The sequence below is a fragment of the Paenibacillus sp. ACRRX genome, from assembly GCF_022346885.1.
GTDB lineage: Bacteria > Bacillota > Bacilli > Paenibacillales > Paenibacillaceae > Paenibacillus_B.
The window spans coordinates 1-230,686 of sequence record NZ_JAKRNK010000003.1 but is presented as its reverse complement, the minus strand read 5'-3'; the positions used below and the strand labels follow the sequence as shown (position 1 = coordinate 230,686).

Here is a 230,686-nt window from a genome sequence, read left to right as displayed (position 1 = left end):
TCAATTTTATGCGCGTAAAGATATCAACACGGCAGTCATGGAACAACAGCGTACAGTTGATACCATTAATCGTTACTTCGATCAGAAGAGTGAGATCATGCAAGCCATGATGCAGCAGTTGTACCAGGATAATACATTGATTGAAGATACGATCTATTTACTGGAGCACAGCTATGAGAATTATTTGAAATTTCGTCTAGACGCATATAGCAAGAGTAACAGTTTTTATACAAGGGATTTCAGGGATTTTTATGCCAACCAATTTTTGAAAGATTCCGACATCCGCAACATCATATTGTATAGTCAAAAACAGCATTTTGCTTATATGTTTAGTGGTAAAGGGGATCCGAAGTTGTATGAGTGGAAAGGGCCTGGTCAGGAGACACCTGAATTTATCGTTGACAGGTACGTGGGAATTGGAAAGTCTCCAATTAAACAGCCAAACACCTTAACCGATACCCCGAGCAATGTGTTTGATTTGAGAGGGTATGCTACTGTAGAGGAAAGCATAAGTAATAACAAGATAAGTGATACAGGTGGGGTAGCGGTAACCTCTGAACGCACATTTGTAACGATCAATAACCGTATAAATAACAAAGAGACACTTATGACCGCCGGTGAGATTAGTATCGATTTTAATACGAGTGGTATTGAGCGTAACATCGACTACGAGCAGCGGGAAGCTCAATACGCGGTGATGAATGGTGATGGCCAGATGATCTACTATTCAAAGACATGGGACATGAAGCGTTTTGAACAGAACGCCGGCAAAGTATTTGCTAAAGACCGCAACAATTCTGAACCCATTAAGCTTGATGGGTATGGTACAACATATGTAAACATGTCTCAAATGAACAAGTTGGGCTTGACGGTAATCGCCTTGCTTCCGCAAGAGAGTATTACCTCTCATCTGTCAGGGCTGCGTAACACCATCATGTTCGTGACAGCGCTTATCATTATTGCGGTTGTGTCCTTGACCTATTTTTCTGTCATCCATCTTTCCCGCCGGACACAGTCCATTGTCATGGCAATGAAGAAAGTACAGGATGGCAATCTGGAAACGAGGATACCTGTCAATCAAGAAGATGAGTTGGGACTTATCGCTCAGAGCTTTAACCGGATGTGTGAGGACTTAAAGCAGTACATTAATCGTTTTTACAAGTCAGAGCTGAAACAGAAGCATGCTGAGTTGATTGCGCTGCAAGCACAAATCAAGCCGCATTTTCTGTATAATACACTTGAAGTTATTCGGATGCGGGCTGTGTCTAAGGGAGCACACGATGTAGGGGACATGATATACAATTTGGCCTCTATTTTCAGACACATGGTCAAGGACAAAACGATGATTTTACTGTATGAAGAAATTGAAAATAGTAAGCGTTATCTGGAACTAACACGTTTGCGATACCGAGATAAGCTGCAATACACCATTCGGATGGATGAGCATCTGGGCGGCTACAATATTATGAAGTTATCTGTTCAGCCTATCATTGAAAACTATTTGGTACATGGCCTTGGTCTGGAAAGGACGGACAACCACATACTGATCGAGGCGGTAAAAGCAGACAATTGTCTCGTCATCTCCGTGTCAGACAACGGGAAAGGCATACCGCCTGAACGCTTGCAGCAGATTCAAAACGATCTGAATCATCCTGAATTAACCGATCATGGTTCTTTAGGATTAAAAAATGTGCATGATCGTCTTAAAATATTATATGGAGAACAAGCAGGCTTGACCATTGACAGCGTCGTGAATTCGGGCACTGTCGTTACGCTGCGCGTACCGCTTCAATAAGGCTGATGTCGGAGGCGGAAGGCACCAACGATGGGGGGATACGATATGTATGATGTGTTTCTAGTGGATGATGAACCGTTCATTATAGAGGGATTGCAGTCTATTCTAGAGTGGAATGATTATGGTCTTACCATTGTCGGACAAGCCGAAAATGGGGAAGAAGCGTGGAAGCAGCTTCAGGAGAGGCCCGTGGATCTGGTTGTTACAGATATTATGATGCCGAAGATGACGGGGCTTCAATTAATCGAGAAGGTCAAGGGATTGCATCCACAGACCAGATTTATAATATTGAGCGGTTACAATGAGTTTGTATATGTTAAGGAAGGCATCAAGCTCGGTGTTGAAAATTATTTGCTGAAGCCGATCAATTTGGAGGAATTCTGCTCTACGCTGGAAACGACAGTACAGAAACTGGATCAGACGCTTTCGCATAAGCAAGCGGAGCAGCATAATCGTGACATTTTGCGCGATAATGTCCTTTATCGCTGGATAAGAGACCAGATTCATTTGGAAGAGCTGCAGCAGCGGGCAGAATTGCTTGGCATCCGCTTTGTCCATCCTTATTATTGGACGATCCTGATTCGAACGGAAAGCGATAACGGCTTGGAATTGGATATGGATCTCAAGCAGCAGGAGAAGCTGGCTAAGGGTGCACAAGCGTTTGTAAAAGAGTTCGCCGAGGGATATTGTATTCGGGAATGGGACGGCGAGATCGCCTTAGTCATAGGTCTGAATCAGCTTGCTGACAAGACTTTGATTGCAGAACGATTAATTCTCTGGAAGTTGGATATGGAGAAACAGCACGATACAGCGCTGCAGGTGACAACTGGCAGCGTCCAATCGGGTTATGCACTGGCATCCGTCAGCTACTCCCATGCCAAACAGGTCCAGCCTTACCATCTGGTTAAAGATGAGGATAGCATCATTGATTATGAGGAAACGTTAAATTACCGTTCTTCACGTCCTTCTTCGGTGCAGCCGGACATTAATCCGTATGTGAAGCTGTTATACGCGAAGGACAAAGAAGGCATTCATCGGCTGCTGGATGACGACTTTGAACGTTTGCGCGTGGTTGAAGGCGCTGAGCCGCGCGACATTCGCAACTTTGCGGTAGAGCTGCTCATTGCATGGAAGCAGTCGATAAATGATGAAGCCTTGCACGCATCCGAGGGGGAGCAGGATTGGTTTGATGCTGTATACCGGATTCAGTCCATTCAGGCACTGAAGGAGCATCTAGAGCAAGCAGCTGTGAAGCTGATAGACCTGCTTAATCAGCCGCAGGATATGTCACCGGTCGTTAAACAGGTGCTTCAGCATATCGATGACCGTTATGCGGAAGAATTATCGCTCAAGACGTTAAGCCAGGTGTACAATATTAATCCTGTTTATTTGGGCCAACTGTTCCAGAAAGAAGTGCAGTGCACGTTTTCGGATTATTTGAATAAGACCCGTATCAAGATGGCTAAGCAAATGTTGATTGAAACCAATTATCGGATGACCGACATTGCTGAAAAGGTAGGATATTGGGACAAAAGTTATTTCTATAAGCAATTTAAGAAGTACGTCGGCATATCTCCCAAGGAATACCGGGAAATACATTAACAGGGTATAATTTTCCGTTAGTTGTCCAATATAGTAAAGGGCTTCCATGGTCTGCATCTACCAAATGCACCGTGTGTAAGCCCTTTCTTTATTTTGTACACCAAATCTAAAGTTTATTGACTGTTGAAAGCGATTTATTTCGGATACTCTAAGAGTACACCAAGCAAACAATTGCAAACAAAGCAACGGGGGATGATCGGATGCAAACCATCAAGAACATCTTAAGGAACATCAACCAAAACCGAATCTTCTTGATTATGGTTCTGCCAGGGGCATTATGGTTTTTGTTCTTCTCTTACCTTCCGATGTTCGGTACTGTTATCGCTTTCAAGGACTACCGCTTTAGCCGTGACGGCTTCTTGGCGAGTCTCCAGCAGAGCGAGTGGGTAGGATTTAAGAACTTTGAATATTTATTCAGCACGAATGACGCTTATGTCATTACAAGGAACACGATCTTGTACAACGTTGTGTTTATCGTGCTCGGCCTGATCTTTGCTGTAGGGATGGCCATTATCTTAAGTGAGATCGTTAACAAACGACTTGCAAAAGTGTATCAAACCGGGATGTTCTTACCTTACTTCTTGTCCTGGGTTATCGTCGGTTACTTCACATTCAGCTTCTTGAGCGTGGATAAAGGCGTTATGAACCAGGTACTTACTTGGATGGGCAAAGATCCGGTGTCATGGTATTCGGATACGACTTACTGGCCTTACATTCTCGTCTTCCTGAACATGTGGAAGGGTATCGGTTACTCCAGCGTTGTCTACTTGGCGGCGATCGTTGGTATCGATAAAACGTACTACGAAGCAGCAATGATTGACGGCGCTAACAAATGGCAGCAGATTCGCAACATTACACTTCCATTTATCACACCGTTGATTACGATTCTGACGCTGCTCGCAATCGGCCGTATCTTCTATGCGGACTTTGGTCTCTTCTACCAAATTCCACGTGATTCTGGACCGTTGTACGCGGTTACCAACGTTATCGACACTTATGTATATCGCGGTTTGAAAGCAACTGGCGAGATTTCAATGAGTACGGCGGCTGGTTTGTATCAATCGCTTGTAGGATTCGTTCTCGTTATGACATCGAACTGGATTGTACGCAAATTCAACAAAGACAACGCGTTGTTCTAAATTAGGGGGGACTGACCTTGCGCACAAAAAAACATCGCGACGCTCACCATCTCTCACCAGGGTTGAATGTACTGTTTAATATCATAGCAGGTGGCTTTGCACTCCTGTGTGTGTTTCCATTCATCTTTGTTATTATCATCTCGCTGACAAGCGAAGCATCGCTGAATAAGAATGGTTACGCCTTCTGGCCTGAAGAATGGAGCTTCGCCGCTTATGAATACATCTTCAAAGCTGGCGACCAATTGCTTCGATCATATGGCGTTACCATCATGATTACAATTGTAGGTACACTAATCAGTTTGATCGTTATTGCTCTATATGCCTATGCAATATCTCGTAAGAACTTTACGTATCGGAATTTCTTCTCCTTTATCGCGTTCTTTACGATGTTGTTTAATGGCGGTCTTGTTCCAACCTACATGGTTGTTACACAAGTACTGCACTTAAAAGACACGGTATGGGCTTTGATATTGCCGTTGATCATGAATGCGTTCTATGTCCTCATCCTGAGAACGTTTTATAACACAACGGTGCCAGATGCTATTATCGAATCAGCTAAGATTGACGGTGCAGGTGAGCTTCGAGCTTTCTTTACCATCGTCCTTCCGATTTCGCTGCCAGGTATTGCAACAATTGGATTGTTTGCAACACTCGGCTTCTGGAATGACTGGTTTAACGCCTTGCTGTATATCGACAATCCAGCACTCGTACCGCTTCAATCGATGTTGATGCGGATCGAAAACAGTATGCAGTTCTTGCTTAGCAATGCACAACTCAGTACTTCGGGCCAATCGCTCGAACTGTTACGTACACTGCCGCAGGAAGCTACACGAATGGCACTCGTTGTGTTGGCCACCGTGCCAATTGCATGTGCATATCCGTTCTTCCAACGTTATTTCGTACAAGGTTTAACGATTGGTGCTGTAAAAGAATAATTGTTATGGTTATAGCCGGCAGGCTGTCTAATGAAGGCAGCCTCCGGAAATAATAAATCATCAACAGCATGCTCATTTTACAAAAGGGGATGAAACAAAATGGCAAAAGCAAAAAAATGGCTTATGATGACTTTTTGCCTCGTTATGGTCGCTTCACTCGTTCTTACTGGATGCGGAGGCAACAAAAATGAAGCAGGATCTGGTGCGGAAGTAGGTACACCGGAAAAACCGGTTGAACTGATTTGGTACTCAATAGGTACTCCGCAAAAAGACGTAGACAAAGTTATGGAAAAAGTCAGCGAGTACACAAAAGAAAAAATCGGTGTTACGATCAAAATGAAAATGTTCGACTGGGGTGATTACAACCAAAAGATGGGCGTAATCGCTGCTTCTGGTGAACCTTATGATATCGCTTTCACGTCATCTTGGGCATTCGACTATGTATCCAACTCTAAAAAAGGCGCTTTCTATCAAATGGATGAGCTGTTGGATAAATATGGCCAAGACATTAAAAAACTTGTGCATCCATCTTTCCTTGAAGGAGCTAAAGTGGAGGGTAAAACCTTTGCCATTCCAGTTAATAAAGAGCTTCCAGCACAAAAAGTATTCCGTTTTAATAAAAAATTTGTCGACAAGTACAATCTTGACATTAACAGCGTAAAAACATTACAAGATCTTGAGCCATTGCTTGAAAAAGTAAAAGCTGGTGAACCAGGTTTGTACCCACTCTCAGCTGATAAACAATTTAAGTTTGGCGTACCTTATGATTTGGTAAATGAAAACTTGCCACTTGGTGTTTCTTTATCTGATACTCAAGAGTTAAAGATCGTTAATGTTCTTGAACAACCAGATATGATGAAGAGTTTTGAGACAATGCACGATTATTATAAAAAGGGTTATGTAAAGAAAGATGCAGCTACAGCGCAAAATGGCGATGAGATGAAAACAGGTAAATGGCTTGTTGACATGCCTGATACACAACCATTTGCTGACAATCAATGGTCCCAAACATTGGGTTACCCAGTTGTCTCTGTACCTTACACAGAACCGTATGTTTACAACTGGTCTGTAACAGGTTCCATGCATGCGATTTCTGCTAATTCCAAATACCCTGAGCAAGCAATGAAATTCCTTAACTTGCTTAACTCTGACAAATACCTCCGCAATCTAGTTAACAACGGTATTGAAGGAGAGCATTACAAACGTATCGACGATTCAACTGTTGAATACTTGCCAGCAAAAACTGAAGGTTACGATTTGCCTGGATTTACATTAGGTAACTTCTTTATTCTAGACAAGTTGCCTACTGACCCGAAAGACAAGTGGGAGCAATTTGCAAAATTTAATGATGCTGCAAAAAATGCCCCATTACTCGGATTCTACTTTAATGCAGATAACGTAAAAACAGAGCTTGCTGCTCTGCAAAACGTTAAAGAAGAGTTCTTTGCATCCTTATATACTGGTTCTGTTGATCCTAAGGTTTACATTTCTAAAGCAGTTGAGAAATTCAAAGCTGCTGGTCTTGATAAAGTTCAAGCTGAAATGCAAACACAATTGGATGCTTGGAAAGCAACCAAGAAATAATTAGCAGGCTAGCAAAACGGCATTCATTTCACCTTTGCAGATTTGACAACAGGAATGAACAATATGCCAAAAGCGAAATGAATATCCCGTGCAATCAGGTGGAGCATTCGCTTCACCTGATTGTGTTTCATTTTCAAGAGTAGAAATGAGCATATACTCTAATAGATTAATATTGATATGGTTAGAGATAAGGAGAGAGCCGACATGGAACGTCTACCCCAAGCCGTGCTTCGCGTGATGGAAGAAGCCAATACGAAATTGTCTGATAATCCGAAATTAAAGCAATTGTTCCTTAATTGCTTCCCTAATACGCTGCAAACGACTACAAAGCTGCATGATGATGATACTTCTTACGTATTTACTGGTGATATTCCAGCAATGTGGCTGCGCGATTCCAGTGCACAAGTACGTCAATACTTGCCGCTTGCAAAAGATGATGCTGATATTCGCCGTATCATTGCAGGATTGGTACGCAAGCAAATGAAATACATCCAAATCGACCCTTATGCAAATGCGTTTAATGAAACGCCTGTTGCACTAGATGAGATTCATCACCGTGATAACACGGAGCTGAATGGTTGGGTATGGGAACGCAAATATGAGATTGATTCGCTTTGTTATCCGATCCAACTGGCTTACTTGTATTGGAAGACAACAGGTGATACGTCTCTCTTCACAGGTGAATTCAAGACGGTTGCGACGATCATTATGAATCTGTGGACGACGGAGCAGCATCACTTTGAACAGTCTCCTTACCGTTTCAGCCGGATGGACTGCCGCAAGACAGATACACTCAAAAATAACGGCATGGGTATGCCGGTTAACTACACAGGCATGACATGGTCTGCATTCCGTCCTAGTGATGATGCATGTACGTTTGGATATTTGATTCCAGCAAACATGTTTGCCGTTGTCATACTGCGCTACCTCGAAGAAATTGCAACTGAGATTTATGAGGATGGTCCATTTGCGGATAAAGCACGTCGTCTGAAGGATGAGATTGAGGAAGGCATTCAAACTTATGGTATCTTCCACCACCCGAAATACGGCAAAATATATGCATACGAGACAGATGGTTTCGGCAATTACAACCTGATGGACGATGCTAACGTGCCGAGCTTGCTCGCGATTCCTTATTTGGGCTATACAACAGCGGATGATCCGATTTATCAAAATACACGCCGCTTTATTCTGAGCGAAGACAATCCTTATTATTTCAGTGGAGAGCAGGCACAAGGAATCGGAAGCCCGCATACTCCTGATCGCCATATCTGGCATATTGCTTTGTCTATGCAAGGCTTGACGGCAGATAAGCAGGATGAGGTTGAAGGATTGATCAAGCTGCTGACAACAACTGACGCTGATACAGGCTATATGCATGAAGGCTTCCATGCGGATGATGCCAAAGTATTTACACGCGAATGGTTTGCATGGTCCAACAGCTTGTTTTCAGAATTGATTTACCGCACATACTGGTTGAACAACTAATTCGATTGATATAGGTTTCATGAGCAGAAGGGAGAGTTATAACAATGGCTAAAAAGACAGCACACATTATATCGCACACCCACTGGGACCGCGAATGGTATATGCCTTATGAGTATCATCATGCACTTCTAATTGAGTTGATGGACACTTTGCTGGAGACGCTTGATCGTGATCCGGATTTCAAAAGCTTCCATTTGGATGGACAGACGATCATATTGGAGGATTACTTCCAAGTTAGACCAGAAATGAAAGACAAAGTTGAGCATTATATTCGTGAGGGACGCATTCAAATTGGACCTTGGTACATCCTGCAAGATGAGTTCCTGACAAGCAGTGAGTCCAACATCCGCAACTTGCAAATCGGTCACCGAGACGCGAAGCAATATGGCGGCTTGATCTCCAAGGTTGGTTATTTCCCAGATTCCTTCGGCAATATGGGACAAGCGCCGCAAATCTTGAAGCAAGCTAACATTGATGTGGCTGTATTCGGTCGCGGAGTAAAGCCGACAGGCTTCAACAACCAAGTGTCTGATGATGCTTCTTACGAATCTCCATATTCTGAGATGGTATGGCAATCGCCAGATGGTTCCCGCGTGGTAGGTATTCTGTTCGCGAACTGGTATTGTAACGGGATGGAAGTGCCGGTTGACGAGCCGCAAGCGCTCGCTTATTGGGAGAAACGAATTCCGGATGCGGAGAAATTTGCTTCTACGAACCATCTGTTGTTTATGAATGGATGCGACCATCAGCCGATTCAAACAGATTTGTCCAAGGCAATTGAGGTTGCAAAGAAATTGTTCCCAGATACGGACTTTGTTCATTCCAGCTTTAACGAATACGTGGATGACGTGTTTAAGGAGCTTCCTGAGAACTTGCAGACAGTGGAAGGCGAACTGCGCAGCCAACGTACAGATGGCTGGTACACACTGGTGAACACTGCTTCTTCCCGTGTGTATTTGAAGCAGATGAACGCCGAGAACCAGACGCTGCTGGAGAAAGTGGCAGAGCCGCTAGCGACAATCGCACACCAAGTGGGCAAGCCTTACCCGCATCACCTGTTTGTGTATGCGTGGAAGACTTTGATGCAGAACCACCCGCATGACAGCATTTGTGGCTGTTCGGTTGACGAAGTTCATCGCGAGATGGTGACTCGTTTTGAAAAGTCAAAGCATATGACGGAAATGATAATTAACGAGTCTTTGGATGCGTTAATGCCTACCATTGATACAAGCGTATTTGATGGTAAGCAAGCTATTCCGTTCACGGTATTTAATACAGCGGGATATAACCGCAATGGTGTAGTCGAAGTTACGCTTGAATTGAAGCGTCGTTATTTCAGCGAAGCTCACCCTACTGTGTTGGCAAAAGAAATGAAGGTAGAGCCAGTTGAGGCAGGCGCTGTGGTTGACGCAGCTGGTAATGTGCTCGATTGTGAATGGGAAGATGCGGGTGTAATGTTTGGCTATGATTTGCCGAAAGACAAATTCCGTCAACCGTACATGGCACGTATCATTAAAGTACGTGTGCAAGCATCTGACGTACCGGCATTTGGTTACCAGACGTTGGCATGGGTTCCAGGAGCAGCGAAGCAGGCAGTGGCTAACTTGGCGACAGAAGACTTTGCGCTGGAAAACGAACGTTTGAAAGCCGAAGTGCTTGAGAACGGATCTATTCGCATGACGGACAAACAGACAGGTCATGTATATGAAGGCATTAACGTGTACGAAGATGCCGGGGATATCGGTAACGAGTATATGTTCCGTATGCCAGAGGGTTCGACTCCGCTTACGACAGCAGATGTGAAAGCTGAACGTAAAGTAGTTGAGAACTCACCGTTCCGTGCTGTCATCGAAGTTGCGCATAATTGGAGCATCCCGGTTTCAGCAGATGAGACGCTGCAGCAAGAACAAATCGATATCGTGGACTTCCCTACTCGTAAAGCGCAGCGCTCAACGGAGTTGGTACCGTTCCATATCGTGACTCGTTATACGCTGGACCGCGGTGCAAAACGTGTGGATGTACATGTAACGATGGATAACAAATCGAAGGATCATCGCGTACGCGCATTGTTCCCGACCGGCTTCCAGGCGGAGACGCATGTAGCCGATTCGATCTTCGAAGTGGCTAGCCGTAACAACATTCCTGCTAAGGAATGGCAGAACACTAGCAACGACCAGCATCAGCAAGCATTTGTCAGCGTAAGTGATGGCAAGCTTGGCTTAACAGTTGCTAACAAAGGTCTCTGCGAATACGAAGTGTCACAAGACAATAAAAATACGATTGCAGTTACACTGCTTCGTTCATCGGGCGAGCTTGGTGACTGGGGTTACTTCCCAACACCAGAAGCCCAGTGCTTAGGTATCAATACGGCTGAATATGCGATCATTCCGCACGAGGCTGATGTGGTTACATCAGGTGCATTTGCAGAGGCGTACAGCTTCCCAGTACCATTCCTGACTCGTCAGACGGATGTTCATGCTGCTCAATTCCCAGCTGAGTATGCCTTTATCGCATGGGAAGGCGAGCAAGTGGCGTTTTCCTCGCTGAAGATGGCAGAAGAAACAGGCGATATGGTAGCCCGCTGGTACAACATGGCACATGAGCCGCGTAAGCTGTCTGTGAAATTGCCTGAACGCGTTAGACGTTTCTATCGTAGTAACGTGATGGAAGTATTGGGCGAGGCACTGTATACGAACAGTTCGCAAGAAGTATCCGTTGATCTTGGATCGGCTGAAATCTTTACGGTGGGCGTTAAAAAACAATAAGAAATGGAACACTCCAGCCCATTTCAATAATAAGACTGCTCTTGGCGGCATACCTGCCAAGAGCGGTCTTTTTTTACTTTACTAAACGATGTGTGGGCTTAATGTCAGGAATGATGGGGACATAGGAGTAAAAACCGAGAAGTTGTGCAATTTATAGGTGATGCAGTTACAGGTTAAGGAGGAATTTACATGAACAAAATGCGATCTGCTGTCACAGTCATGAGCTTGCTGATTCTGGGTATGCTGCTGCTCCCTGTGTGTCCGTTACATGTACAAGCGCTGAATTATGCAGGTGCTCATCAGCTTGTGCTTGATACGAAGCAGGAACCTTTAACTTTTGTCCTAGTACATGGGGCTTGGGGCGACTCCAGCTATTGGGATAAAACAGCTGCCGAGCTGCGTAAGCTGGGACATACCGTCTATACGCCGAATTTGCCTGGCCATGGCAAAGATGCTAATAAGAACGTTACTCACGCTGATTACGTAAAGGCTGTATTGGACCCCATCAAGCGGAATAACTTGAAGAACATCGTCCTTGTTGGTCACAGTTTTGGTGGGACTGTCATCGCCAAAGCAGCGGAGCAAATACCTGATCTCCTGCGGCGAATGGTCTTTATGGATGCATTTGTTGTTCGAGATGGTTACAGTGCAGCAGATGAAGCTCCACTTCAGGTGAAAAAGCAGTGGGCAGACGCTGCTGCCGCCTCAAAGGATAACACCGTGATGCTTCCATTTCCGGTCTGGAGAGAGACGTTTATGAACAACGCTGACCTAGGGCTTGCCCAAGCTGTATATAAGACGGTGACGCCTGAGCCAGCAGGTCCTGTCTTCGAGAAGCTGAATCTTGCCAAGTTCTATCAACTGACCACGCCACGCAGCTATTTGTATCTCACGGATGACATCGCCCTGCCTCAAGGAGAGCAGTATGGGTGGCATCCACACATGTCAAGCCGTCTCGGCTTGTTCCGACTCATCACGGCGCATGGCGACCATATGACACCGTTTCATAATGACCCAGAACTTGTTGCCCGTAAATTAGTCGAAGCAGGACGGAATTAAAACAAAATGGTGTGCTTCATCGTAATTGTACTGTAGCTAAATCTACCCACAGTACATACGAGGAGCACACCACTTTATACATATAAGAGTGACATGAACTAACAGTGATTATCCGATGATGGTTAATTGCTTGGGATAGGACGTGAGTACTCGTACACCTTCTTTGGTGACGACAACGTCATCCTCGATTCGAACTCCGCCTTTTCCTTGAACATAGACCCCAGGTTCAATAGTAAATACATGTCCCGGTTCCAATAAAGCTTCATTCTGATCATGAATAGATGGGTATTCGTGGACATCGATGCCGAGCCCGTGGCCGAGACGGTGACTAAAATAAGGGCCGTAGCCTTTATCCGTAATAACCTGCCGGGCTGTCTGGTCAAGCGAGGCGTACGTGATGCCTGGGCGCACCGCGGCAATTGCCGCTTCATTGGCAGCCAGCACCGTATTATATATTTCCTTCAGCTCATCACTAATCTCCCCAACGGCAAAAGTCCGTGTAATATCAGAGGCATAGCCATTCAAGTACACGCCCAAGTCAAACAATAGCAGGTCGCCCGCTTGAATGACACGCTGCCCAGGTACACCATGCGGCAAGGCAGAATTATCTCCTGCCAGCACCATGGTAGAGAAAGAAGGGCCTTCTGCACCTTGTTTCTTCATCTCATATTCCAGATCCGCTACTACTTCCGCCTCCGTCATTCCGATACGGACTCGGCGGACGACATTGTCAAGTACCGTCTCAATGCAATCCACTGCGGCTTGCAGCCGCTCGATCTCTTCCTCTGACTTAATGACACGCAGCGACTGCAGTACTGCTCCAATGTCCGCATACTGTTCAGCTTGCACGACAGCTTGAAGTGATTCATAACGCTGTACGGTCATGTGGGCTTTCTCCAAGCCGAATGTTTTTATCGTGTCGGGCAATTGCTGCTTTAAAATGTCATAAGGGTTATCTGTATCCAAATGCGTGGCAATACGTGTGATGGATGATACAGCTGCTGCTTTGTCGGCATCAAGCGCGGGTACTATTAATACAGGCTCTTGTCCTTTTGCCAACACGATTCCGAGGAAGCGCTCATGTGGATCACAGGCGAAGCCAGTAATGTAATATACATGCTTCGGGTCTGTGACTAGAATCGCGTCCCAATGCTCGGCCTCCATCGTGGCAATCAGCGTATTTAACGTATGACTCATTTGATTCATCCTTTCTGTGTGAAATGTAACGGCTGGCTTATGTACAATAATTCGAAGATACCATGTTCACTCACAAAATGCGAATAGCTGAGCATGCTCCAGTCGGTGATGACAATAGAAAGTAGTTATTTTGGAGTTATCCGTACGTGTTGGAGACTTATGGAGGAACGCTTACTTTGATGCCGATTTAATCTTCTGCCGTCTAGTTCCCGTTTAGTTCCGGTTTAGTTCTATCTTAGCGTCACTATCCCAATAGCTCAGGTTTGGGATACTGGCAGGGATTTAGACAACAGATCATCATCCAAACACAAAGAAGAAATTAGTGCTAGGATATAAGGCAAAATGATGCTCCAAAATCTTAGACAGGGGGAGGAGAATTTCCAAATGTTTCACGTTCCCCGTGGAACATTTAGGCGTTGATCCATTTTTCATGTAAGGAGATAAGCTCGATTTATGTGAAACAGTTAACAAAATAAGCGTGAGAGGGATAACTGAGAAATAAAGAAATTGCTGATATAGTGGAGCCATGCTGGCCTTCATGAAGGCGCTTTGCGACTTCATTTATGTAAGCGATAACAGGACACTTGTCCGCGATTTTTTTATCATTCTAGTATAAAATAAATAGTCTCAAATCAATGGCGTACACCAAGCTGGCTTATTTTTTAGATTTCACTCTATCAAACGGAGGGATATGTTATATGAAGTTCAAACGGATTAATGTCATTGTGATGGATAGTGTCGGAATTGGCGAGCTCCCGGATGCTCCTGACTTTGGAGATACAGGCAGCCATACGCTTGGACATATTTGTGAGCAGGTGCCGACAATAAAGCTGCCTAATTTGACAGCGTTGGGTCTTGGTAACATTGCGCCTTTATCTGCTGTTCCTGCAGTAGAACATCCGCAAGCAAGCTATGGCAAGATGGCTGAAGTATCGGTAGGTAAAGATACGATGACTGGCCATTGGGAGCTGATGGGACTTAAGGTCGAAGTTCCATTCCAAGTGTACCCTGACGGATTCCCGGAAGAATTGATCAGCAAGTTTGAAGAGTTGACAGGACGCAAAGTTATCGGAAACAAACCGTCCTCAGGTACTGTCATTCTCGATGAGTATGGCGAGGAGCAAATGAAGACAGGGGCATGGATTGTTTATACATCTGCGGACAGCGTCTTCCAGCTTGCAGCCCATGAGGACATTATCCCCTTGGAAGAGTTGTATCGTGCATGCGAGATTGCGAGAGAAATGACTTTGCACGATCCATATGTAGTTGGACGTATTATCGCAAGACCATATGTAGGGGAGCCAGGCGCATTTAAACGTACGCCAAACCGACATGATTATGCGTTGGATCCATTTGGTGATACTGTGCTGACTCATTTAAAAGAGGCAGGACACGATGTCATTTCGATTGGTAAGATTAATGACATTTTTACAGGCCAAGGTATTACAGCTTCTCATCCGACAAAGAGCAACTTGGATGGTATTCAGACGAATATCCGTTTGTTGGAGCAGCCTTTTAACGGATTGCTGTTTACGAATCTGGTTGACTTTGATTCCTTATACGGACACCGTCGTGATCCTCAAGGATACGCAGCTTGTCTAGAGGAGTTCGATCAATATATTCCGGAACTAATGGAACGAACGGGAGAAGAGGATCTGCTGATTATTACGGCAGATCACGGCAATGACCCTATACATCCAGGTACCGATCATACTCGCGAGTATGTACCGGTGCTGATCTATAACCCGCTGCTTGCCAAGGAAGCCGCGTCTATCGGCACACGTTCGACATTTGCCGATCTAGCAGCGACTATTGCCGACAACTTTGGTGTGACAGCACCGAGCATTGGCGAAAGCTTTTTGCAGCAGTTGCGTGTACAAAAATAAGCAAGGCCAAATGAGTGAAGTTAGAAATTGGGGGAAATCGACTTTATGAGTACAATCCAAGAACAAGCTATTCACAGCATCCGTACATTAGGAATTGATGCTATAGAGAAATCCAAATCGGGCCATCCGGGTATCGTTATGGGTGCAGCGCCGATGGCATATACGTTGTGGACAAAGCATTTGCAAGTGAATCCGCAGGCGCCAGAATGGTTTAACCGCGATCGCTTTGTGTTGTCCGCAGGACATGGTTCTATGCTCTTGTATTCACTGCTTCACCTTTCAGGCTTTGATCTTTCCATTGATGATCTCAAGGCGTTCCGCCAAGACGGCTCCAAGACACCAGGCCATCCTGAATTCGGTCATACGGCTGGTGTAGATGCTACTACAGGCCCGCTTGGCCAAGGTGTAGCAATGGCAATTGGTATGGCACTTGCTGAACAGCATCTTGCAGCGAAGTACAACCGTGATCAACTGTCGATCGTGGATCACTACACCTATGTTATTTGCGGAGATGGCGACTTGATGGAAGGGGTATCAGCGGAAGCGAGCTCTTTCGCAGGGCATCAGCAATTGGGCAAGCTCATTATGCTGTATGATTCCAATGATATTTGCTTGGATGGCGATTTGTCTGAAGCGTACTCCGAACAGACACGTCAACGGTACGAAGCATACGGTTGGCAGACGATCCTCGTTGAGAACGGCAACGACATCGATGCGCTGCATGCAGCTATTGAAGAAGCTAAGCGCGACACGACACGTCCAACGTTGATCGAAGTGAAGACGGTAATCGGCTTTGGCGCTCCAAACAAGGCAGGTACGAATGCTGTGCACGGAGCTCCGCTGGGTGCTGAAGAAGCGGCGTTAACCAAGGCTGCTTATAATTGGACAGAAGAGCCTTTTGCAGTACCACAAGACGTGTACGCACATTATGCAGACCAAGTGGCAGCACGTGGACAAGCAGCAATGGCAGCTTGGACAACGATGATGGAACAGTACCAAGCGGCTTATCCTGAGCTGTACAGCGAATTGCAGATGGCAATCCAGTCCGAGCTTCCAGCGGATGCTTTTGACAGCCTTCCTGCACATGAAGCAGGTTATCAACAAGCGACTCGTAACTCGAGCCATGATGCGATTAACGCAATTGCGTCTAAAGTGAATTACTTCCTTGGTGGCTCCGCTGATTTGGCTCATTCCAATATGACCACGATTAAAGGGGAAGGATTGCTGACACCAGCAGAACCAGGCAACCGCAACGTGCAATACGGCGTGCGTGAGTTCGCGATGGGTGCGATGCTGAATGGTATGGCGGTTCACAAAGGCTTGCGTGTATTTGGAAGCACATTCTTCGTGTTCAGCGATTATTTAAAAGCGGCTATGCGCTTATCTTCATTGATGAGTGTGCCAGTGACTTACGTACTTACACATGATAGTATTGCGGTTGGCGAAGACGGCCCTACACACGAGCCGATCGAGCAGTTGGCTGGTTTGCGTGCCCTTCCGAATATGAACGTGGTTCGCCCTGCAGATGCTCGCGAGACACAAGGGGCTTGGAAGCTGGCGATGGAGTCTAAGAGTACGCCTACTTCAATCGTATTGACACGTCAGCCATTAGAAGTGATGGAGACGTCCAGCTTGGAGCTGGTAAGCCGCGGTGCCTATGTTATTGGAGCAGAATCCAAACGTCTTGACGCTATTTTGATTGCTTCGGGGTCCGAAGTGAACTTGGCGATGCAAGCAAAAGACGCGTTGATCATCGAAGGCATCGATGTACGTGTAGTCAGCATGCCTTCTCAAGAACTGTTTGATGCACAATCTGCGGAATATAAAGAGTCTGTGCTGCCTAATAACTGCAGAGCTCGTCTTGCTATTGAAATGGGTGCAACCTTTGGCTGGCACAAGTACGTTGGGCTGGATGGCGATGTGCTTGGAATCGATACGTTTGGAGCATCAGCCCCTGCGTCCGTATTGCTTCCGCAATACGGTTTTACAGCAGACAACGTAAAAGAGAAAATCGTTCGCTTATTAAAAAAATAAGCTGAATTTGCCTGATCATCAGACTTCAGGTTTATAGAATTGTGATGATCATGATTCTGTAATTCATGCTTAATTCTTAAATAAAAGACAGACCGCTCTTCTTATCTCTAGCAGGTAAGAAGGGCGGTCTATTTGTTTAGCAGCAGGGCTGCCTTAATGGACGCGTGATACGAGAATTCCGCTCGTTAAGGAATCAAGCATCGGCTTGATATTAGACGTCTCTAAGCCGATCCTTGAAGATACCAGGTAGCGGAATTCATAGAATCCGCCGAGCGTAGCCTTAAAGTTTGTTTCCCAGTAGTTGGTCATCAGCCATGCATAAGTTTCCGGCTTCGCATTTGCAGGCTGTTGGGAATGGACGAGCCGGCGACCATACTCCAACGATCCCCATTGTATGAGAGGTGTATCGGGTGTTCCCAGCAGCAGTGTGTTGGATGCATCCTGCCAAGCGATACCCTCTTGAATGCACGAGTAGTCAAGACAAGTGCCTGGCAGCTGATCGATCCATGGACGTACAAGTACGCCTGCCTTGTCAGCATACACGGTGTCTTCAGCTGCGTTACCGCTCGTGAATGGGAGCGCCACATAGACGTTCTCCGGATTCCATACGCTATCTTTGTGCAGTCTTATGGAGACATCCACACGATTGGAACACGCATGTACTTTAAGGAACAACGCATAATAGCTCATACCCTCTACCTTGTACAGTAGCTCAACCGTTGCGTAAAGAGGTCCGTTCTCCAAGGTGCGTATGCGGACTAATTGTCCGACTGACCGCTTCACTTTTATACCTTTGCGGTTGCGTCCCATTTGACTCCGGACTGCCCAGACTTGTGAGGGGTCCACTTCGTTGTCGGGTGGTGTCACCTCGTAAATGGGCGTAAAGGCATTGTAGTTCCGGTCAGATCGCAGCATTTCTTGCTCTGTCTCTTTGTTGTACCAAGACATAATGCCTGTGCCTTCTTGCCACTTTATGTGTATATAGGGAGATTCCACACCATGCTGTGTCACATGGATAGGCAGCGCTGCATCTGCTGCCGTCACTTTCGGGAACATATCCTCCATGTCGTAGACTCGATCACTGCCCATTAAACGAGTATTGGACGTCATTGATCCAACGGGCTTGCTGCTGTCCTGCCTTGCTCGCAAAGCTAGCGTGCATTCTCCTTTTGCCTGCAGCTCAATGTCCACTATAATGGACTGTTGGTGAGGGGCTTGATGCGGCAATACCTTGCCAGTTTCCTCACATACAACCTCCAGACCGTGCGGGAAATGAGCAGGTTCCCAGCCATCCAGTGACAACGTGATCATATCTCTTGCTGTAGTATCCGCCAAATTCACGACACGATAGCGGTAAGGACGATTGGGGTACAGTGTTGACGTCCCTTGGGCCAACAGAGCCTTGTCCAACGCACGGTATGCTAATCGACTGGCCTCAGCGGCGTTGGTCTGCTTGCGGACTTCTAGCAGTTGGACATTTGGATGCCAAGGTTCATAGATGGACGAGTGATAGCCCCAGGTATGTTCGGCGTACATGATAAGTGCCTGCTCCGCTGCTCCGATTTCTTGATCGGTAACAGCTGCACGGTCAGGGTCTAGACGTTTAACTTTGCGCAGTGTTCTTTGCGCATCACGGTATATTTGTGTGTGCATGGCAGTAGAGCTGACGCCATCCGACCACCAATCGGGCCAGTCTCCGCGATGCACTGGCAATTGGGTTAAGTTCTCCTGCTTCAAGCGAGCGAAGAAGGCAGATAACGTTGTCATTTCGATGCGAATTGAATCACCGAATTGTGTATTCCATTCCGAGATCCAGTCCGCTATCGCAGAGTTAGGGGCACCATTATCCGTCGCCAGTCCTGACAACATCACAGGCACGAAGGAGAAAGGATATTGTTCGGCCTCAAGCTGACACACGTAACGGTTAAGGCGGATACGGGCCAATTGGTCGTGCGTGTCTTTATTTTCATAGAGCTGATGCTGGAATTCATCTTGAATCATGTATTTGCCAAGCGCATCCGGGCAAAGGCCAAGCTCATTACCAAACATGTAATGCTCGCCATTCCATACGAGCAGCTTATTGCCTGCAGCGGTTTCCCACCAGAACGGCTGCTGCTTACGGCCAAGCGCATACATGCCGTGATGCGTATGAATACAGGAGAATAAGTGCTGGATCCCATTATCCAGCAGACTCTGTGCGTAGCCCCAGCTATATCCGTTGATATCGGCTGTCATGGCACTATCAATCGTGTGCCCGATGGATGCGGCATATGCTTGGGCCTTGCTGTGTATGCGCTGCAATAAGTCATAATCAGGCAGTTCCGTCATGTTCAAATAAGTGCCGGAGAGCTCAATGTCTCCCCGTAATACAGCATCAGCAAAGCTTTGCTGTTCTGCGGGTGATGCTTCTTCTAGGAAGCGTTCGACGGCCCAGAATGTTTCGCAAGTCCAACGGAAACCTTTCCACTCTGGCTTGCTTCCATCGTGGGCAGAGGTAACCACACGAAGTGCTTGACGAATAAAGTCGACATGATATTGTTCGATCTTTTCTTGGCGTTCGGTATACCCGATATCAGTATGAGAATGATGAATAGCATATATCGTCCAAGGGCGTGATGGTTGCTGGATAGATGTTTGTTTAATTTGCTGTATTAAGTCCATGGTGATGCACTCCTTTTCATTTAGGGTTAGTTCAGCTTTGTGCTGTAGTGTACAGTAGCGTGCGGTCTAGGAATCAAAATCGTCCCCATTTAGAATTAAGCTTGCGACTAAAAGTCCGGTTATGGGAATAGGAGCTCTATACCCTCAAAAACATGCTCCATCAGGTCACCTTGATGCGTAACGACAGTACCCTGATTGCCAAGGCTGACTTCCAGATATGGAAGCCACAGGTCGCAGCTCTTGGCAATCTGCCCGCCCAGTATGAGGCGGTTTGGCTTAAAGCGCGCCGCATACGGCGCAAGCATGCGGCCGAGGTGGAATCCGTACTCGGCCCAAGCATCGGCAGCCCGCTTGTCGCCGATGCGGGCTGCTGATGCAAGCTCATGCACGTCCTGCTGCGCATGGCGTGCGCCGTACATGTCGGCGAGCGCGATTATGCCGCGTCGGCCGAACTGCTCGTCAACCGCGGCATTGCGGTAGCGCTCTGCATACAGCATGCCGCTTGGCGGCACTCCGTCGCGGCCGGCCACCAGCTTGCCGTGGTCGACAAATCCAGAGCCTATCCCCGTGCCAAGCGTCAGGCAGATAAGCCGCTCGGACGGGTATAGGCGGCTCACGCCAAGCGCGAACAGCGAGGCATCGTTCGCGAAGCGGATGTCCGCTTCAGCCAGCCTCCGCATCCACGCTGGTGCAGCTCGCAGAGAAGCGCGCCGTCGAAGTTCGCGTTGCAGCAGCTCGCCGACGTTCATTCCGTATAGGCGCTCATACTTGCTTACGCCTTGCAGCAAGGCGACGCCGTTCTCGTAATCGAACGGCCCAGGAAAGGCAAAGCCGATACGTACCTTATAGCTTGGCGCCGCGGGCCGTAACGGGGCTTCGCGGATGATGCTACAAGCTTTGGTTTGATCGTAAGGTCTGCATGGTCTAGCGGAAGCACTGTCGCTTGTTCGGCTAGGGGCTTTCTGGCGTGCGCTAATTGGAGCCCGCTCGGCAGCTGCAACGTTAGCCTCATCGTGTGTAGAGCTGGCGCGTGAGGTATGACGTGTCGCCTCATACGACCCCAGTAGTTCGATGCATGCGTTGGCAAGACTTGCTATTATTACATGTGTTTCCCGCTCTGAACGGGATGGCTGTACGATTCGCAAATGAGGCAGCAAGCGGCCTTCTTCGAGCAATGCTGCCTTAAGTGTTGTGCCTCCAGCATCAAGAGCCAACGTGACTGTACGCACAGGCGAGGCTTGATGCAAAGACGCGGTCATTCCCTTACCTCATGGCCATGGTGCCAGCCGTGAGGAAGCAGCGGCGTGCGCCAACTTGGAGCCACTTGCGCACGGATGAGTGTACATGGCGCCTCACCTGCATTTTCCAAACGATAACGTCCAACACTGGCTGGCACGATATAAGCCTCGGCATAACCCCACTCCACAGTCTTCGATGCATCCGCTTCCGGTATCAAGCGGACACGTTCGCCTTCAACGAGATTTAGCATCACAAATGCATCCTCTGTGTCGTCGTTCCATGTATCGGCGAGCTTCAGCCGCCGCACCTGAAACAGCAAATCGTCGCGTTCAGCGAGCAGCTCTTCTACATTGGCCCCTTGTGTGCGATGTACGACAGGCTTAGCAATCAGCTCTTGGCGTGCCATCGTCGTATTAATGCTATCGTCGATATTACAAGCAGCATGTTCCCGGTTAATCGGCCGTGGCAGACCATCCTTGTCCAACCGCAAATAATCATATATCTTAAACGTGAACCACCACGTCGTTGATGAAATCTCCAACACCAGATTATCCCGGCCCGAGCTGTGCACAGCGCCAGGCGGAATCAGGAACAGATCCCCTTTTGTGGCTGCCCACTCATTTACGTAATCTTCCAGTCCCAGCGGTACCTGAGTGGCATGCGCTTCATCTACTGCCTTCAGCAGTTGTTGACCTGTGACACCATCTTGCAGGCCAAGTATAACCTTTGGTGTGGAGTCGGGCTTCTGTTCCATCATGTAGTAGGATTCTTGCTGTGTCATAGTCTCGTTAAATTCAGACTCCACGTAAGGCTGCTTCGGGTGAACTTGTAAGGACAAGCGATCACCGTCAATGGTATCCAAATAGTTAAAGCGAATCGGGAAATAATCACCGAACAATTCTACATTTCGTGGTCCCAATACAGCCAAAGCTTCTGCTTGCAGCATAATTGTAAACGGTACTTCAATTGTATAGTCGCCATACCTAAGCAGGAGTGTGTTTTCCGGTGCAATCGGCTCAAAACTCCATGCACAGTTTGGCCACTCCTTTGGTAGACTGCACAGCTCTTTTAAATATTGCCCGCCCCATATACCGGAGGCAAAAAACGGCTTCACTCTAAATGGCTGCCGTGCAGCCTCGTGCAGCATTGCCATTAGCATAGGAGTAGGGACAGCAACAGGGGCTGTGCAATCATTCATATCTACATAAGTATGAAATGCAGCAAGATGCTCTTTGCGGTATCGCTCCCATACTGGCCACTCCAGAAAAAGTGCTTCCTTGTAGGTAGTGACAGAGTCTACTGAACCGTCTATACCAAGACTGCCCATGCCTTGCTTATGCAGCAGTTGCTGATTCTCTCGGGATAAATCCAAATAGCAGGTTAAGCTGGCCGCTGTCGCGGTACAAGATTCTGCCTGCAGCCAAAGTGCGCCTGGGCCGTAAATAACAAGCAGTGTATTTGGGTCTGCATTATCGGCCTGATGTTCTGGGGCAGCTAGTCCCGTACACTTAGCAGAATCTAGTGCACATGTGTTGTGGGTTTGTAATTTGGCATCTACATCGGACTGCCATTCGTTTCGGGCCGTATCACGAAAATAATCATGGACTGAGACGTCTGCAGCCATATATCCAAATGCGCGGTTGTCTGTCAGATATCGCTTGAATTGACGCTTCAGTTGACTCGAGCTCTTCATATAGTCGTACGTACAGAAAGTAACCACGGAAATGCCACGATGCGTGCTAACCTCATACAAGGCATTTAGAGCCGCATCAAAATCAGCTCCATGAGTACCATCCATAATGAGTCTACAGCGGCTTGAGCGGTTGTCATTGCTCTCTGACTGCGTAGTGGTGCTGTGATGGTTGTATGCAGTTGTCGCTTGGATGACGGATTCAGTATTAAAGGATTGAACGACAGATTCGGCCCATTCCTGATAGCCTACAGTTATGCATTTCGAGTTATGACCGGAATGAAAGGTGGCATTAGTCTCATTTTCGCCTTGTTGGCATGCCGAATTATACTGACTTAGGTGTACGATGTTAAAGGGATAGGTCTGAAAGGGACGTGTTGGTAACTGTCCTTGATAGGCTGCTGGCACGGTGAACGCCTCCATTTCCGCCAAGCGCATGTTGTTATGCTCTTATTGTAAACAGCGGATACAGAGGCGTATTTACACAAACAAGTATGCCTTTTGTACGATCAGGACCTCTTTATGTTGAGGTGGGGGTTGATGGCGGTGCTGGAAAGTGCTGAGAGCCTGATCTCCCTTCCGTGAACTGGGCACGACGAAAACGGGCAGGTGCCACACCGAGCTTGCGTGAAAATACTCGGGTAAAATAGTGCACGGATTCAAATCCGCAGCGGGAGGCGATGTCTTTGATCTCTAGTTCCTCCTGCAGCAGCATCTCTGCGGCCAGCTGCACGCGCCGTTCTTGTATATAATGGACAAAGGTCTGATTCATCTCCTGTGCAAACAGGCGTGTTAAATGTCGAGATGAAATGTGCAAATGTTGTGCGACCAGTTGAAGTGTTAAGTTTTCACTTATATTGTCATCTATAAATAGCTTGGCTTGGCGAAAAAGAGGATTTCCCTCATTTTTTACTTGGGTTGTCTCGCTTAACGTATCCTGACCGCCGCCATGGAGCGGTAGCAGTGAAATTAGAAGTGTTAATGCGGTATGGTGCACAGCCAGTGCAGGGAATGATGACGTCTCCTTGAACATAGAGACAATAGTTGACCACAGATTGGCTGTCGGACTCGCGGCAGCATCCTGCAAGACGGGCACCCCCTTTTCAGCTAAATGGTGATAGGCTTGAATATAGGAGGGGGTGCTTCCTTCCTCAATTAGCTCAAATGCTGCATAACAGAGTGCCATGCCATTTTTGCTCCGTATCTGATGCCATTTTCCCGGTCGAGACAGAAACACTGTACCTGCCAGTAATTCATATTCTCGATCGTCTTCCATATATATACCTTGTCCCTCCATGACATAACAGGCTTCAAAGAAGGAATGGCGGTGTGGTGTATTGTCATAATGCTCTGGCATAAAACCCCAGTAAAGTACTTTTAACCGAATGCCGGGTCCGGATAGCTGCACAGTGGCTCGGTTCAAGATCGTATTGGCTCGTTTAAAAGCGGAGACGGTCTGGGTATTCATATTAACGCCTGCCTTTCAGCTGCTTGCTGTACACATGGATGAACGCAGCTTCTATTGTATCGTTATTATCTTCCTGCGTGAAAGCGATTGTACCTGAAGTGTAAAATTGGAAGCATTCAGTCTTATAATATGTAACTTGTAATAGGCAACTTGTATGGTAATTTGTCAGATTAGACTATATTGTTTTCGGGTGATCTAATGGTTTAACGGCAACAAGATGGACAGGGACTATTTCTGGACTGGACGATCTGGAATAGTTATGATCCGAATGAAGCAACCTGTAGAGAGGTTGCAGCTTGTATTTATATCATTTTAGTGGTGAACTTTTATCACTTTGAGAACAGTATAATCTAAAGTTGATCTGGGATTCACAGCAATGTCACACCGGGGTCATAATGTCTGCAAATTGTCACAGTTTTCCCTCTTTACATATGGGAAAATGGAAGTGCAAGGAAGAAAAAAGGATTTACTTTACGGAGGGGAAGGACGATGCTAACGACGACGGAACAGCCAGCCCACTGGAATGAACAGGCCGTTGAAAGATTGGAAACTCGGAAAGCTGCTTATCAACTATTGGTCGATTTTCTAGGAGAACAACCGACGCTTGAAGTGATTGTGTCTTGGCAGAATCATCCGGAACTATCTCGATTGTCTGAAATATCCGAGGGGGCTCGCCTGCTGTGCGAACGGTTGAAGTCGATGTCGCTGAGCGAGTTATATGCGGTATTCTCTTCGATGCGCGACGAGTACGTGCGATTGTTTAGCCGGGGTGGCGAATTGCCAGTTACCCCATGCGAGTCCATGTACCGCGCTTCAGAACAGATGCTGCCGAAGTCCTACGCCCAAGAAGTACGCGAGACTTACGCCGATTTTAGCCTGTACTTTAAGAAGATGCATGGCGAACCCGATGATCATATCGCAATCGAATTGGAATTTATGGCCGTTATCATTGAGAAGATGCTGAACACGGTTATGACAGCAGAGCGTTATGATCGTTATATGAATGGACAACGCGAATTTGTTAGAGAGCACTTGCAACGTTGGGCCGCTCGTTTCGGGGAGGATCTGGAACAGCATTCGAAGCATCCTGTATATGTCGCAGTTGGCATTATGTTGCAGGATTTCTTGGCGAAAGAAGCCGCTTGGGCTGCCAACTAGCAGACTAGCTTGGCATGAAGGACAACTCAGTGCGTCGCCTTATAAGCGACGCATGCACATACAAGAAGACGGGACCCGTTATCTAGGGAACCCGTCTTTTTTGTTGATCCTTTAATGAAAGAATTGGTTATGCTGCGCATAAGAGCAAGATGGTTATTGATAGCTAAGAAATAAGGCACTAGGCAATCAATTTTAATCCAACTACAGAACCTACAATTAAGGCAATACATCCTACTCTGACGGCAGACTTCTGCTCACCAAAGACAAACATGCCAAGCAGAGTGCTGCCTGCTGTTCCGATACCGGTCCAGATGGCGTAAGCGGTCCCCATGGAAATGCTCTCCATAGCATATGACAGCATGGAAAAGCTAACGCCAAATGTTAACGCCATGTATACATAAGAGGTCCAGTGAGGGTTCGTAGTCGCACGCTTAATGGCAAGCACACCAGCAACCTCACATAGACCAGCCACGATAAGGGCGATCCAAGCCATTAGACCTCACTCTCCTTTGTATGTGACGTGGTGACTAGCTTCAAGCCGATAACCCCGGCTGCTAATGTGGCGATAAATAACAATTTTAATAATTTGACGGGTTCACCAAACACAAGCATCTCTGTTAATACAGTACCTGCAGTACCTAGTCCTGTGAATACCGCATACACCGTACCGAGCGGCAGATGCTTGGCAGCATCAATCAATACTTTAAAGCTGATTATAATTGCAATGATCGTAATGAGCCATTCCCACCAGAGGGTGGAATGCTTTAGCCCCGTTACCCAAATAACTTCAATGACGCCAGCGAGGACGACAAGGAGCCAGTGCTTATTGTTGTTGTTCACGTTGTATACCCCCATTAGACTCACAAGTTAACCCTCTCCAAAACAAGGCCCAGGAGGCTTCCAGCTTGCGCTCAAAGCGCTCAGGACCTCCGTACAGCAGCTCTACAAACAATCCATCCAGAATGCACATAAATGCCGTCGCAGCCTGTTCTGGGTGCACAGCTCCAATCTCCCGCGTACGTATACCTTGGGCCATGAGCGGTACGAGCCCACTTTCAAGACGATCAAGAAACGCATATAACTGTCCCATTACCTGTTCATGGAGAGGGGCAGGCGGAAAAAATGACATCCTCAGCATAAATTTCAATTCAGGTTTCTTTGCATAGCTTTCTTTATACAAGGTGAGCACCTGCTTGAGCTGATCGTGAAGAGCAGTTTGCTCATTCCTTCGTAATAGAGCACCGACGTAATCGAGTTCCTCCTGAAACACGCCTTGAAGAACGTGCAGAAATAGATCTTCCTTGCTCTTATAATGTGCATAAATAGAAGGTTTCTTAATCCCAACCTCTTCAGCGATCTTAGCCATAGAAGCCCCGTCATAGCCGTATTCGGCAAAGTGAGCTAAAGCGACTTGATGAATACGATTAGCCGTTACCATTTTTACCTCCGATAATAATTTTAATTTCCTTCCTACCGTTCGTTAGTTATTATTTCACAGGATGAAGGACGTGTCAATTATGAAGACGTCAAAATGATATTGGTATAGCAATTAAATCGTTCATTGGGCATAATGAAAGCACAGCATACATATATATTCAGCGCTTCGAGGCTCATTTATTCGAACCCGCAGCTGTCGGGTACGTAATATGGAGATGGGTTAGTTCGGGGAGGGGGTACACGATGAGAAGGACGTTTCAAGTTATTATTTTTATAATCATGCTGCTTACGCTCGGATATTATGTGAACGATACATTTGGCAAAACGATTGCTTGGGCACTCAGCTTGCTGACCACATTGGCGGTTATCACGTTGGTGATTACTATTTTTATGGAAAATCGTCATCCTTCCAGCACGGTGGCATGGATACTGATGCTTGCGCTCGTACCTGTTGTCGGGTTCTTTTTTTATTTGTTATTCGGTCAAAATTATCGCAAACGAAGAAAGTATTCACAGAAGGCAAAACGGGATAAGCACAGCTACGGCTTTCTTGATAAAGAGCAAATGGCCAGACACCCGCGATATGCGGAATTCACGCCAGACCAGCGTCTGATGCTGCAATTAACGAATCGTATGAGCAAAAGTCCCGTTACATTTTCTTCTCACACGGAAGTGTTAACGAATGGCGAGGAGACGTTTGCCTCACTCATTACAGAATTAAAAAAAGCACGTCATCATATTCATATGGAGTATTACATCTATAGAGATGACGAGATTGGCCGCGAGATTAAGCAGATATTGATGGAAAAGGCGAGGCAAGGCGTAGAAGTTCGCTTTATGTACGATGCGGTAGGCAGCTTATATTTGAAGAAACCTTTTGTCGAGGAGATGCGTCGTGCTGGGGTTGAGGTTGCTGCTTTTGGCCCTGTGAAGCTGCGTGTCTTCTCAAGTAAAGTAAATTATCGCAATCATCGTAAAATTGTCATTGTAGATGGCAATGTCGGCTTTATTGGCGGGCTCAACGTTGGTGATGAATATTTAAGCCGCAACAAAACCTATGGGTTCTGGCGAGACACTCACATGATCGTAAGAGGAGAAGCGGTGCAGACGCTGCAAGTAATCTTTCTTCAGGATTGGCGACATATGACGGAGCAGCATATTACAGGGGCGCAGTATTTCGTGGCGTGCTCTTCCGGTGTTGAGGAGCAAGGGGCGGTTCAAATAATAGCCAGTGGCCCCGATCAGGAATTCCAGACGATGAAAAATGTATTCTTCTCCATGCTAACGTCTGCCAAACGATCGATATGGATTGCGACGCCTTATTTTATACCGGATGAAGATATTTTTACGGCACTCAAAGTGGCTGCATTATCTGGCATCGAAGTAAAGCTGCTGTTTCCCAGCAAGCCTGATAAGTGGCTTCCTTTTTTAGCGTCTCATTCATACTTTACTGGATTAATCGAAGCTGGGGCACGTATATATGAATATGAAAAAGGTTTCCTGCACTCTAAACTTATTATTGTAGATGGCGAGCTGGCTACGATCGGCACGACCAATATGGATATGCGCAGCTTCTACTTGAATTTTGAAGTGAACGCGTTACTGCTGCGTACCGAGAGTGTTCAGCGTTTGGTGAGCGACTTTGAACGAGACTTGCAGTCGGCAACGCGAATTCGGGAAGAACAGTTTTTACGCAGACGTATGGCAACACGATTTTTGGAATCGGTGGCCCGCTTGTTCTCGCCGCTGTTATAGCGGCGGGTACTCCTGCATAACGATCAAGGCCGTATGGATTGACGGATGGTAATCTTTGTGGCATCATAAGAGATAATTATTTTTGAGAACGATTATCATCTTCGGTTAGTTCGGCTAGCGTAATAACGCTGCTGCTGAATTAGGATTTTACGTATGTGTATTTAGCTTATTGATTATAGAATTCAAGTATAGTGGCGTTCAAGCGCAAGGAGGAACGACAATGGGAGTATTGCAGACGCAGTCGTTAACGTTGTCTTACGGGGATACCAACATAATAGAAGATTTATCCGTGCAAATTCCAGAAGGTAAGATTACGGTGCTTATTGGAAGCAATGGCTGCGGCAAGTCTACACTGCTCCGCTCGCTTGCTCGGCTTATGAAGCCTAACCAAGGATCTGTGTTGCTGGATGGACGTGATATCCACCAGTCGGCCACGAAGGAAGTTGCTCGCAAGATGGCGATCCTGCCCCAAGGCCCCGTTGCACCGGAAGGGTTAACTGTACATCAGTTGGTTAAGCAGGGACGATATCCTTACCAGACATGGCTGAAGCAGTGGTCTGAAGAGGATGAGAAGCTGGTAAGTTACGCGCTTAAGGTGACTAATATGGAGCCTTTTGCAGATCGTTCTGTTGATGCGCTGTCAGGTGGACAACGTCAGCGAGCATGGATTGCGATGACATTGGCACAGAACACGGACATTATTTTGCTGGATGAGCCGACTACATACTTGGATATGAGCCACCAGATCGAGATCCTTGATCTGTTGTATGAATTGAATCGCAAGGAAGGTCGTACGATTGCGATGGTTCTACATGACTTGAACCTGGCTTGTCGTTATGCGGACCATATTATTGCTGTACGTGACAAAGGGATTTATAATCAAGGCGCGCCGGAGAGCATCTTGACACCGCAGCTGGTAAAAGATGTATTCCATATGGAATGTGTAATCTGCTCTGATCCGCTATTTGGCACACCGATGTGTGTACCGCGTGGCAAGGGGCGGATGTGCCCTGCTAATTGTGAATTGTTGGAGCAGTGTGATGCTCCACAATTGGTAGGCGCTGTATAAGGAAAGATGAAGTGATATTGGTACGGTGAAGCCATCTCCTGCATCATGGTATGCAAGATGGCTTTTTTTGCTGCAAACAGGCGTTTATTTATTGACAACCTGTTAATTAACACGTACGCTTTTCTTGAAAATGTCTTTGGTAAGAGGACAATATCTGCATACACTAGGGTAATAAGCTGTACTCGGGTTATTCAGATGGAGGAGGAACGGTATGAAGTACCGCAGTGTCTTTGACATTATTGGTCCGATTATGGTTGGCCCTTCGAGCTCCCATACGGCGGGGGCAGCGAAGATCGGCAGATTGGCTCGCAGCATCTTCGGGCGCCAGCCCCGACAAGTTCACATTTCATTGTATGGGTCGTTTGCCGAAACGTTTAAAGGGCATGCGACAGACGTCGCTTTAATAGCTGGCTTGCTGGATTATGATACCAATGATCCACGTTTGCCTGAGGCTCCGAAATACGCAGAGGAAGCAGGCGTTGAAGTTAACATTACGACTGAAGAGGCCGTTCCAGAGCACCCGAACACAGCGCGTATCTTGATGAAAGACGACCAGGATGAGATGGAGGTCGTAGGAATCTCGATCGGCGGCGGCAAGGTGGAGATCTGCGAGCTGAATGGGTTTCAGTTGAATTTGTCTGGGCAGAGCCCAGCTATACTGGTTGTGAACCATGACCGTTTCGGCGTCATTGCTGGTGTGACGAACATATTAAGCCAGCAACAAGTGAATATTGGCAATATGAAGGTGTCACGTAAGGAAAAAGGGAAGATGGCTCTAATGGTCATTGAAACGGATGAGATGATGAATGAAGTGATTATAGATGAAATCCGTAAGCTTCCAGGTGTGAGCCGAGTTCTCCGCATGGAGGATTAGATCAAGTTCCGATGCAGATCTTAACAACGAATTTGATCCGTAATCAGGGCAGCGAATGCTGAGTATATACGGAATTACTGTGTATACGCTCTGGGACTAGAGTGAACGGATGGAGTAACGAAAAAGGAGGTAACGCTTACATGTTTCGTAACGTAGCTGAATTAGTTGCCTTGGCTGAAGAGCGTTCGTGCTCAATTGCCGATATTATGATTGAGCAAGAAGTAAGGGTATCAGGTCGCAGCCTCGAGCAGGTTCGCGAGCAGATGGGCCGCAATCTGGACGTGATGGAGCAGGCTGTGGAACGCGGATTAAACGGCGTGCAGTCCCATTCGGGATTGACTGGTGGAGACGCGGTCAAGATGCATCACTATATAGCCAGTGGCAAAGGTTTGAGCGGACACACCATTCTCGACGCTGTTAGCAAGGCAGTTGCAACCAATGAAGTCAACGCAGCTATGGGTCTTATTTGCGCAACGCCGACTGCGGGCTCCGCTGGTGTTGTGCCAGGCGTATTATTTGCGCTTCGTGACAAGCTGAATCCGACGCGCGAGCAGATGATCGACTTTTTGTTCACTTCCGGCGCCTTTGGCATGGTAGTGGCGAATAACGCGTCGATCAGCGGCGCAGCAGGTGGCTGCCAAGCCGAAGTTGGCTCTGCCGCAGGTATGGCCGCCGCATCGATCGTGGCGCTTGCTGGCGGTACACCGCAGCAGTCCGCGACGGGTATGGCAATTGCGCTTAAGAACTTGCTTGGCCTCGTCTGTGACCCGGTTGCGGGCCTTGTCGAGGTGCCATGCGTAAAGCGCAACGCAATGGGGGCGGCTGTGGCTATGGTAGCCGCAGATATGTCGCTTGCTGGCATCACGAGCACGATCCCGTGCGACGAGGTGATCGAGGCGATGTTCCGCATCGGGCAGACGATGCCGACTGCACTGCGGGAGACTGCGTTGGGCGGGCTTGCCGCAACACCTACAGGCAAGCGGCTGAAGCAAGAGATATTTGGCGATGCAGATTCCCAAAAGCCATAAAGAACGATAAAATAACCTTTGTCCTGTTCAGTTGAACTTAGGCAAAGGTTATTTTGTTGTTTTAGTCGAAGTAGTTCTTATCTATTATTAAATTTTTGGCCTGTTCCGTTTACAACTACAGTCCATGTTCGTTACTATAGATCAGGTGTGGATTGCGCATAATACACCCTAACGCATTAGTATAAGTTAAAGTACACAATAAGCAGAGTATACAAGAGCAGATAGAAATAGGTTGTGTGTGTGAAAGCGAACAAGACAATCAGCAATCCTTTATAAGCAAGCAGCAAACATAGAACCTCGAAAGGGGCAGCAACTTGATATGTCTAAGCAGGATCTACATATAATGCAGGGAAATCAGCAAGAAAGTGTGACCGCGCAGCGTAAAGCGGAGCACGTGCGCATTTGCTTAGAAGAACAGGTGAATGGCGTGGGGATCACGACTGGCCTCGAACAGTATCGTTTTGTCCATCAGGCGCTGCCTGAGATTGACTTTAATGATATTAATATCTGTACAGAGTGGTTTGGCAAATCGATGGCAGCCCCGTTTCTGATCAGCTCGATGACTGGGGGCAGTCATGGAACGGGTGCAATCAATCGCCGCTTGGCTGCTGCAGCCGAAGCTAGGGGCTGGGCCATGGGCGTGGGGTCTGTGCGTGCGGCGGTCGAAGATGAGACGGTCGCTGAGACGTTCCGATTGCGTGATGTGGCACCGACGATTCCACTGCTGGCTAACATAGGTGCTGTACAGCTTAACATGGGGATGAGCGTTGACCATTGCCGTCGTGCAGTTGACATTGTAGAGGCGGATGCGCTTGTCCTGCATCTAAATGCGATGCAAGAAGTATTTCAGCCGGAGGGCGATGTTAACTTCTCCCGTCTACTGCCTAAGATTGAAGCGCTGTGCAGTCAATTAGGCGTACCAGTCGGTGTAAAGGAAGTGGGATGGGGCATAGCTGCTGACACAGCTTGCCTGCTTGCAGAAGCTGGCGTATCCTTTATCGATGTAGCCGGAGCTGGCGGCACATCCTGGAGCCAGGTGGAGAAGCTGCGTTCAAAGGTAGGTGTGCGTCGCCGTGCAGCCGATGTGTTTGCAGATTGGGGCATCCCTACGGCAGATAGCGTAATTCAAGTGCGCGATGCGCTGCCAGGTATGGCACTCATTGCCAGCGGGGGACTGAATCATGGTGTGGACGCCGCCAAAGCATTAGCCTTGGGTGCAAACTTCGCCGGTTATGGCCGCTCGCTGCTAGCGTCTGCGGTTGAAACCGATGAAGCTGTATACGAGATGCTGGAACAGGTCGAATTGGAACTTAAAATAGCGATGTTTGGCATCGGTGCAGCATCGTTATTAGAGCTGCGAGGGACGACCAGGTTAGCTAAAGGCTGATGGCTGTGCGGAATAGTGGCTTTGCAGTACATTTTATTAACCTGAAAGATTTGTGGATGCCTCTGTCTTAAGTAGTACGCTGTAAGCAGCGGATACTTGTAAAGTCGGGTCATCATGACCACTTCAGGCGATTGTTCGCTTATTCTAGTTCGCATTTTGCTAACGGTGTATTTTATGGTCAAACAGAGTTATTATTTTTGTGCCGAAAAGTGTTGAAAACGCTTGAATTTGACCATTAAGCGTGAAAAAAGTAAATATTTATTTAATTTTGGGAAATAAAACCTGTACCCATACAATGGAAAATCCTTTATATTAGGTTTGAAATCACAATCTAACGTTCGGAATTATCATTTGTTATTTGGTCATGCATCGATACCGAACGAGCGAGCGTCGATACATACTTACTTATAGAAGGAAGGTTGTCGGGATGAAACAATCAGTTTTCAACTTCAGCACCAAGACGGTGGTTGCTATCGGTATCGGAGCGGCTTTATACGGCTTGCTCGGTAATATTTCTATTCCTCTTATTGCCCAGACGGCACTGCGGCCGGCTATTGCGATTTTGACCATTTTTGGTGCCATGTTCGGACCCGTGGTAGGTTTGCTTAGCGGCTTTATCGGTCACATCATCACAGACTTAACGTGGGGCGGCGGCCAGATCTGGTGGACGTGGGTAGTGGGTTCTGCCGTTACGGGTCTGGGAATGGGACTTGTATCTATGAGCCGTTCCTTTAATGTAAATGAAGGTAGCTCCAGCACATCACATATCGTGACGCTAGCTGTAGCAGGCAGCTTAGCGCTTGCCGTAGGTTTTGGTGTGTCCAGTGTGCTCGACGTGTACTTGTACGGAGAAGCGCCTGATAAGATGTGGGCACAATATGGTTTTGCTACGATTTCTAACGTTATTGTTCATTTGGTATTAGGTGTTCCGGCTGTGCTCGGCTTGTTAAAGCTGAACCGTCGCAATTCCAACCTTAAAGTAATGAAATAGGCATCACAGCATGACAACGACAGGAGTTATTGAATAGATGAACCAACCAATTATCTCTTTTCGAGATTTTAGTTTTCAATATCGCAGCTTGTCTGAACCCACGCTTAAAGGAATCAACCTCGATATTTATCCGGGGGAGAAAATATTAATCGCTGGTCCAAGTGGTTCTGGCAAGTCTACTTTAGCCCATTGTATCAATGGGCTCATTCCTTTTACATATGGCGGCACTATTACAGGCGACTACACGCTTCAGGGGAAACGTCCAGCCGATCTGAGCATATTTGAGATTAGCCAGACAGTTGGCACGATATTGCAGGATCAGGACGGGCAATTTATTGGCCTGTCGGTCGGTGAAGATGTTGCTTTTGCATTTGAAAACGAATGCATGCCCCAATCCGAGATGCGCCCGCTAGTGGAGCAGGCGCTGCAGGTGGTTGATATGCTTCCACTTATCAACCAGAGCCCGCATGATTTGTCGGGCGGCCAGAAACAGCGTGTATCCCTGGCGGGCGTCATTTCCATGGACACAGAGGTTCTGCTGTTTGATGAACCGCTTGCCAATTTGGATCCAGCCAGTGGGAAAAGGGCGATCGAGCTAATGGAGGATATTCACCAGAAGTCCAACAAGACGATGATTATTATCGAACACCGTGTGGAAGACGTGCTCGAGCAGCCTATCGATCGTATCGTAGTGATGGCCGAAGGTGAAATTGTCGCGATTGGGACGCCGGATGAATTGTTAGCCTCCAGTATGCTGCAGGCCCATGGCTTGCGCGAACCATTATACGTTGCCGCGCTCAAATATGCTGGTGTGGAATTGGATAAGGAAGATCATCCCTCTTCACTGGAGCGGTTAAGTTTACGTGGCGAAGTGCGTGAACGTCTAAGTATATGGTTAGGAGAAGAGTTGGATGCAGCCGATAAAAGCCCATCCGAACCCATCCTAGCCTTACAGGACGTGAAGTTCTCCTACGATGGTGAACGTGACATAATAAAAGGGGTATCGCTTCATATCGGACGTGGTGAACGTGTGGCCTTGCTCGGCAACAACGGCGCTGGAAAGTCTACACTCTCTCACTTATTTACTGGGATTGCTAAACCTTCGTCAGGCGACGTGCTTTACGGTGGGGAACGTATTAATGAATGGTCTATACGAAAGCGCGGTCAACATATCGGCTATGTAATGCAGAATCCAAATCATATGATTACGCAGCAGATGATAGCGGATGAAGTTAGTCTCGGTCTGCGCATGAGAGGAATGCCTGCAGACGCGGTAACAGCACGCGTGGAAGAGACGCTGCGCACATGTGGATTGTACGGTTATCGGAACTGGCCAATCTCTGCATTGAGTTATGGACAGAAGAAACGGGTAACGATCGCATCTATCTTGGCACTGCAGCCGGAGATTATGATTCTGGACGAACCAACTGCAGGGCAGGATTACAAGCATTATACGGAGTTTATGGATTTTATCGTATCCTTGTCAGACCAAGGGACGTCATTCTTATTTATTACCCACGACATGCATTTGGCACTGGAGTATACCGATCGTGCCGCGGTGCTTCATGACGGGCGATGCATCGCACAGGGAACGACCTCACAGGTGCTTACGAATATCGAGGCAATTGCACAGGCCAATCTCAAAGAGACATCGCTTGGCAAGCTTGCCCGCAGTACGGGAGTCGCGCAGCCGGAACGGTTCGTTCAGCATTTTATTCAGCATGAGAAGAAGGTGAAGCGCGATGAGTAAGTCCGGAACTTTGTACATTGAGGGCAACTCGTTATTTCACCGTATGGACGGCGCGGCAAAGCTGTTTATGTTTGCTGTTTGGACGGTATTTGTCTTTCTGTTTCAGGATATTCGTATCTTCGTGCCGCTTTTCCTATTTGGGATCGGACTGCTAATTGCAGCGAAGCTGCCTTATAAACGAATTCGTTTCTTCTTGTGGTTGATGATTGTATTTAACTTGATGAATTGCGTGTTAACCCTACTTATTACACCTGCTTATGGTAGTAAAGTGTGGGGAACGACGACCGTCATCTTGAATTTGGGCTACAACGTGCTGACACTGGAATCGGTTTTTTATGTGTTGACGCTAACCCTAAAGTACATGTCGATGATGCCGATTACATTATTGTTTATCTTTACAACACATCCAACTCGGTTTGCGAGCAGTTTGAACCGAATCGGTGTACCCTACAAGATTGCCTTTGCATTCAGTATTGCTTTTCGATATGTACCAGATCTTCAGACGGAATTCCGTAACATCTCTAATGCAATGCAAGCTCGTGGCATGGGATTTGGCAAAGGTGAAGGTTCCTATAAGGAACGCTTTAAGCACTTTGTGTCGATTGCAATTCCGCTTGTGCAATCCTCCTTACATCGCATCGAGACCGTTTCCAATGCGATGGATTTGCGTGGGTTTGGCCGCCATCGGCGTCGGACCTGGTTCTCAGCGACGGCATGGCAGCGAGCGGATTATTGGATCGCCGTGATCTGTGTCATCGTGATGGTGGCTGCAATTACCGTGCGCATTAGCGGTTTCGGTACATTCTGGTATCCATTTACGTCTGTTTAACCCTAAAGTAGACCATGTTCTGTTCTTGCGAACGATAGCTGATAGGCCAAAAAATCATTTGAGGATTTTGGCCATCTCATTGTTGTTCAGCCTGACAGGGTGTGGTCTTTTTTTGATTTACATCCTATTTAACTCTATTTGATACGAATCTTGATTTTGTGTGATAACGTGAATGTATTGGCAGATCAAAGGTTGATTGTGATGTCGCAGACGGGTTGAGAAGAGGAGAACACCCTTCTTGCGTGTATCGGGAATATAAGGCCTGCAGTTATCGCAGGTTTGTTCCGAATGCGCACGAATGGGTGTAATTTGTGCTGCTCAATACAGCAATCGTCGGCATCGGATCTGCTTAATCAATCGGTTGAAGGAGGAATAATATTGTTTAAAATGACGTTGTGTCACATGAGACGTAAGTTGATCTTGGGGTTGTTGATGGCTGTACTCCTAACCGTATTTCATGATGCCGCGAGTGGGCTGTCCATGGCGGAGGCAGCGGATGTACCCCATGCTTCGAGTCAAGGGCTGCTGGGAGCAGGTGTGAGTTTGGCGGCAAACCAAGATAGGCATTTTACGGTGAGGGAAACTACATATGGTCCGGAGGGGGCTGACGAGGAGCAGTCCGAGTCGGTGTTAACCACTTCTCCTTCAACCCTCATGGAGGAGACGTTTGACAACATACCCGATGGTCAACTCCCAATAGGCTGGGAGAAGATAGAAGGTGACTTTCAAGTTCGCAGCGGAGCGCTAGTTGGACGTTCGCTTGCGAGCGTAAGCCCTGCTCGAATTTTACTGCCGCCTGGTATCGAAGGAGACGGCAACGTGATATTTGAAACGGATATGACGTTTCTAAGTGTGGTTGAGCCTAGCCGTTGGGCCTCTCTTATGTACCGGATACAGTCGATGCAGGAAAAAGGGCATTATCCTTATTATCAGTTTGCTTTTCGTCAAGGTGCAACCGCAGCAAACGGTATTGAGTTCGCGTACCGTACACCGCAGAACAGCTGGGACGTGCGGGAGAAGACATCGCACAGTACGTCATTTGCTATAAATAAAACCTATCACATGAAAGTGGTGGCCTCTCGCGAGCGAGTGCGCCAATATGTAGACGGCGAGTTGCTGCTTGATACGGACCGTGCAGGCGAACATGCCAATGGCCGCTTAGGATTTCAGGCGAACGGCGTCCAAGTTCGTTTTGACAATGTAAAGGTTACTTTGCATCCCCCGTTGCTACCCCCCATTACTTCTAAGACAAAGGCTTATCAGCCGATGAAGCCTAACACTAATCTAGTATTTACCCCCGATCTGGCAGTTACCGAGGTTGAATCTCTGGAGCATCTTATGAAGCTCGCAAACCAAGGCACAACTACCGTATGGCTGAAAATAAAGCAGAATAATGATGGGCAGCTCGAAGCGTATAGCGGAAACTATCGGATTGGGCTGTTATCAGATGTACTGCACAAGCTAAAAGGGAACTTTATCCCTATGCTGGAGCCGGCTCACACAAATGAAGCACAAGCAATCGGAAAGCTGCTCCAAGAGGAAGGAATCCAAGATGCCCATCTCGTAAGCTCTGATCTTGAATTACTACACAGCATACGACAAAAAGATCTGAAGCTGCGCCGCGCTTATACCGTTACAGAAACCTCTCTGTTAACAGAAGGTCAGCTTGGCAGGATAAGCATGGATGCGCATTCAGTTGGCGCGAACATCGTTGTACTGCCACAGGCTGTATCCACGCAGGAGAACGTGCACTACTTGGCTGTACGAGGCCTGGCATCCTGGGTGCTCACGGATAACAGCGACTTAGGAATACACGCCGCATTGGTATCTGGGGCGAGGGGGATTGTTACTTCTCAGCCTGCGAAGGTTAGGGGCGCTTGGAACGTGTACCCGAAGGCCACGCTGCTTCATCGACCGATCCTGATCGCCCATCGTGGTGCGCCTCAGGTTGCCCCTGAAGATACTCTGGCTTCGTATGAAAAGGCAATACAGCTCGGCAGCGAAGTGATGGAGAACGATATCAGGCGCACCGCAGATGGTGAATTGGTGCTCCTTCACGACGAGACCGTGCACCGTACAACGAATGGAACGGGTTTTCTGCGAAATATGACTTTGCAGGAAGTAAAGAAGCTGGATGCAGGAAGTTGGTTCGGACCGTCATTTAAGGGGGAGCGTATTCCTACATTACGTGAGGCGCTGCGGCAGTTAAAGGGACGTCCTGTTATCATGCTGGCTGAACCAAAGGAAGACGGTTTGGAAGCTCAGATTATTCAGATCATTAAGGAGGAAGGCGTAGAGTCTCAGGTCTTGATTCAAAGCTTTAATGATCAGCATTTGCGTCATTCACGTGATATAGAACCAGCTTATGGCAGAGGTTTGCTAGAGTCACAGACACCCCCTTTAAGTGCTGCATTAGATAAGGCGATGAAGCAGCAGCAATATTATACGGCGCTTCAATCCATGTCGGCGCCAAGCTTTGGGAGCATGTATCCAGAATTAGCTGCATATGGTGGCAGCCGTGGTCTTACGTTCTGGACATGGACGGTTAATGATCTGAACAAGATGAAACAATTGATTAGTCTTGGTGTTCACGGAATTATTACGGATCTCATGCACCAACTAAAGGATGATACCGTACGCGTCCAATTGCGGACCGATCAGTTGGAGCTAAAGATTGGCCATGCGTTCCAACCTGTTATTGAACGGATTACTAGGGACGGAAGAAAGGTCGTTGTAGAGGCGCCCTCGGTAAAGTGGGTTGTAGTGCAGCCTGTCAACTCATTGATTCAACAGGTGAATCCCAAGACCGGTCTGTCCGAGCTCGTGGCCAGCAGCCCAGGAAAGGCGATTGTCATGGCGACGGTAACTGGTACTGCGGCGGGTGGAACATGGCAATTCATAAGTGCGCCTGTGGAAGTTCAGGTTGCACCTTAACGAAACCTTCATCTCCCGATAACATGACGATGTTAATTGGGCGTTACATTGGAACGGTAGGGCGAACAAGCCCGCAGATCATTGAACCGGAAGTTCAGAAGGGGAGATAAGAACAGATGCAAATGCGTGCAAAATGGATGCTGCTTGTTGTTTTGTGCTTTACGATGCTGCTCGGATGTGCAAAGTCACAGACAGCAGACACGTCAGCAAGTGCAAACAAAGAGCCTGAAAAGGCCCAGACTACACCTGCAGCAGAAGAGCCAATTGAGCTTCAATTTTATTATCCGATTGCGGTTGGTGGTCCGTTAACAAAGGTTATTGAGGACATGACGGCTAAATTTACCCAAAAACACCCAAATATTAAGGTGAATTCGGTATACACAGGCAGTTATGCGGATACGACAACGAAGATTCAAGCTGGTATTCAAGCGCAGCAGCCTCCAGATGTGGCCGTAATGCTGTCGACAGAGCTGTTCAGTATGCTGGATACGAACGCAGTTATTCCGCTGGACGACTTTATTGCAAAAGATAGCTCGTTTAATAAAGAGGATATTTATCCGGCATTTATGGCGAATTCTCAGGTAGAAGGCAAGACATACAGCATTCCATTCCAACGCAGCACAATCGTTCTTTATTATAACAAAGCTGCTTTTAAAGAAGCTGGCTTAGATCCGGAGAAGCCGCCTACAACTTGGGAAGAGCTTGCTCAGTACGCTAGTAAGCTGAAGAAAGACGGACGCCAAGGCATTGAGATCCCAGGCTCTGGATTCGCCTATTGGATGTTCCAATTGTTCGCTTTGCAAAATGCGAAGGATGTTAATCAGAATTTGATGTCGGAAGATGGCAAAAAAGCATTCTTTAATACACCGGAGAATGTCGAGGCTCTTCAATATTGGGTTGACTTGTCTAAGAAACATAAAGTTATGCCAGAAGGTGTGATTGAGTGGGCAACGGTGCCAACCGACTTTATCGAAGGCAAGACGGCCATGATGATTCATACAACTGGCAACTTGACTAACGTCAAAAATAACGCCAAGTTTGATTTCGGCGTTGCGTTCCTGCCAATGAGCAAACAGTACGGTTCCCCTACTGGCGGCGGCAACTTCTATATCTTTAAAGATATCGATCCGAAAAAACAAGCAGCAGCATGGGAATTTATCAAGTTTATGACAGAGCCAGAGATGGCTGCACAATGGAGCATAGATACAGGATACGTAGGCGTACGCAAGTCTGCTTATGAAACTGAGCTTATGAAAAAGTATGCTGCCGAGTTCCCGCAGGCGCTCGTCGCACGTGACCAATTGCAGCATGCACACGCAGAGCTGTCAACGCACAATAACGGCAAAGTATCCAAGGCGCTCACGGATCAGATTCAAGCCGCTTTAACAGGTACGACAGATCCTGCAGCTGCGCTGAAGAAAGCGCAAGAGGATGCAGACAAAGCATTGGCTCCATTTAATAAGTAAAAGTAACAACCTCACATGCCTAACAGATTATGACGGCTGCGGGTGAGTGAGGTCATGACGAACCGGCAGAGCGACACAGGTCGTTCTGCCGGTTTGTATATGTGGAGGGATCAGGAGAGATCGCTCACCTCGGGGATCGGAAAAGGTCGATATTCTTAAATTAGACTGTTAAATAGTCGTATACTTTGTATGTTGTAAAGGGGCGATATTGATGATGACTGCTAAGTGGAGCGAGCGGTTGAAGCGTAATGGATTTGCTTGGGCGCTCCTTCTGCCTTCGCTCATATTTCTTGGCTTGTTTACTTATTATCCAATGCTGAAGACTGTATGGCTCAGCTTGCATCAATCGGACTTGGCTACTCCAAAGCCGGTGTTTATCGGCTTTGATAACTATATAACGATGTTCCAGGACGCAGTGTTCCAAAAAGTGTTCACGAACAATATATGGTTTGCCATCGGCACGGTGCCCACTTCAATGGCACTTGCGTTTGTAATGGCGCTGTTTGCTGACAAGGCAATGCGCGGCCGCGGATTCGTACGCTTTGCATACTTTTATCCGAATATGATTCCGATGATAGCAGTAGCGAATATATGGTTGTTTATTTATACACCGCAGTATGGCTTGCTTGCGAGATTTGCCTCCTGGTTCGGTCAATCCGATCTGAGTCTGCTTGGCCATCCTGATACGGTTATGGGTGCGTTAGTTGTCATGTTGATCTGGAAAGAGGCAGGTTATTTTATGATCTTCTATCTGGCAGGCCTACAGAATATTCCGAAGGATCTTTACGAATCGGCTGCAGTAGACGGGGTTGGCATATGGACGGTGCTGCGCAGGATCACAATTCCGTTAACGATGCCGACGACACTTTTTGTGGCTATAGTTGCGTTAACCAACGCCTTTAAACTTGTAGATCATCTGTGGATTATGACCAAAGGTGGCCCTGATAATGCAAGCAGTTTGCTGTTGTATCACATTTATGACACGGCATTCAGTTTCTATGATCAAGGCATGGGTGCTGCTATGACTGTCGTAATGATTGTACTGCTGCTTGTGCTGTCTTCTTTGCAATTTTTCGGATGGGACAAAAAAATCCATTATCAATAGGAGGGTGCTGCATGACTCAACCGATAGATGTCCCTTGGCATAACCGGCCCGAGCCGCGTATGATACGCTCCGAACGTGAGCTTCGTAACGAACGTATTCGCAGCAAAGCTTTAAAAGCATTGTGGACGTTCATTATGATGGTGGTTGGCGTGTTCTGGCTAATCCCATTTATATGGGTGCTGTGGACGGCGTTCCGGCCGAAGGAAGCAATCATTAGCAATGTGTTGTCCTGGCAATGGACGTTTGATCATTTTATAAAAGTATGGAATGGGGCCCCTTTCGCCCAATATTATATGAACACGTTAACGATCTCAGGCGGCGTGCTGCTTGTTCAACTGGTGACGCTGACACTAGCGGCGTATGCATTTGCCAGACTGCGCTTCTTTGGGAAAGAAGTATTGTTTATGCTGTTTCTGGTGCAAATTATGGTACCAGCAGATGTTCTTATTTTCTCTAATTACCACGTGTTAAAAGAGTTTGGTCTGCTCGATACAAAGCTTGGTATTATGCTACCTTATTTTGCTTCTGCTTTTGGAATCTTTCTACTCCGGCAAGCTTTTAAGCAAGTTCCATATGAACTTGAAGAGGCAGCCGTAGTGGAAGGAAGCTCACGTCTTGGTATTCTGTGGCGCATCTACGTACCATTAACGCGACCGATCTACGTCTCCTTTGCCGTTGTATCGGTCAGCTACCAGTGGAACAACTTCCTCTGGCCACTTATTGTCACCAACTCGGTAGAAAACCGCCCACTAACGGTTGGCTTGGCTATATTTGCCCAGTCGTTTGAAACCGGTGCTCAATGGTCGGAGGTCAGTGCGGCCACCTTGATTGTCGTCGCTCCGCTGCTTGTTTTCTTCCTGCTCTTCCAGCGTCAGTTTATTAGCAGTTTTATGCATTCCGGTATAAAAGGCTAACGAGTATAGCTCACCATTTCTCAGTCCAATAGACCCCATCATACTTATGTATGGTGGGGATTTTAATATGTTGAATAAGTGTATAAATATGAAGTGGTTCTCAAAAAGATGTCGAGGGGTGCAACTTTTTGCTGGGAGTTGGCGTCTAGGGTGGTGTAAAGCTGGACCAAGCTATCTATCTTCCCTTTCTACTGCAGAAGAATGCGGAGGATTACCATTATATTCACTATTTATTCAACACACAGGAGGAGACAACAATGAAAACATGGACTAAATTTATCGTAACAACTGGCCTAGTAGCTATGGTAGCGATACCGTTAACGGCAGGTGCTCAGGCGGTAAAGCCTATTTCCTCGAAGCCGGCTGAAACGGTAGAGCAGGTTAAGGAAATAAGTAAGACAGGAACGATTCAACAAATCGTCTACACTAAAAATGGTGCATATATGATGCTTGAGGGTAAGGAAGCCAAGCAAGGCGAGGACTTGATTCGTCTGAACTTTACAAAGAACACATTGGTTGTCGACCAGGACAGCAAGAAGGCTGACTTGTTCGAAGCATTGGAGAAGGGTTGGAAGGTGACAGCGAAGTATGGGCCGGAAATGACAAAGAGCCTCCCGCCACAAGCATCAGCTACAAAGTTTGTTATCGAGCGTGTAGAGGAATTAAAAGCTATTAAATCAACAGGCATCATTGCTGAAGCGAAGGATAACCGCCTTGTTGTAGTTGGAACTAGTCCTGTCATTCTTACCGTAACCGATGAGACTGTCATTACAGACGCCAATGGTAACAAATTGGATAAAAGCGCGCTGAAATCCAACACGCGCATTGAAGCAGAGTACGGTCCAATTATGACGATGAGCATGCCTCCAATGAGTGGTGCTAAAAGCATCGTTGTATTGGGCGAGACGGCTCGTGTGGAAGGTGTGGTAGCCGAATCTGCGAAGCAAGAAAGCGACACTAGCCGCGTTCATATTGACGTAAAGGCTGACGACGAGCTGGAGAACGATATCATTTTGAACATTACAGGAGATACAAAGATCGTAGATGTATACGGACAAGAGCTTAAAACAAGCGATCTTACAAAAGGTGTTAAGGTGGTAGGTTTCCATTCCTTGATGACAACCAGATCCATCCCGGCAATAAGCAACGCGGTACTTGTAGTAGTTCAGCCATAATAGAAGTGAGAATAGAACAACCCCAGCCGTTCGGACAGTAACGGTTGGGGTTGTTTTTACTGTTATTGATGAAATAATGGGGCTGTCATGCTATTCTTTTTACCTCCATTTGCTAAATTGAATCCGTTTGGCAACATAATATACAAAAAATGTTCGAATCGAATTGCGAACCGTCTATATTCACATGCTATAATGGGTGATAAAACCACGACGCCATGGTGGCGCGTCATCTGGAGGATTAGAACTGATGGGCATAACAAGTCGAGTCGATATGTACTTTACATTCGATTCCGCGGTTAATCTGCAGGAACTGCTCTGTGTGATGGAAAATGGTACGTGGGAACAATCATCAGAAGCGGCCCAAGAATGTTTTGATTTTTTGAGTATGGAGGAAGCTAGCGAAAGTAAGGCTACTTACTTGATTCATCCGCTGCTTGACCTGCTATGTGTCCGTAATAAGTCCGTTGCCAAAGCATATGTGCTTAACCGAATGACAGGATTGATGGTGCAGGATATGGACGTATATCCCGATTTTGGAGTGACGCCGTCCATAGCGGCTGCCAGTCAACAGTCAAGCTGCCGCTATCAAGTATGGCGTACAGCTATGATTGAACGATTGGGCGATCTGCTGCAGCTTCTGGAGGAAGACGAGGCAACTGCTGTCCAGACGATCTACGCGCTTCACCTGCTGCAAAGTGAGGATGAACGTGTTGAGGCTGGACTACTTGAGACAACCTTGCATACAAAATCGGCAAGAATCCGGTTGAACGGGCTGCTAGCCCTGACCGACTGGCGCCGCAGAGCCGGGAAGCCGTATAATCCGGCGATTGCATTCGGCCAGGCGCACAGCGATGCGCTGTATGAAGCGATGCGAGCGGTTTGTATGTGCTTGACAGCGGGGCAGCAAGTAAGAGCACATGATTGGTCGCACCTGCTCAGAGGTGTTGAACTGCCAAGAATAGATCGGATGACCTTCCCTTGGGCAGACGGTTCGCCAGCAGCTTGTTGTGCACAGGCGGCACGTATTGCGATGTCTCGAATGGGCTGGGAACGGGATCAGCGCGCTTGGTGGTGGAAAGAGTGCTTGAGTGAGACCGTCAAGGCTCATCGTATGAGGTCGCGGACGATTACATGGGAATGCGGTCAAGCTGAAGTGCAGTGGGATGAAGAATGGCTGCAATGGAATTGGAATGGGCCGATGCTTATTGCGGACAATATGCTGCAATCGCTGTTTATGGACGGAGAAGCGGTTGGTGCATTTAACGAGCAATGTACAGCAGTGCGTGAAGCACTAAAGGTACTTGCTCATCAGCAAATCGAATCACCTAACGCTTCGAAGTATGGTGTGAAGCATTTGCTGTACCCATTGAATTTTAAGATCTAAATGGTGAAGCACTTGTCCATAACAAACTCCCAATGTGGCTGTCCACATGGGAGTTTCTTCTTTGTCTCAGAATTAATCTGTTTTTTTTGGCTTTTGCTTAAAAGGGACGGCTGTCTTAGCCTGTTCTAACGTATCGTTGACAAATGCCATGTCTTGGTTCTTTGCTTTCATATTGGTTGAGCCGACGTAATTGCCTTGATGGGTCTTGTTTTCCATAGTTCAAGTCCTTTCTTGACTGATTAAGCCAAAGCCATCCTAGGCTCGCTTAACTGTAGTGTGGGATGAGCAGGATTAAACTATGCGTTCTTTTGTTGATAAAGGTACCAGGTACAGGTTTATGGCTTTGGTGGAAACGCGGATTTGCATACAACGGTTCATTAAAGTGAAAGTATGGGCAATCTCCGCTGATTCTGATATAATAAAGAAAGAGTGAAGAATTTCATTTTGCATAGAAAGTAATACATCTAGTCAATGGCTAGGTTTTTTTTATGTGGTTGGTTATAATGGTTAAGGAATTTTTTTTGTAGCTAGTAGGAAACGTCTGGATACGTTGTTAAAGAAATCGTAAAAATTCACTTCGTAAACACTCATAACCGTGAGATGGATAACGAATGTATGGAGATATCATATACGCAGCTGAGGAGTGGGATGGGAAATGGCATTAAAAGCAGGAATCGTAGGCTTGCCTAACGTCGGGAAATCGACTTTGTTTAACGCAATAACACAAGCGGGTGCAGAATCTGCAAACTATCCATTTTGTACGATTGATCCAAACGTAGGTGTAGTTGAAGTACCGGATGAGCGTCTGGACAAATTGACGGAACTTGTAGTTCCCAATCGTACGGTTCCGACAGCATTCGAATTTGTTGATATTGCGGGACTTGTGCGCGGCGCAAGCAAAGGGGAAGGACTAGGCAATAAGTTTCTTGCTCATATTCGCGAAGTAGACGCGATTGTGCATGTGGTACGCTGTTTTGAAGACGAGAACATTACACACGTCGACGGCAAAGTAGATCCAATCAGTGATATTCAGACGATTAACCTGGAGTTAATTCTGGCTGACCTGGAGTCCGTCGAGAAGCGTCTTGATCGTACGAAGAAGAATATGAAGAGCGGCGACAAGAAATATGCTCTTGAGGCTTCTGTGCTGGAGAAGCTGAAAGATGCTTTATACGATGATAAACCGGTTCGCAGCGTGGATCTTACAGAAGATGAGAAAGCGGCTGTTCGCGAACTGCATTTGTTGACTAGCAAGCCTATTCTGTATGCAGCCAATGTGAGTGAGGATGAAGTAGCAACTGCGGATAACAATCCTTATGTAGCCAAAGTTCGTGAATTTGCTGCTGAAGAGGGCGCGGAAGTAGTGCCGATCAGTGCAAAGGTAGAGGCCGAGATTGCAGAGCTTGAAGGAGAAGATCGTACCATGTTCCTAGAAGAGCTTGGTCTTGAAGAATCCGGTTTGAACCGTTTGATCAAAGCTGCCTATCGCCTGCTTGGTCTTTACACGTACTTTACAGCTGGCGTGCAAGAAGTACGCGCATGGACGATTCGCAAAGGCATGAAAGCACCGCAAGCAGCGGGGGTTATTCATACAGACTTTGAGCGTGGATTTATCCGTGCGGAAGTGGTTTCTTTTGACGATCTAGTTGCGGGCGGCTCGATGAACGTGGTGAAGGAGCAGGGCAAGCTCCGCTTGGAAGGAAAAGAATATGTGGTTCAAGACGGCGACGTCATGCATTTCAGATTTAACGTCTAGCGATACAGTCGCGGTTGTTAGATCTGAATTTTAACGGCTTACTTAATAGGGTAGGTGTTAAATATAGCTTGGAACCGACAGAGCGTGCGCAGGCACGTTTCGAGTAGGTATACTGTAGAATATAAAGTGAGGTGACCCCGTATGATGTTAGATCGTTTGCAAGCATTGGCTGACCGCTACGAGAAGCTAAGCGAATTGCTCTGTGACCCGGATGTCGCCAGCGACCCGAAGAAGCTGCGTGATTATTCCAAAGAGCAATCCGATCTGCAAGGCGCATATGAAGCTTATATGGAATATAAGAATGTCATGAGCGAGCTTGAAGCGGCAAAAGCCATGATGCAAGAGAAGTTGGACGACGAGATGCGTGACATGGTCAAAATGGAAATTGAAGACTTGAGCGGACGTCAGAAAGAATTGGAAGAGCGCATTCGTGTGCTGCTGCTGCCTAAAGATCCTAACGATGATAAGAACGTGATTGTCGAGATCCGTGGAGCTGCGGGTGGAGACGAAGCAGCCTTGTTTGCTGCAGATCTGTACCGGATGTACACGCGATATGCAGATACACAAGGCTGGCGCACGGAGCTTATGGAAGCGAACATTAATGATCTGGGCGGCTTTAAAGAAGTTATCTTCATGATTAGCGGTAAAGGCGCATACAGCAAGATGAAGTACGAGAGCGGTGCTCATCGGGTACAACGTATTCCAGTAACGGAATCTGGCGGACGTATTCATACATCAACGTCGACAGTCGGTGTAATGCCTGAGATCGAAGACTTTGAAGTAGAGATTCTGGACAAAGACATTCGAGTAGATACATTCTGTTCCTCCGGTGCTGGTGGACAGTCCGTTAATACGACGAAATCTGCGGTTCGTGTCACTCACGTTCCGACAGGTATCATCGCGACATGTCAGGACGGCAAGTCTCAGAACGACAATAAGGCCAAGGCGCTGCAAGTGTTGCGTGCACGTATCTATGATATAAAACGTCAGGAAGAAGAAGCAAAGTCTGCGGCTGAACGTAAAAGCAAGGTCGGAACGGGAGATCGCAGTGAGCGGATTCGGACGTACAATTTTCCACAGAGCCGTGTAACGGACCATCGTATTGGTCTGACGCTGCATAGGCTGGATCAAGTACTGAACGGTGATATGGAAGATATCGTTCAAGCGTTAACGATTACCGAACAGGCAGAACTTCTGGAGCGGGAGAATCAATTATGATCAATAGCGGTAACGGAGATGGAACTCAACACGAGTTCCGCCTTGAGCTGCCGCTCACAATAAGGGAAGCCTGGTTACAGGCTTCTTCTTGTTTATCTGCAAGCAGCGTGGCGGATGGTCAGCATCATGCCGAGCTGCTGCTCCGGCATGCGCTTGGCTGGGAGCGAGCGGCTTACTTGAGCCGCTTACTGGAGCTGCTTCCGGAAGCTGCGGCAGCAGCGTACGGAGCCATGATTGCGCGGCGAGCACTTGGGGAGCCGACGCAATATATTATGGGCGAAGCCTATTTTTATGGGCTTCGGTTTGAAGTGTCGGCGGACGTATTGATCCCGCGTCCGGAGACGGAACTGCTTGTGGAAGCAGTGCTGGAAGAAACAAAGCTGCTGTATGGTGACTTGGCTTCGTTGAGAGCCGCTGATATTGGAACAGGCAGCGGTGCAATCGCCTGTACGCTTGCGTATGAGCGTCCGGAATGGCAGCTGGTTGCAGTGGATATATCACCAGGGGCATTGCAGATGGCACGTCATAATGCAGCGATGCTGCATGTTGATGAACGAATTGAGTGGCTGGAGGGTGACTTGATTATGCCGCTACAGGGGAGGCTGCCTGTCGATATTTTGATCTCAAATCCGCCATATATTCCTGAGGCCGACATGCTGGAGCTTCAACGTGAAGTTCGTGACTTTGAACCGCATACTGCTCTTGTAGGGGGGGCAGACGGCTTGGACCCTTATCGCCGCATTATGGGAATGTTATCGCATCTCAGTGAACGTCCCCGCATGCTTGCTTTTGAGCTTGGGCAGGGACAGGCACCTGAAGTGGCTGCACTAGTTGAACAGGCCGGCTACACGGAGAAGATCCGAATTGTTCAAGACTTGGCTGGGATTGAGAGGCACGTAATCGGCATTAGACCGTTATAACAGGGGAAGAATTGGTTGTTAACCGATTGCTGCCGTTGTGGGAATAATGTTCTATTCGGAGGCTATGTTCACAGCTGTTGATCTCTGATTATTATTACCCTTCTACTATCTATATAAGTGGGATAATAAGTAAATTATACCGTGAGTTTTACTGCATTTGATATTCTCTTTATGGAACGAAGTGTCGATGACGACCTTGGTTGAATAAGGAGGATCATCATCTCCGGTAGAACTGACGGTTTTTTTGTGTTTGCGTGTATATTTATATCTATAAATTTACTCAAACGATGCGTGTGCCGTCGTGGGGAAGAGGTATTATCGGCAGCAGAATTGGAACATGGCGTCGGAATAGAAATTGTTGATAATAGCCGATTATTATTCAGGATTAGCAGTTCTGATCCAATCCCTATTTTTTTAATAGATTAATAGGTTTAGCTCTGTAAGGTTGGGGACATAATGATGGCTAAGAGGCGCGCCCAACCTCACAAGGAGCATAACCGTCATGCGTAATCGTAGACTGTTGCAGCTTATTCTGCTGAGTGTTATCTTGGCAGGAGCAATGATGAGTTGGGACTTAAAAACTGTATATGGAACACAGGTAGGCGAAAGAAAACAGCAGTCAAACCAAGATTCTTCTAGTATTCCTGGTGATGCAATTCGACTTCGAATATTAGCTCATTCAGATTCGAGTCAGGATCAAAAGCTAAAACGAGAAGTTCGTGATCGAGTAGTAGAGCAGATGAATATGTGGTTAAACGATGGTGACGTTCCCGAGACTCGAGAGCAGGCGAGAGTGTGGATTGAATCCCATATGGATCACATAAACGATATCACTCAACAAGTTGTAAATGAGAGCGGCAAGACGTATAAAGTCACGGCGGAGTTGAAGGAGGTCCCTTTTCCTGCCAAGCTATATGGTGGTCGCGTATATCCAGCTGGCATATATGAAGCGCTGCGAATTACACTTGGCGAGGGTAAAGGCCAGAACTGGTGGTGTGTGTTGTTTCCGCCACTGTGTTTTGTAGATGGGGAACAAGGAACTGCCATTGCCAAAGTTTCAGAACAAGATGAAGATTCGACATCGATCAAGAAATCAAAGGCTGATGAGGAAAATGTGAAGTCAAGCATCCAGAATAAGCAAACTGATAAGGATGGGTTGCAAAGTGAGCTGTCAGTAGGCAAGGAGAAGGAAGTACGCTTTTTCTTATGGGATATGCTGGTTGCGCTGGGCGACTGGATTGGAAATTTGTTTCGCACACTGTTCGGTTAATATTAATTGAGCTGCACGCAATGCGGTGAGTGATGAAGTGAGGGTTGGGCATACTGGCATGAAGCTCCCTTAATGTACAGAGTGAATGAAGGTTTGAAGGCGACTTGTGTCGTGGCTGCGCAAGGAATCTAAACCTACAGCGGATTTGTTAATGCAGCTTAAACAATGTGATTGGAATTGATACTTATTGTAGACCGCACTTATCGTGTATAATAATTTTATTGCAAAACATGCACTTTGCATGTTTTAAAGGGAATTTGGACGTTATAGGCTTTGTTGATAGATACAGGATTACCAAATAAATGATATAAAAGGAGATGTCGGACCCCTGTCGGCATCTTCTTTCATTGCTAAGGGCGGAGTATAGATGAACAAGAAGGAACAGCCACAATATGGTCAAGCTGCGACACAGGTAAACACACGCTGCTGGCCATTAACAGCACACACAAAAAGCGAGCAGGAACAGGCAATTCAAGAAGCGGCTCAACTGCTTGCGCAAGGCCAGACGGTGGCCTTTCCTACAGAGACTGTGTATGGTCTTGGCGCAGATGCAACGTCGACTGCGGCAGTTGAGCAAATATTTTATGCCAAAGGACGCCCATCAGATAATCCATTGATCGTCCATGTAGCAGATCAATCAGAGGTAGAACTGCTAGTACAGCCATATAACGAATTGGTAAGCCACCTGATGGAACGTTTTTGGCCTGGGCCTTTAACGTTAGTGCTGCCTGTTCGTCAAGGTGCAGTATCGCCTAAAGTAACAGCTGGGCTCGCAACCGTTGCCGTACGTATGCCGGATCATGCGGTGGCGCGGCGGCTTATACGCGCGGCGGGATGTCCAATTGCTGCGCCAAGCGCGAATCGGTCAGGGCGCCCAAGTCCGACGACTGCGGCGCATGTGATGGAGGACTTGGACGGGCGCATAGCTGGTATTGTAGACGGAGGGCCGACAGGTGTAGGCGTAGAGTCAACGGTGGTAGAGGTACATGGTGACCGTGTGCACGTGCTTCGTCCTGGCGGCGTTACCCTTGCGATGCTGCAAGAGTTCTGTTCGCAGGTAACGATTGATCCAGCAGTCGACCCGGAGGGAGGCATGCTGCATCACGGTTTGATGGAGCGGGTGCCAAACACGAGTGCAGCTCCTGGTGTGGATTCGACTGTCGTCACCCCAGTGGCGGATTCAAAGATAGAATCAAATTCTGTATCAACAGCTATAGTTGAATCAAGCATAGAGCAAATCAGCGAGCCAAACAGATTATCAACATACGAGCATGAATTAGAACTATTCACGAGCAACAGTGACGACACTAACGTTGCCGCTTCCACTGAGGCTCCTCGCTCACCTGGAATGAAGTATACACACTACGCACCAACGGGTGTTATGTGTATCGTGCGGGGCGCCTCTGCTGACGCCATATCGGCCTACATACAGGCCGACATTGCTGACGCCAAGCGCCGCGGAGAAACGACCGGCGTCCTCGCATTCCGCGAGCATACCGATCGATACCGCGCCGATGTTGTCGCAGAGCTGGGCAGCTTGAGCGAGCTGAATCAAGCTGCTCAATTACTATATAGTGCCTTGCGTCGTTTCGATGACGCAGGCGTCACCTACATTCTCGCGGAAGCTTGCCCAACCGAAGGAATAGGGCTGGCGGTCATGAATCGCCTTGTGAAGGCGGCGGGACATCGAATTGTTCAAGTTCTGTAAAGCTAGGCCTTTGTAGATGAGCAAGAATGAATAGTGATCGCGGAATGCATAGAGACACCGGCGATATCATTTTCCACAACTTTAGATGAAGGTATGTTTGCTTCCTTGACCGCATACGTTGATAAAAACGCTGGGACAAGGAGAGACAAAACCATGTGGATTACGTCTATACCGATTGGCCAATGGTTGACGATAATGGTTATGGCGCTTGCACTTGGCTTTGATGCTTTTTCTTTGTGCCTGGGCATCGGGATAAAAGGGGTTAGAGGCAGGGATATGCTTCGTATCAGCTTCATGATTGCCTTGTTTCATATTGCCATGCCGCTGTTAGGCATTCTGACGGGGATATGGATGAGCGCTATACTTGGACAAATTACTGTACTAGCGGCAGGAGCTCTATTGGTTATGCTGGGTGCTCATATGGTATATAGTTCTTTTAAGGGTGAATCTTCGGGGTGGATCGATACATCTAGCTTAGTAGGAACCATGTTATTTGCACTGAGTGTGAGTGTGGATTCTTTCTCTGTTGGTGTGTCGCTAGGGATGTATCAATCGAATATGTTTATGACCATAACAGCTTTTGGCTTGCTGGGAGGACTTATGTCTATACTAGGTCTGAAGCTTGGTACTCAGGTTGGCCAACATTTAGGCGAGTACGGGGAAGCGGCTGGGGGCGCCATTCTATTGACTTTTGGCGTGTTGTTTTTATTGCCCAGCTAAAATCGTGTATCATAAAGTAGAACGTACATGCAGATGATCGACTATCGATGTGTCTGCTTCATTAATAGCAGCGGAGGGGACATGACATGACGCGCATTTTGTTTGTATGCACTGGCAACACGTGCCGAAGTCCGATGGCGGAGTCGATGCTTCGTCACTTGGCACATGAGAGAGGCGTAGATGTGGAAGTGCGTTCAGCGGGGGTGTCGGCCTGGGGAGATGCACCGATGTCGGAACACGCGCGCAGCGTCTTGGAGAAATGGAAGATGTCTAATGAAGCCTTTCATTCACAAGGGTTGGCGTCATCGACAGTGGCGTGGGCAGATTTGATCCTAACTCTGACACTCGGTCATAAACAGCATGTCTTGCAGCGGTATCCGCAAGCAGCGGACAAGGTGTACACACTTAAAGAATATGTGAGTACAGATGAAGGTGCCCTAATGGCGCAAGAGCAAATGCACGCCTTGATTGCCGAGCTGCAATTAAAGCTGGCGATGGGGGAGCAGCCTACTCCAGAGGAGATGCGGCTGCTAAACCAGCTTCAACAGCAGGCACCGGGAACAGACATTGCTGATCCATACGGTGGTTCACTGGAGCAGTATGTACAGACGGCAGAAGATATAAAAGAATCGCTGCAGCTTTTGCTGGACAAGCTTATAAAAAAATAAATTGCGTTTGTTTTCGTAATGCGTTATGATTTTGCTATCCAAACACGGGTTCGATGTAACTGGCGACAAGAGTGGATGAAACCACGATGGAGCATCGAACGATACGGCCGGTCGCCTGGGCAGAGGAGCAAGGTATGTTTTCGAACATACTTGTGCTCTTTTTTGTTTTTTTACAAGTAAAGATATAACACCTTTCCTCCGAAAATTAGTTATAATAGAGGTGTCTGACAAGCCTTTTTCCGTGCGGCATTGTTTGCCTGTGAGTGATAAGGAAAGGGATGCAAGATGGCCGACAGGGCTTGACTGATCCAATCCTTTGGTTCGGGTATAATAGGATGCAGGTATGCACGACTAACGATACAGGAGGGAACAACAAATGAAGATTGCAATTGGCGCCGATCATGCCGGCGTGAATCTGAAGCAGGATATCATTGCGGTGATCGAACAGCTTGGACATGAAGTGGTGGACTTGGGATGCGACTGCTCTACTTCCGTGGATTATCCGGATTATGCGTTGCCAGTAGCTGAGATGGTTGCCAAGCAGGAAGCAGACCGTGGGGTGCTTATATGCGGCACTGGGATCGGCATGTCGATCGCAGCCAATAAAGTACGCGGAGTGCGCTGTGCACTAGTTCATGACCTGTTCTCTGCGAAAGCAACACGGGAACATAATGACACCAACGTAATTGCCCTTGGGGAACGCGTTATAGGTCCTGGGCTTGCACAAGAAATCGTTCGCACCTGGCTTACGACAGATTTCAGTCAAGGTGAGCGTCATGTCGGCCGTCTTCGCAAGGTCGAACAGATTGAGCAAACCTATCACTCTACTCCTTAGAATGGAGGAAAAGTGATGACGCAACCAGATTATATACGGCAAATCCATGCAGAAGCGGAAGCTGCGGCACATGTGTTGGCAGATGCAGCCAAATTGTCACCAGGCCAGTTAGTTATTATCGGATGCAGCACAAGCGAGGTAATTGGACAACGTATTGGTACCTCCGGAACGATCGAGCTTGCCTCTGCGTTGTATGCAGGTCTTGAACTGCTTCGAACTAAGTACAGCGTCCAATTGGCTTATCAATGCTGTGAGCACTTGAACCGAGCGCTTGTAGTTGAACGTACCACCTGTGAGACTTTGCGACTTGATGAAGTCAGTGCTGTCCCGGTACCAAGGGCAGGGGGTTCGATGGCTGCTGCAGCTTATACGCACTTCGCTTCACCTTGTCTGGTAGAGACGATATCCGCAGATGCTGGTATTGATATTGGAGAGACTTTGATTGGTATGCATTTAAAACGGGTAGCTGTTCCGCTGCGCACTTCCGTCCGATCCATTGGTGCCGCAAGAGTGACAATGGCGATGACACGGCCTAAGCTAATTGGCGGGGAACGTGCTGTTTACCACCCATCGGACACGAATGCACAACAGCTGTCTTGTGAATAACAAGTTCCGTCGTAACCTTTACGCCTACGCGTTGCATTTATAAGGTAAATTATACTTGGGAGGGTTTGAACTTATGGTTGAACAATTGAGACAGCAAGATCCAGCCGTATTGGAAGCTATGAATTTGGAGCTTCAACGTCAACGCCACAACATTGAGCTTATCGCATCCGAGAATATTGTTAGTGAAGCAGTAATTGAAGCGATGGGTACGGTATTGACTAACAAATACGCAGAGGGTTATCCGGGCCGCCGTTATTACGGTGGATGTGAGCATGTAGATATCGTAGAAGATATCGCACGTGATCGCGCAAAAGAGCTGTTTGGTGCTGAACATGTAAACGTCCAGCCGCATTCCGGTGCTCAAGCCAACATGGCTGTATATCTGGCTGCACTTCAACCGGGTGATACGGTTCTTGGTATGAACCTGGCGCATGGCGGTCATCTCACGCACGGCAGTCCCGTTAATGCGTCCGGCTTGCTGTACAACTTCGTAGCCTATGGTGTTAACGAAGAAACATTCCGTATCGACTATGATGATGTTCGCAAAGCCGCGTTCAAACACCGCCCTAAGATGATAGTAGCAGGAGCCAGTGCATATCCGCGTGTAATCGATTTTGAGAAGCTTGCTGCTATCGCTAATGATGTAGGTGCCTTGTTTATGGTAGACATGGCTCACATTGCAGGTCTTGTAGCTGCTGGTTTACATCCAAGTCCAGTACCTCATGCACACTTTGTAACGACGACGACACATAAGACGCTTCGTGGACCACGTGGAGGTATGATCTTGTGTCGTAAGGCATGGGCACAGGCAATTGACAAAGCGGTATTCCCTGGTACGCAAGGTGGCCCGCTGATGCATGTGATTGCATCCAAAGCAGTAGCACTTGGTGAAGCACTTCAGCCTTCATTTAAGACTTATGCGGAGCAAGTGGTTAAGAATGCACAAGTGTTGGCTGAATCCCTCGTGGCCCAAGGACTGAACCTTGTGTCAGGCGGAACGGACAATCACTTGATGCTTATTGATACGCGCAACATTAACATTACAGGTAAAGATGCCGAAAAAGTGCTGGATTCGGTAGGTATCACTGTGAATAAAAATGCAATTCCATTTGATCCTACAAGTCCATTTGTAACGAGTGGCATTCGAATTGGTACACCTGCGGCTACTTCACGCGGTATGGATGAGCCCGCGATGACGAAGATTGGCGAAATTATTGCTCTGACGCTTAAAAATCCGACCGATGAGGCTATATTAAGCGAAGCTCGTGGAATGGTGCGAGCCTTGACGGATCAATATCCTTTGTATCCCGAGCTGAAGTATTAATTGATTGTATACCATCAAGGGCTGACCCAATCGCCATACACATGGCAGTGGGTCAGCCCGTTTTACTATGGGTTTATGTACTTCCCTCTAGTAGTTTAGTTTGTGACGGAACAAAGGAACTATTTTTCAATTGACAGCGTATGGATTAAAAGATAATGTAGCCGCTAAAGGTTGTGCACCAGAAAGAGCTCCGTTAATATGCAAGCCAATAGAATTGGATCTAAACTCGCGGGGGGATTAGAAATGGGATATGTGGCTTTAGTTCTAGTCGTGGGGGCTGTATTAGGTATTATCCTCTTAGGAGGAAAAGGTGCCAGTAAATACAGGAATGATAGATCCAGACGTCCAGGTAGTGCACGCTCAGCAAGATCACGCACTCGAAATAATGTATTTACGGGTCGCGCACCGGAACATCTGGGCAGCAGCGTGGATGACCCAGTCTACCCATTAGTGCTTCGGTATGAGCGGAGCTGGTACTCTACATATGAGGAGAGGTTAAAACTAAGAGTACTAGCTGACAATACGAATATAACAGACGAGGAATACGGTTGGCGAAAGCTAGAATTAGATCGTTATTTTATTCTCTGCGCTGTGCTCAAGGAAGCCCCGATGTTTAGTCGTAAAATAGATGAAATGTGGCATGAGATGCTTATGTTCACCTCTGATTATGACCAATGGTCAGCACGGTATATCGGTGTTAAGATACACCACCAGCCGGCGCCAGAAACTACGCCGACTCCTGGTCTGCGGGCATGGTTTGATTGGGTTTATAGTCAATTGTTTGGGCCTACGCCTTATACACGGATGCTATGGGGTGCATTTTTCCGTCATCCGCTTGAGCCGGAACTTTTGGAGCAGTTGGCCGAGGATTCGGAAGATGAACTGTTGGATCACGTATTCCGCCGAGATACTGCTGAACGATACCCAGAAGTTTTAAGTGCGATTCGATTCTTAATACAGCGAGCAAAGGATCAAGTGACACAAGCCAAGAGCACGACAAAGGTACCTGATATGGATCAGATCAGGATACGCTCAGGTTCAGACTCTTTATATGGAGATAGAAGTGAGGCGGAGTGTCCCGCGAATGCGAGTTATGATCATTTATGGTACAGCTCTTCACTTTTAATGGTGGTAGGATCTTATATGACTTTTGACCACTATGAAGAGGTGGCAGCTGCGATAGAGCATAACGAGCGTATGGATCGTTCAATTATTACGGAGGATGTGTCAGAAAGCGATAAGCGGCATAATTCGAATTGTTCAAGTTCTGGGTGCAGCAGTGATTATAGCAGCTCTGATTGCAGTTCTTCTGACGGTGGAGGCAGTTCTTCCTCATGCGGCGCAGGATGTGGTTCTTCGGACTAATAGTTCCAGCGGGCTAGCATTTTTAGCGTTCCCAATAGTTCTTTTGTACGCAAATGTATAAGCAGTCTCAGGTTTGCTTACAAATATATGGTACGGATGAAGGGGACATAAGTGTTGACGAAGTGTGAACAACATGAGGTGTAGCTTGCTTAAAGAGAAGCGATCATGTGCAGTTCCTGCCGATGAATGTTATAATAGAGCCTGTTTGTACGAATCAAATCGTCAGTCATCAATGAGAGTAAATAGCGGAGGGACATAATTGTATGGGCAAATTAGTCATTTGCGATCATCCTTTAATTCAGCACAAAGTAACCTTAATTCGTGACAAGCGCACGAATACGAAAGATTTTCGTGAACTTGTGGACGAAGTGGCAACACTCATGGCGTACGAAATTACACGTGAGCTCAAGCTGGATACCATCACTGTAGAGACGCCTGTAGCTACAACAGAATGTAAAGTCATATCTGGACGGATGCTCGGGCTTATTCCGATTCTCCGTGCTGGTCTAGGTATGGTAGAAGGTGTAGTTAAGCTGATTCCAGGTGCCAAAATCGGGCATGTCGGTTTGTTCCGTGACCCGGAAACGTTAATGCCAGTAGAGTATTATACAAAGCTGCCTACGGACGTTCAAGAGCGTCAACTTATCGTCATTGATCCTATGCTGGCCACAGGGGGTTCAGCAATTGCAGCCATTGATGTACTTAAGAAACGCCAATGTACTCAAATCAAACTAATGTGTCTGATCGCAGCGCCTGAAGGGGTAAAGGCGGTACAAGAAGCACATCCAGATGTTGATATTTACTTGGCTGCACTGGACGAGCGCCTAGATGACCACGGTTACATAGTACCAGGTCTCGGAGATGCTGGAGATCGATTGTTCGGTACGAAATAATAACTAGAGTATGCCTAGCCTGGCTGCCGTACTTACGGCAGCCAGGCTGGCATAGACTACCATTTGATGGAGGATTTACACATGCGTAAAGTAAAAGTGATGACGATTTTTGGCGTCCGACCAGAGGCAATTAAGATGGCTCCGCTCATTTTGGAGCTGCAAAAGCACCCGGATCAGATCGAATCGGTGGTATGTGTGACTGCTCAACATCGCCAAATGTTGGATCAGGTATTGGAAGTGTTTGACATCAAACCTGATTATGATTTGGACATTATGCAGCAACGTCAATCGTTAAATGATATTACGATACGAGTGTTGCAAGGCTTGCAACCTGTACTTGAAGAGGCGAAGCCGGATATCGTACTGGTGCACGGAGACACGCTTACAACGTTTCTGGCGAGCTATGCCGCGTTTATGCAGCAGATTCAAGTGGGGCATGTAGAAGCTGGCTTGCGTACATGGAACAAGCAATCGCCTTTCCCAGAAGAAATGAATCGCCAGCTTACAGGTGTTATCGCTGATTTACATTTTTCACCTACCGAATGGTCGGCGAACAACTTAAGACAAGAAAACAAAAAAGATTCATCGATATATGTCACAGGCAACACTGTAACGGATGTGTTTCAATATACAGTACGTTCCGATTATCAACATGAAGTGTTAGACTGGGCTCAAGGGAAACGCCTGATTCTCATGACGGCGCATCGTCGTGAATCTCAAGGCGAGCCTCACCGGAATATCTTCCGTGCTGTTCGCCGCATAGCGGACGAGTTCGAAGATGTAGCGATTGTGTATCCGGTGCATCCAAGCCCAGCTGTACGCGAACCGGCCCACGAGATGCTAGGGAACCATCCCCGCATTAAGCTGATTGAACCGCTTGATGTAGTGGATTTGCATAACTTCTACCCGCATACTCATCTCATATTGACCGATTCAGGCGGACTTCAAGAGGAAGCACCGTCTTTTGGCATACCTGTGCTCGTGCTTCGTGAAACTACCGAACGACCGGAAGGCATCGAGGCTGGAACGTTAGAATTGGTAGGTACTGATGAAGCTCAAGTGTATGAGCGTTCAAAGGCGCTGCTGCAGGATGAAACAACGTATGCTCGTATGAGCAAAGCAGCTAATCCTTATGGCGACGGCAAAGCATCGGAACGTATTGTCAGTGCGATTCTTCATAGTTTTGGCTTGAAAACGGAACGTCCAGATTCATTTCACACAACGTTCACAAATGAGTCTTAAAAGACCTTCTAGCCTTGATATTACACAGCATACAGTGACACTGTACGGTTTGTGTGAAGTCAGACAATAGCGGATTCGTGAAAGATTGACTTCCATCACCAAAATCTAACAAATTATTGAATTGACAATTTTGTGAGGGTTTCTTACAATGAATTGGGATTAAAAGGGTGATGGACATGGTTAGACCGTCAAAACCGCGAGGTAAAGGGACTCCTTGGTCAGCAGTCGGCTTAGTCAGTGCGATTGGTGTCGATATTTCGTTATGCACGGTTGGAGGCTATTATCTTGGCTCTTGGTTGAAAGATCAGCTAGGAGGATCTGATTTATGGGTGGCATCAGGTGTGCTGCTCGGGGTACTAGCAGGTATTCTGAGTATCATCATACTTATTAATAAGGTTATGGGGGAAGCGGATGGATGAAATTACAACCCACCTGAAAGTATTGTTAAGAGTGACGTTGTTGTTTTTAGCCGCTTGCTTCATGGTTTGGGCGTTCGTCCCGTCTTTCCGCAGCATATCGCTTGGTCTTATTCTGGGATCAAGTGCTAGCTATATAAATGCTTCCTTACTATCAATGAAGATGCGTAAGTTTTCAGAATTGATGGAAGGTGGTACAGTGAAGAGAATGAGTTTGGGCTTTGCTTCTCGTGCTGCAATGGCGGTATTGGTAGTCATTATTGCTTTACGAGTGCCAGGCATTAATCTTTATTCAGCGGTAGCGGGTTTGTTTTTAGCGCAGTTTGCTTTGTTATTTATAGGGGCGGCTGTCTCGCGTAGACAAAAGTGACGTTTCATCTGAGAAAGGGGTGAGAAACATGCATGAATCACCAATTATTAATTTGGGCGGATTTCATCTCGACCTTTCTGTAGTTTTAATGCTTCTCGTAAGTTCCCTGATTGTATTCGTTCTCGCTATTGTGGCGACACGTAATCTATCAGTTGAGAACCCGGGGAAACTGCAGAACTTTATGGAATGGGTCGTTGAGTTCGTTCAGGGGCTGATCTCCAGTACAATGGATTGGAAGAAAGGCAAAGCGTTTGTGTCACTTGGTATGACCTTGATCTTATTCATTTTCGTCAGCAACTTGCTAGGGCTGCCCTTCTCGGTGGTTACCGAACATCATCACGCAGACGCGAAAGTGTTTGGACAGGTTATTGAAGCGACAAGCACTGCGCACTTCAACCAATTAGCAGCAGAAGGCAAAGAAGCGCACGCAGAACTTCTCTGGTGGAAATCGCCAACAGCTGATGCATCTGTAACGATGGGACTGGCAATTGTTATCTTTATCCTTTGCCACTACCTTGGGTTGGTGAAGAATACTAAAGGATACTTCAAGCACTATGTGCAGCCTTATGTTGTCTTCCTACCGATCAACTTGATCGAGACTCTAGCTAAGCCTTTAACACATGGTATGCGTCTATACGCCAACATCTATGCAGGTGAAGTATTGATAACCGTACTTCTTGGCGCAGGAGCCTGGGGTATTCCAGGGTTGGTAGCATGGCAAGGCTTCAGTATATTCATTGGAGCAATCCAAGCGTTTGTCTTTACGATTCTGACGATGGTATATATCGGCCAGATGATCGAGACACACGACGAACATTAACTATCAATTATGCTTACGTGTATTAGATAACCGTATAGCTGATTGCATAATCATACAAAATTTCAGTATTTAATTTTAAGGAGGATATATCAATGGGAGCTATGGCGTTATTAGCAGCTGGTATTGCAGTAGGTTTGGGTGCACTCGGTGCAGGTATTGGTAACGGTTTGATCGTTAGTAAGACAGTAGAAGGTATCGCTCGTCAGCCTGAAGCGAAATCCACACTTCAAACAACGATGTTTATCGGGGTAGGTCTGGTAGAGGTTCTTCCGATTATCGGTGTCGTAATGGCATTCTTGTTCTTCGGAAAAGCTTAATAATTACAGGTATGGACATTGGCGGGGAAGGCTACGGCCATCCGCGCCTTCCTTTTACATTGAGTATGACACGTAACGTGATGATTTTATAAGTCGGACCCAAGTTTACACGCTTCAGAAAGGAGTGACTTGATTTGAGCATTCTTTGGGAAAATATTGTGATCTCGATGGTCGCATTCCTTATCCTATTTCTTTTGCTATCCAAGTATGCTTTTGGACCTTTGTTCAGCGTCATGGAAAAACGACGTGAGCTGGTGAAGCAGCAACTGGATGAAGCTGCGAACAGCCGCACTCAAGCGCAGGCATTCGTAGACGAGCAGAAACAAGCTTTGGCTACTGCACGCAAAGACGCTTACGACATTATTGACCAAGCAAAACAAACCAGTGTTCGTCAAGCTGACGATATTATCGCCCAAGCTAAAAACGAAACTATTCGTTTGAAAGAAGAAGCAGCACGCGATATCGTAAGCGAGAAGAACAAAGCGGTTGAAGCGCTTCGCAATGAAGTTAGCAGCATGTCTGTAGCAATCGCTTCCAAGATCTTGGAGAAACAAGTGGATGAGAAAGACCAATCCGAATTGGTTGACCAATACCTGAAAGAGGTAGGGGGCAAACAATAATGAGCCAAGATACAGTAGTTGCTAAACGTTATGCGAAGGCTCTGTTTCAATTGGCTTTGGAGCATCAATCCGTTTCTGAGACGGAGCAACAGCTTAAATATGTCGTGCAGGCCATTGAGTCCAGTCATGAGCTGGAGTTGCTGCTTACGACACCGAACATAGATGTAAAGGGCAAGAAGGAAGTGTTGAACAGCGCATTTCAAGGACATGTGTCCGAGAACGTAGTTAACACAATCCAATTGCTCGTAGAACGCGGACGCATCAATATATTGGGTGATGTGTTAGCAAGTTATGTCCACATTGCCGGTGAGGCTCTCGGCACTGCAGACGCAATTGTTACTTCAGCAGTTGCGCTTAGCGAAGCGGAGCAGCAGGATGTAGCGGCATCTTTTGGTCGCAAAGTGAACAGAACGATTCGTGTACACAATGTGGTTGACCCGTCGATTATCGGCGGTATACAGGTTCGTATTGGCGATCGTTTGTTTGATGGGAGCTTGTCAGGCAAGCTTGAACGTATGGAGAAGTCTTTAAAGTCCGATGCACGGTAACATATACAGTACGGTATAGAATGGGGTGAAGCGAATTGAGCATTAGACCTGATGAAATCAGCACGCTGATTAAAAGTCAAATCGAGAAATACAAATCCGAAATCGAAGTGGCGGAAGTCGGTACAGTCATTCAAGTAGGTGACGGTATTGCTCGCGTTCACGGTTTAGAGCAATGTATGCAGGGCGAATTGCTTGAATTCTCTAACGGCGTTATGGGTATGGCGCTGAACTTGGAAGAGAATAACGTAGGTATCGTTATTCTTGGACCATACAAAGATATTCGCGAAGGTGACCAAGTTAAAAGAACAGGACGCATCATGGAAGTTCCTGTCGGCGAAGCATTGCTTGGTCGCGTCGTAAGTCCATTGGGCCATCCGCTTGACGGTAAAGGTCCAATTGAGACTACAGAATTCCGTCCGATTGAAGCTAACGCACCAGGCGTTATCGACCGTAAATCGGTTCACGAGCCAATGCAAACAGGGATCAAAGCGATTGACGCGATGGTGCCAATCGGCCGTGGACAACGTGAATTGATTATCGGTGACCGTCAAACGGGTAAAACGGCAATTGCAATTGACACGATCCTGAACCAAAAGGGCAACGGTGTGAAGTGTATCTACGTTGCGATTGGTCAGAAACAATCGACAGTTGCACAGGTTGTAGAAACACTGCGTCGCCATGGCGCTTTGGATTATACCATTGTAGTTACTGCTGCGGCATCTGAGCCGTCTCCATTGTTGTTCTTGGCTCCTTATGCAGGATGTGCAATGGGTGAGTACTTCATGTATAAGGGCGAGCACGTTCTCGTCATTTACGATGATTTGACAAAACAAGCGGCAGCATATCGTGAATTGTCCTTGCTGCTCCGTCGTCCTCCGGGCCGCGAAGCCTATCCAGGTGACGTATTCTACCTGCATTCCCGTTTGCTGGAGCGTGCAGCGAAGCTGAGCGACGAGAATGGCGGCGGTTCATTGACTGCCTTGCCATTTATCGAGACACAAGCATCTGACGTATCGGCATACATTCCGACAAACGTAATTTCCATTACAGATGGCCAGATCTTCTTGGAGTCTGACTTGTTCTACTCCGGACAACGTCCAGCGATTAACGTTGGTATCTCCGTATCCCGTGTAGGTGGCTCAGCGCAAATTAAAGCCATGAAAAAAGTTGCAGGTACACTGCGTCTGGACTTGGCTCAATATCGTGAACTTCAAGCGTTCGCACAGTTCGGCTCGGACTTGGATAAGTCCACACTTGCGCGTCTGAACCGCGGTGCGCGTCTGATGGAGATCCTTAAACAGGGTGTTCACCAGCCGCTCCCAGTTGAGAAACAAGTAGTCAGCCTTTATGTAGCTACAAAAGGCCACATCGATGAAATTCCGGTTCAAGACGTAACTCGTTTTGAGCATGAGTTCTTGGATTATGTAGGTTCCAACTACGAGACGATCTTCCAATCCATTCGTGATACGAAGGATCTGTCCAAGGAAACAGAAGATGCATTGGTGGAAGCAGTGACGAAGTTCAAGAAGGGCTTTGCTGTAACGGCTTAATGATGTATAGATAGTGGGCCGGGTGCGCGATAAGCGTCCCGGCGCACAACGTTCAAGAGCGAAGAAGTTTGCTTTGCCTCACGCAAAGCGTACAAGGCAGGTGAAACGTTAATGGCTAAAGGGATGCGCGATATTAAACGCCAGATCAAGAGCATTCAAAGTACGAAGCAAATTACAAAGGCGATGGAGATGGTGGCGGCTGCGAAGCTGCGCCGTGCTGAGGAGCAAGCTCAAGCAGCTCGTCCGTATGCGGATAAGCTCAAAGAGGTTGTTGCCAGCATCGCTTCAGGTACAAAAGGCATTACTCATCCAATGCTCGTCAAGCGTCCAGTGAAGAAAACGGGTTACCTTGTAATCACCTCAGACCGCGGTCTTGCAGGCGGTTATAATGCAAACGTTCTTCGTATGGTCACGCAGACGATTCGCGAACGTCATCGTTCCAATGATGAGTTTGTATTGTTTGTAATCGGACGCAAAGGTCGTGATTATTTCCGTCGTCGGGGATTGCCGATCGTAGCGGAAGTGACAGAAGTACCAGACGCGCCAACATTTGCGGACGTTAAGACGATTGCTTATAAGGCGGTTAAATATTTCGAAGAAGAACAATACGACGAATTGAACTTGTTCTACAACCAATTTGTCAATGCCCTCACGCAAGTGCCAACGGAGAAACGATTGCTTCCGTTGGAAGACGATGGGACTGGCGCTCATACGAACGCGCCAACTGCTGCTTATGAATTCGAGCCGTCTCCTGAAGTGGTATTGGAGCATTTATTGCCTAAATACGCAGAGACGCTTATATTCAGTGCTGTATTGGACGCAAAGGCGAGTGAGTTTGGGGCTAAAATGACGGCAATGGGAAGTGCGACAAAGAATGCATCCGATATGATATCGGGGCTGACTTTGACATACAACCGTGCACGTCAAGCCGCCATTACGCAAGAGATTTCGGAGATCGTAGCTGGGGCTAACGCTCAAGGCTAATTCGGATAAAGTGGATGTTTTCAGTAGGATGAATTGATAAGGCTAAGCAGCTTATCAAGGTCATCAGAGGAGGGAACGAGATGAATAAAGGACGCGTTATTAGCGTTACGGGTCCGGTTGTCGACATTGAGTTCGAACGTGGTCAACTTCCGGAAATTTTAAACGCGGTTAAGGTTGAACAAAAATCGACCACTCCTGGCGCGCCTGACATCAACTTGACGTTGGAAGTATCGGTACATTTGGGCGATAATATCGTTCGTTGTGTAGCGATGTCTTCCACGGATGGTATGGTGCGTGGCATGGAAGCAGTGGACCAAGGCACTCCAATTTCGGTGCCTGTAGGCAGCGCGACATTGGGACGCGTATTTAACGTATTGGGCAACCCTATTGACAATGCGGGTGCGGTAGCCAATGAGCACACGAGCCCAATTCACCGTGAAGCTCCCAAATTCGATGAATTATCGACACAAGCGGAGATTCTGGAAACGGGAATTAAGGTTATCGACTTGCTTGCACCTTACGCAAAAGGCGGTAAAATCGGCTTGTTCGGTGGTGCAGGCGTTGGTAAGACCGTTACGATTCAGGAATTGATCAACAACATCGCACAAGAGCACGGCGGTATCTCCGTATTTGCGGGTGTTGGTGAGCGTACTCGTGAAGGTAACGACTTGTATCATGAGATGAAAGATTCAGGCGTTATTAACAAGACAGCAATGGTGTTCGGTCAGATGAACGAGCCTCCTGGCGCACGTCTTCGCGTAGCCCTAACAGGCCTTACCATGGCGGAATACTTCCGTGATGAAGAAGGCAAAGACGTACTTCTCTTTATCGACAACATCTTCCGCTTTACTCAAGCGGGTTCTGAGGTATCCGCTTTGCTCGGACGTATGCCGTCCGCGGTAGGTTACCAGCCAACATTGGCAACAGAAATGGGTCAATTACAAGAGCGTATTACTTCAACGAAGAAAGGTTCTGTTACGTCGATCCAAGCGATTTATGTTCCTGCGGATGACTATACGGATCCGGCTCCAGCTACAACGTTTGCTCACTTGGATGCAACGACGAACTTGGAGCGTAAGATCTCCGAGATGGGTATCTTCCCAGCGGTAGATCCACTCGCTTCTTCTTCCCGTATCCTTGCGCCAGACATCGTTGGTGAAGAACACTATAACGTAGCACAAGGCGTTAAGCGTTTGCTGCAGCGTTACAAAGAGCTTCAAGATATCATTAATATCTTGGGTATGGACGAGTTGTCTGAAGAAGATAAGTTGACTGTTGCGCGTGCGCGTAAGATTCAACGTTTCTTGTCGCAGCCGTTCCACGTTGCTGAGCCATTCACAGGTCTCTCTGGTAAATATGTTCCTGTTAAAGAAACGGTTCGCAGCTTCAAAGAAATTTTGGAAGGCAAACATGATGATCTTCCAGAAGCAGCCTTCTTGTTCGTTGGTGTTATTGAAGAAGCTGTGGAAAAAGCGAAGACGCTGTAAAGCGGCTTGACGTGATACGGTCTGCTTTATCGATAGGATAAGCAGAACGGAAGGAGGGAACCGCAGTTGAGTACCTTTTTATTAGAAATTGTCACGCCTGAGCGCAAAGTATTTGCGCAAGAGGTTGACATGGTCAGCGTTAAAGGCGTTGAAGGGGATCTCGGCATCTTGGCAGGTCATATTCCGATGGTCACTCCGCTTGATATCGCACCAATGAAGATCAAGTTCGGTGGTCAAGAGCATTGGATCGCTGTTCATGGTGGGTTTGTGGAAGTACGCAAAGACAAAGTGGTTGTCCTTGCGGAAAGTGCAGAATTGCCAGAGAACATTGACGTTGAGCGTGCGAAAGCAGCGAAGGCCCGTGCTGAGCAGCGTATTGCCATGGCAGAACGCAGCAAGCAGGATCATGTTGATTTCCGTCGTGCTGAAGTGTCGCTCCATCGTGCTATAACACGGATTAAAGTATCGGAACGAGGTTAAGAGGTTCCTTAAATAGAAGCAGGCTATCTCGGATATGTTACATGTCCTTGGGATAGCCTGCTTTTGTATATGATAACCGTATTTTATAATATGATGTCGATTGTGACGTAAGTTATGCGTTCCAAGTCTGTAAAGCCACTGCGTTTAAATAATTCCATGGTTTGTTGAAGTGCGGCTGGAAGAAGAAATCCACGACGGCAAGCTCATCTACAGTCATACGATTCTGAATACACACCGACATCGTGTTAATTGCAGCTGTTAGATCAATTGTCGAGCTGAGCTGTGCGCCTAGAATACGTCGTGAGCCTTGTTCAAACACCAGCTTTAACTTTAATGGTTCTGTTGTAGGCATAAACTCTGGACGATAATGATCTTCCAATAGACTCGTTTCCACAATTAGTCCTTGTTGTATGGCAGCATCTTCCGTGAGCCCTGTGGTTGCAATATGGTGCGCATATATTTTAATACCGGATGTACCCTGCGTTCCAAGGGAACGAATTCTAGGAGTCATCAGATTACAGGCAGCTATAGTGCCCATTCGTACAGCATTGGTTGCCAAAGGGATATAAGCGGGCTGTTCAGTCGGATTATATTGAACAGCTGTACAGTCACCTGCTGCAAAGACATGCGGATGGCTGGTACGCATATACTCGTCAACAATAATAGCTCCATTATCGAGCATATCTAATTTGCCGCGCATAAATTCTGTGTTTGGTTTGAATCCGATGCACAGAATAACCAGATCAGCAGAGTATTCTCCTTTGTCTGTAACTACGCTGCTGACAGATCCGTTATTTCCATTGAATCGTTGCACGGTCTCACCAAGGGCTAGTACGACTCCGCGCTCCTGAAATGACTTCTCTACAGGCGTTGTAAATTCCACGTCCAAATACTTGGCCATGATCCGATCTGTCATATCGATTAGCGTAACGTGTTTTCCGTTTTCTTCAAACGCTTCAACAAGCTCAATCCCAATGTAACCAGCACCAATTACAACAATATTGGTCGCGTCTTTTGCTTTTTCGATAATGGTTTGCGAATGATTATAATTTTTACAGAGTAATATATTGTTCAACTCAGCACCTTCAAATCGAGGAACGATCGGCCACGAGCCAGTTGTAATTATTAACTTGTCGAACGAATCTTCTATGACGGCTCCATTATCTAGATTGCGAGCGGTCAATGTACGAGCGTCCAAATCCAGCGCAGTGACATCGTGCTTCATATGGGTGGTCACTCCAAGTTGACGAAGTGCCTCGGGAGAAGAGTAGAATAGTGTATCCGCATCAGGGACGACCCCACCCACATTTAAAGCAATACCACAGGATAGAAACGATATATTATCATTTCGTTCATAGACCGTGATAACAGCATCGGGATAACGTTTAGCAGCTTGTACGATAGCAGCTGTTCCAGCATGTGTACATCCAATAACGGCAATTTTCATCTTAATAACCTCCTAAGGGTAAGTACATTTGGTGTAGGTAAAAGAATTTAATATAGTGAAAGTGAATACATTCACTATCTGTGTCATAAAGGAAAGCAATCTATGTGATGTATATCACAATGTGTGCTTGATCCTTATTATAATCATTGTGAAAATAATTGCAAGTGGTAAATAAAAATTTTAAATAAAACTATTTTATGTACTATCGTTTATTTGCTTGTGACCGCTCAAAGATGGATGTTATGTTCAACAGCAGCTGCAACATCAAAAAAACCGGAGGAGCTGCTGCTCCATCCGGTCCTTTGCTGCTTGTCTAGGGTGTAATTATTACTTCGGCTTCAGTCTTCTTCTGATGCATACAGTAGAAAGCCTCGCCAATCATATCAGGGCTGAAGGCGGTACCTGGTTGTACAAATCCGCTAATCGTAAGTGTACCCGCATAAAGGCCGTAGTTCTTCAGCTCATCATGTAAGCTTAAAGCAAGATTACGAATACTGGACTTACCTACGCCGAGTGAAGCAAGTGTAGCTGTCGGGTGAATGGCTTGTCCACCGCCAGTGAATAGAATGGAGCCTGTGCCGCGTGTACGCATGCCTGAGAGCACGCATTGAGCAGCTGTAAGCGCGCCTATAACATTTACTTGCAGATCAGCCAACATGTCGCTAGGAGCGACTTCAGAAGGATAGCCTGGCGTGTGGGCTGATGCGTTGTATATGAGCACGTCAGGTACCCCATACTGCTGCTCCAACTGGTGTAACGCATTGCGTAGAGAGGTTTCGTCTCCAGCATAAGCAACAGTTCCTTGGGCAGTCACGTTTTGTTCAATTAGTGCTTGTTTCATATCTTGGAGTAGTGATTCCTCGCGTGTAATCAGAATCGGCAAATAGCCGCGTTTGCCAAAAGTCTTGGCGATGCCTAGTCCGATACCGCAGCCTGCGCCGACGATCCAAATCATCGGTTGTTTCATGGTATGTCATCCCCTTATCGTCATAGATCCGATGTAATTTTATTTTAAACGAAAGAAAGGCAAGGTTTCAAAGGTAAAGTTAACAATGAAAAAAGAGAATAAGTGGAGCTTTTTAAATAACTATTTTGAAATACTTGACACCGTTATTAATTTCACGTTATACTGATCTCAGTTAATATTGATAATCATTCTCATACCTGAGTGGAGAGTTGTTATCACATTGGCTACGTTCTCGCAGACGTTCTTCTTGGTGAATGACGTATTGCAGTAGGTTGGTTGTAAGGTAGTTAGTTTCCTCATCCTCCATGTTTTTTGCCGCGGTCGGTTCCGCGGCTCTTTTTTTTGTCTTATATAAGTTTTTCTAATATACATGTCACACAATGTTCATAAATGAGTTGTCTCAAGGTGGGCTTGTGATCATACCTATTAAAGGAAAACATTGTATTTAAAAATTGTCGAAAACGTATAAATAACATAGCTTTTGCGTAGACGATATTGGCAGGTTTTGTTATAATTGTGTCGGGTTTATTACGAGTTAACTGCTGTACAGTCAAATATGATCGCTGCACGACGGAGGGGGATGTCATGGATTACATCAACAATTACGTCATCGTGGCCATTTTTGTCGCACTTGGCATTTTGTTGCCTGTAATTGCGCTCGCAGTAGGGCGACTGCTTAGGCCGCACAAGCCGACAGAAATGAAGAAGACCACTTATGAAAGCGGTAACGAACCAGTGGGTGTGGGACAAGTACGGTTTAATATCCGATATTACTTGTTTGCGCTCATGTTTGTCATTTTTGATGTCGAAACCGTTTTCTTGTATCCGTGGGCAGTTGCGTATAAGCAACTGGGCTTGTTTGCTTTAGTAGAGATGCTTATATTTGTCGGTTTGTTGCTTGTTGGTCTCATCTACGCCTGGAAAAAGAAGGTGCTCAAATGGAATTCGCTTTAGAATCAATTACACCCGAAGAACAACGGGAGCTAGAACGTAACGTATTCTTCGGCACGCTGGAGCAGTTAAAGGCATGGGCACGCAGCAATTCGCTGTGGCCGCTTACGTTTGGCCTAGCGTGCTGCGCGATTGAGATGATGGGAACTGGGGCATCGCATTACGACTTGGACCGATTTGGGGTCATATTTCGCACCTCACCTCGACAATCCGACTGCATGATTGTCGCAGGAACGGTAACCAAGAAGATGGCCCCGCTGCTGCGGCGTTTGTATGACCAGATGCCTGAGCCTAAATGGGTTATCGCAATGGGGTCCTGTGCAACAGCCGGCGGCCCGTATGTAAAGTCTTACGCTGTAGTTAAGGGAGTGGATCAGGTAGTGCCAGTAGATGTGTATATACCTGGCTGTCCGCCGAATCCTGCAGCACTGATCTATGGCATTAATAAACTGCAAGAGAAGATCCGCTATGAGGCTAAGACTGGGAAGCGGGTGTCTAACCGATGAGTGAGGATAACCAACCAACGAATAGAGAGAAACCATTACTTCAGCCCGAGCAAGAGCCGAAGGAGACTGTTCATGCAGTGGAGGCAAAACTGGAAGCTGCTACTGACAGTACGGCTAGGGACATGAATAACGCGGGCGAGAGCGCAGCGAGTGAACTTATGGAAGTGAAGCAAAGCGAGACGCAGGAAGTCGGGGTGGAGCCGACTGAAGGCAAGCGTAACGTGCCAGCAGAGGGCAGGGGCGATGCGCCAGCGGAAGTCGCGCAGGAAAAAGCTGCGGAGGCAGGAACGCAGCCAGCAGAGCGCAGGGACGATGCGCCAGTGGAAGCGGCGGCAGACAAGCCGACTCGCCAGCCGCTGACGGAGGAAGAGAAGCTTGCACGTGTTAAGGCAGCAACAGAAGCGAAAGCAGCTCGGGCCACGGCCGCCGCAGGCGGCACAGAGGGCGAAGGCGCAGCAGAGCCTGCTGCAGCGACGCGGCCTGCGCGTGCGCCACGAGCGCCGAAGGCAGAAGAGCCAGAACAGCCAAAGGTGCCTTCTCCAAAGCAGCCACTGCTTGATAGACTCGTGGAGCAGCTTCAAGCTGATATCGCCCCAGATGCAGTGGAGGCGTCTACCATCAATGAGACGGACGGCCATATGCCTACCGTCACGATTAAAGAGGAGCACTGGTATAAGACGGCACAATGGCTTAGGCATAATCCGGAATGGTCTTGTGATTATTTACGGAACTTATCAGGCGTCGACCAGGAAAGCTATCTGGCTGTTGTGTACCACCTTATTAGCCTAAAGACCCGAATGGAGGTAGCAGTCCACGTGAAGACAGACCGTGAACAGCCGTCTATCGCCTCCGTAACCCCTATATGGCCTACTGCGGATTGGAACGAGCGCGAAACATATGATTTGTTTGGCATATCGTTTCCAGGACATCCAAACTTAAGGCGTATCATGATGTCGGATGACTGGGTGGGTTATCCGCTTCGCAAAGACTACGAGCAGCTTGATTCGGAGGTGTAATGCCTATGATACGGACAGAAGAACTGCTCTTGAACGTAGGCCCCCAGCATCCCAGCACACATGGCGTATTTCGCATCGTCGTCAAGCTTGACGGCGAAGTCATTACCGAAGCAACTCCAGTAATGGGTTACTTGCACCGCGGTACTGAGAAGCTGGCAGAAAGCTTAAATTATACACAAATCATTCCCTATACAGACCGTATGGATTACGTATCGGCGATGACCAACAATTATGTGCTGGTTCATGCTGTCGAGAAGATGATGAATATCGAAGTACCTGAACGTGCCGAATTCCTTCGTTTAATTGTAATGGAACTTCAACGTGTGGCCAGCCACCTTGTATGGTGGGGAACTTATTTGCTTGATATTGGTGCGATGAGCCCATTCCTGTATGCCTTCAGAGATCGCGAGATAATCATTGATCTCTTTAACGAGATCAGCGGCGCACGCCTGACATACAACTATATGCGTGTGGGCGGTGTTAAGTGGGATGCACCAACCGGCTGGATTGAGAAAGTACGTGACTTTATCCCCTATATGCGCAAACGAATGGATGAATATGACCGCCTCGTCAGCGGCAACGAGATCTTTCTGGCCCGTATTAAAGGTGTTGGCCAATACGATGCAGACACGGCCATCGCCTATGGCTTGAGTGGAGCTAATCTACGTTGTACAGGTGTGGACTGGGATCTGCGAAAAACAGAACCGTACAGCCTCTACGACCGCTTCGAGTTTGATGTTCCGCTCGGACAGAAGGGAGACTGCTACGACAGATACTTGATCCGCTTGCAGGAAGTTCACGAGAGCTTGAGGATCTTGGAGCAAGCTATTGAGCAATTTCCTTCTAGCGGGGACACGATGGGCAAAGTACCACGCGTCATCAGGCCGCCTGCAGGTGAGGTGTATGCACGTATAGAATCACCGCGTGGCGAGATTGGCTGTTACATTATATCTAAAGGGAAAGCGGAGCCCTACCGCTTAAAATTCCGCAGGCCCTCATTTGTAAATCTTCAAATATTACCTAAATTGCTCGTTGGCGAAACGATGACTAACCTGATCACTATATTGGGTGGCGTCGATATTGTCGTCGGGGAGGTGGATTGCTAATGCAAGAGCTGATTCAGCAATCTTTTACGTGGCAGAACGGGTTGGTATTCTTCGGATGGGGAGTTGTATTCCTGTTTGTTGTACTCGGCTTTGTTACGTATGCGATTTATTTTGAACGAAAAGTAATCGGCTGGATGCAGCTGCGACATGGTCCTACACGAGTAGGTCCATTTGGATTGCTGCAGACGGTAGCCGACATCCTCAAGCTTCTACTCAAAGAAGATACAATTCCAAAGAAAGCGGATCGGGCGCTTTTTATACTTGCTCCAGTCATCGTTTATGTGCCGTCTTTTGCTGTGCTTGCAACCATCCCTTATACACAATCTTTAGGTTTTGCTGACTTAAACGTTGGTCTGCTCTATTATGCAGCCTTGTCCAGTATTTCTACTATTGGTGTTGTATTGGGAGGCTGGGCATCCAACAACAAATATTCCTTGCTTGGTGGAATGCGGTCGGCGGCACAAATGATCAGTTATGAGATTCCACTGGTTATGTCCGTGGTTGGCGTTATTATGCTAAATGGAAGTTTAAGCTTGCGAACAATTGTAGAGGGACAAGGGAACAACTTTTGGGAGTGGAACTTCCTTCCTCAGATAATCGGCTTTGTCATTTTTATGATTGCGGCGGTGTCGGAACTGAATCGGACACCATTTGACTTACCGGAAGCAGAGTCAGAGTTAGTTGCAGGATACCACGTGGAGTACAGTGGCTTCCGCTTTGCGTTTTTTATGCTGGCCGAGTATGTATACGTCTTCGCGATCTCGGCGCTAACGACGGTTTTGTTTTTAGGCGGATGGCATCCTCCGCTTGCGGTTCTTGATTTCATCCCAGGCTTGTTATGGTTTGTACTCAAATTCTCCTTCTGCGTGTTCTTCTTGTTCTGGCTGCGTGCGACGCTTCCGCGTATCCGCGTCGATCAACTGATGAGCTTCGGCTGGAAGGTGCTGCTGCCGCTTGCAATACTTAACATTTTCTTGACTGCGGCATATATCGAGATATTTAACAAATAAGCAAGGGGTGAAATCCGTGAAGGGATTGCTTAAAGGTCTTGGTGTCACATTTAAGGCGATGACATCAAAAAAGGTCACTTACGCCTATCCAGACGTTCCTTTGCAAATGCCGGATCGCTTCCGAGGGATCCAGCATTTTGACCCGGATAAATGTATTGTATGTAATGCATGTGCCCGTGTCTGTCCAACCGAATGTATCACATTGACAGGCAAGCCCAATCCGGATCCAGACAAAAAGGGGAAGGTCATCGACACGTATGATATTAACTTTGAGATTTGTATCCTTTGTGATCTATGCACAGAAGTATGTCCAACCGAAGCGATTGTGATGACCAATAATTTTGAGCTTGCAACTTACAGCCGCGACGATCTGTACAAGGATCGGGATTGGCTGAATGGCAATAACAGTCTGATCCGGCAGGACAATATCTCAATGCTGCCAAAAGGAGGGGCAAAGAAGGATGTTTAACTTTTCATTGGAGCTTAATGGCCAGACAGTAGCTTTCTTTGCCTTGGCGGTATGTGTAATAACGGGTGCTGTGTTGATGCTGAACTTTACGAAAGTCGTGCATATGGTCGTATCTCTTGCCTTTTCATTTGTGGGGCTGGCAGGGATTTATGTGCTGCTGGAAGCGGAATTTGTAGCCTTTGTGCAAGTACTCGTCTATGCAGGCGCCATCTCGATTCTGATGATCTTTGGCATTATGATGACTCGGCATGATAAGCAAGACGAAGCGATCATGAAGCCTTGGAAAGAAGCGCTGGCAGCCATCGGCTGTTTGGCGCTGTTCGGCGTGTTGTTCTTCTCTATTAGGGGAACGCAATTTCCGACACCTGTCGATAGACCCCTTTCTGAAGACAATACGTTGGCGCTCGGCAAGCTGCTGTTCACAGAGCATGTCATCCCGTTTGAATTGTTATCTGTATTGTTGACGGTAGCCTTTATTGGTGCAATCGTGCTCGCGAAGAATGACGATCCGACTTCGAGCCCTCAATCGTCTGCACTTGCAGAAGAGGCCTCCTACCCTGCTCCTGAATCATCATCTTCTGGGCTGCAACAGTTACAAGAGCCTCCGAAAGGAGGCGATTCTAAATGAGCACCATGCTGGCTTCCTTTTTAACACTAGCTGCTATCTTGTTTTGTATCGGTCTATACGGCGTGTTGACTAAACGAAGTGCAGTCATTGTCCTGCTTTCGATTGAACTGATGCTAAACGCAGTGAACTTAAACTTAGTCGCATTTTCTAAATACGGAGTCGTTCCGAATCTTAAAGGGCAAGTGTTCTCGCTCTTTAACATCGCGATTGCTGCAGCGGAAGCCGCTGTTGGAGTTGCGATCTTGATCGCGTTGTACCGGAACCGTGGCACTGCCAACGTGGACGAATATGACGACTTACGCAGATAACGGATTAGGAGGATACGAGAAATGGAGACCGTCTTTTCGCAATACGCGTGGGCTATTCCAACTATTCCGCTGCTCGCGTTCCTCGTGTTGACGGCACTTGGGCGACAAGTGAAGGGAGCTGCCTCCCTGATTGGCGTCTTGAGTTCGTTAGCCGCGTTAGTACTGTCCGTCCTGGTTCTGACGGAGCGTTGGTCACCTGATGCAGAAGTGTACTCCCGCAGTATCGATTGGGTTAATTTGGGGGAGGTCACACTTAGAGTTGGCTATGAACTGACCAATTTGAATGTATTGATGCTGTTAGTTGTTACGGTAGTTAGTACATTAGTCAACCTTTATGCTAAAGGGTATATGGCAGGTGACGACAGACAGCACGTATTTTTTGCTTATATTGCATTATTTACAAGCTCAATGCTTGGTCTCGTAGTCTCACCGAACTTGCTTCAATTGTATATGTTCTGGGAGTTGGTAGGGGCGTGTTCTTTCCTCCTAATCGGCTTCTGGTATGAACGCCCCGCAGCACGGGCAGCAGCCAAGAAAGCTTTTATTGTAACGCGCATCGGGGACGTTGGGCTGCTTGTCGCGATTCTGCTGCTCTTCTGGCAGATGCCAAACCATTCGTTAGACTTCAGTGTCATTCAAACAGTCTTTCAAAGTGCAGACTCCCTTGCACAACATGGCATTACCGCCGGTATAGCCACGTGGATCGCTTCGTTAATCTTTATTGGGGCTATGGGGAAATCCGGACAGTTCCCCCTCCATACGTGGCTGCCTGACGCGATGGAAGGGCCAACACCAATTTCAGCGTTGATCCATGCCGCAACGATGGTTGCCGCAGGCGTCTATTTGGTGGCACGTACATTTGCGATTTTCCATGTGTCCCCTACAGCGATGGCTATCGTAGCAAGTGTGGGTGGGTTTACAGCTATATTTGCTGCTACGATTGGGCTTGCGCAGCGGGATATAAAGCGAATTCTGGCCTATTCAACAGTTAGCCAGTTAGGTTATATGATGATGGCGCTGGGACTAGGCGCTGTTACCGCAGGTGTGTTTCATCTGTTTACGCATGCGTTCTTTAAGGCTCTATTGTTCCTTGGAGCGGGCAGCGTGATTCATGCAGTACATACGCAGGATATATTCCAGATGGGTGGACTTGGCCGTAAGATGAAAATAACGACGTGGACATTTGCAATCGGGGCCTTGGCGCTTTCCGGCATTCCACCGTTTTCGGGCTTCTGGTCCAAGGATGCTATTCTGGCAGCGGCATGGGAGCAAGACCATAAGCTGCTGTTTGTGATCGGTGTGCTTGCGGCATTCTTTACCGCGTTTTATATGGCACGGTTGTTCTTTGTAGCCTTTACTGGCAAGCCTGCAGATGAAAAGATACATCGAAAAGCACATGAATCCCCGTGGTTTATGACGATTCCATTGGTCGTTTTAGCTGTGCTGGCTCTTATTGCTGGCTTTGTCTACACGCCATTTAACGGTCAGTTTGGTACCTGGCTGACTGGAGAGCCAACTCAGGATCATGCGAATGTGCTTGTTATGATCATATCGGTTGCGGCAGGTGTCTGCGGTATTTTGCTCGGTTATCTGTTATACCGACCTAGGCAAGCACAACGCAGCGACAGGCTTGAGCAGGCAGCAGCTCCTTTGTTCCGCTTGCTGGAGCGTAAATATTACATCGATGAATTGTATGACTGGCTAATTGTCCGCCCTTTACGTGTTATAGGGAGAGGGTTGGACATGATCGATCGCTTTGTAGTGGACGGAATTGTCCGCTGTATCTCAGCGCTTGTAGATGGATTTGGTAGAACCTCAACGCGAGTTCAAAACGGACAGCTTCAAACCTATGGAATCGTGTCCTTATTTGGTTTCGTAGCGCTGGTCTTGCTGATGCTCGCGCTAGGAAGGGGGTTCTGGTAATGGCAGCTCAGATGAGTTCTATCCCATGGTTGTCTTTGTTGACTTTTTCGCCGCTGCTTGGCGTGCTTGTATTGTTACTCATTCCAAAAGAGCGGGTGCTCGCGATTCGGATAATGGGTATAGTGACGACCTTTATCTCGCTAATCATAGCTGTTGCAATTTATGCGGGTTATGATGCATTAAAACAGGGGAACACACTATTGGAGAAGTTCGACTGGATTTCCATTCCGTTAAATTTGGATGTGGCAAAGGGTATTCAGTCATGGACATTTGACATTCAATACCACCTGGCCTTAGATGGGTTGTCGCTGCCGCTTGTAGTCATGACCACAATCGTGGCTGCGATGTCAGCTTTGGCTTCGGTATCTGTTCGTAAACGTCAGAAAACCTATTATATTTTGTTATTGCTGCTGGAAGTAGGCATGCTTGGCGTCTTTATGGCTCGGGACTTACTTTTATTTTTCGCTTTCTTTGAATGGACGCTTGTTCCGACCTTTTTCTTGATCGGGATATGGGGCTTGGCTAATCGAGAGCGGGCTGCCAACCATTTTCTGCTTTATAACGGACTCGGTTCTGCGTTGATGCTTGTTGCCTTTGCCATTCTGGTTGCAACAGCTGGTTTTGATCAGATTACGGACTCAAGCGGCATAGTAAAGTATGTATATAGCGGTGATCTTCATACGATCGTAAGCCATTTACAATCATCAGAGGCTGCCGCTAACCTTGGTCACAATCCGTTTTTCTTGTCTGAAGGCTGGCGGATTGGCACGTTTGTGCTGCTGTTGATTGCGTTTGGCATTAAGCTGCCTATATTCCCTTTTCATACTTGGATGCTGAAAGTACACGCTGAAGCACCTACTCCTGTTGTTATGCTTCATTCAGGTGTCTTGCTTAAAATGGGGGCTTACGGTCTCATTCAATTCGGTATTGTACTGCTGCCGCATCAGTTGGCAGATTGGGCAACGGTGTTGGCCATCCTTGGCATTATTAATATCTTATATGGTGCAATTTTGGCCTTTGTCCAAACTGAATTTCGACTTGTGTTAGCTTATTCGAGTATTAGCCATATGGGATTTGTGTTATTCGGGATAGCAGCTATGAATGAAATTGGGCTGCAAGGTGCGGTTATGCAAATGGTATCCCATGGATTTATTTCCGCCTTGTTTTTCCTGCTCGTAGGCAGTGTGATTGAACGTACTGGAACTACGCGTCTCGATGAACTTGGAGGGCTCGCCAAGCGGCTTCCCTTTATTAGCGCTCTGCTATTGATTGCAGGCTTAGCTTCTTTGGGACTCCCCGGTCTATCGGGCTTTCCGGCCGAGTTGTTCTCCTTGCTTGGCCTTTACGGTAAGCTGCCTTGGGCTGCAACGCTTGGTGCGTTTGGTGTGATCCTGAGCGCGGTGTATGTATTGCGCGGGGTATTATCCATCACATTCGGGCCAATAGCCGCACATCATCATGAGCTGAAAGACGCGCGTCTGGTCGAGGCAGTTCCGGCTATCGTATTAACAGCTTGCATCGTACTCATCGGTCTTTTCCCGTCCTTGGTGACAGCACCCGTTGAGTATGGTGTCAGCCAAATTATCGATATGTTCAAGGTAGGGGGCTAATCGTATGAATACTATGACAGTTCAACCCTTACAATGGAGTGAGCTTTCTGCCCTGGCACCGGAACTGACGCTTGTTATTGCAGCAGTTCTGATTTCATTGATCGACCTGTTGCTCCCTCGGCGTATCAATCGAGAATGGATAGGGATCTTGTCGCTGGCAAGTGTGCTGTTCTCCCTCTACTTTGTCGTGTCGACCTTGGTAGATCGATATACGCAAGCAGCTGGTGGCAAATCGGTAGGCGCATTGCAATTACTGAATCAGAGCTACCGGGTAGATGATTTTGCTTTGTTTCTAAAGGTCCTTTTTTTGGTGGGCACAGCATTTGTTATTTTGATCAGTATGGGAAGTATGAAGGATGAGGAGCTGCCGCATCGCGGCGAATATTATTATTTGCTTCTTCCTGCTGCGCTCGGCGGCATGATGATGGCATCGTCTGGCGATCTGATTACGTTGTATGTAGGGCTCGAGCTTTTAAGTATTACTTCCTATATTTTAGTGGGGATAAAAAAGAACGACCGTCGGTCTACAGAAGGTGCATTTAAATACGCAGTGCTTGGAAGTGTTGCCTCTGCCTTTATTTTGTACGGCATGTCGTTCTTGTATGGGATGAGCGGCAGCACTAACCTAATTGATATCGCACAGTCTCTAGCAACTCATGTTGCTGCGTTTCAACCGTTAATATACGTTAGCTTCCTGCTGCTTATCGTTGGTCTAGGATTTAAGATTGCAGCTGCTCCATTCCATGCTTGGTCACCTGATGTATATCAGGGCGCACCAACACCAATTACAGCCTTTCTAGCTGTTGTTGCAAAAGGTGCAAGTCTGGCTGTTGTGTTCCGAATTTTATTTAATGTATTTTTCGGACTTGGAGCTGAGACAGACGCAGAAGGCCAGCGTGTATTTTCTATCTACAATGATGTCACTATAATGCTGCTGGCTATTGCTGCTCTATCTATGGTGGTAGGGACGACGATGGCTTTAAGACAAAAAAATGTGAAGCGACTATTGGCGTTATCAGGAATTACAAATGCGGGTTACCTGCTTGTTCCGATCGGTTTAAACATCCTTGGAAATACGATAAACGCCTCGGTATTTAATGCATTTTGGTATTACCTTGCAGCTTATCTATTCACAACGATAGGTGCATTTGCTGTACTAATGGTTGTCAGCCGTGTAGTCGGGCATGAGGAGTTAAAAGGCTTTGCCGGATTGTATCATCGTTCACCGTGGTTAGCCGTCGCTATGACCGTTTTTGTCCTGTCACTGGCAGGGATTCCAGTTACAGCTGGATTCTTCGGAAAGCTCTATATTATTGTCGGGGCGGTCGCTGCTCATTCGATATGGATTACGATCGTGATGATGCTGACTAGCGTAATCTCGTTTTACTTTTACTTCGGTTTTATTCGCCAAATGTATATGAGGCATGGTCAGGAAGAGAAAATAACTGTCCGTGCTCCTCAAGGATCAGTTATTGTCATCTGCGTGCTTTGCGTCCTAGGCTTTGGATTATTTCCGAATGAGGTAATGGGATGGCTGAACATGCTGTTCTCTATTCCAGGCGATGTGTTTACTTTAACACCATAACACCATGATTTCGAACTGCTCTAGCTGCAGCTACTTAAGGCACCATGCTTATCTATGGGCTGCAGGCTGTAGACCAAGATGGTTGTGCCTGAATGAGAAATCAGCTGATAAGGCTGATGTGCGGGCGGTTAGGATTCAAGTGTACCCAATAACAGGTATTCGCTAGATCAGGGGCATCTTGATGGGGGAGTATGTTATAATGATACCGGCTTGGGTTCGCTGCTAGACAGCGTCCCAGCCGGTTTTCTATTGTATGTGTAACACAGATTGAGCTAAAGATAGCGAGATTGTGGATATAAATGTAAATGAAAGAATAAGCAGGATCACCTGACAACCATTTGATACTGGAAGTGAAAGCAATGAACAAACGATGGCGTCGTATCGTCGTTATGCTCTTTGTCGTCACATTAACTTGGACGACATTGATAAGCTGTGGCGCTGAAAGCTCGCAGTATACTGAAGTTTCCATGTCCTCAGCGCATCCTTTGCTTGGGGGAAGCGGAAATGTGACGAGTGAGACCGCGGCGACGGAACCGACATCTTGGATTGTAAAATGGAAGCAACCTGGCGTGCATGATGAAGCTATTGTGCAGGACAGCATCATCATCAGCACACAAGAACGATTTGGTATCATGGTCATGAAACCTTCTATACATGTCGAGGTAAAAGATTGGCTGAAACGATTTAAGCATAATAAAAGTGTTGAATATATAGAGCCGAACCATCGCGTAAAGTCTCTGTCTGGCGCGGTAGTGCCCAATGACACCAGCTTTCAACAGCAGCATTATTTAAAGCAAATTGGTGCCGATGTTGCTTGGTCCCAGGTCAATAAGAGTCCTGGCATTACGATTGCTTTAGTAGATACAGGCGTTGATATTGATCATCCCGATATTAAAGCGAATTTAATTCCAGGCGTCAATTTACTGGAGCCAGGTCTACCTAAGGATGATAATGGACACGGTACCAATGTAGCAGGTGTTATTGCTGCTATTGGCAATAATGGAAAAGGGACGACCGGCATTACATGGTCAGCGAAAATTTTGCCGATCAAGGCCCTTGATTCGCGTGGATATGGAGACGAAGATAAGCTAGGAGCGGGCATTCTATATGCGGTAGATCACGGGGCAAAAATTGTTGTGATGTCCGTCGGTCTTTATCGTTATTCGAAATACATGCAGGATATCGTCCAATATGCGGAGGACAAGGGTGTACTGCTTGTGGCCGCAACGGGTAATGACGGAACAAGATATCAAGAGAAGGTCGAAGTAAAGTACCCGGCCGCTTACTCTAGCGTGTTGGCAATTGGAGGCAATACACCTCAACTAACCGTTGAGCCACGTTCGAATATTGGTCCTGAGATAGATATTGTTGCTCCATGGCATGTGTATACGACTGCGCTTGGCGGCGGATACAAAAATGCGGAAGGAACTTCGATGGCGGCGCCACAAGTTGCCGGCGTAGCTGCCCTATTGTGGAGCAAATATCCTACATTGAAGCCTCATCAAATTCGGGAACATCTGCGCATGACTGCACAAGATATTCTTACCAAAGGTTGGGATAACAAAAGTGGCTATGGGATGGTACGCGCGGATAAAGCGTTGTTGACGGTTCCTAAGCCAGAAGGATACATCGTCCATCAGGCAAGGAATAAAGCGCGTGTATTCCCGATCGATACGATGAATACAGGTTATCTATCAGATGGACAGCATGGTAACTGGTATCGTGTGGAGGTACCTTATGACGGTACGCTCGACTTGGTGTATCAACGTGTTGCGGGAAATAGCCAAATTCAGGCGGTTCATTATGAAGGAGCCAGCCAAGAGGGTAAACGGTATAGTCCTACTGGAAAGGAGCCTATGTCTCTATCCGTTAAAAAAGGTGTGCATTACATTCGAATAAGTGCTGCACAGGCGACTAAATCCAATCCGATCACTTATAAACTATCTTCTCGTTTCCGTATTGCAGCAGATCCTTTTGAACCAAACGATAAGCAGTATGAAGCTTACGCCTTGCCTGCCCGCAAACAGCAGGTTACGGGTACCTTCAGCCATACAGGGGACAAAGACTGGTTTGAAGTACAAATCCCATCCAGAGGAACATTAACGATCAAAGTCACGACGGATACGGTGAGAATAGATCCGATGGTGGAAGTAGCAGGGCCAGACAATTATGAGCATATCATTGATGATAATACGGAAGGGCAGACGGAGATGTCGGTGCTATCCGATTTGAAGCCGGGCAAATATTATATTCGCATCCAAAATGCAGTAACAGCAAAAGCAGAACCTGTCGCAGGTCAATATACGATGCATCTCGACTTCTTGACGCAGTATACGGACCCGAATGAGCCTAATGATAAAATGTATGAGGCAGTCACCATAACACCAAATACGAATTATACAGGTGTATTTCATTCACATAGCGACAAGGACTGGTTTCAGCTTCAATTGGAAGAGCAGGCGTATATTAATTTCGAGCTTCAGCGTATTCCGAGCAACCGAACTGTAGAAATGAGCGTCTTTAATAAAGAGCAGAAGCTGCTTATATCAGGACGTAATCGCAAGGGCGAATCCAAGCTTGAAGCGGGCATGAAGTTGGAAAAGGGTCCTTATTACATTCGGTTAACCGCTAATGAGAAGTTCGATACCAACTATTATACGCTGCGTGCAACCAAGACGGCGTTGGTTGCAGGCATGCGAGACATTAAGGGGCACTGGGCACAGGAAGCGATTGTAGGTGCAGTCAAGAAGGGCTGGATTAAAGGGTACGCTGATGCCCAATTTGCCCCTAATCGATTTATCACAAGGGCAGAGGCTGCTACTGTTATGGCAAATGCATTTAAGTTAACTGGCAGTGCTGCAAAGCCACCTGCCTTTGCAGATGTGCCGCAGTCTCATTGGGCCTATTCGGCGGTAACCAGAGTAGCGGAAGCACATATCGCAGCTGGTTATGAAACAGGCAGGTTTGCACCGGCTAGGGACGTCACCCGTGCTGAGACAGGGGTTATGATTGGCAATGCACTTCATCTTGTCGTTCGAATGCCAGCTGAACCACCTTTTGTGGATGTGCTGCTCAGTCACTGGGCAGCGCCGATGCTGGCGGAATTGAAGAAACAGCAATTGATCAAAGGGTATGAAGATGGCTCTTTTGCGCCAAATAGACCCACAACAAGAGCAGAATTTGTAGCCATGCTGTACTCGGTTGCAGGATAGATTTGGAGCAATAGAAGAGTGGAGGAGAAGGAGGCGTGTGCGTTGAATGATTCATTTAACGACATATCGGCAGCGGTAGGGGTAAGTGGCATCGTACAAATGATTGTGACCTTGTGCTGCATCGCGGTAGCGTGGTGGTCACTGCAGCATGTGAAGCTGGACTTGGTGATACGATATCCAAAGAGTGCATCCGGCAAGATGCTGCATTTATTGTTGGCTATCATTTTAGGCCGTGCAGTATCCCTTTTCTTTATAGATTACTGGGGTTGGACACAATCATTGAAATATTTATTTTAAAGGTGACCGAATCTGGATGTTATGTACGTTGTTTGAACACTGGACGGAATGGGTTATAAAAGGAAGGCTTACACTGAATTCATGGCTCATCGTCACAATTGTCGAATAACATCGAAGGAAGATGTCAACAATGGATGATAGCCCCATGGAAAATGTGGAATGTTGTTGTCGAAATTAACGCTTGTCCATCTTTGTAAAGGGATGGTATTATTAAGGTCGGGTTAAGATGGCCCGTATGGTTTATGAAGAGTAGCTATTATTTTTTGCAAAAGTATGTATGACAAAAGTATGTATGTCCGTATCTCCAGGGAAAAGCAGTCGCTTTTACACAGGAGCACATCAACATGGTGCATCGATTAAAGAAGCTTTTCTTACAGAGCAATAATGTGATGGGGCGGAATAAAAGCGCGGAGGGAAACGTGATGAGCAAATTTATCGTCCGCGGAGGCAAGCGGTTGTCGGGTACGGTTCGAGTTAGCGGTGCCAAAAATGCAGTGCTTCCGATACTCGCAGCTTCGTTATTGGGGGAAGAAGGCGTCAGCGTTATTCATGATGCGCCTCCACTCGAGGATGTAAAGACGATACACCAAGTATTAGAAAAATTAGGTGCAAACCTTACATATGCCAACGAGACCGTACGTATTCAAGCGGAACAGCTTCAGTCTTTTGAAGCTAATTATGAGCTTGTACGTAAGATGAGAGCTTCTTTCTTAGTGATGGGACCTCTGCTCGCTCGTGCAGGTAAGGCGCGCATTTCCTTGCCAGGCGGATGTGCAATCGGCTCAAGACCAATCGATCAGCATTTGAAAGGCTTTGAAGCGATGGGTGCCGAAATTGGACTAGGTCAAGGTTATATTGAAGCGACAGTTAAAGGCCGATTAAAGGGCGCAAAAATTTATTTGGACGTTGCAAGTGTAGGGGCTACCGAGAATATTATGATGGCTGCCACACTCGCAGAAGGCACGACCCTGATTGAGAACGCAGCACGTGAGCCGGAGATCGTTGATTTGGCAAACTATCTGAACAAGATGGGTGCTATCGTTCGCGGTGCTGGAACAGGCGTTATTCGCATCGAAGGCGTAGAACGAATGCACGGTGCTGAGCATACGGTTATCCCTGACCGTGTCGAAGCGGGAACCTATATGGTTGCTGCTGCAATGACAGGTGGGGATGTATATGTGGAAGGTGCGATTGCAGACCACCTAGGTCCGGTTATTGCGAAGATGGAAGAGATGGGTGTCACAATTGTACCGGATGAGAATGGCATACGTGTTGTCGCGGATAAGCCGTTAAAGGCGGTTGACGTTAAGACACTCCCTTATCCAGGCTTCCCAACAGATATGCAATCTCAAATGATGGCGTTGCTGCTGGTTGCATCAGGCACGTCGGTGATTACGGAGACGGTGTTTGAGAACCGCTTTATGCACGTCGATGAGTTTAACCTGATGAATGCAAACATTAAGGTAGATGGCCGTTCGGCTATTATTCCAGGCAGCGCAAAGCTGATTGGTGCCAAAGTGTGTGCAACAGATTTGCGTGCTGGCGCTTCGCTCATTTGCGCAGGGCTAGTGGCAGAAGGCACGACTGAAGTTGGCGGAACCCATCATATTGATCGTGGTTATGTACATCTTGCTGAGAAATTGTCTGCGCTCGGTGCTGATATTTGGCGTGTCCACGCAGAGAAAGCCGAAGCAGCTGAGTCTGTCGAGGATATTCCAGAAGTGAAGATGTTTAACGTGCAGCCGACTTGGGCTTAATTGCTTAAAGTGGTGTACACGAACTGAAGATAGAAACAGATGGCCGTTTCCTTAGGGAGACGGTCTTTTTGTGTTTGTTTCATTCAGCTAGCAGATCAAAACAAGGAGATACTGATGCCATTTCAAATCGTACGATACAAACAGCTCCCTTTACTTTTCTATTACTATATTTATTATCATTTTGTTACAGGGGCGATCCTCTTTTATTACAAATCGAGGACATTTCTTTATATAACGAGCGTGCGAGTAGATTTGTTGCTAGCAGGGTGATGAATGCTGTTACTGATCCGCTTGTTTAATTCTCAATATGTATAAGGAATATATGAGAAGTATGTAAAGATAATACGTTCTCTTATTCTAGCGTTCTACCTTCTCCCAACGTTTCATAACATGAAAGTATAGCGGGTGTGGCCGTTCCGATTGGGCATAATAGCTGATAGAAACAGGAGGGAGAGCAGATGGAAGATGAGCAAATAATTGAAGGTGGGAGAAGAAAAGAGCAAGAACACTCCCAGCGTGGATATACAAATAGAGGACGTCATAGGCGGCAAATGAAGGAGACGCGCTTTTCTCGAGGTTGGTTTCACTTGGCCATGTGGAGTGGATTGCTCATGACCTTTGCTATACTTGCACCTTTACTGCTGGTATCAAAGGGACACCAGCAGCAAGCGGTGCCAAGTCCGCAGGGCGGGAAGGCGGCGGTATCACTCGCGGCAGAGCCTGCCGATGCGCCGCCGTATGTACGCGTGTACGTCTCGGCCACACGCAAAGTGGAGCGTATCGCGCTGGAGCGATACGTGCGCGGCGTCGTCGCCGCAGAAATGCCGGAGCGCTTTGAGCTGGAAGCGCTCAAGGCACAGGCAATTGCCGCCCGCACGTATATCGTGCGCCGTTTGGCACGGGGCGATGTCGGCGGCGCGGCGGGCGGGGCAGACGTCACCGACACTGTTGCCCACCAAGCCTATGTGCCGCTTGCGAAGCTCACGGAACGCCAGCATGACGCGATTGCCAAGCTGAACCGCGCCGTTAACGACACGGCGGGGCTCGTCCTGACCTATAAGGACAAGCCTATCGAGGCTACCTTTTTTTCAACAAGCAACGGGTATACTGAAAATGTGGAAGATTACTGGAATCAGAAGCTTCCCTATTTGCGGAGCGTATCCAGTCCATGGGACAAGAAGCTATCGCCGCGGTTTATGACAACAGTTCGAATGGAAGCTGATGACTTCTTGCAGAAGTTGGGTGTTTCCGTAAATGCAGTGCCTGCCCTTAAGGCGGCGATTTCAAATCGTGACAAGGGAGTTGAATCTCCCGACTCTCTCTCTTCAGCCATTGAACTGCTCTCCGTTACCAAAGGGAAACGAATAGGGGAAGTGCAGGTAGGGACACACACCTTTTCAGGTAGAGAATTTAGAGAAAAGCTAGGGTTAAGTTCATCTGCTATCAGCTGGAAAATGGAAAACGGCAAGATCGTACTTACGACTTATGGTTATGGCCACGGCGTAGGTATGAGTCAGTATGGCGCCCAAGGCATGGCATTGGAGGGGGCGAGTGCAGAACGTATACTAACCTACTATTATCAGGGAGTTAAGTTGACTCCAGTCTCGCGGGTATTAGAGAAGATAGATACGGCTTATGCCAAACGATAGCCAATAGAGATAATCTCAAAAATTAGTAATTGCTTGCGTATAAAAGTGAGAGTCGCGGTAACAATGGTTACTGAGGTGATCACAATGAGTGAACAAAACCAAAACTCTAAGGTTAACAAATCTACGACATCATCTTCGAATACGCCGAACACGCCGGAAGCTTCAAAACTAGCAGGAGCTCAAGCGGTTCCAACTTCGGGATGGAGAAAGCTGTTGTCTAAGAAGTGGGCATTCCCTGCTTTGTATGTAGCCGCAGCAGCCATTATTTTAACGTTAGTCTGGGTCTATCAAGGCTCCAACTTGCAACCTCTGCAGACTAGCGGCACCAAGACACAAGTAGAAACGACGCAAGGCACAGACGCTGCAGCAGGAACACAAGAAGATGTGAAAGCTGTTGTATCTAACAATGAAACGCTTGGTTGGCCAGTAGAGGATGTACAAGGTGTCGACGTCGTTATGGGATTTTTTGATGCCGCAGCTTCCAAAGAAGATCAACAACGTGCGGTAGTAGAATACAAGCAGACTTTTACGCCGAACTCCGGCATTGATCTGGCACGTAAAGACCAGAAGCCGTTTGAAGTGCTTGCTGCGATGAGTGGAACGGTTACACGAGCCGAACAACATCCTATGATGGGAAATGTTGTGGAGATCGATCATGGTAATGGCATGAAGACCGTATATCAAAGCGTAGCGGAATTAAAGGTTAAAAAAGGCGATGCAGTGAAAAAAGGCGCAGCAATTGCTTCCGCTGGGCGTAGTGAAATGGAGAAGGACCTGGGCGTTCATGTTCATTTTGAAGTGTTTGATGGAACGACCCCAGTTAATCCATCCAGCTTGCTGGCGAAAAATTAATTTATATCTCAAAAAGGCGGGAGCATAAGCTTCCGTCTTTTTTTGTTGTTGGGGCATAAGTGAAGTTAGCAGAAGTCCATGAAAGCAACTCAGCATCCAGATCTCAACCCCCTGACTCAGCGTTTCAGCGAAGTTAAACAGAGGTCTCATTCTTAAGAAATAGCTCAAAGTGCTGTTCTATAAGCATTTTTCCTTCCTTTTCTGCGATTCACAAAGTGTTTGTTGTGAAAATAATCGGTGTGGTCAAGCTTGTCAGGCTTGGTTATAAAGCATAAGTGGGCAGACCCCTCATATAATGTACCAAACTAATCCGAGTAGGGAGGCGGGAACGTGCACGATTACATCAAGGAACGGACTATCAAAATCGGCCGCTGTATTGTCGAAACCAAGCATACGGTTCGCACCATAGCCAAAGAGTTCGGCGTGTCGAAAAGCACGGTGCATAAAGATTTGACCGAGCGGCTTCCGGAGATCAATCCGGACCTCGCGGATCAGGTTAAGCACATTCTCGAATACCACAAATCCGTGCGTCATTTGCGTGGAGGAGAGGCCACCAAGATCAAGTACAAAAAGACGAGCACAAAGAAACGCGAGGTGCTCACTGCAGGCAAATCATAGCCTTCCTCACATGCGCAAACGTTAGCCCTAAATAATCGTTCCGAGATTGTCGTATACGTTCTTAATCTTTCATTGAACCGAGAGCTGGAAATGTGCTATGTTAAGGAATGAGTGTACATTTTGCAGGAATTGGTCGGAATTCATCGTATTTTAGTAGAAATAATTATTGTGGAGGCTCTCGAACCTATGTTTAGCAAGGATATCGGAATCGACTTGGGAACGGCGAACGTTCTGATTCATGTGAAAGGAAAGGGGGTTGTCTTAAACGAGCCGTCAGTAGTCGCAATCGAGAGCGATTCGAAACGTGTACTGGCGGTTGGTGAAGATGCGCGTAAGATGGTAGGGCGTACCCCAGGCAACATCGTGCCAATCCGTCCGTTGAAGGACGGCGTTATCGCAGACTTCGAGATTACCGAAGCCATGCTGAGATATTTTATTAACCATGTCGGCGGCCGCAAATGGTATTCGCACCCGCGCATCTTAATTTGCGCGCCGACTAACATCACTTCAGTCGAACAAAAGGCGATTCGAGAAGCAGCAGAAAAGAGCGGCGCTAAGGAAGTCTTCCTTGAGGAAGAGCCTAAAGCAGCCGCTATTGGCGCGGGTATGGATATATTCCAACCAAGCGGCAATATGGTCGTGGATATCGGCGGCGGAACGACCGATGTCGCAGTGCTTTCTATGGGTGATATCGTAACAGCTTCATCTATCAAAGTAGCTGGCGATACATTCGATGCCTCCATCATGAGATATATTAAACATAAGTATAAGTTGTTAATTGGGGAGCGGACTTCCGAAGATATCAAGATTAATATTGGTACCGTTCGTCCAGGCGGAGGACAGCGCGAGATGGACATTCGCGGCCGCGATATGGTATCTGGCCTGCCGTACACAGTAACCATTACATCCAACGAGGTGCGTGAAGCGCTATGGGACCCGATATCTTCTATAGTAGCTGCTGCCAAGTCGGTGCTGGAACGTACACCGCCAGAGCTGTCCGCGGATATTATTGATCGTGGTGTTATTTTGACAGGCGGCGGCGCCATGATGGACGGCTTGGATGAGCTGATGGCAGAAGAATTGAAGGTTCCTGTTCTAATTGCAGAAGATCCAATGCATTGCGTCGTGAAGGGTACAGGAATCATGCTTGATAATTTAGATAAAGTTGTAAAGAAATCGTTCGGATAAGCCGATATATAGGAATAGAATCTGATATCGGGAATCCGGGAGGAACGGCATATGTTAAGAGGGTTATATACAGCCGCTTCAGGCATGTTGACGCAGCAGCGTCGTCATGACACGGTTACAAATAACGTCACCAACATGAATACACCAGGCTTTAAGGCTGTGAATAGCGTGCAGCGCTCATTTCCAGAGATGATGATTGCTCTTATGGGCAATGATGCTGCTGCCGGACAACAGATTGGCAAGATTAATACAGGCGTATTTGGCGAAGAGAGCCGTCTAGTATTTACCCAAGGGGACTTGATGCAGACGAATCAGATGGGCGATTTTGCGCTTGTATCGAATATTCAGGTGCCGGGTGTGGCATTTGATGCATCAGGCAAATCTATCGATGCTCAAGGTAATGTTACTTATAAGCCAGAGGCTTTCTTTACAGTACGTGCAGGTGAAGAAGTACGGTATACACGCGACGGACATTTTCAACTGAACGAGAACAACGAGCTGATTACGGCTGACGGCTCACTAGTAATGAACCGCAATAATACACCAATTGTGTTAAACAACATTAACTTGTTTGATGTTAAGGCTGATGGTACTGGTCAGTTGTTTAACGCTCGAACAGGGGCAGCACTGGGACAAGCATTATCGATCACACGTATCGATAATCCAAACGATCTTGTTCGTGCTGGTGAAGGACAGTTCCGTCTGCAGGATGGAGCACAAGCAGGTGCGCCTGCAGCAAATGGGGATGCCAGAGTGGAGCAAGGCTACTTGGAACGTTCGAACGTAGACCCTGCACAGTCGATGGTTGACTTGAACATTGCTTTTCGTGCTTATGAAGCTAATCAGAAAATAATCCAATTCTACGATAAGACGTTGGACAAGACGGTAAATGAGGTAGGACGGGTCTAGTACCTGTTATGCTTATTTACGCCAATTATAAGGAGGCTAGCCGTAACACATGAACAATTCTATTATTGCTGCATCGGTATCGATGAGCGGGCTGCAACGTAAATTGGACGTCATTGCTGACAACGTCGCCAACGTGGATACACGAGGATTTAAGCGTAAGACAGCGAGCTTTGCTGATGTCCTGACGAATGCTCAACAGCAAAATCGCGACTTCAAGCTTCCAGGCAGAGCTACTCCGCTTGGATTTACAAATGGTTATGGTTCCATGATGACAGGCATCGGACTCGACTTTAGCCAAGGTTCTTTGCTTACGACTAACGTCCCAACTGATCTTGCGATCGAGGGTAATGGTTTGTTTGAAGTGAGAACACCTGAGGGGACCGCATTTGTGCGTGAAGGCGATTTCCACATGGTGCCTACAGATACAGGCGAAGCCCTGCTGACGACACGGACAGGAGCCGTTGTTACTTCGACGGATGACTCGGATATCCGTATTCGTGTACAGGAAGGCTACCAGATGAAGATTGATGCTGCTGGTCGAGTATATGAAGTAAAGCCAAGCACCAATGAGCAGATTCTTGTTGGGACTTTGAAGCTTGTACAAGCCATTAAGCCTGAACTGTTGCAGAAGATTGACAATAATATGTATGTAATCCCACCAACAGTGGACCGTAATACTGTCTTACAAACATTGGACTTGACGAATATTCCGCCAGATGGTAAGGTGCCATTGACGGTTCGTCAAGGTGTGCTGGAAAGTTCGAACGTCTCGCTTGGTGATGAGATGTCCGAATTGATTCAAGCTCAGCGCGCCTATCAGATGTCCGCTCGTGCATTGTCTTCGGGAGACGCAATGTGGGGACTCGCGAACAGCATGAGGGGTTAAGCGAAGCAGGTGATCGTGGTATGAGTTATGATGAACAGGAAGCATTTCCGAATCAACGGTTGAGTCGATCTGATCGCACTCGTTCTACGAGTACGGGTCAGCAAGAAGATGACAATCATTTATCTTCTAATAATTCTGATTGGGAGAAGGCTGGTAAGAAGTCTTCTGCCATGAAGTGGGTATTTCGGTTGCTGATCACACCGATGCTCTGTATTCTTACCGCATATGCAGGTATGGTCATCGGATTGGTCGTACTTGGCCACGGTACAGTTGGCGAAGCGTTGAACTTTAGTACGTGGACACATCTGTTCCGTTTAGTATTTGGATAATTATAATACGATTGTCGGGAAGCACCCGCGATACAGAATCTGTTCTGTTTCGGGTGCTTTTTTTGCGTTCATCACAGGAGTTATCTGTTGGGTATGATATATTTAGGGGGATATGATCAACTTTCTCCAAATAAAAGGCACTCTGCTATAGCAAGATGTGTTGTTGTTTGCTTCTGATGTTTATCCGCTGCTTTTATTTCCACTTTTGTTATTAGGTAGACTACCTTGCTTTCTTTTATACACTCCGTAGAAGATATATTGCAGATCTAGTTCTTGTTCTATCAATAATATAGTCCAATAGCTGTATTCATTGCTTTTTTGTGATGTCTATTATTCTTGTGTGTTGTTGTGTGACGATAACGCATCATGTAGGAGCTTAGCGTGAAATACATGTTCTATTACCTATGATTAGTAGAATATTGGGTAGCTGGCTGTTGACGTTTGAGTGGAAATCGATCTTTGGTCATATTGTTTGGAATTCCATGTGACAATACGTCACGTTATGGGGTTGCGCTTATATGAAGTTTACTTTTATACGAAAAGAGGCCTGATGAAATGAGGAAGTATAGGTGGTTGTTAGTGTGTCTTGTGACAGTCTGCGGTGGCATTAGTGGTGCGGCAGCCTTTGCAGCGTCTGATGTGACCGAAGTGTCTAAGATGCCTGGAAAAGGTCACTTTAAGGATGTGCCAGATCATCATTGGGCAAGTGGGGCAATTACAATTGCCGCTGCTAAAGGATACGTGAGTGGATATCCGGATGGAGGTTTTAGACCGAATGAAAAGATCACAAGGGCGGAATTTATTAAAATGGCAGCAGTTGCGCTCCAGTTGGAGGTGAAAGCGCCTACGGGGGAGGAATGGTATGTACCCTATGTGGAAGCGGCAGGTGGCGCCAAGCTGACAGGGGAAACAAAATGGTCAGCAAGAGAATGGAACCAGCCAATGACTCGTTTCGAGATGGCGAGCACAGCTGCAAGGGCGATTGGTGAACGTACTTCAGACGATGGAAAGTGGATGTATTTAGCGGCAAAGAGAGGGCTTATTACCGGTAAGGACCAGAAAGGGACGCTTGGCGTAAAGGACACGACTAATCGAGCGCAGGCTGTCACTATTATCGAGCGTATGCTAACCGTTAAGAACGGAGGCAAGTTGTCTGCCGATAAGTATGCTGTATCCAGTGCTGAATTAGCATGGCACGGTACGAACATTTTTACGATTATGCCAGAGATATTCACGACACCCGCCAGTCAATATGCAGGTAAGACGATTGAAGAGTTATGGAGAAAGGATAAGATGGTCATCGACTCTGTTGATGGGAAATATCGTGGCCAATTGGATGCGTTAGTGGCGATAGATCTCGAAGATCCATATGATCCTAACCTGGCCCTACTGCCAGATGTACGCAAGTTGAAGTGGTTTAACAATGACACATCACGTAACGATCTGATGGTGCATAAGTGGAGGAAGAGCTACATTTTGTACTACAAAGGACATGAGGTATATAACAAGGATACGAAAATGTACGCTAAAGAGAATTATGTGCCTTTTTTGCTACGAGGATTTAGCTCTCCGGATATGGAAGGTTATTTTAAAGGGGTTTTAAATATGCCATCTGGGGTATACAGGGAGCGACTTGGAGATATTCCTGCTTTCATTATCCCTAAGAAAGTAGGTTTACAAAATGGCCATCTTTCTATTGCTATTCATACGCCAGCATATTCTCGATCTGGTTACAAGTCAAACGAACTCCTTACGGTAGAAGGACCTTTAAGTAAGCCTATTTTAAAGGAGGTTAGTTGGACAAAGTGAGGAATATTGATATTAAATTAACAACTGTATTGTTAAGTAGCATTATTTTCATATGCCTTCTTACAATTTCTGAAACCTCTTTTTCAGCTTCCGAGTACTCGCTTCCTGCTAAAAATATAGTATATGATGTGGATCCACAAAATATTATAGCTGGCCATCAAGATGTATTTTCTAAATTCAAAACATTAAAAACTAAAATGTTAAATGAAGTGGTTGGTACGGGTAAGAAAATAACTAGGATTGAGTTTTATAAAGATAATATAAATATAAAGACTCTGAATGTAAACGCACAGAAGTTTAATGGAGTTATCTCATTTAATGGAGAACAAGTACCCGTTGTATCGTCCAGAAATGATGGCAATGGTACATGGTTTGCATGGCAACGGTATGCTTTAGGGGGATACAACAATCACTGGTACCCAGGAGTTGGAGAATACAAATCCCTTAATGGAGATCCAGAAAGCCAGGTATCAAGCAAAAGATGTAAGCCTGTACCAGAGTGGGAGGATGTAAGAGGCAACAGGATGGATAAATACCCTGGCTGTTACATTCAACTTAGTAAAACGTATGCCCGCCAGAAACCATTTGTAAATAAGAATTACAAAATGAATTTTCCAACAACTGTAATAGAAGATAACATATCAATGCTTTCGAGTCTAAATACATGGAAAAAAGACGAAAACCCACTAATTGATTGGAGACAAAAGGTTATCTCCCCAACCATCTCTGGATATACTGACAAGTCCACTCAAATCATTGGCTTCGAAGTCAAGGACCTCAACGGAGCAACCGTTACATTTACACAAAAGTATGACCATGTAGGCTACAAGTATGATCTGCCTGCCACTGGGGCAGCGATGATGTTTTTCTTTGCAGCTTATACATATGATATTCACTCTTACACTTACCGCTATCCTGATCTTATGAAGGTTTTTTATACAGATGAGGACAATACTGGATGCCCGCCTGGTCATAATTGTAATCCTGCAGATACTAAATGCTCAGCACCTATACCTTCTGGTAAAGAGATACGGGCTGAACAGATGAACCCCGCTGCAACGGGTTCGATTCAAGCGGATCAGGTCTTTGATGTGTCGCGTGGGATTCCTACTTCAGAAACGCTGCGTACTAACGTGCTTGCATCACACTATTTGTTTAAGCACAAATTTGTTGAAATGACAGGAACATGTCAGGCACAGGTAGAAGTACGAAAGACGTATGTATTGCATTGGGACCCAGGGAAACCAGGCCCTTCAAGTCCTGACGGTCAGCCAGGTCCAAGCTTGCCTAGTCCTCAGCGCATGGATTACCGTGCCCTTGAGTTGATTGAAGTCCAGCGCAGATATAGCTATTGGGTCATAGATAATCTAGAAGTATATGATATGGATCGCGCTGAGGTTGGTAACTATGCTTTGCCGGGTGAGAAGGTCACTTTAATTCCACGTTCCTATGTTCCAGTTAATATTGAAGCGAAGGTTTATGAGACTTTTGAGGAGCATGCATATTTGCCTGATTTTAATAAAGTGATTGAACTTCCTAGTCAGCATATCAATTATGGTGGCAAGACGCCTCCTCTGGCTCCAAATGAAGTAAATACATTGTTTGTTCGGGAGGCTGAGCAACGCATACCTCAGATGAAGGTTCATAATGATCAGCTTTTGTTAAATGGACATTCGTTAATGAATGGAGCGTTATATGAGGAGAGAACACCTACGCCGCAGGTTATTCCGCAAGCCGCGACGATTGGCCCGAATGTGCTATATCAAAATGAGCTGCGCATCGAAAGCCATAAGCCTAATGTACAGCACGCACCTAGTGAGGGAACCATCTTCTATACACTAAACACAGGTATAAGTGCAGGATCTGATAAGGAATTTGCTATTGCACATATTAATCCGGTTACTGTGCATACCCCTACTGTCATGTATGCCTCAATTTCTGACGATAAGTCACACAATCAGAAAACAACCCCAAATGCTGCGCGGGCAGCGCTCGTTTTGAACCGTTCATTTGTTATAGCACTTCCTACTGCAGGCAAGCATGTCAATTATCCTGGCTATGGACATCGCGATTATGCAAAATATATCCGTGACAAGCAAGTTTATTTCCCATTTGATGTATATACAAGTGATGGAACCTACGTACCTAAACACACTTGGCTCAGTATACCTGTTTCTGATACAACCGCGACGTTTCACTTGCCTGTATGGGTAGATGAGGGGAATTACGCAGTCTCCTACCGTGCAGTTGCTGAAAATGCACCTCAACAATCGACAAATCAACCCTATGCCAACACAGAACTGAGCAACCATGTGGCTGTGGATACGATCGAAGTTGAAGTGATCGGGCGGGTGTATGACTTTCGGATAAGCGAAGTTATGGATTTGAACTGGGAACAAGTTTTTCGTGTCGGGAAAGGGAGCAAGGAACATTCTGGTTCCTATTACTGGACGGGGCTAAATGATCTGAATGGTGCTGTGAGGGGAAATAACCTGCCCTATCGGCTGCCAATAGCTCCTGGGAGTCATCCTGCAGCTGGCTTTCAGCGTGTGGCGATTAAAACAGGGTACGCCTTCAAATTTGACCTGAAAACGATGGGCAATATGTTTGGTTCCCGGGACAGTGTGCGCATTAAGCCGACCTTCTATTTCACGGATCGTCATGGGCGAAAGCGTCAGCCAGTTGATGTGTATTATCATACGGACAAGAAATTATTTGTTCGAACTGGATCTTCGGAGGATACATTACAGCGTACAGTCGCTCTAAATACTAGGCTTCGCAACGTGTCTGAACCACTAATACGCAGAACAGCAGAAGCTTATTTTGAATTATTCGCTTCAACATTGTCAATATCCAAGCAGGCATATGTGCAGAAATGGCTGAAGAGCGCCCTTCAGGAGACTCCTGTTGGGGGATACAGCCACATTCAGCTCCCTTATCAATTGCGGACATTTATAGGTCCCGGTGCACATGAAGTTCCTTATATAGTAGATGCCGCGCGTGCCGCGGGTGCTGTTCAGCAATGGTACGGAGAATATAATGTACCTGCCAAATTGTATATCGTGCCAAAGGGGTTTGCGCTTAAACAGCAATTTCGTTTCGATGAGCAATCATCCTTCTTTTTAAGGGATGGCTATCTCATCGTTCAATTTAACATTGAGACGATTAGAGACGGTAACACGGGGCAGCCTCATTTACAATATATACACGCCCCGCTTACCAATCAGTGGAGACGTGAAGGGTTTTCAAGTAAACATCAGGCGCCAGATGGAACTGTGTTCGAACTTCGTGACGGAGATGTTGTATTCTATCATGCTGATCAATCTAAACATGCTGATTATCATTCTAGCGGCACGCATTAATACATTCTAATATGTATGAATTAGTCCAAGCAGTGATAATCCAAAGCCGTTCCCTTGCAAAGGATAATCAGCTAGAACCATCTAGCTCCTTTAAGCATTCTACTAACCTTCAACTTCCCTGCTGCTCAGATGTATCCATCACACGTTCTACTAACCGGCAGCAGTTTTAATTTTGAATAGGGGCATGTATAATAGGTTGGAGGAAAGATGAAAAATGGGGGTTACTGGGGGTTTTGGGGTGAATGTCCCGAATGTATTAACGGCGTTTCGTCTCGTGCTTATCCCTGTATACTTAGCTCTTTTTTTTACAGGTCAACGCTATGCAGCTTTTGCGGTATGGCTATTGGCAGGACTTACGGATATTCTTGACGGTTATATCGCGCGCAAGCGCAACCAAGTTACCTACGTAGGTATGTTGCTGGACCCATTGGCAGACAAGCTAATGATGATAGTAGTTATATTATCGCTGCTCTGGTCAGGCGATTTGCCGCTGGTTGCTGCAATTGCGATGTTTATACGTGATGCTGGCATGATTGTGGGCTCACTTGTATTTCATTTTAGAGGCAAGAAGACCGTACCCGCCAATATGATGGGTAAGCTGACAACCGTGCTATATTATGCGGCAATCGTAAGTGTATACTTCCAATGGGAGTATGCAGTGCCTTGTTTGTGGGCAGTCATTATTTTTTCCTTTATCACTTCACTGCAGTATGTATTTCAATTCGTACGTATTAATCGTCAGGTTGAAATGTAATGTGACAGAGGGGGATCTGTCTAGATCCAATACATACATAAATAGGAAAAAAGAGCTCCCCGTCACCGCTTCGTGGCTCAGGAAAGCTCCTTATCTTAACCTTCTCGCCTGCAGTCGTTGAAGGATGTAGTTATTGTTAACGAAATTTGGAGGTTTTTATTCAGAAGGGAGAATGAACATGCAATTAAATATCGAACAAATTAAAGAAATAATTCCGCACCGTTATCCATTTCTGTTGGTAGATCGTATTGATGAGGTAGTTGAAGGTCAACGTGCAGTGGGAATTAAAAATGTCACCGTTAATGAACCGTTCTTCCAAGGACATTTTCCGACGTATCCTGTAATGCCTGGTGTGCTTATTATTGAAGCATTGGCTCAAGTTGGGGCTGCTTGTATGTTAATGAAAGAAGAAAACAAAGGAAAGATTGGTTTCTTGGCGGGAATTGATAACGCTCGTTTTCGTGGTCAGGTTGTGCCTGGGGACACCCTAACACTTGAAGTGAACATTACACGCATGAAAGGCTCTATAGGAAAAGGACAAGCAGTCGCTAAAGTTGGCGATAACGTGGTCGCTGAAGCTGAGATTATGTTTGCATTATCTAAGCCTGAATAACGTGATGGATATATAGCTTTTTGGACACTATACATGGTAATCACCTTCCAGGATAGGAAGGTTCACGATCATAATGAGTCGGGCTTATAGCGATATTACCGCTATAGGCCTTCATTGTGACGGTTTGAGGAGGGACATTCGTGCTTCAATCTTTTGAACAGATGAATCGACGTTTCAAAAAATGGTTATGGCTTCTAGTTATCGTCGGTTTGGTGGCATCTTTGCCAGTCGTCGTGCAACGTGTACAGACAGAACAGACTTCAAAAAATGTGGAATTTGTATTTGATTATCGTGATCTTGTAGACATTTCGGTGTATAAGCCTAATCCGGCTGCTTATATTAATGAACAATTGGATCGGTTAAAAGAAGCGGGCGTTCAATCGATGGCTATGTTTGAAAGCTCGCTGCAAGAGATGAAGTCAGCTCGTCGTATTGTATTATACAATTCAAATGATGCTGCGCTGCTTCACAATAAAGTGGCTAATCCAAATGAAAATTATACGTACTTGTTATTCCAGAGCCAGGAAGACGAGCGGGAATTGTCCCCGCTTATTGAAAAGACCTTTATCCAACTGGGTATAAATGTTCGTCTTTGGAAGTTTGATGGTAAGAATGGTCTTGTTATCGAGACACCAATCGAGAGTGCATTGATGAAGTCCATGCCGCAAGACCCAATAGCTATGAAGCAGTTGAGAGACAAAGGCTTTAATATTGTGCCTCGTTTATCTGATTCATCCTTATACAATCAAAAGCAGACTGAAGAGCTGCTTAAGATGTACGATGCAATTGGTGTTACACGCATTTTATTTGACGGAGAATCAGTAAAAGGATTCAATGATGACGTTGAGATGAATAGTCTTACCGCGTTTGCGGACTTGTTAAATAAACATGGTATCGGAATCGCAGCGATTGAAGGATTGAAGGCTCCGCAGAAGGGCTTTAATAAGCTGGCTTATCTAACTAAGTATAATGTGGCTCGTATTCATTCTATAGCAGAAGCGGAATCGTTTAATGATCCGAAAGTGTTGGGTGACCGTCTGGCACTTGCCTCCAAGGATCGTAACATACGCATGTTCTATTTAAATGCGACTGTGAAGAGGGACGTGACGAAGTCTGAGATTGTAGATTCCGTCGAGAATCTTATTCATTCGATGCAAGAGCCAGGTCAAGGATTGGCCAAAATCAAGCATGATGGTTTTGAGTTTGGGCAGGCAAAGCCATTCCAGATTGAGGATGCTGGCTGGCAGCGTTATGCGAAGGCAGTAGCAGTAGTTGGGGGTGTAGCGTTAATTGCATTACTCATATCCTACTTTGTTCCTTATGTGATGTTATTGGTCTTTATTGTTGGTCTAGTAGGTGCAGCTGGTTTGTTTGCAATGCACTCCTCATTGCTTGAGCAAGTGCTGGCGCTTGGGGTAGCTGTAAGTGCACCATCTATTGCTATGGTACTCGCCATTAGAAGAATTGAAATGAGTGCTATCGATTCAAGCTTAGGATCACGCTTGAGCCGCTCGGTTATGCTGTTTGTTCGTACCGTGTTGTTGTCTTTGATTGCGGTACCGTATGTCATTGCATTTTTGAATAATATTACGTATAGTTTGGTATTAACGCAGTTCCGTGGAGTAAGCTTGCTCCATCTTGCACCGCTTGCGCTGACTGCGTTGTATGTATTCCTATACCGTGGTGAATCGGTATTTAAGGAAGCAAAACGTTGGTTGATGATGCCATTTACATTGCTGTGGGTGGTAGGTTTTGGTGTTGCAGCAATAGGAGGGTACTATTATCTGTCTCGGACAGGTAATGCTGGCAATGTCAGCTCGTTGGAGCAAATGTTCCGATATTTGCTGGAGAATACATTTGGCGTACGGCCGCGTAACAAAGAGTTCTTGTTTGCGCATCCGCTACTGCTTGTAGGTGCCTTTATTGCTTTCCGTTATCGTATCGGTCAGTTCTTGCTTATCGCAGCTGCAATGGGACAATTGTCAATGGTGGACACATTTGCGCATATTCATACGCCGGTGATCATATCGGCAATCCGTACGGGCCTTGGATTGGGCCTGGGACTTATTATTGGTGTGATCGGCATCTTAGTCTGGTACGTCATTGAAAGGTGTTGGGATGCATGGCGTCCGAAGTTAAAACAATAGTATTATCCGGTTATTACGGGTTTAATAATAGTGGTGACGAAGCCGTTCTGAAGTCGATTCTGACGGCACTTGAACGAGCAGGGGAGGCACAGGGGGTTCGTATAGAGCCTGTTGTGCTGTCCGGTGACCCGGCAACAACGACCAAGTTGTATGGGGTTCGTGCCGTACATCGGATGCGGATCGGTGAGGTATGGAACGCAATCCGCCAGTCTGACGGACTTATTAGCGGAGGAGGTAGCTTGCTGCAGGATGCGACAAGTTCTAAGACGATTCCCTATTATATCGGCGTTATTAAGCTGGCACAGTTGCTTCGCAAGCCTACCTTCATGTATGCTCAAGGTATCGGTCCGGTTCAACGCAAGTCATTTTATCCGCTGATTCGCCATACGTTCAAACGTGCGGCATACGTATCCGTAAGAGATACGGAATCGGCAGAACTTTTAGTTAAGATGGGGCTATCCCGTGAGAAGATTGATGTCGTACCTGATCCGGTCATGGGATTAAGATTGCCTGAGCAAGCGGAACAGGGCTCATCAGTAGATGAATCAGGTTTGCCTTACGTAGGAGTGTCTGTACGTTATTGGAATGCGGATCATACCGATCTCATGCGAGTTGCTGAGATGCTTAAGGTCGTGATGAAGCGCCATGCTGTACATCTTCGTTTTGTTCCATTCCATGGCCAAGCGGATGAAGATGCTTCTCGATTTGTAATGGAACAGTTGGGCGACATAAGCCAATTCGGAAGTGCGGCAAGCATAAGTCCCGCATACGCGTATCCAGTGGACATGTTGGCTGAGGTAAGCCGTTGCCAGCTACTTATTGGCATGAGATTGCATTCACTTATCTATGCGGCATCTCAGAAAGTTCCGGTGCTTGGCATATCCTACGATCCGAAGATAGATCAGTTCTTACATCGTTTGGACGAACAAGCAATTGGTTCAACACTGAAGCTTGATCCCGTAGATGCTGCAGATGAAGTGTTATCTGTACTGCACAATCTGGATGCATGGCGTCACAACCATCATCGAGCGATCGAGCGATTAATACAGGAAGCCGAAAGACCGGCGCAACAAGTCGTAAGAATGTTGCGTCAATACAAATAAGGTGATTATCGGATGGAAGAGACAAAGCAGTATCCTTTTGTGCCTATATACGGTATCCCATTCTCTAAGTTGTCGATGCAGGACACGGTGAAATGGTTGACTCAAGCGATTCAAGAACGACGCAGCACACATGTCATCACAGCAAATCCCATCATGGTTATGGCTGCTTTGGAGAATGCTAATTTCATGAAAGTTATGAAGCAGTCAGATCTTGTCGTGCCCGATGGTACGGGTGTCGTATGGGCGGCTAATTATGTTGGTGATCCACTGCCAGAACGTGTAACGGGATTTGACTTGCTGCATCAGCTGATGACTGCTGGACAGGAATATAGATGGCGAGTATATATGCTCGGCGCATCTCCAGAAGTGATTCAAGAAGCAGCAGCGAGGTTACAACAACAGTATCCGGCGATTGAAATCGTTGGGTACAGAGACGGTTTCTTTGGGGCTGCGGAAGATGATCAAGTTGTTGAGCAGATTAGTTCATTGCAACCGGATATCCTCTTTGTCGCTCGGGGTGCGGACACACAGGAGCCCTGGATCGCGAAGTACCGAGATCGTTTGAATTGTACGGTGATGATGGGGGTTGGGGGAAGCTTTGATGTGATCTCTGGCCGTTCGAAGAGAGCGCCTGGATGGGTGCAGTCGATGCGTATAGAGTGGCTTTATCGACTAGTGAAAGAACCATGGAGATTTACACGAATGCTTGCTTTGCCGAAATTTGCCTTGAAAGTGATGCGTGACAAAGAAAAGGTGACCAAAATAAATTAAAATCGCGGTTTATCTTTCGATTACGCGAGTTTTCACGGTATTCTACAGTTGGTGTTTCCATTTTGAACGGAGTATAATTCAATCCGGTAACACAAATGGAGGTTGAAATAATCCAATGATAATCGTATATGTACTTGGTGGACTATTAGCATTGCTGCTAGCCACCGGATTAACGCCGCTAGTAAAGAAACTGGCCTTTAAGGTCGGAGCTGTCGATGTACCGAATGCGCGTAAAGTGCATACGAGAATTATGCCGCGTATGGGCGGTCTAGGGATTTACGGAGCATTTGTGTTGTCATTGGTCGCACTTATGTTTGTGATTCCGGATACGTTATTTGGTTCAGTGCGAGACGCTAACCTGATTAAGTCTTTGCTTGCTGGGGGAACCATCATCGTCATTATTGGCGCGTTGGATGACCGCTTCGAGCTGTCGGCAAAAGTAAAATTAGTTGGTCAGATTATTGCCGCATGTGTTGTGGTATTTGGCTTTGATTTAACGGTGAACTTTGTTAATGTACCGTTTGGTGACCAATATTTAAATATTGATAACTGGATTGCAATTCCGCTTACGATCTTCTGGATCGTTGGTGTAACCAATGCCATTAACTTGATCGATGGTTTGGATGGACTCGCTGCAGGCGTGTCTGGCATATCCATTGCTACATTGCTTGTGATGGCTGTTATTATGGGCAATCCCGTAGTCATCCTGTTATGTGCATTACTGCTTGGCAGCATCATCGGATTTTTGTTCTTTAATTTCCATCCTGCACGAATCTTTATGGGGGATTCGGGTTCCTTGTTCTTGGGCTTCAGCTTAGCTGTATTGTCCATGCTCGGTTTTAAACAAGTTGCTATCGTGTCCTTTATTACGCCGCTTCTTATTATTGGCGTACCTTTATCCGATACATTCTTTGCGATCATACGCCGTTGGCTGCAAAAGAAGCCGATATTCGCGCCAGACAAAGGGCATTTGCATCATTGTCTACGTGAGCTTGGCTTTAGCCACCGGAAGACGGTATTGATTATTTATGGTATAGCTTCATTTTTTGGTATTCTGGCTATTATCCAGTCCATTGCAGCATCGCATGATGCGAACTGGGTAACCTTTGTTGTAATCTGTGTCATGCTGGTGTCACTGCAGCTTGGAGCAGAGGTGATTGGTATAGTGAGTAAAACAAGACGCCCTATGCTGGATATGCTGCATCGGCTGCGTGTTAAGGCACATTCTCGATCAGAGTAGAATATCTGTTACGTTATTATGAATAAGCCTTTGTATGCTTCGGGATAAGCCCGGAACGTACAAAGGCTTTTTTGTTGTGTACCCGGATAAAGGAGAGATTTATATATGTTTTTTGTCGTGGGAAATCGAATCAATAGGAAAAATGTCTAAAATTATGCATCCGTTTAACCGATAAGTAAAATACAAGAAACTTTTCAAAATGAGGAGCGAAGGAATAACAATGGATGCACAAAGGAGGACATTAACATTGAAGAGATTGTTGTCGATGATGTTGACGCTGGCGCTTATCGTAACGATGGTGCCGTTGCCTTTTAGCTCGGTTGCAGAGGCAGCGGGAGGCGCCCAGTATTTTATTTTCCCGAACGAGCAGTATGCTCCAAATAGCGCCCGTGTCACAAATAACGAGCGTGTCACCCTAGAGGGGACGTTGAATGGCGTTAACGGAAAAGATATATCGTACAGTGTATACCAAATCACGATGAGTGGAGGCCAGGAGGTTGTTGTCAATTCAAGAGAACAACAAACGGCTAACATCGTAATTAACGGTTCCAGCCTCAAAATATTTAACCTGCAGCTATATCCAGGCCTCAACCGCGTAACATTTAAAGGGTTCCAGGGAAATAGTGAAGTTTACGATTCCATTTATATTGAGTACCGTAACGGACCAACGATGTATGATATGTCCGTAGCATTGGACGGATACAAATATGAACTGAAAGAAAATGAAACAACCGTGGTGTTCTCAGATGCTTCGAAGGGCAAGCCTACGGCGAACATCAGTATTACGGGTAAAGCTCCAAATGCGGATAAAGTACAAGTTACAGTCAATGGACGAAGTTGGTCGTTTACAGTTTCGTCGAGCAATGATTGGAACTTCTTTGCTTCTCCTATTACAGTGAATAAAGGTAAGAACTTAGTTACCATTAAAGCGTTTAATGGAACACAGTCCGTAGAAACGACCCGCGAAGTCGCATTCTATAATGACTCAGTCACATTCTATGACGTTCATATGTTGGATAATACCGGGAACAAGGTTGACTTGAGTGGATATCCGACTGTAAGCGCAGGTACCAATACGACAGTTTACGGTAAGGTCATTGTTCCAATTCCACCTAATACGACTCCAACTACGCCGCCAAGCGTAGGTTATAAAATCGATGGGGTGGCTGGAACGATAAGTGCTCCGAAAATCGAGAAAATTGATACCAAGTTTATGATTATGTCTTTCGAAATTCCGAATCCGGCAATTCCGTTGGATAAACGTGTGAATATTGAATTACAGTCTACAAACATGGCTACAACACCACCAATGTTGGAAACATCAACAAACTTCGGTGTGCTGCTGAAGGATGGTACTAAGCCATACATTCTTGAAGGTAAATATTTGCCAAGCTACTCCAGTTCCATGTCAAGCTCTGAAGTACTCTCACTGACTGGTGTGAAGCTGGATGGTGCGGAGATCTTCTCCTTGCCGACAGCCTTGGAGTTCTACGTTGTTAATGATCCTGGCGGTAATGAAGTTACAATTAGCAAGATTACGGACGCTTTCGGCAAAGATGTCACAAGCGGTTTTGGTTTGGGCGCTCGTATTGCTTCGGATACGGTTGTTCAAAATGTAAACGGTGTTCCTACTAACCTGACAAGGCTTGTATATAAGTTGGAGAAGCTGCCGACAACAGGTAAGTTAAATATTGAATTTAGCATGAACGGCGAAAGATACGCTGCGACATTAACCCTTCTTTATGGACCATTTGTGAAATACGAGAAGGCTTATGATGGCATCAAAATATATACTGATACTACATTGTCCCCAGATGTACGTCTTACTCAAGTTATGAATACGACTTTGGGTAACTTGGAAGGGCAAATGTTTAATATCGCCAATGAGAATGAGATCGTTTATGGAGGTACAGGCAAGACAGTCTTCTTCTACGTGAACAATACACAAGTTCAAATTGAAGAAGTTGCAGGTAAAGGTAAATTTAACTTTGTTATTAGCGATCCTGCTGAACAGAAGAAAGCATTTGAAGCATTGTTCAGCGGCGACAACAAAATTAAATTTGTATATCGTTCCAAAAAAGAATATTACGAGAAAACGATCACGGTAACGTTAATTCCTACGAACTTGCCAGAAATACCGGCAAAGAACACAGATGGAATTTTCCCATATAGCGTGATTTATCCTGAGCCTAAAGTGAATGATCCTGCTTTTGATAAAAAGGGCGGCATCTACTATACCAAAGAAGCATACATGCATGTCTATGGTACATTTGACTTTGTGGACTTGGGTCATTCTGTTGGGGAAGCAACAACCAAGTTGTCGGGAATGAATGCTGATGATACAGCTAAAGGATACAAGCTTCGCATCCAATCGCCAGTATTAAAAGATGATATCGTATGGTCTCTGCAAAATAACGTAACCGTAATTGGCAACAACCAGGCACCAGTTGAGATCAGCGGTCCATCTGGCGCAGTTACCGGCATTATGGTGATGTATAACCAGGACAGCCAAACTTTTAGCTTCCATTTAAAAGACGTACAGCTTCCGATTGATGGCAGTCCGATTGTTTACAACATGACTGTATTTAATAGCGGCGAGGGTGGCCCGCGTGCCACGTATCGTTTGGAAGTAGTGCCTATTAATGTACCGTTTACTATACTTAAACCTAACATTCAGAAGCGTATTCTGAACCAGAACTTCGTGGAAGTTATTATTCATTCGCCTGGTGCCGACCAAGTAACAATCAATAAGGTTAAGGCTCAGAAGTTCAAGTATGACGAAGGTTATGATGGTCAGCATGTGTACGACAATGCTTACAAAGCCTTTGTTACTAATTTGAAGCCGAATCGGGATACAAAGATTGAAATTGTTATTACTAGAGGCAAAGATAGCTATAAGAGTGATATTACTGTGAAATACGTGCCTACAAGCATACCAGGGGCGCAATTTATGGAGACAATGAAGAACGGTCATAAGGTGTTTGATGGCCAGTTGTCCCTTACCCTGACTAAAGGTACTAATCTTATCCGCCGTGATTATAATGTGCCAACGGAGTTTAAGACACAAGTGTACACTGGCAACCAGTTCTTGTTTGCTATTGCCAATCCTACCGATGGTGTTGTTGATAGACGGGACTTTGAATATATCCCGCCAAACTATGATATGGAGATGCAGCTTTCCGAGATTATTTTCTCCCGCAGCTTCTCTAATCGCTTCATAAAGTCCAGCCCTGTGTTCTGGATCGATCCAGGTTTGGCTGACGATATTCAGACTAAGAATTTGTATGATCCAATAAGTGTTGGTAGTGATCCTTATCAATTGCCGGGAGCACCTGTGCAAATGTTCTACAAGCGTGATCCATCGCGTGAACTTGTGCCTTCCAAGGTAGGGAAGCTTACTTTGGCATATGACAAAAACTTGTCTAATGATGGTGGACGCATGGTGACGGTGTTCCGCTTTGATCCAGAGCTGCAGCAATGGGAAAACATTGGTGGCGTAGTGGATGAGAAGAAACATACGGTAACAGTTCCATTTGATCGTTTTGGCTACTACACAGTTGGCAAGCTGGCGTATTCCTATGGAGATGTTGTACAGCATCCATATGCTCGTGATTTCATCGAGACTGTGTTTGCTAAAGGTGTAATGAATGCTTACGAGCAAGAAAGCTATTTTGGTACTGATTTGTATGTGTCACGTGGGGAATTTGCGCGTATGATCGTGCGTGCGTTGGCAATTCCGTTAAATTATCAAGGACAAAGACACTTTGACGATGCCAATCTGCCTGATGATCAGATGAATCAAATCAGCGCCAGTGCACTTTGGGATTTCCGTTATATTGAAACGGCGGCTCGTGAAGGAATCGTAAGAGGCATATCGCCAAGACAATTTGGTGTGGACCTTAATATCTCACGTCAAGATGCTTCTGTTATGATTGCTAAGGCTCTTAACTTGAAGTTGGACACGGACAGAGCGAAAGTCCGCAAAGAGCTGCTTAAGTACTTCCAGGACGTTGATAAAATTGACTATTACGCACAACCTTCTGTACTAGCTATTGCTAAGAAGGGCTTTATCAGTGGCTTGCCAATTGATTCCACCGATCCGAAGAAGGGCTACGTATTCCAACCAGAAGCTAACATGCTTCGTGGTGATGCGGCGTTAATTATGGCTCGTGTGATGATTAGTATGAAAAAGCTGCCTAAGATGTAAGATGTCTTTCTGATAGGGCGTATTTATTATTAGGTAATTCACGGGAGAGTCGATGATACTCGGCTCTCCCTCATTCTTTATAAGCTAGCAGTCCTCATGTCTGCCTCAATTTAGACAAATGTAAGGTAACCACATAAAAGTCATTAACCTGAATTTTTTACATCTGTTGGAAAACTTTGATGAATGACTGAGATGATGGAAGCAGGTATACTAGGTGACGTGGTAGGCGGAAGCATACATAAAGTATTGCATAACCGTATATATAATGGAGATATCATGTTATACGAAAGAAAAAATGCGAAATAAAAAACATTTTTTCTCTCTAAGCGCAACTTTTCCGCAACTGGTGCGTTTAATTACATGAGATTGAAAAACAGACGGCAAAATTCATTATTCTTCCCTGTTTTTCTCAAAAATATGCTTTACGCTAGGCATGTGCCCATGTATAATGTCTAGAGTGGCATAAATATCTCTATTATTCCCATTCGTTTACGAGTTTCTGTGACATGTCCGTGTTACAGACTTCTTTTTGAATACATTTCGCTCTACTCTGGGAAGGGGGTGAATCGGCGAATGAGGGAAATGAGTTATGAATCTTCAGAGAAACACTCTCAACAACCGAAGCAATTTAGAGGAGGAGAAAAAAAGGTTATGAAAAAAAGATTGGCTCTATTACTATCCGTTGCTATGGCGTTCTCCATGTTCGCAAACGTAGCATTCGGTGCAGAAAACACACTTACTACAGCACAAAAGTACGACGAATTGGTTAAAGCAGGTATCTTCAGCGGTTTCCCAGGTCAAACTGATCCGCAATTGAATACTTTGACTGACCGTGCACAATTCGCAAAAATCTTGGCACTTGTTGCAGGTTTGGATCAAGCAGAAGGTAACTCCTTCAAAGATCAAAACTACGGCAAACATTGGGCTAAAGGTTACATCGAAGCAGTTGTTAAAGCTGGTTACATGAACGGCGTAGGCAACAGCAAATTCGATCTTAAAGGTAAAGTAACTGGTGAGCAAATGGCGAAATCCTTCGCATTGGCTCTTGGTTTGAAAGAAGTAGCTGACGCTCCTGCAGCTGAAGGCGTTACTAAATGGGCAACTGGTTGGGTAGCAGCTATTAAAGCAGCAGGCTTCGACTTCTCCGTAAACGGTAAATGGAATGTCCCAGCTCCACGTTCCGTATTGGTAGAAGCAGCTTACGACATCAAAGCTAAAAACGGTGTTAAAGTTGAATCCGCAGTAGCACTTGACGAGAAAACAGTAGAAGTTACTTTCTCCGACAAAGAGAAAGAAAAAGTAACTCTTGACAAAGCTCTTGTAGAAGGTCAAGAAACAACTGTTTCCGTAACACATAAAGGCAAAAAATACGACGTTAAAGTAACTCTTAAAGCTCTTGCTGTTGAAGCAAAAGTTATCGGAGCTAGCACTTTCGAAGTTAAATTGTCCCGTACAGTTGATACTGCAGCTGCTAAATTCTCCATCAAACGTGGTGCAACTGATGTATCCGTTAAAGATGGCGGAGTTAAGTTCTCTGATGATAAATTGACTGCACAAGTTACATCCGCGAGCAAATTGTCCGAGGGTGACTACACAGTTAACCTGACAGTTGGAGACAAAACTGTTTCTGCAACTGCTAAAGTTGAAGCTGAGAAAATCGTTAAAGTAGAATTGGTTGGCGAAGAAGCTTCTACTAACGATGAGTACACTCAAATTAAAGTTGGCTACAAAGTAGTTAACCAATACGGCGAAGATGCTTCTAAATTGGCTAGCTTCAACTGGACTTCTTCCAAAGGTACACTTGTTTCTGACAAGAATGGTGTTGTAACATTCGAAACTCAAACAGGTACAAACAAATATTTCTACAACGAGCCTGTTGTAATTATGGGTCAAGATATCTCGAACGGTCTTGTTGTTAACAAAACTTACAAAGTAGGTACACCTGCACGTGCTGCAGAAGTTACTTTCAAAGAAGTTTACAACGTAGACAAAAAAGTTTTGACATCTAATACTAACCTTGAGAATGATTTGTTCTATGTATTGATCGATATTAAAGATCAATACGGCAATCGTATCGAGAAAAAAGATGTGAAAAACAGCTTGTTGGTTAACTCTACTAACCCACTTGCAATCGACGTAGAGCAACAACCAGTTATTGATGTAGGTCCTTCTGGTGATAGCTATGCACTCAAATTGAAAAATCCTATCAGCCCTAACTTCCGCCAAAATGGTGAAGTAACATTGCGTGCAGTTGCAATGGGTAATGGTAAAGAATTCACACACAAAATCACTGTGGGTGAAGGCAGCGAAGTTAAAACTGTTAAATTGTATCAACCTGAGAAAGATGTAGCTCAAGGTGATAAAGAAGCAGTAGTACCATTTGAAGCATTGGATCAAAAAGGTGAGAAAATCACTGATTTTGATACATTGAAGAAACTTGAAACTAATAATGGTATCACATTCACTGGTGCTACACTAGTGAAAGACTTTGAAACTGGAAAAGCTAAATTGGTATTCGCACCAAAAGAAGGTGTTAAATTCCATGCGGTATCTGTTATTGTAATGAAATCTGGCGCTTCTGCTAATGTTCAAATTTCTATCAAAGACAAAGCCGTTGCTAAGACAGTTAAAGGATTTAAAAAGGACTTTAAGAAAGCGTACGGTGTTAATGCAGTTGTGAAATTTGATAAAGACAGCTTTGCTGTTGTTGATCAATACAACCGTGATTACACAGTTGGTCAAGATGTATATGTAGCTATTACTAACTGGAGCAGCATTGCTTCCGGTAACTCCTTTACATCTGACAATAAAGCAGACAAAATCGTCTTTAAAGATGGAGCTACTGCTTCTTTGAAAGCTGTTAAGCAAGGCGAACAACGTGTAGAACTCGCATTGGTCGATGCTAACGGTGTTGTTATTCCTAAAACAGAAACTTCTGTAGAAATTTTAAGTGTTGTTTCTACATCTAACATCAGTTCTTATGAAGTTAAAGAACTTCCAGCTCTTTACTCTGGTACTGGAGCTAACAGTCTGTTTGGTACTTCTGTAACTCAACAGGTTTACTTGGAAGTTACAGGTAAGCGTGCTGGCGGCGAGTCCGTAGTCCTGAACCCTGAGCAATACTTCGTTACTGGAAATCCTAACTTTGTTAAGATTGAGCAAGGTAATGATGGTGTAAGACGTCTTATTGCTACACCTAAAGCTGATGGTGAAACAGAACTTACAGTTGGTATTAATGGTGCAGGTTTGACTCCTGATACTATTAAAGTCAAAGTTAAAGTTTCTGATAAAGCACAAGCAGTTAAAGAAATTAAAACTGTTGATGATGTTAAAGTCATCAAAATGACACCTGCTGAACTTGCTGTTGGACTTGATTCCATCTTAGGTTCCTTCAAAGCTACGGACCAATATGGTATCTCCGGTAAGTTGAGTGAAGTTGCTGATAAGACACAAATTATCTTCAACCTCAGCGGAAGCTTCACTGGTTCTGTTTCAGGAAACGGATCCAGCGCTGCAAAAGTAACTGGTGCTAAAGTAAATGATTCCATTACTCTTACAGTTGCTCTGCATGGCGGATATAAAAATGTAACAATTCAAGTTGTAGAAACTAAATAAGTAACTCTCAACTTCTAAAAAAGGTGTGCAAGCGCAAATGCGCCTGCACACCTTTTTGTATATCGAAGTATGAAATTAATTTAACTTTTATTTGCTAGCCCTAGCGTGTAAAGTAGTAATATAACTTTGTTTTAAAAGGAGTGAGATTTCTTGACTAAGCGTAAGGAAATAGTTGCAGGTTTGCTCTCTGCAGCGATGATATCTGCAATGCTCGCACCTGTGTATACTGGAATAGCAGAGGCCGCATCTAGTAATGGTGCAGCTACCAAAGTTGTTAATAATGCGTACAAACCGACAACGTTAAATAAAGTCACCTTAAATGGTAAGAGTTACATTGAAGTGAATGATCTTCAATTTTATCATGTTGAGGGTGACAAGTACGCTTACTTCACAGTGACTGTACATAATAATAATTCTAAATCTATGAATTTGATGGATTATTGGTTTTCTATTACCTCTAACAGTGGTGAGAAATATTCAGTTCAGTTGCTGGGATTAACGGATAAGAAGGATAATATTATTGGAGCAAACACCAATAAGACATTCAAAATATATTCTAAAGTAAATCCTAAGCTGAATTTATTTAATCTATCACTCAATGTAATTAAGTGGGATTTTTCGATGCCAGGATTCGAAAGAAAACTTGGCTCAATACGTATTCCAAATAATTACTCCACTGTGACGCCAATTGGAAAAGACCGCGAAATCAAACAAAGCGACAATTCAATTATCACAACTGCATCTGCTCTTCAATTAGTTAATGTAGGTAACTCTACTGAAGCAATGGTGTCGATGTATTTTAAAAATTCTAGCGCGAGTGCAGTTAATTTGAATAATCATAAGTTCTATTTACGAACAACGACAAATAGTTATTATGCACTTGAAGCAGATAGACCACAAATATCGGTTCTGCCAGGTGAAAAGATAAAGGTTAACTTTTACGCAAAGCTGCCATTGAATATAAAGAAATCCAATTATCAAATGTTTATTGCAGAGGAGGTAGGTACTGAAGCCAAGCAACAGCTTCCTATCGCTACGTTCGGGTTAATGATCAGAGAATTAAAACATACAGTAACCGGTTTAAATAAAACATACAATCTATTGGTTGATAAACAAGAAATAGAGTCAAAAATAACGAACACGATGGTAGACTCTAACAAGGAATATCATAATGTAACTTTGACATACCAGTTAAAGAATGTAGGCAAGAAAGGTGTTAAAGCGCCTAAATATAAATATGAACTAATGACTGAGCAACGTGTCTCATACCCTCTTGAGACAGTTGAACTCACAGGAGATCTTCTTCCTGGCATTAGTCAAGAAGCAACTATGACAACTTCTATTCCAGCAGATATCAAAATCTCTAATTTGAAACTTGTTGTCAAAAAGATTGCTGATGAGAATAAGAGTAACGATTACTTACTAGCTCAATACCAAGTGCCTGATTCTTCAGAAGTTACAACAGGATCAAAAACGACCTATGTAAACAAGCAAGGGGCATATGAAGTTCAAGTAGAGAACTTTGAAAGATTGCCATGGGATTCTCAAGATACAATAAACGCTGTTATCACAGTTAAAAATATCGGTAGTAACACCCAGCCAATGCCTGACATAGCTGCAACTGCATGGCTTAATGGAGTTAAGATTGACTCAAAAGATATTCATTTACTTAAGGTAGATGAAGCAATAGGATTAAAGCCAGGTGAAACAGCTAAGCTAATAGCAACATCGAAGGTAGCTAGCGATTCGAAATTTGATAGTGCTAGAATACAGCTTTCTGAAGTCATTAATGAGAAGCCTACCAATACAATTGGTAACTTTATGATAGCGGCTGATAAAGCAACCTTACCAACCTTCACACCAGGTTCTACTGCAAAATATACTTTACAACAACCTAGTGTCAAGGCAGAACTAAACGTTCTAGAAACTAACACGTATGAAGGCAAGAATAAAAACGTAGTTCAGGCACTACTATCGTATCGTAATATTGGAGACAGATATGCAAAGTTGCCAAATGTTCATGCCTATTTTACAGATGGCTCAGATGTAGCTATACCTGCTAAAATAGCTTTGTCTGATAAAGAACTTGGTCCGGATGGTGTGAATCTGATTTCGGTTTCTGCAGATGTACCTAAGAAATATAGAGCCGCGGATTTGAAGCTGATTGTTGGACAAGGTATTATAAAAGGAAAGTATATCGCTGGCACTGAGAAGCCGGATAGTTACGTAAATGCTGCGGTACTTGGTTTGACTGATGACAAGACAAAAGTAAATTCACTTTTCGATGTGCTTGAATTGCGCCCATACTCCTTTAATATTAATAAAATAAATGCGCAGACTAATAACACGGATCAAGTATTATTAAACTTTGAATATAATTTGTCCGTAAACAATCCATTTGCAGAAGTATTGGCAGAACGGAACTTATTATTTGAAATTGAATACAACGGCAAAAAATTTGAAAAGAAATACAAGCTTGGTGATGGAAATGATAAATTGTCAAATGGAGATAAAATAAAGGAATCGTTTGCTATTGATGATTATGCAATGAAGGGTGTCGCATATAGTGGATTTACATTGCGTGTTTATGAAGAATTCAACGAAGCGCGTAAATTGTTATTAAGCCATAAGGTTGAAAATTTTGGGTCATAGTATTCTAATGGAGAGGAGCATTCCATGAGGAAACTAAATAAAAAGATAATCTTAGTGGCGACGATTATCAGCTGCCTTAGTGTCATAATTATACTAGGCAGCAATTTAAGCTCACTTAAAGCGGAACCAGGCGATTCCCAAGATCCTTTGGTGACCAAAAGCTATGTTGATGAACAGATTGCCAAGCTTAACGGTGGGAATGGTACCGGCACAGGGAGCAACCCGGACAATGGCAGTTCTTCGAGCAATGAACTGAAGATTGTCACAATCAAGCCAGGGCAGCAGTTGATAGCTAAAGCCGGTGCAGAGTTTGTGATCCGTGCTGGCAAGGCAGAAATCTTCAGCTCAGATGCAAGTGGTGTATCAGATCTAACGGATGGTAAAGATCTCACAAAAGGTATGGACGCGCCAAGCAATCACTTGCTTATGTTTCCACGTGATGGACGTGGTATTGTTGCTAAGGATACACCTAAGAACAGCGTAGTAGTTACAGTTCGCGGCGGTTATGAAGTTCAAACCGTTAAAGAGTAACTCTTTAACGGGAGTCATCTCGTAACACGGACATGTCATTATGATGAGATGATTCGGTTAGATTTATTCCTAACATAATTTATTTGTTCAAGAAGAGGGCGGCCATATGGCCGCTTCTTCTTTTTTACAACCATCTCATTATTTCCTTCGAGTGCTCGTGACACTCAAGTACATACTAAGATTACTTCATTAAATGTGCTGGGTATGCTCAAGCACGGGGCAACGTTAAGCAGTAGCGCCTGTGCTTGGATGTTAACAGAACAATCAATTATAATTGTAGTGATCGAGGAGGAAGTATTATGTCCAGAAATAAATTAGTTCCTGCAAGCAAAGCAGCTTTGTATCAAATGAAGTATGAAATCGCAGCAGAATTAGGATTGCCAGTTATGTATAAGAGTGCTTCATCGGGTTACAGTGATACGAAATTATGAACGGAATTTGGAGAGTTATCGCAAACATCATATAGCACAGGTGGGCGTGAAAATTGGGGGCACCTTTCTTCAAGAGATGCTGGTTCAATTGGTGGAGAGATCACAAAACGGTTAATCTCACAAGCCGAACAATCCGTCCACTCTCTTATTTAATTGTAAAGAAATATTAGGAAAAACTATTTTCATTTCTATTATTGACATGCACCGACAAATAACGTAATATGTTTTCTCGAAGGCTGGTATAACAACCTTTTCCAAAATGGGAAAGGTTCGTTTTTTGTCTAGACTTTCCATTATGGAAAGCTCACATTATTTGTATGGGGGGTTGAGTCCAATGTCTATTAAAGGACGCCACTTGTTCACTTCCGAATCCGTTACTGAAGGACATCCAGATAAGATCTGTGACCAGATTTCAGATGCGGTATTGGACGCCTTTCTGGCAAATGACCCGAATGCTCGGGTTGCGTGCGAAGTTTCCGTTGCTACAGGTCTTGTGCTTGTTATCGGTGAAATTAGCACCTCAGCCGACTATGTTGATATTCCATCCATCGTTCGTAACACGATTAAAGATATCGGGTATACGCGTGCGAAATATGGATTCGACTATAACACATGTGCAGTGTTGACATCGTTAAACGAGCAGTCTCCTGACATTGCTCAAGGTGTTAATGAAGGTATTGAGACACGTACGGAAGAAGACGTTAAGAATGAGAAGGAAAACATCGGAGCTGGTGACCAAGGGTTGATGTTTGGATTTGCATCCAACGAGACGCCTGAATTAATGCCGTTGCCAATTGCTCTTTCTCACCGTATTTCCCGCCGTTTGGCAGAAGTTCGTAAGAACGGAACCTTGAACTATCTTCGTCCCGATGGCAAGACACAAGTGACGATTGAATATAACGAAGGCAAGCCTGTGCGTGTAGATACGATCGTTGTATCCACACAGCATGCTGAAGATGCTACTCTGACTCAGATTCAGAATGATATCCAAGAACACGTAATTAAACCGGTTGTACCTGCTGAATGGTTGGACGAGAATACGAAGTATTTCATCAATCCAACTGGTCGTTTTGTAATCGGCGGACCGCAAGGTGATGCTGGGCTTACAGGCCGTAAAATCATCGTAGATACGTATGGCGGCTATGCACGTCATGGCGGCGGCGCATTTTCCGGTAAAGATCCAACGAAGGTAGACCGTTCAGCTGCTTACGCGGCTCGTTACGTAGCGAAGAATATCGTTGCAGCTGGATTGGCTGACAAATGTGAGATCCAATTAGCTTATGCAATTGGTGTTGCACGTCCGGTATCTGTAAACGTGGACACGTATGGAACAGGTAAAGTAGCTGAAGAGAAGCTAGAAGAGCTGATCGAACAGAACTTCGACCTGCGTCCAGCTGGAATCATCAAGATGCTGGATCTTCGTCGCCCAATATACAAACAGACAGCAGCTTATGGACACTTTGGCCGTACAGATATTGACCTACCTTGGGAACGTGTTGATAAAGCGGAAGTGCTTCGTTCAGGTGCTGGATTGTAATAACCGCAATAATAACATAGAACCTCCGCTCCTGAATGGAAACGGAGGTTTTTTTGCGTAACTCTAAACATTTGCACAGATATTACCGAAAATAGAAGTACGAGTGTCTTTATTTGTCGGAGGGGAAAAATCAAATGAAGCAAATGAAAAGATATATATCGGTTATGTTAGCTGTGATGCTTATTTTGCAAGGAACGCTTGCATATGCGGTTTCGGCTAAACCTGCCGGTAGTGCGAAAGAAGTCAGTATTTTGGCAACAGGCCCTAATGCAGTCTCATTCTCACCTACTTCCGGAACGGAAGGTGTACAGCGCAGTTCCTCATTCTCTATTAACTTCTCAGAAAATGTAACTGCTGGAGCAGGGATGATTACGATACATCAAGCTTCAAATAATGCGCAGGTTGTGGCGATTCCAGCTGCCCAAACTAGCATTACCCAAAGTCTGGTGCAGTTTAATGTAAATGGACTTCAAGCGAATACTAACTATTACATATTGGTATCTGCAGATGCTTTTAATGGAGTAACAGGGGCATATGTGGGTATTCAAAGTGGTGCTCAATGGCGATTTAAGACAGCTGCGGATGTGGATACGAATCCGTTAGCATTAACAGGGAGTAGTCCGCTCAACAATGCAGTAGGAGTACCTACAACAACTCCAATAACGCTTACGTTTAACAAGCCTGTGTTTGCCAACCAAGGCAGCATTACGATTGAGACGGAATATGGAGCTCCAATAGTGTCTGTACCAGTAACAGATTCACGAGTTACGGGATCTGGCACAAATACGATTACGTTAAACGGTCCATTCTCATTACCTAACCAGACGGGTATTCAAGTAGTTTTACCTGGTGGTGCATTTGTGGATGCAGGGGGTAAAGGCTCTAATGAGATAGCAAAAGGGCAGTGGAAGTTTAAGACGGTATCCGCTAATAATACACCCCCAACAGTAGTCTCTTACGTTCCTCAGCGTTTAGCTGGTGGGGTGTCCGTTAATCCTACATTAAGTCTAGAGTTTAACGAAGATATATTTAAGAATCAAGGTAACGTTTATATTAAGAGATTAAAAGATAATGTTGCAAAAACGATTAGTGTTAACGACGTAGCCGTTAGTGGTAGAACAGCGAAGATTAATGTCGCGGGTCTAGATGCAAATACGGAATATTATGTGCTGATCGATGCAGGTGCATTTATGGACTCAGACAACACTGCGTTTGCAGGCATTCAGACGTCAAGCATCTGGCAGTTTACGACAGAGGCTGGTCAGAACCAAGCACCGGTGACCTTTACATCTTTATTACCAGCTAATAACGCTACAGGTGTAGCAGTGCGTCCAACGCTTAAAGTAACATTCAACAAGCCCGTTTATCCTGGCGTTGGCAACATTACGATCTACAACGGGAGCAATCCTGTCATGACGTTCGGAGCGAGTTCAACGAATGTTACAGGTGGTGGATCTGATACAATTCAGATTAATCTATCAGCTGATCTTCAAGATAATCAGAATTATAGTGTCAAAGTAGATGCCGGAGCTTTCCGTGATATCTACGGTAATTCGTTTAACGGCATTGCTACAAGTCAGTGGAACTTCCGTGTAACAAAGGATACGGGTGTGCCAGCAATTGCATATGTTTATCCTACAGATACTTCTAAGAATGTACCACTGGCCACTGAAATCACGATGACAATGAATAAAGAAGTACAGGTTGGTAGTGGCAGCATTACACTTAAACGTAATGGTTATGGTACAACAGCAGATGTGGTAGTTGACCCCAACAATAAACGAGTTGTGCGTATTAAGCCGAGATCGGCATTGGTAGGTGGATCTACGTATACGGTTGATGTTGGTAAAGGGGCAGTCAAGGATCTAGCAGGGAACGATTATCCAGGAATCACTAATGCTTGGAGCTTCTCGACATTAGTTCCTGATACAGTACCTCCTACATTGGAGTCAGTTGTTATGCTGAAGTCAGATGTGGTGGAATTGTCCTATAATAAAGATTTGGATAGCTCCAGTACTCCGCTTGCTACGAACTATAAGCTAACTATTAATGGCGAGGAACGACCTTTAGTTGGCGTGTTTGTAGGGGGCAAAAAGGTTCAAGTATATTTACAGAGCGGAATAGCGGTTGGACAGGAAGTTCGATTGTCGTATACGCAAGGACAAGTGCCTCTTAAAGATATTAATGGAAATCGCGCTGCGAGTTTCTCTAACCGGGAAGTAACTAATAAAGTCGAGAACTCGATGTCTAAAGTTACTAATTCGAACGCATACGGCAATATTATTCAATTAACATTTAATGAGTCATTAAAGGATTTTGATACCCGTGGTATTTCTCAATTTACGATTATGATAGATGGGAATAAGCGTCAAGCGGTTAGTGTTGTAGGGTACAGCACATTGATATCTCTTACCATGAGTGAACCGATAACAGATGGTCAGGTAGTCACGTTGCAGTATCAGCCCGGACAGTACCCTATTAAAGATCGTTATGATGGTAGTCTTGCAGGCTTTGGCCCAATATATGTTCGAAATGGACTTGATACCAAGCCCCCCGTTCTGGTTTCTACTCAAGTAGAAGGAACTAGGCTAGTATTGAATTACAATGAAGGTATTAATCCAGATGCAATTCCAATGAAAAGTCATTATTCTGTACTCGTTAATGATAAAGCGCGTTATGTAAATAAAGTTGAGGTTCGTAACAACCAAGTTGTTCTAACCTTAGCATCAGCCGTATCTTCTAAAAATGACACAGTAACCTTGTCTTATGTACCAGGTGTGCCAAGAATAACTGATCTTTCTGGAAATCAAGCAGCGCCATTCAGCTTGCTGACAGTAGGCAACGTGACTGATTCTAGCTATCCACAAGTGGATAAAGCGACGATTACAAATGATCTCATCACACTGACATTTAATAAGCAGTTGGATAATCAAGCGGTTCCTGCTGCGAGCTATTTCTCTGTTCGGGTAGGCAATCAGATTCGAACGCTTCGTTCGGTACAAGTGAACAATTCGATTGTTACCTTGACTTTATCGTCTGCGGCTGCATCAAGCGAAACGGTTGTAGTCACGTATTCAGCGCCATATTCCAACGGGTTAATGGACTTGAACGGCAGCAAGGTTCGCAGCTTCACCAACCTGACGGCGACGAATACGACCTCAGGGGGCAATAATAACAATGGTGGTACAGGTGCGATACCGCAGTATACGCAGGAGGCATCATGGAACTTATTCTTAAAAGACATGCTCTTGGTAAATACAGCGGCAGCAGCGAAGACAACTGACCGTACACAAAGTGGTCAATACGTGAACCGCTACAACGTAAATGACGCTCAGTGGAAAGGCGTTATGGAATATGCGACCCGTAACGGCCGACAAGTGGTAGCCTTGGATCTGGCTGAGAGTGAGAAGGCAGCAATTGTTGCGATTCCCGTGAAGGCACTTGAGGATATGTCGAGGACGGACAAAGATCTCGAGATTGGCGTACGTTATGGTAACTGGCTGTACACAATTGCGCTGCAAAATATTCCTTATTCAGAGATTGGGCGCCAGTTAAACGGGACAGCTAGTAATGCAACGTTATTGTTCCAAATCGAGCAGCAGCCAAGCCAGCAGTCAACCTATTTAGCTACTGCGATTCGCAATGAATCTGGTGCGGCTATAACTGAACCTTATCAATTTAACTTATCTGCATTTACGAGTTATCCGTCAGCTAAGGCTGCTCCCGTTGTTGCTAAAACAAATGTAAGCAATCGATTGACGTCTGCTGTAACTGCAACTCAGATCTCAGCTGTACGTGTTGATGTGGGTACAGGAGCAGGTTTAGCATACGTTCCTACAAAAGTGAAATCTGAAAGCGGCGTAAACGTTACGAACAGCATTCTAAATGCGAATGGTGCAATAGCAATCGCGCGCAGTACTCGTACATTTTCGGATGTAGGCGGACACTGGGCAGCGGCAGATATTAACGCACTGGCAGGTCGATTTGTAGCGACGGCTCGTCAAAGCGGCAAGTTTGAGCCGAACAAAGCGATTACACGTGAAGAATTTGCTGTGTTCATCGCGAAGGGGATTGGCTTGGATGGCAATCTCGAAGCGGCAAAACGTTTCCGTGACGTTTCGGGCACGTCCACTTCCGCACCTTATATCGGGGCGGCTGTAAAGGCTGGTATCATAACGGGTAATACAGATGGGACGTTTAAACCAGGCAGTCCGATTACACGCGAGCAGATGGCACTCATGATGAACCGTGCAATGACGCATACAGGGAACTCCGTGAAATTGTCGCAGTCGGCAAGTCAATGGATGTCCAAGTTTAAAGATCGCAAGCAAATTAGCACAAGCTCACAGGACGCTGCAGCTAAGATGCTGGAGGTCGGTATCATTCAAGGGATGACGAATGATACATTCGGACCGCGCAGTCAGGCTACGCGTGCTCAAGCAAGCGTTATGATTAAACGTCTGATGCAGAAAATTGATTTCATGTAAGAATAACTTTAATTAGTGAATATATTTTACAGCTAGCACTTTTGATTCCTGTAACGAACAGGGAGAAAAGTGCTAGCTTTTTTTGTATTTAAGCAATCCATGAACTTCAAATGGAAAAAAACGAAACTTTTTTCCTCTTCTATGAGTCTATTAGTAATAGGGCTATATATAATCTGGATATGTGCGGATGAGTATATGATAATCCCCGTAATGTAACTAGACATCAATATTTTGATTACATTCTCACAATGAATGCTGAGAGTTTGACTTTTTGTGTGCGTACAACTGGAGTAAGCGAAGGTAGTAAGTTAAGAGATTCATAGACATCAATGACATTAACGTGACTATTAACAAAGAGCAGTAGAACTAATTTGTTGCCGTTGCTTCAACAAGCATAAAGCACGACATCATGGGGAGTGAAACAACAGAAATGGGAAACACGAAGGGAGCGCGTCGCAAGTCGCGCTGTTCGAAATGGGTTGTTATGTTGATTACGGGAACGATGCTGCTAACGCCTGGTTACGGCTTCACACCTGTTGTACACGCAGACGGAGAGAATGGAAAGAGTGCTACTTCTACGGCGGCCTCACGTTTAACCAAGACTAGTGAGGAAATTATTACTTCTGGCGCTCGACTTATTCATTATCAATTTACAACTACACGCAGCGGCAAGTCAGCAACGGCTAAATTAAACGTCATTGAAGCCGATCTTTCTAATCCGTATTTAAAGCTGGACACGATGACAGGCAAGAGCGGGCAGTTAACGACGCGTCAAAGTGTGTCTGGAATGGTCAAGGATACAGGCGCTGTGGCGGGCGTTAACGGTGATTACTACAACACGGGTTTAGAAGGCGTACCGCTGGGCGGAGCTATAGCTGGAGGAACGATGGTGTCCAGCCCATCCGCTCTAAAGGGAATGTATGCTTTTGCTGTCACAAAAGACGGTAAGCCAAGCATAGATGAATATCGCTTTGAAGGTTATGTGCAGGGAGAAGACAGTTCGACGTTTCCACTTGCCGGGATTAATAAAGCGACGTATATGACAGAACCGGACAAAAAATACAGCCATATGGACACGATGTATATTTATACTAGTGCCTGGAAGAATCAAGAGCGTCCCTCAAAGAGCTCTACGACACCAACCGAGGTGCTTGTACGGAATGGGGTTGTCGAACAGTTGGCAGAAATGTCTTCCTTGCCGATGACGGCTCCAGAAGATGGCTACATACTCCGCGGGCATGGGAAAGCTGCTGAGTATATGCGTCAGCATATGCAGGTGGGAATGCTTGTGAGCGCAAAGTATCATTTGAGCTCTCAGACGACGGGACAGCAAGTCGACCCAGATCAATTTCAAATGATGATTGGTGGACATACACTACTTGTGGAAAATGGCAAGGCATCGGGATTTACGCGTGATACCGACTCGATCAGCGGCAGTAGTGCACGTGCACGTACAGCAGTAGGATACTCCAAGGATGGACGATATGCCTATATCATTACGGTAGAGAAGAATGACAGCAGTGTTGGGCTTACGCTATCTGAAATGCAAAAAGCACTCGTACAGGCAAACATATGGAAAGCTGTTAACTTGGATGGCGGCGGATCGACCACGATGGTGCATCGTCCGTTGGCAGAGACAAGCACAATACTGTCACATGATACAGAGACGGGTTCAACACAGCGTTCGATTGTGAATGGGCTGGGCATCTTTACGACGGCTCCGAAGGGTGAAGTCAAAGGAATGATGCTTGCTGGTTCTGAGAAGCTGTTTATAGGCCAGGAAGCCTCTTATACAATGAAAGCATACGATCAATATTACAATCCAATTGATGCGTCTAATACGAACGTGAATTGGAGTGCATCCAATGGCGTACTCGCGTGGAACGGCACATCATTTGTAGCGAAGAAATCCGGAACTGCACAAGTTGTGGCCAAGTCAGGGTCTGCCAAGACTACAAAGGACGTAGAGGTGATCGGGGCAAATTCGCTGGATGAGCTATACATCGCAGCCTCTGGAGCGCCTCTCGTAGCAGGGTCTGCCGTAACGCTACCCGTTAAGGCCAAACTAAAGGATGGAACGACGGTTAATGTGCCAAAGGCATCTGTGATGTGGGAACTGCAAGGTTTTAGCGGAAATGTTAAAGATGGTGTGCTCCATGTGACAAAGGTACCTGACGGGGCCCAGATTGGATATGCATTTGCTAACTATGATGGCTTTAAGACGATGATCCCCGTAACGGTAGGTGCAGAAAAGCTTATTGAGGACTTTAACAAGTCCACTCTGTCTCCAAGCTTCGCGGGACTTCCTAAGGAATCAACGTTTGGAACGGCCTCGATTGTTGGCAATTACGAAGGTAGATCCGGCTCGGATAAAGTTGTGAAACTGACTTATGACATGTCCAAAGGTGCTGCTAATAAATTTGCATATGCGATTTTAAATGGGGGTACAGGGGTTCCACTAGGTGGTACGCCGACATCGATGAAGATCGATGTGTACGGAGATAACAGCATGAACTGGCTTCGCGCCAAGTTTACCGATGAGAATGGTAAAGAGTATTTACATGATGTATCCAAATATATCGATTGGTCGGGGTGGAAGACGCTAAATATCGACATGTCCAGTATTGGTGCATCAGGCAACCTTACGTTGGAACGCCTATATGTGGTGAATTTACAGGACGGTCAAGATGAGCGTGCAGCTACTGGCGAGATCGCATTTGATAACATTCGTGCCCATATGCCTGCGGGTTCCTCAATCAGTCTTCCGAATGCTGATGTACAGTTGAAAGTCAACAGTAAGACAGCATCTGTGAACGGTAAGGACAAGAAGTTGGACGTTGCGCCAATTATGCTGAATAATACAACCTATGTGCCAGTCAAAGTGATCCTGGACGAGTTTGGTGGGAAATCAACTTGGAACAGCGCGTCAAAGAAAGTGACTGTGCTTCGTGGGGACCGATATATCGAGTTAGTGGTGGACGCTAAAGAATTTATAAGCAATGGCAAGAGAAATAAGTCTGAAGTAGCTCCTTTGTTACGTTCAAATAGAACATTAGTCCCATTAAGATTAGTATCCGAACAATTAGGCCTAGTCATAAATTGGGATATAAAGTCGAAGTCCATTACGATACGCTGATGTGGTATGATAAGGGATGAAACTACCAATCATTCTAAACGTATAGCCACCTCTACACGCGGTCGATCTTACTGAGATAGACCTGGATAGAGACTTATCTCAATAAGGGGACGGAACGTAAGTGGAGAAACAAGTCGATGAAATTGACCGCGTCATAAAGAATGCCATTCAAGTGATGCAGGATAGCAAGTATCAAATTTATGAGATTCTGGATTCGGCACGCGATGAGGCGGTTGCTCTCCAATATCAGATGCATGAGCTGATGGAAGAAACGGCTCGCATTTGCGATAAGGTAGACGAGCTGGAACGAAAATTTCGTCTGGCTCGTTTGCGTTTGACTGAAGTTAGTCGCGACTTCATGAAGTATGCGGAGGAGGACAGCAAGCAGGCGTACGAACGAGCTACGCAGTTGCAGGTCGAACTTCTGATATACAGGGAGAAGGAGAGCTATCTAAAGACGCGACGCGATGACTTACAGAAACGATTAAAAAATGTGGAAACCTCAATCGAACGAGCCGAAACGATTGGTTCGCAGATGAATGTAGCGTTGGAATATTTATCGGGTGATTTATCTCAGTTAACACGTATTCTGGAGTCTGCTAAGAATAGACAGCTTCTAGGCCTTAAGATTATATTGGCGCAAGAGGAAGAACGTAAGCGAATTGCAAGAGAAATTCATGATGGCCCAGCTCAATCGCTTGCCAATGTAGTGCTTAGGACGGAAATTGTAGAAAGAATGCTGTCGAAGCAGGAATTTGAAATGGTGCAGCACGAAATAGTAGACTTGAAATCCCAGGTCCGGATGGGACTAGAGGAGATACGTAAAACCATATTTAACCTGAGGCCTATGGCACTAGATGATCTGGGACTTGTGCCTACGCTGCGTAAATTTGTTCATGACTTTGAGGAAAAGAGCAAGATCCGCACCTCGTTTGAAGTGAAGGGAAAAGAGAATCGACTTAAATCCGCCATGGAAGCTGCTGTGTACCGATTGGTTCAGGAAGCTTTCAGCAATGCCGCTAAACATGCAGATCCATCCTACGTTTCATGTAAGATTACATATGATCAAGATGAAATCCGGTTGATGATTGAGGATAACGGACGCGGATTTAATTTGAATTCGCTTGAGGTTAAAGGGAAAGAACAAACCAGCTTTGGCTTGATAGGCATGCGTGAGCGTGTGGAATTGTTGGAAGGTCAGATGCAGATTCATTCGACTGAGAATGAAGGGACACAGATCATAATACTAATTCCAACGAATGTGGACAAGAGAGAGGAGTAAGCATATGGAGAATCGCAAGACGGGGAAATCCAAAATTAGAGTGCTCCTTGCTGACGATCACCAGCTGTTTCGTGAGGGTTTGAAGCGCATTTTGAATATGGAAGAGGACTTGGAAGTGATCGGGGAATGCGGAGACGGCATTCAAGTGCTTGAATTTTGCAATCATGAAGTACCCGATGTTGTCTTAATGGATATCAATATGCCGATTGAAAATGGTGTTGTAGCGACTGAACGGATGAGGGACATATTTCCGGATGTAAAAGTTATTATTCTGTCCATTCATGATGATGAAAGTTATGTCTTCGAAACATTGCGCAAAGGTGCATCTGGTTATTTATTAAAAGATATGGAAGCGGAATCTTTAATTAATGCGATTCGTTCGGTCGTGACTGGTTATGCGTATATCCACCCAAAAGTGACGGGCAAGCTGATCCAACAGCTTCGCCGTATGACGTTGCTAGACGAGCGTGGAGTTATGGAGCAGGATGCATCGAAGGAGAATGGTGTTCGTCTGAACAACATGGAGGATAACCCGCTTACTCGACGTGAAGCAGAAGTCCTTCGTTTGATGGCAGAGGGAAAGAGTAATAAGAATATCGGTGAGTTCCTGTTTATCAGCGAGAAGACAGTAAAAAACCATGTCAGCAGCATTTTGCAAAAGATGGAAGTGGATGATCGGACACAAGCGGTAATCAACTCCATTAAGAACGGCTGGGTAACACTGTAGTTCAATTTGTAAGATGTACGACTTGTAGAAAAATCGAAGTTTGGCGACGCTTGTCCGTCACCGTAGCACATTTTGCGGCATACACTTGGTAATAAGGAGGTGGGCCGCATGATCGCAATGCTGTTATGGATTGTGGGATGCTACGGGGTGGCGGTAGCAACTGTTCATCTGATGCACCGCTTGCAGAAGAAGTTGCGCGGCGATAAGCCGGCGCCATGGATGCATGTTATCGTGGCAACACATAATGATGAGCGACATATGGAGTGGATTGTTCGCGCCTACTGCTGGTTTGCCTGGTTAAAAGGGAGACGATTGCATCTCACGATGGTGGACAGCGGATCTATGGATGCGACAATCGATATTGTATGGCGTATGGCAAGACGTTATGATGTGACATGTGATATGATGAATGTAAGTAGTGTGAAGGAACAGATGGAAGTGGTCACGCTTCTGGAGAAGAACAGACAGGTGGAAGAAATACAATTTGTCCTGTTTCTGAAGCGGAAGGAAGATTGGCGTAAAGTTCCCTTTATGGCTGGCAGCTCGTTATAAGAGGCGGATACGGCATTGGAGCCGCCGTCGGAGAGGGAAATGACAGCGAATTCATTAAGGTGTATGAATTGAATAGCATGAAGATGTGAAGCACACATCGCTTTCGACAAGTAGTCGAAGCGGGTGTGCTTTTTTGTCGTATCGTGTATTTGAATTCGAATATGAAGTTTGCGGAGAGACGGTTATTTGAAAATTATCGCTACTCTACCATGTACAAACCAAACTGTGGTCAGACGCTGCGTTGATTTTGTTTATAATCTTTTGTTCCTCAGTGGCATGGGTTCCCTAAAGTTAATCGTAGAATCGATATTTATACAAATTATAGTAAAAAAGTTAATAAAGGACTATACCTCGTCATTTCAGAAGTAGTGAATGCAGTTATTAATTTACTGAAGGGGAGTTGTGAAGGATGCAAGTGAAGCTATATACGGTTAGAACAAACGAAGGTTGGCAGATGGGGTTTACACTGGATAGCTGGATTGATAGTCAGTACTGGTGCATGGTTGCAGAATCAGCTATTGGGGGAGGGAGTTCGTTCGAGAACACTTACTTCACAGGATCAAAAGGTCATTCAGAATTAATGAGTGCCCCAATGATTCAGCGAGGAGCGGCAGATGATCAGACTGATGCAAAGAAGTGGACAGGGGCGGTAATAGAGCAGGACGCTGCAATGATGTCGCAGGCGGTGGAAGTTGAACAGAAAGCTCAACTGAAGCAGGTAGGAGCATTTGCTATGCCAACGCATGCTAGTTCTAAGGGATCTATATCAGATGAGGGATCAGGAAGGTGTGTTTACAAGATGGCCATCATACACTTGCTCCTTCCATTCCCGATGGCGCTTCGAATGACACAACGATTTGTCTCGGAAAAGTGCATGGATGATTGGGGAGAACAGCAGTGGAAGGCTTACACGGCTCGTATGCTCTGTTCGTATACGGAGTGGTTTGGAGGGGAAGATGGCCGAACTCAATGGAGTCTACAACCGCTGCGCGTTGAGCTTATTCAAGATCTTAAAAAAAGGAATACAATCGTGGAATCAGATCATTGTGGCATGAGGTATGAAACGAGCAACGTCACAAGATCAGGTCCAACAAGAAGTATGGTAGCGGAAGGAACCGCACGTTATGAACTGTGTAATGGCAGGCAGACAACAGCGGAGTGGAAGATGAGCGAGAGATCAGAAATGAGGTACATACAGGAGATGTGCGATCGCCTAGTTTCGTTAATTGAAGGCAGGGCGCTAATGGAGGCGGAAGTATTATCTTTGATGAAAGCTCATGGATATGAGATAAACCTCGAGCTGCTGCGTTCTATATTACAGTTAGGTATGCTGCAAGGGGATGTTGAGCTTACTAATGGTGTTGCGACAGGGGAAAGGACGAGTGGATGGATTCGTTTTAGCCAACAAGTCAAGCGCCTGGTAGGGCGCAGCTTGCCTGTAGTTAGATTGCTTGCTCATGGAAATGTCTTGCAGGAACAAAGTGTGAAGCTGCAGGTGTCAGGAACAGAACCACACTGCCGTCGATGTGGCAGCAGAGAGGAGCAACTGCAAATCTCTGCTTGTGCCAGCTGTGGATCTGCTGCCTGCTATACTTGCTTATCTTGTTTAAACCTAGCCAGAAGCCGCTCGTGCTCCTTGTTAGTCCTCGGTGTAACGAAGCCTAAAATAAGAGAAGCCCGCGTGGATGTGCATCCGCAAAGGAAGACACAGGAGTTGACGACTGACGATACCGAGCTTCTTCTTGAACGGTATGGTTTGGCAGCAGCTCAAAAAGAGGCGAGCAGGGCAGCGCTTTGTTATTTGCGCAAACGAGATTTGAGTACTGACTCGAGCAAGGGAGAGTTCTTGTTGTGGGCAGTAACAGGTGCTGGCAAGACGGAGATGTTATTCCCTATGGCGGCGTATGCATTCAACAGGGGGCAAAAGGTATGTATTGCGACTCCTAGACGAGATGTCGTGCTAGAGCTGCAGCCGCGTATTGAGAAGGCGTTTCCGGGAGCACGTGTCGTTACGTTATATGGCGGAAGTGATGATCGTTGGTCAAAAGGGGACATTACGTTGGCGACGACTCATCAACTTCTACGCTTTTATAAATCGTTTGATTTGATGGTTGTGGATGAGTTGGATGCTTACCCATACCACAACAATCCAATGCTTCAGCGTGCAGCGCAGCGGGCTTGTGCGCCGGGCGGCACGTTTGTGTATTTGTCGGCTACGCCGCCTAAGGCGATGCAGCGCGCCGTGAAGCGGGGCCGCCTCGCACAGGCCATTGTGCCTGTGCGGTATCATCGCCATCCGCTGCCAGTTCCAGCGCGGATGGCGATGCCGGGTGTAGCCCGCTGCATTGCACGCGGGCGGCTGCCACAGCACGTCGTGCTTACGCTGCGACGTGCTGTGGACAGGGGCGCGCAGCTGTTTGTATTTGTTGCGCGCATACGCCATATTGATGGCGTAGTGGATCTGCTGCGTACATCGTTCCCGCAGCAGCCTGTGGCAGGCACGTCCGCAGCTGATTCACAGCGGACGGATAAAGTACGTCGCTTCCGGCAGGGGGAGATTCGTGTACTCGTTACCACGACGATTCTAGAACGCGGTGTGACCGTGCCGAAAAGCGACGTCTTTATTCTCGATGCGGATAACTCACTCTTCGATGAATCTTCCTTAGTCCAGATGGCAGGGCGAGCTGGACGTTCAAAGGATGATCCGTACGGTGTCGTCTGTTTCGGTGCACCGCAATGGACCCGTTCTCAACGAGATGCTGTACGTCAGATTCGGCGCATGAATCGAATCGCGCGCAATCGGGGTTATTTACGTACATCATCTTCATAAGAGTTGTTGTACTGTGGGCAGAAGCTCGTGTGATATTTTTTGCGAACATTATTCTTGCCCCGTAATAGCTTGGCTTGATACTAAGTTTGGAGGTGGAGATTCCTGAGTATGAGCAGCGGATGGTACGAACGAATCAGTACGCCTCGCAGAGGAACCTGTCTGGTTTGTGGTCAGCAAGCAAGCGCTGGTGGTCAAAGTATTTACAGGGATGGGACAAGTATAAAGAAATGGCGGGAGCAACTATGCAGGAGTTGTTATCTAACTATCCCGCTCATCCAAGATGTGGGGTGTGTAAGCTGTGGTCGGGGAATCCGCTGTTCAGACTGCGTTCGTCAGCCGCTTGCGCCATACGGACTCGACTGCAATCGCAGCGCTGTGCAATATAATGAGCAGATGAAGGAGTGGTTAAATCAGTTTAAGTTTAAAGGTCATATCGGTTATGCTCACGTAATGGCAGGGATGATGTTGGATCAATATCAACCGTTAATGAATTCAGCGAGAGTAAAGTTTCTTGCGCAGCAGAGACGGAAGCGCACTTGGAAGAGTACGGTCTGTGCATGGTTGTACCCATACCTTGGAAGCTCGTTGCCAGATTTGATTACGTTTGTCCCCACTTCACTACCTCGTCTTCAGGAGCGGGGATTCAATCAAGCAGAGGTGCTAGCGTCTAATCTTGCAACGACGTGGCGTCGACCCCTCATAAGTTGTCTTGTTCGGGTAACAGATTATGGACATCAGAGCAAGCAATCACGTGCTGGTCGAGAACGTAGTTTGGAACATACCTATCGTTGGGATGGGCGTGCTGACGAGCAGCTTAAGTTCTGGCGTGTTAACGAGCAGGATCATCGGGTACACATTCTGCTTGTTGATGATGTATATACGACTGGCAATACGCTTCGAGCATGCGCATACGAGATTCAAAAGGGGATGCAGAAGAATGAAAATAATGCGATTATAACCAGTTATACCTGGGCACGTGCTTAACATCAGGTAGACGAAATTGTATGCATGAAGAGATGATCAACAAATTTCATGATTACCTCTCGTTTTCTGTCAAATGTTGCGCTATGATGTAGCTATATGACAGTGGGAGGGTATCGTATGGAGTTAAGTAATTGCTACCGCTGCGGAAAGCTGTTCGCCAAGGCATATCGTAATATCTGCCAAGATTGCGCAAGAGATATAGAAGCGGAATACACACGCTGTGCTGACTATTTACGCGAGAATCGGCAGGCGACCATGATAGAATTATCCGATGAGACAGGCGTGGGTACACGTCAGATCACGCAATTTATTCGTGAGGGCCGTATTTCGGTTGCTAACATGCCGAATCTGGCTTATCCGTGTGAGGTGTGCGGCGAATTTATTCGTGATGGACATATGTGTGAGAATTGCAGACGTCGCTTGATGAGCGATTTGGAACGGGTTAAACAAGACAATAGCAATGCAAACGCAGCATCGGATAAGCACAACACAGGGACTTATCGAATTTCAGAAAAGTAAGTAAAAAAACTTTAAGTTGTCAAGTCATTTCTTTTGAAGAAAACTAAATAATTGTTACATGTCAGCCGATAATCTTAGTAAAGGTTATCGGCTTTATGTTGTTCTCTAAAGGGAATATACCTTTGCAGATATCTTTTGATGTGCAGGTTTGGATATTGATTATGCATGAAGGCATACTGTTATGATAAGCTTTCATATAGAGACGTTTATTTTGACAAGCTTCTGATAGCAGCCACACAGATTGAGTGAAAAGCCGCAATATCCACCGAACACAACATTATCCACCATACACAATCAACTAACTTTTAAAACTACCCGTATAGAGAGCTTGTTACATTTGGAATGAGGTGAACACTGATGAAGATTAATGATACGCAACGAATTGGTGCAGCTCAGCAATATCAGCGCCAGCAGGCTATGCAACGCTCAGCCAAAGCACAGACACGCAAGGACGAAGTTTCCATCTCCACGGAAGCGCAGCAGATGTTGAACGCACAGAATCGTGTTCAGGATTCGAATCGCGCTGACCGAATTCAGGAGCTGAAGCAGGCGGTATCAACAGGAACATACCACGTCGAAGCGGACAAGATTGCCGAGAAGCTTCTTCCGTTATTCCGTGAGGACAAGAAGTAAGAAGGTGAGCGAGAATGAGTATTACACGTGTCATTGCCGCGCTGGATCAGTTAAGTGCACTTCATGAACAGCTGTTAGAGATAGCTGAAGAGAAGAAAGGTGTTCTTATACGTAACGAGGTTGATGCATTGGCTGCCCTTACGAATAAAGAATCTCGGATTATTAAGCTAGTGAACGAGGCAGATGAAGACCGGAATCAAGCTGCCCAGTTATTTTTGAAAGAAAAGGGTATTCGCTCCTCGCTTCAGCTTACAGTTACCGAACTATCCAAACTTGTATTTAATCATGAGGAACGTGCTGAACTGCATGATGCGCAGCTTCGATTGACGAAAGTGCTAGAAGCTTTAAAGGTTCAGAACCGGAACATTCAAGATTTACTGGAGCAATCGCTTAATTTTGTGGACTATTCTTTGAATTTGTTGACCAGCCGACCGGAAGATGAATCGATTTATCAGCATCCTAGTCTTGGGCATAACAAATCTTCAAGAAGTATGTTCGATACTAGAGCTTAACCAAGTTTATAACAGAGAGGAACGAGCCTGATGCGTTCTACATTTCATACTTTGGAAATTGGCAAGCGAGGAATTGTAGCCCAACAGCTTTCTATTGCGACTACAGGACACAACATTACCAATGCGAATACACCAGGATATTCGAGACAAGTAGCCAGACTAGTTGCAGCTCGTCCGATTGATTATCCAGGAATCCACAACAACTCCAAGCTCCCGAACCAGATGGGGATGGGGGTTGAGGTCGAGAGCATTACACGGATTCGCGATTATTTAATGGATATCGAATATCGCAATCAAAATACTGTACAGTCTACTTGGAAAGTGCAGCAGGAGACGCTTGGTAATATTGAAGGCATCTTTAACGAACCATCAGAGAACAGTTTGGCAACAAGTATATCTGAGTTCTGGAACTCATGGCAGCTCTTAAGTAAGAATCCAGGCAATTCCGATCTTTCTTCCCGTACAGTCGTACAGCAGAAAGCAATTGCTTTGACGGAGACGTTTGGCCATATCTCAAGCCAGCTCAAAGTGTTGGACAGCAACTTGACAGAACGAATCAATGTTAAGATTTCTGAGGGAAATAATTATGTAGGACAAATATCGGAATTAACGCAAATGATCAAGCGTATTGAAGGGCTTGGCGACAATGCAAATGATCTTCGTGATAAGCGCGATTTGCTAGTGGATCAATTGTCCGGCCTAGGAAATGTGCAGGTTTTCGAAACGGATACAGATTATCAAGTCACATTTGGCGGTACGATGGTTGTCGATAATATGGATTCCACTAACATTACACTTGGTGATGTTGGAGCCCTGACCAATGGCGAAATCAAAGGGTATATAGATTCACGGGATATTCATGTTGCCAACTATCGTCAACAATTAAATGTCATCGCTAATACGATTGCGAACGGACCGGTTGAAGTGACACTTCCTGCAGGAACAATACTTCCGCCAGGTGTGTCGATTCCTAACGCTGTAGTCGACCCAGCCAATTCTCGAAAGCTGCTGAATGACACCAAGTATACCGTCAATGGTCTGAATGGTTTGCATAAGCTTGGTTATAACTTGCAGGAGCCAGCTCAATCTGGTCTCGATTTCTTTGTGGCTTCAGATGGAAGTGGCACCATTACTGCAGAGAACATTCGCATTAATCAAGCTATTAAAGATGATGTTAAAAATATCGGCGCATCGATGCGCACAGAGTCTAAAACACTTGCAAATGGTACAACAACAGAAGTTGCATTACAAGGTAACGGAGACATGGCGTTGTTGATAGCAAGCTTAAATGAGAAGGTGTACAGCTTTACGCAGCCGGGTTCCATTACAAACTCCGCTACTATTGGGGGATACTTGCAATCTGTAGTGGCTAACTTGGGGACGGATGCGGATCATGCAACCAAGATGCTGGAGAACAGTACGCTGCTCACTAGCCATGCTGATAACCTTCGTCAATCGGTCAGCAGTGTATCCTTGGACGAAGAAATGTCTAACCTAATTAAGTTCCAGCAGTCTTATAGTGCTTCTGCTCGTATCGTGACTACAATTGATGAGATGTTGGACAAGCTAATTAACGGCACAGGTGTCGTAGGAAGATAGGAGGTCATTAATTAATGCGTATTACACAATCCATGATGGGTAAGTCCATGATGACAAATCTTCAGACTAATTATAAGCGCCTTGATAAGTATCAAGAGCAGCTTATGACCAATCGTCGTTTGAACCGCCCTTCAGACGACCCTGTAGGTGTAGCGAGCGCGCTGCACTACCGAGCAGAGATTAGCTCGACTACACAATTTGCTGAGAACGTCCAAGATGCAGATTCGTTTATGAAATTTACCGATTCAGTTATTAATGAGGCTACACAAGTTATCCAAAAGCTATCAGAACTAGCGGTTCAAGGTGGTACGGATACAGTTCCTGATGATGCGCGCGAGAATATTGCCCGCGAAGTGGAACAATTGTACGAGCATTTAGTTTCATTGGGGAATTCGCAATTCAAAGGCAAGTATATTTTTAATGGCCAGCGTATTGATCAGCAGCCGTATCCTGATGATCCTGCCAATCAGGCATACAGTTTAGATACAGGTGTTGTACAGTATCAGGTTGGGGCAGGAATCTATGTTGACGTTAATACAATGGGGGATAAAGTGTTCGGGATGCAAGGAACCGATAGTATTTTTACCATTGTAGATAACATGAAAAAGGGATTAGTGAATGATAACACGTCTGATATTGCAGGTTCTATACCTAAACTCCAAGGTATACTTGAGAAGCTAACTTTAGCTCAAGCGGAAGTTGGAGCTAAGCAGAATCGTCTAGAGTTTACGACAAGTCGTTTAGATGATTTGAATTTGAACTACATAGATCTTCAATCTAAGACGGAAGATATTAATATGCCTAAGACTATTACGGAGTTAAAAACAGCAGAGAGCATCTTTCAAGCCTCTTTGGACACGATTGCTCGTATTTCGCGCCCTAGTTTACTTGATTTCCTAAGATAGGATGATGTTGTGTGAATATACCCCGTATTCAAATCAATCAACAGTTTGCTAAATTGGGTATAGAGAGTACAGGAGGGCAGTTGAGTATTGAGACTCCTGTTCCTAAGTTAGAAGTATCACAGAAGCATGTATCTGTTCAAATGAATCATAGTGACGCTCAGTTAGAAATTGACTCGAGGAAGGCATGGTCTGCATTGGGACGTGCAAGATTTGAGGAAGTAACCGATAGAATCGCTCAGGATTCATTGCAGATTTCGATGCAAAATGTCGCCAATATTGCCAGCGAAGGTGATCGTTTGATGGCATTTCATAATAAGCAAAACGCCTTTGCTGAGATAGCCAGGGAGAAGATGTTCAGAGAGTACCCTATACAAATTGCCGGGCCTCCAAGCTACGATAATGTGGATGTTGTATACACCCCTGGAGAATTGCATACAGAGTGGAGTCCGGGAAGTGTTAGTTTTCAATTTGAACGTACTAAACCTCAAATTGACTATTATCCAGGGAAAGTAAATCCCTATTTAGTACAGAAAAACTTTATATTCTTCTCAAGTAATGGAATGCAATTAGATGCAATTGTTTAATGTATTCGTTATGGGATAAGTAGATAACATCATTTTACTTAGACTAAGTTATTTCTCGCAGTAACTAGATGTGCAATTGTGATTTATTCTTACCTGGTGATAATAATTTTAAGGTTTGAAATAGCTATATAGAACTTTGTTCTTATAGCTATTTTTTTTGAAGGAGGATTATTGTTTATGAAAGTACAATCAGCACGATTGGGAACCTTAGATGTAGAAGACACAGATATTATTCGCTTTGAGGAAGGGATTCTTGGGTTTGATGAATATAAGGATTATGTCTGGTTGCAGGGTGTGGGGTTTAAGTTGGAAATTGATTTACTCCAAAGTGTGGATGATGCCGACTTGACCTTTATCATTGTTGACCCATTTAAGCATCAGTCAGGATATGAGTTTGAGTTATCTTCCAGCATTAAGGAAAAGCTTAAGCTTGAATCGGAAGAACAAGTCGTTGTAAGGACGATAATGACCGTTAAAAATACTGAGAACATGACGATTAACTTAAAAGCGCCGCTTATTATTAACACAACGGTATTAAGAGCTGCTCAAGTTGTGTTGGAGGGAACGCCATACGATGTGCAGCATCCGATAGGGGGCGTGTCATAATGCTCGTATTGACTAGGTCTAAAGGGCAAAAAATTATGATAGGAAATGATATCGTATTGACGGTAGTTGAAGTGAATGGTGACCAGGTCCGATTGGGCATAGAAGCTCCTTCGAGTGTTGCTGTTTACCGCGAGGAGATATACCGTAGCATAAAAGAGCAAAATGAGTTTGCATCGATGGAAAGTTTATCAACTGAAGAATGGAAGGAGATAAGTGACAGTATTAAAAAAAGATAAAATAAAAAAAAGTAGTATGTTGCTATAAACTCTATGAATCAAATGCCGATATATTAATTAATAGGTCAAACGTAATGATTCTATCGGCCGAAGAACAGGCGTTGATCAATTGGGTGTGAGCAAGGAAGCGAGCACCATAACACGATTCCAGGGAGGAACTTAATCATGCGTATTAACCACAATATGAGCGCTTACAACGCGCACCGTCAATTGACTACAAACAACACTCAACAAGGGAAATCCCTTGAGAAATTGTCTTCTGGCTACCGTATTAACCGTGCAGCAGACGATGCAGCTGGTCTTGCAATCTCCGAGAAAATGCGTAACCAAATCCGCGGTTTGGAACAAGCTTCCAAAAATGCTTTGGATGGTATTTCCTTGATTCAAACAGCTGAGGGTGCTTTGAACGAAACTCATGCTATGCTTCAACGTATGGCTGAGCTTTACACACAAGGTGCGAACGAAGTGTTGACTACTTCTGACACTGCTAAAATTGATGCTGAAATCGCTCAATTGACAGAGCAAATTGATGCTGTTGCTACTCAAACAAGCTTCAATACGAAGAACTTGCTTGGTACTGCTGCACCTGGTGATATTACATTCCAAGTGGGCGCTAACAAAGATGAGACTATCAAGTTGACTCTGACTAAAGCTACTGCTAAAGATCTTGGTGTAGATAAGTTGGATAAATTGGATGATGCTTCTAACGCTAAAGCAGCTGGAAACCTTGAAAAAGTTCAAGAAGCAATCAACAAAGTTTCTGAAAACCGTTCCGGTTTGGGTGCTGTTCAAAACCGCTTGGAGCACACAATTAACAACCTTGGTACAACTGCTGAGAACTTGCAAGCTGCTGAATCCCGTATTCGTGATGTAGATATGGCTAAAGAAATGTCGACATTTACGAAAAACAATATCCTTAACCAAGCTGCTACTGCAATGTTGGCGCAAGCTAACCAACAACCTCAAGGCGTACTTCAATTGCTTCGTTAAGATTTATCTTGAAGCCGGCCGGTCTATACCGGTCGGCTTCTTTACTATCTAAAGCGATAAATTTAAACACATGAGGAGTAATTGATCATGAGAGTAGAACATTATTCTGCTCTGCCGTCAATTCATTCGCCAAGTCAGGTCCCACACCGATTTGTAGATTCAGGCTTGCCTAATCGTCAAACACATCAAGAGAAAGCATTTTTGCCTGTTGGGGAACAAGCGCTAATTAACATTGTGGAGCAGAGCAATAAGTCTCTTCAGGGAGTAGATACCTATTTAAAGGTATCCGTACATGAGAAGACACAGAGAATTATTGTGAAGATTGTGAATACCAATACAGACGAAGTTGTTAAAGAAGTGCCGTCAGAAAAGATGCTGGACCTAGTTCAAAAGTTATGTGAACAACTAGGTATATTTATAGATGAAAAAAGATAGGAGGGGAACTTGATTTGATCAATCCTATTCGATTTACAGGTATGGCCTCAAATATGGACACCGATAAATTAATCAGTGATCTGATGAAAGTGGAGCGTCAACCCGTTAACAAGTTGAAGCAGCAGAAGCAGACGCTTATGTGGCAGCGGGAAGACTATAGAAATATGAATTCCATGATGTCAAGCTTTCGCGAAGTAGCGAAAAACTTGCGATTTTCTACCACGTTTAACAAGTTAACAGCTACGAGCAGCAACAGTTCAGTAATTTCGGCTAATGCATCATCATCGGCAGCAAGTGGTAGTTATGTTGTAAAGGTAGACGCATTGGCAACATCTTCAACTAACATTGGAGATGCTCTCCCCGTTCCACTAGACTTGAAAGCAACTGGGCTTACTCAAGGGGAGTTCAAGATAGCGGGACGTACGTTTGAAATAAAAGCGGATTCCACACGAGAATCCATAATGAATGAAGTGAACAAGGCTAATATCGGTGTTCGGATGAGCTTCGATAGTATAAATGGCCGATTTACACTGGCATCTTCGAGTACGGGAGCATCTTCTTCATTTGCTATTGATGATAGTTCTGGGGTACTAGAGGGGAACTTTAAACTTAAGGCTGCTAACACCAAAGTCGGTCAAGATGCAAAAGTGATGTTAAATGGTGTCAGTATGGAGATGTCCAACAATTCTTTTGAATTTAATGGCGTTAAGTTTGATTTGAAAGGTGTTTCTGCTGCCGAGGTTAACGTTTCTGTAACGAGAGATACACAAGATTTAACAGGCCGTATTAAAGACTTTGTCAATAAATATAATGAACTAGTAGATAAGATCCAAGCAGAGACAACGGAAAGACCAAATCGTAAATATTATCCTCTTAGTGATGAAGAAAAACAATCCATGACAGAAAAACAAGTTGATTTATGGGAATCAAAAGCGAAAACTGGTTTGATGTATGGAGACGATATTCTAAAAGGTGCTATGAGTGAGTTGCGTCAGAGTTTAATTAGTGGTGTCACAGGTATAACGGGCCCAATTAATTCCTTAGATGATATTGGAATTACGTTTAAAAGTTTTACAAAAGGTGGTTCAACTAAGGAGCTTGGAAAGATTAGTTTGGACGAGCAAAAGCTTCAAGATGCCGTTAACAGCAATCCAAATGCAGTTATGGAATTATTCACTAAATCTAGCAATTTGGATAAGACAGATCCCAATCGTCGACTTGAGATGGGCTATGGTGAGCGGTTGTACGAATCTTTATCGAAGTCTATTGATAAAATATCCAAAAAAATCGGTTTAAGTGTCTTATCGGATGCGGTGGACAATAGCATAGTTGGTAAAAGAATATATGAGATGAATAAAAAAATGGATTCACTTGAACGAAGAGCCGATCTCGCAGAAAAGCGTTATTACAAGCAATTTACTGCCATGGAAAAAGCCATGCAAAAGTTAAACAGCCAAGGCTCATGGTTGTCACAGCAGTTGGGTCAAGGTTAAACGTAAACAATTCAGAAAAATGTGTGTAAAGGGAGATGCTTCATGATACCGATGAACTATCAACAACAATATGTAAAAACAAAAGTAGAAACAGCAAGTCCAGGTGAATTGACACTCCTTTTATACGAAGAATTGTTTAGAAAGTTAAACATGGCCAAAAAGTTTTATCAACAACAGCAACAAGAAGAAATGATACAAAAGCTGCATGGTGCACGCGAAATATTGTATGAGTTCATAACTACTTTGAACTGGGAATACGAAATATCCGGTCAACTTCATGCACTATACGATTATTACTTAAGACGGATTAATGAGTTCGTCATAACTAGAGAGGAACAGGTATTAGAAGAAGTTATCCTCTTTGCTAAAGAGTATGCGGAGACTTGGAAGCAGGCAGTGCTCCTTGTTAAGGCGGGTAATCATTAATGAATGTATTAGAAACGTGTTGTCGGATAAAAGAGATTTATACAATAATTTTGAGTACTGCTAAGGTGGAATTATATTTCCAACATGAAGATGAATTAGATCAGTTGTATGAATTATTAAGAGGCGAAGCAAGGGGAGAAGTACAACTGTCTGATTCAATCCGATTGTTATATGAAGAATTACATCAACAAAATCAGCAAATACAAGATCTTATACAGCACAAGCAAGTCTTGAGCAAAAAAATGAAGGAAGTGTCGTACGATTCGTACACGCAACCTAGCGATTCTTATTTTGTAGATCGCAAGTGGTAGAAACAAATGAACTATTTATTATGATATGGGGGAATTAAGGTGAGGAAGACGAAGCACATTCTTATTCTTGTGCTCACATTACTGGTGTTAACTGCGCAGTTACCTTTGTCTAATGTGTATGCAGCTAGTGATTATGTTACTGCTTCAAGAACTGTTAATCCAATTAGCATTCTAGCGGGAGAAGAAGCAGAGGTACAACTTAATATTCAAGGAACACCTCCAGTTAATGTGGTCAAACCTAATGATGTTATTCTTGTCATCGATAAATCGGGTAGTATGGGCCCTGGACATGCAGCTAACAATGGTGAAGATAAAATGAAAAACGCCATTGCTGCAGCTAAGGGGTTCATTGACCTCATGGACTTTTCTAAGCACCGTGTAGGTATCGTAGATTTTAGCACAGGTGTAAGCTATTTACCGCTGACATCGGATTCTAAAGCTGCCAAGGCTTATATTGATACGATACAAGCCAACGGCAATACAGCGACTGGGGATGCAATCGGTAAAGCAATAGAGTTATTGGCTGATCATCGTCCTGATGCACAACCTGTTATGGTTCTCATGACAGATGGAGCGGCTGCAGTTGGCGGAGAAGGGCTAGATCCATATAAATATGCATTAAAAAAGGCTGGAGATGCCAAAGAAGCAGGGATTGTATTATATACGATTGCCTTGCTGTTGAAAAGTGAAGATCCAACAAATAGTGCTCCTAACAAATTGATGATGGACATGGCAACTACTTCCCATCACCATCATTTTGTATTAGGTTCAACAGGTCTGTCAGAGATCTATTCCGCTATCGTTAAGGAGATAGGTATAGCTAGCGCCTATGATGTAACGGTGACGGATGTGGTGAGCGATGCTTTTGAAATTGTTCCTGGTTCTTACGAGCACAACATTCCAAAGCCAGTAGTTAATGGGAACACTTTGATTTGGAAATTTATTGAGCTAAAGAATGATAATTTGAAATTTAGTTACAAAATCAAGCATAAAGCTGATAAAGGTGTTGGTAAGTTTCCAGTCACCACTTCAGATTCAGTAATCACGTATAAGGACTATACCGGAGCGGCAAAAAGCTATTCGACAGCTTCGCCTTCGATTGAAGTCAAATACCCAGCACCAGTTATTACAACTGTAAATCCAGCCAAAAGTGCAGTAAAGGGTGGGGAAAAGATAAAAATAACTGGACAATTCTTCCGTCCTAATTTGAATGTTTGGTTTGGTGGTACCGCTGCAACAGATATTACGCTTATTAGCGACAAAGAGATCGAAGTTACTACACCTGCTGGTAAGCAAGGAGAGGCAATTATAAGAGTTGTCAATGATGACAAACAAGAAGCGACAGCTTCATTTTCTTATTATGCTGATCCTGAAGTATCCGGGATTACACCAGCTTCTGGCCCTCTAACTGGAGGAACTGAATTGGTTATTTCAGGTAAAAACTTCTTACCTGGTGTTAAAGTAAAAGTAGGGAATAATTACGCAACTAAAGTCAACTATCATAGTAGCATTTATATGTATGCGACAACCCCTGCTGGAGAAGCAGCTGGATTGGTAGACATTGTGATTGAAAACCCAGATGGAACTCAACTACTATTAAAAGAGGCATTTCGTTATAATGAACCTCTAAAAATGGAGTTGAAGTCGATTTCTCCAACTGAAGGACTAACGACAGGTAATGAGACAGTTACTCTTAATGGTCAACTGTTTGAAAAAGGTGCAAAAGTATTTTTTGGTAACGTGGAAGGGACTAATGTAGTATTTTTCTCCCCTACCAAATTAACTGTTATTACACCGATATGGGCAGTTGCCGAAAATGTCGATGTGAGAGTAGTGAATCCAGACGGCACGGACTCAACTCTTGCTCAAGGATTCAAGTATATTTTGCCACCACCGCCTAAGGCACCAAGTGTTACGAGCATTAGCCCTAAAAATGGACCGCTTGATGGTGGTACGACAGTATATATTGAAGGATCCGACTTTGTTAAAGGTGCGAAAGTAGTTTGGGGGAATCAAGTTGAGCTGGAAACCACGTTTGTAAGTGCAAAACGGGTTATAGTGGACACCCCTAAGTGGAGTACATCCGAAAGTGTTGATTTGAAGATTGTGAACCCTGATTCACAAAGCTTTACAGTGCCTGGTGCATTTACTTATGATAAGGCTCCAGAGTTCGATCCTCCTAAAGTAAGATCGGTTAACCCGAATCATGGACCTATGACCGGTGGAACGACGATTTATGTAGATGGTAGTGGAATTCGTAAAGGTGCTAAGATGTATTTTGTTCATAATGGGCAGGAAACAGAGTTGAATGCTACTTATGTCAACTCTTCTCGGATGTATGCTGAAACACCAGTTGTTAATTTTAACGGTGCTGTCACGGTAAAAATCGTGAACATAGATACAAAGTCTGGTGAGTTGGCAGATAGCTTCACATATGACGCACCACCAGAAGTGAAGCCACCAACAATACAGAGTATAACACCAAACAGTGGCGATAAGAGGGGAGGAGAACTAGTCGAAATTACTGGTTCTGAATTCCAAAAGGGAGCTAAAGTTACCTTCGGTGCTAATACCGTTGATCTTGCTGCTTTCTTAGGGGCTACTAAAGTGAGAGTGTATGTTCCTGCTGCTGTAAGCTCTGGAAGTGTTGATGTAACATTAATAAATCCAGATGGCAATAAAGTAACGCTTACAAATGGTTACACATATGAAGATGCCAAACCAGTAGTGACACGTGTTTCTCCGAATATCGGCCCAATGGCGGGAGGCACTACCGTTTATTTAGACGGTAAGTTCTTTGAGCGGGGTATTGTTGTAAAGGTGAATGATAAGGTAGCAGCTAGTACATTTGTTAATAGTACACGTTTGTATTTTGAAACACCGGCATCAAGCGTACCAGGTCAGGCTACGATTACGGTGACAAATCCTTCTGGAAACTCGACAACTGCGGTATTTACGTATGAAGCCCCAGTACCGGATCCGGCGCCGAAGTTAAGAGGCGTAACGCCAGCATCTGGACCTGTTTCTGGAGGTACTTCGATTTATATTGATGGTAACAGTTTCAAACGTGGTGCTAAAATTATATTTAATGAAGTCGAATACGATTTACTCTTTGTGAATTCTACTCGGGTAGTCTTTGATGTACCGAGAGCAAACGCTGCTGGAGTAGTTAGTTTTAAAGTTAAGAATCCTGACGGACAGCAGTCAGCAACTTCTCTTAACTTCGAGTACAAATAATGTCTTAGAAGGGGCCTTTTCAGGTCCCTTTCTTGTAAGTAATTTGGAGTGGGAAGTGAACAACGATGAAGAAACAGGTGTTAATGCCGTTATATATGAAATCTTTTGCATGTATTGGGAGTGATTGCGAAGATACGTGCTGTGCGGGTTGGGGAATTTCTATTGACAAGAAAACGTATAAAAAATACAAAAATGTAAAACACCCTACCCTTACAAATTTACTTAATAAAGGCATAAAACGAATAAAAGATGAAAGAGCATCCGATTCTACGTACGCCTCATTCAAATTAAATAAGCAAAGTTATGCTTGCCCGATGTTAGATGAAAATAAATTATGTCGTATTCAATTGAATTTAGGCGAAAATATGTTATGTTCTACGTGTACAACATACCCAAGAGTGATAAATAAAGTAGATAATGTTATGGAACTGTCAGCTAAGTTGTCTTGTCCAGAGGTTTCCAGATTGGCCCTTCTGAATCCAAATGGAATAGAGTTTGAAGAATTAGAATATGAAGTGAATCCAGATTGGGGATGTCGTAGTCGGTTAAATACCCTCCAACCGAGGTTTGCAGAGCAGTTATTTTGGGAGCTACGAATGTTTTCGATAGAGATTATACAAAATCGAAACTTGAAAATTAGTGATAGACTTATTTTTTTAGGGATATTCATTAATAAGGTTCAACAAAACATAGACAATAATCAACTTGAGAGTATTCTGTCCCTAGTTGAAGAATATAGAACGAAGATGAATCATCCCGATTACATGAGAAGTTTGGAACAAATATCGGTGAGCACTTCTTTTCAAGTCAGATCAATTATTGAAATGATTCAAATTAGAAATCAAATGGGCATTATTAACGAACGGTATCTTAAGTGCCTAAATGAAATGCTTCAAGGTCTGGGGATTGACTCAGAGCAGGGTGATGTTGATTTGAAACGTATTGAAACAGAGTATTTAAACAATTATCAGAACTATTACTATCCTTTTATTGAGCAGCACGAATATATTCTTGAGAATTATGTTGTGAACTATATATATGAAACATTATTCCCGGATATGAGCTCAAATAAAATATTTGAAAGCTATATTCAGATTTGTATTTTATTTTCCGTATTAAAAATTCATATGATTGGTATATCGGGTTATCACAAGGGCCTCACACCTGAGCATGTTGTTTTTGTGATCCAAAACTTTTCTCGAGTTATTGAACATAACTTACAATATGTGAATCGGATGACCAAATTGTTTGAAGAAAATGGATACAACACTTTGGCACATTTGGCTACCCTTGTTAAGGACAAGAGAATGCAGCCCTAACAACTAGATAAAGCAGATGAGCTATGTGGACACCAATTTTAACCAATCACCCAAATGAAGATCTATTGAAGTGGGGATATATAAGTGAAATTGCCAATATCAGTATGTATGATCGTGAAGAATGAAGAAGATATGCTTGAAGAATGCTTATTATCAATATTAGATGTAGTCAGTGAAGTCGTCATCGGAGATACCGGATCAACAGACAATACGCAAAAAATTGCTTTGAGATATGGAATTTCTACCATACCTTTACTATGGGAAGGGTGTTTTGCTACGGCTCGAAATGCCGTTATAGACAATGCCACTCAACCTTATGTATTAATTATGGATGCAGATGAGCGTTTAAATGAGGGTTCTGCAGATGCTTTACGAGAGTATATCCAAATGGGTACAAATAGTGTTGGGAAAGTAATAATTCAAAACGTGAAGGAAGACAATAGTGTCATACTGAGCCAGATAACGCGCTTGTTCCCTAATAATTCAAATTATAGATTTGAAGGTAAAATTCATGAGCAATTGAAATTTGACGGCAGATCACCTATTGCGGTAACAACATCGGTAAATTTAATGCATCTTGGGTATATGGAAAGTGCAATTAAACATCGAGGAAAATTGGAACGAAACTTGCTTATGTTGTCGGAAGTAGAAAGCCAAGAGCCAGCTAATTCATATATTCAATTTCAGCTTGGACAAACGTATTTCGTTGGCAAGGAATACGACAAAGCAGTTCAGCATTTAATTAAAGCAATCCAACTGGTACCCGAACATGAACAAAAATCTATTGCATTTTTATCAAATGCGTGGCTGTCACTATGTTATTCTCTACTATATTTGGAGCAGTATGATGCTGTACTTAAAAATATTCCGGATGCGATTCAATTGTATCCGGAATATACCGATTTATATTTTGTATACGGGCTTACGTTGACTAGCATGAAACATCCCTCAGCACTAGAGTTAATTCCGGATGTATTTCAACAATGTTTGGAGTTGGGAGAGGCAGATCCTAATATATATGAGACATCAAGAGGTGTAGGTTCATTTAAGGCTCATTATAATCTAGGTGTATACTGGGAAATTTTTGGAAATCTAACGCGTGCACAGCATCATTATAAGTCTGCAGCAATGGCGGGGTACCAAATGGCTGCAGATCGTTTAGCCAGCATCTCACAATAACTAGTTTATAACAATTGTAGGTACATCTACAAAAATAGAGTAATTAATTGGTATAAGAGACATCCTATTGTTCTTTTTGAAGATAAGTGATTTTATCTCATTTATTCTGTAAGGACAATGATGTCTCTGTATTATTATAGACATGGTCATGAAGGAAATAAACTTCGAGACTTGACCAGAAAGGTATGCTCAAAGGATGAGCTGCAAGATGATTATTTCTTTATTGATAACAATAAGGAAGAACTATCAAGTGAAATGTTACACAGTATGGGGAATAAAGTATAAGGTTACTGATGGAGTTCCCAAGCCAAATTATTTATGACCTAGATGGGGCCGCCGATATATGGAAAGGGAATCTTATATGAAAAGTAGCTAACTCTAAAGAGGATATGATGGAATATGCTCTGGTTAATAAATTTGATTATATATTTTAAATTGACTCAGATCTTATTCTTGACCCTAAGACGTTAGTTCAGTTTTTTTATCAACCGATGAATTTAACTTGGTTAAAGGCAAACATTCCTATATGCCCTATGGAGAAAGAAAAGAGCTTCTTCTGTCGATTTCGTGTGTAGATAAAGTCATTCCCGAGCAGTCATGGGATCGTAATAAATTGGATATTTTTTGAAATAATGTTGATATATTTGTAATGGGTAACGACTGGAAAGGGAAGTTTGATCATTTACTTCCATTGTGTGAGTTGGTGTATCTGGAGCGTACTCCGGGCATCTCTTCATCCTCCATTAAACAATCAATATTAAGCTAGGAAGTTATAAGAAAAAAATCCCTTTTCTCATTGACACCGCTTCCACCCGGTGATATAGTCGATTTGTAGGGTACATTTACCTACGGATTTGAAGATGAAGGGATGATTTTAAGATGCAAGGTAAAGTGAAATGGTTTAACGCAGAGAAAGGTTACGGCTTTATCGAAACTGCAGAAGGAAACGACGTATTCGTTCACTTCTCCGCTATCCAAACTGATGGCTTCAAGACTTTGGAAGAAGGCCAATCTGTAGAATTCGATATCGTGGAAGGCGCACGCGGACCACAAGCAGCTAACGTAATCAAATTGTAATTATAACGGCGATTGCCGAATTATATATGATTCGATTAGCTAATTTAAACCCTCTGATTCGTCAGAGGGTTTTTTTAGTGTGTCTGAATCCGATTGATTGCCGTTATGAATAAGGTAAGTTATGGGCAGGTAATAGTCTGCGAGAACTGATTTGCATATGTTGCAGCGCGGTTTACATTCAGTCATTTTTTAACACTTTCGACTTCGTTTCAAAAGTACATTATATAGGTAATAATGTATACGCAAGTGTCGATGAATTGTAAACGTTATTTTGAATTCGACCCTTTGCCTATGTTATAATGAAGGTAAGCAAAGGAGGAGTGCACTATGAATTACAGCATTCGAGGTCAACAGATTGAAGTAACCGAAGCTCTTCGCGAATATGTGGAGAAGAAACTCAGCCGACTTGAACGCTATTTTGAAGCACCCGCTTCTGACGTAAGTGTAACTTTGAGTGTAACCCGCGATTTGCATAACGTAGAAGTCACGATTCCAATGCCAGGCTTGCTCTTGCGAGCGGAGGACCGCAGCAAGGACATGTATGCATCGATTGATTCGGTCGTCGATAAGCTAGAGCGTCAGATCCGCAAGCATAAGACCAAGGTGAACCGCAAGTTCCGTCAACGCGACGACAGCTTGAATCTGTTATTCAGAGAAGAGCCGTCAACGACAGTTGCTCATGAAGAAGAGGACATGCTCGAGCTTGTGCGGACGAAGCGCTTTACGTTGAAGCCGATGGATGTGGAAGAAGCGATCCTCCAGATGAATATGATTGGACACAGCTTCTTCGTATTCTCGAATGCGGACACGAAAGAAGTCAATGTTGTCTATCGCCGGGATGACGGACGATATGGCCTCATTGAACAGGGCTAAGCACAATGCAGCCTGCTGGACAGGGGTAATAGGAACAAGATGTTTCCTTATTAGTTAACCTCTAACAGAGCCTGCATATCATACCAGTAATGAACTGAGCCTATTTCCACAACGGAATAGGCTCTTTTAACGTATAATAGAGTATAGATTGCTGTATATACGGAGGATAGTGACCATAACGGTTGCGACTCCTCTTTGAAACTGTTACAATTTATTGCAAAACGAGTCAACGGACAGGTTCTTTTTCTGAAGACCGCACGAGCAAGATGTGGCTATAGACAATAAATGATCTGATTTGCATGAAAGGGGTTAACCATGCTAGGACTTGTAAAGAAAATTTTCGGTGATACCAATGAACGCGAAGTGAAGCGTTTAATGAAAACAGTAGAGGTTATCAATGGCATGGAGCCGGATTTCGAGAAACTTTCGGATGAACAGCTTCGCGCCAAGACGGATGAATTCCGCGCTCGTCTGGAGAAGGGCGATACGTTGGAACAGTTGCTGCCTGAAGCATTTGCTACTGTACGCGAAGCATCCAAGCGAGTGCTTGGTAAGCGTCATTATGACGTTCAGTTGCTTGGGGGTATGGTGCTTCACGAAGGCAAGATTGCAGAGATGAAGACCGGGGAAGGTAAGACGCTTGTCGGAACCCTGTCGGTCTATTTAAATGCGCTTGCAGGCAAAGGTGTCCACGTGGTTACAGTCAATGATTATTTGGCAACACGTGACAGTGAAGAGATGGGGCAGATCTACAATTTCTTGGGTATGACTGTCGGTCTTAACTTGAACGGCATGGACCCAGACATGAAGCAAGAAGCTTATGCAGCAGATATCACATATGGTACAAACAATGAGTTCGGCTTTGATTACCTACGAGACAATATGGTGCTATATAAAGAACAAATGGTTCAGCGCCCGCTGTCTTATGCAATCATCGATGAAGTGGACTCTATTCTCGTTGACGAAGCGCGTACACCGTTAATCATTTCCGGTCAAGCTGCTAAGTCTACCGATATGTACTTTACCGCAGACCGCTTTATTAACCGATTGAGCGAGGATGATTACACAGTAGACGTGAAGACTCGCCAAGTAGCCTTGTCCGAAGCGGGTGTGGCGAAGGCTGAGAAGGCATTTAGCGTAGAGAACTTGTTTGACGTGAAGAACGTTACGTTGAATCACCATGTGCAGCAAGCTTTGCGTGCGCATATTATTATGCGACTAGACGTAGATTATGTCGTTAATGACGGTGAAGTTGTAATCGTCGACGAATTTACAGGTCGTATGATGGCTGGCCGCCGTTATAGCGATGGTCTGCATCAGGCAATCGAAGCGAAGGAAGGACTGGAAGTTCAGAACGAGAGCATGACGCTCGCAACGATTACGTTCCAGAACTACTTCCGTATGTATCGCAAGTTGGCTGGTATGACAGGTACGGCGAAGACAGAGGAAGAAGAGTTCAAGAGTATTTATGGTCTTGAAGTGTTGCAAATTCCAACGAACAAGCCGAATCAGCGTAAAGATATGCCGGATGTCGTCTATAAGACGGTGAATGGTAAGTTCCGCGCTGCGGTTGATGAGATCGTAGAGCGTCATAAGAAGAATCAGCCGATTCTTGTAGGTACGGTATCCATTGAGAATTCAGAACGCCTTTCGGATATGCTTCACAAGAAAGGCATCCAACATAAAGTGCTTAATGCCAAGTTCCATGCGGAGGAAGCGGAAATTATTTCACGTGCGGGCCAACCAGGCTCTGTAACGATCGCAACCAACATGGCTGGTCGTGGTACAGACATTTTGCTTGGAGAAGGCGTGCCTACAGTTGGCGGCCTTCATATTATCGGTACTGAGCGACATGAGAGCCGTCGTATCGATAACCAGCTTCGTGGTCGTGCAGGCCGTCAGGGCGACCCAGGTTCCTCTCAGTTCTATTTATCACTGGAAGATGAGCTGATGCGCCGTTTTGGAGCAGACAACGTGTTGGGCATGATGGAGCGCCTTGGCTTTGATGAGGATTCCCCAATCGAATCCAAGCTGATCACACGTGCAGTAGAATCAGCCCAGAAGCGTGTTGAAGGCAACAACTTCGATCTTCGTAAAGTGGTTCTTCAATATGACGACGTGATGAATCAACAGCGTGAGATTATTTATCGCCAGCGCCGTGAAGTGTTGGAGTCAGATAACATCCGCCAAATCGTTATGGATATGCTGAAGCCTTGTATTGATCGGATCGTAGATGCTCATTGCAGTGAGGAAGAAGTGCCAGAGAACTGGGAATACGAAGAGGTTATCACTTATATGCAGCGCCACTTCCTGGAAGAGGGCACGCTAACAAGAGATGATCTGTGGGGCAAAGAGCAAGAAGAGCTTAAAGAGTTCTTATTTAATAAAGTTATGGATAAATATATTGAACGCGAGCAAGCGATGGGCGAAGAGCTCGTGCGCGAATTTGAGAAGGTTATCGTATTACGCGCTGTAGACTCCAAGTGGATGGATCATATCGACGCGATGGATCACCTTCGCCAAGGTATCCACCTTCGTGCGTACGGCGGTACCGATCCACTTCGTGAATACCAATTCGAAGGATATGAGATGTTTAATAGCATGATTGCATCTATTCAAGAAGAGGTATCCACTTACATCATGAAAGCTCAAGTAGAGCAGAACGTGGAACGTCAGGCAGTTGTCGAGGAGAGCAAGATGTCGACTAATGCAGAGCCTGCCGTAAAACGTCCAGTAACTAAGGACGACACGATCGGCCGTAACGATCCTTGTCCATGCGGCAGTGGCAAGAAGTATAAGCAATGCCACGGCAAGCAGTAATCGCGTCACGACACGTGATATAGGCACGTGCCAGCGCGTAGGAAGTGTGCCGTGCATACGATAGAACAACGGGCGCCCGAATCGGCGCCCGTTGTTCAGTGCTATTCGCCTTTATTCGGTACAGCCAGAGTAATCTGTCATCCCGGATAAAGGCCAATCATCATGGATACAGAGGTGACTGACGATGATCGATGCAAGCGTTCGACATCAGCTGCGTGAGCTCGCAGCTAAATTATTAAATCTTAGGGGGTCTCTTTGACTTAGACCTCAAGCTTGAACTCATAGCAGATTTTGAAGTGAAAATGGCTGCACCAGACTTCTGGGACGATAATGAGCGCGCTCAGGCGTTCATATCAGAAATGAATGCTGTCAAAGGCAGTGTAGACCAGTATCAAGTTCTTTTCCAAGAGCAGGAAGATATCGAGATGATGATGGAGCTTGCAGAGGAAGAAGACGACGAGGGCTTGGCTGGTGAAATAGAGGAAAGTATCAAGCAGTTGTTTGCCAAGGTAGAGAAGTTTGAACTCCAACTGCTTCTTAGTGAAGAATACGATAAATACAATGCGATTCTGGAACTGCACCCGGGAGCTGGTGGTACGGAGTCTCAAGACTGGGGCCAAATGCTGCTGCGTATGTATACACGATGGGCAGAAAAGCGAGGCTTTAAGGTTGAGGTTCTTGACTATTTACCAGGTGATGAAGCGGGTATTAAGAGTGTGACCTTATTGATTAAGGGCTACAACGCCTATGGTTATCTCAAGGCAGAGAAGGGCGTGCACCGCTTAGTGCGCATTTCGCCATTCGACTCTTCTGGCCGCCGGCATACCTCGTTTGTATCGTGTGATGTCGTACCGGAGATTAATGACGACAGCGCTGTTGAGATCAGAACTGAGGACTTGAAGATTGATACGTACCGTGCGAGTGGTGCAGGTGGTCAGCATATCAATACGACGGATTCTGCCGTCCGGATTACCCATCTTCCGAGTGGAGTAGTTGTGACATGCCAGACAGAGCGCTCCCAGATCAAAAACCGTGAACGGGCAATGACGCTGCTTCGATCCAAGCTCGTAGAGAAGAAGATCGAAGAACAAGCCAAGCACTTGGCGGAAATTCGTGGTGAGCAGATGGAAATCGCATGGGGCAGCCAGATTCGTTCCTACGTGTTCCATCCATATAGTATGGTCAAAGACCACCGCACGTCGGTGGAAACCGGCAACGTCGGTGCCGTCATGGACGGGGACCTCGATGAGTTCATTGAATCGTACTTAAGATCGCGCATTCAACAACCTGCAGAACAATAAATATGGGGATTGAATGATGAACCTGCGCCGACGTTGTCGGGGCAGGTTTTTTGCTATACTTGAACGCTGTGCCTGAACAGAGTATGTGTATGCAGGCGTTGCGTATACTAAGGGGCAGTTGCGGGAAGTTAGGAACTGGTCAGCATGAGAGAGCATCAGCAAATTTCTCAGCTGCTATTTACGTTGATCAACGTGCAACACAATCCAATCTGTCTATTTTATAAGCCTAAGCCTATTTTTTTAATATATAACCATACTGCTGTGAGTGAGAACTGAAAAGGAGAGATTACATGTCATCCCCATCCCTTACCAAAAAGCCGCGGCGTGGCCCGCTGCTGCCATCTAGCCATCCGGCACGAACCGTGCTGGAGTACGCTCTAATACTGATTGGTGCCTTTATTATGGCAATTACGTTTAACATGCTTCAGCTACCGAACAAAATTGCTTCCGGAGGGATTTCGGGTCTGTCTATCGTTCTGGAGGACGTGCTGGGCTGGAAACCGGCCATTACACAATATGCATTTAATATTCCGTTATTCATTCTTGGCGTTTCTCTGTTAGGAAAGCGATACGGCATCCGCACGTTAGTTGGTTCTATTGCACTGCCATCCTTTGTATACCTTACGTCTGGTCTTCCTGCAGGTACACATAATCCGCTGCTTGCCGCAATATTTGGCGGAATTGGTATTGGACTTGGACTTGGTATCGTTTTTCGGGGCAGAGGGTCTACAGGTGGGAATGCGATTACGGCTCAATTGATTCATACCTTTCTTGGGATCGGCCTTCCGCTAGCCGTTGCCATATGCGATGGCGTGGTCATTTTGCTCGCAGGTGTGTTGTTATCGTTTGAAGATGCGATGTATGCCCTAATCGGCTTATTTGTCATGAGTAAGACATTGGACGTCGTACAGATAGGATTTGGTTATACAAAAGTAGCCTTTATTATTACGGAGAAGACGGAGGAGATGTGTGAGGCCGTTCTGAACGACCTGGATCGTGGTCTCACCAAGCTTCATGGCGAAGGTGGATATACGGGTGACCGTCGTCTCGTGCTAATGGTCGTAGTCGGGCAAACTGAGATTGTTAAGCTTAAAAATATCGTCCGAGCAGTGGACTCACATGCTTTTGTTATTATAAGTGATACGAACGAAGTTCTGGGTGAGGGATTCAAAATACATTCTTAATTAGTTGATAAGTTGAATATAGACTACGATGTCAATCCTTATGTAGGAAGCTTATTGTTGACGAATCACACCCGTAAAATTTGCAGCTGAAAGCATTCAGCTCCTAGTTGGCACAACGCTGTGTGAGGTAGTACTCATTCCTCTTATGCAATTTAGTTATACAAGCTTATGCATAAATTCATGAATAATAGTAGGGCACGATTAATATCCGCATTGCTGCTTTTTATAAAGCTGCAGTGCGGATATTTTTTTGGTAAAGGTGTTGTATTATTATAAATAGAGTCGTATAATGATACATATTTATTCATCAGGTAACGATTGCCTATAGATGGATCGGACGTTAGTGAACATCAGTCTTTTATTTGATTGTGAAGGAGATTAGGTTACATGTCACAAGCACGTTTAAAAGTTGCTATTGTAGGGTCAACCGGGTATGGCGGCGTTGAATTAATACGATTTCTGTTACATCATCCATTAGTGGAGATCACGTCTGTTATTTCGGCCTCGAGCTCTGGAACGGCTTTGGCAGACGGGTATCCGCACTTGAATCAGATCATGTGTAATACATTGGATGGCGTTGATATAGAACTTATGAGGCAGAAAGCAGATGTTGTCTTTACTGCAACACCTACAGGAGTAAGTGCCAAGTTAGTACCGCAACTGCTGCAAGCTGGCTTGAAAGTAATCGACTTGTCTGGCGATTTTCGGTTGAAGAATAGTGCGGAATACGAGAAATGGTATAAGCATGAAGCCGTTGATGTCGACACGCTGGAGCAAGCAGTGTATGGACTGTGCGAGTGGTACGGTGAAGAGGTCCGGGGCAAGTCCTTCATTTCTAATCCAGGTTGTTATGCAACAGCAGCATTGCTCGGCTTGACACCCGCGCTGCAAGCCAATTGGCTGGAGCCCGATTCGATCATCATCGATGCAAAATCAGGTATCTCCGGTGCAGGCAGAGGCACAAGTCTAACGGTGCACTACTCGGAGATTAATGAGAACTTTAAGGCTTACAAGATAAATACACACCAGCATACACCAGAGATCGAACAGGTGCTGACGAATATTTATGGCAAGCCTGTAACGGTTACATTCACGCCGCATTTGACACCTATGACACGCGGCATTATGTGTACGATGTATGCCAAGCTGAATGGAAGATATACGAATCGTGATTTTGTTCAATTGTATAGTGAGCTGTATGAGGGGCGTCAGTTTGTAAGAGTTCGTCCTGCCGGCCAGTGGCCAGCTACTAAGGAAGTGTACGGCTCCAACTTCTGCGATATCGGCTTTGCGGTAGATGAACGAACACAGCGTGTGACCATTGTATCGGTCATTGATAATGTGGTAAAAGGCGCAGCTGGTCAAGCGATACAGAACCTGAACTTAATGATGGGCTGGGATGAAACGACAGGCTTGTTCTATGCTCCAGTATACCCATAAATAGCTGTTTTTAATAGAGTCAGATTTAAAAATGAAAGGCGAGGGATGCCTGATGACGATTCAAACGACAACGGCCAGTTGTTTTACTACAGAACTGGAAGAGGATATGGACAGTTTGCCGTTTCAAATTATTGACGGTTCGGTAACCACTCCAGCAGGGTTCCGTGCCGGTGGGCTTCATTGCGGCTTAAAGAAGACGTCCCGCAATGATCTTGGTGCGATCGTCTGTGACGTGCCGGCTGCTGCAGCTGCTGTGTACACGTTGAACGCCTTCCAAGCGGCACCGCTTGGTGTTACACGTGCCAGCCTGGCAGAGGTGGGCAGGCTGCAGGCAGTCATTGTAAACAGCGGCAATGCCAACGCGTGCACGGGCAAGCAAGGTGAAGCTGATGCCTACCGAATGCGCAGCGCTATGGCGGAGCAGATTGGCGTTGAACCCCATTATGTAGCGGTAGCCTCAACAGGGGTTATTGGCGAGAATCTGAAGATGGATTGCGTCGAGATGGGCATTGCATCCATCGGGGATCAGCTAACAGCAGCACGAGACGGAGCTGAACAGTTCAGTCAGGCTATACTGACGACTGATCTGGTTAAAAAGGAAGCTTGCGTTCAACTTCGCATTAACGGTGAGATCGTTACGATTGCCGGAACAGCAAAAGGGTCCGGTATGATTCATCCAAACATGGCAACGATGCTGGGGTTTGTGACAACAGATGCGAACATTGAGCCCGCAGTACTGCACGCACTGCTTAAACAGACAACTAACGATACATTTAATATGATCACGGTTGACGGAGATACGAGCACTAACGATATGCTGCTCGCTATGGCAAGCGGCTGCGCGGTCCATGAAGCGTTAACGGAGCAGCATGAGGCGTGGCCTGCTTACCAGGCCGCATTCAAATATGTTTGTACGGTGCTGGCGAAGGCAATTGCCCGTGATGGAGAAGGGGCGACCAAGCTGATTGAGGTACGAATAAAGGGAGCTTCTTCCGACGACTCCGCGAAAAAGATCGCAAAGTCTATTGTAGGCTCAAGCCTCGTGAAGTCTGCGGTATTTGGCGCTGATGCGAACTGGGGACGTGTTATTGCTGCAGTAGGTTACTCAGGCGAGCAGGTACGAACGGATGCGGTTGATATTTATTTGGGATCGATTCCCGTGTTACAGGAATCTACACCTGTGAAATTTGACGAAGACGCGGCGCTTGAATATTTAAAGGAGGATACGATAGTATTCACCGTTAATCTCCATATGGAAGAAGGAAAAGCCACAGCATGGGGCTGTGACCTGACTTACGATTATGTACGCATTAATGCAGCTTATCGAACCTAGAGCAAAAGCAATTGATGCAAAAAAAGGTAGATCGCACAAGTTTGTGGGATAGAACTAAATTTGAACTTCAGACGTGTGGAAAGAGAGCTGGTTTACCCCAGTGGATACCCTTGTTGGTTGATAAAGTCTGGAAGAGAAGGAGGAGATACGGATGAATGCAGCACGATTTGTTATGAAATGCGGTGGGAGTACGTTGGCTGACTTGCCGGATTCTTTCTATGAGCAGTTGCGGGATATACAGCTTGAAGGAACGGTGCCGATTATTGTACATGGCGGTGGGCCTGCAATCTCGGATACGCTGCAGAAGCTTGGTATCGAAACGGAGTTCGTCAACGGACTTCGCAAGACAAGTGAAGAAGTGCTGGACGTCGTTGAAATGGTACTCGCAGGCGGCATGAACAAACAGATTGTGCGTCGCCTTCACCGTGTCGGAGCCTCTGCCATCGGATTGTCTGGGACAGATGGGCAGCTAATTACGGCGCAACCAGTGGCTCAAGCTGATGAGATTGGATTTGTTGGGGATGTTGTTGGTATAGATGCAAGCTTAATCGAAGGTGTGCTCAACATGGGGTATATGCCTGTCATCGCTCCGATTGGCATAGATGGAGCGGGTCAGCGTTACAACATTAATGCAGATACGGCGGCAGGTGCAGTGGCTGCTCACCTGGGAGTAGAGCGTCTGCTAGTTATTACAGACGTACCCGGAATTATGAAGGTTGTAGATGGTGAGAAGGTTGTTCTGCCTGTTGTGTCAACAGAACAGATTGAAGCAATGATTACAGGCGGTGACATTTACGGTGGTATGATTCCAAAGGTACGAGCTGCAATGAAGTGCTTGGATGGTGGTGTATCGGAGGTTGTTATCGCACAAGGTTCTGAGCCGAATGTGTTGAAGCGGCTTGCAGCAGGTGAAGCGATCGGTACTCGTATTGTACGCGCAACCGTACATACGGCGAGTTCACGACGATGAGATTGAAGTGAATCCATTTTAAGAACTTATGTACTTGATGTGAGGCTTAAAGGAAGTAATGCCGCTAAGGGCAGCATGTAAAGCGATGATAGATGATGAATGGAGATGAATCATAATGTCAACTTCAATTAACTATACAGCAGCCGAAGAAAGTGCGCTGTTTCCGACGTATGCACGTTATCCGATCGCTTTGGTCAAGGGTGAGGGCAGCCGTTTATGGGATGACACTGGAAAATGTTATTTGGACTTTATGAGTGGCTTGGCCGTGACGAATCTAGGGCATGCACCAGCGCAAGTAAAGGCGAAGATCGTAGCACAACTGGATACGTTGTGGCATGTATCGAACCTGTTTCATATTCCTCAGCAGGAAGAGGCTGCGGCATTGCTGGTGAAGCACAGCTGTGCGGATGCTGTCTTTTTCTGCAACAGCGGCGCAGAGGCCAATGAAGCGGCGATTAAGCTAGCTCGTCGTTACCAACAAAATATAGCTGGCACGGGACGGTATGAGATTATCACGTTTCACCAATCGTTCCATGGTCGGACACTCGCAACCTTGACTGCAACGGGGCAGGATAAGGTCAAGGATGGATTTGCGCCATTACCTGAGGGCTTTAGCTATGTACCGCTGAATGATATTGAAGCACTTCGTGGTGCAATTAGCGATAAGACAGGGGCTATCATGTTGGAAATCGTCCAAGCGGAGGGCGGAATTAACTTGCTGCAGCCTGAATTTGCAGCGGAGGTTGAGGCGCTGTGCAAGGAGCAGGGTCTGCTGCTGATCATTGATGAAGTGCAGACAGGAATGGGGCGGACAGGGCGGATGTTCGCGCACGAGCATTATGGCCTGCAGCCTGATATTTTCACTTTGGCAAAAGGACTGGGAAGCGGCTTCCCAGTGGGGGCGATGCTTGCCAAGGGATATTTGCGAGAAGCTTTTGGACCAGGAAGCCATGCTTCAACCTTCGGTGGCACACCATTGTCGATGTCTGCTGTAATCGGAACGCTCGAAACACATATCAGCGAGCAAATAGCAGCTCGCGTGGCTGATACTGGAACGTATCTCATGGCACAGCTGCACGATAAGATCGGCTCTTTGCCAATTGTCAAAGAGATTCGTGGTATAGGACTGCTTATCGGTATTGAATGCCACATTCCTGTGCAAGGGATGCTGGCGGAGGCTCAGCAAGCAGGCTTGCTGTTTGTCTCTGCAGGACCTAACGTCATTCGTCTGCTGCCTAATCTGCTTGTAACCAAAGAAGAGATTGAGGAAGCGATAAGCATACTTCAGCCTATTTTACAGGCAGCATCGGTGACAGTGTAGTCGGATGTAATAATCATCCGGTTCCTGAACATCAAGACCTTGGCCATCTGAACTAATAACTTCTTAATACATGATTAACATGCGGTAGAGCCTTCATGGAATGGAACTGCTGCATGTTAATCGACGGATACGATATGAATCGTAATGGACGCGTCCATTGAGCAATAGAGCTAACATTCAAACACGGAGGTGGCGGTCTACATGACGAATACGCAATTAGATATGAGGGGGCGTGACTTTGTCGCGCTTGCAGATTATACGCAAGAGGAGTTATACGCGCTGATGCACTATGGTATAGAGTTGAAGCGCAAGCAGAAAGCAGGAGATCCAGAACAGGCATTAAGAGGGAAATCGCTAGCGATGATCTTTGAAAAGTCTTCGACCCGTACTCGTGTGTCTTTTGAAGTTGGGATGTTTCAATTAGGGGGCACTGCCTTATTTCTCAGCAAAAATGACATTCAAATCGGACGCGGAGAGACGATATACGATACGGCACAGACACTGTCGCGTTATGTCGATGGTATTATGATTCGTACCTTTGCTCACCGTACTGTCATTGACTTGGCACGAGCAGCGACTGTACCTGTCATTAATGGATTATCGGATCTTAATCATCCCTGCCAGGCGCTGGCTGACTATATGACGATTTACGAGAAAAAGGGCAAGTTGGAAGGGTTAAAGGTGGCTTATGTCGGTGACGGCAACAATATGGCGCATTCCCTTATTATGGGAGCTTCGAAGTTTGGTATAAATATTACGGTTGCCACACCTAACAATTATGCGCCAGATGCTGATGTAGTGAAACAAGCGCAAGAGCAGGGCAAACTGTATGGTTCAACAATCACCTTGACTAATGATCCTCGTGAAGCAGTGGCTGATGCTGATGTGGTGTATACAGATGTGTGGGCCAGCATGGGCTTTGAATCCGAGCAGCAGAAGCGTGAACTTGCGTTCCGTGACTTCCAGGTGGATGAGGAACTCGTGAAGTGGGCGAAGTCAGACTATTTGTTTATGCATTGTCTGCCTGCACACCGTGGCGAGGAAGTTAGTGAAGGTGTAATTGATGGAAACCGTTCCATTGTGTTTGATCAGGCGGAGAATCGTCTGCATGCACAGAAAGCTGTGCTGGCTTCCCTTATGCGTGACTAGACGATTAAAGAGGACATGACGACGTAATGTTACGTTGTGAGCGTTGTAAGTGATTGGAGAAGAGAGAAGCGGGGGGAGCCTATCATGGCAAAAGATAAGATTGTATTGGCTTATTCAGGCGGTTTGGATACGTCGGTGATTCTAAAATGGTTAAAGGAAACTTATGATGCCGAAATTATTGCGTTTACTGCTGACATTGGACAAAAAGATGAATTAGAAGGTTTGGAAGAGAAGGCGCTTGCTACTGGTGCTTCCAAAGTGTACATTGACGACTTGCGCGATGAATTTGCAAGCGACTTTATATATCCGATGTTTCAGGCGGGGGCTCTATACGAAGGACAATACTTGTTAGGTACGAGTATTGCGCGGCCATTGATCGCTAAGCGTATGGTCGAAATCGCCAAAGCGGAAGGTGCGATAGCGATCGCACATGGCGCGACAGGCAAAGGCAACGACCAAGTTCGCTTTGAGTTGACGGCGGCTTCTTTGGCACCAGAGATCAAGGTGATTGCGCCATGGCGATCTGAAGCGTTCCGTGAACAGTTTCCTGGACGTGCAGAGATGATTGCATATGCTGAGAAGCATGACATTCCGGTGCAGGCATCTGCTGCTAAGCCATACTCGATGGACCGCAACTTGCTCCATATCAGCTTTGAGAGCGGCGTGCTGGAGGACCCTTGGTTTGACCCAAGCGCGGATGAGAACAAGGGGATGTTTGTACTGAGCGTAGCTCCGGAAGACGCGCCTGATGCAGCGGAGTATGTGGAACTGACATTTGAACAGGGAAACTGCGTAGCCATTAATGGTGAAACGTTAAGCCCACTGCAGGTCATGGAGCAATTAAATGCCATCGGGGGCAAACACGGGATTGGACGTGTGGATATGGTGGAGAATCGCTTCGTAGGCATGAAGAGCCGCGGTGTATATGAGACACCAGGCGGAACGATTCTGTTTACGGCGCATCGTAAAATGGAGTCATTAACGATGGATCGTGAGGTCATGCATCTGCGCGATTCGTTAATTTCCAAGTATAGTTCCATCGTCTACAACGGCTTTTGGTTTGCGCCGGAGCGGCTGGCGATCCAAGCACTCGTGCAAGAGAGTCAGAAGTATGTCTCGGGGACTGTGCGTTTGAAGCTTTATAAAGGCAATGTAATAGGTGCGGGCGTCCAAAGCGCGGTTAGTTTGTATAACCCTGACATCGCTACAATGGAAGCTGACCCGTCTCAAGCCTATGATCAGAATGACGCGACAGGGTTTATCCATCTGAATGCATTGCGTCTCAAAGTTGCTTCTGGAGTGCACGGCATAAGTGTGCATGGTGTGGAATTAAAGCTTGATCAGAAGGCGACGGCAGTTGAAGCGTCAATGTCCAAGTAAGCTGCAGGGCAGGGGGGAAGTATAGAAATTAAGACTTTCTCCTTGCTGTATCAGTTGGAACCGGGAATAGTGTTGATTCTATATTCCAGCACTGGCTCGTTACAGAAGTAGAAAACGTATACCTGTGGAAAGCGGTTAGGGGGAAGTTATTTGAGCAAACTATGGGGCGGACGGTTTACAAAACAGACAGATGAACTAGTGGAGCAGTATACCGCATCGATTTCATTTGATCAGCAATTGGCGGAAGAAGATATTCAAGGCAGTCTAGCACACGTCACAATGCTTGGCCGTTGTGGTATTGTCCCACAAGAAGATGTAGAGCAGATTCAGCAAGGCTTGGCACAAGTGTTGGAATTGATCCGCAGCAAAGAGATGGTGTACTCCGTTTCGGATGAAGATATTCATATGAATATTGAGAAGAAACTCATTGAGTTAATTGGTCCTGTTGGCGGTAAGCTGCATACGGGGCGCAGCCGCAACGATCAGGTGGCGACAGATATGCATCTCTATTTGCGCAAGCATGTCGTTATTTTTGTTGAACTATTGTCGAAGCTGCAGATCGCACTGATGGAGCAGGCGAAGGCCAATTACGATACGATTGTACCCGGATATACACATTTACAGCGTGCGCAGCCAATCTTATTTGCCCACCACCTGATGGCGTATGTATCGATGTTTGAACGTGATATTGAACGCTTGCAAGACAGCTATAAGCGTATCAATACGCTTCCACTAGGAGCTGGGGCATTGGCTGGCACTACGTTTCCGATTGACCGTCATGATGTGGCTGAGCAACTCGGCTTTGAACGTGTGTACGAGAACAGCTTGGATGCTGTGAGTGATCGTGACTTTATCGTCGAGTTTCTATCGAATGCCTCGATGGTAATGATGCACTTGTCTCGCCTATGTGAAGAGTTGGTACTATGGTCCAGTACAGAATTCCAATTTGTCGAACTGGACGATGCATTCTGTACAGGTTCGAGTATTATGCCGCAGAAAAAGAACCCTGATGTCGCTGAGTTAGTTCGCGGTAAGACTGGTCGGGTATATGGCAATCTCGTAGGAATGCTGACCGTACTGAAGTCGCTGCCGCTTGCTTATAACAAGGATATGCAAGAAGACAAAGAAGGGATGCTGGACACCGTCTCCACCTTGGATGGTGCCTTGCGCTTGTTTGCTCCGATGATTGCCACGATGAAGGTGAACCGTGATCGGATGCGGCAAGCGGTTCGGCAGGATTTCTCAAACGCTACCGATATCGCTGATTTCTTGGTGAACAAGGGTCTGCCTTTCAGGCAGGCACATGAAGTAATCGGGAAGACAGTACTGTACTGTATTCAGAAAAATGTGTACCTGCTTGATCTATCATTGGAGGAGTTTAAGCAGTTCTCGCCATTGTTTGATGAGACGATTTATGAAGTCCTTCAACCGGAGCAGGTTGTGAATGCCCGTAATGTGTACGGAGGAACGGCTACCGTACAGGTACAGGCGGCAGTCGGACGTGCAAGCGAGGCGCTCAAAAAAACCGAATCGTGGCTTGTTGAGCACGAAAACAGGTTTTAACTTGTAATGATCGCTAAAAGGAAATTATGGCGTAAAGTGATCCTAATTAAACGTTTGAAGTGATAGCAAGAAGCATGGGGCAGATGGTAAAGGTATTTTCAGTTCACCTTACATTTATGTGCCTCATTTAGAAGGGAATGCGTTTAAGCAGCGCGTGATCCTGCTAAGAAGTAAATGAATTGGCTTCAGCCGCGCGTTAATAGGGTCCTGTGAGGCCTCACGCGTGTGCGCTGATGCAGCGATAGGGGCTGTTCCTGAGAGGTGTCACTACACCTGCATGGAACAGCCCCTTTTCATATGGGAATTGATGTGATGCCAATCATTACTCATGTTGATGCCTGATCATACGGCAGTTTTACCAGGGGATAGAAAGAGTGATCATCTGTCATGGGTGAAAGAGCAGTAGTAATAAAAGTGAAAATGGATCTATTCATTTATCTGAAGTTTGGCCCATTAACACCGTCCTCCACGATTGGTTTCTGTTCGTTTGGTGCTTGGTGAAGACCATTTTCACCAGAGTTGATCGCGATAAGCGTAGGCTGTGCGCGGTACGTATCTATTGCCATACGCTCGCGAGATACTTCTTTGCCGTTAAGCATTTTAATCCGATAGGATTCAACGGTGTATCCCTTCTTGCCTCGCTGCAGCGTTTCTTGTGTCCCAACTGGGAGATCGCTGTTTTTGACATACTTCACAGTAGGTTCCAATACTTTAACTGTTTTTGTCTCCATTTTGTACGTAATGCTGCCATCCATCGTGCCAAACAATTTGACTGTCATTTTGTCGTGTTCCGTCGAAGTACGAATGAGCAGATTTTTTTCAGTAGTATTTTTAAATTTGAAATTAATATAACCTTGCGAGAAGGTTGCATCCAGACCCAAAGGCAGATAAGCGACTGGCATCGAGTGATTGCGCCGCTCCACGATGTCAAGACCGGTACGCAGTACAGCGTTATAGAGTGTGCTCGACACTTGACAGATTCCACCGCCTATTCCAGGAACGAGTTTGCCATTCAAAATGACGGGGGCTTCTTTGAATCCATACAAGCGCTCCGTTTTGGCGATTACTTTATCGTAGTCGAATACCTCTCCTGGCTTTAGGATCATATCATCAATAGTTTTGGCGGCAGCATTTACATTATGAATTCGACCTGCATCACCAGGTCGAAGAAAGGTAGATACTTCGATAATTTTACGCTCGATGCCTTCATTTTGAAGCGTCTCTAAAGTAATCGGCGCACTTGCCTGCACCAGCGGGACCTCAATCGTCAGGCGCTGATCCAGGCTCCAATCCGAAGGGATAGCCACACGAATAAGCTGCTCCATCTGCATTCGGTCAAGCCGGTATACTTTTTTGTCGGGCGTATACGTCACTTGGTCGGCAGCTGTAATCTCACGCCGAGCATTAACAGGCTTGCCGAAAGTCTGGGTTTCCCAAGCAGAATTAAATCGCTGTTTCCATACGTTATTATTCCAAGTAAATCCGAGTGCCCACGTTTCTTTAAAAGTACGTCGGGCTTGGAAACGTTCCCATAAGCTTCCTGTGAAGAGTTTGTCTAGGGCTAGCAGCAGCGGTTTGGAATCATAGCGAACACCAAGGTCTTTTAATGTAGTCTGCACGGGGTTAAGGTTGGCCCCTTTAAATATAAATTGAACTGGAGTCTGCTCTAATTTTTTAATTTTATTTAGTAGTTCAGTTTCAAATGACTGCCGCTCCATACCGCCAATCAGCCAGCTTGACAAGTGTACTCTGGGAGGTAGAGCGGTAGTATTCACATAATGGTTTGCCCAACCCCATACTGCTCCTGTAGCAATTAGCAGGAGCAGTATGCCCCCTAACAACCAACTTAACCACTTCTTCACACGACAGCCTCCTGTCTACTGACACCATGATCCCTTGACCCCCTGTGGGACATGCCTTATCGACACCATGACCTGCACATTGCATGGGTGCGCCTTTTCTTAATGCAAAATGGTCATAGCTTCAGCCATATAAGGATTGTTATGTGAACATGTATATGCAGGAGAAGTCTAAATCTTTACCTCTTTCAAGGCAGCGAACAGGGACTAAATACAGAAGCAGGATAAGGTTTAAACCTCGACATTTCACAAGTGAATATCTTTATTTTTGCAATAAACCCGTCTATCCAAGTCGAAATACAAAGGACTACAATGGAAGCTTACAGTAGGCGACATTTTCCCGGGAAATAATGTTTCCTTGCAGCTGGAAAAGTAAAAAGATGTTGAAAATCGAAATTAATTAAAGGAATTGAGGTAGCTATGTCGAATATATATAAGCTGATTTTATACACGTAGGAAGTGATTCGCTTGATCGAAATGCAAGACGTATGGAAGACGTATACGGACGGATCGCATGCACTGCGCGGCGTCTCGGTTCGTATCGAGAAGGATGAGTTTGTATATTTGGTGGGACCGTCGGGTGCGGGTAAATCAACATTTATGAAATTGATTTATAGAGAAGAAGTGCCGACCAAAGGACAGATATCGGTAAATGGCTTTAACATCGGCAAGTTAAAGCACCGGAAAATTCCTTTTGTTCGCCGCAATATTGGGGTCATATTTCAAGACTTTAGATTATTGCCTAAGATGACCGTTTATGAAAATGTCGCATTTGCGATGGAAGTTATTGAAGCACCCAAGAAAGTCATCAAGCGCCGAGTACCTGAAGTGCTGGAGCTTGTAGGTTTGAAGCATAAGGTGAACAGCCTGCCGGCACAGTTGTCGGGGGGCGAACAGCAGCGCATTGCGATTGCACGTGCTATCGTCAACAATCCGTCAGTTATAGTAGCAGATGAACCGACAGGCAATCTGGACCCCGAGACATCATGGGGGATTATGAAGCTGCTCGAAGAGATTAATTATCGAGGCACTACGATTGTGATGGCAACACACAACAAAGACATCGTGAATACCATTCGCAGACGAGTGATTGCGATCGAGCATGGCCATATAGTTCGCGATGTAGTACGGGGGGATTACGGTTATGACAATTAACACAGTCACCCGTCACATACGCGAGGGCGGAAAGAGTATTTTTCGAAATGGGTGGATGTCGATTGCCTCGATAAGCTCCATTGTCATTTCGTTGTTTATTTTAGGTGTGTTTATTTTACTGTCTTTTAACTTGAATACGTTAACGAAGCAGATTGACAGCCAAGTGCAGATTCGGGTGTTTCTTCAATTAAATACGACTAAAGAACAGATGGAATTGCTGCAAACAGACATTGGGAATATGTCGGAGGTCAGCAAGGTGACACCGATATCCAAAGCTGAGGGGATGAAGCTGCTCCAGGAAAGTCTTGGTGAGGACGGCAAAGAATTGTTGAAAGGTTATACCGAGAAGACCAATCCTTTGCCGGATTCCATGACTGTAGATGTGTATAATCCGGACACAGTGCCGATGGTAGCCAAGAAGATTCAGGCGCTGAATGATACGAACAGCGAGAAGCCGATCTGGCAGGTAAAGTACGGCAAAGGTACGGTTGAGAAACTGTTTAAGATTACAGAGACGATTCGTAATGTAGGCTTAATCTTAGTTGCTGGACTGACTGTCACGGCTATGTTCCTCATATCCAATACGATAAAAGTGACCATTATGGCCCGTCAACGCGAAATCGGCATCATGAAGCTGGTAGGGGCAACGAATTCCTTCATCCGCTGGCCCTTCTTTATTGAGGGGATGTTGATTGGATTGCTGGGATCGCTTATTACGCTTGCCGTTTTATTTGTTGGTTATCACCAGCTTATATTAGCTTCGCAGAGCGGCATGCAATTTATCCAACTGATTCCATTGCAAGAACTGTGGTTACTGCTGACTGGGTTGTTGGTTGTACTTGGTGTATTAATAGGAGTATGGGGCAGCACTCTTTCTATTCGTAAATTTTTGAAAGTCTAATCCATCTACAGATCGATTCGATTGGAGGACCCGTCTTGAAAAAGAAATGGTTGTTGCTCGTATTGAGCTGTATGCTGTTGTTCACTATGGTGTCCCCGTCAACGGGGCAAGCTTCGGAAATGAGCAAAGTAAACAAAGAATTAAGAGCGCTGCAGCAGCAGATGAAAACTGCCGAGAACAAGCAGCAGCAGGCTGAAGATACACGTGCTGAAGCGGAATCGGGCAAGAAGAAGACGCAGTCTGATATGCAAGTGATTGTGAAGCAGATCGATAAGAAGGCTAATGAGTTGGCTTCTGTATCTACACAGATCGATGAGTCGGAGACCAATCTGGAGGAGAATGCGAAGCAGCTTGAAGATGCAAACCTTCGGATTGCTGATCGTGAGAAGCTGCTCGATGCTCGTGTGCAGCTGATGTATACGAACGGTAATGTCTCTTACCTTGACGTATTGTTCAGCTCGACTAGCTTTATGGACTTCTTGGACCGACTCAGCTCCTTGGAGCAGATCGCTAACCAGGATAAGCAAATACTGGCGGAGCATAAGCGGGACAAGCAGCTTGTGCTGGAAAAGAAAAAAGAGATTGAGGACGAGCTTAAGCGCGTCCGACTTCTATATGCTAAGCTGGAGCAGACCAAGTTGGAGCTAATGAAGCAAGAACGTGAGAAGGAAGTTATGATTGCAAGCTTCGATCAACAAATTGAGGAATCCCATGGCTTAAGTGAAGAACAGGACCGCTTGCTGGTCGAATTTGCGATGAAGCGTTCTGAATTGATGTCCAAGAAGAAGAAGATAGCGGATCAGGAAGAAGCTGAACGAAGAGCGAGAGAAGAAGCGGCCAGAAGAGAGCGGGAGCAATCCGGTTCCAACTCTGGAAGTGATTCAGGCTCGAGCTCCGGATCTAATGGTGCTTATTCTGGCGGCAAACTGGGTGTTCCGCTTCGTGCAGAATATTATATTTCATCTCCATTTGGCTCAAGGGTAGATCCAATTACGGGCAGCCGCGGGGCGTTCCATAGTGGTTTAGATATGGCTACACCGGGTGGAACAAACATTTATGCTGCGGATGACGGCGTCGTCATTTTAGCAGAATGGTGGAGCGGTTATGGCTATTGTGTCATTATTGACCATGGCAATGGCTTATGGACTCTCTATGGTCATATTCGTCAAGGCGGTATTAAGGTCGATAAAGGGCAGGATGTCAAACGTGGCGAGAAGATCGCAGAGGTTGGCGCAACAGGACGCGCGACGGGTAACCACTTGCATTTTGAGGTCCGTTTGAATGGAGAGAAAGTAGATCCAGCACCGTATTTGAAATAAAAATAGATATGTTGGCATATAATAGTGAGTGTTCAAACACATGCTCTCATGTGAACAATGACTGATAGAGTAGTTTGGCATCAGCATGCGGACGAGATAAGGGCGGTGATCTTATGAATTTTAAAGGACGTACAGTTGCAGTCATGGTTGGGACTGCAATTGTAGTTAGCAGTCTGCTCACCATGACAGCAAAGGATCTGCCGATATTCGCCAGCAGTGGACAGGCTAGCGCAGGCAGCGGGGGACTATCGACAAAAGAAGTTCAGAAGCTGAGCTCGGTGCTGCAGGTCATTGAAAGCAAATACTTCAAAGAAGTAGACCGTAACAAGCTGGTCAATGGTGCTGTGGAAGGGATGTTTACTGCTTTAGGAGACCCTTATTCCACTTACATGCAGAAGCAGGAAGCAGATAGCTTTAATGTTAGCGTTGAGGGCGGGTTCACAGGTATTGGGGCCGAGGTGTCGATGGAAGAAGGCAATGTCACGATTGTGTCCCCTATTAAAGATACGCCTGCTGAACGAGCGGGGCTGAAGCCCAAAGATGTGCTGATTTCGGTTGATGGGACTAATCTGACTGGCTTAACGTTAAATCAGGCGGTCGAGAAGATTCGTGGACCTCGGGGCAGCACGGTCAAGATTGAAGTTAAACGACCAGGCTCACCCGATACGATGACGTTTAATATCGTTCGAGACAAGGTAGATTTAGAAACGGTATATCCTTCAATGCTGGAAGGCAAAGTGGGATACATCGAGATCCGTCAGTTCTCAACGAATACACACGAGCATTTCGTAAAAGCGCTGGATGATTTGGAAGCGAAGGGCATGAAGGGCTTAGTTATCGATGTGCGCAACAATCCAGGCGGCGTGCTCGATATCGTGGAAAAGATGACACAGCCGTTTATCCAGAAAGGCAAGCCTTTGCTGCAAGTGGAATACCGCAATAAGGAACGGGAAGTGCACAAGTCGGAGGGAACGGCTAAGCCGAAAACGTACCCGATTGCGATTCTGACGAATAAGGGCAGTGCAAGTGCTTCCGAGATTATGGCTAGTGCATTGCAGGAGTCTGCAGGCGTTAAGATAGTGGGCGAGCATACTTTTGGTAAAGGTACTGTGCAGACAAGTTACACGACAAGCGGCGATGAAGGCAGTCTGATCAAGATTACGATTGCCAAATGGCTGACTCCTAAAGGTAACTGGATTCACCAAAAGGGAATTGAACCAGACGTTCCTGTGAAGCAGCCGGATTACTTTAATGCTGCGCCAGTTGTTAAAGACAAGACGTTAAAGCTGGATATGAACTCCTCCGACGTACAAAACGTACAGGTTATACTCGGTGGACTAGGCTATAAGCTGGATCGTAAAGATGGTTATTTCTCAGCCAGTACGGAGACAGCGTTGAAGGCTTTCCAGAAGCAGCATACGTTGACAGCTAACGGTCAAGTTGACAAACAAACAGCTGAGAAGCTGGAACTAGAAATTATAAAAGCGATGCGCGAACCTAAAAATGACGCTCAATTAAAAGCAGCGATTCAAACCGTGCAGAAGGAAATTCGCTAACGATTGTCGAATAGTAAGAAGGTCGCAAGCTACTCGCTTCGGCCTTCTTCTTTTTTGGGCTTGATTTTAGAACGATACGCGGAAAGGAGCGAATAATGTGGACATTGCCCTTGAATTCGGCTATCGTGTTGCGTGGGCCTTATTACAATTGCTGCTGTCGCCATTCTATTGGCTGTCAGTCGTATTTATTGCTATACATTATCGTAGACAAATGCTGCTCGAAAGACGATTATTCTCAGTGAAGATGCATAGCTGGATTGAGCAGACCTGGCGTGCTTGGCTGGGGGGGATGCTCGCAGGTTTATGCGTTTCTGCAGCCTCCATCGGACTTGGTATTACCATTCCGCAGTCGATTGTGTTCTTATTATGGGGTATCAGCATCGTGCTGTTGTTGTTCCGTGTGAGGATGCTGTGTCTTGCTTATGCAGCGGGCGTAGCAGCACTTGGTCAGACGGTACTGCGCTTCATGCCAGACTGGAATCCGGAAGGCTGGATGGGAACGCTAACAGCAGACCTGCGCGGGATGAATGCAGCAGGATTGTTGGTACTTGTTGCGCTGCTGCATGCTGCCGAGGCTTGGCTTGTGCGCAAACAGGCGCCCACGTTTGCGAGTCCTTTATTTATGGAAAGCAAGCGTGGTCGAATTGTGGGGGCCTATCAGATGCAGACGCTTTGGCCAATTCCGTTATTCTTGTTGTTTCCAGCGGTTACAGCAGGCGAACAGCTTCCATGGACACCGCTATTAAGCGGAGACATTTGGCAGCAGGGCTGGATGTTGATGGCTTTTCCCGTGATGATTGGTTTCTCGGAGCTAACGTATACTTATCTACCACAAGAGAAAGCAGCTGTAACATCATCCCGTTTGTTTATGTACGCTGTTGCGTTGTTGGCCGTGTCACTTTTAGCCAATTGGTGGACACCGCTAATAGCCGTGGCTGGTCTCATTGCAATCGGTATGCATGAATGGCTGATTTGGCAAAGCAAGTTTGAAGAATCAGGTAGAAGTCCTATTCTTACGCATGATCGGAACGGGCTGCGAGTTCAAGCCGTTCTGCCTGGCAGTCCGGCTGAGGAACTAGGCATTCGCGTAGGTGAACTGATTTCTAAAGTGAATGGTATTCCCGTGCGGACAAAGGAAGAGCTCCATCAAGCACTACGATCCAGCGCGGCTTTTTGCAAGCTTGAGGTATATAACAACAGCGGTGATCTGAAATTTGTGCAGCGTGCGGTGTATGCAGGAGAACATCATCAGTTGGGTGTACTGCTTGCCCCGGATGACGATGTGAATTATGTCGCGGTTACAAAGCCAGCTTCATTATTGCATTTGTTGTCAGCGCCTTGGAAGAGATCTGGGTATGCAGGTATCACGAAAGACAAGGAATCATCCGCATAATACGAACGCTCATTTCTGTGGAGAAGTGAGCGTTTTCTTATTTTATAAGGTAGAATCGGTCATTTTATTGTGAATTGGGGATAACTTATTCGAAAAACATCGAATCTGTCAACAAGTTGTTAACAAACTGTGGGTAAGATAGTACAAAACGTGAATAACTTTTAATTAGATGTGTACAATTTGTTTATAAAATGTGGCGCTTCTTCTACCTATACGTCATCAGCTGGGATGCTTCATCAGCGTCAAGATTGGGTTAGATATAGCAACAGGGCCGTTCTTATAAGAAGTGACTTATAAGAACGGCCTTGTTAAGGTTTGAACTATGTGGATGGCTGTACGACGTTTCGTAGAATAATGATTTCGACACGTCGGTTTTTCTGACGCCCGGTGTCTGAATCGTTGGAAGCCACAGGACGTGTATCCCCATAACCTGAGATTTGGAACTGAGCACTGTCCAGATTCTTCTCATCTACGAAGAATCGTAGGACCGAAAGAGCGCGTTCGGCAGATAATGCCCAGTTGTCCTTAAAACGACCGCCCGAGGCCATTTTCAGGTTGTCTGTATGTCCTTCAATACTAATTGTTGTATTCAGCTTGCTGAATAGACTGGCTAGCTTGTCCAACGTTGGTGTCGCCAAGCTTGTCAGCTCCGCTCTACCCAGTGAGAACAATAAACGGTCACTTAGTCTTATTTCGATACCTTTAGGTGTATCCGTGACGCTGAGGGCGTCGTGCAGCTTATTGTCCTCAATATATTGTTGGATAACGGACATCGTCTGCTGCAGCATCTCCTCCTGCTTACGGAATGCAAGATCCTTTTCCGTAATTTGACCAATCATCACAGCTTGCTTGTTTGGATCAGCATCTTGAGCCGCATTAGCTTGCATTTTGTTCATCTTGGCGTTGATCTGGTCACCAGTTGCTCCATCTTTCTTGGTGTTAATAGCTCCTGTCTGGCCAGGCTTGGTATAGGCACCGTCAAGAATGCCTGATCCTTTTGGCAGCTGCCCGTCACCGCTGCGGAACGTAGTCTGCAACGTCTCGGATAATGACTCATATTTGACTAAGTCCACTTGACTCATCGCATACATGACTACAAAAAATATTAATAATAAAGTGATAAGATCCGAATAGGTAATCAGCCAGCGTTCGTGATTCTCAGCTGACTGACCCCGCCGGGTTCTACTTTTGCGTCTCATATGTCATCCCCCGCTTCATCTCAGGCACACGCTGCAACGGTTGTATGGCATCTTCGCCTTGCATAAAGGAGCTGAGCTTTTTACGGATAATTTGCGGGTTCTCTCCGGCTTGTACGGCAAGTACGCCAAACTGAAGCATTTCCATCTCGCGTATCATCTGCTCGCTTCGGGTCTTGATCTTCGATGCAATCGGCAAATATATTACGTTAGCTGTCGCAACACCATATAAAGTGGCCGTAAATGCAACCGCTATGGAAGGTCCGAGCATGGTGGGATCATTTAGATTACTCAGCACGTGAATAAGACCCATAACGGTTCCGATAATCCCCATTGTAGGCGCGTAGCCGCCAGCGGCTTCAAATATTTTAGCGTAACCATCATGTTTGTGCTCAACAGCATCCATATCGATATCAAGGATCTGTTTAATGAGCTCCGGGTCAGTTCCATCTACAACCATCATCATACCGTCGCGAAGGAAGGGATTCTTGTGCTTCTGTACCATATCTTCAAGGGCCAATACGCCATCGCGGCGTGCTTGTGTGCCCATAGCAACGATATCGTCAATAAGGCGTGGCATTTGGGTAGGTGTCTGACGGAATGCCAACTTCAAGGCTTGCGGAATGCTGCGTAGACGATTGCCGGGGAAGCTGACAACAACAGCTGCAAATGTTCCTCCGAATACGATCAGGGCCGCAGTTGCCTCCCATAATCCGCTGAGATTGCCTCCTTCTAAAAGGAATCCGCCGATCAAAGCGACGAGTCCCGCTATAATGCCAATTAAAGTTGTCTTATCCATGCTATAATCCATCCTCCTGATGCAGTTCCCATTTGCAACCAATCGAAGTTAAGAGTATAATAAACGGGAACAAACATTCTTATTTTATGTTGTATACGGACGTGCATTGAACGCTTATGCGGTTAGCCTTGAGGAATCAAGGTATGATACATTTATCGGGTGTTTTGATCATAAAGTTTAGCGTTTTTACTTATTGCCGGGCATTTGCTACTGAAGGCCTACCTATGTATGAATGGTTGCGGTTCAAGGCTTGTCGTACTGGGAGTTCGGGTATTTCTTTATGCCTACACTTATACTTTTATACTGGTTCTCCGATGAAGAATGAACATACAGACTTTAACGTGGAGAGCTTCACATTAATATTACTTGTGTCACAAGAATGAAGAGACATGTCTATGAATAGGGCAGTCTGGGGTAATGCTGTAATAAGGAACATTGATGAAGGGTGCGGTGATGAGATTAACATGGCAGATATTCAAGTGTCCTCGAAGCGTTTCGAGCTTGTGTCTGAGTTTGAACCGCAAGGCGATCAGCCGAAAGCGATCGACAAGCTGGTAGAAGGGCTGCACGCAGGCAAGCGATATCAGACATTGCTTGGTGCGACAGGAACAGGGAAGACTTTTACGGTAGCGCAGACTATAGCTGCAGTGAACCGTCCAACGTTGGTTATTGCACACAATAAGACGCTGGCAGCGCAATTATGCAGTGAATTCAAGGAATTCTTCCCGAATAATGCGGTAGAGTATTTTGTTAGTTATTATGATTATTACCAGCCTGAAGCCTACATCCCTTCATCGGATACGTTTATCGAGAAGGATTCAAGCATTAATGACGAGATTGATAAGCTGCGCCACTCTGCCACATCAGCTTTGTTCGAACGGCGGGATGTTATTATTGTAGCAAGTGTCTCATGTATTTATGGCCTGGGATCACCGATTGAGTACGGGAATCTGGTATTGTCACTGCGTACTGGAATGGAGCGCTCGCGTAATGACATCCTGGCAAGATTAGTAGACATTCAATATCAGCGGAATGACTTGAACTTTATTCGTGGTACATTTCGGGTGCGTGGAGATGTCGTTGAGATCTTCCCGGCTTCCAAGAGTGAGCACGCGGTGCGCGTAGAGTTGTTTGGCGACGAGATCGAGCGAATTACCGAAATAGATGTGCTGACAGGTGAGATTATCGCTGAACGTGATCATATTGCGATTTTCCCTGCCTCTCACTTCGTGACGGCTGAAGAGACGATGAAGCGGGCGCTTGTTGACATTGAGCGTGAACTGGAGGAGCGTCTTGCCGAGCTTCGGGAAGCCAACAAGCTGCTGGAAGCTCAAAGGCTGGAGCAGCGTACGCGATATGATATCGAGATGATGCAGGAAGTAGGGTTCTGCTCGGGGATTGAGAACTACTCCGGTCCGTTGACGTTCCGTGAGCGCGGAGCTACACCTTATACGCTGCTTGATTATTTCCCGGAAGATTTCCTTGTGGTGGTAGATGAGTCTCACGTCTCTCTTCCCCAGATACGCGGTATGTTTAACGGTGACAGGGCCCGCAAGACGGTGCTCGTGGAGCACGGCTTCCGTCTCCCATCAGCGTTGGATAACCGACCGCTGCAGTTTGATGAGTTTGAGCAGAAGGTGGGCCAGGCCCTCTTTATCTCGGCTACGCCAGGCCCGTTTGAGTTAGAGCACTGCCCGCAGATGATCGAGCAGATTATTCGTCCAACGGGACTGCTTGATCCTATCATTGAAGTACGTCCTACTAAGGGACAAATTGATGATCTGATCAGCGAGATTCGGATACGGCTGGATAAGGACGAACGTGTACTTGTTACGACGCTGACAAAGAAGATGTCGGAGGATTTGACGGACTATTTGAAAGAGATTGGCATCAAGGTGCGCTATCTGCATTCGGATATTAAGACACTGGAGCGGATGATGCTGCTGCGGGATCTTCGTCTTGGTGTGTATCATGTATTGATTGGTATTAACCTTCTGCGGGAAGGACTTGATCTTCCCGAAGTTTCGCTGGTTACGATACTGGATGCTGACAAAGAAGGCTTCTTGCGTGCAGAGCGCTCATTAATCCAGACGATTGGTCGTGCGGCGAGGAATGCGGAAGGTCGCGTTATTATGTATGGTGACAAGATTACCGATTCCATGGGCAAAGCGATCAAGGAGACTGCACGACGCCGGGAGATTCAGATTGCTTACAATGAAGCACATGGTATAACACCGCAGACAATACGGAAGAAGATACGTGATGTTATTGAAGCTACTAAGTCAGCAGAGTCGAAGTCGGAGTTCTCTGCGGATAAAGGCATAGATAAGATGTCGAAGAAAGATCGCCAATCGTTAATTCAACGCTTGGAGAAGGAAATGAAAGATGCCGCGAAGAACATGCAGTTCGAGCGTGCTGCTGAACTGCGTGACGCTCTGCTTGAACTGCGGGCGATGGATTAATTGAAACAGAACACGTCATAAAGGGTCGTTTGTGATGCGTTTGTATCTTTGACCACTCCTTATAAGTATGCTGTGAAAGTATATTACGGCCGAGGCAATCATCCAGGCTCCGGTACGGGATACGGCTGAGGGAAATGGTGGGGCGAGATCGTTCCGATTGTTTCTATGATAAGTGCCTCAATTCGTAATGATTAAATAAATGCTAATGAAGTGGTTCGAGTGGACCTAGAGCGGGAGGATAAAGCGGTGGCAAGTGATTCAATCGTAATCAAAGGGGCTCGTGCCCACAATTTAAAAAATATCGATGTAACGATTCCGCGTGACAAATTTGTGGTTTTAACAGGGTTAAGTGGCTCCGGTAAATCATCCCTGGCTTTTGACACGATCTATGCGGAAGGACAGCGTCGTTATGTTGAGTCGCTGTCTGCTTATGCGAGGCAGTTTCTAGGGCAGATGGAGAAGCCGGACGTTGATTCTATAGATGGCTTATCGCCTGCGATCTCTATTGACCAGAAGACGACAAGCCGCAATCCGAGGTCCACAGTAGGGACAGTCACGGAGATTTACGATTATTTACGTTTGTTATTTGCGCGAATCGGTCACCCACATTGTCCTGAGCATGGTATAGCGATTACGTCGCAGACGGTAGAGCAGATGGTGGACCGTATTATGGAATACCCGGAACGTACCAAGCTGCAACTGCTTGCCCCTATTATATCTGGTCGTAAAGGGGAGCATAAGACAGTATTTGCCGATATTCAGAAGCAAGGCTTTGTACGGGTACGCGTAGACGGAGAACTGAGAGAAGTAGCCGACCCTATTGAGTTGGAGAAGAATAAGAAACACAACATTGAGGTCGTGGTGGACCGTATTGTCGTGAAAGAAGACGTTCAAGCCCGGCTTGCGGATTCAATTGAGACTGCGTTGAACCTTTCTGGAGGCAAACTGATTGTCGATATTATTGATCAGGAAGAGCTTGTGTTCAGTTCAAATTTGGCTTGTCCGACTTGCGGATTTAGTATCGATGAACTGGCACCACGAATGTTCTCATTTAATAGTCCGTTTGGAGCCTGCCCGGAATGTGACGGACTCGGCTTGAAGATGATTGTGGATTCGGAGCTGTTAGTGCCGGACGGCAGCAAGTCTATTGATGATGGCGCGTTTGAGGCATGGGCAGGCAGTACGTCGAATTATTATCCTCAATTTCTGCAAGCCGTGTGTGAGCACTACAGCATTCCAACGGATTTACCGGTGTCTCAGCTGGAGCCAGAACATATGACAAAGCTGCTGCATGGTACCGGTAATGAGAAGATCCGCTTCCTATACGAGAATGACTTTGGCCATAAGAAGGAAGCGCAGGTCACGTTTGAAGGGATTATTCACAATCTGGAACGCCGTTATCGTGAGACAGCCTCTGAGGGAATTCGCGAGTTCATTGAAGGGTTTATGAGCGCGAAGCCATGTGGCTCTTGCAAAGGTCATCGCCTACGGAAAGAGAGCTTGGCCGTTACGATAGGTGAACAGAACATGGCATACGTGACGTCGTTATCTATTGGTGAAGCGCAGCGTTTCTTTGAATTGTTAAAGCTTTCTGCGAAGGAAATGCTAATCGCAAATCTCATTTTGAAGGAAATTAATGCACGTTTAGGATTCTTGGTTAATGTTGGTTTGGAGTATCTAACACTGAATCGTGCCGCAGGTACCTTGTCTGGTGGAGAAGCACAGCGAATTCGCTTAGCTACACAGATCGGTTCAAGTCTGATGGGTGTCCTTTATATATTGGACGAGCCGAGTATCGGCCTGCACCAACGCGATAATGATCGTCTGATTCAGACGCTGGAGCATATGCGTAATCTGGGCAATACATTGATTGTGGTAGAGCATGATGAAGACACGATGCTGGCCGCGGACTACATTATTGATATTGGGCCGGGAGCGGGCATGCATGGTGGCACGGTGATTGCACAAGGAACGCCGCAAGAGGTAATGGCAAGCGAGCATTCGTTAACAGGCCAATATTTAAGCGGGCGTAAGTTTATTCCTGTACCGCTGAATCGACGTAAGTCAGATGGCCGCTGGTTGGAGATTCGCGGTGCCAAGGAGAATAATCTGCGCAGCGTAAACGTTAAGATTCCACTGGGGATGTTTACGGCTGTAACGGGAGTATCCGGTTCGGGCAAATCGACTCTTATTAATGAAATCCTGTATAAGACACTTGCGCGTGACTTGAATAAAGCTAAGGTGCGCCCAGGTGAACACAAAGAGATTCGCGGCTTGGAGCTTATTGACAAAGTTATTGATATCGATCAATCGCCAATCGGTCGTACGCCTCGTTCTAACCCTGCCACGTATACGGGTGTATTTGATGATATTCGCGATTTGTTCTCTACTACGAATGAAGCGAAGATTCGCGGCTACAAAAAGGGACGGTTCAGCTTCAACGTTAAGGGTGGGCGCTGTGAGGCTTGTCGTGGTGATGGGATTATTAAGATTGAGATGCACTTCCTTCCGGATGTGTATGTACCGTGTGAGATATGCAAAGGCAAGCGCTACAACCGCGAGACATTGGAAGTGAAATATAAAGGCAAGAATATTTCTGATGTTCTGGATATGACGATTGAAGTTGCAGTTGACTTCTTCCAGAACGTACCGCGTATTCACCGTAAGATTCAGACGCTTATGGATGTAGGCTTGGGGTATATGAAGCTAGGGCAGCCGGCAACCACTTTGTCGGGTGGTGAGGCACAACGCGTCAAGCTTGCTGCTGAACTCTACCGCCGCAGTACTGGGCGGACTTTATACATTTTGGACGAGCCTACAACAGGCCTGCACGTTGCCGATATTGATCGGCTGCTTGAGGTGCTGCATCGTCTCGTTGATTCTGGTGAGAGTGTGCTTGTAATCGAACATAATTTGGACGTAATTAAGACTGCTGACCATGTCATTGATCTCGGTCCGGAAGGCGGCAGCGGCGGTGGTATGATCGTTGGGCAAGGATCTCCTGAAGAGGTTGTAGAGGTAGATGCTTCGTATACAGGACGCTACCTGAAGCCTATTCTAGCACGTGATCGCCTGCGCACCGAACAGGCGCAAGAGTTGGCTGCACATACGTAAATGGTTAAGATGGCAGCTCAGTTTACAGGGTATTGCTTATCGAAAGGAGTCCTGCGGGGCTCCTTTCTTAGTATAAAAGTAGTGGATGTTGATCCTAGGAAGTGAGGTGCAGTATCAGCTCAGCTTGGTACAAGTTCATGCTGCATTTTATCAAAATGCATGTATAAAGGTTGGTTTTCAAACACAAAGAGGATAAAAGTTCTATTGTCTGTTGGCAGGAACCGACAGGCGGATGTAGAACTCGTAATGAAGCTGTAAATGTACTGTGGCTTAAAACGGACAAAGGATGGTTACGGCATGGTAGAGATAATCGTCGGCGAGAAGCGTGCGCAAGTGCGTGGTATCTTATTCGACAAGGATGGGACGCTGCTGCAGTTTATTAGTTTGTGGGGAAGCTGGGCAGAGACAGTGTTGGATGGATTGGAACGTGAGCTTCGTCTAGAAGGAGCAGAGCTCCCAGAAGGTCCTGGGTATTTGCTTGGCGTATTCTTAAATGAAAAACGTCAAGTAACGGCGCATGACCGCTTTGGCCCGCTTGCGATGGGTTCCCCGTCGCAGATGATCGGAATTGCTGCTTATTATTTGTATCGAACAGGCGTGCCTTGGAATGAAGCGACTCGCCGCGTGACAGCAGTGGTGGAGCATGCAAATGAGGAAATCCTGAAAAAGGCCGATATTCGTCCTGTAGAAGGGGTTGTCTCATTCCTTGAGCGCTGCAAAGCACTCGGTCTGCGTCTTGCGGTTGTGACGGCGGATGACAAGCGACCATCTGAACAGCATTTGACGAAAATGGGGATTCGCCACTTCTTTGATGCTGTGGTGGGTGATGATTGCGTGGAGCATGGCAAGCCTTTTCCGGATATGGTGGAGCTTGCGTGTCGTGAGATTGGGCTAGAGCCTAATGAGGTCGCTGTAATTGGAGACTCAGTCGGAGATATGGAAATGGGGCAGAGTGCGGGCGCTGTGCTGCAAATTTTTATCGATGAGGAACTGCGTTTTGAGGAGCCGCCTGCGTGTACAGATGCTATGATACGTTCCTTTCATGATATTGAATTGCAAGCGCGAACGTAACTAGACGCAGATGACAATGATATTGGGCACCTGCATTTATTCATGCTGCCATAACGATGACGATAGATGTAAGCACTATTGTAGAATAATGAAAGCTGTGCTGGTCAAGCGATGAATTCATGTACGAGGAAAAACAATCATGAGGCATAGAGTTTGAGTAAGTAGGTTTCATATACAACAGTCCTGAGTGCTCTGCAAAGGAGATCAGGGCTGTTTGTTGTTATTTGCCAAAGATGAAGGCGTTCACTATTAAAGTTGCTGCACTTGTCAGCCTTTATTTATCCGAAATGTCTCATAAGACCTCCTTATATCACCTCAGCCTAGTCTATATAGAATGCTGATGAAGCAGCATGAGGATGGTTTCACCGAAGTCAACGTGACCTTGCTTTCTAATGAGAACTAATATTTATTGATTTTAAATGTGTACCCCTGTGTCTACAAGTGAACGGCGTATGTACCGCTTATGAAGCGAAAACAGCCATAAAAAAGACGTGATGAAATCATATCAGTGAAATTAATCATGAAAATATAGAATGCAATGGTATAAACGTGAAGAAAAGGTGACAATCTTGTTAAATATGAACAATTTATCTTGCAAGTCGAGCTGGGTAAATATAACATAGATGAAGATACGTATATCGCAAGATTAGAGGGAGGTCGCACCATGTTATTAGCTGAGGCGGCGGCAGCGGCAAAAGAGAGCGCTTTCGATTATTTTGATATTTTCATGCTCGTGCTTACATTGATTTTGCTATGGGCTGTTATTCGTCAAGTGAAGCAGCGTCCCAGAAATATGTTTGCCCTAGGGTTCGCCGTTGTGAGCTTCTTGGTGTTTGTAGCTGCTGACTTTATTATGATTAGCGGCTGGTAATGCATAAGGTACGGTTAGAGACTCTTAGGTAATCGCATATCTATACATATCCTATCTGAAATGAAACAGGCGTAAAGGCTCCTTGATTACGATATCAAGGGGTCTTTTTTTGGTCTGAATGCCGTCTTGGAGGTATTACGGGACAGAAGCTAGAATGATTAAAGATGCGAATAGAAATAAATTGGAATTCGCTTCTTAAGGGAGAGGGAGAAAAATGGAGAAATCAAACAAGGACATAGCAACTGGGAAATGTGCAAGTGGAACACGGAGAGGACAAGTGTTGATTTGCATGATGGCCGTCATACTTGGGATGACGATGGCACAGCCATTTACTGCGTCAGCTGAATACGTATCACTGCCAGCAATACAGGCTAATGGCAAGACTTACATAGAAGCAGGTGCACTTGCAGATGTTTTGGGTGGAAAGGGTCAATACGATGCTAAGAGCAAACAGTACCAGTTATCTTTAAGTACGGTACCTAGTGTTGTTAAAAAAGTAAGCCCGTCTGTTGTGGCCATTATAGGACAAGACGAAGAGGCGTTGGAGGAAGTGGAAGACCCGCGTGATGCGCTGTCTCACGGCACAGGTGTGGTTGTCCGTGCAGATGGCTGGATCGTGACTAATGCTCACGTGGTGCGTCATTTGAAGAAGGCGATGGTGATCACATCAGACGGAATGTCCCATGCCGTAACCAAAGTGATATGGGATGAGGATGTGGATCTGGCGTTAGTCCATATCAATAAAACAGGACTAAAGCCTGCGACATTTATGCCTGAAACTGGGAAAATTGAAGCTGGACAAGGGGTTGTGGCTATTGGAACTCCAGTGTCTTTTGTCCTTCAGAATTCGGTGTCAGTAGGTGTCATTAGCGGTATAAATCGTGTTGTGGATAATAACTTCAAGCTGCTGCAGACCGATACGGCTATTAACCCAGGTAACAGCGGAGGACCGCTTCTGAACATGCGGGGAGAAGTAGTAGGCATCAACACGTTAAAATATTACGGCGAGGATATTGATAATTTAGGCTTTGCTATACCGGCGGATACGGTGAAATGGACAATTGACCACATGCTGAAGTATGGGAAGCTGAAGCGGGCTGCGATTGGCGTACAGATGGATGAGAACTGGGCGGCAGCGTATGGTCTTCCCACTGAACAGTCATTGAGGATTGACGCCGTCATCAGTGCGAATGCCAAAAAGGCAGGTATCCAGGAAGGTGACATCCTGTTGGCGGTCAATGGCAAACACGTACGCACGCTAGCAGATATTAATGAGGCATTAAAAGGGCTGCTGCCAGGCAAGCAAACCAAGCTAGTTCTGCTTAATGGCGGTAAGAAAAGAACTGTGCAGGTTACGCTTGGGGAGTATTATAAGTCGTAGGTTATGTTTTCCTATTTAATGGTATGAACGATAGGCGATAGATCATTAGGAGGAGCACAGACAGTGGTCAGTCAGAAGAATTGGGTATGGTACGGGTTGAGGACATTAGGGATGCTGATGTTTTGTTTTGCAGGGATTATATTGTCAACCGAAGCTACTTACGCACAATCTATGGACAGGGTTATCTCGAGTAATATGGTTAAGGAAATTCGATTTAGGATTGGAAGTAACCTAGCTGTAGTGAATGGGATAACGACAAAGATTGAACAGCCGTACGAGACCAACGGAATTTCAATGTTTCCTGCGGGAGTTCTGATAAAAGCATTTGGTATCCATGGCTATTGGGAAATACCCAAAGAGGCTTTTGTAATAATGGCAGGCCAACGAGAGCTAACTGTCTCTCTGGACAGTTCTTACGCTATGATCAACCGTAAGCAGGTTACGTTGAAAGTGCGGCCAAGGATAAGAGGCAACACTCTAATGCTCCCACTTAGGGATGTGGCGGAAGGCTTGGGAGCTGTTATCAGACCAAACAAAGATCGTTCCGTATCCCTATTGTGGAACCCTGATGAAGCCAATGTGGATATGGCCCGTTCAGGATGTCCTTCTTGCGGATGGTCAGTGCATCTTCCAGACAATTGGTATTATCGGGAGGATGCAGAGCACAAAGGAAACATTCAATTTTTAACAAATGACGGCACTTCATACTTTGCATTATACATGAGCAGTACGGCGAGCACCTCTAGAACAGGAGATGATATGATGTCTTCGTTGAAAGAGTGGGTGGAGCCACATGAGGATATCAAGGACAAAAAAGTGGGGCAGATTCATGGTTATACGTTTGCTGAGCTAAAGACCATTGTTCATGTTTCTCAAGAGAAGAAAACGCTAGAGACTTCTTATATGAGGCGCTACGAGAAGGATGGAAAAGCTTACGTATTACTTGCCACGGAAGGTAGTTTTGAAGAATATGAGGAGATATGGAATACGTTTGTGCCAACATTCCAGACTTCTGCCGTTCCAATTGGAATGAAGCCGATTCAGATGGGAAAAGAATAGTTAAGATTAACCCTAGCGGACACACATCCTAAGCTTAACAAGCAGAAGACTGTATTTTTACGATACGAGTATATGAATTATAAGTTCTTTCCACGTTATATATCGTCTGTGTTGGCAAGAACAGGATGTTGTTGTTTTCTATATGCGCGGCTTAAAGGCGTCTTATTCGTCTCAGGCAGAGCAGCAATTTATGAAAGTGATAGAGTCTATGACGGTACACAAGTAATGGTGACTATAGACGAAGATCTATAGATGAGCGCACCCCAAGATCATGAGGCATGGTCTTGGGGTACTTTGTGTTTATTACTATCCTTATTAGTGTGAAATATTTCATTGTGTCAGGAGGTAGATTCAGCCTCTATTATGGGGTAAACTGTATATTTAGAGCTCCTGATGGGGCACTTTGATGGAGGATGAAGATGACTAGAGAGATACAACGTGAAGATATAGAATTGTTGGCGCCTGCGGGCGATTGGGATTGTATGCGTGCCGCAGTGGCGAATGGTGCGGATGCGATATTTTTTGGTGTAGAAAAATTCAACGCGCGTGCACGTGCGAACAATTTTCGGATGGACGAGCTGCCTGAGATTATGGCGTTTTTGCATAGTTATGGGGTTAAGGGTTTCTTGACCTTTAATATTTTGGTATTTGAAGATGAGCTGCGAGATGCGCAGCAGCTAATTGATGCTTGTATCGATGCAGGTGTAGACGCGGTTATTGTACAGGATCTGGGATTGGTGAAATTGATCCGTGAGATGTCTCCGGACTTCCCGATTCATGGTTCTACACAAATGACGATTACCTCGCCTGAGGCAGCTGAGTTTACGAAACCGTTTGGTATGGAGCGGGTCGTATTGGGCCGTGAGAATAATTTAAAGCAAATTCAGAAGATCGGCGAGATTGCTAAAGTGCCGATGGAGGTATTTGTACACGGTGCTTTGTGTGTCTCTTATTCTGGCCAATGCTTAACGTCGGAGATGTGGGGCGGTCGTTCTGCCAACCGTGGCGAATGCGCGCAAGCATGCCGTTTGCCATATGACATGATGGTAGACGGTGAGCATCAGCCGATGGGCGATATTACTTATCTTTTGTCGCCGAAAGATCTGGCGGCGATAGACATCGTGCCAGAGCTCATTGAAGCGGGTGTGACATCCTTTAAGATTGAAGGACGTATGAAACAGCCAGAATACGTAGCTAACGTCGTGAGCAAGTACCGGAAAGCAATAGATGATTATTTTGATGGCACGTGGACGGGGCCTTCCAAGGAAGAAGTGCGCGAGCTGCAGCAGAGCTTCTCACGCGGCTTTACGCACGGCTTCCTGTCGGGTACAAACAACAAGCAGCTCGTAGACGGAACGTTTCCGAAGAGCCGTGGCGTGTATTTGGGCCGTGTCGAGCAGGTGCTGCGTGATGGCGTGGTCTGTAAGCTGGAGGCGCCGCTTAAGCGCGGTGACGGGATTGGATTCGACGCGGGTGATCCGACGCAGAAGGAAGAGGGCGGCCGTGTCTATGATGTACGCCGCAAAGGCGTGAAGCTGGAGGGCGAGGCTGAGGAAGGCTGGATCGTGGACATCGTGCCAGGACGCAACGATGTGAACTTACGCCGGGTTAAGGTCGGCGATCGGATCTGGAAGACAAGCGATCAGGCGCTGGACAAGCGAATGCGCGCCACATTTGAGACGGAGAAGCCGTATCGGGTGTTTCCGATGCATATACGCGTAGAAGGCCGTGTAGGCGAGCCGCTGAAGACGTGGTGGACGGATGTGCAGAAGGGCACGACCATTCAAGTAGATTCGGAGCTGCTGCTGGAAGAGGCGCAGAAGCGCCCGATGGATCGTGAACTGCTGGAAGAGCAGCTCGGACGTCTGGGCGGTACGGTGTACCAGCTGGAGCAGTTGGACGCTAAGCTGGAAGGCAGCGTGATCGTGCCCATGCGCGAGCTGAATGCGATTCGCCGCCGTGCGGTAGAGCACCTGGCGGGCGAACGGCCGAAGCCGCCTGTCTACGTCAAGCATGACGTAGACGTATTGGCAGGCGCCGGCGTGCAGCATACGGCGGTGCCGTTTGGCGGCGCGCAGCTTACTGCGCTCTGCCGCACGCTGGAGCAGGTGCAGGCAGCAGTGCTGACCGATGTGGCGTTAATTTACGCCGACTTCGAGTTTATTAAGCAGTTCCCGGCAGCAATCGAAGCCTGCCGAGCTGCTGGCAAGCCGATTGCGCTGGTTACACCACGCATCCACATGCCAAACGAGAACGGCTATCATCGCAATATCCTGAATCTGAAGCCGGATGCGGTGTTAATCCGCAATACGGGTGCCTTGCATTATTACCAGCAGGCCAAGGCTGAATGGGAGCTTAAGCGTGCTGAGGCTAGCGCGGCTGTGCTGCCAAGTGATGAGATCATAGCAGAAGCAGCAGATAACTCCAATCTGGCTATCTGCCCGCCTAAGCCGATGGGTGACGACTCGTTCCCGCAGCTGATCGGTGATTTCTCGCTGAACGTAGCGAATCACAAGACGGTGCAGCTGTTTGCGGAAGCAGGTCTCGATCGGATTACACCATCGTATGACTTGAACATTCAGCAGATGGTGGATATGCTGCGTCATGCGGACACGTCCAAGCTCGAAATCGTCATTCATCAGCATCTGCCGATGTTCCATACGGAGCATTGTGTGTACTGTACGTTCCTCAGCGAAGGCACAGACTACACGAACTGCGGCCGTCCGTGTGAAGAGCACAACGTCTCCTTGCGTGACCGTATCGGAATGTCTCATCCAGTCCGCGTAGACGAAGGCTGCCGCAATACGGTGTACAACGCCATCGAGCAGTCCGGCTCGGAATACTTGCCGAACTTCCTCGAGCTTGGCGTCGACTCCTATCGCATCGAGTTCCTGGAGGAGACCGCAGAGCAGGTCAACCAGGTCATTGACTTGTACAACCGCTCCCTGTGCGGCGAGATTAGTGGCACACAGGTGTGGCGTATGCTCAAGGCAACAAATCAGCTTGGCGTTACGCGCGGACAATTGGTGAAGTAACGAAAGTCCCTCAGCTACATATAACTTGTATGTGTAGGTTGAGGGTTTTCAAATTGATTAATATAATTCTAGATCAAGTTATATTTATAATATAATTTATATGTGCTCATGGGTATTTAAGATATTACTTTTTCAACGTACGTCACGGGTCATATTACTCCCAATAATCATGTAATTCCCATTATTATCATGTATAATTGTGAAAGTGATTGTTATTTATAAATGAAATAAGGCGGAGGAACAAATGAAAATACGTAAAGCTATAATTCCTGCAGCTGGACTAGGAACACGCTTTTTGCCTGCAACAAAAGCAATGCCCAAGGAAATGCTTCCAATCCTTGATAAACCCACTATACAATACATTGTGGAAGAAGCAGTCGATTCAGGCATTGAAGACATTATCATAGTGACTGGTAAAGGAAAACGTGCAATAGAAGACCATTTTGATAATTATTTTGAGCTGGAGCATATGCTACTTGAAAAAGAAAAGCATGCTCTACTAGAAGAAGTACGCAAGTCTTCTGATATGGCAAATATTCATTATATTCGACAAAAGGAACCTCGTGGATTGGGGCATGCCATATGGTGTGCGCGTAAATTTATTGGAGATGAACCTTTTGCTGTACTACTAGGTGATGATATCGTCGAAGCGAAAAACCCTTGCCTTAAACAAATGATAGACGTGTATAACGATTATGAAGCAACTGTAGTAGGTGTACAACCTGTGCCATGGGAGGAAGTATGTCGATATGGAGTGGTTGCTGGTAATCAATTGTCCGAGCGTATTATGCGTTCAGAAAGGTTAGTTGAGAAACCACCCGTTGATTCGGCACCTTCTAACTGGGCTATAATGGGACGGTATATCTTAACTCCGCGTATTTTTGAGATACTAGAGGAGCAAGAAGCCGGTGTAAATGGGGAAATTCAATTAACAGATGCGATCCAGCATTTAAGCCAGGTGGAGCAAGTGCTCGCTTATCACTTTGAAGGCCAGCGCCATGATGTAGGTGAGAAGCTTGGTTTTATCGAAACCACGATCCACTATGCTCTCCAACATGCTGATTTGAGAGAGCCATTACTTCGTTACATGGAACAGCAAATACGGTCAGCACATACAGAAACGACTCGGGATTAATCCCGAGTCGTTTTTCGGTTACATTTGCTTGTAACCTGTTTATTGGATCTGCATGTTTACGATACTATCTATCTTTGCCTGCCCCTCTGGATCAAGAGCCAGGAGCTTAGCTAGGTTCGCATCATCTTGTAATCCAAGCTTCTTAGTCATAGCAAGGTACCATCTTAGAAGGTCGACCTTGCTTGTATCATTCGGCTTAGCTGGGTCAGGTGTTAAATCCTCTTGCAGATGTGCTTTCATCATGTCGTAAGCCTCTTGTGTTTTACCCGTCAGATAGTAAGCTTGACCCGCATGAAGTGCTACTTTAGGTGTAACCTCAAATTTACGTCCTTGAAGCTGCCCCTCAGGGAGCGTCTTCAGATGTTCAATACCCAGTTCAATATGCTTTAAGGAATCAAACACGGAATTAAAATACTTATCCTTTAAAGCTTTGTCGTCCGAATTAGATCCCAATAGGGATGAAATGTGCATGAATTGCTCGTACCACTCAATATCCCATGGGTAACGGTATTTATTATTGTCATAAACATCGTAAATTTCTTTATTCATATTTTTGTAGGAATAGAGTTTGTTTAATTGCATCCATAATTGCTTATTAGACGACTCGGACTTAAGTGTATCTTTCAATAAGCTATCAGCAGCAGTGAAGAACTCTTCTTTTTGCGTTTGTTTATAGATTTGACTCAATAGATCAGCCTTCATACCTACATAATTGGGATGATGTCCTTGAATCCCAAGCGCTTTATCCAGCGGAGTTGTAATCTGAGTATAGTCATTACTGCTGCCTGCAGCAGCAAGTGATTGATTAAATGAATTAGATGCTGATACAAATGTGATAGCAGTAATGAGTAAGACAACAGATACAAGACCTAACGCAGTTATATAAATAGAACGCACTTTTGTAGGATTCCAACTTAGTTTAGTGAACGGCTTGCTATCTATGGCAGCAGTCATCCCACCTAGCCCAATAAATACGAGAATTCCCATAAAGACGTAGCTCATGTTAAAGTCCAAAATACTATGAACAAGAATCGAAAGTGCAATGATGAAGTATAAAAAGTAACTTTCGCGTTTGTGTTCATGAGCACGTATATAAGAACGAATATATTGATAGAACAAGTAAATTAAGAAAGTCATAAATATGACAAACCCTAGTATCCCAGTTTCAATCAGATACTGCAGAAAGAAATTGTGCGCTTGACGAGAAGTATAAGGATTGTTCTGATACTGCTCATATAGAGCCCCCCAGCCTCCGCCGCCCGCACCGATGACTGGATGATCTGCAATAACTTTCATGGAATCCTTATAGAATGTGAAGCGCTCCAAGACAGAGTGCTGTACTAAGTTGATATTTCCTAGGCGAGTTTGAATATTCTCAGGAAGAATATTTTTGGCATCTGTACCCATGAAAATAAACAAGAGAGACGCTCCAAGTAGTGCACCTCCAATAGGGAAAAGGAAGGAACCCCACTTCTTGTTGGACAAGTGTGACATTTTACTCTCTAACCAAGGTGCTACCCATTGCTCAAGAGCCAAAGACAACGCTGCTGATATCAAAGAACCTACGACCACATAAGCCCAGCCTTTCATAGATTCAGCTGTTGAAAAAGCCTGTTGGACATTTAGTCCAATGTCCGTGACCGGATTAAGAATTCCAACAGTGACAATTCCACTAATGACTAAGTGAAATATCCACATCAGTTGGCGATGAGGCTTTAAGAATACTAATAGAATTATGAACACAACTGGTAAAAGTAACAAACCACCACGAGACAAAGTCAAAAAGATAGACAACATAATAGGAACCAACATGAAAGCGTGTGTCGCTCGACTCCACCATTTACGTGACTTTCCGACATAGAACACAGCTGCAAATAAGAAGGCCATAAGGAATGCAGCGTATGTATTAGCGTATTGGAAAACGGATGTTAATCGGGCACCATCCACAGTCATCATCACGGCGTCCTTAAACAAGCCATTTGCATCGAACGGAATAAGCCATCCCAATGATACTTGAATCCACTTCACACTGTTTAACCAATGTAATAACCCAAAGGCAACGATTCCATAGGAGGATATAATGATTAGTGATTGTATAGAATTATTATTGCTATCTTTATTAAGATAAGTAGAAGTAATAGCAAAGAAAATGAAATACACACACATAATTAAAGTTAGGTTGGTTGCCATAAAACTGGAAGCTGCACCAAACATTGAAATGCAATAAGTAATAGGAAGGAGGAATGCTCCAAGAATTATGATGGTTTTTGTATTAATTTCTTTGGTTTCTTTATAAAAAATAGGGAAAAATAAAAAAGAAATGATGGATGCAAACAGCATGGATAAATAAATAGGGGGTTCAAAATTAGAACTTTGCCCGTTAAATAAAGCCACTTGGTATGGCGCCCATATAAAGAATAAGGTAAGAGTAAATAAAGGTATTTTATCCCATATTAATCGTTTTTCTTTGGTTATAGACTTACTATAGCCGTACTCTGACATTAATTACTGCACTCCCTTGTTATGAACTTGTTCAATGAATTGATGTACTTGCTTCTGAAAACGTTGCTTATTAAAAGATGCAGCATGCTGATGAATGTGATTGGAATCAAATTGTGTAATACTCATTTGTTTAAGTTTTTCAACTATGCAAGATACTCTTGCGTCCCTAAAGAATAATCCGGTTTCTCCTTCAATTACAGTTTCCAGTGCACCGCCTTTTCCATAAGCCAATACGGGTCTACCGCTAGCCTGTGCTTCTAAGGGGGTTATACCGAAGTCTTCTTCCCCTCCTAGGATAAATCCCCTACACTTCGAATAGTACTGTGCAATGACTTCATCTGATTGATAGCCGAGGAAAGTAATAGTCGAACCTGCCATCTGCTCTAATCGCTTGCGATCATATCCATCTCCAATAATGACCAATGGCCATTTAAGCTCGTTAAACGCTTCGATAATCAAATCAATACGCTTATAAGGAATGAGTCGCGAAACAATTAAGAAATAATCCTCTATCTTATCTGATATCGAGAATTGCTCTAGATTCACTGGTGGGTGAATGACAACTGATTCCCTTCCGTAGTACTTCTTGATTCTTTTGGCAACGTTATTCGAGTTAGCGATGAAGTGGTCCACGCGTTGGGCGGTTGCATAGTCCCACAGGCGTATTTTGTGCAGCACTCGAGGTAACACCCATTTGAAAATGGGATTTCTAAGTTCATCCATGTATTGATGGTATAAGTCCCATACATAACGCATGGGGGTGTGACAATAACAAACATGCGTTTGAGAGGAGTTCGTGATTACACCCTTGGCAAATGCACTAGAAGTAGATAAAATTACTTCGTATTCTCTCATATCAAACTGCTCTACTGCTAAAGGGAGCAGGGATAGCATTTTCTTATAGTGATTTTGAGAAAATGGTATATTTTGTATAAATGAATTGTGAATCTCAGCTTGCTTAAAGACATCAGGCATTTTGTTGAGATTCGATATTAGTGTGTAGATTGGTGCTTCTGGGTACTGTTCCATGAAGGTCTCTAATACCCGTTCCGCGCCTCCGTGTTGATTTATATAATCATGAACAATGGCTAGTTTCATTTACCTTCTCCTATTTAAGCAATTAATAATAGTTACACAGAAGTATAAATATTATACGTTTTATCTGCAGTTAATTTCCAACTGAATGTAGACGATCTAGATAGAGCGAGTCGCTTCCTATCCAGATAATTGGAATCCTCATGAAGAACATTTAATATTTGATCTGCCCAATCCTCAGGCTCGTGAGGTGAACATAAAATACCTCCATCTCCAATAACCTCAGGTATAGAGGATACGTTGGATCCAATCACAGGTACTCCGCACTGCATAGCTTCAACGAGTGGCAATCCAAACCCCTCATATAATGATGGCATAGTTAACATAGTTGCTCCATTATAAATGGCAGGTAAATCTTCGTCATCTACATAACCAGCAAAATGAATACATGATTGAAGCTTATGCCGCTCAATATATTCATATAAAGAAGAGGTCTTCCATCCCTTTGTTCCAACAATGACGAGCTTGTGATCAAGCAAATATTTACTAGTTAGTTGATGATAGGCCTTTACAACTGTAATTAAATTCTTTCTCGCTTCAATCGTCCCCACACAAAGAATATATTGATCAGGCATGTTGTATTTCTGAAGTATTGGCCGAACAACCTGATTTTCTAACGGTTTAAAACGGGCGTCAGCTGCTAATGGAATGACAGTAATCTTCTCAGGGTTTATGTTCAACAAGCTAACAATATCTGCTTTGGCAGATTCTGATAATGCAATAATATGATTGGCACTAGCAGCGCTGTAAGGCACCCATTTCATATGATGGTTATATATTTTACTACTCGTAGTCTCCGGATATTTCATAAAAGCCAAATCGTGAATATTAACTACATAACGCTGTTTTTTGATTGGTATATGAGTATAATTAGTTCCGTGATATACATCAAAAGGTTCGTTTATGAATTCATCATATCGGAACTTATATAAGAAGTTAGGTTTCATGAGTCGTCGAATTACTTTGTATGGATAACGACTATTATAAATGGAGCATGTACTAGGTACAGGGCTGTTTAACTTCCTTTGTTTCAAAATCTGATTCAATCCGACGGATATGGTTAAGTCCTCATATGTATTGAGGACCTTTAACAGTTCAGCAGTGTATCTTCCGATTCCTGTAAGAGGTCCAAGCAAGGGCTGTCCGTCAATGCATACCTTCATTAATATGCTCCTTCTCCTTTTAATACTACTGGGATGGTCTTAAGGAGTATTTTTAAATCAAGAGCGATACTCCAATTCTCAATATAATATACATCAAGATTCACCCACTGTTGGAATGAAAGATCACTTCTTCCGCTAACTTGCCATAAACCTGTGATACCTGGTAGAACTTCTAAGCGTCTCCATTCCCAGTCACTGTAATGAGCAACTTCAATTTCCAATGGAGGACGTGGACCTATCAGGCTCATATTTCCTTTTAGGACGTTAAATAACTGTGGCAGCTCGTCTATTGAATATTTCCGTATAAATCTACCAGTGCGTGTTATACGTGGATCGTCCTTCATCTTAAACGCAATACCATCCACTTGATTTTGCGAGGCTAGCTTATTTAACAACTGATCTGCATCTTGAACCATTGAACGGAATTTATACATGTTGAACGGCTTGCCATTCTTTCCAATTCTGGTTTGTTTATAGAACACGGGACCTTTCGATTCAATTTTAATGCAAATACTGGTAATAAGCATAATGGGTAATGATATGATCAAGGCAATTAGCGTCAGCAAGTAATCAAAGGCTCTTTTTAATAAGAAACCAGTTCCCCGCATCGGTGTTCGAACTAAAGAAACTGTTGGCAGGGAATTGATATTGCCTACTTGGACTGTTCCTAAAACTAAATTAAACATATCTGGAATTATTTTTATTTCAACAGGCGATTTTCGAAAGTCTGAAATAATCTTCTGAACAAGCTCTCTCTCAGATGGAATGGTTATAATAATTTCATCAGCTAAAGTATGAAGTTTGTATATATTTTGTAGGTCCTCTGTTTTTCCTAAATAAGTTGTATCAGCAATGATATCATCAACCTCATCATCTACGTATCCCACTACCGTATATCCTAACCATTTATGTTTCTGCAACTCTTCTATTAATGACTTCCCTACTTTTCCAGCTCCAATAATAATAGCTGTTCGAGATAAAATCCCTCTCGCATTGAAGGCAAGATAGAGCTTTCGCTTTACAAATCTCAATATCGTTACTAATCCTAATGCTGATATTCCAAAAAGAAGGATTACTACTCGTGAGATATCTGTCAACTTAAATAGGAAACTAAGTCCTACGGCGAACAAGATGGCATAGGCGATTGCTTGTGTTGATTTGAGAATTTCATCTACTAGTCCACTAGTTGCTATAAAAGAGTGAATCCGATAACGAAATGTAAGGAACCCATATAGAGCAATAAACATTAAATAGAAATATAAGTAATAGGAGAAGCGTGGATTAGTTAATTCAAACATTTCAAAAGGAACATTAAATTCCAAGTGGATCCGCCATGCATAAAAGATGAAATATAAAAAGGTAAGAAGCCCTAACTCTAACAATAAAAAAACAAGAGAAAACGTTTGGACCATCGTTTTCTTTGTTTCCATTCTCTTATTCAGCTCTAGCAGTGGTAATAAGTTATCTCTCTCTTTGGCTTTGACATGCATATACTCCAAAGTGTCTATCCTCCAAATCATAGTTCTTTGATATACGACAATCTGCAAATATATAGCTGTAGAAATTTGTATGATTTATTGTTACCATGTAAGTTGCATAATAGTATTCATCAATTATAACTCTTTTTGAAGAAATTAGGTATCAGCTGGCGAATGTTACATTGAACTATAAATTAATAGTGAATTATAATAGTATTTTGGGTCAGTACACAATGGAGGTTTGAAAATGAGAATTACTGCGGTCATAATGGCAGGAGGCAAGGGCGAACGTTTCTGGCCAAAGAGCCGGACTAATTTACCGAAGCAATTTCTTAATATCTCTGGCAGCAAGTCTATGATTCAGCAATGTGTGAATCGGCTGCAGAAGTTTATTCCTATTGAACAAGTGTTTGTGGTGACGAATGAACTCTATGCGGAACTGATTAAGGGCCAGATTCCAGCTCTCCCTTATGAGAACATAATTATCGAACCTGTTGGTCGTAATACAGCGCCGTGTGTGGGTTTGGCTTCTATAATTATTGAAGAGAAGTTTCCTGACAGTACTATGGTCGTACTACCGTCCGATCATATCATTAAAGATGAAGATGAGTTTGTTCACATCCTTCAAACCGCAGTGGATGTTAGCCGTGAAGGGAAGAACTTGGTTACACTAGGCATTAAACCTACATATCCAGAAACAGGGTACGGATATATTGAGAGCACACTAGATATCCGAGTTTTAAATGATTTTCAGGTGCATCGAGTTCAACAATTTGTTGAGAAGCCCAACCTAATAAAAGCAACTTCTTATCTGGATGCAGGTAATTATTACTGGAATAGTGGTATATTTGTATGGAAAACTTCTGTCATACGTGGATATATCGCAGAGCATATGCCTCAAGTCCATGATTTACTAGAAACGATGAAAGTTGCCTTTAGTCAATGTGATCGAAATGATGTTATTCGTTCTGAGTTTCCTAAGATGCCGGATCAGTCCATTGACTATGGTATTATGGAAAAAGTACAAGACATTTATGTGATTCCATGCGTTTTTGGTTGGGACGATGTCGGAAGTTGGACAGCCTTAGAGCGAATTGATGAATTAGACGATAATGGTAATGTTATTAGGGGTAACACCTTAAATATTGATACTAAAGGTTGCATTATCGAAAGTAATGGGAAGTTGATTGCTACCCTAGGAGTAGAGGATTTAATTATTGTGGAGACGGATGATGTAACACTGATTTGTAACAAAGAAAAAGCACAAGAGATCAAGTCTCTAATTAAGGAACTTAGGATCCAAAAGCTAGAGCACTACTTATAACATTAAGCATAAAGGAGATATGCATTGTGGAAAAACGCGCATTGATTACGGGAATTACAGGACAAGACGGTTCTTACTTAGCGGAATTATTATTGGAAAAAGGATATAAAGTATTCGGATTAAGAAGAAGAACGAGCGTTCCGATTATGGAGAATATTGAACATATTAAGAATGAGATTGAATTTATTGATGGGGATCTTCTGGATCTTACCTCGCTCATGCAAGCGGTTAAGATTGCGAATCCTGTTGAAGTCTATAACTTGGCTGCCCAATCTTTTGTAGGTACTTCTTGGACACAACCGGGATTGACTGCTCAAGTGACAGCGCTAGGGGTTACTAACATGTTGGAAGCAGTTCGCCTAGTTAAGCCTGAAGCACGCTTCTATCAAGCTTCGAGCAGTGAGATGTTCGGCAAAGTAATGGAGACTCCTCAAAAAGAAACAACGCCTTTTTATCCTCGCAGCCCTTATGGTGTGGCAAAGGTTTACGGGCATTGGATTACTGTCAACTATCGTGAAAGTTATAACATGTTCGCTTGCTCAGGTATCTTGTTTAACCATGAATCTCCACGCCGTGGTGTAGAGTTCGTTACTCGTAAAGTAACGGATGCTGTGGCTCGTATCAAACTTGGACTGCAATCCGAGCTGCGTATGGGTAATTTGGACGCCAAGCGGGACTGGGGTTTTGCTGGTGACTATGTAAAAGCGATGTGGTTAATGCTTCAACAAGATACACCAGATGATTATGTGATTTCTACCAACGAAACCCATACGGTGGAAGAATTGGTGGAAATTGCATTTGGACATGCAGGACTTAATTGGAAAGAATACGTGGTGATTGATCCTAAGTTTGTCCGCCCTGCTGAAGTTGACCTTTTGTTAGGAGATTGCACCAAGGCTAAACAACAGCTAGGTTGGGAACTTGAGGTAGGTTTTGAACAGCTTATTAAGATGATGGTTGATAGTGATTTAGCTAAGTATAATAAGCAAGGAATTGGCAAATGACAATGAAACGAGTTCTAGTAACAGGAGCCTCTGGTTTCGTAGGATATCATTTAGTGGAACTTCTATTAACTCAGCGCGTGGAAATTTGGGGTACTTTTAGTAGTGGGAGAAGTAATAACGTACAATCTATAAACTGGCTTTCAATGGATGTGACTGATCCATTGGAAGTCGATTTTGTTATTAAAAAGATTAAGCCAGATGTTGTTTTTCATTTGGCAGCAAAGAGTAACGTGGCAAACTCATGGATAAATACGAATCAACTTAATACAGCTAACATTAATGGTACTCTTAATGTTGTTAATTCGATCCTGAACCACTCTCCTGATTCGCTGTTAGTGAATATCGGTTCATCAGAGGAATATGGGATTCCTACGTCTTTGCCAATTAACGAAAAGCATATACTAAATCCTGTTAACCCATATGGTATTAGTAAGCTTAGTGCAGGGTTAAGTGTTCTTCGATTTTGCGAAAGATTCAATCTTAAGGTTATTCATGTTAGGCCATTTAATCATATTGGTCCTGGACAATCTTTAGGGTTTGTTACATCAGATTTTGCAAAACAAATTGTAGATATAGAGACAGGAAATAGTCCTAATAGTATTCATGTTGGTAATTTAAGCTCAAAAAGAGACTTTACAGACGTCAGAGATGTAGTGAAAGCGTATTGGTTACTTTCTGAGTACGGAAAAGTTGGGAGTGTATATAATGTTTGCTCAGGAATTAGTACAAGTATATCTGAAATTTTGGAAAAATTCATTCTCCTAAGCAGAAAGGAAATCAAAATAATCGTTGATCCTAATAAATATAGACCTATTGATGTCCCCGTTATCTTCGGAGACAATCATTTTCTATGTAACGATACTGGATGGAATAGACAATATAATTTAGACAAAACGGTAGAGGACATTATGAATTATTGGAGAAAAAAGTCCTTGGGAGAGCTAACATGGCTTTGATAAAAGAAGTTTATAACTACAGAGAAATGCTAAAGAATCTAGTCGTAAGGGATTTAAGAACAAGGTATAAGGAATCTGTACTAGGCTTCTTTTGGACACTTATAAATCCATTGATAATGTTGCTTATATATTCGATTGCGTTCAAAACAATTATGCGGATGGATATTGAAAACTATAGTATTTTTTTGTTTTCTGGTCTTTTGCCCTGGTTATATCACCAAACAGTTATTGCTGGAAATACATCAATAATTGTTAATAATAGTGGACTTATAAAAAAAGTTTACTTCCCATATGAAATATTACCTTTAAGCACAACGATAGCGGGGGCAGTAAATTACTTATTATGTTTAATTGTATTACTCGTTTCGATGGTATATGTTGGTATACCGATTACAATTAATCTTGTATACTTCCCAATAATTTTGTTGATACAAATGATCCTCATTTTAGGGATGAGTATGATTCTATCTGCTCTGAATGTGTTTTTTAGGGATTTAGAACATATAGTAAGCTTATTGATGATGGCTTGGTTCTACTTGACTCCAATCTTTTATCCTTTAACGATGGTGCCTGAAAAGTACAGCCATTTCTTTTATCTTAATCCTATGACACATTTAGAACAGGCGTATAGACAAATTTTTTATTATGGGAAAGCCCCAGAATTCACCAATTTACTAATGTGCTTTGCCTTTTCGGTAGGATTTTTATTGGTTGGAACAATACTGTTCAATTTATTGAAGAAAAGATTTGCTGAAGAACTGTAATTATGAAAGGACAGTTGTTTATATGGAAGTTATAAAAGTAAATAATTTAGATAAGTCCTTTAAAATATATCATGATAAACCGACTACACTAAAAGAAAAAGTACTATTTATTAAGAAAAAAACATATAAAGAACTCCATATTCTTAAAAACATTAATCTATCTGTTCAAAAAGGAGAAATGATTGCTCTTATTGGACATAATGGATCGGGTAAAAGTACGTTATTAAAACTTCTAACTAAGATTATCAGACCTGATAGTGGTCAAATTAGTATAACTGGACGGGTATCCAGTTTGTTGGAATTAGGTGCTGGCTTTCACCCTGATTTTACGGGAAAAGAAAATATATATATGAACGCCTCTATTTTTGGCCTTACGAAAAAGGAAATAGAAGCTAAAATGCAAGAGATTATTTCTTTTTCTGAATTAGGTGAATTTATGTACAACCCTGTTCGAACCTATTCATCTGGGATGTATATGAGACTTGCTTTTGCTATTGCAATAAATATTGAACCCGATATCTTGCTTGTCGATGAAGTACTTGCTGTTGGTGATGCATCATTTCAAAGAAAATGTTTAAACCGTATCAAACAACTAAAGAGCAATGGCAAAACGATTGTATTAGTAACTCATGATCATGGGGTTGTCGAGCGAATGTGTGATAGGGCGGTATGGATACAATCAGGTGAAATACGAATGGATGGAAGGCCAAAGGACGTTGTAAATGAATATCTTATGTTTTTGGCAGAAAAGGATCAGGCTATAGAAGAGCAGCTTGACCTTACTCACAAAGAAAATAGTGAAATTAAAGAACTTACCAATGACCAAGTTACGTCAACACGGTGGGGAAACAGAGATATCGAAATAACGTCAGTAAAAACAATAATTGAGGGTTCATCAAACCATATATATTCAGATCAACCTATGGCTATTACTATAGACTACACAATTAATAATCCTAAAGTCTCTAATCCTGTTTTTGGTATAGCATTTAATACAATTGATAAAATAAGAGTTTATGGTACAAATACTCAACTTGAATCGATTGATACTACTAATATTTCTCGAAAAGGTACTATTAAGGTTACTTTTCCTACGATAAATCTAATTGAAGGAGATTATGAAATCGATGTAGCAGTTCATGATGACACGGGCACAATGTTTGACTTTTTGAGTTCTGTTTCCAAAATAATGGTTCTATCTAAAATACATGATGTGGGATACTGTAGAATACCGCATTCGTGGGAGATTTTGAAGGAGGGGGAGATTGTTAATGAAAAAGTTCTTTGATCTATCACCTAGCGAACAAGTTGAGAAAATAATGGAATCAATAAATATTAATAGACAAAAGAGGGTTTCCCTTGTTGATGAATCATCGCAGGAGGTAGACCCTTTTATTGACTTGTACTGGAAACAAAGGGAAGTTTATGAGAATAGTGATCCGATTCCTGTACCTGAAAATGCAAGATTTAGATTTTTAAAAAGATTTATTGGTAAACTGATTAGGACATATACAAGAAAACAAGTACATTTTAATCAATCCACAACTGGCTATTTAGATTTGGTCCAAGCTCATTTAAGAAAAATGAATTTAAATCACAAAGAAGTTACTGATAAATTATATAGTGAGATTATTGAACTTAAAAAACATAATGAGGAGCTAGCGTGGAAATTATCAAATACACTGAATGATAAAATCAATAAAGTGGAAAGAAATGTTGATGCAAGGTTGGTAGAACTTGAAAAAAGAAACTTTGATAATGAAGTGTTTAACAAGAATATGATTCATGATAATGAAAGAAAAGAAGAATTGAATAGCGCTCAGATACAAAACACCAGAGAATGGATTCAATCTGTAGAAGGAAATCATAACCATTTGTATCAGTGGACCGAGTTGATCGATAGTAAAGTAAAAAACATTGAGCAGTATCAAGATCGAACCAGAAAAGAAATTTTTGCGGAATTAAAGCATTCATTCAATGATAATCTGCAAAAAGTTAAGAAAAAAGTAGAAAGTAAAATTGTTAACAGAGATAAGTATGAGTCGATGATGAAAAATAACATGATGAAAGTAAATTTAGGTTGCGGAAATCTAAGTTTACATGACTATATAAATATTGATATGAGGGAATTAAATGGCGTTGATATTATAGCAGATGTCACAAATGTGCCGCTTCCAGAAGGTACTGTTGATGAGCTATACCTTGCTCATGTAATTGAGCATTTCTCCGAAATAGATATGGAACAGTATATTCTTAAATATTGGCATTCTTTGTTGAAAACTGATGGGAAAATTAGAATTATATGTCCAAATTGGAAGGCGATGATTGAAGGGTATTCTTCAGGTGAGATTTCCTTCGATGTACTAAAAGAAATAACATTTGGATCTCAGGAGTATGAGGGTAATCAGCATTATAATATGTTTTCCCCTGAAACACTAATATCATTAATGAATAAAATAGGTTTCAAAGATATTAAGGTTGTGGATGAAGCAAGAAAGAATGGATTGTGTTTAGAAATGGAAATTGAAGGAGTTCGTTGATCAAAGTGAAAATTTATCAAATAATGGACGCTCTAGATTATGGGGATGCAGTAAGTAATCACTGTATAGAATTATCATTAATAATGGATAAATCTAATATAGAGAATTACATTTATACAAAATATACTCATGACAAAGTCAAAGAACTCACACAGTCTATTGAGAGCCTTGTTGTGACTAAAACGGATATTGTTATATTTCACTTTTCAGGAAAATCAATCTTGATTAATCATGTTAAAAAACTACAATGCAAAAAAATATTATTATATCACAATATAACTCCGCACCATTTCTTTGAGGGGATGGAGCCCCACTATACTCATTGTTTAGAGGGAAGAAAGCAACTTAATCAACTGGTCGGTCAGTTCGACTATTATGTGGGTGATTCTGAGTTTAATGTTGAGGAGCTAGCTAATCTGCATTGTGAGCCGAGTTCCGTATTACCAATCGTGGTTGATTTAGCCGTTAAAAAACAACCAAATAAGAAGCTAGATAAAGAAGGAGCTAAGTTTTTATTTGTAGGAAGAGTTGCCCCGAATAAAAAACACGAAGATATTATAAAGGTTTTTAATTACTATTATACTTATATTGATCCGAAGGCAACTTTGTATCTTGTCGGTGATTATAATAACTATACTCTTTACTATGAAAAACTATTGAAGCTTCAGGGAACATTACCATGTAAGAATAATGTTATATTCACTGGAAAAGTATCAGGGGAGGAACTTGACTTCCATTATCGTACCTCTGATGTTTTATTGTGTATGAGCGAGCATGAAGGATTCTGTGTCCCATTACTAGAGAGTATGTCTTATGGAATTCCGACCATTGCATTTGACGCTGGGGCTATTCGATCAACAATGGGATCAGCTGGAGTTAAAATAATTGAAAAAGAGTATGAGAACATAGCTGAACTGATATCTTATATTCTGGGAAATGATGACCTTAAAAATAGTCTTGTGAACAAGCAATATGAATGGTTGGAGCAATTTACAGTGGAGAAGACGGCAGAAGCATTAATTCAAATTATTAGCCGGGTGGAAAAACTATGAACAAAGTAGATTTGTCTTTCTCAATAGTAATATGCACATACAATAGAGATGAATATCTTGAAAGAACTTTAAAAAGTTTGAATCATCTACTTTATGAGAATTTTGAAGTGGTTGTTGTAAATGGACCTTCCACTGATCGAACGAAAGAGATATTAGAAAGATATGTGGGCAAGATTAAAATTGTAAATAACTCAGAGGCTAACTTATCTATATCCAGAAACTTAGGTATACAAGCTTCTAACGGTGATATAGTTGCTTTTATTGATGATGACGCAATTCCTGAGCCGAATTGGTTACATCAAATTAAAGAATTGTATGATCAAAATAAGATTATTGGTGGTGGCGGCGGTAGAGTCTATGGTCCAGGAGGGGACCATTTTCAATTCCATAATGGGATTATTGATATTTGGGGCGAAGCTGACGTGAAGAGGGAGCAGCCCGGGCAATATATACAAGCTATTAATCATAAATTTAATATTATGATGGGTGTAAATAGTACTTTCTTAAGAAAAGCTCTTCTGGAAAATGGCGGATTTGATGAATATTACGAATATTACCATGATGAGAGTGATGTATGTGTAAGATTAACAAGAGCAGGTTATCCTATTTTCCATCATCAAGAAGCTTATATGCATCATGAATTTGCTAAATCACACATTAGAACGTCTATCTACAAGCTGAATTGGTATCCGATCGTAAAAAACACGGTGTACTTTGGTATTAAGAATTCAAAAGGAATTGCAAGTTTCTTAAGTCGTTTAATTAAGCCTTACTTGACCGCTAATAAAAGAAAAAAAGAATTTAAGCATTGGTTAAGAGAAGGGAATATTAACAAAGAGGACTATGTTTCATTTATTAAAATGTGGAAAAGAGGGGTCAAGAGAGGATACATCGATGGTTTCTTTGGTCAAAGAAGAACGAACTTTAACCTAGAGCCTCTGTTTACATTCCTTCCTTTTATAAAGGATAGTACAGTTGGAATGGACACAGCAATTATGAATAGTGAAGAGTCTCCGCAGTCACATGTCGAAGAGACTAAAGATGAAGATAGCTTCGGTGTTTGTTTCCTAAGTAAATATTATCCTCCATATGGTATGGGAGGGGTTGCTACTTATACTAAAGTGCTAGCAGAAGGAATTGCTGCAAAAGGTCACTCTGTGTATGTAATAACCAGTAGTACTCCAGAAGCAATAATGGTTATAAACGATGTAAACGTGATCAACGTTAATTTGGTTCGTGCGGACCAGCCAATATTTGATTTTCTTCCCGATGAAATGCATGTCACTAAAACAAATTTAGAATACTCGTGGAAGGCTTCGCTTATCGTAGAGGACCTTTTTAACAAAGGACACATTCAAATACTCGAGTCACCCTTATGGGATTATGAAGGATTGGTCAGTTCCCAAATTAAAGGTTTGAAGACGTATGTTAGATTAGAGACTCCACTTAAAGTTGCAGCTAAAATGCAGAATTGGAACTGGAACAGCGATTTGCAGCTATCCTCTGAATTAGAGAAGCAGTTTATAGAAAGTTCTAGTGGAGTCATTACGATATCTGATAACGTTAAGGAGACTATCGGGCAATTGTATGGTATTGAGTGGAAAGGCATAGGGATTGACCTTGTTCCATTGGGGCTAGAGGATCGTTCAATTAATTACGTTAACCAATCATGTCAGAACTCAAATGATATTAATCTATTATTTTTGGGCCGTCTAGAGCCTCGTAAGGGTATTGATTTGCTACTTGACGCAGCAGTTGCAATTTGTCATAAGCATAGTAACGTAAAGTTTCAAATTGCTGGCCAAGACAATATACCATTTAAGAACGGCAAGACCATCAAATCTTGGTTCCAGACCAAGTATCCATTAATCACTGAACAGGTTCAGTTTTTAGGAGAAGTAACAGAAGAGGATAAAACAACGTTATTAAGTGAATGTGATATTTTTATTGCTCCTTCTCGATACGAGTCCTTTGGACTGGTGTATCTTGAAGCTATGCAATTTGGTAAAGCTGTTATTGGAACCAACGCAGGCGGGATTCCAGAGATCATTGAACATGAAATAGACGGACTTCTTATAGAAAATGAAAACAGCAAGATGCTTGAGGAGTATATAGATAAGCTTATAACTAATGCTGATTACAGGCTCAGCCTAGGGCAGCAGGCTAGAAATAAATATGCTCAATATTTTACTGAAAATAAAATGATAGAAAATACTATTTTAACGTATTTGAAGCAAAGGAATTAGTCGGATAATCCGATTAATTCTTTTGCTTAGACGGATCCAAAAATTAGGTTTCATAGATAATAAAATTATTTGTTCTAATTTAATTGCCGATAGCGGAGGGGTAGATTTGTCTCGCATAATTAAAGTCACATTGTTTTCAGTGATCTCATTAGCATTGTTTTTTTATTATATTAATTTCACTTTTAAAATACCCATCCATTCTGATGCAGCATCCGTAGTTCTTATGGCAGATGCCATGACAAAAGGAGATTACTTTCTAAAGGATTGGTATTTATCCACAGGCTCGTATTATACGACTGAAATATTTCTCTATTACTTATTTGTTTCTGTGTTAGGAATAACTCCTTTAATCATAAAATATGCCTCTGCGATTTGGTTGCTGGGCGTAGTATGGTGTACAGTATTTTTATCAGGAAAAACTAGAGAAGGGTTTAAAATTAGTAGTTCCATTGTTACCTTTTCTTTAATAGCGATTCCTTCACAGTTTGTTGCAGGTCAAATTCTAAATGGTCCAATGCATATTAGCTCAATGCTATATGTATTGCTTGCGTTTATTTTTCTTGAGTATGTAGAAAATAATGCTGTCAAATATTCATTATTTTTGTTTTTATCAACTGTTTCACTTGTAGCGGATCCATTTGTGTTATGGTTTTTTGTTTTGCCAATGATTTTAACAAGTGCGATCTTATGGATTCAAGAACGTCAGAAAAAGCATATTTACGTTGTGCTGACATCGGTTGGATCGTACATATTATCGAAAGTAATACTTTCTATATTGAGCTTTAATGTCCCTTCGGTTGGGATAGCAAAATTTGTAGAGTTCGAAAATATAAAAAATAATATCGTGTTAGCGATAAAGGGAATGTTAACTCTATATGATGCAAACATTTTTGGAGGAGAGATAGCGTCACTTTCAACTATAAAGAGCGGTATACATTTTGTTTTATTAATTACAATAATATATTTAATTTATAATGCGGTTAAAAATTTTAGTTTATCAAAAAAAATGGATAGAATGTATGTTTTCTTATTATGCGCAATACTAATAAACTTTTTTGAATATTTAATAAGCAACATGCCGGTTGATTTGGGGTCGACACGCTATTTGTTTCCTATGTTAATCTATATAACGATATTTATTGGAAGATATGGAATTTCTAAGATAAACATCTTGGGTATGAAGAAACGCATTGTGTTAGGTATTATTTCACTAATTATTATCAGCACATATGTTGTTACGCCCTTTAAGATCAATTATATGACTGAAAACAAGGTTGCTACATTTTTAGTTGAAAATAACTTGAAACATGGCTACGGTTCTTATTGGAACTCTTTGAATTTGACAGTAGAGAGCAAAGGATTAGTAAATGTATATCCTGTAGTATCGGATGGGGAAGTAATTATGCCATTTAGATGGTTGAGTTATGAAAAATGGTATAACCAGGATGTTAATTTTATAGTTTTTTCTAATGATAATTGGGGACAAGTGAATAAACAAACGGTAATTAAATCGTTTGGGGAACCTACAGAAATTCATAAAATTGAACAACATGAGATTTATGTTTGGGATAAGTCTATTTCTAAGAAGTTGAAGAAATGATAGAAAAGTGCCTTTAAAAAGCTTTTTTTAAAATGAGGTGTTTGCATATGAAAGGAATCATCTTAGCAGGCGGTAGCGGTACGCGGCTGTATCCTTTAACTAAGACAATATCCAAGCAGTTGCTTCCGATTTACGATAAACCTATGATTTATTACCCGCTATCTGTATTAATGCTAGCTGGTATTACTGAAATACTGATAATCTCAACTCCTGAGGATACTCCTAGATTTAAACAGTTACTAGGAAATGGGAATGAGTTAGGCCTTCAGCTAAGCTACGCCGTTCAACCATCTCCAGATGGACTAGCTCAAGCTTTCATCATTGGAGAAGAGTTTATCGGAGAAGATAATGTTGCTTTAATACTGGGAGATAATATTTATTATGGACAAGGATTCTCAGAACTGTTAATGAAGGTTGCAAAACGTGAAGAGGGCGCAACCGTGTTCGGTTATAAAGTTAAGGATCCTAAACGATTTGGCGTGGTAGAATTTGATCATGATTTGAAGGTTAAATCTATCGAAGAGAAACCTGAGTATCCTAAATCTCAATTTGCAGTTACAGGCCTATATTTTTATGATAACAATGTTGTTCAGATTGCCAAACAAATTGAGCCATCAGCCAGGGGCGAACTCGAAATCACAGATATAAATAATGCATATCTTAAAAGAGGAAAGCTAAATGTTGAACTTCTAGGTCGTGGTTTTGCATGGTTGGACACAGGGACGCATGATTCTTTGATGCAAGCCTCCCATTTTATTGAAACAGTGGAGAAGAGACAAGGTTTTAAAGTGGCGTGTATTGAGGAAATAGCTTTTTACAAAGGATATATTTCAGCTGAACAATTAGAATTACTTGGTCAGAGCATGCTCAAGAATGAGTATGGACAGTATTTGTTGGATATCGCAAAGCAAAGTATATCAGATAGAAAAAATCAAAATGAAATGGAACATGCTTATTATGGATAACAATCTTAAAACAATACTTGTAACTGGCGGGGCTGGTTTTATTGGTTCAAATTTCATCCCGTATTTTCTAAAGAAATACGAGGATTATACTCTGATTAACCTAGATAAGTTAACTTATGCAGGAAATACAAGGAATTTATCGGAGGTAATAAATCACCCTAGATATATTTTCCGACAAGGCGATATCTGTGATCAAGTTTTAGTAAGCCGATTGTTTGAAGAATTTAGCATTGAAGGTGTAATTCATTTTGCTGCAGAATCTCATGTGGACAATTCAATAAAGTCTCCAGAGTCGTTTATTGAAACTAATGTTAAAGGTACTTTTGTGTTATTGAATACGGCAAGAGAATATTGGATGGAGGCGCCTTTTAAGTACAAAAGTGGCTATGAAGGTTGCAGGTTTCATCATATATCGACAGATGAAGTATATGGAACTTTAGGAGAGACAGGGCTATTCACTGAGGAAACACCGTATGCTCCGAACTCCCCTTACAGTGCTAGTAAAGCAAGTTCTGATATGATTGTTAGGAGCTACTACCATACTTATGGTTTGAATGTGGTGACTACAAACTGTTCTAATAACTATGGTCCAAAGCAGCATCGTGAGAAATTAATACCAACAATCATTGATAACGCACTTAATGCTAAGACAATTCCTATTTATGGTGATGGTAAAAATGTGAGGGATTGGCTTTATGTTACCGATCATTGCAAGGGTATAGACTTGGTGTATCATGAGGGTGACAGTGGCGAAACCTACAATATCGGTGGACGTAACGAGCGTGAAAATATCTATATAGCAACGCTTATCTGTGAACTACTAGATGACATTGCTTCACACGTGAAAGATAAAAGTTTGAATAGCTATAAAGAATTAATTCGTCATGTAAATGATCGACCGGGACATGATCGTAGATATGCTATTGACGCTACTAAGATTGAAACGGAACTCAACTGGATGGCAGATGAAAATTTCGAGACTGGTATTAAGAAGACTGTGGAGTGGTACGTCCATCAATTTCAGTTGGAAAGGAACTAAATATGCAAAGTTGCTTAATGGATATAAAGGTTCATTCAGATCCAGTAAGGGGAAGTCTATCCGTAATAGAGTCTAATCTCCAAGTTCCTTTTGATATAAAACGAGTGTTTTATATATATGGAGCAAAGCATGATGTTAGAAGAGGCGGACATGCTCATTATAAGACGAGACAAGCTCTTATCTCTATCTCAGGATCTTGCAAAGTTTCTCTTGATAATTTGAAACGGGTAGATGAAGTGTCATTAGATGCGCCTCAAACAATGCTTTTACTCGAGCCTGATGATTGGCATGAAATGTATGATTTTTCAGAGGATTGTATATTACTAGTGCTTGCTTCACATCATTATGAGTCAGAAGACTATATTCATAGCTATGATGACTTTTGTGAGGTGTACAAAAATGAAGTACTATAAACATCCACAAGCGCTAGTGGAAACTGACAATATAGGAGAAGAGACTCGTATTTGGGCATTTTCCCATATTCTACCTGGTGCAACTATTGGTGAGAATTGCAATATTAATGATCATACTTTTATTGAGAATGACGTTATTTTAGGAAACAATGTTACTGTTAAATCAGGTGTGTATATTTGGGATGGAGCGAGAATTAAAGATAATGTATTCATTGGCCCAAATGTTACCTTTACAAATGATCTAAGACCACGTTCAAAGCAGTATCCTGATCATTTTCTCGAGACCGTTATAGAGGAATGGGCATCTATTGGTGCGAATTCTACAATAATAGCTGGAGTCACAATTGGAAAATATGCGATGATAGGTGCTGGTTCTGTTGTAACAAAGGATATACCTAATAATTCTTTATGGTTTGGAAATCCAGCAAAATTTATTGATTATATATGTAACTGTGGTGAGAAAATAAACTCTGATTTGGTGTGCGTTAAGTGTAGCAAACAATATGAGTTAAATAATTCAATACTAGGTGAGAAAAATGATTAATTTTTTGGATTTAAAGAAGATTAATTTAAGACATGAACATGAGATGATGGATGCTATTCAAAAATTCATGCACTCCGGATGGTATGTACTCGGAGAGGATGTTAAACGATTTGAAGCTGCATTTGCTCAATATTGCGGATCAAAGCATTGTATAGGTGTTGCTAATGGATTGGATGCACTTGCACTTATTATCAGAGCATATGAGATAGGTGAAGGGGATGAAGTAATAGTCCCATCCAATACCTATATAGCTTCAATTCTTTCTGTTTCTATGAATGGTGCCACACCTATTCTTGTTGAGCCGGACTTGCACACCTACAATATAGATCCTGCCTTAATAGAGGAGAAAATAACTTCGAATACAAAAGCTATTATGGTTGTGCATCTTTATGGACAGACATGTGATATGGATGTTATTAATCGTATTGCTAAGAAGCATAATTTAAAAGTTATAGAAGATTGTGCGCAGGCCCATGGGGCTGTATACGATAGAAAAAGAGCAGGCAATCTAGGCGACGCTGCTGCCTTTAGTTTTTACCCTGGTAAGAACTTAGGGGCTTTAGGCGATGCCGGAGCTGTAACTACTAATGATGATTCTTTAGCACAAAAACTCTTTGCTATTAGAAACTACGGTTCACATAGAAAATATGAGAATATTTATAAAGGGGTCAACAGTAGACTAGATGAGATGCAGGCTTCCCTATTAAGCGTTAAATTGAAATACCTTGACGAAGATAACTTAAAAAGAAGAGAAATTGCAAATTACTACTTGAATTTTATCAATAATCCTTTGATTGTTCTACCTTCTGTAATGCATGAACCGGAGTCTCACGTTTGGCATTTATTTGTAGTGAGAGCTGATAACAGGGATAGTTTGCAGAAATATTTATTAGAGCATGATATTCAAACTCTAATTCACTACCCAATTCCACCACATAAACAAGAAGCATACAGCGAATGGGGGCAGCTGAATTTCCCTATATCAGAAAAGATCCACAAGGAAGTATTGAGTCTACCGATCAGTCCTGTTATGGATATGACAGATGTGAGAAAAGTTGTGGAGGTAATAAATCGTTATGGCAAGTAAAAAGCTTTTTTCTATTCTTGTTCCGGTTTATTACAATGAACTTAATATCCCACACACCGTACCAAGACTGCAGAATCTGCAGAGTCTATTAACTGAATATGAGCTAGAGTTCGTATTTGTGGATGATGGATCAGGTGATAATTCACTTCAGTTATTGTTAGAAGAAAAAGAGAAGGACAATAGAATAAAAGTAGTAAAATTAAGTAAAAACTGTGGTTCAATGGCTGCCATACAGGCAGGTCTTCATCATGTAGAAGGTGATATAGTAGGGATAATCTCTGCGGATCTACAGGATCCTCCTGAATTATTTGCTGATATGCTTAGCCGTTGGGAAGACGGGAATAAAGTGGTTCTTGCGACTAGACAGGATAGAGAAGAATCGTTCTCACAGAAAGCATTTTCAAATACTTATTATTTCTTCATGGACAAGCTTGCGATTAAAGGCTACCCGCAGGGCGGGTTTGACTTTGTCCTAATCGATAGACAAATTGTTCAAGAGCTAAATCAAATCAATGAAAAAAACACGAATATTATGAGTTTAATCTATTGGTTAGGTCATGAAAGAAGTGTTGTACCCTATACTAGGGAAGAAAGAAAGTTAGGGCAATCAAGATGGACGCTATCTAAAAAGATTAAATTGTTTATTGATTCTTTTGTGAGCTTTTCGTATGTCCCAATTCGTTTCATGTCTTTGACAGGCTTTATAGTTGCATTTTTTAGTTTTCTCTATGGAATGTTTGTAATTATTAATGCTCTTACTGGAGTAACAAATATACAAGGTTGGACTTCAATAATTGCATTAATCACGTTTTTAATAGGGCTTATTATGATTATGTTAGGATTAATTGGAGAATATTTATGGAGAATATTAGATGAAACACGAAAGAGACCAGCATTCGTTATTGATGAAGTTTTTAAATAAAGAGTTTTTTAAATTTCTGGTGGTAGGAATAATAAATACGGCATGTACCTATTTAATATACTTACTGCTATTAAATGCTTTTTCTTATACAGTCTCTTATACTATTTCTTATATAAGTGGTATTCTCATTTCTTATTTACTTAATTCATACTATGTATTTAAAGAAAAATTAAACTACAAGAAAATGATTCAATTTCCTTTAGTTTATGTAGTTCAGTACTTGTTGAATGCAGTATTGCTGTACGTACTAGTAGATAATTCGAAATTGGAGAAAGAGTATGCGCCACTGATAGTAATCATACTATCTATTCCGATAACATACATTTTGAGTAAGTTGATAATAAAAAAGAAATAGATGAATTTCAAGCGAGTTTTATTACAACATCGCTTCATTAGGTTTACAGAGCCTCTTCTTGCGTGACAAGAAGGGGTTCTTTTTGTACAATGGACAAGAACGTACATTCGTAGTTACACGGAAACCACCTATTCCAATATACCTTCATTGACACCCCCTTTCCGCTGGCTTAGACTTATTCTGTTAGGCCCATCATATTAAAATGTACGGGCCATTGGTCAGCGCTTGTATGTGCTGGAGCGTGAGATGTATATACAGAGAGTGGAGGAACTGAAGTGGCGGCTTCCGCAAATGGAATGAGTGCAATTCATGATATACAGTTAAGACAATGGAAACATGTATTTAAGCTTGATCCGGACAAAGAAATTAACGATGAGTGTCTGGAGCGGGTATGTATGTCCGGTTCTGATGCCATTATGGTTGGGGGATCAAGTGGAGTTACATTTGAGAATACAGTGGACCTGATGGCGCGCGTTCGCAGATTTGCACTGCCTGTGGTACAGGAGGTATCCGATCTGGATGCGGTCGTACCCGGTTTTGACGCGTACTTTATCCCAATGGTGATGAATACAACGAGCACGGATTGGTTAGTAGGCCAGCATAAGCGTGCGATTGAACAATACGAATATATGATGCCGTGGGAAATGATTATTCCAGAGGGGTATATTATTTTGAATCCGGAAGCAACAGCGGCGAAAGTAAGTCGGGCGAATGCAAACCTAACAGCTAAGGAAGCAGCGGCATATGCGCATATTGCGGACAAGCTGATGCGTCTGCCTGTTATATATGCAGAGTACAGCGGAATGTTTGGTGATATGGACACGGTTATGCAGATTAGGAAGGCGGCAAGCCAGGCGCATGTCATCTATGGCGGTGGTATTCGGACTGTGGAGCAGGCTAGACTGGCTGCGCAAGCTGCGGATACGATTGTGGTAGGTAATGTGGTGTACGAAGACTTGGAGGCTGCTCTTGCTACCGTTGAGGCCGTCAAGGCGAGCGACTAGAAGGTTTAATGTTAGGATTTTAGGATTATCATATTTAAATTGCTATTATGAAGTTTTTTACTAAAGAAAGTTCAGTAAGGTTTGGTATGTATTTAGTGATAAATATAAAATCATAGGTAGTAGTTGCTTTGCTAGGGAGCTTCTTTGATTAATTGTGTTTATGAGATCATGGGGACACAATATTTCTTCTTAAGAGTGAGTTCTTGGCATCAGATCAGAGGTCCCAATAAGATTATTTGATGGATAGTCACGATTAATTTATGGATCGTTATAATAAATATTAGGTAGGGAAGGAGCTTACAGACTTATGTTTGAATTTCTGGAATCAGCGGATGAGGGGAAGAAGCCAGCGAAGATGGCGACGGACATTCATGAGGCGATTAAGAGGCTGAACCCTGAGCAGCGGCGAGCGGTAGAGGCAACGGAAGGACCATTGCTTATTATGGCGGGAGCGGGATCAGGCAAGACACGCGTGCTGACGCACCGTATTGCTTACCTAATCGCGACGCGTAAGGCGGCGCCGTGGAGCATTTTGGCGATTACATTTACAAATAAAGCATCGCGCGAGATGCAGGAGCGTGTTGCCAAGTTAGTAGGACCAGAAGGCCAAGATATTTGGGTTTCTACGTTCCACTCCATGTGTGTACGTATATTACGTCGTGATATTGAGCGACTTGGGTTTTCTTCGAACTTTACGATTCTGGATTCTTCGGATTCCTTGTCGGTTATTCGTGGCATTATGAAGGAACAGAATGTAGATACGAAAAAGTTTGATCCTAAGGCTGTGCAGTCCACGATTAGCACCGCAAAGAATGAACTTGTTACGCCGAAGCGATTCGAGGAGAAGATAGGCGATTATTTTGATGGTCTTGTCTCTAAAGTATACACGCAGTATCAGAAGCGGCTTCGTTCGAATAATGCGCTGGATTTTGACGATATCATTATGAAGACAACGCAGTTGTTTAAGGACGAGCCAGAAGTGCTGGACTTCTATCAGAAGAAATTTAAATACATTCATGTTGACGAGTATCAGGATACGAACCGTGCGCAGTACATGTTATGTCGTATGTTAGCGGATCAGCATCGCAATATTTGTGTAGTAGGCGATAGCGACCAATCGATTTATCGCTGGCGGGGGGCGGATATTACGAATATCCTCAATTTTGAAGAGGATTACCCGAATGCAACTACGATTATGCTGGAGCAGAACTACCGTTCGACTGCCAATATTCTGAACGCGGCGAACCAAGTGATTCAGAACAACACGGGACGGAAGCCTAAGAAACTGTGGACAGACAGCGGCGAAGGCAATCCAATCAAAGTGTATCAAGCGGATACGGAGCATGATGAGGGATACTTTGTGACGGCCGAGATTAAGAAAAACCAGATGAGCGGGAAATCATACAGCCAGCATGCAATTTTGTACCGGACGAATGCACAGTCTCGTGTAATCGAGGAAATTCTCATTAAATCCGAAATTCCTTACCAGATCGTAGGCGGAATCAAGTTCTACGATCGTAAAGAGATTAAAGATGTGCTGGGATATTTAAGATTAATTTCCAACCCTGACGACGATATCAGTCTGGAGCGGATTGTAAACGTACCGAAGCGAGGCATTGGCGCGACAACAATTGCCAAGCTTGCGGAAGCAGCATCGGAGCGGGGCACGTCGATCATGAAAGTGATTGGCGACATGGATTTGCTTGATATTGCGCCGCGCACGAAGGGTACACTTCGCGAATTCTATAGCATGATCGATAGTTTGAATAAGATGCAGGAATTTGTCTCTGTAACTGAACTGACGGAGAAGACGCTGGAGTTGTCCGAGTATAAGCTTGAGCTGCAGCGTGAGAATACGTTAGAGTCCAAAGCTCGTATGGAGAATATCGACGAGTTCCTGTCGGTAACACAAGAATTTGAGCAGCGTAATGAGGACAGGTCACTTGTATCCTTCCTGACGGATCTGGCACTCATTGCGGACATCGATTCTATGAACGATGCAGAGGACGAGGAACAGACCGACTCTGTCATTCTGATGACGATGCACAGTGCGAAGGGGCTGGAGTTTCCTGTTGTGTTTATCATTGGCATGGAGGAAGGGGTATTCCCGCATAGCCGAGCGTTTACGGATAACGAGGAGCTGGAGGAAGAACGGCGCTTAGCGTATGTTGGCATTACGCGGGCGGAGCAGCAGTTGTTCTTGACGTCTGCGCGCACGCGGACTTTGTTTGGACGGACGAATGCGAATCCGTCGTCTCGTTTCTTAGGCGAGATTCCAGACGAGCTGAAGGAAGATGTATCGCCATCTGGCGGGCGTTACGGGAGCTTTGATCGTTACGGCCGGCAAGCTGCATCCGCAGGTTATGGTGGACGCGGACTTGGCTACAACGGTGCAGGCGGTGGATCAGCCGCTGGTACAGCACCTGGCAGTACGGGCTATGGCACAGCAGGGCAAGCGGCGGCACGCAGCTCTGCGGGCACATTTGGCGGTGCGATGCGCCCTGCAGGAGCAGGGGGAGCAGCAGGTACGAACCGCGTGACGGTGTCTACGCCGCTGGATAAGGCAAAGCAAGCGGGCAGCGGTGATGCAAGTTTCCAGGCTGGCGACAAGGTTTCCCACGGCAAGTGGGGGATCGGGGTAATCGTATCCGTCAAAGGAACAGGAACGGATACCGAGCTGCAGATTGCCTTCCCAGCTCCAGTAGGAGTGAAGCGTTTGTTGGCTGCGTTTGCGCCTGTTACAAAGGTTTGATCTAGAAATATACAAATGAATAAAGTGCAGGCACAGTATGTGGGTAAAAAATACACTTGTATATTCATTTCTTATTTTCCAGACAATATCTGATAACTAGTACAACTGAACTGTACACGTATCGCGTTACTATAGAAGTACATCACGCCCGTCATGGCAGCAATAACAGATACAGGCCATGTGCGGGCGTGTTACATATAAAGGCAGGGTCTAAATACAGGAATAGGATAGGATGCTCTGCTGATCTGCTTAACACAGGCCTACAGAACCACTGATAACTCAAATAGACTTAATCATTAGGAAAGGGGCGTGCCCATACATGACTAGCCAAGCAGCCTCCGCTGAACAACAAGCCCGCATTCAGGAGCTTATAACCGAGCTGAACCGGTACAACTACCATTACTACACGCTCGACAATCCCATTGCAAGCGACAAGGAGTACGATGTGCTCTATGATGAGCTTGTAGCGCTGGAGCAGCAGACAAGTGTTGTGCTGCCTAACTCACCCACGCAGCGGGTTGGCGGCGAACTGCTGAACGGGTTTGATCCGCATCGACATCTTGCGCGCCTGTGGAGCCTAGACAAAGCACAGAATGAAGAGGATCTGCAAGCTTGGTACCAGCGTGTCATTAAGCTAATTGCAGATTATAATACTAAGAATCCTAACGCTGAACCACTGCCAGACCCGAATTTTGTCGTGGAGCTGAAGTTTGATGGCCTTACATTAAATCTGACATATAGCAAAGGTGAACTCGTGCAAGCGGCAACACGCGGCAACGGTTCGATAGGAGAGTCTATTCTTCCGCAGGTGAGGACGATTCGCTCTGTACCGCTCACAATCCCGTATACGACTGGCACACTTGAGATTCAAGGCGAAGGAATTATGAATCTATCCGTGCTGGAGGCCTATAACCAGACGGCTGCCGAACCACTTAAAAATGCACGCAACGCTGCAGCAGGCGCCCTGCGCAATCTAAACCCAAAAGTGACGGCGACCCGGAAGCTTAACGCTTTTTTCTATAACGTTGGTTATACGGATGAACTGGCGTTTGACACCCATCAAGAGATGATGCAATTTCTGCGCGACAACGAGTTCAAAGTTAATCCATATGTGACTTACTACAGTACGATTGACGAGGTCAAAGCAGAATTGCAGCGTGTTCAAGAGCAACGGGCTTCATTGGACTATTTGATTGACGGAGCTGTTGTAAAGCTGACAGACATGCGGACCCGTGAAGTGTTGGGGTACACCGACAAGTTCCCGCGTTGGGCAGTAGCCTTTAAGTTTGAAGCAGAAGAGACAACGACTGTTTTGGAGAGCGTCAGTTGGGAAGTCGGTCGGACGGGGAAAATTACGCCAGTCGCCCGTGTTGAAGCAGTAGAGCTGGCAGGGGTTACGGTTCAAAATTGTACACTGAACAATATCGGGGACATCGAACGTAAGAATCTAAAGTTTGCTCTGGGTTCACGTGTATTTATACGCCGTTCCAATGATGTGATCCCTGAGATATTGGGCAAGGTAACTGAAGAACAGGATGGTCAAGAAATTGTATGTCCAACACAATGCCCTTCCTGCGGCTCAGAATTGGAAATGCGCGGAGCACATTTGTTCTGCAACAATAGACTTGGCTGCAAACCGCAGATCGTAGCAAGATTGGCTCACTTTGCATCTCGCGACGCGATGGATATCGAGACGTTCAGCGTGATGACAGCAGAGCAGTTGTACGACGAAGTCGAGGTGCGTGATCCGGCTGATCTGTACGCGCTCACTTTCGAGCAGCTTGTAGCATTAAACCGCTTTGGTGAGAAGAAAGCGAACAATTTACTGCAATCGCTGGAGACCAGTAAGACGCGGGAGTTGTCCTCCTTCTTGTTTGCGCTGGGCATTCCGAACACAGGTAAGACAACGACACGTGCGCTCGCTGAGCATTATCTTAGTTTGGAAGGTGTCATAAGCGCTACAGCAGAAGAACTGATGGGGATGCAGGATGTTGGCGCGATTGTAGCAGACAGCATCGTAGGTTACTTTGCCGATCCATTGAATCGGGCGAGTGTGGAGAAGATGCTTGCACTAGGCGTTGCGCCACAGAGCGAGGAGCCAAAGGCACCAGTGAGTACGGATTCTGTCTTCTTTGGCAAAACGGTAGTTCTTACAGGGACGCTGCACCAACTGACGCGCGATGATGCCACTGCTAAGCTGGAAGCTTGCGGCGCGAAGGTAACAGGAAGTGTGTCCAAGAAGACAGATCTTGTGATCGCTGGCGAAAAGGCCGGCAGCAAGCTGGCTAAGGCAGAGCAGCTTGGCATTCAGACGATTACGGATGAAGATGAGTTTGTTCGTCTGCTAAATGAGGCGTTGGGCGAGGGATAAATACAGTATGATATGGCTCAACTCGGTATAGCTGTGGACAGCCGGACTAACCAATACTTCTAAATGTCATAAGATAACCATGTCAATTTGAAGTAAGGCCTTTCGAGTGCAGGTGAGTAGCAATTCACTGTATCCTCTCTTCGCTGACCAAGGAGAACGATCTTATCCTGAATAAAAAGTTGCAGCGCTAACAGCCCCCATTCCGAGTGGAGTGGGGGCTGCTCGTGTTACGTTTAACTCTACTATAAAATCCGACCAGACTTGGTACGCCGCCATCTGCTATCGAACCTAGAAGGTTTGCAGTAGGGACGATATTCGTGCTCCATCCCAAACCTGGCTTAAGCGTAGCCAGCCGCTATAAGTTAACAGGTGATACACCTTGATGTTAACGTAGATATAGGACATACCGTACATTGTTGCTAAAGGCCAAATAGTAAAGGTATACCAGATTAACAACTGGAATAATAAGCAGAATGATTTCAAGTCCGCTCCGGCCGAACGCTTTTATAAATTTGTACATCAAATAAATACTAGCCACAATATTAACAAACGGGATAATGAGGAGTAGGAGGAACCACAAGCTCTCCTGCGCCACCCGGATTACAAGCACGATATTTAAAATGGGAATAAAGGCAAACCAAGACTTGTCGTACCCGGCTTTATTGCCAAGTACATAATAAGGCACTGTTCCGATCAGGTAAAATACCAAATAAAGAAGGATGGAAAATAGACCCCAGCCTAACCCTAGTAGGCCGTCCTCGTAGAAGTTATACATCATATCACTCCTTTGTTATATCGTTCTCATCGTTTTACCTTTCAGGCTGCTAAGCACGCATTAGCACGTATGAGGGATATATTAGAGTATGGTGACATAACTACTTTAATGACCTTGTGTATAGGCTGGGTGAAAAACTAATGAATTTTATTCACGACGTAAAATAAGGGCGCTCATCGCTTCAAGCGAGATGGAAACCTTGCTGCTTTGAACCACAACAGTCTCTCCCGAAACTTCATTGTGCCATTCACCTTGAGGTAACGACAGTCGAATCGTCCGACGACGGGAACTGTTATTGAGCAGCACTATAAAATGACTAAGTTCGTCAGCACGCTCATATGCGATGACCCGATCATTTTCCTTTGCATACAAGAAGCGGAAGCTGCCGGTTCGAAGCGCTGTAAATTTGTGTCTAAATGCTATCGTGTCCTGATAATGCTGCAGCAGTTCTAGATCCTGCTTCGATTCATCCCACTCCATACATTTGCGGCAGTCAGGGTCGTTGCCTCCGTCCAGTCCGATCTCGTCTCCGTAGTAGATACACGGTGTCCCCAGGAAGGTCAGCTGGAACAAAGAAGCCAGCTTCAACTTGCGCTTATCCCCGCCGCATAAAGTCAGTAATCGTGCTGTGTCGTGGCTGTCGAGCAGGTTAAACATCACTTCATTCGCCTGCTGCGGATAACTGGCCAATTGATGTTCGATTGCCTGCGCGAATTGTATGCCGTCGATCTTGCCCTCTGCAAAGAAATCGTGCATGGCATACGTGAACGGATAATTCATGACCGCATCAAACTGATCCCCCTGCAGCCACATCATGCCTTCGTGGAACATCTCACCGAGAATGTACGCTTCTGGATTAACGGCTTTTACTGTCTGTCGGAATTCCCGCCAGAATTGATGATCGACTTCATTGGCGACGTCGAGGCGCCAGCCGTCAATGCCGACTTCTTCAATCCAGTACCGGGCTACTTCAAGCAAATATTGCTTAACCGCTGGATTTTCAGTATTTAATTTTGGCATCATTGGTGTAAAAGCAAACGTATCAAAGGTTGGAATGCCGTCAATGACCGTTAGCGGGAACTGGCGGACATGGAACCAATCTTTGTAGATGGATTCTTCGCCTTTCTCCAACACGTCGACGTAAGGCTCAAAAGTATAACCGCAATGGTTAAACACAGCATCCAGCAGCACCCGAATGCCCTTGCGATGGCAGGCAGCTACCAGTTCCTTGAGCTTTTCGTTAGACCCAAAGTGTGAATCCACTTTCATGTAATCTTTTGTGTCGTATTTGTGATTGGTCGTTGCTTCAAATATTGGCGTAAAATAAATAGCCGTAATACCCAGCTTCGCCAGATGGTCAAGGTGGTCCATTACCCCTTGCAGGTCCCCTCCAAAATAATTGTCCGGTGTCGGTTCGCCTCCCCAAGGCAGTACGCCTTCAGGGTCGTTGTGTGTATCACCGTTTGCAAAGCGCTCCGGGAAGATCTGATAAAAAACAGCATCCTTCACCCAGGCAGGAGGGGTAAATACATCTACGGGGTTCAGAAACGGATACTCGAACCAACTTTTAGTTGGTGTAGGCGTATCCTTTTGAAAACCACGTTCCGTCATCCACACTTCCTCGGTCGAAGACTCCAGCTTAAATACGTACGCGAGTCGACGGAAGGTGGGAACAGTTTCTGCCTGCCAATAGTCAAATAACTCATCTTGGTATAGTCGCGTCATGGATATAGTCGTTGTCTTCTCCAGCCCCTCCCAGCAGTCAAACTTGTCACCGTAGTATACCGTCACACGGCTAACATCGTTTTTCTTAGTGCGAATGCGTACATGAATGGTTTTGCGATCATAGGCATAGGCCCAGTTCTGCTTGGGGCGATGGTAGATAGCTTCTAACAGCATGATGTGATATCTCCTTTAATGTGGGAAAGTGGATTGCTGAATCTTCTGATCTTACGAATGAAGTCATAAACAACTCAGGAACTAAAAACTGAAATAACGAAACAACGAAATAACGAAATAACTAAACAAACAAATAGCCAAACAACGAAACAGCTAAATAACTAAGTATCTAACGGCCTGATGCCCTGACGAATTCATGGTCCCAGCACTACTGTACTGTAAGGCGGTATCGTGCAAGTACCATTAGCCAGGACTGCCCCATCTATGCTGGAAAATACCAACGACTTCATCGTATCGGCAGCACCTGATTGCAGCTTTACCTCCTGCTTAGTGCTAGATAAATTGTGCAGTACGAGCCGCACTTCGTCTTTAGTTGCCCGGATATATCCAGCTACTTTGTCCTGACCAGATGTATAGGACTGGATGCCCCCGTTCTGCAAAGCTTTGTCGGAATTACGGTATGTGATTAGCTTCTTGTAGTGATGCCATAATGACAGAGGATCCTGCATTTGCTGTTCAGCAGATACCGTCTTCTCATTCGAAGCGGCAGGCTCCCACGAAGTCATGCCGTCAGCCTTGGCATCCATAGACCACTGCATTGGCTCCCGCAGCCGCTCATCTGGTTTCATGCCAAGCATTCCGATTTCTTCACCGTAATAAATAAACGGATTGCCAGGCAGCGTAAGCAGCACGGAAGCTGCCATCTTGGCGTGGTTCACGTTGCTGCCCAATTCACTCATGACGCGGTTTCCGTCATGGTTGGACAGGAAGGGCGCATCGACGAATTGACCGTTGGACTGTTTGCTGTAGTACGTATAAATTCGGCTCAACATCGCGCCGACATCTGCGTCCTTCTCATCTGCTACCATCGAGATCAGTCGCTTAGACAGATCAAAGTTAAATGCAGAGTTCAGTGCTTCATTCAGATACGGACCAATAACAGCCGGGGAGTCCCACACTTCACCGACCAGATAGGTATCTGGTTGGACCTCATTGACGGCTTTTCGGAATTCCTGCCACCATAGTTGATTACTTTTTACAACAGCAGGGTCCTGACTTGTATTCTGAAAGTCTTCGTATACATGCTTGGCGGCATCTAACCGGAATCCATCTACGCCAAGCTTAAGCCAGAATTGCGCGGCTTTTTTAATCTCGGCCCGGACATCGGGGTTATCCATATGCAGATCAGGCATACCTTCCCAGAAGATGCCGAGGTAGTGCTGTCCATTTTTCTGGTGCCAAGCTTGCTGCCCCCAGGCACCTCTGGTAGCGGGATCCAGCTTCAAATCCTCCGCCCACATATACCAATTTCGTTTTGGATGATCTATCCCTTTCATCGATTGGGTGAACCAGGGGTGCTCGCTACTCGTATGGTTCACGACCAAGTCCATCACAAGTGACATATCGCGTTTGTGGACTTCTGTTAGCAGCCGCTTGAAGTCCTCCATCGTGCCGTAGTCAGGGTTAATGCTGTAATAATCGGTAACATCGTAGCCGTGATAGGAAGGAGAAGGATTAATCGGCATCAGCCACAGATGCTTAACACCAAGGTCTTGCAAGTAATCCAGCTTGGCAGTAATGCCATTTAGATCCCCGATTCCGTCTTTATTGGTGTCATAGAACGAACGGACAAATATTTCATAATAGACACCGCTGCTAGGGCCCATCGGGGTGAGGGCGTCGGTTAACTGTAACGTTTTGTTGACGTCGGATAATGTTGCTTCTACTTGTGGAGACGGTGCGGTTGACTTGCTGGCTGCTGACGTTGATGTATTGGAGGAGGATTGGCAGCTGGAAGCAAACAGCATCGTTGTGATAGCTAGCGTTGTAAGCAGAAACCGAACAATTGGTTTGGACTTGAACAAATGGATCACGCTCCTTAGTGCAGTGGTGGACATGCATAGCAGGTACAGATCATTTCATTTATCAAGCGGACAGCGGTGAGATACAAATACCTCTAGCGGCTGCAGTACTCTCAAACAACTATTATTTATTCAGCAATGCTGATTCTAATATTTCGACGGGTGCCTGAACCGAATCGCGCCATATGAGCTGATGGGGAATAATGATACGGGCTTGCTCGAAGCCTTCTCCCTTAATACGCTGCACAAGGGCTTGCACGGCCGATTGACCCATCTGGTAGGTGCCAATGTCAACGCTTGAGATTTGCGGCAGACACATCTGAGCCAACAGGGTGTTGTTAAATCCTACTACGCTGCATTCTTCAGGAACACGCAAACCGTTGTTCCACAAGGTGCGGATAATGCTAAATGCCATCACGTCATCAGTTGCGATAATAGCGGTTGGACGTTCTGCTAACGATAAAATTTGCTCGGTGATCTTGGCGGCCGATTCTGGTGTGAATGCGCCCTCATATACATAACCACGATCAAACGGTATGCCAGCTTCCAACAGCGCCTTGCTGAATCCATCCAGTCGGTCCTTGGATACGGTCAAATCAAATGGACCGCTCACAAAGGCGATTCGACGGTGCCCAAGGTTTATGAGGTGCCGTGTGATCGCTTGTGATGCTGCAATGTTGTCGTTATCGACGGAGGTTATGTCACTAAAGTCCTCACTGCGTCCCACGAGCACAAACGGAAACTTTTTCTCGCGAAGAAAGGAGATATTGACATCATCCTTATGCGAGTCCAGCAAAATAATACCGTCAACGTTACGACCACGCACTAATCGCTCTACCGCCTTGACCTCTTCTTCCGCATTGGATCCCGTTGTCATCAGAATATCGTAATGAATGGAGGCTGCTTTGGCCACCATGCCGCGTATAATTTCCGAGAAAAACTGATTCTGTAACAATTCATCTGCAGGGCGAGGAAGCACGATTCCGATATTGTGTGTCGTGTTCGTTACCAGGCTTTTGGCCAACATATTCGGGTGATAGCCGAGTTCATCCATCACCTTGCGTACTTTGCGACTTGTTTTCAGGCTGATCCGCGAATCATTCGAAATGACCCGCGACACAGTCGAAGGGGATACGCCGGCTTGTTCGGCTACATTTACAATCGTTACTGCCATAAATAATACCTCGCTTAACTAGAACTATTCCGATTATGTGTCAAAGTATAGAGGATAAAATATTTTTGTGCAAACGGTTTACAAACAATATGGCACTGTGTATAATTCGGTTTAGGCGTAACCGCTTACAACATAAGTAATAGCAAGGAATTATTTTTTTAGTTATTTGTGCAAAGGTTTGCATAAATTAATGAGATATAAATCACGTCTGTCATTATTTTTACCTTTGCGCGCTTTGTTCCACACCATGAACCAGAATCGAAAGGGGCAGTAAAGAAGATGAAGAAATGGGTAGCAATGCTGTTGTCAGTCATGATGGTATTCACAATTACGGCATGTACATCTAGCGGAAGCAATTCCACTCCGGCGGATACGGGCACCTCTACAGAAACAACAGACAATACATCAGCTGGAAATGAAGAATTGAAACCTGAGGATGGTGCAAATCTGATCGTATGGGAAAGTAAAGAGGCTCGTCCTTTCATAGAGGCAATTGCGAAGGAGTTCACAGCTAAATACAACGTCCCAGTTAAATACGAAGAAGTAGCCGCACCTGACCAAGTGAACAAGCTGATAAATGACGGTCCAGCCGGCATTGCAGCAGATGTTGTCGTGTTTCCGCACGACAATTTGGGCAAAGCGGTAACAGCCGGATTGATTTTACCAAATGATTTCCACGAACAGAAGACGCGTGCAGAGAACTCCGAACTAGCGGTTAACGCAGCTTCTTTCGACAGTATACTGTATGGCTACCCGCGTTCTGTAGAGACGCTAATCATGTTCTACAACAAGGATCTGGTTCCAGAAGCGCCTAAGACAATGGAAGAAGTCGTCGAATTGTCCAAGAAGATGAACGACGTGAAAAACAAAAAGTATACGTACATGTGGGAGATCGGTAACTTCTACTACGATTACATGTTCCTTGCATCCACTGGTGGGTACGTATTTGGCAACAACGGCAGTGACAAAGCCGATATTGGCTTAAACAATGAAGGTGCCATTAAAGGAGCATCGTTCTTGCAGCAATTCGCCAAGCAAGTGCTTCCACTGACGACTTCCGATGTAACGGGTGACGTCAAGAAAGGTCTCTTTACCAGCGGACAATTGGCTTTGAATATTGATGGTCCTTGGGCTATCCCCGACCTGAAAGCATCTGGCATTAATCTGGGTGCAGCACCGATCCCTGGCATTGAAGGTCAACCGTCCAAGACATTCTCTGGCGTTAAAGCTTGGTATGTGAACTCTTACTCGAAATATCCTAACGCTGCAAAGCTGTTTGCTGAATTTGCTTCAACAAAAGATGCACAGTTGAAAAACTACGAAATGACGGGTGTCGTTCCTTCTAATAAGGAAGCGGCAGCAGACAGCAAAGTAGCGGGCGATCCGTTTACAGTAGCTGTACTGGAGCAGTTCAAGAACTCTTATCCAATGCCTGCAATCCCAGAAATGGGAAGTGTGTGGAGTCCGATGGCCGCTGGCTTGGCAGATGTGCTTAATAAAGGTAAAGACCCGAAAGCGGCACTTGATAATGCCGTACAACAAATTAAAGATGCTGTGAAGTAAAAGAGATAGAGAGGGGGCCCGGGGGAGTGATCAACGCTCGCCCGGGTCGTTTCATTGGATAGTTACGGTTATACAAATGCGAACATGATCTTTAGGTTAGCGAGAGAGGGGAGAACCTCATGGCCACTAGACAATCAGCTTCAGCGAGTAACGCAGCGACAATCAGCCGCCAACCTCAGCCGTCGCCAAAGGAGACTAAGTCCAATACTGCCGCCAAAGCTGCAGTGCTTTCCGGTGTATTTTGGGGTCTTGGGCAACTATTTAATCGTCAATATATAAAAGGCATCCTGTTGATGCTGTTAGAAGCTGTAGGTTTAATTTATTTAATTAATTATTTGCCGCGAGCGGTATGGGGAATTTACACATTGGGTGAAACGCCGTCGCAAATGATGAAGGTTGGAAAGCTGTACAAAATGGTTCCTGGCGACCATTCCATTCATTTAATTATTAAAGGATTAATTACGCTGCTTGTTCTGTTTATATTTGTGTGGGTATATGTACTTGTCGTAAGAGACGCCCATGCAGTAGGACGCATGCGAACTAAAGGTGACAAGCCGAACAATTTCTTGCAAACCTTGGAGTATGTCAAAGAGCAAAAGTTTGCCTACTTGTTCCTTGCACTACCGACGGCTGCAGTGTTGTTCTTTACGATAATGCCTATTATTTTTATGATCTTGCTTGCTTTTACTAACTACTCGGCTCCCGAACATATCCCTCCGGCGAAGCTTGTCGATTGGGTAGGCTTCCAGAACTTTAAAGACTTGCTGCAGCTAGGCACATGGAGCGGTACGTTCTACGGCGTGTTGGCGTGGACCATTATTTGGGCCATACTAGCCACGGTGACCTGTTATTTTGGCGGGATTCTAGTTGCACTTCTAGTTCAACAATCGGGTATCCGCTTTAAAACGATGTGGCGCACAATTTTTATAATCCCGTATGCGATTCCGCAAATGTTGTCTTTCCTTATTATGCGAAACATGTTTAATGGTGAGTTTGGACCGATCAATCAATACTTGAGTTATTTCGGCTTGGGCAAGCTTCCTTGGTTGTCTGATCCGTTCTGGGCGAAAGTAACGGTACTAATGGTAAATATGTGGGTTGGTATTCCGGTAACGATGGTGCTTGTTATTGGTATATTAACGACCATACCAAAAGATATGTATGAAGCGGCAGATGTGGATGGCGCGACAGCGTGGCACAAGTTCAAAGCGATCACAATGCCCATGATTACGTATTCAACTGCTCCGATTCTAATTGGTCAATTTGCTGGTAACATCAACAACTTTAACGTTATTTTCCTGATGACCAATGGTAATCCGCCCAATGGTGAATACCAGTACGCGGGCAGTACGGATTTGCTCGTGACGTGGCTCTACAAGCTGACTTTAGACAATAACAAGTTTAATATGGCAGCTGCAATCGGTATTATCATCTTTATTATCGTTGCTTCGTTGTCGATTTGGAGCTACAGACGTACCCGTTCGTTCCGAGAGGAGGATATGATCCAATGAGTGTAGGGGCTAAGAAGAATTCACGTACTCGGTTACTTTTCAGTTATCTCATGCTGATTATCATCGCGATTTGTGTGTTTTATCCGACGATTTGGATTGTGATGTCTTCCATACGACCTGGATCGTCCATTTACAGCGAGTCACTTATACCTAGCAATCCGACGTTTGAACACTATGTCAGTTTGTTTACATCGGAACAATATCAATATGGTCGTTGGTATTTAAATACGTTAAAGATTGCGACGTTTAATATGATATTTGGCGTTATTCTTGTGGTGATGACTGCTTATGCTTTATCACGTTTTCGGTTCTATGGACGGAAAAACCTGATGTCCGGTATGCTCGTGCTCGGTATGTTTCCTGGCTTTATGAGTATGATTGCAATCTACATCTTGCTTATGCAGTTAAACTTGCTGGATACCCACCTGGCTTTAATTTTAGTGTATTCGGCGGGGGCGCCGTTGGGGGCGTTTGTCGTCAAAGGTTTCTTTGACACAATTCCGAAAAGCTTAGAAGAGTCAGCTCGGATTGACGGTGCAACACACTGGACTGTATTTATTAAAATTATGCTGCCGCTTTCCAAGCCGATGATTACGTACATCGGACTGATGACATTTGCTGGTGCATGGGGTGACTTTATATTTGCTCGCTTGGTGCTGCGGACGAAAGAGAAGTGGACACTGGCCATCGGATTGTGGGATATGGTTAACAATGCATCATCGAACTTTACGATGTTTGCGGCCGGCGCTGTGTTAATTGCGATTCCAATCGCCTTGCTGTATCTGTTCTTGCAGCGCTTCTTGGTAGAAGGGTTAACCGCTGGGGCAAGCAAAGGGTAATCATGAACAGACGCTAGTGACAATAAAAGACGTATAGGTTCCAATCGTGTAGTAACAACAAATAGAGAGCATTTCAATTGGATTGAAAGTAGGAGGGACTATTATGCTAGATACAAGCGCAGCTATACATCCAGAGAACGCAAGCCACCAGACGCAAAGTCATACGGGCGTCCAGCTTGGGAATATTACTCATATACAAGAAATGAATCAGGCGCTGCTACTTGTGGGCAGTCATTTTAATCTGGCTATCACTTCGGTCGATGCAGGAGTCGTTCGACTTAAGACATATCGTGGTCAGCAGCCTAATTGGAACACGACGCCTGCAATTATTGCTTCTGAAGGCCGTGCACCTCAATCACTTACATGGACGGAGACGGCTGAGCAAGTATCGGTCACAATTGGGAACACAATGCTTGAAGTCAATCGCTTAACAGGCGCTATCAGCATTCGTAACGAGGCGCAGCCATCTGTGGAGATGGTAAGCTTGCAGCGCAATCGTGAAACGGTGGGAGACTATACGGCATTTATTACCCTTGCGGAAGACGACCATATTTACGGGTTGGGTGAGAAAACAGGCTTCCTCGACAAGCGTGGCGAGCGTTATACCATGTGGAATTCAGACGTATATGCACCTCACGTGCCCGAAATGGAAGCCTTATATCAATCTATTCCTTTCTTGACCGTATTAAATCAAGGCAGGAGTTATGGACTGTTCCTGGATAACCCAGGAAAAACGGTATTCGATATGCGCACCTATGCAAATTCGGCGATGCTCCAATCGTGGACGGGCGAATTTGATTTGTATTGGATAGAAGGTCCAACGTTAAAAGAAGTAATTGTACGCTACGGTGATCTGACAGGACGGATGCCGCTGCCTCCGAAATGGGCGCTTGGGTATCATCAATCCCGTTATAGCTACATGGATGAAAAAGAGGTATTGGAATTGGCTCACAACTTCCGTGAGAAGGAGATTCCTTGTGATGTTATCCATCTCGACATCCATTATATGAACGGCTATCGTGTATTTACATTTGACGAGAATCGCTTCCCAAATCCAGAGCGGATGATGGAAGAACTGCGCAGTCTAGGTTTTCATATTGTACCGATTGTGGATCCGGGTGTGAAAAAAGATCCTATGTACGGGGTATATATGGAAGGTGTTGATGGTGACTTCTACTGCAAGACGGCAGAGGGAGACATCTATACAGGTCCGGTCTGGCCTGGAGAGAGTGCGTTCCCTGACTTTACGGAATCAAGCGTGCGGGAATGGTGGCAGGAGAAGCAGCGTTTCTATACCGATTTGGGCATTGACGGCATCTGGAATGATATGAATGAGCCGGCAATCTTTAATGAAACCAAAACGATGGACGTAAACGTAATCCACGGCAATGAAGGTGATCGCAAGACGCATGGCGAGGTGCACAACTTGTACGGTATGTGTATGTCACAAGCCAGCTACGAAGGGCTAAAGGCTTTGCTCGACGGCAAGCGGCCATTCGTACTGACCCGTGCTGGCTACAGCGGTATTCAGCGTTATGCGGCAGTGTGGACAGGTGATAACCGCAGCTTCTGGGAGCATATGTCGATGGCGATGCCGATGGTATTGAATCTGGGTATGTCCGGCGTGCCGTTTGCCGGCCCGGATATTGGTGGCTTCGCACACCATACGAGTGGTGAGCTGTTGGCGCGTTGGACGCAGATGGGTGTATTTTTCCCTTATGTGCGTAATCATAGTGCGATTGATACGCTGCGCCAGGAACCTTGGTCATTTGGTGAAGAGATTGAACGAATTTGTCAACAATATATCGCATTGCGTTATCAATGGATGCCTTACCTGTATCATTGGTTCTATGAAGCTTCGAAGACGGGGCTTCCGGTTATGAGACCTTTAGTGCTTGAGTATCCGAACGACCCACAAGTATACAACCTGTGCGACCAGTTCCTAGTAGGAGACTCGGTAATCATTGCTCCGATCTATCGTCCGAATACGGAATGGCGGTCTGTCTACTTGCCGGAAGGGGAGTGGGTCGATTATTGGAGCGGCGAGCGTCACTCGGGCAAACAGCATATTCATGTTCATGCTCCGCTGGCGAAGCTGCCTATGTATGTGCGTGTGGGCGCTATCTGGCTCGAAGGTCCTATCCGTCAGCATGCAGAAGAGATCGTTGCCGCTGAGCACGTAACGGCTTCTGTCTATCTGCAAGGCGCAGGTACGTCATCTACGCTGGAATGGTATGAGGACGATGGTCTTACTTTTGCATATGAACAAGGCCAATGGAATAAGATGTTGATTCAAGTAACAGAATCAGAGCGGAATATTAACATCACAGCCAACTATACACACTACGGTTATGAGCCAAAACGGGGCAGCTTGTGCTTCCGCTTGATTGGCATATCTGCTGCGCCTACGGGAGTTGCTGGGTTAGGAGAGCAGCTTCAGGTTGAGCAGCTTGCAGCACAAACAACAGGCTGGGCTTACGATTCGGCACTTGGTGAATTAATAGTGAAACTGCAGGAAAATTCTGCTGGTCACGAGTTGAGTATTGCCTTGTAAGCTGCATAGTCTAATCGGCTGCGAAAAATAAACAGCGATGAAATCGAACGGTATGTAACGTTCGGATTCATCGCTGTTTTTGTGTTAGTAAGCTGAATTGTGATGTGCTCTCCCTTGACCGATGTCCTGGTACTTTACGTGTGGAGTGTTTGCACAGATTCCCGCCAAATAAGCTGATGCGGCATAATGATGCGTGCTTGTGCAAAGCCGTCTCCCTTTATACATTGGATGAGCGCCTGTGCTGTTGTGTTCCCCATCTGATAAATCCCAATGTCCACACTGGAGATCGGAGGCAGACACATTTCAGACAGCAGCGTGTTATTGAAGCCGACAACGCTGTATTTTTCCGGTACGCGCCAGCCTTTGTTCCATAAAGAACGGATAATGCTGAAGGCGACCAGATCATCGATCGCGATAATAGCTGTTGGTTGATCTTCCAACTCTAATATTTGATCTGTTACTTCTATAGAAGATTGTGCGGTGAAGGTTCCCTCAAACATATATTCCTGTCGCATTTGAATGCCTGCCTCAAGCAATGCTTTATTATATCCATCTATCCGGTCCTTGGATACCGTCAAGTTGAGGGGGCCGCTTACAAATGCAATCTTACGGTGCCCCTGTTGTATCAGATTGCGAGTGATATCATAGGCAGCAGCTATGTTATCGTTATCGACCGATATAATGTCGGCGTATTGATTGCTTCGTCCGACGAGCACAAACGGAAATTGCTTGTCCCGCAAAAAAGAAATAATTTGATCATCGCGTCGTGATGACAGTAGAATGATACCATCTACGTATCTTCCTTGAACGAGACGTTCTACCGCTTTTTCTTCTTCAATTTGATTTGTACCTGCGGTCATGAGCACATCGTAGCCATTTGAAGCAGCCTTTGTAACGATGCCTCGTATAATCTCGGAAAAAAACTGATTCTGGAACAGTTCATCTGCAGGACGTGGGAGAACGATGCCAATATTGTTGGTTGTCTTGGTAACAAGACTTTTGGCCAGCATATTAGGATGATAGCCGAGCTCTTCCATCACCTTTCGAACTTTGCGGCACGTCTTCTGGCTAATACGAGTGTCATTGGATATTACACGGGATACGGTAGAAGGTGATACGCCTGCTTTTTGCGCTACGTCAACAATAGTTACAGCCATTTGGGTTATCCTCACTTAGTAAAATATACCCAGAGTATACGTGAAGCGCTATTAATGCGCAAACCATTATGGCGGGGCAAGTGAATAAGTGAGGTGTAACAGAGCTGTGTTTGATAAATGGACACCGATGTCTTAGGGTTGAATAGCACGTAGTCTGCATGATAATTGTAAGCAAGGCAACTCTCAATCTTGTTAGTAGGTTTTTAGATTTATAGTTCTATTAAATTGTAAATTTTTAAAAGTTGCATTCGACATTGTTTTTATGTTACATTATTTCTTGTCGATTCGACGTCATAAGCTAAGGCGAACGGCGGTAAGAAATAAAGAGTTGACAAGCCAGAATGCTTCTGGTAAAGTAAATAAGCGTTCGACATTGATTGTCGAATGATGAAGTAAGTTCCTTGAAAACTGAACAAATGACGAAGCAAACAATAGAGAATTAAATTTCTCGTCAGCAATACAATGAGCAAGTCAAACACTTTAATGGAGAGTTTGATCCTGGCTCAGGACGAACGCTGGCGGCGTGCCTAATACATGCAAGTCGAGCGGAGTTGATGAGGTGCTTGC

At 44.9% G+C, this 230,686-nt stretch carries 176 protein-coding genes, 1 rRNA gene, 2 pseudogenes and 1 riboswitch (1 of these 180 cut by a window edge); of the genes and pseudogenes, 155 read left to right on the top strand and 24 right to left on the bottom strand.

The features are described from left to right. The 8 genes from MH117_RS11740 to MH117_RS11705 form a co-directional block, all read left to right on the top strand. Positions 1–1,795, top strand: the 3' portion of a protein-coding gene (locus MH117_RS11740; RefSeq protein WP_239328893.1) for a sensor histidine kinase. The gene continues 113 nt to the left of window position 1, outside the view; only the last 1,795 of its 1,908 coding nucleotides appear in the window; the start codon falls outside the window, past its left edge; the stop codon is at positions 1,793–1,795. Positions 1,796–1,825: 30 nt separating this feature from the next. Beyond that, positions 1,826–3,397: a response regulator transcription factor gene (locus MH117_RS11735; protein ID WP_239328892.1), complete on the top strand. Its 1,572-nt coding sequence runs from the start codon at positions 1,826–1,828 to the stop codon at positions 3,395–3,397. 200 nt (positions 3,398–3,597) lie between these two features. After that, complete coding sequence (locus MH117_RS11730; RefSeq protein WP_239328891.1) at positions 3,598–4,536, top strand: ABC transporter permease; 939 nt, start codon at positions 3,598–3,600, stop codon at positions 4,534–4,536. 17 nt (positions 4,537–4,553) lie between these two features. Beyond that, positions 4,554–5,471 (top strand): carbohydrate ABC transporter permease, encoded by a 918-nt coding sequence (locus tag MH117_RS11725; protein WP_239328890.1) that lies wholly within the window; start codon positions 4,554–4,556, stop codon positions 5,469–5,471. A gap of 99 nt (positions 5,472–5,570) precedes the next feature. Next, positions 5,571–7,055 carry an ABC transporter substrate-binding protein gene (locus MH117_RS11720; RefSeq protein ID WP_239328889.1) on the top strand — a complete coding sequence of 495 codons (1,485 nt, stop codon included), beginning with the start codon at positions 5,571–5,573 and terminating at the stop codon, positions 7,053–7,055. A 204-nt stretch (positions 7,056–7,259) separates the two neighbouring features. Beyond that, positions 7,260–8,543: a glycoside hydrolase family 125 protein gene (locus MH117_RS11715; RefSeq protein WP_239328888.1), complete on the top strand. Its 1,284-nt coding sequence runs from the start codon at positions 7,260–7,262 to the stop codon at positions 8,541–8,543. 44 nt (positions 8,544–8,587) lie between these two features. After that, the gene (locus MH117_RS11710) at positions 8,588–11,308 is read left to right on the top strand and encodes an alpha-mannosidase (protein WP_239328887.1); all 2,721 of its coding nucleotides are present in this window, start codon (positions 8,588–8,590) and stop codon (positions 11,306–11,308) included. Positions 11,309–11,497: 189 nt separating this feature from the next. After that, positions 11,498–12,367, top strand: coding sequence for an alpha/beta fold hydrolase (locus tag MH117_RS11705; protein ID WP_239328886.1), 870 nt, complete (start codon positions 11,498–11,500; stop codon positions 12,365–12,367). A gap of 108 nt (positions 12,368–12,475) precedes the next feature. Here the strand turns inward: MH117_RS11705 and MH117_RS11700 are convergent, their stop codons facing one another. Then, a complete protein-coding gene (locus MH117_RS11700; RefSeq protein ID WP_239328885.1) occupies positions 12,476–13,564 on the bottom strand; it encodes a M24 family metallopeptidase in 1,089 nt (362 codons plus the stop codon). Between the two features lie 698 nt (positions 13,565–14,262). Between MH117_RS11700 and deoB the strand changes: the two genes are divergently transcribed. Both deoB and tkt read left to right on the top strand, forming a co-directional pair. Continuing rightward, positions 14,263–15,450, top strand: coding sequence for a phosphopentomutase (gene deoB / locus MH117_RS11695; protein WP_239328884.1), 1,188 nt, complete (start codon positions 14,263–14,265; stop codon positions 15,448–15,450). A 45-nt stretch (positions 15,451–15,495) separates the two neighbouring features. Beyond that, the gene (gene tkt / locus MH117_RS11690) at positions 15,496–17,484 is read left to right on the top strand and encodes a transketolase (RefSeq protein ID WP_239328883.1); all 1,989 of its coding nucleotides are present in this window, start codon (positions 15,496–15,498) and stop codon (positions 17,482–17,484) included. 153 nt (positions 17,485–17,637) lie between these two features. Here tkt and MH117_RS11685 read toward each other — a convergent pair whose 3' ends face one another. The 5 genes from MH117_RS11685 to MH117_RS11665 all read right to left on the bottom strand — a co-directional run bounded on the left by MH117_RS11685 (position 17,638) and on the right by MH117_RS11665 (position 24,542). After that, a complete protein-coding gene (locus MH117_RS11685; RefSeq protein ID WP_239328882.1) occupies positions 17,638–20,145 on the bottom strand; it encodes a glycoside hydrolase family 38 N-terminal domain-containing protein in 2,508 nt (835 codons plus the stop codon). A 119-nt stretch (positions 20,146–20,264) separates the two neighbouring features. Further along, entirely contained in the window at positions 20,265–20,894 is a 630-nt protein-coding gene (locus MH117_RS11680) for an ROK family protein (protein ID WP_239328881.1), read from the bottom strand. A 23-nt stretch (positions 20,895–20,917) separates the two neighbouring features. After that, positions 20,918–21,157 (bottom strand): hypothetical protein, encoded by a 240-nt coding sequence (locus tag MH117_RS11675; protein WP_239328880.1) that lies wholly within the window; start codon positions 21,155–21,157, stop codon positions 20,918–20,920. A 243-nt stretch (positions 21,158–21,400) separates the two neighbouring features. Then, a complete protein-coding gene (locus MH117_RS11670) occupies positions 21,401–23,512 on the bottom strand; it encodes a class I mannose-6-phosphate isomerase (protein ID WP_239328879.1) in 2,112 nt (703 codons plus the stop codon). Between the two features lie 82 nt (positions 23,513–23,594). Beyond that, positions 23,595–24,542: an AraC family transcriptional regulator gene (locus MH117_RS11665; RefSeq protein ID WP_239328877.1), complete on the bottom strand. Its 948-nt coding sequence runs from the start codon at positions 24,540–24,542 to the stop codon at positions 23,595–23,597. Positions 24,543–25,031: 489 nt separating this feature from the next. Here MH117_RS11665 and MH117_RS11660 point away from each other — a divergent pair, with 489 nt between their 5' ends. Continuing rightward, on the top strand, positions 25,032–25,700 hold the full coding sequence (locus MH117_RS11660) for a TorD/DmsD family molecular chaperone (protein ID WP_239328876.1): 669 nt from the start codon (positions 25,032–25,034) through the stop codon (positions 25,698–25,700). A 178-nt stretch (positions 25,701–25,878) separates the two neighbouring features. On the opposite strand, the gene MH117_RS11655 is transcribed toward MH117_RS11660, so the two are convergent. From MH117_RS11655 to MH117_RS11645, 3 genes are read right to left on the bottom strand one after another with little or no spacing between them, the layout of a single operon-like run. After that, complete coding sequence (locus tag MH117_RS11655; RefSeq protein WP_239328875.1) at positions 25,879–26,193, bottom strand: DMT family transporter; 315 nt, start codon at positions 26,191–26,193, stop codon at positions 25,879–25,881. Beyond that, positions 26,193–26,540, bottom strand: a complete 348-nt coding sequence (locus tag MH117_RS11650) for a DMT family transporter (protein WP_239328874.1) — start codon at positions 26,538–26,540, stop codon at positions 26,193–26,195. The genes MH117_RS11655 and MH117_RS11650 overlap by 1 nt, the downstream gene beginning before the upstream one ends. After that, positions 26,524–27,138: a TetR/AcrR family transcriptional regulator gene (locus tag MH117_RS11645; RefSeq protein ID WP_239328873.1), complete on the bottom strand. Its 615-nt coding sequence runs from the start codon at positions 27,136–27,138 to the stop codon at positions 26,524–26,526. Before MH117_RS11645 ends, MH117_RS11650 begins: the two co-directional genes overlap by 17 nt. Positions 27,139–27,380: 242 nt before the next feature. On the opposite strand from MH117_RS11645, the gene cls reads away from it, so the two are divergent. From cls to MH117_RS11575, 14 genes are all read left to right on the top strand, one after another. Beyond that, positions 27,381–28,892, top strand: coding sequence for a cardiolipin synthase (gene cls / locus MH117_RS11640; RefSeq protein ID WP_239328872.1), 1,512 nt, complete (start codon positions 27,381–27,383; stop codon positions 28,890–28,892). Positions 28,893–29,112: 220 nt separating this feature from the next. Next, positions 29,113–29,961, top strand: a complete 849-nt coding sequence (locus MH117_RS11635) for an ABC transporter ATP-binding protein (RefSeq protein ID WP_239328871.1) — start codon at positions 29,113–29,115, stop codon at positions 29,959–29,961. A gap of 211 nt (positions 29,962–30,172) precedes the next feature. Next, the gene (gene sdaAB / locus MH117_RS11630; protein WP_239328870.1) at positions 30,173–30,835 is read left to right on the top strand and encodes an L-serine ammonia-lyase, iron-sulfur-dependent subunit beta; all 663 of its coding nucleotides are present in this window, start codon (positions 30,173–30,175) and stop codon (positions 30,833–30,835) included. Between the two features lie 140 nt (positions 30,836–30,975). Next, on the top strand, positions 30,976–31,863 hold the full coding sequence (gene sdaAA / locus MH117_RS11625) for an L-serine ammonia-lyase, iron-sulfur-dependent, subunit alpha (RefSeq protein ID WP_239328869.1): 888 nt from the start codon (positions 30,976–30,978) through the stop codon (positions 31,861–31,863). Positions 31,864–32,206: 343 nt separating this feature from the next. Continuing rightward, positions 32,207–33,250 carry a type 2 isopentenyl-diphosphate Delta-isomerase gene (gene fni / locus MH117_RS11620; RefSeq protein ID WP_239328868.1) on the top strand — a complete coding sequence of 348 codons (1,044 nt, stop codon included), beginning with the start codon at positions 32,207–32,209 and terminating at the stop codon, positions 33,248–33,250. Positions 33,251–33,677: 427 nt separating this feature from the next. After that, a complete protein-coding gene (locus tag MH117_RS11615; protein ID WP_239328867.1) occupies positions 33,678–34,241 on the top strand; it encodes an ECF-type riboflavin transporter substrate-binding protein in 564 nt (187 codons plus the stop codon). Positions 34,242–34,278: 37 nt separating this feature from the next. Next, entirely contained in the window at positions 34,279–35,991 is a 1,713-nt protein-coding gene (locus tag MH117_RS11610) for an ABC transporter ATP-binding protein (RefSeq protein WP_239328866.1), read from the top strand. Beyond that, positions 35,984–36,820 carry an energy-coupling factor transporter transmembrane component T family protein gene (locus tag MH117_RS11605; RefSeq protein WP_239328865.1) on the top strand — a complete coding sequence of 279 codons (837 nt, stop codon included), beginning with the start codon at positions 35,984–35,986 and terminating at the stop codon, positions 36,818–36,820. Before MH117_RS11610 ends, MH117_RS11605 begins: the two co-directional genes overlap by 8 nt. 387 nt (positions 36,821–37,207) lie before the next feature. Next, entirely contained in the window at positions 37,208–39,754 is a 2,547-nt protein-coding gene (locus MH117_RS11600; protein ID WP_239329207.1) for a glycerophosphodiester phosphodiesterase family protein, read from the top strand. Between the two features lie 116 nt (positions 39,755–39,870). Beyond that, the gene (locus MH117_RS11595; protein ID WP_239328864.1) at positions 39,871–41,220 is read left to right on the top strand and encodes an ABC transporter substrate-binding protein; all 1,350 of its coding nucleotides are present in this window, start codon (positions 39,871–39,873) and stop codon (positions 41,218–41,220) included. A 214-nt stretch (positions 41,221–41,434) separates the two neighbouring features. Further along, on the top strand, positions 41,435–42,325 hold the full coding sequence (locus MH117_RS11590) for a carbohydrate ABC transporter permease (protein ID WP_239329206.1): 891 nt from the start codon (positions 41,435–41,437) through the stop codon (positions 42,323–42,325). Between the two features lie 134 nt (positions 42,326–42,459). Then, positions 42,460–43,239 (top strand): carbohydrate ABC transporter permease, encoded by a 780-nt coding sequence (locus MH117_RS11585; RefSeq protein ID WP_239329205.1) that lies wholly within the window; start codon positions 42,460–42,462, stop codon positions 43,237–43,239. Positions 43,240–43,496: 257 nt separating this feature from the next. After that, complete coding sequence (locus tag MH117_RS11580; RefSeq protein ID WP_239328863.1) at positions 43,497–44,414, top strand: hypothetical protein; 918 nt, start codon at positions 43,497–43,499, stop codon at positions 44,412–44,414. Positions 44,415–44,661: 247 nt separating this feature from the next. Continuing rightward, on the top strand, positions 44,662–45,798 hold the full coding sequence (locus MH117_RS11575) for a hypothetical protein (protein WP_239328862.1): 1,137 nt from the start codon (positions 44,662–44,664) through the stop codon (positions 45,796–45,798). A 72-nt stretch (positions 45,799–45,870) separates the two neighbouring features. On the opposite strand, the gene MH117_RS11570 is transcribed toward MH117_RS11575, so the two are convergent. Beyond that, positions 45,871–46,014 (bottom strand): hypothetical protein, encoded by a 144-nt coding sequence (locus tag MH117_RS11570; protein WP_239328861.1) that lies wholly within the window; start codon positions 46,012–46,014, stop codon positions 45,871–45,873. A 439-nt stretch (positions 46,015–46,453) separates the two neighbouring features. Here MH117_RS11570 and ychF point away from each other — a divergent pair, with 439 nt between their 5' ends. From ychF to MH117_RS11455, 23 genes are all read left to right on the top strand, one after another. Next, positions 46,454–47,554 (top strand): redox-regulated ATPase YchF, encoded by a 1,101-nt coding sequence (gene ychF / locus MH117_RS11565; RefSeq protein WP_239328860.1) that lies wholly within the window; start codon positions 46,454–46,456, stop codon positions 47,552–47,554. Positions 47,555–47,698: 144 nt separating this feature from the next. Then, the gene (gene prfA, locus MH117_RS11560) at positions 47,699–48,772 is read left to right on the top strand and encodes a peptide chain release factor 1 (protein WP_239328859.1); all 1,074 of its coding nucleotides are present in this window, start codon (positions 47,699–47,701) and stop codon (positions 48,770–48,772) included. After that, the gene (gene prmC, locus MH117_RS11555) at positions 48,769–49,692 is read left to right on the top strand and encodes a peptide chain release factor N(5)-glutamine methyltransferase (RefSeq protein ID WP_239328858.1); all 924 of its coding nucleotides are present in this window, start codon (positions 48,769–48,771) and stop codon (positions 49,690–49,692) included. The genes prfA and prmC overlap by 4 nt, the downstream gene beginning before the upstream one ends. 502 nt (positions 49,693–50,194) lie before the next feature. Then, positions 50,195–50,962: a stage II sporulation protein R gene (gene spoIIR, locus MH117_RS11550; RefSeq protein ID WP_239328857.1), complete on the top strand. Its 768-nt coding sequence runs from the start codon at positions 50,195–50,197 to the stop codon at positions 50,960–50,962. A 367-nt stretch (positions 50,963–51,329) separates the two neighbouring features. Continuing rightward, entirely contained in the window at positions 51,330–52,670 is a 1,341-nt protein-coding gene (locus tag MH117_RS11545; RefSeq protein ID WP_239328856.1) for an L-threonylcarbamoyladenylate synthase, read from the top strand. 153 nt (positions 52,671–52,823) lie between these two features. Then, complete coding sequence (locus MH117_RS11540; protein WP_239328855.1) at positions 52,824–53,390, top strand: manganese efflux pump MntP; 567 nt, start codon at positions 52,824–52,826, stop codon at positions 53,388–53,390. Positions 53,391–53,476: 86 nt separating this feature from the next. Beyond that, positions 53,477–54,058: a low molecular weight protein arginine phosphatase gene (locus MH117_RS11535; protein ID WP_239328854.1), complete on the top strand. Its 582-nt coding sequence runs from the start codon at positions 53,477–53,479 to the stop codon at positions 54,056–54,058. Between the two features lie 45 nt (positions 54,059–54,103). Beyond that, a riboswitch (ZMP/ZTP riboswitch) is annotated at positions 54,104–54,186 on the top strand. 248 nt (positions 54,187–54,434) lie between these two features. Then, entirely contained in the window at positions 54,435–54,893 is a 459-nt protein-coding gene (gene rpiB, locus MH117_RS11530; protein WP_239328853.1) for a ribose 5-phosphate isomerase B, read from the top strand. Between the two features lie 15 nt (positions 54,894–54,908). After that, a complete protein-coding gene (locus tag MH117_RS11525) occupies positions 54,909–55,499 on the top strand; it encodes a TIGR01440 family protein (RefSeq protein ID WP_239328851.1) in 591 nt (196 codons plus the stop codon). A gap of 73 nt (positions 55,500–55,572) precedes the next feature. After that, positions 55,573–56,823 (top strand): serine hydroxymethyltransferase, encoded by a 1,251-nt coding sequence (locus MH117_RS11520; protein WP_239328849.1) that lies wholly within the window; start codon positions 55,573–55,575, stop codon positions 56,821–56,823. Between the two features lie 243 nt (positions 56,824–57,066). Beyond that, positions 57,067–58,188: a glycine-rich domain-containing protein gene (locus MH117_RS11515; RefSeq protein WP_239328848.1), complete on the top strand. Its 1,122-nt coding sequence runs from the start codon at positions 57,067–57,069 to the stop codon at positions 58,186–58,188. Positions 58,189–58,451: 263 nt separating this feature from the next. Further along, on the top strand, positions 58,452–59,081 hold the full coding sequence (gene upp / locus MH117_RS11510) for a uracil phosphoribosyltransferase (RefSeq protein WP_239328847.1): 630 nt from the start codon (positions 58,452–58,454) through the stop codon (positions 59,079–59,081). 81 nt (positions 59,082–59,162) lie between these two features. After that, complete coding sequence (gene wecB / locus MH117_RS11505; protein WP_239328846.1) at positions 59,163–60,323, top strand: non-hydrolyzing UDP-N-acetylglucosamine 2-epimerase; 1,161 nt, start codon at positions 59,163–59,165, stop codon at positions 60,321–60,323. A gap of 176 nt (positions 60,324–60,499) precedes the next feature. Beyond that, a complete protein-coding gene (locus tag MH117_RS11500) occupies positions 60,500–60,742 on the top strand; it encodes an AtpZ/AtpI family protein (RefSeq protein ID WP_239328845.1) in 243 nt (80 codons plus the stop codon). Continuing rightward, positions 60,735–61,109: an ATP synthase subunit I gene (locus MH117_RS11495; protein WP_239328844.1), complete on the top strand. Its 375-nt coding sequence runs from the start codon at positions 60,735–60,737 to the stop codon at positions 61,107–61,109. The genes MH117_RS11500 and MH117_RS11495 overlap by 8 nt, the downstream gene beginning before the upstream one ends. A gap of 28 nt (positions 61,110–61,137) precedes the next feature. Then, the gene (atpB, locus tag MH117_RS11490) at positions 61,138–61,929 is read left to right on the top strand and encodes a F0F1 ATP synthase subunit A (RefSeq protein ID WP_239328843.1); all 792 of its coding nucleotides are present in this window, start codon (positions 61,138–61,140) and stop codon (positions 61,927–61,929) included. A 92-nt stretch (positions 61,930–62,021) separates the two neighbouring features. After that, a complete protein-coding gene (atpE, locus tag MH117_RS11485) occupies positions 62,022–62,246 on the top strand; it encodes a F0F1 ATP synthase subunit C (RefSeq protein WP_028543908.1) in 225 nt (74 codons plus the stop codon). Between the two features lie 134 nt (positions 62,247–62,380). After that, complete coding sequence (gene atpF / locus MH117_RS11480) at positions 62,381–62,866, top strand: F0F1 ATP synthase subunit B (RefSeq protein WP_239328842.1); 486 nt, start codon at positions 62,381–62,383, stop codon at positions 62,864–62,866. After that, complete coding sequence (locus tag MH117_RS11475) at positions 62,866–63,414, top strand: F0F1 ATP synthase subunit delta (RefSeq protein WP_239328841.1); 549 nt, start codon at positions 62,866–62,868, stop codon at positions 63,412–63,414. The genes atpF and MH117_RS11475 overlap by 1 nt, the downstream gene beginning before the upstream one ends. A gap of 35 nt (positions 63,415–63,449) precedes the next feature. After that, on the top strand, positions 63,450–64,964 hold the full coding sequence (atpA, locus tag MH117_RS11470) for a F0F1 ATP synthase subunit alpha (RefSeq protein ID WP_239328840.1): 1,515 nt from the start codon (positions 63,450–63,452) through the stop codon (positions 64,962–64,964). A gap of 111 nt (positions 64,965–65,075) precedes the next feature. Beyond that, positions 65,076–65,948 (top strand): ATP synthase F1 subunit gamma, encoded by an 873-nt coding sequence (atpG, locus tag MH117_RS11465; protein WP_239328839.1) that lies wholly within the window; start codon positions 65,076–65,078, stop codon positions 65,946–65,948. Positions 65,949–66,028: 80 nt separating this feature from the next. After that, a complete protein-coding gene (gene atpD / locus MH117_RS11460; RefSeq protein ID WP_028543913.1) occupies positions 66,029–67,435 on the top strand; it encodes a F0F1 ATP synthase subunit beta in 1,407 nt (468 codons plus the stop codon). A 66-nt stretch (positions 67,436–67,501) separates the two neighbouring features. Further along, positions 67,502–67,915 (top strand): F0F1 ATP synthase subunit epsilon, encoded by a 414-nt coding sequence (locus MH117_RS11455; protein WP_028543914.1) that lies wholly within the window; start codon positions 67,502–67,504, stop codon positions 67,913–67,915. 112 nt (positions 67,916–68,027) lie between these two features. Here the strand turns inward: MH117_RS11455 and MH117_RS11450 are convergent, their stop codons facing one another. Both MH117_RS11450 and MH117_RS11445 read right to left on the bottom strand, forming a co-directional pair. Then, entirely contained in the window at positions 68,028–69,362 is a 1,335-nt protein-coding gene (locus MH117_RS11450; protein ID WP_239328838.1) for an FAD-dependent oxidoreductase, read from the bottom strand. 313 nt (positions 69,363–69,675) lie between these two features. Then, complete coding sequence (locus MH117_RS11445; RefSeq protein WP_239328837.1) at positions 69,676–70,329, bottom strand: SDR family NAD(P)-dependent oxidoreductase; 654 nt, start codon at positions 70,327–70,329, stop codon at positions 69,676–69,678. 585 nt (positions 70,330–70,914) lie between these two features. On the opposite strand from MH117_RS11445, the gene MH117_RS11440 reads away from it, so the two are divergent. From MH117_RS11440 to argH, 70 genes and pseudogenes are all read left to right on the top strand, one after another. Beyond that, positions 70,915–71,283 (top strand): NADH-quinone oxidoreductase subunit A, encoded by a 369-nt coding sequence (locus MH117_RS11440; protein ID WP_239328836.1) that lies wholly within the window; start codon positions 70,915–70,917, stop codon positions 71,281–71,283. After that, a complete protein-coding gene (locus MH117_RS11435) occupies positions 71,268–71,786 on the top strand; it encodes a NuoB/complex I 20 kDa subunit family protein (protein ID WP_028543918.1) in 519 nt (172 codons plus the stop codon). Before MH117_RS11440 ends, MH117_RS11435 begins: the two co-directional genes overlap by 16 nt. Then, positions 71,783–72,802, top strand: a complete 1,020-nt coding sequence (locus MH117_RS11430; RefSeq protein ID WP_239328835.1) for an NADH-quinone oxidoreductase subunit C — start codon at positions 71,783–71,785, stop codon at positions 72,800–72,802. The genes MH117_RS11435 and MH117_RS11430 overlap by 4 nt, the downstream gene beginning before the upstream one ends. Before the next feature lie 5 nt (positions 72,803–72,807). After that, entirely contained in the window at positions 72,808–73,908 is a 1,101-nt protein-coding gene (locus tag MH117_RS11425) for an NADH-quinone oxidoreductase subunit D (RefSeq protein ID WP_239328834.1), read from the top strand. Then, the gene (gene nuoH / locus MH117_RS11420; RefSeq protein WP_239328833.1) at positions 73,908–74,918 is read left to right on the top strand and encodes an NADH-quinone oxidoreductase subunit NuoH; all 1,011 of its coding nucleotides are present in this window, start codon (positions 73,908–73,910) and stop codon (positions 74,916–74,918) included. Before MH117_RS11425 ends, nuoH begins: the two co-directional genes overlap by 1 nt. A gap of 16 nt (positions 74,919–74,934) precedes the next feature. Next, a complete protein-coding gene (gene nuoI / locus MH117_RS11415) occupies positions 74,935–75,387 on the top strand; it encodes an NADH-quinone oxidoreductase subunit NuoI (RefSeq protein ID WP_239328832.1) in 453 nt (150 codons plus the stop codon). Further along, positions 75,380–75,892: pseudogene (locus MH117_RS11410) on the top strand (NADH-quinone oxidoreductase subunit J); the annotation flags it as partial. The gene nuoI and the pseudogene MH117_RS11410, both read left to right, overlap by 8 nt. Before the next feature lie 119 nt (positions 75,893–76,011). After that, the gene (gene nuoK, locus MH117_RS11405) at positions 76,012–76,323 is read left to right on the top strand and encodes an NADH-quinone oxidoreductase subunit NuoK (RefSeq protein WP_239328831.1); all 312 of its coding nucleotides are present in this window, start codon (positions 76,012–76,014) and stop codon (positions 76,321–76,323) included. 21 nt (positions 76,324–76,344) lie between these two features. Further along, positions 76,345–78,246, top strand: a complete 1,902-nt coding sequence (nuoL, locus tag MH117_RS11400) for an NADH-quinone oxidoreductase subunit L (protein WP_239328830.1) — start codon at positions 76,345–76,347, stop codon at positions 78,244–78,246. After that, the gene (locus MH117_RS11395) at positions 78,246–79,856 is read left to right on the top strand and encodes a complex I subunit 4 family protein (protein ID WP_239328829.1); all 1,611 of its coding nucleotides are present in this window, start codon (positions 78,246–78,248) and stop codon (positions 79,854–79,856) included. The genes nuoL and MH117_RS11395 overlap by 1 nt, the downstream gene beginning before the upstream one ends. Positions 79,857–79,860: 4 nt before the next feature. Further along, positions 79,861–81,441 carry an NADH-quinone oxidoreductase subunit N gene (locus MH117_RS11390; RefSeq protein ID WP_239328828.1) on the top strand — a complete coding sequence of 527 codons (1,581 nt, stop codon included), beginning with the start codon at positions 79,861–79,863 and terminating at the stop codon, positions 81,439–81,441. A 359-nt stretch (positions 81,442–81,800) separates the two neighbouring features. Further along, the gene (locus tag MH117_RS11385) at positions 81,801–84,653 is read left to right on the top strand and encodes a S8 family serine peptidase (RefSeq protein ID WP_239328827.1); all 2,853 of its coding nucleotides are present in this window, start codon (positions 81,801–81,803) and stop codon (positions 84,651–84,653) included. 99 nt (positions 84,654–84,752) lie between these two features. Beyond that, entirely contained in the window at positions 84,753–84,950 is a 198-nt protein-coding gene (locus MH117_RS11380; RefSeq protein WP_481857267.1) for a DUF1146 domain-containing protein, read from the top strand. Positions 84,951–85,372: 422 nt separating this feature from the next. Further along, on the top strand, positions 85,373–86,707 hold the full coding sequence (gene murA / locus MH117_RS11375; protein ID WP_239328824.1) for a UDP-N-acetylglucosamine 1-carboxyvinyltransferase: 1,335 nt from the start codon (positions 85,373–85,375) through the stop codon (positions 86,705–86,707). Positions 86,708–87,165: 458 nt separating this feature from the next. Continuing rightward, on the top strand, positions 87,166–88,356 hold the full coding sequence (spoIID, locus tag MH117_RS11370) for a stage II sporulation protein D (protein WP_239328823.1): 1,191 nt from the start codon (positions 87,166–87,168) through the stop codon (positions 88,354–88,356). 84 nt (positions 88,357–88,440) lie between these two features. Continuing rightward, positions 88,441–89,208 (top strand): M23 family metallopeptidase, encoded by a 768-nt coding sequence (locus tag MH117_RS11365; protein WP_239328822.1) that lies wholly within the window; start codon positions 88,441–88,443, stop codon positions 89,206–89,208. Positions 89,209–89,538: 330 nt separating this feature from the next. Beyond that, positions 89,539–89,826, top strand: a complete 288-nt coding sequence (gene spoIIID, locus MH117_RS11360; RefSeq protein WP_028543932.1) for a sporulation transcriptional regulator SpoIIID — start codon at positions 89,539–89,541, stop codon at positions 89,824–89,826. 186 nt (positions 89,827–90,012) lie between these two features. Further along, positions 90,013–91,014, top strand: a complete 1,002-nt coding sequence (gene mreB / locus MH117_RS11355) for a rod shape-determining protein (protein WP_239329203.1) — start codon at positions 90,013–90,015, stop codon at positions 91,012–91,014. Between the two features lie 51 nt (positions 91,015–91,065). Next, positions 91,066–91,923: a flagellar hook-basal body protein gene (locus tag MH117_RS11350; protein ID WP_239328821.1), complete on the top strand. Its 858-nt coding sequence runs from the start codon at positions 91,066–91,068 to the stop codon at positions 91,921–91,923. A 49-nt stretch (positions 91,924–91,972) separates the two neighbouring features. Beyond that, a complete protein-coding gene (locus MH117_RS11345) occupies positions 91,973–92,809 on the top strand; it encodes a flagellar hook-basal body protein (RefSeq protein ID WP_239328820.1) in 837 nt (278 codons plus the stop codon). Beyond that, positions 92,779–93,138 (top strand): DNA-directed RNA polymerase subunit beta, encoded by a 360-nt coding sequence (locus MH117_RS11340; protein WP_239328819.1) that lies wholly within the window; start codon positions 92,779–92,781, stop codon positions 93,136–93,138. Before MH117_RS11345 ends, MH117_RS11340 begins: the two co-directional genes overlap by 31 nt. A gap of 555 nt (positions 93,139–93,693) precedes the next feature. Next, complete coding sequence (locus MH117_RS26510) at positions 93,694–94,947, top strand: S-layer homology domain-containing protein (RefSeq protein ID WP_275444617.1); 1,254 nt, start codon at positions 93,694–93,696, stop codon at positions 94,945–94,947. 524 nt (positions 94,948–95,471) lie between these two features. Beyond that, positions 95,472–98,309 (top strand): DUF5704 domain-containing protein, encoded by a 2,838-nt coding sequence (locus MH117_RS11330; RefSeq protein ID WP_239328818.1) that lies wholly within the window; start codon positions 95,472–95,474, stop codon positions 98,307–98,309. Positions 98,310–98,547: 238 nt separating this feature from the next. Beyond that, positions 98,548–99,063 (top strand): CDP-alcohol phosphatidyltransferase family protein, encoded by a 516-nt coding sequence (locus MH117_RS11325; RefSeq protein ID WP_239329202.1) that lies wholly within the window; start codon positions 98,548–98,550, stop codon positions 99,061–99,063. 178 nt (positions 99,064–99,241) lie between these two features. Further along, positions 99,242–99,676 carry a 3-hydroxyacyl-ACP dehydratase FabZ gene (fabZ, locus tag MH117_RS11320; protein ID WP_239328817.1) on the top strand — a complete coding sequence of 145 codons (435 nt, stop codon included), beginning with the start codon at positions 99,242–99,244 and terminating at the stop codon, positions 99,674–99,676. 140 nt (positions 99,677–99,816) lie between these two features. Continuing rightward, entirely contained in the window at positions 99,817–101,823 is a 2,007-nt protein-coding gene (locus MH117_RS11315; protein WP_239328815.1) for a DUF5693 family protein, read from the top strand. Next, positions 101,799–102,926, top strand: a complete 1,128-nt coding sequence (gene csaB, locus MH117_RS11310; RefSeq protein WP_239328814.1) for a polysaccharide pyruvyl transferase CsaB — start codon at positions 101,799–101,801, stop codon at positions 102,924–102,926. Before MH117_RS11315 ends, csaB begins: the two co-directional genes overlap by 25 nt. A 12-nt stretch (positions 102,927–102,938) precedes the next feature. Further along, positions 102,939–103,697, top strand: coding sequence for a WecB/TagA/CpsF family glycosyltransferase (locus tag MH117_RS11305; protein WP_239328813.1), 759 nt, complete (start codon positions 102,939–102,941; stop codon positions 103,695–103,697). Between the two features lie 115 nt (positions 103,698–103,812). Then, entirely contained in the window at positions 103,813–104,937 is a 1,125-nt protein-coding gene (locus MH117_RS11300) for an MraY family glycosyltransferase (protein ID WP_239328812.1), read from the top strand. 247 nt (positions 104,938–105,184) lie between these two features. After that, a complete protein-coding gene (locus MH117_RS11295) occupies positions 105,185–109,144 on the top strand; it encodes an S-layer homology domain-containing protein (protein WP_239328811.1) in 3,960 nt (1,319 codons plus the stop codon). Positions 109,145–109,717: 573 nt separating this feature from the next. Continuing rightward, positions 109,718–112,759, top strand: a complete 3,042-nt coding sequence (locus MH117_RS11290) for an S-layer homology domain-containing protein (RefSeq protein WP_239328810.1) — start codon at positions 109,718–109,720, stop codon at positions 112,757–112,759. A 150-nt stretch (positions 112,760–112,909) separates the two neighbouring features. Beyond that, the gene (locus MH117_RS11285) at positions 112,910–115,411 is read left to right on the top strand and encodes a hypothetical protein (RefSeq protein WP_239328809.1); all 2,502 of its coding nucleotides are present in this window, start codon (positions 112,910–112,912) and stop codon (positions 115,409–115,411) included. A gap of 24 nt (positions 115,412–115,435) precedes the next feature. Continuing rightward, the gene (locus MH117_RS11280; protein ID WP_239328808.1) at positions 115,436–115,942 is read left to right on the top strand and encodes a hypothetical protein; all 507 of its coding nucleotides are present in this window, start codon (positions 115,436–115,438) and stop codon (positions 115,940–115,942) included. A 299-nt stretch (positions 115,943–116,241) separates the two neighbouring features. Continuing rightward, positions 116,242–116,526 (top strand): annotated as a pseudogene (locus tag MH117_RS11275) (alpha/beta-type small acid-soluble spore protein). A 181-nt stretch (positions 116,527–116,707) separates the two neighbouring features. Beyond that, complete coding sequence (gene metK / locus MH117_RS11270; protein WP_239328807.1) at positions 116,708–117,910, top strand: methionine adenosyltransferase; 1,203 nt, start codon at positions 116,708–116,710, stop codon at positions 117,908–117,910. Between the two features lie 134 nt (positions 117,911–118,044). Further along, a complete protein-coding gene (locus MH117_RS11265; RefSeq protein ID WP_239328806.1) occupies positions 118,045–122,397 on the top strand; it encodes an Ig-like domain-containing protein in 4,353 nt (1,450 codons plus the stop codon). 430 nt (positions 122,398–122,827) lie between these two features. Further along, the gene (locus tag MH117_RS11260; protein ID WP_239328805.1) at positions 122,828–125,533 is read left to right on the top strand and encodes a stalk domain-containing protein; all 2,706 of its coding nucleotides are present in this window, start codon (positions 122,828–122,830) and stop codon (positions 125,531–125,533) included. 121 nt (positions 125,534–125,654) lie between these two features. Further along, on the top strand, positions 125,655–126,815 hold the full coding sequence (locus MH117_RS11255; protein WP_239328804.1) for a sensor histidine kinase: 1,161 nt from the start codon (positions 125,655–125,657) through the stop codon (positions 126,813–126,815). A gap of 4 nt (positions 126,816–126,819) precedes the next feature. Further along, complete coding sequence (locus MH117_RS11250; RefSeq protein ID WP_239328803.1) at positions 126,820–127,542, top strand: response regulator; 723 nt, start codon at positions 126,820–126,822, stop codon at positions 127,540–127,542. A 108-nt stretch (positions 127,543–127,650) separates the two neighbouring features. After that, positions 127,651–128,094: a glycosyltransferase gene (locus tag MH117_RS11245; RefSeq protein ID WP_239328802.1), complete on the top strand. Its 444-nt coding sequence runs from the start codon at positions 127,651–127,653 to the stop codon at positions 128,092–128,094. A gap of 409 nt (positions 128,095–128,503) precedes the next feature. Further along, positions 128,504–130,924: an ATP-dependent helicase ComFA gene (locus tag MH117_RS11240; protein WP_239328801.1), complete on the top strand. Its 2,421-nt coding sequence runs from the start codon at positions 128,504–128,506 to the stop codon at positions 130,922–130,924. A gap of 108 nt (positions 130,925–131,032) precedes the next feature. Beyond that, positions 131,033–131,908 carry a ComF family protein gene (locus MH117_RS11235; protein WP_239328799.1) on the top strand — a complete coding sequence of 292 codons (876 nt, stop codon included), beginning with the start codon at positions 131,033–131,035 and terminating at the stop codon, positions 131,906–131,908. A gap of 117 nt (positions 131,909–132,025) precedes the next feature. Continuing rightward, the gene (locus MH117_RS11230; protein ID WP_239328798.1) at positions 132,026–132,427 is read left to right on the top strand and encodes a TIGR03826 family flagellar region protein; all 402 of its coding nucleotides are present in this window, start codon (positions 132,026–132,028) and stop codon (positions 132,425–132,427) included. A 357-nt stretch (positions 132,428–132,784) separates the two neighbouring features. Beyond that, positions 132,785–133,060, top strand: coding sequence for a flagellar biosynthesis anti-sigma factor FlgM (gene flgM, locus MH117_RS11225; protein ID WP_028543956.1), 276 nt, complete (start codon positions 132,785–132,787; stop codon positions 133,058–133,060). A gap of 14 nt (positions 133,061–133,074) precedes the next feature. Next, positions 133,075–133,572 carry a flagellar protein FlgN gene (locus MH117_RS11220; RefSeq protein ID WP_239328797.1) on the top strand — a complete coding sequence of 166 codons (498 nt, stop codon included), beginning with the start codon at positions 133,075–133,077 and terminating at the stop codon, positions 133,570–133,572. 30 nt (positions 133,573–133,602) lie between these two features. Beyond that, complete coding sequence (gene flgK / locus MH117_RS11215) at positions 133,603–135,171, top strand: flagellar hook-associated protein FlgK (protein ID WP_239328796.1); 1,569 nt, start codon at positions 133,603–133,605, stop codon at positions 135,169–135,171. A gap of 14 nt (positions 135,172–135,185) precedes the next feature. Continuing rightward, positions 135,186–136,076: a flagellar hook-associated protein FlgL gene (gene flgL / locus MH117_RS11210; RefSeq protein WP_239328795.1), complete on the top strand. Its 891-nt coding sequence runs from the start codon at positions 135,186–135,188 to the stop codon at positions 136,074–136,076. Positions 136,077–136,087: 11 nt separating this feature from the next. Then, positions 136,088–136,660: a DUF6470 family protein gene (locus tag MH117_RS11205; RefSeq protein WP_239328794.1), complete on the top strand. Its 573-nt coding sequence runs from the start codon at positions 136,088–136,090 to the stop codon at positions 136,658–136,660. A gap of 177 nt (positions 136,661–136,837) precedes the next feature. Further along, positions 136,838–137,266, top strand: a complete 429-nt coding sequence (gene fliW, locus MH117_RS11200; RefSeq protein ID WP_239328793.1) for a flagellar assembly protein FliW — start codon at positions 136,838–136,840, stop codon at positions 137,264–137,266. Continuing rightward, a complete protein-coding gene (gene csrA / locus MH117_RS11195) occupies positions 137,266–137,502 on the top strand; it encodes a carbon storage regulator CsrA (RefSeq protein WP_239328792.1) in 237 nt (78 codons plus the stop codon). The genes fliW and csrA overlap by 1 nt, the downstream gene beginning before the upstream one ends. Positions 137,503–137,667: 165 nt before the next feature. Then, positions 137,668–138,492, top strand: coding sequence for a flagellin N-terminal helical domain-containing protein (locus MH117_RS11190; RefSeq protein ID WP_239328791.1), 825 nt, complete (start codon positions 137,668–137,670; stop codon positions 138,490–138,492). Positions 138,493–138,579: 87 nt separating this feature from the next. Continuing rightward, on the top strand, positions 138,580–138,927 hold the full coding sequence (locus MH117_RS11185) for a flagellar protein FlaG (RefSeq protein WP_239328789.1): 348 nt from the start codon (positions 138,580–138,582) through the stop codon (positions 138,925–138,927). 14 nt (positions 138,928–138,941) lie between these two features. After that, complete coding sequence (gene fliD, locus MH117_RS11180; RefSeq protein WP_239328788.1) at positions 138,942–140,420, top strand: flagellar filament capping protein FliD; 1,479 nt, start codon at positions 138,942–138,944, stop codon at positions 140,418–140,420. A gap of 42 nt (positions 140,421–140,462) precedes the next feature. After that, entirely contained in the window at positions 140,463–140,846 is a 384-nt protein-coding gene (gene fliS, locus MH117_RS11175) for a flagellar export chaperone FliS (protein ID WP_239328787.1), read from the top strand. A gap of 50 nt (positions 140,847–140,896) precedes the next feature. Then, on the top strand, positions 140,897–141,157 hold the full coding sequence (locus MH117_RS11170; RefSeq protein ID WP_239328786.1) for a hypothetical protein: 261 nt from the start codon (positions 140,897–140,899) through the stop codon (positions 141,155–141,157). 114 nt (positions 141,158–141,271) lie between these two features. Next, positions 141,272–144,394 carry an IPT/TIG domain-containing protein gene (locus MH117_RS11165; protein WP_239329201.1) on the top strand — a complete coding sequence of 1,041 codons (3,123 nt, stop codon included), beginning with the start codon at positions 141,272–141,274 and terminating at the stop codon, positions 144,392–144,394. A 65-nt stretch (positions 144,395–144,459) separates the two neighbouring features. Continuing rightward, positions 144,460–145,713 carry a flagellin lysine-N-methylase gene (gene fliB / locus MH117_RS11160; protein ID WP_239328785.1) on the top strand — a complete coding sequence of 418 codons (1,254 nt, stop codon included), beginning with the start codon at positions 144,460–144,462 and terminating at the stop codon, positions 145,711–145,713. A gap of 108 nt (positions 145,714–145,821) precedes the next feature. Further along, complete coding sequence (locus MH117_RS11155) at positions 145,822–146,892, top strand: glycosyltransferase (protein WP_239328784.1); 1,071 nt, start codon at positions 145,822–145,824, stop codon at positions 146,890–146,892. An 879-nt stretch (positions 146,893–147,771) separates the two neighbouring features. Continuing rightward, positions 147,772–147,969 (top strand): cold shock domain-containing protein, encoded by a 198-nt coding sequence (locus MH117_RS11150; protein WP_021257113.1) that lies wholly within the window; start codon positions 147,772–147,774, stop codon positions 147,967–147,969. A gap of 327 nt (positions 147,970–148,296) precedes the next feature. Further along, entirely contained in the window at positions 148,297–148,842 is a 546-nt protein-coding gene (gene hpf, locus MH117_RS11145) for a ribosome hibernation-promoting factor, HPF/YfiA family (RefSeq protein WP_239328783.1), read from the top strand. A gap of 315 nt (positions 148,843–149,157) precedes the next feature. Continuing rightward, positions 149,158–151,662, top strand: a complete 2,505-nt coding sequence (gene secA / locus MH117_RS11140; RefSeq protein ID WP_239328782.1) for a preprotein translocase subunit SecA — start codon at positions 149,158–149,160, stop codon at positions 151,660–151,662. Between the two features lie 184 nt (positions 151,663–151,846). Beyond that, a protein-coding gene (prfB, locus tag MH117_RS11135; RefSeq protein ID WP_239328781.1) for a peptide chain release factor 2 occupies positions 151,847–152,963 on the top strand; the annotation gives its coding sequence in 2 pieces (ribosomal slippage) (positions 151,847–151,918 and positions 151,920–152,963; 1,116 coding nt in all). Between the two features lie 290 nt (positions 152,964–153,253). After that, the gene (locus MH117_RS11130) at positions 153,254–154,147 is read left to right on the top strand and encodes a YitT family protein (protein WP_239328780.1); all 894 of its coding nucleotides are present in this window, start codon (positions 153,254–153,256) and stop codon (positions 154,145–154,147) included. 387 nt (positions 154,148–154,534) lie between these two features. Continuing rightward, positions 154,535–155,587 carry an N-acetyl-gamma-glutamyl-phosphate reductase gene (gene argC / locus MH117_RS11125; protein ID WP_239328779.1) on the top strand — a complete coding sequence of 351 codons (1,053 nt, stop codon included), beginning with the start codon at positions 154,535–154,537 and terminating at the stop codon, positions 155,585–155,587. A 106-nt stretch (positions 155,588–155,693) separates the two neighbouring features. Beyond that, positions 155,694–156,920 (top strand): bifunctional glutamate N-acetyltransferase/amino-acid acetyltransferase ArgJ, encoded by a 1,227-nt coding sequence (gene argJ / locus MH117_RS11120; protein ID WP_239329200.1) that lies wholly within the window; start codon positions 155,694–155,696, stop codon positions 156,918–156,920. Between the two features lie 151 nt (positions 156,921–157,071). Beyond that, positions 157,072–157,890 carry an acetylglutamate kinase gene (gene argB / locus MH117_RS11115; RefSeq protein ID WP_239328778.1) on the top strand — a complete coding sequence of 273 codons (819 nt, stop codon included), beginning with the start codon at positions 157,072–157,074 and terminating at the stop codon, positions 157,888–157,890. Positions 157,891–158,005: 115 nt separating this feature from the next. Then, the gene (locus MH117_RS11110) at positions 158,006–159,211 is read left to right on the top strand and encodes an acetylornithine transaminase (RefSeq protein ID WP_239328777.1); all 1,206 of its coding nucleotides are present in this window, start codon (positions 158,006–158,008) and stop codon (positions 159,209–159,211) included. A gap of 201 nt (positions 159,212–159,412) precedes the next feature. Further along, on the top strand, positions 159,413–160,360 hold the full coding sequence (gene argF, locus MH117_RS11105) for an ornithine carbamoyltransferase (protein WP_239328776.1): 948 nt from the start codon (positions 159,413–159,415) through the stop codon (positions 160,358–160,360). An 84-nt stretch (positions 160,361–160,444) separates the two neighbouring features. Then, on the top strand, positions 160,445–161,740 hold the full coding sequence (locus MH117_RS11100; protein ID WP_239328775.1) for an argininosuccinate synthase: 1,296 nt from the start codon (positions 160,445–160,447) through the stop codon (positions 161,738–161,740). A 150-nt stretch (positions 161,741–161,890) separates the two neighbouring features. After that, positions 161,891–163,303, top strand: a complete 1,413-nt coding sequence (gene argH, locus MH117_RS11095) for an argininosuccinate lyase (RefSeq protein ID WP_239328774.1) — start codon at positions 161,891–161,893, stop codon at positions 163,301–163,303. Between the two features lie 434 nt (positions 163,304–163,737). On the opposite strand, the gene MH117_RS11090 is transcribed toward argH, so the two are convergent. Further along, positions 163,738–165,165 (bottom strand): VanW family protein, encoded by a 1,428-nt coding sequence (locus MH117_RS11090; RefSeq protein WP_239328773.1) that lies wholly within the window; start codon positions 165,163–165,165, stop codon positions 163,738–163,740. 465 nt (positions 165,166–165,630) lie between these two features. Between MH117_RS11090 and ftsE the strand changes: the two genes are divergently transcribed. The 5 genes from ftsE (at position 165,631) to MH117_RS11065 (ending at position 171,486) form a co-directional block, all read left to right on the top strand. Then, entirely contained in the window at positions 165,631–166,317 is a 687-nt protein-coding gene (ftsE, locus tag MH117_RS11085; RefSeq protein ID WP_028543981.1) for a cell division ATP-binding protein FtsE, read from the top strand. Next, the gene (gene ftsX / locus MH117_RS11080; RefSeq protein ID WP_239328772.1) at positions 166,307–167,218 is read left to right on the top strand and encodes a permease-like cell division protein FtsX; all 912 of its coding nucleotides are present in this window, start codon (positions 166,307–166,309) and stop codon (positions 167,216–167,218) included. The genes ftsE and ftsX overlap by 11 nt, the downstream gene beginning before the upstream one ends. 35 nt (positions 167,219–167,253) lie before the next feature. Continuing rightward, on the top strand, positions 167,254–168,537 hold the full coding sequence (locus tag MH117_RS11075) for a murein hydrolase activator EnvC family protein (RefSeq protein ID WP_239328771.1): 1,284 nt from the start codon (positions 167,254–167,256) through the stop codon (positions 168,535–168,537). Positions 168,538–168,650: 113 nt separating this feature from the next. Beyond that, positions 168,651–170,093 (top strand): S41 family peptidase, encoded by a 1,443-nt coding sequence (locus tag MH117_RS11070; RefSeq protein ID WP_239328770.1) that lies wholly within the window; start codon positions 168,651–168,653, stop codon positions 170,091–170,093. Positions 170,094–170,190: 97 nt separating this feature from the next. Beyond that, a complete protein-coding gene (locus MH117_RS11065) occupies positions 170,191–171,486 on the top strand; it encodes a PDZ domain-containing protein (protein WP_239328769.1) in 1,296 nt (431 codons plus the stop codon). 320 nt (positions 171,487–171,806) lie between these two features. On the opposite strand, the gene MH117_RS11060 is transcribed toward MH117_RS11065, so the two are convergent. Together MH117_RS11060 and MH117_RS11055 are read right to left on the bottom strand one after the other, a co-directional pair. Beyond that, the gene (locus MH117_RS11060; RefSeq protein ID WP_239328768.1) at positions 171,807–172,685 is read right to left on the bottom strand and encodes a flagellar motor protein MotB; all 879 of its coding nucleotides are present in this window, start codon (positions 172,683–172,685) and stop codon (positions 171,807–171,809) included. Then, on the bottom strand, positions 172,669–173,481 hold the full coding sequence (locus MH117_RS11055; protein WP_239328767.1) for a flagellar motor protein: 813 nt from the start codon (positions 173,479–173,481) through the stop codon (positions 172,669–172,671). The genes MH117_RS11060 and MH117_RS11055 overlap by 17 nt, the downstream gene beginning before the upstream one ends. Positions 173,482–173,945: 464 nt before the next feature. Between MH117_RS11055 and uvrB the strand changes: the two genes are divergently transcribed. The 8 genes from uvrB (at position 173,946) to galU (ending at position 187,609) form a co-directional block, all read left to right on the top strand. Continuing rightward, entirely contained in the window at positions 173,946–175,943 is a 1,998-nt protein-coding gene (gene uvrB, locus MH117_RS11050) for an excinuclease ABC subunit UvrB (protein ID WP_239329199.1), read from the top strand. 246 nt (positions 175,944–176,189) lie between these two features. After that, positions 176,190–179,057, top strand: a complete 2,868-nt coding sequence (uvrA, locus tag MH117_RS11045; RefSeq protein ID WP_239328766.1) for an excinuclease ABC subunit UvrA — start codon at positions 176,190–176,192, stop codon at positions 179,055–179,057. A 297-nt stretch (positions 179,058–179,354) separates the two neighbouring features. Continuing rightward, positions 179,355–180,128, top strand: coding sequence for an HAD family hydrolase (locus MH117_RS11040; RefSeq protein ID WP_239328765.1), 774 nt, complete (start codon positions 179,355–179,357; stop codon positions 180,126–180,128). Between the two features lie 664 nt (positions 180,129–180,792). Then, positions 180,793–180,999 carry a DUF2759 family protein gene (locus MH117_RS11035; RefSeq protein ID WP_239328764.1) on the top strand — a complete coding sequence of 69 codons (207 nt, stop codon included), beginning with the start codon at positions 180,793–180,795 and terminating at the stop codon, positions 180,997–180,999. A 214-nt stretch (positions 181,000–181,213) separates the two neighbouring features. Beyond that, positions 181,214–182,380 (top strand): S1C family serine protease, encoded by a 1,167-nt coding sequence (locus tag MH117_RS11030; protein ID WP_239328763.1) that lies wholly within the window; start codon positions 181,214–181,216, stop codon positions 182,378–182,380. A 63-nt stretch (positions 182,381–182,443) separates the two neighbouring features. Further along, entirely contained in the window at positions 182,444–183,439 is a 996-nt protein-coding gene (locus MH117_RS11025; protein ID WP_239328762.1) for a stalk domain-containing protein, read from the top strand. 419 nt (positions 183,440–183,858) lie between these two features. Further along, the gene (locus tag MH117_RS11020; RefSeq protein ID WP_239328761.1) at positions 183,859–186,474 is read left to right on the top strand and encodes a U32 family peptidase; all 2,616 of its coding nucleotides are present in this window, start codon (positions 183,859–183,861) and stop codon (positions 186,472–186,474) included. A gap of 244 nt (positions 186,475–186,718) precedes the next feature. Further along, positions 186,719–187,609 (top strand): UTP--glucose-1-phosphate uridylyltransferase GalU, encoded by an 891-nt coding sequence (galU, locus tag MH117_RS11015; protein ID WP_239328759.1) that lies wholly within the window; start codon positions 186,719–186,721, stop codon positions 187,607–187,609. A gap of 39 nt (positions 187,610–187,648) precedes the next feature. On the opposite strand, the gene MH117_RS11010 is transcribed toward galU, so the two are convergent. From MH117_RS11010 to MH117_RS10995, 4 genes are all read right to left on the bottom strand, one after another. After that, a complete protein-coding gene (locus tag MH117_RS11010; protein ID WP_239328758.1) occupies positions 187,649–190,111 on the bottom strand; it encodes an O-antigen ligase family protein in 2,463 nt (820 codons plus the stop codon). 3 nt (positions 190,112–190,114) lie between these two features. Continuing rightward, a complete protein-coding gene (locus MH117_RS11005) occupies positions 190,115–191,209 on the bottom strand; it encodes a glycosyltransferase (RefSeq protein WP_239328756.1) in 1,095 nt (364 codons plus the stop codon). Between the two features lie 32 nt (positions 191,210–191,241). Continuing rightward, a complete protein-coding gene (locus MH117_RS11000; protein WP_239328754.1) occupies positions 191,242–192,153 on the bottom strand; it encodes a glycosyltransferase family 4 protein in 912 nt (303 codons plus the stop codon). Positions 192,154–192,368: 215 nt separating this feature from the next. Next, positions 192,369–193,859: a sugar transferase gene (locus tag MH117_RS10995; RefSeq protein ID WP_239329198.1), complete on the bottom strand. Its 1,491-nt coding sequence runs from the start codon at positions 193,857–193,859 to the stop codon at positions 192,369–192,371. Positions 193,860–194,094: 235 nt separating this feature from the next. On the opposite strand from MH117_RS10995, the gene MH117_RS10990 reads away from it, so the two are divergent. The 19 genes from MH117_RS10990 to ligA all read left to right on the top strand — a co-directional run bounded on the left by MH117_RS10990 (position 194,095) and on the right by ligA (position 216,785). After that, complete coding sequence (locus MH117_RS10990) at positions 194,095–195,171, top strand: mannose-1-phosphate guanylyltransferase (protein WP_239328753.1); 1,077 nt, start codon at positions 194,095–194,097, stop codon at positions 195,169–195,171. A gap of 26 nt (positions 195,172–195,197) precedes the next feature. Continuing rightward, positions 195,198–196,175, top strand: a complete 978-nt coding sequence (gmd, locus tag MH117_RS10985) for a GDP-mannose 4,6-dehydratase (protein WP_239328752.1) — start codon at positions 195,198–195,200, stop codon at positions 196,173–196,175. Further along, entirely contained in the window at positions 196,172–197,131 is a 960-nt protein-coding gene (locus MH117_RS10980) for a GDP-mannose 4,6-dehydratase (protein ID WP_239328751.1), read from the top strand. The genes gmd and MH117_RS10980 overlap by 4 nt, the downstream gene beginning before the upstream one ends. Then, a complete protein-coding gene (locus MH117_RS10975; protein WP_239328750.1) occupies positions 197,122–197,895 on the top strand; it encodes an ABC transporter permease in 774 nt (257 codons plus the stop codon). Before MH117_RS10980 ends, MH117_RS10975 begins: the two co-directional genes overlap by 10 nt. Before the next feature lie 22 nt (positions 197,896–197,917). After that, the gene (locus MH117_RS10970; protein ID WP_239328749.1) at positions 197,918–199,183 is read left to right on the top strand and encodes an ABC transporter ATP-binding protein; all 1,266 of its coding nucleotides are present in this window, start codon (positions 197,918–197,920) and stop codon (positions 199,181–199,183) included. Further along, positions 199,167–200,435, top strand: coding sequence for a class I SAM-dependent methyltransferase (locus tag MH117_RS10965; RefSeq protein ID WP_239328748.1), 1,269 nt, complete (start codon positions 199,167–199,169; stop codon positions 200,433–200,435). Before MH117_RS10970 ends, MH117_RS10965 begins: the two co-directional genes overlap by 17 nt. A gap of 5 nt (positions 200,436–200,440) precedes the next feature. After that, positions 200,441–201,487: a glycosyltransferase gene (locus tag MH117_RS10960; protein ID WP_239328747.1), complete on the top strand. Its 1,047-nt coding sequence runs from the start codon at positions 200,441–200,443 to the stop codon at positions 201,485–201,487. After that, the gene (locus tag MH117_RS10955) at positions 201,484–203,733 is read left to right on the top strand and encodes a glycosyltransferase (protein ID WP_239328746.1); all 2,250 of its coding nucleotides are present in this window, start codon (positions 201,484–201,486) and stop codon (positions 203,731–203,733) included. Before MH117_RS10960 ends, MH117_RS10955 begins: the two co-directional genes overlap by 4 nt. A 22-nt stretch (positions 203,734–203,755) precedes the next feature. Then, the gene (locus MH117_RS10950) at positions 203,756–205,333 is read left to right on the top strand and encodes a hypothetical protein (protein ID WP_239328745.1); all 1,578 of its coding nucleotides are present in this window, start codon (positions 203,756–203,758) and stop codon (positions 205,331–205,333) included. Positions 205,334–205,380: 47 nt separating this feature from the next. Then, positions 205,381–206,298, top strand: a complete 918-nt coding sequence (gene rfbA / locus MH117_RS10945) for a glucose-1-phosphate thymidylyltransferase RfbA (RefSeq protein WP_239328744.1) — start codon at positions 205,381–205,383, stop codon at positions 206,296–206,298. Beyond that, positions 206,207–207,337 (top strand): dTDP-glucose 4,6-dehydratase, encoded by a 1,131-nt coding sequence (gene rfbB, locus MH117_RS10940; RefSeq protein ID WP_343224459.1) that lies wholly within the window; start codon positions 206,207–206,209, stop codon positions 207,335–207,337. The genes rfbA and rfbB overlap by 92 nt, the downstream gene beginning before the upstream one ends. Beyond that, positions 207,301–207,750 (top strand): sugar 3,4-ketoisomerase, encoded by a 450-nt coding sequence (locus tag MH117_RS10935; protein ID WP_239328743.1) that lies wholly within the window; start codon positions 207,301–207,303, stop codon positions 207,748–207,750. The genes rfbB and MH117_RS10935 overlap by 37 nt, the downstream gene beginning before the upstream one ends. Then, a complete protein-coding gene (locus MH117_RS10930) occupies positions 207,737–208,294 on the top strand; it encodes an acyltransferase (RefSeq protein WP_239328742.1) in 558 nt (185 codons plus the stop codon). The genes MH117_RS10935 and MH117_RS10930 overlap by 14 nt, the downstream gene beginning before the upstream one ends. Continuing rightward, positions 208,287–209,381 carry a DegT/DnrJ/EryC1/StrS family aminotransferase gene (locus MH117_RS10925; protein ID WP_239328741.1) on the top strand — a complete coding sequence of 365 codons (1,095 nt, stop codon included), beginning with the start codon at positions 208,287–208,289 and terminating at the stop codon, positions 209,379–209,381. The genes MH117_RS10930 and MH117_RS10925 overlap by 8 nt, the downstream gene beginning before the upstream one ends. After that, complete coding sequence (locus MH117_RS10920) at positions 209,371–210,303, top strand: glycosyltransferase family 2 protein (RefSeq protein ID WP_239328740.1); 933 nt, start codon at positions 209,371–209,373, stop codon at positions 210,301–210,303. The genes MH117_RS10925 and MH117_RS10920 overlap by 11 nt, the downstream gene beginning before the upstream one ends. Beyond that, a complete protein-coding gene (locus tag MH117_RS10915; protein WP_343224458.1) occupies positions 210,254–210,658 on the top strand; it encodes a GtrA family protein in 405 nt (134 codons plus the stop codon). The genes MH117_RS10920 and MH117_RS10915 overlap by 50 nt, the downstream gene beginning before the upstream one ends. 296 nt (positions 210,659–210,954) lie before the next feature. Beyond that, entirely contained in the window at positions 210,955–211,662 is a 708-nt protein-coding gene (pcrB, locus tag MH117_RS10910) for a heptaprenylglyceryl phosphate synthase (protein WP_239329194.1), read from the top strand. Between the two features lie 307 nt (positions 211,663–211,969). After that, on the top strand, positions 211,970–214,414 hold the full coding sequence (pcrA, locus tag MH117_RS10905; protein ID WP_239328739.1) for a DNA helicase PcrA: 2,445 nt from the start codon (positions 211,970–211,972) through the stop codon (positions 214,412–214,414). A gap of 319 nt (positions 214,415–214,733) precedes the next feature. Further along, on the top strand, positions 214,734–216,785 hold the full coding sequence (ligA, locus tag MH117_RS10900; RefSeq protein WP_239328738.1) for an NAD-dependent DNA ligase LigA: 2,052 nt from the start codon (positions 214,734–214,736) through the stop codon (positions 216,783–216,785). 385 nt (positions 216,786–217,170) lie between these two features. Here the strand turns inward: ligA and MH117_RS10895 are convergent, their stop codons facing one another. The 4 genes from MH117_RS10895 to MH117_RS10880 all read right to left on the bottom strand — a co-directional run bounded on the left by MH117_RS10895 (position 217,171) and on the right by MH117_RS10880 (position 222,495). After that, complete coding sequence (locus MH117_RS10895; RefSeq protein WP_239328737.1) at positions 217,171–217,560, bottom strand: DUF5684 domain-containing protein; 390 nt, start codon at positions 217,558–217,560, stop codon at positions 217,171–217,173. Positions 217,561–217,707: 147 nt separating this feature from the next. Continuing rightward, complete coding sequence (locus MH117_RS10890) at positions 217,708–219,459, bottom strand: alpha-glycosidase (protein ID WP_239328736.1); 1,752 nt, start codon at positions 219,457–219,459, stop codon at positions 217,708–217,710. 194 nt (positions 219,460–219,653) lie between these two features. Continuing rightward, on the bottom strand, positions 219,654–221,333 hold the full coding sequence (locus tag MH117_RS10885) for an alpha-amylase family glycosyl hydrolase (protein ID WP_481857266.1): 1,680 nt from the start codon (positions 221,331–221,333) through the stop codon (positions 219,654–219,656). Between the two features lie 112 nt (positions 221,334–221,445). After that, on the bottom strand, positions 221,446–222,495 hold the full coding sequence (locus MH117_RS10880; RefSeq protein WP_239328734.1) for a LacI family DNA-binding transcriptional regulator: 1,050 nt from the start codon (positions 222,493–222,495) through the stop codon (positions 221,446–221,448). A gap of 279 nt (positions 222,496–222,774) precedes the next feature. Here MH117_RS10880 and MH117_RS10875 point away from each other — a divergent pair, with 279 nt between their 5' ends. The 4 genes from MH117_RS10875 (at position 222,775) to MH117_RS10860 (ending at position 228,962) form a co-directional block, all read left to right on the top strand. Continuing rightward, a complete protein-coding gene (locus tag MH117_RS10875; protein ID WP_239328733.1) occupies positions 222,775–224,058 on the top strand; it encodes a sugar ABC transporter substrate-binding protein in 1,284 nt (427 codons plus the stop codon). A gap of 119 nt (positions 224,059–224,177) precedes the next feature. Further along, entirely contained in the window at positions 224,178–225,569 is a 1,392-nt protein-coding gene (locus MH117_RS10870) for a carbohydrate ABC transporter permease (RefSeq protein ID WP_239328732.1), read from the top strand. Next, on the top strand, positions 225,566–226,408 hold the full coding sequence (locus tag MH117_RS10865) for a sugar ABC transporter permease (protein ID WP_239328731.1): 843 nt from the start codon (positions 225,566–225,568) through the stop codon (positions 226,406–226,408). Before MH117_RS10870 ends, MH117_RS10865 begins: the two co-directional genes overlap by 4 nt. A 103-nt stretch (positions 226,409–226,511) precedes the next feature. Continuing rightward, entirely contained in the window at positions 226,512–228,962 is a 2,451-nt protein-coding gene (locus MH117_RS10860; RefSeq protein WP_239328730.1) for a glycoside hydrolase family 31 protein, read from the top strand. A gap of 134 nt (positions 228,963–229,096) precedes the next feature. Here MH117_RS10860 and MH117_RS10855 read toward each other — a convergent pair whose 3' ends face one another. Next, entirely contained in the window at positions 229,097–230,119 is a 1,023-nt protein-coding gene (locus tag MH117_RS10855) for a LacI family DNA-binding transcriptional regulator (RefSeq protein ID WP_239328729.1), read from the bottom strand. A gap of 480 nt (positions 230,120–230,599) precedes the next feature. Here MH117_RS10855 and MH117_RS10850 point away from each other — a divergent pair. Next, positions 230,600–230,686 (top strand): 16S ribosomal RNA (locus tag MH117_RS10850); the annotation flags it as partial.

What these genes read in the sequence shown, in the direction of transcription:
- atpG (WP_239328839.1), top strand. Translation starts at nt 65,076, where the DNA reads ATGGCTAAAGGGATGCGCGATATTAAACGCCAGATCAAGAGCATTCAA.
- MH117_RS10860 (WP_239328730.1), top strand. Translation starts at nt 226,512, where the DNA reads ATGCTAGATACAAGCGCAGCTATACATCCAGAGAACGCAAGCCACCAG.
- MH117_RS11020 (WP_239328761.1), top strand. Translation starts at nt 183,859, where the DNA reads ATGACTAGAGAGATACAACGTGAAGATATAGAATTGTTGGCGCCTGCG.
- MH117_RS10880 (WP_239328734.1), bottom strand. Translation starts at nt 222,495, where the DNA reads ATGGCAGTAACGATTGTAAATGTAGCCGAACAAGCCGGCGTATCCCCT.
- MH117_RS11220 (WP_239328797.1), top strand. Translation starts at nt 133,075, where the DNA reads ATGAGTATTACACGTGTCATTGCCGCGCTGGATCAGTTAAGTGCACTT.
- MH117_RS11500 (WP_239328845.1), top strand. Translation starts at nt 60,500, where the DNA reads ATGGTTAGACCGTCAAAACCGCGAGGTAAAGGGACTCCTTGGTCAGCA.
- MH117_RS11385 (WP_239328827.1), top strand. Translation starts at nt 81,801, where the DNA reads ATGAACAAACGATGGCGTCGTATCGTCGTTATGCTCTTTGTCGTCACA.
- MH117_RS11035 (WP_239328764.1), top strand. Translation starts at nt 180,793, where the DNA reads ATGTTATTAGCTGAGGCGGCGGCAGCGGCAAAAGAGAGCGCTTTCGAT.
- fliW (WP_239328793.1), top strand. Translation starts at nt 136,838, where the DNA reads ATGAAAGTACAATCAGCACGATTGGGAACCTTAGATGTAGAAGACACA.
- MH117_RS11605 (WP_239328865.1), top strand. Translation starts at nt 35,984, where the DNA reads ATGAGTAAGTCCGGAACTTTGTACATTGAGGGCAACTCGTTATTTCAC.
- argJ (WP_239329200.1), top strand. Translation starts at nt 155,694, where the DNA reads ATGGACAGTTTGCCGTTTCAAATTATTGACGGTTCGGTAACCACTCCA.
- MH117_RS11185 (WP_239328789.1), top strand. Translation starts at nt 138,580, where the DNA reads ATGAGAGTAGAACATTATTCTGCTCTGCCGTCAATTCATTCGCCAAGT.
- MH117_RS11265 (WP_239328806.1), top strand. Translation starts at nt 118,045, where the DNA reads ATGAAGCAAATGAAAAGATATATATCGGTTATGTTAGCTGTGATGCTT.
- MH117_RS11600 (WP_239329207.1), top strand. Translation starts at nt 37,208, where the DNA reads ATGACGTTGTGTCACATGAGACGTAAGTTGATCTTGGGGTTGTTGATG.
- MH117_RS11475 (WP_239328841.1), top strand. Translation starts at nt 62,866, where the DNA reads ATGAGCCAAGATACAGTAGTTGCTAAACGTTATGCGAAGGCTCTGTTT.
- fabZ (WP_239328817.1), top strand. Translation starts at nt 99,242, where the DNA reads ATGCAATTAAATATCGAACAAATTAAAGAAATAATTCCGCACCGTTAT.
- MH117_RS10980 (WP_239328751.1), top strand. Translation starts at nt 196,172, where the DNA reads ATGACAATGAAACGAGTTCTAGTAACAGGAGCCTCTGGTTTCGTAGGA.
- MH117_RS11655 (WP_239328875.1), bottom strand. Translation starts at nt 26,193, where the DNA reads ATGGCTTGGATCGCCCTTATCGTGGCTGGTCTATGTGAGGTTGCTGGT.
- MH117_RS10975 (WP_239328750.1), top strand. Translation starts at nt 197,122, where the DNA reads ATGGCTTTGATAAAAGAAGTTTATAACTACAGAGAAATGCTAAAGAAT.
- sdaAA (WP_239328869.1), top strand. Translation starts at nt 30,976, where the DNA reads ATGTTTCGTAACGTAGCTGAATTAGTTGCCTTGGCTGAAGAGCGTTCG.
- MH117_RS11615 (WP_239328867.1), top strand. Translation starts at nt 33,678, where the DNA reads ATGAAACAATCAGTTTTCAACTTCAGCACCAAGACGGTGGTTGCTATC.
- MH117_RS11235 (WP_239328799.1), top strand. Translation starts at nt 131,033, where the DNA reads ATGAGCAGCGGATGGTACGAACGAATCAGTACGCCTCGCAGAGGAACC.
- tkt (WP_239328883.1), top strand. Translation starts at nt 15,496, where the DNA reads ATGAGTACAATCCAAGAACAAGCTATTCACAGCATCCGTACATTAGGA.
- MH117_RS11540 (WP_239328855.1), top strand. Translation starts at nt 52,824, where the DNA reads ATGTGGATTACGTCTATACCGATTGGCCAATGGTTGACGATAATGGTT.
- MH117_RS11680 (WP_239328881.1), bottom strand. Translation starts at nt 20,894, where the DNA reads ATGAACGTCGGCGAGCTGCTGCAACGCGAACTTCGACGGCGCGCTTCT.
- MH117_RS10990 (WP_239328753.1), top strand. Translation starts at nt 194,095, where the DNA reads ATGAGAATTACTGCGGTCATAATGGCAGGAGGCAAGGGCGAACGTTTC.
- MH117_RS11660 (WP_239328876.1), top strand. Translation starts at nt 25,032, where the DNA reads ATGCTAACGACGACGGAACAGCCAGCCCACTGGAATGAACAGGCCGTT.
- MH117_RS11635 (WP_239328871.1), top strand. Translation starts at nt 29,113, where the DNA reads ATGGGAGTATTGCAGACGCAGTCGTTAACGTTGTCTTACGGGGATACC.
- MH117_RS10895 (WP_239328737.1), bottom strand. Translation starts at nt 217,560, where the DNA reads ATGTATAACTTCTACGAGGACGGCCTACTAGGGTTAGGCTGGGGTCTA.
- csaB (WP_239328814.1), top strand. Translation starts at nt 101,799, where the DNA reads ATGGCGTCCGAAGTTAAAACAATAGTATTATCCGGTTATTACGGGTTT.
- MH117_RS10925 (WP_239328741.1), top strand. Translation starts at nt 208,287, where the DNA reads ATGATTAATTTTTTGGATTTAAAGAAGATTAATTTAAGACATGAACAT.
- MH117_RS11545 (WP_239328856.1), top strand. Translation starts at nt 51,330, where the DNA reads ATGAACAAGAAGGAACAGCCACAATATGGTCAAGCTGCGACACAGGTA.
- MH117_RS11685 (WP_239328882.1), bottom strand. Translation starts at nt 20,145, where the DNA reads ATGGACTTAATACAGCAAATTAAACAAACATCTATCCAGCAACCATCA.
- MH117_RS10870 (WP_239328732.1), top strand. Translation starts at nt 224,178, where the DNA reads ATGGCCACTAGACAATCAGCTTCAGCGAGTAACGCAGCGACAATCAGC.
- MH117_RS11110 (WP_239328777.1), top strand. Translation starts at nt 158,006, where the DNA reads ATGTCAACTTCAATTAACTATACAGCAGCCGAAGAAAGTGCGCTGTTT.
- MH117_RS10915 (WP_343224458.1), top strand. Translation starts at nt 210,254, where the DNA reads ATGAAACACGAAAGAGACCAGCATTCGTTATTGATGAAGTTTTTAAAT.
- metK (WP_239328807.1), top strand. Translation starts at nt 116,708, where the DNA reads ATGTCTATTAAAGGACGCCACTTGTTCACTTCCGAATCCGTTACTGAA.
- pcrA (WP_239328739.1), top strand. Translation starts at nt 211,970, where the DNA reads ATGTTTGAATTTCTGGAATCAGCGGATGAGGGGAAGAAGCCAGCGAAG.
- MH117_RS11005 (WP_239328756.1), bottom strand. Translation starts at nt 191,209, where the DNA reads ATGAAACTAGCCATTGTTCATGATTATATAAATCAACACGGAGGCGCG.
- MH117_RS10890 (WP_239328736.1), bottom strand. Translation starts at nt 219,459, where the DNA reads ATGCTGTTAGAAGCTATCTACCATCGCCCCAAGCAGAACTGGGCCTAT.
- MH117_RS11330 (WP_239328818.1), top strand. Translation starts at nt 95,472, where the DNA reads ATGGATAAATACCCTGGCTGTTACATTCAACTTAGTAAAACGTATGCC.
- MH117_RS11440 (WP_239328836.1), top strand. Translation starts at nt 70,915, where the DNA reads ATGGATTACATCAACAATTACGTCATCGTGGCCATTTTTGTCGCACTT.
- MH117_RS11665 (WP_239328877.1), bottom strand. Translation starts at nt 24,542, where the DNA reads ATGAATACCCAGACCGTCTCCGCTTTTAAACGAGCCAATACGATCTTG.
- hpf (WP_239328783.1), top strand. Translation starts at nt 148,297, where the DNA reads ATGAATTACAGCATTCGAGGTCAACAGATTGAAGTAACCGAAGCTCTT.
- MH117_RS11590 (WP_239329206.1), top strand. Translation starts at nt 41,435, where the DNA reads ATGACTGCTAAGTGGAGCGAGCGGTTGAAGCGTAATGGATTTGCTTGG.
- deoB (WP_239328884.1), top strand. Translation starts at nt 14,263, where the DNA reads ATGAAGTTCAAACGGATTAATGTCATTGTGATGGATAGTGTCGGAATT.
- MH117_RS11060 (WP_239328768.1), bottom strand. Translation starts at nt 172,685, where the DNA reads ATGAGACGCAAAAGTAGAACCCGGCGGGGTCAGTCAGCTGAGAATCAC.
- atpB (WP_239328843.1), top strand. Translation starts at nt 61,138, where the DNA reads ATGCATGAATCACCAATTATTAATTTGGGCGGATTTCATCTCGACCTT.
- MH117_RS11595 (WP_239328864.1), top strand. Translation starts at nt 39,871, where the DNA reads ATGCAAATGCGTGCAAAATGGATGCTGCTTGTTGTTTTGTGCTTTACG.
- argF (WP_239328776.1), top strand. Translation starts at nt 159,413, where the DNA reads ATGACGAATACGCAATTAGATATGAGGGGGCGTGACTTTGTCGCGCTT.
- galU (WP_239328759.1), top strand. Translation starts at nt 186,719, where the DNA reads ATGAAAATACGTAAAGCTATAATTCCTGCAGCTGGACTAGGAACACGC.
- fni (WP_239328868.1), top strand. Translation starts at nt 32,207, where the DNA reads ATGCAGGGAAATCAGCAAGAAAGTGTGACCGCGCAGCGTAAAGCGGAG.
- MH117_RS11580 (WP_239328863.1), top strand. Translation starts at nt 43,497, where the DNA reads ATGAAAACATGGACTAAATTTATCGTAACAACTGGCCTAGTAGCTATG.
- MH117_RS11055 (WP_239328767.1), bottom strand. Translation starts at nt 173,481, where the DNA reads ATGGATAAGACAACTTTAATTGGCATTATAGCGGGACTCGTCGCTTTG.
- MH117_RS11735 (WP_239328892.1), top strand. Translation starts at nt 1,826, where the DNA reads ATGGGGGGATACGATATGTATGATGTGTTTCTAGTGGATGATGAACCG.
- cls (WP_239328872.1), top strand. Translation starts at nt 27,381, where the DNA reads ATGAGAAGGACGTTTCAAGTTATTATTTTTATAATCATGCTGCTTACG.
- spoIIR (WP_239328857.1), top strand. Translation starts at nt 50,195, where the DNA reads ATGCGTAATCGTAGACTGTTGCAGCTTATTCTGCTGAGTGTTATCTTG.
- MH117_RS11390 (WP_239328828.1), top strand. Translation starts at nt 79,861, where the DNA reads ATGAATACTATGACAGTTCAACCCTTACAATGGAGTGAGCTTTCTGCC.
- MH117_RS11230 (WP_239328798.1), top strand. Translation starts at nt 132,026, where the DNA reads ATGGAGTTAAGTAATTGCTACCGCTGCGGAAAGCTGTTCGCCAAGGCA.
- MH117_RS11450 (WP_239328838.1), bottom strand. Translation starts at nt 69,362, where the DNA reads ATGAAAATTGCCGTTATTGGATGTACACATGCTGGAACAGCTGCTATC.
- MH117_RS11675 (WP_239328880.1), bottom strand. Translation starts at nt 21,157, where the DNA reads ATGAGGCTAACGTTGCAGCTGCCGAGCGGGCTCCAATTAGCGCACGCC.
- atpE (WP_028543908.1), top strand. Translation starts at nt 62,022, where the DNA reads ATGGGAGCTATGGCGTTATTAGCAGCTGGTATTGCAGTAGGTTTGGGT.
- upp (WP_239328847.1), top strand. Translation starts at nt 58,452, where the DNA reads ATGGGCAAATTAGTCATTTGCGATCATCCTTTAATTCAGCACAAAGTA.
- fliS (WP_239328787.1), top strand. Translation starts at nt 140,463, where the DNA reads ATGATACCGATGAACTATCAACAACAATATGTAAAAACAAAAGTAGAA.
- MH117_RS10875 (WP_239328733.1), top strand. Translation starts at nt 222,775, where the DNA reads ATGAAGAAATGGGTAGCAATGCTGTTGTCAGTCATGATGGTATTCACA.
- prmC (WP_239328858.1), top strand. Translation starts at nt 48,769, where the DNA reads ATGATCAATAGCGGTAACGGAGATGGAACTCAACACGAGTTCCGCCTT.
- MH117_RS11070 (WP_239328770.1), top strand. Translation starts at nt 168,651, where the DNA reads ATGAATTTTAAAGGACGTACAGTTGCAGTCATGGTTGGGACTGCAATT.
- MH117_RS11040 (WP_239328765.1), top strand. Translation starts at nt 179,355, where the DNA reads ATGGTAGAGATAATCGTCGGCGAGAAGCGTGCGCAAGTGCGTGGTATC.
- MH117_RS11030 (WP_239328763.1), top strand. Translation starts at nt 181,214, where the DNA reads ATGGAGAAATCAAACAAGGACATAGCAACTGGGAAATGTGCAAGTGGA.
- MH117_RS11155 (WP_239328784.1), top strand. Translation starts at nt 145,822, where the DNA reads ATGATCGTGAAGAATGAAGAAGATATGCTTGAAGAATGCTTATTATCA.
- MH117_RS11130 (WP_239328780.1), top strand. Translation starts at nt 153,254, where the DNA reads ATGTCATCCCCATCCCTTACCAAAAAGCCGCGGCGTGGCCCGCTGCTG.
- MH117_RS10970 (WP_239328749.1), top strand. Translation starts at nt 197,918, where the DNA reads ATGGAAGTTATAAAAGTAAATAATTTAGATAAGTCCTTTAAAATATAT.
- ligA (WP_239328738.1), top strand. Translation starts at nt 214,734, where the DNA reads ATGACTAGCCAAGCAGCCTCCGCTGAACAACAAGCCCGCATTCAGGAG.
- nuoL (WP_239328830.1), top strand. Translation starts at nt 76,345, where the DNA reads ATGGAGACCGTCTTTTCGCAATACGCGTGGGCTATTCCAACTATTCCG.
- MH117_RS11290 (WP_239328810.1), top strand. Translation starts at nt 109,718, where the DNA reads ATGAGGGAAATGAGTTATGAATCTTCAGAGAAACACTCTCAACAACCG.
- MH117_RS11190 (WP_239328791.1), top strand. Translation starts at nt 137,668, where the DNA reads ATGCGTATTAACCACAATATGAGCGCTTACAACGCGCACCGTCAATTG.
- rfbB (WP_343224459.1), top strand. Translation starts at nt 206,207, where the DNA reads ATGAGTATGGACAGTATTTGTTGGATATCGCAAAGCAAAGTATATCAG.
- argB (WP_239328778.1), top strand. Translation starts at nt 157,072, where the DNA reads ATGAATGCAGCACGATTTGTTATGAAATGCGGTGGGAGTACGTTGGCT.
- MH117_RS11345 (WP_239328820.1), top strand. Translation starts at nt 91,973, where the DNA reads ATGAACAATTCTATTATTGCTGCATCGGTATCGATGAGCGGGCTGCAA.
- MH117_RS11495 (WP_239328844.1), top strand. Translation starts at nt 60,735, where the DNA reads ATGGATGAAATTACAACCCACCTGAAAGTATTGTTAAGAGTGACGTTG.
- atpD (WP_028543913.1), top strand. Translation starts at nt 66,029, where the DNA reads ATGAATAAAGGACGCGTTATTAGCGTTACGGGTCCGGTTGTCGACATT.
- rfbA (WP_239328744.1), top strand. Translation starts at nt 205,381, where the DNA reads ATGAAAGGAATCATCTTAGCAGGCGGTAGCGGTACGCGGCTGTATCCT.
- MH117_RS10930 (WP_239328742.1), top strand. Translation starts at nt 207,737, where the DNA reads ATGAAGTACTATAAACATCCACAAGCGCTAGTGGAAACTGACAATATA.
- MH117_RS11720 (WP_239328889.1), top strand. Translation starts at nt 5,571, where the DNA reads ATGGCAAAAGCAAAAAAATGGCTTATGATGACTTTTTGCCTCGTTATG.
- MH117_RS10855 (WP_239328729.1), bottom strand. Translation starts at nt 230,119, where the DNA reads ATGGCTGTAACTATTGTTGACGTAGCGCAAAAAGCAGGCGTATCACCT.
- mreB (WP_239329203.1), top strand. Translation starts at nt 90,013, where the DNA reads ATGTTTAGCAAGGATATCGGAATCGACTTGGGAACGGCGAACGTTCTG.
- MH117_RS11610 (WP_239328866.1), top strand. Translation starts at nt 34,279, where the DNA reads ATGAACCAACCAATTATCTCTTTTCGAGATTTTAGTTTTCAATATCGC.
- nuoK (WP_239328831.1), top strand. Translation starts at nt 76,012, where the DNA reads ATGAGCACCATGCTGGCTTCCTTTTTAACACTAGCTGCTATCTTGTTT.
- MH117_RS10995 (WP_239329198.1), bottom strand. Translation starts at nt 193,859, where the DNA reads ATGCATGTCAAAGCCAAAGAGAGAGATAACTTATTACCACTGCTAGAG.
- spoIID (WP_239328823.1), top strand. Translation starts at nt 87,166, where the DNA reads ATGGAAGATGAGCAAATAATTGAAGGTGGGAGAAGAAAAGAGCAAGAA.
- prfA (WP_239328859.1), top strand. Translation starts at nt 47,699, where the DNA reads ATGTTAGATCGTTTGCAAGCATTGGCTGACCGCTACGAGAAGCTAAGC.
- MH117_RS11425 (WP_239328834.1), top strand. Translation starts at nt 72,808, where the DNA reads ATGATACGGACAGAAGAACTGCTCTTGAACGTAGGCCCCCAGCATCCC.
- MH117_RS11350 (WP_239328821.1), top strand. Translation starts at nt 91,066, where the DNA reads ATGTTAAGAGGGTTATATACAGCCGCTTCAGGCATGTTGACGCAGCAG.
- argC (WP_239328779.1), top strand. Translation starts at nt 154,535, where the DNA reads ATGTCACAAGCACGTTTAAAAGTTGCTATTGTAGGGTCAACCGGGTAT.
- MH117_RS11380 (WP_481857267.1), top strand. Translation starts at nt 84,753, where the DNA reads ATGATTGTGACCTTGTGCTGCATCGCGGTAGCGTGGTGGTCACTGCAG.
- MH117_RS10955 (WP_239328746.1), top strand. Translation starts at nt 201,484, where the DNA reads ATGAACAAAGTAGATTTGTCTTTCTCAATAGTAATATGCACATACAAT.
- MH117_RS11585 (WP_239329205.1), top strand. Translation starts at nt 42,460, where the DNA reads ATGATGGTGGTTGGCGTGTTCTGGCTAATCCCATTTATATGGGTGCTG.
- MH117_RS11430 (WP_239328835.1), top strand. Translation starts at nt 71,783, where the DNA reads ATGAGTGAGGATAACCAACCAACGAATAGAGAGAAACCATTACTTCAG.
- MH117_RS11715 (WP_239328888.1), top strand. Translation starts at nt 7,260, where the DNA reads ATGGAACGTCTACCCCAAGCCGTGCTTCGCGTGATGGAAGAAGCCAAT.
- MH117_RS11000 (WP_239328754.1), bottom strand. Translation starts at nt 192,153, where the DNA reads ATGAAACCTAACTTCTTATATAAGTTCCGATATGATGAATTCATAAAC.
- fliB (WP_239328785.1), top strand. Translation starts at nt 144,460, where the DNA reads ATGAAGAAACAGGTGTTAATGCCGTTATATATGAAATCTTTTGCATGT.
- flgL (WP_239328795.1), top strand. Translation starts at nt 135,186, where the DNA reads ATGCGTATTACACAATCCATGATGGGTAAGTCCATGATGACAAATCTT.
- MH117_RS11520 (WP_239328849.1), top strand. Translation starts at nt 55,573, where the DNA reads ATGGTTGAACAATTGAGACAGCAAGATCCAGCCGTATTGGAAGCTATG.
- MH117_RS11700 (WP_239328885.1), bottom strand. Translation starts at nt 13,564, where the DNA reads ATGAGTCATACGTTAAATACGCTGATTGCCACGATGGAGGCCGAGCAT.
- ychF (WP_239328860.1), top strand. Translation starts at nt 46,454, where the DNA reads ATGGCATTAAAAGCAGGAATCGTAGGCTTGCCTAACGTCGGGAAATCG.
- MH117_RS11305 (WP_239328813.1), top strand. Translation starts at nt 102,939, where the DNA reads ATGGAAGAGACAAAGCAGTATCCTTTTGTGCCTATATACGGTATCCCA.
- MH117_RS10865 (WP_239328731.1), top strand. Translation starts at nt 225,566, where the DNA reads ATGAGTGTAGGGGCTAAGAAGAATTCACGTACTCGGTTACTTTTCAGT.
- murA (WP_239328824.1), top strand. Translation starts at nt 85,373, where the DNA reads ATGAGCAAATTTATCGTCCGCGGAGGCAAGCGGTTGTCGGGTACGGTT.
- MH117_RS11150 (WP_021257113.1), top strand. Translation starts at nt 147,772, where the DNA reads ATGCAAGGTAAAGTGAAATGGTTTAACGCAGAGAAAGGTTACGGCTTT.
- csrA (WP_239328792.1), top strand. Translation starts at nt 137,266, where the DNA reads ATGCTCGTATTGACTAGGTCTAAAGGGCAAAAAATTATGATAGGAAAT.
- MH117_RS11100 (WP_239328775.1), top strand. Translation starts at nt 160,445, where the DNA reads ATGGCAAAAGATAAGATTGTATTGGCTTATTCAGGCGGTTTGGATACG.
- MH117_RS11645 (WP_239328873.1), bottom strand. Translation starts at nt 27,138, where the DNA reads ATGGTAACGGCTAATCGTATTCATCAAGTCGCTTTAGCTCACTTTGCC.
- MH117_RS10920 (WP_239328740.1), top strand. Translation starts at nt 209,371, where the DNA reads ATGGCAAGTAAAAAGCTTTTTTCTATTCTTGTTCCGGTTTATTACAAT.
- MH117_RS11670 (WP_239328879.1), bottom strand. Translation starts at nt 23,512, where the DNA reads ATGCGCTTGGCGGAAATGGAGGCGTTCACCGTGCCAGCAGCCTATCAA.
- MH117_RS11010 (WP_239328758.1), bottom strand. Translation starts at nt 190,111, where the DNA reads ATGTCAGAGTACGGCTATAGTAAGTCTATAACCAAAGAAAAACGATTA.
- pcrB (WP_239329194.1), top strand. Translation starts at nt 210,955, where the DNA reads ATGAGTGCAATTCATGATATACAGTTAAGACAATGGAAACATGTATTT.
- MH117_RS11710 (WP_239328887.1), top strand. Translation starts at nt 8,588, where the DNA reads ATGGCTAAAAAGACAGCACACATTATATCGCACACCCACTGGGACCGC.
- MH117_RS11535 (WP_239328854.1), top strand. Translation starts at nt 53,477, where the DNA reads ATGACGCGCATTTTGTTTGTATGCACTGGCAACACGTGCCGAAGTCCG.
- MH117_RS11300 (WP_239328812.1), top strand. Translation starts at nt 103,813, where the DNA reads ATGATAATCGTATATGTACTTGGTGGACTATTAGCATTGCTGCTAGCC.
- MH117_RS10965 (WP_239328748.1), top strand. Translation starts at nt 199,167, where the DNA reads ATGAAAAAGTTCTTTGATCTATCACCTAGCGAACAAGTTGAGAAAATA.
- MH117_RS11395 (WP_239328829.1), top strand. Translation starts at nt 78,246, where the DNA reads ATGGCAGCTCAGATGAGTTCTATCCCATGGTTGTCTTTGTTGACTTTT.
- flgK (WP_239328796.1), top strand. Translation starts at nt 133,603, where the DNA reads ATGCGTTCTACATTTCATACTTTGGAAATTGGCAAGCGAGGAATTGTA.
- MH117_RS11705 (WP_239328886.1), top strand. Translation starts at nt 11,498, where the DNA reads ATGAACAAAATGCGATCTGCTGTCACAGTCATGAGCTTGCTGATTCTG.
- MH117_RS11570 (WP_239328861.1), bottom strand. Translation starts at nt 46,014, where the DNA reads ATGGAAAACAAGACCCATCAAGGCAATTACGTCGGCTCAACCAATATG.
- MH117_RS11260 (WP_239328805.1), top strand. Translation starts at nt 122,828, where the DNA reads ATGGGAAACACGAAGGGAGCGCGTCGCAAGTCGCGCTGTTCGAAATGG.
- MH117_RS11575 (WP_239328862.1), top strand. Translation starts at nt 44,662, where the DNA reads ATGGGCATAACAAGTCGAGTCGATATGTACTTTACATTCGATTCCGCG.
- MH117_RS11445 (WP_239328837.1), bottom strand. Translation starts at nt 70,329, where the DNA reads ATGAAACAACCGATGATTTGGATCGTCGGCGCAGGCTGCGGTATCGGA.
- MH117_RS11280 (WP_239328808.1), top strand. Translation starts at nt 115,436, where the DNA reads ATGAGGAAACTAAATAAAAAGATAATCTTAGTGGCGACGATTATCAGC.
- uvrB (WP_239329199.1), top strand. Translation starts at nt 173,946, where the DNA reads ATGGCAGATATTCAAGTGTCCTCGAAGCGTTTCGAGCTTGTGTCTGAG.
- MH117_RS11250 (WP_239328803.1), top strand. Translation starts at nt 126,820, where the DNA reads ATGGAGAATCGCAAGACGGGGAAATCCAAAATTAGAGTGCTCCTTGCT.
- nuoH (WP_239328833.1), top strand. Translation starts at nt 73,908, where the DNA reads ATGCAAGAGCTGATTCAGCAATCTTTTACGTGGCAGAACGGGTTGGTA.
- sdaAB (WP_239328870.1), top strand. Translation starts at nt 30,173, where the DNA reads ATGAAGTACCGCAGTGTCTTTGACATTATTGGTCCGATTATGGTTGGC.
- secA (WP_239328782.1), top strand. Translation starts at nt 149,158, where the DNA reads ATGCTAGGACTTGTAAAGAAAATTTTCGGTGATACCAATGAACGCGAA.
- MH117_RS11435 (WP_028543918.1), top strand. Translation starts at nt 71,268, where the DNA reads ATGGAATTCGCTTTAGAATCAATTACACCCGAAGAACAACGGGAGCTA.
- MH117_RS11240 (WP_239328801.1), top strand. Translation starts at nt 128,504, where the DNA reads ATGCAAGTGAAGCTATATACGGTTAGAACAAACGAAGGTTGGCAGATG.
- MH117_RS26510 (WP_275444617.1), top strand. Translation starts at nt 93,694, where the DNA reads ATGAGGAAGTATAGGTGGTTGTTAGTGTGTCTTGTGACAGTCTGCGGT.
- rpiB (WP_239328853.1), top strand. Translation starts at nt 54,435, where the DNA reads ATGAAGATTGCAATTGGCGCCGATCATGCCGGCGTGAATCTGAAGCAG.
- MH117_RS11730 (WP_239328891.1), top strand. Translation starts at nt 3,598, where the DNA reads ATGCAAACCATCAAGAACATCTTAAGGAACATCAACCAAAACCGAATC.
- MH117_RS11365 (WP_239328822.1), top strand. Translation starts at nt 88,441, where the DNA reads ATGAGTGAACAAAACCAAAACTCTAAGGTTAACAAATCTACGACATCA.
- MH117_RS11515 (WP_239328848.1), top strand. Translation starts at nt 57,067, where the DNA reads ATGGGATATGTGGCTTTAGTTCTAGTCGTGGGGGCTGTATTAGGTATT.
- ftsX (WP_239328772.1), top strand. Translation starts at nt 166,307, where the DNA reads ATGACAATTAACACAGTCACCCGTCACATACGCGAGGGCGGAAAGAGT.
- flgM (WP_028543956.1), top strand. Translation starts at nt 132,785, where the DNA reads ATGAAGATTAATGATACGCAACGAATTGGTGCAGCTCAGCAATATCAG.
- MH117_RS11525 (WP_239328851.1), top strand. Translation starts at nt 54,909, where the DNA reads ATGACGCAACCAGATTATATACGGCAAATCCATGCAGAAGCGGAAGCT.
- wecB (WP_239328846.1), top strand. Translation starts at nt 59,163, where the DNA reads ATGCGTAAAGTAAAAGTGATGACGATTTTTGGCGTCCGACCAGAGGCA.
- MH117_RS11245 (WP_239328802.1), top strand. Translation starts at nt 127,651, where the DNA reads ATGATCGCAATGCTGTTATGGATTGTGGGATGCTACGGGGTGGCGGTA.